This window comes from Mycobacteroides chelonae (genome assembly GCF_016767715.1).
Lineage (GTDB): Bacteria > Actinomycetota > Actinomycetes > Mycobacteriales > Mycobacteriaceae > Mycobacterium > Mycobacterium gwanakae.
This window is the reverse complement of record NZ_CP050145.1, coordinates 1,889,782-2,116,316: the sequence shown is the minus strand read 5'-3', so window position 1 is coordinate 2,116,316 and position 226,535 is coordinate 1,889,782. Positions and strand designations below refer to the sequence as shown.

230 protein-coding genes, 1 tRNA gene, 1 other RNA gene and 4 pseudogenes (2 of these 236 only partly in view) are annotated in these 226,535 nt (G+C 64.5%); 90 read left to right on the top strand and 146 right to left on the bottom strand.

The window, feature by feature from the left end:
• Positions 1 to 1,484, top strand: partial view of a phytoene desaturase family protein gene (locus HBA99_RS10535; RefSeq protein WP_070951080.1) — the 3' portion only. 235 nt of this gene lie to the left of the window's left edge; 1,484 of the gene's 1,719 nt are visible here — the last part of the coding sequence; the start codon falls outside the window, past its left edge; it ends in the stop codon at positions 1,482 to 1,484.
• 4 nt (positions 1,485 to 1,488) lie between these two features.
• Positions 1,489 to 1,887: a DUF2834 domain-containing protein gene (locus HBA99_RS10530; protein ID WP_081346239.1), complete on the top strand. Its 399-nt coding sequence runs from the start codon at positions 1,489 to 1,491 to the stop codon at positions 1,885 to 1,887.
• Here the strand turns inward: HBA99_RS10530 and HBA99_RS10525 are convergent.
• A complete protein-coding gene (locus HBA99_RS10525; protein WP_030095546.1) occupies positions 1,884 to 2,648 on the bottom strand; it encodes a 3'(2'),5'-bisphosphate nucleotidase CysQ in 765 nt (254 codons plus the stop codon). The genes HBA99_RS10530 and HBA99_RS10525 overlap by 4 nt on opposite strands.
• Before the next feature lie 67 nt (positions 2,649 to 2,715).
• Here HBA99_RS10525 and HBA99_RS10520 point away from each other — a divergent pair, with 67 nt between their 5' ends.
• Positions 2,716 to 3,552 (top strand): LLM class flavin-dependent oxidoreductase, encoded by an 837-nt coding sequence (locus HBA99_RS10520; protein ID WP_070951081.1) that lies wholly within the window; start codon positions 2,716 to 2,718, stop codon positions 3,550 to 3,552.
• Positions 3,553 to 3,555: 3 nt separating this feature from the next.
• Here the strand turns inward: HBA99_RS10520 and HBA99_RS10515 are convergent, their stop codons facing one another.
• The 7 genes from HBA99_RS10515 to HBA99_RS10485 all read right to left on the bottom strand — a co-directional run bounded on the left by HBA99_RS10515 (position 3,556) and on the right by HBA99_RS10485 (position 8,288).
• Entirely contained in the window at positions 3,556 to 3,888 is a 333-nt protein-coding gene (locus tag HBA99_RS10515; protein ID WP_070951082.1) for a DUF732 domain-containing protein, read from the bottom strand.
• 92 nt (positions 3,889 to 3,980) lie between these two features.
• Positions 3,981 to 4,880 carry an LppU/SCO3897 family protein gene (locus HBA99_RS10510; protein WP_070951083.1) on the bottom strand — a complete coding sequence of 300 codons (900 nt, stop codon included), beginning with the start codon at positions 4,878 to 4,880 and terminating at the stop codon, positions 3,981 to 3,983.
• 69 nt (positions 4,881 to 4,949) lie between these two features.
• On the bottom strand, positions 4,950 to 5,780 hold the full coding sequence (locus HBA99_RS10505; RefSeq protein ID WP_070921788.1) for an SCO1664 family protein: 831 nt from the start codon (positions 5,778 to 5,780) through the stop codon (positions 4,950 to 4,952).
• Positions 5,764 to 6,351: a DUF3090 domain-containing protein gene (locus HBA99_RS10500; protein WP_057964690.1), complete on the bottom strand. Its 588-nt coding sequence runs from the start codon at positions 6,349 to 6,351 to the stop codon at positions 5,764 to 5,766. The genes HBA99_RS10505 and HBA99_RS10500 overlap by 17 nt, the downstream gene beginning before the upstream one ends.
• A gap of 46 nt (positions 6,352 to 6,397) precedes the next feature.
• Complete coding sequence (locus HBA99_RS10495) at positions 6,398 to 7,090, bottom strand: histidine phosphatase family protein (RefSeq protein ID WP_070942493.1); 693 nt, start codon at positions 7,088 to 7,090, stop codon at positions 6,398 to 6,400.
• Positions 7,087 to 7,917: an undecaprenyl-diphosphate phosphatase gene (locus tag HBA99_RS10490; RefSeq protein ID WP_030095539.1), complete on the bottom strand. Its 831-nt coding sequence runs from the start codon at positions 7,915 to 7,917 to the stop codon at positions 7,087 to 7,089. Before HBA99_RS10490 ends, HBA99_RS10495 begins: the two co-directional genes overlap by 4 nt.
• Positions 7,918 to 7,973: 56 nt before the next feature.
• Complete coding sequence (locus HBA99_RS10485) at positions 7,974 to 8,288, bottom strand: glycosyltransferase family protein (protein ID WP_057964688.1); 315 nt, start codon at positions 8,286 to 8,288, stop codon at positions 7,974 to 7,976.
• 89 nt (positions 8,289 to 8,377) lie between these two features.
• Here HBA99_RS10485 and HBA99_RS10480 point away from each other — a divergent pair, with 89 nt between their 5' ends.
• From HBA99_RS10480 to HBA99_RS10470, 3 genes are read left to right on the top strand one after another with little or no spacing between them, the layout of a single operon-like run.
• A complete protein-coding gene (locus HBA99_RS10480; protein WP_070951084.1) occupies positions 8,378 to 9,445 on the top strand; it encodes an NHL repeat-containing protein in 1,068 nt (355 codons plus the stop codon).
• Positions 9,442 to 9,702, top strand: coding sequence for a DUF5703 family protein (locus HBA99_RS10475; RefSeq protein ID WP_046253436.1), 261 nt, complete (start codon positions 9,442 to 9,444; stop codon positions 9,700 to 9,702). The genes HBA99_RS10480 and HBA99_RS10475 overlap by 4 nt, the downstream gene beginning before the upstream one ends.
• Positions 9,702 to 10,763 (top strand): quinone-dependent dihydroorotate dehydrogenase, encoded by a 1,062-nt coding sequence (locus HBA99_RS10470; protein WP_070951085.1) that lies wholly within the window; start codon positions 9,702 to 9,704, stop codon positions 10,761 to 10,763. The genes HBA99_RS10475 and HBA99_RS10470 overlap by 1 nt, the downstream gene beginning before the upstream one ends.
• An 18-nt stretch (positions 10,764 to 10,781) precedes the next feature.
• On the opposite strand, the gene HBA99_RS10465 is transcribed toward HBA99_RS10470, so the two are convergent.
• Together HBA99_RS10465 and HBA99_RS10460 are read right to left on the bottom strand one after the other, a co-directional pair.
• Positions 10,782 to 11,303 (bottom strand): YbhB/YbcL family Raf kinase inhibitor-like protein, encoded by a 522-nt coding sequence (locus HBA99_RS10465; RefSeq protein WP_064408583.1) that lies wholly within the window; start codon positions 11,301 to 11,303, stop codon positions 10,782 to 10,784.
• A 26-nt stretch (positions 11,304 to 11,329) separates the two neighbouring features.
• Complete coding sequence (locus HBA99_RS10460) at positions 11,330 to 12,658, bottom strand: M20/M25/M40 family metallo-hydrolase (RefSeq protein WP_196327687.1); 1,329 nt, start codon at positions 12,656 to 12,658, stop codon at positions 11,330 to 11,332.
• A 178-nt stretch (positions 12,659 to 12,836) separates the two neighbouring features.
• On the opposite strand from HBA99_RS10460, the gene HBA99_RS10455 reads away from it, so the two are divergent.
• Positions 12,837 to 12,922 (top strand) — tRNA-Leu (locus tag HBA99_RS10455).
• Here HBA99_RS10455 and HBA99_RS10450 read toward each other — a convergent pair.
• The 4 genes from HBA99_RS10450 to HBA99_RS10435 form a co-directional block, all read right to left on the bottom strand.
• Positions 12,904 to 14,550 (bottom strand): recombinase family protein, encoded by a 1,647-nt coding sequence (locus HBA99_RS10450; protein ID WP_011560558.1) that lies wholly within the window; start codon positions 14,548 to 14,550, stop codon positions 12,904 to 12,906. The two genes, HBA99_RS10455 and HBA99_RS10450, sit on opposite strands and share 19 nt — an antisense overlap.
• Positions 14,551 to 14,739: 189 nt before the next feature.
• Entirely contained in the window at positions 14,740 to 16,239 is a 1,500-nt protein-coding gene (locus tag HBA99_RS10445) for a replication initiator (protein ID WP_011560559.1), read from the bottom strand.
• A gap of 4 nt (positions 16,240 to 16,243) precedes the next feature.
• Entirely contained in the window at positions 16,244 to 17,689 is a 1,446-nt protein-coding gene (locus HBA99_RS10440) for an FtsK/SpoIIIE domain-containing protein (RefSeq protein ID WP_017205322.1), read from the bottom strand.
• A 92-nt stretch (positions 17,690 to 17,781) separates the two neighbouring features.
• Entirely contained in the window at positions 17,782 to 18,126 is a 345-nt protein-coding gene (locus tag HBA99_RS10435) for an SCO3933 family regulatory protein (protein ID WP_011560561.1), read from the bottom strand.
• A 253-nt stretch (positions 18,127 to 18,379) separates the two neighbouring features.
• Between HBA99_RS10435 and HBA99_RS10430 the strand changes: the two genes are divergently transcribed.
• Both HBA99_RS10430 and HBA99_RS10425 read left to right on the top strand, forming a co-directional pair.
• Complete coding sequence (locus HBA99_RS10430; RefSeq protein WP_011560562.1) at positions 18,380 to 19,180, top strand: hypothetical protein; 801 nt, start codon at positions 18,380 to 18,382, stop codon at positions 19,178 to 19,180.
• Between the two features lie 6 nt (positions 19,181 to 19,186).
• A complete protein-coding gene (locus HBA99_RS10425) occupies positions 19,187 to 19,654 on the top strand; it encodes an NUDIX hydrolase (RefSeq protein ID WP_005110618.1) in 468 nt (155 codons plus the stop codon).
• Between the two features lie 8 nt (positions 19,655 to 19,662).
• Here the strand turns inward: HBA99_RS10425 and HBA99_RS10420 are convergent, their stop codons facing one another.
• The 8 genes from HBA99_RS10420 to HBA99_RS10385 all read right to left on the bottom strand — a co-directional run bounded on the left by HBA99_RS10420 (position 19,663) and on the right by HBA99_RS10385 (position 28,281).
• Entirely contained in the window at positions 19,663 to 20,199 is a 537-nt protein-coding gene (locus HBA99_RS10420; RefSeq protein ID WP_005110615.1) for an HD domain-containing protein, read from the bottom strand.
• 349 nt (positions 20,200 to 20,548) lie between these two features.
• Entirely contained in the window at positions 20,549 to 20,791 is a 243-nt protein-coding gene (locus tag HBA99_RS10415) for a hypothetical protein (protein WP_005110614.1), read from the bottom strand.
• Positions 20,788 to 22,563 (bottom strand): ThiF family adenylyltransferase, encoded by a 1,776-nt coding sequence (locus HBA99_RS10410; protein WP_011768281.1) that lies wholly within the window; start codon positions 22,561 to 22,563, stop codon positions 20,788 to 20,790. The genes HBA99_RS10415 and HBA99_RS10410 overlap by 4 nt, the downstream gene beginning before the upstream one ends.
• Complete coding sequence (locus HBA99_RS10405) at positions 22,560 to 23,573, bottom strand: SMODS domain-containing nucleotidyltransferase (protein ID WP_005110610.1); 1,014 nt, start codon at positions 23,571 to 23,573, stop codon at positions 22,560 to 22,562. The genes HBA99_RS10410 and HBA99_RS10405 overlap by 4 nt, the downstream gene beginning before the upstream one ends.
• Positions 23,560 to 24,675, bottom strand: a complete 1,116-nt coding sequence (locus tag HBA99_RS10400; RefSeq protein WP_011560565.1) for a CBASS cGAMP-activated phospholipase — start codon at positions 24,673 to 24,675, stop codon at positions 23,560 to 23,562. Before HBA99_RS10400 ends, HBA99_RS10405 begins: the two co-directional genes overlap by 14 nt.
• 177 nt (positions 24,676 to 24,852) lie before the next feature.
• Positions 24,853 to 25,596, bottom strand: coding sequence for a nucleotidyl transferase AbiEii/AbiGii toxin family protein (locus tag HBA99_RS10395; RefSeq protein ID WP_011560566.1), 744 nt, complete (start codon positions 25,594 to 25,596; stop codon positions 24,853 to 24,855).
• Positions 25,593 to 26,504 (bottom strand): hypothetical protein, encoded by a 912-nt coding sequence (locus HBA99_RS10390; RefSeq protein ID WP_017205323.1) that lies wholly within the window; start codon positions 26,502 to 26,504, stop codon positions 25,593 to 25,595. The genes HBA99_RS10395 and HBA99_RS10390 overlap by 4 nt, the downstream gene beginning before the upstream one ends.
• A 614-nt stretch (positions 26,505 to 27,118) precedes the next feature.
• A protein-coding gene (locus HBA99_RS10385) for an IS3 family transposase (RefSeq protein ID WP_225323256.1) occupies positions 27,119 to 28,281 on the bottom strand; the annotation gives its coding sequence in 2 pieces (ribosomal slippage) (positions 27,119 to 27,994 and positions 27,997 to 28,281; 1,161 coding nt in all).
• Between the two features lie 68 nt (positions 28,282 to 28,349).
• Between HBA99_RS10385 and HBA99_RS10380 the strand changes: the two are divergent.
• Positions 28,350 to 28,793: pseudogene (locus HBA99_RS10380) on the top strand (DDE-type integrase/transposase/recombinase); the annotation flags it as partial.
• 40 nt (positions 28,794 to 28,833) lie between these two features.
• Here the strand turns inward: HBA99_RS10380 and HBA99_RS10375 are convergent.
• The 14 genes from HBA99_RS10375 to HBA99_RS10310 all read right to left on the bottom strand — a co-directional run bounded on the left by HBA99_RS10375 (position 28,834) and on the right by HBA99_RS10310 (position 45,523).
• Positions 28,834 to 30,033, bottom strand: coding sequence for an acyl-CoA dehydrogenase family protein (locus tag HBA99_RS10375; protein ID WP_011856018.1), 1,200 nt, complete (start codon positions 30,031 to 30,033; stop codon positions 28,834 to 28,836).
• A 160-nt stretch (positions 30,034 to 30,193) separates the two neighbouring features.
• Positions 30,194 to 31,300 carry an NDMA-dependent alcohol dehydrogenase gene (locus HBA99_RS10370; RefSeq protein WP_011560572.1) on the bottom strand — a complete coding sequence of 369 codons (1,107 nt, stop codon included), beginning with the start codon at positions 31,298 to 31,300 and terminating at the stop codon, positions 30,194 to 30,196.
• Positions 31,301 to 31,448: 148 nt separating this feature from the next.
• Complete coding sequence (locus HBA99_RS10365) at positions 31,449 to 31,859, bottom strand: SCP2 sterol-binding domain-containing protein (protein ID WP_005110592.1); 411 nt, start codon at positions 31,857 to 31,859, stop codon at positions 31,449 to 31,451.
• Positions 31,860 to 31,950: 91 nt separating this feature from the next.
• Entirely contained in the window at positions 31,951 to 33,009 is a 1,059-nt protein-coding gene (locus HBA99_RS10360) for a BtrH N-terminal domain-containing protein (RefSeq protein ID WP_005086581.1), read from the bottom strand.
• 49 nt (positions 33,010 to 33,058) lie between these two features.
• Positions 33,059 to 34,204: an acyl-CoA dehydrogenase family protein gene (locus HBA99_RS10355; RefSeq protein WP_005086582.1), complete on the bottom strand. Its 1,146-nt coding sequence runs from the start codon at positions 34,202 to 34,204 to the stop codon at positions 33,059 to 33,061.
• A 38-nt stretch (positions 34,205 to 34,242) separates the two neighbouring features.
• Positions 34,243 to 35,862 (bottom strand): fatty acid--CoA ligase, encoded by a 1,620-nt coding sequence (locus tag HBA99_RS10350; protein WP_017205326.1) that lies wholly within the window; start codon positions 35,860 to 35,862, stop codon positions 34,243 to 34,245.
• A gap of 26 nt (positions 35,863 to 35,888) precedes the next feature.
• Positions 35,889 to 36,542, bottom strand: coding sequence for a transglutaminase-like domain-containing protein (locus tag HBA99_RS10345; protein ID WP_011560574.1), 654 nt, complete (start codon positions 36,540 to 36,542; stop codon positions 35,889 to 35,891).
• A complete protein-coding gene (locus HBA99_RS10340; RefSeq protein WP_011560575.1) occupies positions 36,539 to 37,996 on the bottom strand; it encodes a cytochrome P450 in 1,458 nt (485 codons plus the stop codon). Before HBA99_RS10340 ends, HBA99_RS10345 begins: the two co-directional genes overlap by 4 nt.
• A gap of 145 nt (positions 37,997 to 38,141) precedes the next feature.
• Positions 38,142 to 39,641: a flavin-containing monooxygenase gene (locus tag HBA99_RS10335; RefSeq protein ID WP_017205328.1), complete on the bottom strand. Its 1,500-nt coding sequence runs from the start codon at positions 39,639 to 39,641 to the stop codon at positions 38,142 to 38,144.
• 76 nt (positions 39,642 to 39,717) lie between these two features.
• Positions 39,718 to 40,674 carry an alpha/beta hydrolase gene (locus HBA99_RS10330; protein WP_011560578.1) on the bottom strand — a complete coding sequence of 319 codons (957 nt, stop codon included), beginning with the start codon at positions 40,672 to 40,674 and terminating at the stop codon, positions 39,718 to 39,720.
• Between the two features lie 5 nt (positions 40,675 to 40,679).
• Positions 40,680 to 42,197: a flavin-containing monooxygenase gene (locus HBA99_RS10325; protein ID WP_011560579.1), complete on the bottom strand. Its 1,518-nt coding sequence runs from the start codon at positions 42,195 to 42,197 to the stop codon at positions 40,680 to 40,682.
• 44 nt (positions 42,198 to 42,241) lie between these two features.
• Complete coding sequence (locus HBA99_RS10320) at positions 42,242 to 43,735, bottom strand: flavin-containing monooxygenase (protein ID WP_011560580.1); 1,494 nt, start codon at positions 43,733 to 43,735, stop codon at positions 42,242 to 42,244.
• Positions 43,732 to 44,655: a hypothetical protein gene (locus tag HBA99_RS10315; RefSeq protein ID WP_005086594.1), complete on the bottom strand. Its 924-nt coding sequence runs from the start codon at positions 44,653 to 44,655 to the stop codon at positions 43,732 to 43,734. The genes HBA99_RS10320 and HBA99_RS10315 overlap by 4 nt, the downstream gene beginning before the upstream one ends.
• Positions 44,656 to 44,668: 13 nt before the next feature.
• Entirely contained in the window at positions 44,669 to 45,523 is an 855-nt protein-coding gene (locus HBA99_RS10310; RefSeq protein ID WP_011560581.1) for an SDR family NAD(P)-dependent oxidoreductase, read from the bottom strand.
• Between the two features lie 128 nt (positions 45,524 to 45,651).
• Between HBA99_RS10310 and HBA99_RS10305 the strand changes: the two genes are divergently transcribed.
• Complete coding sequence (locus tag HBA99_RS10305) at positions 45,652 to 46,284, top strand: TetR/AcrR family transcriptional regulator (RefSeq protein ID WP_005086596.1); 633 nt, start codon at positions 45,652 to 45,654, stop codon at positions 46,282 to 46,284.
• Positions 46,285 to 46,465: 181 nt separating this feature from the next.
• Here the strand turns inward: HBA99_RS10305 and HBA99_RS10300 are convergent, their stop codons facing one another.
• Complete coding sequence (locus tag HBA99_RS10300) at positions 46,466 to 47,335, bottom strand: metal-dependent hydrolase (RefSeq protein ID WP_011560583.1); 870 nt, start codon at positions 47,333 to 47,335, stop codon at positions 46,466 to 46,468.
• 69 nt (positions 47,336 to 47,404) lie between these two features.
• Between HBA99_RS10300 and HBA99_RS10295 the strand changes: the two genes are divergently transcribed.
• The 6 genes from HBA99_RS10295 (at position 47,405) to HBA99_RS10270 (ending at position 55,665) form a co-directional block, all read left to right on the top strand.
• Positions 47,405 to 48,079 carry a TetR/AcrR family transcriptional regulator gene (locus HBA99_RS10295; protein ID WP_011560584.1) on the top strand — a complete coding sequence of 225 codons (675 nt, stop codon included), beginning with the start codon at positions 47,405 to 47,407 and terminating at the stop codon, positions 48,077 to 48,079.
• Positions 48,080 to 48,422: 343 nt separating this feature from the next.
• The gene (locus HBA99_RS10290) at positions 48,423 to 50,024 is read left to right on the top strand and encodes an acyl-CoA carboxylase subunit beta (protein WP_011560585.1); all 1,602 of its coding nucleotides are present in this window, start codon (positions 48,423 to 48,425) and stop codon (positions 50,022 to 50,024) included.
• 5 nt (positions 50,025 to 50,029) lie between these two features.
• Positions 50,030 to 52,063 (top strand): ATP-binding protein, encoded by a 2,034-nt coding sequence (locus HBA99_RS10285; protein ID WP_005116476.1) that lies wholly within the window; start codon positions 50,030 to 50,032, stop codon positions 52,061 to 52,063.
• Positions 52,064 to 52,117: 54 nt separating this feature from the next.
• Positions 52,118 to 53,272, top strand: a complete 1,155-nt coding sequence (locus HBA99_RS10280) for an acyl-CoA dehydrogenase family protein (protein ID WP_011560586.1) — start codon at positions 52,118 to 52,120, stop codon at positions 53,270 to 53,272.
• Between the two features lie 26 nt (positions 53,273 to 53,298).
• Positions 53,299 to 54,852 (top strand): acyl-CoA synthetase, encoded by a 1,554-nt coding sequence (locus HBA99_RS10275; RefSeq protein WP_011560587.1) that lies wholly within the window; start codon positions 53,299 to 53,301, stop codon positions 54,850 to 54,852.
• Between the two features lie 219 nt (positions 54,853 to 55,071).
• Positions 55,072 to 55,665 carry a TetR/AcrR family transcriptional regulator gene (locus tag HBA99_RS10270; RefSeq protein WP_011560588.1) on the top strand — a complete coding sequence of 198 codons (594 nt, stop codon included), beginning with the start codon at positions 55,072 to 55,074 and terminating at the stop codon, positions 55,663 to 55,665.
• Here the strand turns inward: HBA99_RS10270 and HBA99_RS10265 are convergent.
• The 11 genes from HBA99_RS10265 to HBA99_RS10215 all read right to left on the bottom strand — a co-directional run bounded on the left by HBA99_RS10265 (position 55,662) and on the right by HBA99_RS10215 (position 64,797).
• Complete coding sequence (locus tag HBA99_RS10265; RefSeq protein ID WP_011560589.1) at positions 55,662 to 57,386, bottom strand: acyclic terpene utilization AtuA family protein; 1,725 nt, start codon at positions 57,384 to 57,386, stop codon at positions 55,662 to 55,664. The genes HBA99_RS10270 and HBA99_RS10265 overlap by 4 nt on opposite strands.
• Complete coding sequence (locus tag HBA99_RS10260; RefSeq protein ID WP_011560590.1) at positions 57,383 to 58,195, bottom strand: TIGR03084 family metal-binding protein; 813 nt, start codon at positions 58,193 to 58,195, stop codon at positions 57,383 to 57,385. Before HBA99_RS10260 ends, HBA99_RS10265 begins: the two co-directional genes overlap by 4 nt.
• 1 nt (position 58,196) lies before the next feature.
• Positions 58,197 to 58,964 (bottom strand): enoyl-CoA hydratase/isomerase family protein, encoded by a 768-nt coding sequence (locus HBA99_RS10255; RefSeq protein ID WP_011560591.1) that lies wholly within the window; start codon positions 58,962 to 58,964, stop codon positions 58,197 to 58,199.
• Between the two features lie 43 nt (positions 58,965 to 59,007).
• A complete protein-coding gene (locus HBA99_RS10250; RefSeq protein WP_011560592.1) occupies positions 59,008 to 59,478 on the bottom strand; it encodes a hotdog family protein in 471 nt (156 codons plus the stop codon).
• On the bottom strand, positions 59,475 to 59,966 hold the full coding sequence (locus HBA99_RS10245; RefSeq protein WP_017205330.1) for an FAS1-like dehydratase domain-containing protein: 492 nt from the start codon (positions 59,964 to 59,966) through the stop codon (positions 59,475 to 59,477). Before HBA99_RS10245 ends, HBA99_RS10250 begins: the two co-directional genes overlap by 4 nt.
• Before the next feature lie 32 nt (positions 59,967 to 59,998).
• The gene (locus tag HBA99_RS10240; protein WP_011560594.1) at positions 59,999 to 60,424 is read right to left on the bottom strand and encodes a dihydroxy-acid dehydratase; all 426 of its coding nucleotides are present in this window, start codon (positions 60,422 to 60,424) and stop codon (positions 59,999 to 60,001) included.
• Positions 60,421 to 60,879: an FAS1-like dehydratase domain-containing protein gene (locus HBA99_RS10235; RefSeq protein WP_011560595.1), complete on the bottom strand. Its 459-nt coding sequence runs from the start codon at positions 60,877 to 60,879 to the stop codon at positions 60,421 to 60,423. The genes HBA99_RS10240 and HBA99_RS10235 overlap by 4 nt, the downstream gene beginning before the upstream one ends.
• Positions 60,872 to 61,915, bottom strand: coding sequence for an LLM class flavin-dependent oxidoreductase (locus tag HBA99_RS10230; protein ID WP_014382413.1), 1,044 nt, complete (start codon positions 61,913 to 61,915; stop codon positions 60,872 to 60,874). Before HBA99_RS10230 ends, HBA99_RS10235 begins: the two co-directional genes overlap by 8 nt.
• On the bottom strand, positions 61,912 to 62,349 hold the full coding sequence (locus tag HBA99_RS10225) for a Zn-ribbon domain-containing OB-fold protein (protein WP_011560597.1): 438 nt from the start codon (positions 62,347 to 62,349) through the stop codon (positions 61,912 to 61,914). The genes HBA99_RS10230 and HBA99_RS10225 overlap by 4 nt, the downstream gene beginning before the upstream one ends.
• Positions 62,346 to 63,512, bottom strand: a complete 1,167-nt coding sequence (locus HBA99_RS10220) for a thiolase family protein (protein ID WP_011560598.1) — start codon at positions 63,510 to 63,512, stop codon at positions 62,346 to 62,348. Before HBA99_RS10220 ends, HBA99_RS10225 begins: the two co-directional genes overlap by 4 nt.
• Before the next feature lie 280 nt (positions 63,513 to 63,792).
• The gene (locus HBA99_RS10215) at positions 63,793 to 64,797 is read right to left on the bottom strand and encodes a helix-turn-helix domain-containing protein (RefSeq protein ID WP_070951087.1); all 1,005 of its coding nucleotides are present in this window, start codon (positions 64,795 to 64,797) and stop codon (positions 63,793 to 63,795) included.
• Positions 64,798 to 64,911: 114 nt separating this feature from the next.
• On the opposite strand from HBA99_RS10215, the gene HBA99_RS10210 reads away from it, so the two are divergent.
• From HBA99_RS10210 to HBA99_RS10200, 3 genes are read left to right on the top strand one after another with little or no spacing between them, the layout of a single operon-like run.
• Positions 64,912 to 65,232, top strand: coding sequence for a 2Fe-2S iron-sulfur cluster-binding protein (locus HBA99_RS10210; protein WP_011560600.1), 321 nt, complete (start codon positions 64,912 to 64,914; stop codon positions 65,230 to 65,232).
• A gap of 30 nt (positions 65,233 to 65,262) precedes the next feature.
• Positions 65,263 to 66,651 (top strand): cytochrome P450, encoded by a 1,389-nt coding sequence (locus HBA99_RS10205; RefSeq protein WP_070951088.1) that lies wholly within the window; start codon positions 65,263 to 65,265, stop codon positions 66,649 to 66,651.
• Positions 66,648 to 67,847, top strand: coding sequence for an NAD(P)/FAD-dependent oxidoreductase (locus HBA99_RS10200; RefSeq protein WP_011560602.1), 1,200 nt, complete (start codon positions 66,648 to 66,650; stop codon positions 67,845 to 67,847). The genes HBA99_RS10205 and HBA99_RS10200 overlap by 4 nt, the downstream gene beginning before the upstream one ends.
• A 16-nt stretch (positions 67,848 to 67,863) precedes the next feature.
• Here the strand turns inward: HBA99_RS10200 and HBA99_RS10195 are convergent, their stop codons facing one another.
• From HBA99_RS10195 to HBA99_RS10180, 4 genes are all read right to left on the bottom strand, one after another.
• Complete coding sequence (locus tag HBA99_RS10195) at positions 67,864 to 68,445, bottom strand: TetR/AcrR family transcriptional regulator (RefSeq protein WP_005110548.1); 582 nt, start codon at positions 68,443 to 68,445, stop codon at positions 67,864 to 67,866.
• Between the two features lie 90 nt (positions 68,446 to 68,535).
• The gene (locus HBA99_RS10190) at positions 68,536 to 69,447 is read right to left on the bottom strand and encodes an alpha/beta fold hydrolase (RefSeq protein ID WP_011560604.1); all 912 of its coding nucleotides are present in this window, start codon (positions 69,445 to 69,447) and stop codon (positions 68,536 to 68,538) included.
• Positions 69,447 to 69,884, bottom strand: a complete 438-nt coding sequence (locus HBA99_RS10185) for a PaaI family thioesterase (RefSeq protein WP_011560605.1) — start codon at positions 69,882 to 69,884, stop codon at positions 69,447 to 69,449. The genes HBA99_RS10190 and HBA99_RS10185 overlap by 1 nt, the downstream gene beginning before the upstream one ends.
• A gap of 45 nt (positions 69,885 to 69,929) precedes the next feature.
• The gene (locus HBA99_RS10180; RefSeq protein ID WP_011560606.1) at positions 69,930 to 70,616 is read right to left on the bottom strand and encodes a TetR/AcrR family transcriptional regulator; all 687 of its coding nucleotides are present in this window, start codon (positions 70,614 to 70,616) and stop codon (positions 69,930 to 69,932) included.
• 51 nt (positions 70,617 to 70,667) lie between these two features.
• On the opposite strand from HBA99_RS10180, the gene HBA99_RS10175 reads away from it, so the two are divergent.
• From HBA99_RS10175 to HBA99_RS10165, 3 genes are read left to right on the top strand one after another with little or no spacing between them, the layout of a single operon-like run.
• Entirely contained in the window at positions 70,668 to 72,161 is a 1,494-nt protein-coding gene (locus HBA99_RS10175; protein WP_024445489.1) for an acetyl-CoA acetyltransferase, read from the top strand.
• Entirely contained in the window at positions 72,158 to 73,258 is a 1,101-nt protein-coding gene (locus HBA99_RS10170; RefSeq protein ID WP_017205332.1) for a zinc-dependent alcohol dehydrogenase, read from the top strand. The genes HBA99_RS10175 and HBA99_RS10170 overlap by 4 nt, the downstream gene beginning before the upstream one ends.
• 35 nt (positions 73,259 to 73,293) lie before the next feature.
• Positions 73,294 to 73,872 carry a carboxymuconolactone decarboxylase family protein gene (locus tag HBA99_RS10165; protein ID WP_014382408.1) on the top strand — a complete coding sequence of 193 codons (579 nt, stop codon included), beginning with the start codon at positions 73,294 to 73,296 and terminating at the stop codon, positions 73,870 to 73,872.
• A 124-nt stretch (positions 73,873 to 73,996) separates the two neighbouring features.
• Here the strand turns inward: HBA99_RS10165 and HBA99_RS10160 are convergent, their stop codons facing one another.
• Complete coding sequence (locus HBA99_RS10160) at positions 73,997 to 74,545, bottom strand: TetR/AcrR family transcriptional regulator (RefSeq protein ID WP_070926509.1); 549 nt, start codon at positions 74,543 to 74,545, stop codon at positions 73,997 to 73,999.
• A 178-nt stretch (positions 74,546 to 74,723) separates the two neighbouring features.
• Between HBA99_RS10160 and HBA99_RS10155 the strand changes: the two genes are divergently transcribed.
• Both HBA99_RS10155 and HBA99_RS10150 read left to right on the top strand, forming a co-directional pair.
• On the top strand, positions 74,724 to 75,287 hold the full coding sequence (locus HBA99_RS10155; RefSeq protein ID WP_070951089.1) for a carboxymuconolactone decarboxylase family protein: 564 nt from the start codon (positions 74,724 to 74,726) through the stop codon (positions 75,285 to 75,287).
• A 1-nt stretch (position 75,288) separates the two neighbouring features.
• On the top strand, positions 75,289 to 76,263 hold the full coding sequence (locus HBA99_RS10150; protein ID WP_070951090.1) for an MBL fold metallo-hydrolase: 975 nt from the start codon (positions 75,289 to 75,291) through the stop codon (positions 76,261 to 76,263).
• A gap of 14 nt (positions 76,264 to 76,277) precedes the next feature.
• On the opposite strand, the gene HBA99_RS10145 is transcribed toward HBA99_RS10150, so the two are convergent.
• The 4 genes from HBA99_RS10145 to HBA99_RS10130 form a co-directional block, all read right to left on the bottom strand.
• Entirely contained in the window at positions 76,278 to 76,880 is a 603-nt protein-coding gene (locus HBA99_RS10145) for a M15 family metallopeptidase (protein WP_070952249.1), read from the bottom strand.
• A 14-nt stretch (positions 76,881 to 76,894) separates the two neighbouring features.
• A complete protein-coding gene (locus HBA99_RS10140; protein WP_070951091.1) occupies positions 76,895 to 77,356 on the bottom strand; it encodes a hypothetical protein in 462 nt (153 codons plus the stop codon).
• A 45-nt stretch (positions 77,357 to 77,401) separates the two neighbouring features.
• Positions 77,402 to 78,229: a DivIVA-like cell division protein Wag31 gene (wag31, locus tag HBA99_RS10135; RefSeq protein WP_030095511.1), complete on the bottom strand. Its 828-nt coding sequence runs from the start codon at positions 78,227 to 78,229 to the stop codon at positions 77,402 to 77,404.
• A gap of 229 nt (positions 78,230 to 78,458) precedes the next feature.
• Positions 78,459 to 78,752, bottom strand: a complete 294-nt coding sequence (locus HBA99_RS10130; protein WP_030095510.1) for a YggT family protein — start codon at positions 78,750 to 78,752, stop codon at positions 78,459 to 78,461.
• A gap of 208 nt (positions 78,753 to 78,960) precedes the next feature.
• On the opposite strand from HBA99_RS10130, the gene HBA99_RS10125 reads away from it, so the two are divergent.
• From HBA99_RS10125 to HBA99_RS10115, 3 genes are read left to right on the top strand one after another with little or no spacing between them, the layout of a single operon-like run.
• Complete coding sequence (locus HBA99_RS10125; RefSeq protein WP_070951092.1) at positions 78,961 to 79,425, top strand: SRPBCC family protein; 465 nt, start codon at positions 78,961 to 78,963, stop codon at positions 79,423 to 79,425.
• Positions 79,422 to 79,757: an ArsR/SmtB family transcription factor gene (locus tag HBA99_RS10120; protein ID WP_070916197.1), complete on the top strand. Its 336-nt coding sequence runs from the start codon at positions 79,422 to 79,424 to the stop codon at positions 79,755 to 79,757. The genes HBA99_RS10125 and HBA99_RS10120 overlap by 4 nt, the downstream gene beginning before the upstream one ends.
• On the top strand, positions 79,754 to 80,500 hold the full coding sequence (locus HBA99_RS10115; RefSeq protein WP_070951093.1) for a DUF899 domain-containing protein: 747 nt from the start codon (positions 79,754 to 79,756) through the stop codon (positions 80,498 to 80,500). Before HBA99_RS10120 ends, HBA99_RS10115 begins: the two co-directional genes overlap by 4 nt.
• 57 nt (positions 80,501 to 80,557) lie before the next feature.
• Here the strand turns inward: HBA99_RS10115 and HBA99_RS10110 are convergent, their stop codons facing one another.
• The 17 genes from HBA99_RS10110 to HBA99_RS10030 all read right to left on the bottom strand — a co-directional run bounded on the left by HBA99_RS10110 (position 80,558) and on the right by HBA99_RS10030 (position 100,282).
• The gene (locus HBA99_RS10110; protein WP_030095506.1) at positions 80,558 to 81,199 is read right to left on the bottom strand and encodes a cell division protein SepF; all 642 of its coding nucleotides are present in this window, start codon (positions 81,197 to 81,199) and stop codon (positions 80,558 to 80,560) included.
• Positions 81,200 to 81,287: 88 nt separating this feature from the next.
• Positions 81,288 to 81,998, bottom strand: coding sequence for a YggS family pyridoxal phosphate-dependent enzyme (locus HBA99_RS10105; RefSeq protein ID WP_070916199.1), 711 nt, complete (start codon positions 81,996 to 81,998; stop codon positions 81,288 to 81,290).
• Positions 81,998 to 82,705: a peptidoglycan editing factor PgeF gene (pgeF, locus tag HBA99_RS10100; protein WP_030095504.1), complete on the bottom strand. Its 708-nt coding sequence runs from the start codon at positions 82,703 to 82,705 to the stop codon at positions 81,998 to 82,000. Before pgeF ends, HBA99_RS10105 begins: the two co-directional genes overlap by 1 nt.
• Before the next feature lie 37 nt (positions 82,706 to 82,742).
• Positions 82,743 to 83,894, bottom strand: a complete 1,152-nt coding sequence (gene ftsZ, locus HBA99_RS10095) for a cell division protein FtsZ (protein ID WP_030095503.1) — start codon at positions 83,892 to 83,894, stop codon at positions 82,743 to 82,745.
• A 209-nt stretch (positions 83,895 to 84,103) separates the two neighbouring features.
• Positions 84,104 to 85,048: a cell division protein FtsQ/DivIB gene (locus HBA99_RS10090; RefSeq protein ID WP_064408568.1), complete on the bottom strand. Its 945-nt coding sequence runs from the start codon at positions 85,046 to 85,048 to the stop codon at positions 84,104 to 84,106.
• A complete protein-coding gene (gene murC, locus HBA99_RS10085; protein ID WP_030095501.1) occupies positions 85,045 to 86,517 on the bottom strand; it encodes a UDP-N-acetylmuramate--L-alanine ligase in 1,473 nt (490 codons plus the stop codon). The genes HBA99_RS10090 and murC overlap by 4 nt, the downstream gene beginning before the upstream one ends.
• Positions 86,514 to 87,674 carry an undecaprenyldiphospho-muramoylpentapeptide beta-N-acetylglucosaminyltransferase gene (murG, locus tag HBA99_RS10080; protein ID WP_109494107.1) on the bottom strand — a complete coding sequence of 387 codons (1,161 nt, stop codon included), beginning with the start codon at positions 87,672 to 87,674 and terminating at the stop codon, positions 86,514 to 86,516. Before murG ends, murC begins: the two co-directional genes overlap by 4 nt.
• Positions 87,675 to 87,719: 45 nt before the next feature.
• A complete protein-coding gene (gene ftsW, locus HBA99_RS10075) occupies positions 87,720 to 89,297 on the bottom strand; it encodes a putative lipid II flippase FtsW (RefSeq protein WP_070951094.1) in 1,578 nt (525 codons plus the stop codon).
• Positions 89,298 to 89,308: 11 nt separating this feature from the next.
• Entirely contained in the window at positions 89,309 to 90,775 is a 1,467-nt protein-coding gene (gene murD, locus HBA99_RS10070; RefSeq protein ID WP_070951095.1) for a UDP-N-acetylmuramoyl-L-alanine--D-glutamate ligase, read from the bottom strand.
• Positions 90,776 to 90,781: 6 nt separating this feature from the next.
• On the bottom strand, positions 90,782 to 91,861 hold the full coding sequence (gene mraY / locus HBA99_RS10065; protein WP_030095497.1) for a phospho-N-acetylmuramoyl-pentapeptide-transferase: 1,080 nt from the start codon (positions 91,859 to 91,861) through the stop codon (positions 90,782 to 90,784).
• Positions 91,858 to 93,342: a UDP-N-acetylmuramoyl-tripeptide--D-alanyl-D-alanine ligase gene (locus tag HBA99_RS10060; protein WP_070951096.1), complete on the bottom strand. Its 1,485-nt coding sequence runs from the start codon at positions 93,340 to 93,342 to the stop codon at positions 91,858 to 91,860. The genes mraY and HBA99_RS10060 overlap by 4 nt, the downstream gene beginning before the upstream one ends.
• Positions 93,335 to 94,909, bottom strand: coding sequence for a UDP-N-acetylmuramoyl-L-alanyl-D-glutamate--2,6-diaminopimelate ligase (locus tag HBA99_RS10055; RefSeq protein WP_070951097.1), 1,575 nt, complete (start codon positions 94,907 to 94,909; stop codon positions 93,335 to 93,337). The genes HBA99_RS10060 and HBA99_RS10055 overlap by 8 nt, the downstream gene beginning before the upstream one ends.
• Before the next feature lie 99 nt (positions 94,910 to 95,008).
• Positions 95,009 to 96,937 (bottom strand): peptidoglycan D,D-transpeptidase FtsI family protein, encoded by a 1,929-nt coding sequence (locus tag HBA99_RS10050; protein WP_070951098.1) that lies wholly within the window; start codon positions 96,935 to 96,937, stop codon positions 95,009 to 95,011.
• Positions 96,934 to 97,917, bottom strand: a complete 984-nt coding sequence (gene ftsL, locus HBA99_RS10045) for a cell division protein FtsL (protein WP_070916205.1) — start codon at positions 97,915 to 97,917, stop codon at positions 96,934 to 96,936. The genes HBA99_RS10050 and ftsL overlap by 4 nt, the downstream gene beginning before the upstream one ends.
• Positions 97,914 to 98,870, bottom strand: coding sequence for a 16S rRNA (cytosine(1402)-N(4))-methyltransferase RsmH (rsmH, locus tag HBA99_RS10040; protein WP_234797099.1), 957 nt, complete (start codon positions 98,868 to 98,870; stop codon positions 97,914 to 97,916). The genes ftsL and rsmH overlap by 4 nt, the downstream gene beginning before the upstream one ends.
• Positions 98,871 to 99,081: 211 nt before the next feature.
• Positions 99,082 to 99,513, bottom strand: coding sequence for a division/cell wall cluster transcriptional repressor MraZ (gene mraZ, locus HBA99_RS10035; protein WP_030095491.1), 432 nt, complete (start codon positions 99,511 to 99,513; stop codon positions 99,082 to 99,084).
• A gap of 361 nt (positions 99,514 to 99,874) precedes the next feature.
• Positions 99,875 to 100,282 (bottom strand): DUF3040 domain-containing protein, encoded by a 408-nt coding sequence (locus HBA99_RS10030; protein WP_070916207.1) that lies wholly within the window; start codon positions 100,280 to 100,282, stop codon positions 99,875 to 99,877.
• 277 nt (positions 100,283 to 100,559) lie between these two features.
• On the opposite strand from HBA99_RS10030, the gene HBA99_RS10025 reads away from it, so the two are divergent.
• Both HBA99_RS10025 and HBA99_RS10020 read left to right on the top strand, forming a co-directional pair.
• A complete protein-coding gene (locus HBA99_RS10025) occupies positions 100,560 to 101,222 on the top strand; it encodes a GNAT family N-acetyltransferase (RefSeq protein ID WP_070951099.1) in 663 nt (220 codons plus the stop codon).
• The gene (locus HBA99_RS10020) at positions 101,219 to 101,899 is read left to right on the top strand and encodes an LppM family (lipo)protein (protein ID WP_030095488.1); all 681 of its coding nucleotides are present in this window, start codon (positions 101,219 to 101,221) and stop codon (positions 101,897 to 101,899) included. The genes HBA99_RS10025 and HBA99_RS10020 overlap by 4 nt, the downstream gene beginning before the upstream one ends.
• Here the strand turns inward: HBA99_RS10020 and metF are convergent.
• Positions 101,874 to 102,854 carry a methylenetetrahydrofolate reductase [NAD(P)H] gene (metF, locus tag HBA99_RS10015; protein ID WP_070951100.1) on the bottom strand — a complete coding sequence of 327 codons (981 nt, stop codon included), beginning with the start codon at positions 102,852 to 102,854 and terminating at the stop codon, positions 101,874 to 101,876. The two genes, HBA99_RS10020 and metF, sit on opposite strands and share 26 nt — an antisense overlap.
• 126 nt (positions 102,855 to 102,980) lie before the next feature.
• Here metF and HBA99_RS10010 point away from each other — a divergent pair, with 126 nt between their 5' ends.
• On the top strand, positions 102,981 to 104,036 hold the full coding sequence (locus tag HBA99_RS10010) for a polyprenyl synthetase family protein (protein WP_165611430.1): 1,056 nt from the start codon (positions 102,981 to 102,983) through the stop codon (positions 104,034 to 104,036).
• Positions 104,037 to 104,040: 4 nt separating this feature from the next.
• Positions 104,041 to 105,597 carry an alpha-(1->6)-mannopyranosyltransferase A gene (locus HBA99_RS10005; protein WP_109494111.1) on the top strand — a complete coding sequence of 519 codons (1,557 nt, stop codon included), beginning with the start codon at positions 104,041 to 104,043 and terminating at the stop codon, positions 105,595 to 105,597.
• Here the strand turns inward: HBA99_RS10005 and HBA99_RS10000 are convergent.
• The gene (locus HBA99_RS10000) at positions 105,594 to 105,998 is read right to left on the bottom strand and encodes an Rv2175c family DNA-binding protein (protein ID WP_030095484.1); all 405 of its coding nucleotides are present in this window, start codon (positions 105,996 to 105,998) and stop codon (positions 105,594 to 105,596) included. The genes HBA99_RS10005 and HBA99_RS10000 overlap by 4 nt on opposite strands.
• Before the next feature lie 82 nt (positions 105,999 to 106,080).
• Here HBA99_RS10000 and HBA99_RS09995 point away from each other — a divergent pair, with 82 nt between their 5' ends.
• Both HBA99_RS09995 and HBA99_RS09990 read left to right on the top strand, forming a co-directional pair.
• Positions 106,081 to 106,521: an SRPBCC family protein gene (locus tag HBA99_RS09995; protein ID WP_046253406.1), complete on the top strand. Its 441-nt coding sequence runs from the start codon at positions 106,081 to 106,083 to the stop codon at positions 106,519 to 106,521.
• Positions 106,522 to 106,560: 39 nt separating this feature from the next.
• Positions 106,561 to 107,865 (top strand): protein kinase domain-containing protein, encoded by a 1,305-nt coding sequence (locus HBA99_RS09990; protein WP_046253405.1) that lies wholly within the window; start codon positions 106,561 to 106,563, stop codon positions 107,863 to 107,865.
• Here the strand turns inward: HBA99_RS09990 and HBA99_RS09985 are convergent.
• The 7 genes from HBA99_RS09985 to HBA99_RS09955 form a co-directional block, all read right to left on the bottom strand.
• On the bottom strand, positions 107,862 to 109,250 hold the full coding sequence (locus HBA99_RS09985) for a class II 3-deoxy-7-phosphoheptulonate synthase (RefSeq protein WP_030095481.1): 1,389 nt from the start codon (positions 109,248 to 109,250) through the stop codon (positions 107,862 to 107,864). The two genes, HBA99_RS09990 and HBA99_RS09985, sit on opposite strands and share 4 nt — an antisense overlap.
• A gap of 54 nt (positions 109,251 to 109,304) precedes the next feature.
• Positions 109,305 to 109,796, bottom strand: a complete 492-nt coding sequence (locus HBA99_RS09980) for a polyadenylate-specific 3'-exoribonuclease AS (protein WP_046253403.1) — start codon at positions 109,794 to 109,796, stop codon at positions 109,305 to 109,307.
• A gap of 9 nt (positions 109,797 to 109,805) precedes the next feature.
• Positions 109,806 to 111,104 (bottom strand): glycosyltransferase 87 family protein, encoded by a 1,299-nt coding sequence (locus HBA99_RS09975; protein WP_064408557.1) that lies wholly within the window; start codon positions 111,102 to 111,104, stop codon positions 109,806 to 109,808.
• A 124-nt stretch (positions 111,105 to 111,228) separates the two neighbouring features.
• Complete coding sequence (locus tag HBA99_RS09970) at positions 111,229 to 111,951, bottom strand: lysophospholipid acyltransferase family protein (RefSeq protein WP_030095478.1); 723 nt, start codon at positions 111,949 to 111,951, stop codon at positions 111,229 to 111,231.
• A gap of 138 nt (positions 111,952 to 112,089) precedes the next feature.
• Positions 112,090 to 112,473 (bottom strand): hypothetical protein, encoded by a 384-nt coding sequence (locus tag HBA99_RS09965; RefSeq protein WP_030095477.1) that lies wholly within the window; start codon positions 112,471 to 112,473, stop codon positions 112,090 to 112,092.
• Positions 112,470 to 113,741, bottom strand: coding sequence for an ArsA family ATPase (locus HBA99_RS09960; RefSeq protein WP_081347563.1), 1,272 nt, complete (start codon positions 113,739 to 113,741; stop codon positions 112,470 to 112,472). The genes HBA99_RS09965 and HBA99_RS09960 overlap by 4 nt, the downstream gene beginning before the upstream one ends.
• A gap of 19 nt (positions 113,742 to 113,760) precedes the next feature.
• On the bottom strand, positions 113,761 to 114,201 hold the full coding sequence (locus tag HBA99_RS09955; RefSeq protein WP_030095475.1) for an SRPBCC family protein: 441 nt from the start codon (positions 114,199 to 114,201) through the stop codon (positions 113,761 to 113,763).
• An 82-nt stretch (positions 114,202 to 114,283) separates the two neighbouring features.
• Between HBA99_RS09955 and HBA99_RS09950 the strand changes: the two genes are divergently transcribed.
• Entirely contained in the window at positions 114,284 to 114,712 is a 429-nt protein-coding gene (locus tag HBA99_RS09950; protein WP_046253401.1) for a nitroreductase family deazaflavin-dependent oxidoreductase, read from the top strand.
• On the opposite strand, the gene HBA99_RS09945 is transcribed toward HBA99_RS09950, so the two are convergent.
• Entirely contained in the window at positions 114,713 to 115,108 is a 396-nt protein-coding gene (locus HBA99_RS09945; RefSeq protein ID WP_070951101.1) for a polyketide cyclase / dehydrase and lipid transport, read from the bottom strand.
• 81 nt (positions 115,109 to 115,189) lie between these two features.
• On the opposite strand from HBA99_RS09945, the gene HBA99_RS09940 reads away from it, so the two are divergent.
• Complete coding sequence (locus tag HBA99_RS09940; RefSeq protein ID WP_070951102.1) at positions 115,190 to 117,001, top strand: AMP-dependent synthetase/ligase; 1,812 nt, start codon at positions 115,190 to 115,192, stop codon at positions 116,999 to 117,001.
• Here HBA99_RS09940 and HBA99_RS09935 read toward each other — a convergent pair.
• The 5 genes from HBA99_RS09935 to HBA99_RS09915 all read right to left on the bottom strand — a co-directional run bounded on the left by HBA99_RS09935 (position 116,980) and on the right by HBA99_RS09915 (position 121,660).
• On the bottom strand, positions 116,980 to 117,714 hold the full coding sequence (locus tag HBA99_RS09935; RefSeq protein WP_052740201.1) for a class I SAM-dependent methyltransferase: 735 nt from the start codon (positions 117,712 to 117,714) through the stop codon (positions 116,980 to 116,982). The two genes, HBA99_RS09940 and HBA99_RS09935, sit on opposite strands and share 22 nt — an antisense overlap.
• Before the next feature lie 9 nt (positions 117,715 to 117,723).
• Positions 117,724 to 118,881, bottom strand: coding sequence for a glycosyltransferase family 4 protein (locus HBA99_RS09930; RefSeq protein WP_070951103.1), 1,158 nt, complete (start codon positions 118,879 to 118,881; stop codon positions 117,724 to 117,726).
• A 5-nt stretch (positions 118,882 to 118,886) separates the two neighbouring features.
• Positions 118,887 to 120,047 (bottom strand): hypothetical protein, encoded by a 1,161-nt coding sequence (locus HBA99_RS09925; protein ID WP_070952253.1) that lies wholly within the window; start codon positions 120,045 to 120,047, stop codon positions 118,887 to 118,889.
• 65 nt (positions 120,048 to 120,112) lie between these two features.
• On the bottom strand, positions 120,113 to 121,258 hold the full coding sequence (gene ripC, locus HBA99_RS09920; RefSeq protein WP_109494113.1) for a peptidoglycan hydrolase RipC: 1,146 nt from the start codon (positions 121,256 to 121,258) through the stop codon (positions 120,113 to 120,115).
• Positions 121,259 to 121,438: 180 nt separating this feature from the next.
• Positions 121,439 to 121,660, bottom strand: coding sequence for a hypothetical protein (locus HBA99_RS09915; protein WP_064408553.1), 222 nt, complete (start codon positions 121,658 to 121,660; stop codon positions 121,439 to 121,441).
• A 93-nt stretch (positions 121,661 to 121,753) separates the two neighbouring features.
• Here HBA99_RS09915 and HBA99_RS09910 point away from each other — a divergent pair, with 93 nt between their 5' ends.
• Together HBA99_RS09910 and HBA99_RS09905 are read left to right on the top strand one after the other, a co-directional pair.
• Positions 121,754 to 122,506, top strand: coding sequence for a class I SAM-dependent methyltransferase (locus HBA99_RS09910; protein ID WP_070951105.1), 753 nt, complete (start codon positions 121,754 to 121,756; stop codon positions 122,504 to 122,506).
• 36 nt (positions 122,507 to 122,542) lie between these two features.
• Positions 122,543 to 124,351 (top strand): DEDD exonuclease domain-containing protein, encoded by a 1,809-nt coding sequence (locus HBA99_RS09905; RefSeq protein WP_064408551.1) that lies wholly within the window; start codon positions 122,543 to 122,545, stop codon positions 124,349 to 124,351.
• Here HBA99_RS09905 and trpD read toward each other — a convergent pair.
• On the bottom strand, positions 124,326 to 125,396 hold the full coding sequence (gene trpD, locus HBA99_RS09900; RefSeq protein ID WP_070951106.1) for an anthranilate phosphoribosyltransferase: 1,071 nt from the start codon (positions 125,394 to 125,396) through the stop codon (positions 124,326 to 124,328). The two genes, HBA99_RS09905 and trpD, sit on opposite strands and share 26 nt — an antisense overlap.
• A gap of 268 nt (positions 125,397 to 125,664) precedes the next feature.
• Between trpD and ctaE the strand changes: the two genes are divergently transcribed.
• The 5 genes from ctaE (at position 125,665) to HBA99_RS09875 (ending at position 130,409) form a co-directional block, all read left to right on the top strand.
• Positions 125,665 to 126,207 (top strand): aa3-type cytochrome oxidase subunit III, encoded by a 543-nt coding sequence (ctaE, locus tag HBA99_RS09895; RefSeq protein WP_030095464.1) that lies wholly within the window; start codon positions 125,665 to 125,667, stop codon positions 126,205 to 126,207.
• A 7-nt stretch (positions 126,208 to 126,214) separates the two neighbouring features.
• Complete coding sequence (qcrC, locus tag HBA99_RS09890; RefSeq protein ID WP_030095463.1) at positions 126,215 to 127,087, top strand: cytochrome bc1 complex diheme cytochrome c subunit; 873 nt, start codon at positions 126,215 to 126,217, stop codon at positions 127,085 to 127,087.
• The gene (qcrA, locus tag HBA99_RS09885) at positions 127,066 to 128,253 is read left to right on the top strand and encodes a cytochrome bc1 complex Rieske iron-sulfur subunit (RefSeq protein ID WP_164514100.1); all 1,188 of its coding nucleotides are present in this window, start codon (positions 127,066 to 127,068) and stop codon (positions 128,251 to 128,253) included. The genes qcrC and qcrA overlap by 22 nt, the downstream gene beginning before the upstream one ends.
• The gene (gene qcrB / locus HBA99_RS09880; protein WP_057969152.1) at positions 128,250 to 129,902 is read left to right on the top strand and encodes a cytochrome bc1 complex cytochrome b subunit; all 1,653 of its coding nucleotides are present in this window, start codon (positions 128,250 to 128,252) and stop codon (positions 129,900 to 129,902) included. The genes qcrA and qcrB overlap by 4 nt, the downstream gene beginning before the upstream one ends.
• A 69-nt stretch (positions 129,903 to 129,971) precedes the next feature.
• The gene (locus tag HBA99_RS09875; protein ID WP_070924526.1) at positions 129,972 to 130,409 is read left to right on the top strand and encodes a PPOX class F420-dependent oxidoreductase; all 438 of its coding nucleotides are present in this window, start codon (positions 129,972 to 129,974) and stop codon (positions 130,407 to 130,409) included.
• Here HBA99_RS09875 and HBA99_RS09870 read toward each other — a convergent pair.
• From HBA99_RS09870 to ctaC, 4 genes are all read right to left on the bottom strand, one after another.
• Positions 130,406 to 131,131 (bottom strand): DUF2561 family protein, encoded by a 726-nt coding sequence (locus HBA99_RS09870; RefSeq protein WP_070924527.1) that lies wholly within the window; start codon positions 131,129 to 131,131, stop codon positions 130,406 to 130,408. The genes HBA99_RS09875 and HBA99_RS09870 overlap by 4 nt on opposite strands.
• Positions 131,131 to 132,003, bottom strand: a complete 873-nt coding sequence (locus HBA99_RS09865) for a hypothetical protein (RefSeq protein ID WP_030095458.1) — start codon at positions 132,001 to 132,003, stop codon at positions 131,131 to 131,133. The genes HBA99_RS09870 and HBA99_RS09865 overlap by 1 nt, the downstream gene beginning before the upstream one ends.
• A gap of 237 nt (positions 132,004 to 132,240) precedes the next feature.
• A complete protein-coding gene (locus HBA99_RS09860) occupies positions 132,241 to 132,660 on the bottom strand; it encodes a cytochrome c oxidase subunit 4 (protein ID WP_030095457.1) in 420 nt (139 codons plus the stop codon).
• A 25-nt stretch (positions 132,661 to 132,685) separates the two neighbouring features.
• Positions 132,686 to 133,735: an aa3-type cytochrome oxidase subunit II gene (ctaC, locus tag HBA99_RS09855; protein WP_044104422.1), complete on the bottom strand. Its 1,050-nt coding sequence runs from the start codon at positions 133,733 to 133,735 to the stop codon at positions 132,686 to 132,688.
• A gap of 159 nt (positions 133,736 to 133,894) precedes the next feature.
• Here ctaC and asnB point away from each other — a divergent pair, with 159 nt between their 5' ends.
• Positions 133,895 to 135,823, top strand: coding sequence for an asparagine synthase (glutamine-hydrolyzing) (gene asnB, locus HBA99_RS09850; protein WP_070951107.1), 1,929 nt, complete (start codon positions 133,895 to 133,897; stop codon positions 135,821 to 135,823).
• On the opposite strand, the gene HBA99_RS09845 is transcribed toward asnB, so the two are convergent.
• A complete protein-coding gene (locus HBA99_RS09845) occupies positions 135,820 to 136,791 on the bottom strand; it encodes a carbohydrate kinase family protein (protein ID WP_070951108.1) in 972 nt (323 codons plus the stop codon). The genes asnB and HBA99_RS09845 overlap by 4 nt on opposite strands.
• 152 nt (positions 136,792 to 136,943) lie before the next feature.
• On the opposite strand from HBA99_RS09845, the gene HBA99_RS09840 reads away from it, so the two are divergent.
• Positions 136,944 to 137,486, top strand: coding sequence for an Rv0361 family membrane protein (locus HBA99_RS09840; RefSeq protein ID WP_030095453.1), 543 nt, complete (start codon positions 136,944 to 136,946; stop codon positions 137,484 to 137,486).
• On the opposite strand, the gene HBA99_RS09835 is transcribed toward HBA99_RS09840, so the two are convergent.
• Positions 137,487 to 137,855: a HesB/IscA family protein gene (locus HBA99_RS09835; RefSeq protein ID WP_030095452.1), complete on the bottom strand. Its 369-nt coding sequence runs from the start codon at positions 137,853 to 137,855 to the stop codon at positions 137,487 to 137,489.
• Positions 137,856 to 138,147: 292 nt separating this feature from the next.
• On the opposite strand from HBA99_RS09835, the gene lpqS reads away from it, so the two are divergent.
• The 3 genes from lpqS (at position 138,148) to HBA99_RS09820 (ending at position 139,770) form a co-directional block, all read left to right on the top strand.
• The gene (gene lpqS, locus HBA99_RS09830; protein ID WP_070951109.1) at positions 138,148 to 138,585 is read left to right on the top strand and encodes a putative copper homeostasis (lipo)protein LpqS; all 438 of its coding nucleotides are present in this window, start codon (positions 138,148 to 138,150) and stop codon (positions 138,583 to 138,585) included.
• 163 nt (positions 138,586 to 138,748) lie between these two features.
• On the top strand, positions 138,749 to 139,327 hold the full coding sequence (locus tag HBA99_RS09825; protein WP_070924529.1) for a carbonic anhydrase: 579 nt from the start codon (positions 138,749 to 138,751) through the stop codon (positions 139,325 to 139,327).
• Positions 139,328 to 139,596: 269 nt separating this feature from the next.
• Entirely contained in the window at positions 139,597 to 139,770 is a 174-nt protein-coding gene (locus HBA99_RS09820) for a hypothetical protein (protein ID WP_165615221.1), read from the top strand.
• 3 nt (positions 139,771 to 139,773) lie between these two features.
• Here HBA99_RS09820 and HBA99_RS09815 read toward each other — a convergent pair whose 3' ends face one another.
• A complete protein-coding gene (locus tag HBA99_RS09815) occupies positions 139,774 to 140,832 on the bottom strand; it encodes a glycerate kinase family protein (protein ID WP_070951110.1) in 1,059 nt (352 codons plus the stop codon).
• Between the two features lie 22 nt (positions 140,833 to 140,854).
• Here HBA99_RS09815 and HBA99_RS09810 point away from each other — a divergent pair, with 22 nt between their 5' ends.
• The 5 genes from HBA99_RS09810 (at position 140,855) to HBA99_RS09790 (ending at position 145,632) form a co-directional block, all read left to right on the top strand.
• Positions 140,855 to 141,520 carry a DUF3043 domain-containing protein gene (locus HBA99_RS09810; RefSeq protein ID WP_070924532.1) on the top strand — a complete coding sequence of 222 codons (666 nt, stop codon included), beginning with the start codon at positions 140,855 to 140,857 and terminating at the stop codon, positions 141,518 to 141,520.
• 6 nt (positions 141,521 to 141,526) lie between these two features.
• The gene (locus HBA99_RS09805; protein WP_070951111.1) at positions 141,527 to 142,060 is read left to right on the top strand and encodes a bifunctional adenosylcobinamide kinase/adenosylcobinamide-phosphate guanylyltransferase; all 534 of its coding nucleotides are present in this window, start codon (positions 141,527 to 141,529) and stop codon (positions 142,058 to 142,060) included.
• Positions 142,057 to 143,076, top strand: a complete 1,020-nt coding sequence (cobT, locus tag HBA99_RS09800; protein ID WP_070951112.1) for a nicotinate-nucleotide--dimethylbenzimidazole phosphoribosyltransferase — start codon at positions 142,057 to 142,059, stop codon at positions 143,074 to 143,076. Before HBA99_RS09805 ends, cobT begins: the two co-directional genes overlap by 4 nt.
• Positions 143,073 to 143,831, top strand: coding sequence for an adenosylcobinamide-GDP ribazoletransferase (locus tag HBA99_RS09795; RefSeq protein WP_057969160.1), 759 nt, complete (start codon positions 143,073 to 143,075; stop codon positions 143,829 to 143,831). The genes cobT and HBA99_RS09795 overlap by 4 nt, the downstream gene beginning before the upstream one ends.
• An 88-nt stretch (positions 143,832 to 143,919) precedes the next feature.
• Positions 143,920 to 145,632 carry a metallophosphoesterase gene (locus HBA99_RS09790; protein WP_070951113.1) on the top strand — a complete coding sequence of 571 codons (1,713 nt, stop codon included), beginning with the start codon at positions 143,920 to 143,922 and terminating at the stop codon, positions 145,630 to 145,632.
• Here the strand turns inward: HBA99_RS09790 and HBA99_RS09785 are convergent.
• Together HBA99_RS09785 and gcvT are read right to left on the bottom strand one after the other, a co-directional pair.
• Complete coding sequence (locus HBA99_RS09785) at positions 145,629 to 146,732, bottom strand: branched-chain amino acid aminotransferase (RefSeq protein WP_070924535.1); 1,104 nt, start codon at positions 146,730 to 146,732, stop codon at positions 145,629 to 145,631. The genes HBA99_RS09790 and HBA99_RS09785 overlap by 4 nt on opposite strands.
• Positions 146,733 to 146,774: 42 nt before the next feature.
• Positions 146,775 to 147,869, bottom strand: coding sequence for a glycine cleavage system aminomethyltransferase GcvT (gene gcvT, locus HBA99_RS09780; RefSeq protein ID WP_030095444.1), 1,095 nt, complete (start codon positions 147,867 to 147,869; stop codon positions 146,775 to 146,777).
• Between the two features lie 50 nt (positions 147,870 to 147,919).
• Here gcvT and HBA99_RS09775 point away from each other — a divergent pair, with 50 nt between their 5' ends.
• Complete coding sequence (locus HBA99_RS09775; RefSeq protein WP_070951114.1) at positions 147,920 to 149,431, top strand: leucyl aminopeptidase; 1,512 nt, start codon at positions 147,920 to 147,922, stop codon at positions 149,429 to 149,431.
• A gap of 6 nt (positions 149,432 to 149,437) precedes the next feature.
• Here HBA99_RS09775 and HBA99_RS09770 read toward each other — a convergent pair whose 3' ends face one another.
• Positions 149,438 to 149,779 (bottom strand): hypothetical protein, encoded by a 342-nt coding sequence (locus HBA99_RS09770; protein ID WP_057969163.1) that lies wholly within the window; start codon positions 149,777 to 149,779, stop codon positions 149,438 to 149,440.
• A 48-nt stretch (positions 149,780 to 149,827) separates the two neighbouring features.
• A complete protein-coding gene (locus HBA99_RS09765) occupies positions 149,828 to 150,058 on the bottom strand; it encodes a DUF167 domain-containing protein (protein ID WP_057966265.1) in 231 nt (76 codons plus the stop codon).
• Positions 150,059 to 150,193: 135 nt separating this feature from the next.
• On the opposite strand from HBA99_RS09765, the gene sucB reads away from it, so the two are divergent.
• The 5 genes from sucB to HBA99_RS09740 are packed head-to-tail and all read left to right on the top strand — an operon-like array spanning position 150,194 to position 155,360.
• Complete coding sequence (gene sucB, locus HBA99_RS09760) at positions 150,194 to 151,960, top strand: 2-oxoglutarate dehydrogenase, E2 component, dihydrolipoamide succinyltransferase (protein WP_070952255.1); 1,767 nt, start codon at positions 150,194 to 150,196, stop codon at positions 151,958 to 151,960.
• Between the two features lie 3 nt (positions 151,961 to 151,963).
• Positions 151,964 to 152,866, top strand: a complete 903-nt coding sequence (locus HBA99_RS09755) for a TIGR01777 family oxidoreductase (protein ID WP_070951115.1) — start codon at positions 151,964 to 151,966, stop codon at positions 152,864 to 152,866.
• Positions 152,867 to 152,870: 4 nt separating this feature from the next.
• Positions 152,871 to 153,590: a lipoyl(octanoyl) transferase LipB gene (gene lipB / locus HBA99_RS09750; RefSeq protein WP_070924538.1), complete on the top strand. Its 720-nt coding sequence runs from the start codon at positions 152,871 to 152,873 to the stop codon at positions 153,588 to 153,590.
• A complete protein-coding gene (gene lipA, locus HBA99_RS09745) occupies positions 153,587 to 154,576 on the top strand; it encodes a lipoyl synthase (RefSeq protein WP_070951116.1) in 990 nt (329 codons plus the stop codon). The genes lipB and lipA overlap by 4 nt, the downstream gene beginning before the upstream one ends.
• A 34-nt stretch (positions 154,577 to 154,610) precedes the next feature.
• On the top strand, positions 154,611 to 155,360 hold the full coding sequence (locus HBA99_RS09740; RefSeq protein ID WP_030095436.1) for a DUF4191 domain-containing protein: 750 nt from the start codon (positions 154,611 to 154,613) through the stop codon (positions 155,358 to 155,360).
• Here the strand turns inward: HBA99_RS09740 and HBA99_RS09735 are convergent.
• A complete protein-coding gene (locus HBA99_RS09735; protein ID WP_070951117.1) occupies positions 155,347 to 156,576 on the bottom strand; it encodes a cytochrome P450 in 1,230 nt (409 codons plus the stop codon). The two genes, HBA99_RS09740 and HBA99_RS09735, sit on opposite strands and share 14 nt — an antisense overlap.
• A gap of 168 nt (positions 156,577 to 156,744) precedes the next feature.
• Between HBA99_RS09735 and HBA99_RS09730 the strand changes: the two genes are divergently transcribed.
• A complete protein-coding gene (locus HBA99_RS09730; RefSeq protein ID WP_081343178.1) occupies positions 156,745 to 157,389 on the top strand; it encodes a TetR/AcrR family transcriptional regulator in 645 nt (214 codons plus the stop codon).
• Here the strand turns inward: HBA99_RS09730 and HBA99_RS09725 are convergent.
• The 4 genes from HBA99_RS09725 to HBA99_RS09710 form a co-directional block, all read right to left on the bottom strand.
• Positions 157,272 to 158,534, bottom strand: coding sequence for a lysine N(6)-hydroxylase/L-ornithine N(5)-oxygenase family protein (locus tag HBA99_RS09725; RefSeq protein WP_057966262.1), 1,263 nt, complete (start codon positions 158,532 to 158,534; stop codon positions 157,272 to 157,274). The genes HBA99_RS09730 and HBA99_RS09725 overlap by 118 nt on opposite strands.
• A gap of 16 nt (positions 158,535 to 158,550) precedes the next feature.
• On the bottom strand, positions 158,551 to 159,387 hold the full coding sequence (locus tag HBA99_RS09720) for a GNAT family N-acetyltransferase (protein ID WP_030095432.1): 837 nt from the start codon (positions 159,385 to 159,387) through the stop codon (positions 158,551 to 158,553).
• Between the two features lie 90 nt (positions 159,388 to 159,477).
• Positions 159,478 to 160,872 (bottom strand): MFS transporter, encoded by a 1,395-nt coding sequence (locus tag HBA99_RS09715; protein WP_070951118.1) that lies wholly within the window; start codon positions 160,870 to 160,872, stop codon positions 159,478 to 159,480.
• Positions 160,873 to 161,337 carry an RDD family protein gene (locus tag HBA99_RS09710; protein ID WP_030095430.1) on the bottom strand — a complete coding sequence of 155 codons (465 nt, stop codon included), beginning with the start codon at positions 161,335 to 161,337 and terminating at the stop codon, positions 160,873 to 160,875.
• Between the two features lie 140 nt (positions 161,338 to 161,477).
• Between HBA99_RS09710 and glnA (HBA99_RS09705) the strand changes: the two genes are divergently transcribed.
• The 4 genes from glnA (HBA99_RS09705) to HBA99_RS09690 all read left to right on the top strand — a co-directional run bounded on the left by glnA (HBA99_RS09705) (position 161,478) and on the right by HBA99_RS09690 (position 164,833).
• Positions 161,478 to 162,914 (top strand): type I glutamate--ammonia ligase, encoded by a 1,437-nt coding sequence (gene glnA / locus HBA99_RS09705; RefSeq protein WP_030095429.1) that lies wholly within the window; start codon positions 161,478 to 161,480, stop codon positions 162,912 to 162,914.
• A 137-nt stretch (positions 162,915 to 163,051) separates the two neighbouring features.
• The gene (hchA, locus tag HBA99_RS09700; protein WP_070952256.1) at positions 163,052 to 163,930 is read left to right on the top strand and encodes a glyoxalase III HchA; all 879 of its coding nucleotides are present in this window, start codon (positions 163,052 to 163,054) and stop codon (positions 163,928 to 163,930) included.
• A 38-nt stretch (positions 163,931 to 163,968) separates the two neighbouring features.
• A complete protein-coding gene (locus HBA99_RS09695; RefSeq protein WP_030095427.1) occupies positions 163,969 to 164,379 on the top strand; it encodes a DoxX family protein in 411 nt (136 codons plus the stop codon).
• 34 nt (positions 164,380 to 164,413) lie between these two features.
• Positions 164,414 to 164,833 (top strand): DoxX family protein, encoded by a 420-nt coding sequence (locus tag HBA99_RS09690; RefSeq protein WP_070951119.1) that lies wholly within the window; start codon positions 164,414 to 164,416, stop codon positions 164,831 to 164,833.
• Here the strand turns inward: HBA99_RS09690 and HBA99_RS09685 are convergent.
• Positions 164,820 to 165,758 (bottom strand): endonuclease/exonuclease/phosphatase family protein, encoded by a 939-nt coding sequence (locus HBA99_RS09685; RefSeq protein ID WP_070930648.1) that lies wholly within the window; start codon positions 165,756 to 165,758, stop codon positions 164,820 to 164,822. The two genes, HBA99_RS09690 and HBA99_RS09685, sit on opposite strands and share 14 nt — an antisense overlap.
• A gap of 52 nt (positions 165,759 to 165,810) precedes the next feature.
• Between HBA99_RS09685 and HBA99_RS09680 the strand changes: the two genes are divergently transcribed.
• A complete protein-coding gene (locus HBA99_RS09680) occupies positions 165,811 to 166,314 on the top strand; it encodes a nuclear transport factor 2 family protein (protein ID WP_070951120.1) in 504 nt (167 codons plus the stop codon).
• A 10-nt stretch (positions 166,315 to 166,324) separates the two neighbouring features.
• Here the strand turns inward: HBA99_RS09680 and HBA99_RS09675 are convergent, their stop codons facing one another.
• The 9 genes from HBA99_RS09675 to HBA99_RS09635 form a co-directional block, all read right to left on the bottom strand.
• Positions 166,325 to 167,614, bottom strand: a complete 1,290-nt coding sequence (locus HBA99_RS09675) for a sensor histidine kinase (RefSeq protein ID WP_070951121.1) — start codon at positions 167,612 to 167,614, stop codon at positions 166,325 to 166,327.
• Entirely contained in the window at positions 167,611 to 168,291 is a 681-nt protein-coding gene (locus HBA99_RS09670) for a response regulator transcription factor (RefSeq protein ID WP_075874189.1), read from the bottom strand. The genes HBA99_RS09675 and HBA99_RS09670 overlap by 4 nt, the downstream gene beginning before the upstream one ends.
• Before the next feature lie 67 nt (positions 168,292 to 168,358).
• On the bottom strand, positions 168,359 to 168,916 hold the full coding sequence (locus HBA99_RS09665; protein WP_070951122.1) for a hemophore-related protein: 558 nt from the start codon (positions 168,914 to 168,916) through the stop codon (positions 168,359 to 168,361).
• 146 nt (positions 168,917 to 169,062) lie between these two features.
• Positions 169,063 to 169,395, bottom strand: a complete 333-nt coding sequence (locus tag HBA99_RS09660; protein WP_030095420.1) for a hemophore-related protein — start codon at positions 169,393 to 169,395, stop codon at positions 169,063 to 169,065.
• A 54-nt stretch (positions 169,396 to 169,449) separates the two neighbouring features.
• Entirely contained in the window at positions 169,450 to 172,431 is a 2,982-nt protein-coding gene (locus HBA99_RS09655; protein ID WP_070951123.1) for a bifunctional [glutamine synthetase] adenylyltransferase/[glutamine synthetase]-adenylyl-L-tyrosine phosphorylase, read from the bottom strand.
• 1 nt (position 172,432) lies between these two features.
• The gene (gene glnA / locus HBA99_RS09650; RefSeq protein ID WP_030095418.1) at positions 172,433 to 173,773 is read right to left on the bottom strand and encodes a type I glutamate--ammonia ligase; all 1,341 of its coding nucleotides are present in this window, start codon (positions 173,771 to 173,773) and stop codon (positions 172,433 to 172,435) included.
• Between the two features lie 41 nt (positions 173,774 to 173,814).
• A complete protein-coding gene (locus HBA99_RS09645) occupies positions 173,815 to 175,353 on the bottom strand; it encodes an alpha/beta hydrolase (RefSeq protein WP_070952257.1) in 1,539 nt (512 codons plus the stop codon).
• Between the two features lie 35 nt (positions 175,354 to 175,388).
• Entirely contained in the window at positions 175,389 to 176,906 is a 1,518-nt protein-coding gene (locus HBA99_RS09640) for an alpha/beta hydrolase (RefSeq protein WP_070952258.1), read from the bottom strand.
• 25 nt (positions 176,907 to 176,931) lie between these two features.
• The gene (locus HBA99_RS09635) at positions 176,932 to 178,305 is read right to left on the bottom strand and encodes a WS/DGAT/MGAT family O-acyltransferase (protein WP_046253358.1); all 1,374 of its coding nucleotides are present in this window, start codon (positions 178,303 to 178,305) and stop codon (positions 176,932 to 176,934) included.
• A 173-nt stretch (positions 178,306 to 178,478) separates the two neighbouring features.
• Here HBA99_RS09635 and panB point away from each other — a divergent pair, with 173 nt between their 5' ends.
• Positions 178,479 to 179,324 carry a 3-methyl-2-oxobutanoate hydroxymethyltransferase gene (gene panB / locus HBA99_RS09630; protein WP_070951124.1) on the top strand — a complete coding sequence of 282 codons (846 nt, stop codon included), beginning with the start codon at positions 178,479 to 178,481 and terminating at the stop codon, positions 179,322 to 179,324.
• Positions 179,325 to 179,338: 14 nt separating this feature from the next.
• Here the strand turns inward: panB and HBA99_RS09625 are convergent, their stop codons facing one another.
• Positions 179,339 to 181,171, bottom strand: coding sequence for a fatty acyl-AMP ligase (locus tag HBA99_RS09625; RefSeq protein ID WP_046253357.1), 1,833 nt, complete (start codon positions 181,169 to 181,171; stop codon positions 179,339 to 179,341).
• A gap of 272 nt (positions 181,172 to 181,443) precedes the next feature.
• Between HBA99_RS09625 and HBA99_RS09620 the strand changes: the two genes are divergently transcribed.
• Entirely contained in the window at positions 181,444 to 182,907 is a 1,464-nt protein-coding gene (locus tag HBA99_RS09620; RefSeq protein WP_046253356.1) for a CYTH and CHAD domain-containing protein, read from the top strand.
• Here HBA99_RS09620 and HBA99_RS09615 read toward each other — a convergent pair whose 3' ends face one another.
• Together HBA99_RS09615 and rnpB are read right to left on the bottom strand one after the other, a co-directional pair.
• Positions 182,908 to 184,332, bottom strand: coding sequence for an RNB domain-containing ribonuclease (locus HBA99_RS09615; RefSeq protein ID WP_081347704.1), 1,425 nt, complete (start codon positions 184,330 to 184,332; stop codon positions 182,908 to 182,910).
• 27 nt (positions 184,333 to 184,359) lie between these two features.
• Positions 184,360 to 184,764: RNase P RNA component class A (gene rnpB / locus HBA99_RS09610), an RNA gene on the bottom strand.
• A gap of 37 nt (positions 184,765 to 184,801) precedes the next feature.
• Here rnpB and HBA99_RS09605 point away from each other — a divergent pair.
• Genes HBA99_RS09605 through HBA99_RS09580 form a run of 6 tightly spaced genes read left to right on the top strand, consistent with a single transcriptional unit; the run spans position 184,802 to position 189,151 of the window.
• Positions 184,802 to 185,185, top strand: coding sequence for a VOC family protein (locus HBA99_RS09605; protein ID WP_070951125.1), 384 nt, complete (start codon positions 184,802 to 184,804; stop codon positions 185,183 to 185,185).
• Between the two features lie 43 nt (positions 185,186 to 185,228).
• Entirely contained in the window at positions 185,229 to 186,155 is a 927-nt protein-coding gene (locus HBA99_RS09600) for a DUF4129 domain-containing protein (RefSeq protein ID WP_070951126.1), read from the top strand.
• Complete coding sequence (locus HBA99_RS09595) at positions 186,152 to 186,637, top strand: hypothetical protein (protein ID WP_046253353.1); 486 nt, start codon at positions 186,152 to 186,154, stop codon at positions 186,635 to 186,637. Before HBA99_RS09600 ends, HBA99_RS09595 begins: the two co-directional genes overlap by 4 nt.
• Positions 186,634 to 187,596, top strand: coding sequence for an AAA family ATPase (locus tag HBA99_RS09590; RefSeq protein WP_070951127.1), 963 nt, complete (start codon positions 186,634 to 186,636; stop codon positions 187,594 to 187,596). Before HBA99_RS09595 ends, HBA99_RS09590 begins: the two co-directional genes overlap by 4 nt.
• Positions 187,593 to 188,822 (top strand): DUF58 domain-containing protein, encoded by a 1,230-nt coding sequence (locus HBA99_RS09585; RefSeq protein ID WP_070951128.1) that lies wholly within the window; start codon positions 187,593 to 187,595, stop codon positions 188,820 to 188,822. Before HBA99_RS09590 ends, HBA99_RS09585 begins: the two co-directional genes overlap by 4 nt.
• 14 nt (positions 188,823 to 188,836) lie before the next feature.
• Positions 188,837 to 189,151: a hypothetical protein gene (locus tag HBA99_RS09580; RefSeq protein WP_165615217.1), complete on the top strand. Its 315-nt coding sequence runs from the start codon at positions 188,837 to 188,839 to the stop codon at positions 189,149 to 189,151.
• Here HBA99_RS09580 and HBA99_RS09575 read toward each other — a convergent pair.
• From HBA99_RS09575 to cobC, 6 genes and pseudogenes are all read right to left on the bottom strand, one after another.
• Positions 189,099 to 190,261, bottom strand: a pseudogene (locus HBA99_RS09575) (HNH endonuclease). The gene HBA99_RS09580 and the pseudogene HBA99_RS09575 sit on opposite strands and share 53 nt — an antisense overlap.
• Before the next feature lie 123 nt (positions 190,262 to 190,384).
• On the bottom strand, positions 190,385 to 191,188 hold the full coding sequence (locus tag HBA99_RS09570) for a HugZ family pyridoxamine 5'-phosphate oxidase (RefSeq protein WP_070951129.1): 804 nt from the start codon (positions 191,186 to 191,188) through the stop codon (positions 190,385 to 190,387).
• 9 nt (positions 191,189 to 191,197) lie between these two features.
• Positions 191,198 to 192,310 (bottom strand): bifunctional RNase H/acid phosphatase, encoded by a 1,113-nt coding sequence (locus HBA99_RS09565; protein WP_070952260.1) that lies wholly within the window; start codon positions 192,308 to 192,310, stop codon positions 191,198 to 191,200.
• Complete coding sequence (locus HBA99_RS09560) at positions 192,307 to 193,029, bottom strand: zinc ribbon domain-containing protein (protein WP_070951130.1); 723 nt, start codon at positions 193,027 to 193,029, stop codon at positions 192,307 to 192,309. Before HBA99_RS09560 ends, HBA99_RS09565 begins: the two co-directional genes overlap by 4 nt.
• Complete coding sequence (locus tag HBA99_RS09555) at positions 193,026 to 194,150, bottom strand: Nif3-like dinuclear metal center hexameric protein (protein WP_046253346.1); 1,125 nt, start codon at positions 194,148 to 194,150, stop codon at positions 193,026 to 193,028. The genes HBA99_RS09560 and HBA99_RS09555 overlap by 4 nt, the downstream gene beginning before the upstream one ends.
• Positions 194,150 to 195,166 (bottom strand): Rv2231c family histidinol phosphate aminotransferase CobC, encoded by a 1,017-nt coding sequence (gene cobC / locus HBA99_RS09550; RefSeq protein ID WP_070951131.1) that lies wholly within the window; start codon positions 195,164 to 195,166, stop codon positions 194,150 to 194,152. Before cobC ends, HBA99_RS09555 begins: the two co-directional genes overlap by 1 nt.
• A 34-nt stretch (positions 195,167 to 195,200) precedes the next feature.
• Between cobC and HBA99_RS09545 the strand changes: the two genes are divergently transcribed.
• The 3 genes from HBA99_RS09545 to HBA99_RS09535 are packed head-to-tail and all read left to right on the top strand — an operon-like array spanning position 195,201 to position 197,147.
• Entirely contained in the window at positions 195,201 to 195,851 is a 651-nt protein-coding gene (locus tag HBA99_RS09545) for an HAD-IA family hydrolase (protein ID WP_081347565.1), read from the top strand.
• Positions 195,844 to 196,332: a low molecular weight protein-tyrosine-phosphatase gene (locus HBA99_RS09540; protein ID WP_070951132.1), complete on the top strand. Its 489-nt coding sequence runs from the start codon at positions 195,844 to 195,846 to the stop codon at positions 196,330 to 196,332. Before HBA99_RS09545 ends, HBA99_RS09540 begins: the two co-directional genes overlap by 8 nt.
• A complete protein-coding gene (locus HBA99_RS09535; protein WP_070951133.1) occupies positions 196,332 to 197,147 on the top strand; it encodes an SURF1 family cytochrome oxidase biogenesis protein in 816 nt (271 codons plus the stop codon). The genes HBA99_RS09540 and HBA99_RS09535 overlap by 1 nt, the downstream gene beginning before the upstream one ends.
• On the opposite strand, the gene HBA99_RS09530 is transcribed toward HBA99_RS09535, so the two are convergent.
• Positions 197,132 to 198,076: a cobalamin biosynthesis protein gene (locus HBA99_RS09530; RefSeq protein ID WP_070951134.1), complete on the bottom strand. Its 945-nt coding sequence runs from the start codon at positions 198,074 to 198,076 to the stop codon at positions 197,132 to 197,134. The two genes, HBA99_RS09535 and HBA99_RS09530, sit on opposite strands and share 16 nt — an antisense overlap.
• 28 nt (positions 198,077 to 198,104) lie before the next feature.
• Here HBA99_RS09530 and HBA99_RS09525 point away from each other — a divergent pair, with 28 nt between their 5' ends.
• From HBA99_RS09525 to HBA99_RS09500, 6 genes are all read left to right on the top strand, one after another.
• On the top strand, positions 198,105 to 198,917 hold the full coding sequence (locus HBA99_RS09525) for an oxygenase MpaB family protein (RefSeq protein ID WP_070951135.1): 813 nt from the start codon (positions 198,105 to 198,107) through the stop codon (positions 198,915 to 198,917).
• Positions 198,918 to 198,954: 37 nt separating this feature from the next.
• Positions 198,955 to 199,998, top strand: a complete 1,044-nt coding sequence (nicT, locus tag HBA99_RS09520; protein WP_199253029.1) for a Nickel transporter NicT — start codon at positions 198,955 to 198,957, stop codon at positions 199,996 to 199,998.
• Positions 199,999 to 200,099: 101 nt separating this feature from the next.
• The gene (locus tag HBA99_RS09515) at positions 200,100 to 200,468 is read left to right on the top strand and encodes a hypothetical protein (protein ID WP_070951136.1); all 369 of its coding nucleotides are present in this window, start codon (positions 200,100 to 200,102) and stop codon (positions 200,466 to 200,468) included.
• A gap of 15 nt (positions 200,469 to 200,483) precedes the next feature.
• Positions 200,484 to 201,029: a DUF3558 family protein gene (locus tag HBA99_RS09510; protein ID WP_081347566.1), complete on the top strand. Its 546-nt coding sequence runs from the start codon at positions 200,484 to 200,486 to the stop codon at positions 201,027 to 201,029.
• 87 nt (positions 201,030 to 201,116) lie between these two features.
• The gene (locus HBA99_RS09505) at positions 201,117 to 202,481 is read left to right on the top strand and encodes a hypothetical protein (protein ID WP_070951137.1); all 1,365 of its coding nucleotides are present in this window, start codon (positions 201,117 to 201,119) and stop codon (positions 202,479 to 202,481) included.
• A 12-nt stretch (positions 202,482 to 202,493) separates the two neighbouring features.
• Positions 202,494 to 203,552 carry a DUF2235 domain-containing protein gene (locus HBA99_RS09500; protein WP_070951138.1) on the top strand — a complete coding sequence of 353 codons (1,059 nt, stop codon included), beginning with the start codon at positions 202,494 to 202,496 and terminating at the stop codon, positions 203,550 to 203,552.
• On the opposite strand, the gene HBA99_RS09495 is transcribed toward HBA99_RS09500, so the two are convergent.
• From HBA99_RS09495 to HBA99_RS09455, 9 genes are all read right to left on the bottom strand, one after another.
• Positions 203,542 to 204,138: an LpqN/LpqT family lipoprotein gene (locus HBA99_RS09495; protein ID WP_070952264.1), complete on the bottom strand. Its 597-nt coding sequence runs from the start codon at positions 204,136 to 204,138 to the stop codon at positions 203,542 to 203,544. The genes HBA99_RS09500 and HBA99_RS09495 overlap by 11 nt on opposite strands.
• 392 nt (positions 204,139 to 204,530) lie before the next feature.
• Complete coding sequence (locus HBA99_RS09490) at positions 204,531 to 205,448, bottom strand: LppU/SCO3897 family protein (RefSeq protein ID WP_131822783.1); 918 nt, start codon at positions 205,446 to 205,448, stop codon at positions 204,531 to 204,533.
• A 10-nt stretch (positions 205,449 to 205,458) separates the two neighbouring features.
• A complete protein-coding gene (locus tag HBA99_RS09485) occupies positions 205,459 to 206,007 on the bottom strand; it encodes an LppA family lipoprotein (protein WP_052740196.1) in 549 nt (182 codons plus the stop codon).
• Positions 206,008 to 206,162: 155 nt separating this feature from the next.
• Entirely contained in the window at positions 206,163 to 206,969 is an 807-nt protein-coding gene (locus HBA99_RS09480; protein WP_131822785.1) for an alpha/beta hydrolase, read from the bottom strand.
• 59 nt (positions 206,970 to 207,028) lie between these two features.
• On the bottom strand, positions 207,029 to 207,808 hold the full coding sequence (gene istB, locus HBA99_RS09475; protein ID WP_070951140.1) for an IS21-like element helper ATPase IstB: 780 nt from the start codon (positions 207,806 to 207,808) through the stop codon (positions 207,029 to 207,031).
• A 61-nt stretch (positions 207,809 to 207,869) separates the two neighbouring features.
• A complete protein-coding gene (gene istA / locus HBA99_RS09470; RefSeq protein ID WP_070951141.1) occupies positions 207,870 to 209,411 on the bottom strand; it encodes an IS21 family transposase in 1,542 nt (513 codons plus the stop codon).
• A 170-nt stretch (positions 209,412 to 209,581) separates the two neighbouring features.
• The gene (locus tag HBA99_RS09465; RefSeq protein WP_131822786.1) at positions 209,582 to 210,649 is read right to left on the bottom strand and encodes a hypothetical protein; all 1,068 of its coding nucleotides are present in this window, start codon (positions 210,647 to 210,649) and stop codon (positions 209,582 to 209,584) included.
• A 27-nt stretch (positions 210,650 to 210,676) separates the two neighbouring features.
• Entirely contained in the window at positions 210,677 to 211,954 is a 1,278-nt protein-coding gene (locus tag HBA99_RS09460) for a protein kinase family protein (protein ID WP_064408506.1), read from the bottom strand.
• Entirely contained in the window at positions 211,954 to 212,682 is a 729-nt protein-coding gene (locus tag HBA99_RS09455; protein ID WP_046253336.1) for an MspA family porin, read from the bottom strand. The genes HBA99_RS09460 and HBA99_RS09455 overlap by 1 nt, the downstream gene beginning before the upstream one ends.
• Positions 212,683 to 213,276: 594 nt before the next feature.
• On the opposite strand from HBA99_RS09455, the gene HBA99_RS09450 reads away from it, so the two are divergent.
• From HBA99_RS09450 to HBA99_RS09440, 3 genes are all read left to right on the top strand, one after another.
• Positions 213,277 to 213,690 carry a DUF6319 family protein gene (locus HBA99_RS09450; protein WP_030095380.1) on the top strand — a complete coding sequence of 138 codons (414 nt, stop codon included), beginning with the start codon at positions 213,277 to 213,279 and terminating at the stop codon, positions 213,688 to 213,690.
• A 28-nt stretch (positions 213,691 to 213,718) separates the two neighbouring features.
• Positions 213,719 to 214,213 carry a nuclear transport factor 2 family protein gene (locus HBA99_RS09445; protein WP_070951143.1) on the top strand — a complete coding sequence of 165 codons (495 nt, stop codon included), beginning with the start codon at positions 213,719 to 213,721 and terminating at the stop codon, positions 214,211 to 214,213.
• 1,452 nt (positions 214,214 to 215,665) lie between these two features.
• Positions 215,666 to 215,935, top strand: coding sequence for a cyclic-phosphate processing receiver domain-containing protein (locus HBA99_RS09440; RefSeq protein WP_234798025.1), 270 nt, complete (start codon positions 215,666 to 215,668; stop codon positions 215,933 to 215,935).
• A 158-nt stretch (positions 215,936 to 216,093) separates the two neighbouring features.
• Here the strand turns inward: HBA99_RS09440 and HBA99_RS09435 are convergent, their stop codons facing one another.
• The gene (locus HBA99_RS09435; protein ID WP_234798026.1) at positions 216,094 to 216,342 is read right to left on the bottom strand and encodes a hypothetical protein; all 249 of its coding nucleotides are present in this window, start codon (positions 216,340 to 216,342) and stop codon (positions 216,094 to 216,096) included.
• Positions 216,343 to 216,455: 113 nt separating this feature from the next.
• Here HBA99_RS09435 and HBA99_RS09430 point away from each other — a divergent pair.
• Positions 216,456 to 217,257: pseudogene (locus HBA99_RS09430) on the top strand (hypothetical protein).
• Between the two features lie 81 nt (positions 217,258 to 217,338).
• On the opposite strand, the gene HBA99_RS09425 reads toward HBA99_RS09430, so the two are convergent.
• From HBA99_RS09425 to HBA99_RS09410, 4 genes are all read right to left on the bottom strand, one after another.
• Positions 217,339 to 217,614, bottom strand: coding sequence for a hypothetical protein (locus HBA99_RS09425; protein ID WP_070951146.1), 276 nt, complete (start codon positions 217,612 to 217,614; stop codon positions 217,339 to 217,341).
• Between the two features lie 75 nt (positions 217,615 to 217,689).
• On the bottom strand, positions 217,690 to 218,109 hold the full coding sequence (locus HBA99_RS09420) for a hypothetical protein (RefSeq protein WP_070951147.1): 420 nt from the start codon (positions 218,107 to 218,109) through the stop codon (positions 217,690 to 217,692).
• Positions 218,110 to 218,195: 86 nt separating this feature from the next.
• Complete coding sequence (locus tag HBA99_RS09415) at positions 218,196 to 218,540, bottom strand: hypothetical protein (RefSeq protein WP_234798029.1); 345 nt, start codon at positions 218,538 to 218,540, stop codon at positions 218,196 to 218,198.
• 132 nt (positions 218,541 to 218,672) lie between these two features.
• Positions 218,673 to 219,272, bottom strand: coding sequence for a hypothetical protein (locus HBA99_RS09410; protein ID WP_070951148.1), 600 nt, complete (start codon positions 219,270 to 219,272; stop codon positions 218,673 to 218,675).
• Positions 219,273 to 219,363: 91 nt separating this feature from the next.
• On the opposite strand from HBA99_RS09410, the gene HBA99_RS09405 reads away from it, so the two are divergent.
• A complete protein-coding gene (locus HBA99_RS09405) occupies positions 219,364 to 220,029 on the top strand; it encodes a hypothetical protein (RefSeq protein WP_234798030.1) in 666 nt (221 codons plus the stop codon).
• Positions 220,030 to 220,244: 215 nt separating this feature from the next.
• Here the strand turns inward: HBA99_RS09405 and HBA99_RS09400 are convergent, their stop codons facing one another.
• The 5 genes from HBA99_RS09400 to HBA99_RS09380 form a co-directional block, all read right to left on the bottom strand.
• On the bottom strand, positions 220,245 to 220,808 hold the full coding sequence (locus HBA99_RS09400) for a hypothetical protein (RefSeq protein WP_070951150.1): 564 nt from the start codon (positions 220,806 to 220,808) through the stop codon (positions 220,245 to 220,247).
• 5 nt (positions 220,809 to 220,813) lie between these two features.
• Entirely contained in the window at positions 220,814 to 221,221 is a 408-nt protein-coding gene (locus tag HBA99_RS09395) for a hypothetical protein (RefSeq protein ID WP_234798031.1), read from the bottom strand.
• Positions 221,218 to 221,655 carry an ankyrin repeat domain-containing protein gene (locus tag HBA99_RS09390; RefSeq protein ID WP_081347568.1) on the bottom strand — a complete coding sequence of 146 codons (438 nt, stop codon included), beginning with the start codon at positions 221,653 to 221,655 and terminating at the stop codon, positions 221,218 to 221,220. The genes HBA99_RS09395 and HBA99_RS09390 overlap by 4 nt, the downstream gene beginning before the upstream one ends.
• 34 nt (positions 221,656 to 221,689) lie before the next feature.
• Complete coding sequence (locus HBA99_RS09385) at positions 221,690 to 222,583, bottom strand: YwqG family protein (protein WP_070951152.1); 894 nt, start codon at positions 222,581 to 222,583, stop codon at positions 221,690 to 221,692.
• Positions 222,584 to 222,700: 117 nt separating this feature from the next.
• Positions 222,701 to 223,243, bottom strand: coding sequence for a hypothetical protein (locus HBA99_RS09380; RefSeq protein WP_070951153.1), 543 nt, complete (start codon positions 223,241 to 223,243; stop codon positions 222,701 to 222,703).
• Between the two features lie 247 nt (positions 223,244 to 223,490).
• On the opposite strand from HBA99_RS09380, the gene HBA99_RS09375 reads away from it, so the two are divergent.
• Both HBA99_RS09375 and HBA99_RS09370 read left to right on the top strand, forming a co-directional pair.
• A complete protein-coding gene (locus HBA99_RS09375; protein ID WP_070952269.1) occupies positions 223,491 to 224,027 on the top strand; it encodes a hypothetical protein in 537 nt (178 codons plus the stop codon).
• Positions 224,028 to 224,036: 9 nt separating this feature from the next.
• On the top strand, positions 224,037 to 224,420 hold the full coding sequence (locus HBA99_RS09370; RefSeq protein ID WP_131822787.1) for a hypothetical protein: 384 nt from the start codon (positions 224,037 to 224,039) through the stop codon (positions 224,418 to 224,420).
• A gap of 49 nt (positions 224,421 to 224,469) precedes the next feature.
• On the opposite strand, the gene HBA99_RS24820 is transcribed toward HBA99_RS09370, so the two are convergent.
• Positions 224,470 to 224,976 (bottom strand): DUF6636 domain-containing protein, encoded by a 507-nt coding sequence (locus HBA99_RS24820; RefSeq protein ID WP_235732352.1) that lies wholly within the window; start codon positions 224,974 to 224,976, stop codon positions 224,470 to 224,472.
• A 294-nt stretch (positions 224,977 to 225,270) separates the two neighbouring features.
• On the opposite strand from HBA99_RS24820, the pseudogene HBA99_RS09360 reads away from it, so the two are divergent.
• Positions 225,271 to 226,535, top strand: a pseudogene (locus HBA99_RS09360) (DUF4132 domain-containing protein); its annotated part runs 1,690 nt beyond the window's last position; the annotation flags it as partial.

The window sequence follows — 226,535 nt, the reverse complement described above, 5'->3', positions numbered from 1 at the left end:
GTCTGGGCGGCGAAGGCCGTGTGGAATTTATCGAACTCGACCGCAAGGGCGTGGAGACGTACACGCTGCCGGGGCACACATTCACCACGCCGCGAGGATGGGACAACTACCTCGCCCGGCTGATCGATGCGTTTCCCGACGAGGAACGGAAGATCCGGCGGTTCGTCACGTTCGTTCGCCGCGCCGGCCGTGGACTAGACCGGGACCGCGGCCTGTCCAGTCTGGGCCGTACCGCAGCAGGGGTACTGCGCTCGGGTATCGCTGCCCCGCTGCTGGGCCTGCCCATGTCGCGCGTCTTCCGGCTCTTCGGATTCTCCCCGGCCCTGCGGATCGTCCTGTCCCCGCCGTTCGGCAGCGTCGACGCACCCCCCAGCAGACTCCCCTTCGCCGTTTACGCGGTATTCCAAACCATGTTCATCGAGGGCGGAACCTGGTACCCGAAGGGCGGAGGCCAAGTGCTCTCCGCACATCTGGCCGATGTCGTGCGGTCGGCGGGCGGCAAGGTGCTCACCAACGCATCGGTTTCCCGAATCATCATCGAGTCGGGCGCCGTCACCGGCGTACGCCTTGAGGACGGTCAACAATTCTCCGCGGCTGTCGTCGTCTCCAATGCCGATATCAAGAAGACGTACCGTGATCTTGTCGGGCACGAACACGTGAAAAGTCGCACGGTGCGGCGCGTCGAGAAATACCGCATGGCCCTGCCGTTCTTCAACGTGTACATCGGTTCCAGCCTCAATCTCGCCGAGACGACGCCACCCCGGGACGCGTTCGTTTTCCCGACACTGGTCGACTTCGACGAGCTGGAGCGCCGCATCAGTGCCCCGGGCCTGACGCCGCAGGAATGGCTGGACCTGATCGGCGACCTTGCCCCGGCATACATCCATTGCTCGAACCTGAAAGATCCTCACGGCACCCGCTATGCGCCGCCCGGGCACTCCTCGATCGAGATCATGCTGCCCTTGCCGTACAACCCACGGCTGTGGCATATCGAACCAGGATCGGAGTCTTCATATCGCCGCGTCCCCGAGTACCAGCAGATGAAGGAAGACCTCACCGACATCCTCATCAAACGGGCCGCCACCGTGTTCCCCGGTTTCGAAGACTCGATCGTCTACCGCGAGGCCAGCACACCGCTGACCCAGGAGCGCTACACCCGATCCTCGGAGGGCTCCGCCTACGGAATCGAATTCAACACACGGCAGTTCGGTCCGCTACGGCCCGGTGTTCGCACCGAGATCGAGGGACTGTTCCTCGTGGGCTCAAGCACCTCGTGGGGCCCCGGCACAGAGGCGGCACTACTCAGCGGGCGGTGGGCGGCCAGCGCGATCACGGGGCGTGACCTACAGCGCGAAGTACGCGGCGGAGCACGATTTGTGAATCCCCGTGATCTGACACCAATCGAAACTGGTTGGGATGCACTCGAATTCAGTAAAGCAGTCGCAACGCACAATCGCCCGCTGAGCGCCGCGGTAGTGGAGTGATTCGATGACCCACTCGACAGCCCGCACCAACGGGCCTAAAACCCCTCAGCGCCAACGCACTCGCACACTTGAGTGGGTCATGCTCGCGCTGGCCATCATCAGTTTCGTGGGGCTCAACGCCTCTGCCATCGGATTCTGCATCCAGCATGGTCCCGATGCGAAGCTCTTCTTCACATCCTGGTTCGCCAACTGGCCTTCCTCACAGCTTTTCGGCGATATCGGCGTGGTGCTGGTGGCGTTCTGGGTCTGGGCGATCGCCGACCACCGGCGCACCCGAACCCCTTACTGGTGGCTGTTGTTCCCGGTATCAATTCTCGTAGGAATCGGCTGCGGGATACCTCTCTACCTTTGGTTACGCGAGCGCCAGCTCCGCCTCGACGACAGCGTGGCGCCCAGCGGTTAGGCGCGCCCGGCGACCGCGTCCAGCAGCAACGGCGCCAAATCGGGCCTGCACATGATGAGATCCGGCAGATACGGATGTGGCTCGTTGTACCGCAGCGCAGACCCGTCGAGCCGGGAGGCGTGCAGACCGGCCGCCAGCACCACCCCGGCCGGCGCCGCCGAGTCCCATTCCCATTGACCGCCACCGTGCAGATAGGCATCGGCTTCGCCGCGTACCACCGCCATGGCCTTGGCCCCGGCCGACCCCATCGGAATGAGCTCCATGTTGAGCCGCTCGGCCATATCGGTGAGGAACTTCGGCGCCCGGCTGGCACTGACGACCACCCGGATCGGATCCGAGTCAGCGCGCGCCGAAAGGGTCACCCGGGTCTCGTCGGTACGGAACACGGTATCCAGTCCGGGCAGCGCCACCGCGGCGTCGGTGATCGACCCTCCGTGATCGTCGGCCTGCCACAGCGCGACATGCACCGCCCAGTCGTCGCGGCCCTCGATCCCGAACTCGCGGGTCCCGTCGAGCGGGTCGATGATCCAGACCCGCTGTGCGCCGAGGCGGGTCTTGTCGTCGACAGCCTCCTCGGAGAGCACCGAGTCCGCGGGCCGTTCGGCCGCCAACCGCTCCAGCAGCAGCGCGTTGGCACGCTTGTCGCCAGCCGCCCCGAGACCCTTCGGGTCGTCGAACCCAAGCTCGGCACGCACCTGCAAGAGCAGCTGTCCGGCTTCGTGGGCGAGTTCTGCGGCAAGCGCAGCATCGGAAAGAGTCACCCGGTCAGTATTACCCGATCCGGATTTGTCTGACCTCCTCGGCATACTCACGCGCATGCCTGCCGCTATGCAGTATGGAATCGTCCTGACGACGGGAGACGCCGGCGATGTCGCAGAGCTGGCCGTGCTGGCCGAGGAAGCGGGCTGGGACGCGATCTTCGGCTGGGAGCCGGTGTGGGGTGTCGACGCGTGGGTGGCATTGACCGCGGCGGCTATGCGCACCACCCGCATCAAACTCGGCACCATGCTCACTCCACTGCCGCGCCGCAAGCCGTGGGATCTGGCGTCCACCACAGCGACGCTGGACCGGTTATCCGGAGGCCGCGTCATCCTGTCGGTGGGAATGGGTGCTCTGCATGACAATTGGCTGGCCTTCGAGCGCGATCAGGGCCGCAAGACCCGCGCCGAACTGCTGGACGAGGGCCTCGACGTCCTGTTCGGTCTATGGGCAGGCCAACCGTTCGGTTACGAGGGCACGCACTACCGGGTGACGCCGACGACGCACATGGTGCCCGATCCCCCGGTACAAGTGCCCCGCATCACGACCTGGTGCGTCGGTGTGAGCGGGGCACTCAGATCCATGTCCCGCGCTGCCCGCTGTGATGGGCTGTTGCCGAACATCACCACCGCCGATGGACAGTTCGACTTCAATCCGCCGTTGGCCAGCTGGCTGGATTCGGCACGCGAGATTCACTCGCTACGAGGCGAATTGGGGTGCACCGGCCCATATGACGTGGTGTACGAGACCACCACCGATTGGAAGGATCTCGACGCCACCCGAGAGAAGATCGAGACCCTGCACGACGGCGGCTACACCTGGTACCTGGACTCGGACTGGCACACCGAGCACAACGATCCACTGGCCGCGCTGCGGGCACGCGTCGAGAACGGGCCCCCGCGCTAGACGTCAGTGCTTGACGTCGGGACATAAGGTCTTCGGAGCGATATCGACGATCGACGCCACTTCCCACCGAGGTTGGATGCCCGGAAACACTGTGGCGGCGGCGATCGCGTCCTCCTTCGAGGATCCCGCTCTCAACGCATCACAGGCGCGATATCCACTGGCAAGGTATCGAGCGGAAGCACCACCGAAAATCGCAGTGCCCGGCGTGGTGTCATTCAACATCTGCAGAAACTCGACCTCGCCATCAGCACGTGCGGGCGCGGCAAAGCCGACCGCTCCAACAAGCGAAGCAACAAGAATTCCGGCAGCCCAAAACCGGCTTAAGTTTGTGATCATGATGTCCCCTCTGATGAGGAAACGATCTTATTGCCCGATAGAGACTGGTCGAAAGCGTTTTTCCTTAAGTCGATCGATCCCAGATTTCAAGATCACGGGGCGAATTCACCCGTACAGATCGCCATCGGCGGATCAGGGAACGCGAAGGAATGCACGACGCCGGGCTTGCCCTTGCATTGCGAGGACTCCTTCGTTCCGGGAATCACGAACAACACCATGAACGCCTTCGGCGCCTGGCAGGAATCCGCAGCGACGAACACGGTGCTTCCCATCACCACAGCCGTCTGATAGCAGGATCCGATACGCAGTTGCGGCGCAATGCAATACGAGAAATCACCGGCCGTGAATCCGGTATATGTCTGCCTGCACTTGCCGCCGGGAACGACCTCGATGACACGCCAGGCCGCCTTGGGATCCGTACAGGCAACCGCCTTGTAGTCCGACGGCGCGGCCAACGCGATGCAGTCGCCGACCACCGCGACCTGCCCCGGAGCCTTGGGCGCGCCCGTCGGCGCAGGGAGCGGCACAGGCATCTGGGGCGGCGCCATCGGCGTACGGGGCGGCTGCACGGTCGGAGTCTGATAGGTGGGTTCACCACCTGCCGTGGGTGATTCGGGGTTCGCATAGGACACCGTGGTGGTCGGCGCACTGACCGACTGACGCGGAGCACTGTCCCGGTTGAGAATCACGACCAGCACCACTGCGAGCACCACGACGACCGCGCCCGCGATCGAGGCAATCAGAATCCACGGTCTGGACTTTTTCTGCGATCCGAAGGGATCTTGTCCCGGGAGCCCGGGATACATCGGGGGAACCGCGTAGTCCTGCGGAACACCGTCATAGAGGCGGCCGATCGAATCGTCCGGGTAATCCGCCGGGGCATAGCCGTACGGAGCCGTCGGCGGCGCCTGCCAGTACCCCTGAGCCGGCCCCTCCGGCGCACCCCACTGCCCGGCCGGTCCCTGCTGATACGGGTCGTGCGGTCCCGTCACGTCAGCGCCCCCTTTTGCCCGTCCCTTCCCGGAACATCATGCTTGCCGACCAGGCTAGACGATCGACAATCAAAAGGCGGGCCACGGTATGGGTCTGTTGCGATCAGGCATCGGCATCACCGGTTCATTCAGCATCATCACCGCGCGTAGGCGCACCGCGGTCACCTCGGCCGTGGTGATGTGGGTCGCGAGCGCGGCCCCCAGATCGCCGCGCAACGACTCCTCCAGCCGAGTCACATCGTCAAGCAACTCCGGCTCCACGGGCTTGCCCGCCCAACCCCACAGAACGGTCCGCAGCTTGTCCTCGCTGTGCAGACAGATCCCATGATCGACCCCGTAGACACCACCATCGGCACCCCGCAGAATGTGGCCGCCCTTGCGATCGGCGTTGTTCACCAAGGTGTCGAACACGGCCATCCGGCGCAGCAAGGCGTCATCAGCGTGCACCAGCACGATCTCGGCGCCATCGGCGTCCAGTGCACGCAGGATCGGCAAGTAGTCCTGCGGCACCGCCTGCGGCAGACAGATATCGACCAGATCGAGCGCCCCCTCGGCCAGCTCCGGCTCGTGGATCCACCGCTGCACCATGCCAACGCCCGCCGGACCATCTCGAAAAACCGTATACGGCACCACATTCCAGCCCAACGCGGCCGATATCAGGTACGTCGCCACCTCGCGACCAGCCAGGGTGCCGTCCGGGAAATCCCAGAGCGGCCGCTCGCCCCGCACCGGCTTGTACACACAGTGCACGCTGTCACCCGACGTGCCCGGCACCTCGCACAGAAAGGTGGCATTGCTCGCCGAGCGAATGCGGCCGATGACGGTGAGTTCGCCATCGCAGATCGCGGCGTGATCCTCGGGACTAGCGCTGGGCCCCGCATCGTCAGGACTCGGCGTCATCTGCCGCCCCGGGCACCGTCCCCCGGCGATAGCCGTTGGTGCGGACGCAGATATGCCCGGCCGGGTCGAGCGGTTCCTCACACAGCGGACACGGTGGGCGGCCCGCGGAAACCACTCTGGTGGAGCGTGTCGCGAATTGGCGCGCCGCTTCCAGCGAGAGGAACACCCGAACGGCATCCGGACCGTCCTCGGAATCGTCGAGCACCACGGAGGCGTCGAATTCCTGCTCGCTCACCGCGAGCAGCTCGACAACCACCGAGTTGGCCTCGGCATCCCAGCCCAACCCCATCGTGCCGACCCGGAACTCCGCGTCCACGGGCATCACCAACGGGTTGAGATCCTCGACCACATCGGGCTCGGGCGGGATCTCCGTGCCGAACCGGCGATGAACCTCCGACAGCAGCGTTCCGATGCGCTCGGCCAGCACCGACACCTGCTGCTTCTCCAGCATCACGCTGACGATCCGGCTCTCGTGGACGGCCTGTAGGTAAAACGTGCGATTGCCGGGCTCCCCGACCGTTCCGGCAACGAAACGGTCCGGGCTGCGGAATACATGAATCGATCGGGGCATGGTGTCTCCAAAACTACCGGTCGATGAACCCCTCGTGCGAAGGGTTCTAATCGGTTGTGCCGCCCACCGGAGCATCGGACGCCGCTCCGGCGGGCTTCGCGGGCGGCCCGGCGCTCAGGGCGCTGGACAGGTCAGGGCCGGTGTGGTTCATGTGCACGACAAAAGGCCTCAGCTCGGTGTAACGCACGACGCTCATCGACGCAGGGTCGGCCACGATGCGCTGGAACGCGTCCAGGTGGGTGCCGAGCGCATCGGCCAGCACCGACTTGATGACATCTCCGTGAGTGCATGCCACCCAGACGCAGTCACCGCCATGCTCCTCGGATAGCCGGCGGTCGTGCTCACGGACGGCTGTCACCGCCCGTGCCTGAACCTGGGCCAGCCCCTCGCCGCCCGGGAACCGCGCGGCGCTGGGCTGCTGCTGGACGACCTTCCACAAGGGTTCGGACAACAGCTCCTTGATCTCGCGGCCGGTCCAGTCGCCGTAATCCACCTCCACCAGCCGATCCTCGACCGTTGGCGTCAGATTCAGTGCCGCCGCCAGCGGCGCCACGGTCTGCTCGCACCTCAGCAGCGGTGAGGTGATGATCGCCTGAACCGTCACGGCGCCGAGTCGGTCGACCACGCCGCGCGCCTGAACCTGCCCCTTCTCGTCGAGCTCGACCCCTGGGCTGCGGCCCGCGAGAGTGTGCGCGACGTTCGAGGTGGAACGCCCGTGGCGTAAGAGGATGACCGTCACGATGCGCTCACCACCCCGGCGGCCAGCAGACCCATCACGGTGAGGCCCACCACCACGCGATATCCGACGAACCAGTACATGCTGTGGTTACTGATGAAGCGCAGCAACCAGGCGACTGCCGCGTAGCCGATGACAAACGCGATCAGGGTGGCCACCAGTAACTGCAGGCCCGTCGCACTCATGCCCTCGGTCACCGGATGGAAGGCGTCCGGTAGTGAGAACAGCCCGGAGGCCAGCACCGCAGGTATCGCCAGCAAGAATCCGAATCGAGCGGAGGCCGGCCTGTCCAGCCCGAGGAACAGTCCAGCACTGATCGTGGCGCCCGACCGGGAGACGCCGGGTATGAGCGCCAATGCCTGTGCGCTGCCGACGATCACGGCGTCTTTCATGGTCAATTGCTCGGTGTGGCGCACCTGACGCCCATAGTATTCGGCGGCGGCGATGACCAGTGCGAAGACGATGAGAGAAGCCGAGATAAGCCACAAATTCCTTGCACCGGAACGAATTTGATCCTTGAACGCCAGGCCCAGCACTCCGATCGGCATGGTGCCGACGATCACGTACCAGCCCATCCAGTAGTCAAAGGTTCTGTGCGCCTTGACAAACAGTCCGTCAAACCAGGCGCGAAGAATGCGCCAGATATCTTTGGCAAAATAGAGCAAAACCGCCGCCTCGGTACCCAACTGGGTCACCGCGGTGAAGGACGCACCCGCATCGTCACTGAAAAACACTCGCGACACGATGGCCAGATGGCCCGACGATGAGATCGGCAGAAATTCGGTGAGTCCCTGGACCACCGCCAGCACGATCACTTGCAACCAGGACATTGCCGCCACTGCCGAATCCACGACAGCGACCGTACTGGACGCGCCGGCGAATCGCCCTAGCCGGCCAGCAGCCGGGCGAGGCGGCTGATGCTCAGCGGCTGCGCGTCAGCGACCAGATCACGCACCGCCGCAATGATGCTGCGTTCATCGGTGACATCGATATCGGTGATCGGACGGGTTCCCACTGCCACCACATCACTGTCATCGGGAACCAGCTCGGTGAGGAAGGCCCGGTAGATCTCGACACGCAGCAACGAATCCTCGATGCGGAAAGCGAAGCTACGACCATCGCCCACCTCACCAAATCCATTCGCGTGCACGCCCGTCACGAGGACCTCGACGGTGAAGACCGGACTGTCGGCAAGCGTCATAGCCCTCACGATAGCCCCCAGCTACCGACTGCTAGCACCGAACGCGCCGAGAAAGTCATCTCCTGCCCGGCAACCCCAGGTCGATTGCGATGATGGACGCAATGAATCCTCTACCGGTCCGCGCCATACGCGGTATAAGGGGCACTGCCGCCGCGCTAACAGCCGTCATCACGGTGGTCACGGGTGCCGTATCGGGCTGCTCATCTGGCGATGATGCCGGCAATCCCGCCGATCCAGCCGTCATCACCCCGGCCTCCGCAGCACAGTCACCCCCCGTTGGCACGGCACCGGCCGGAACGGTGCACCGATTCACCGGCCGATCCCGCGCCGTGTTGTTCGACACGTCGACCAACACGGTGTCAGTTCTGACCGAAGACGGCCGGACAGTGACCTTGTTCACTCGAGATAACCTCGATGCACCCCGTCACACGGTCGCGCTGCCCTCGCCGGCAACCGCCGCCGTTGGCGATGACCACGGCACGCTGTACCTGGCCACCGCGGGCGGCTACTTCACCGTCAACATCGCCTCGGGACGCGTGGACAAAATCGACATCCCGGGCGACGGAGCGACCGAGTTCTCGGCCATCACCCGTCGTCCCGACGGCCGGATCGTGCTGGGCAGCACCAACGGCTCGGTCTACACCCTCGATGCCCAGAACCGGGTGGCCGCCCGCGCAAAGGGCTTCGCCCATATCGATTCCCTTGCCTACCAAGGCAACACCGTCGCCGTGCTAGACCGCGCGCAGAGCTCGGTAACCACCCTGACCCAAGCCGGGGACGGCACCGCGCATGCCCTCCGGGCAGGCGAGGGGGCGACAACAATGCTCGCCGACGACAAGGGGCGTCTGTTGGTGGCCGATACCCGCGGCGGCGCTCTGCTGGTATTCGGGCTCGCCGATTCGCTCATCCTGCGCCAGCGCTACCCGGTTCCCGGCGCCCCCTACGGGCTGACCTACTCCCCCAAGCTCATCTGGGTGTCGCAGACGGCGTCCAACACGGTTATTGGCTACGATTTATCTACCGGCATCCCCGAGGAAAGGGCCCGATTCGCGACTGTGCGGCAACCTAATTCACTGGTCAGCGACGGATCCACGCTGTTTGTGGCATCCGGCGCGGGCGACGGGTTACAGGCAATCGATATCAGGAACGCGGCATGAGCCGCGCCGCGCGCAGCAGCTTTCCCTCGGGCTGGGAGAGTGAACCCGATGACGAGTACGACTACTACCCCCTGCGGCTGCCTCCGGAAATCACCAGGATCACCGCATCGCTCCGGCTCTCGATTCAGGCCGAGTTCGGCGGCTGGGAGCTGACCCGGGTGCGGCTCTATACCGATGGAAGTCGTCGAGTCCTATTGCGCCGCAAGAAGATACGCGGCAACGTGGTCGGCGGACCGTTCACGGCCCCGGTGATGTGATGCTGTACTCCATCTTGTTGCGGCTGTTTTTCGTGGTGCCGCCCGAACGTGTACATACCCTGGTGTTCGCATCGTTGCGTGCCGCGGCGGCCTTCACTCCGACGCGCCGGCTGATGAATCGGCTGTGCGCGCCGTCCGATCCCATCCTGGCCAGCGAGGTGTTCGGGGTCCACTTCCCCGCCCCCTTGGGTTTGGCCGCGGGATTCGACAAGGATGGCGAGGGTCTCAAGGTGTGGGGTCCGCTCGGCTTCGGCTATGCCGAGGTGGGCACGGTGACCGCGATCGCCCAACCGGGCAATCCGAAGCCCCGGCTGTTCCGGCTCGCCGCCGACCGTGGCCTGCTCAATCGGATGGGCTTCAACAACCACGGTGCGGCAGCACTCGCGCCCCGGCTGGCGACGCGAAAGGCCTCGGTGCCCATCGGCGCCAACATCGGCAAGTCGAAGATCGTCGAGGCCGCCTTCGCATCCTCGGACTACCGGGTCAGCGCACGATTGGTGGGGCCCGCCGCCGACTTCCTGGTGGTCAACGTGAGCTCCCCCAACACCCCTGGGCTACGCGACCTGCAAGCCATCGGCGAGCTGCGCAAGATCCTTTCGGCGGTGCTGGAGGAGACCACCACCCCGGTGCTCGTAAAGATCGCCCCCGATCTCTCCGATGCCGATATCGACGAGATCGCAGATTTGGCAGCGGAACTGGGCCTGGCCGGGATCGTCGCCACCAACACCACCATCAGCCGCGCAGGCTTGAAGACGCCGGATGTCGAAGGCCTGGGCGCCGGCGGCGTTTCCGGGCCACCGGTAGCCAACCGATCCCTCGAAGTGCTGCGACGGCTACACCGGCGAGTGGGAGACCGTCTGGTGCTGATCAGCGTCGGCGGCATCGAGGATGCCGACGACGCCTGGGCACGGATCACCGCCGGGGCCTCGCTACTGCAGGGTTACACCGGTTTCATCTACCGGGGTGGCTTCTACGCCAAGCGGATTCACGACGGGATCGCCCAACACCTGCGCGACGGCGGGTTCGGGAGCCTGCACGAGGCGGTTGGCTCCGCCTCCTAGCCGAACCCCGCGAAGCAGCTAGTGCTGCTCGTAGGTGCCGTGAATGACGGCGCGGGCGATCGCATGCCCAAACAGGTTGAAGCCCAGATACGCCGGGGTGGCACTGTCCGGCAGCTCCAGCTTCGGCACGCCCACGGCATGCACGGCGATGTAATACCGGTGCGGTCCATGACCGGCGGGCGGTGCCGCGCCGATGTACCGCTTGAGGCTCGCGTCATTGGCCAACGTGATCGCATCCCCGGGCAAGTCGCTTCCGTTGCCCACGCCTGCGGGCAGCTGCGTCGTCGTGGCGGGCAGGTTCGCCACCGCCCAGTGCCAAAAGCCCGATCCGGTGGGGGCGTCGGGGTCGTACACCGTGACGGCGAAACTCTGTGTTTCCTCGGGGAATCCGGACCAGCTCAGCTCGGGCGAGACGTCCTGTCCCCCAGCGCCCATGATTCCGCTCACCTGCTCGATGCCGAGTGGCTGTCCATCGGTGACGCTGGCAGATGTCAGGGTGAAGGTCGGCAGCTGCGGCAAGGAGTCGTACGGAGAGGCCATCTGGGCGTCCTTTCAATCGGTCGTGATCAGTGGTTGAGCAGGAAGTGCTGAAGAACCTTGGTACCGAAAGTCAATGCGTCGACCGGCACGCGCTCGTCGACACCGTGGAACAACGAAGCGAAATCCAGTTCGGGCGGCAGCTTCAGCGGCGCGAAACCGAAGCATCGAATACCCAACCGGGCGAATGCCTTTGCATCAGTACCGCCGGAAAGCATGTACGGCACCGTGCGGGCCTCGGGATCGAATTCGAGCACTGCGGCATTCATCGCATCGACAAGGTCGCCGTCGAACGTCGTCTCATAGGCAGGAAGCAACTGCACCCATTCGCGTTCGACGTCGGGCCCGATGATCTCGTCGACCTCACGCTCGAAGGCCTCCAGCCGTCCGGGCAGCACCCGGCAATCGATGACGGCCTCGGCGGTCGCCGGAATGACATTCGCCTTGTAGCCGGCCTTGAGCATGGTCGGGTTGGCGGTATCACGCAGGGTCGCGCCGACAATCTTGCCGATCGAGCCCAGCTTGGCGACGGTACCCTCCAGATCCGGTGAGTCCGGGTCGAAGTCGTAACCGGTCTCCTCGGCGACCGCGGCAAGGAACTGCGTGACCGCTTCGGTCAACACCAGCGGGAACCGATGCCGACCAAGCTTGGCGACAGCTTCGGCGACCGCCGTAACGGCGTTGTCCTCATGCACCATGGAGCCGTGGCCGGCCCGCGCCTTGGCGGTCAACCTCATCCACGCGATGCCCTTCTCCGCCGTCTCCAGCAGGTACAGGCGCCGCTCACCACCTTCCTTGCGTGGCACGGTGAGCGAGAAGCCGCCCACCTCTCCGATGGCCTCGGTGACACCCTCGAACAGGTCCGGGCGGTTGTCGACGAGCCACTGAGAGCCCCACTTGCCACCGTTCTCCTCATCCGAGACGAAGGCCCACACCAGGTCGCGCGGCGGAACCGTCCCGGATCGTTTGAAGTCGCGGGCGATGGCCACCATCATGCCGACCATGTCCTTCATGTCGACGGCGCCGCGTCCCCACACATAGCCGTCGGTCACCGCGCCGGAGAACGGGTGCACGCTCCAGTCGGCAGCCTCGGCCGGAACCACATCCAAATGACCGTGGATGAGCAGAGCGCCGCGCTCCCTGTCGGCCCCGGCCAGCCGCGCGAAGAGGTTTCCACGGCCGGGCGCGCCCGCCTCGACGTACTCACAGGTGTAGCCGACCTCTTCCAGCTGCTGCTGGATCCACCGCGCGCATTCAGCCTCGCCCTTGGTGGTCTCCAGCTCTCCGGTGTTTGAGGTGTCGAAACGGATCAGCGTGCTGACCAGTTCGACGACCTCATCCTCGGGCGCCGGTTTCACAGAAGTCACAACTACCTTTCCTACCATCGTCGGACGCCGCCCACCGGGCGCAGGCAACCGGTTTGGGCCTTGTGCAGGGTTTCCGCTAGCCTATGACGGCAACCACGGGCCATAGTGCCCGCACTTGGTTTGAGCACAGCGCGGAAATTCCGCCTACGTGCCCAAACTGGAGCAAGAGGTCCGAGTGGCGGAATGGCAGACGCGCTAGCTTGAGGTGCTAGTGCCCTATTAACGGGCGTGGGGGTTCAAGTCCCCCCTCGGACACATCCGGCGACACGACTCAGGTCGGCAGTCGCCGTGACTCGCCGAAGATGCGGGTCGTAGTCGAGACGCAGGCCCAAGCTTGCGTACACCTCGGCGCGCTCAGCTCCGGTTGCCGCGCCGAGGATGACCGACAGTCCGCCTAACTCCTTAACTAACTCACTGATCTCGGCGGCACACATGGCGCGGGGCCGCTCCACTCGCTCAACGCGTGCCCTCAGCTCGTCGCGCTCGGCGGTACGTTGACGCAACGCAGCAGTTAGATCCTCAACGGCCACGCCAGACTCCACGGCGGTGATCAAGGCAGCCACTTTGGCATTCGCCTCGCTCAGCTGGCGCTGCAAGGCGGCGTAGCCAGGTCCGGCCGCCGGGTCCACGTCTTGCCCGCGTGCGAGGTCTTCTGGATCGGCCAGAGTGGCGATCCATTCGTCGAGTCGCGCTGTCACTGCGTCTTCGCGGAGATAGACGGTGCGCGGATGATCACTCAGGTCCACAGGTACAGAACGTGACTTGCCGAACTCACAACGGTAGAGGATCCGCGTTGTTTGCTTCCCCGGCCGGGCGGCGCCCTGCATTCGCCGTCCACATGCGGCGCAGAACAGCAGCCCACGCAGCGCATACGGCACTGTCGATTCTCTGCTGCACACGCGACCGGGACCACGCCGCGCCTGCATCCGGAGACGAACAGCCTGCGCCAGCTCATCAGGGATCAGCTCTTCGTGCGTGCGTCGATCGGGTGCGATCCAGTCGGCCCGATCGCGCCACCGCATGCGAGTCTCATATCCCGCGGCGACATCATCGGGGTTCAAAAGGACCTCATACTTCTCCTGCTTGCCCCAGACACGGATACCGCGGTACGCAGGGTTGTCGAGAATGGCGCGGATCGCCGAATGGGACCATCCACGTGGGTCACGATGCCGGTTCCGTGCCGGGTCGTATTGGCTCGGTGATGGCACTCCATCGTCGGTGAGCTGCTGTGCGATGAAGCGCAAGCCAGCACCATCGGCATACATGCGATAGATCCGCTCGACGGTCGGGGCGGTCTCGGGGTCAGGCTCCAGGCGGTGAAGACGCTGCCCAAGACTTGCCTTGGCGGGGTTTGGGTGCGGGCCGGCATCGACGAGTTGATAACCGTACGGTGGGCGACCGCCGAGGTATCTGGTTGTGTCCTGCGCGAGTGCCGACATCGCGGTACGCACGCGCATCTGGATTCGCGCACGTTCTCCCTTGCTCATTCCGCCAAAGAGCGTCATCACGAGGTCGTGTGCCTCGGATCCGGGATCAACCGCTCCGCCAACTTCAGGCACCCATAGGCCGACCCCGTAGTGCGTGAGCACCGGGAAGGTGAGCGCAAATTGCGGTCCGTAGAACGCGCGAGCAGGTTCCCCGATCACGACGGCATCGAAGCCACGGCCACGAGAAGTGACATCTGCGAGCAGACGTGAAGCCTCCGGCCTGCGTTTCCAGGGAAGCGACCGGCTCTGGCCTATATCGAAGTAGTCGGCGGCGAGGACGCCGCCATGCGGACTGATCAGATCGATGGCACGACGTTTCTGCCAGCTGCGGCTCGCCTCCGGATCTTGGGCGTCCTCGGTACTCACTCGGCCATAGAAGGCGAACCTGAGGCTCATGCCACTCCCCTCCCTGATCTAGGCGTCCGGTCCCGCATAGCCAGTATGACGTTTACCAGCGCGCGGTTGGCCTCGCGCGGGAGCCGATACCGGTTCGGCAGGTCAATTTCAACACCTCCCTCTGACATGTTCGGAGCATCGACTCGAACGTCACACTCGGAGCGAGCATGTGTCGTAGTCGGGCATCTTTCAGCCATCGCTTGCCCCTAGCGGATCCCATTGTTCGTTGTGGGCTTGGCGACGTGCTTCTACCAGTCCGATGAGGCGGGAGTGGATGCGTTGGAGGGCCGCGGAATAGACGAGACTGCGATCGCCGAGGCTGCCGAGGCCGGCACGTTCGAACTCCCACGCCACCAGATCATCGCGACCGGCGAAGTCACAGTTGGGATCGTATTGGTATGCAGTGCTTTTCAAGCGTTCTTCACGCGTCCAAATGGCGCGCTGTTCGCGCAGCACGGTCATGGTAGTGGAATAACGGCGGGATTTGCTGGTGATGTGGCCGCGGAATCCGAGGGTGTGCAACCACCGCCCGATGCCGGACAGTCCTTTGTCCGCGAGATCGCTGATGGTGGTCAGGATGGTCCGCACATGCTCTGACACGTCCAGGTCGGGTATGGCTTCCGTAGATAGGCGGCGCGCGCTGATTCCGAGGTCTACCAAGGATTTGGTGACATACTTGGCGAGATAGCGTGCCACCAGCCGGCCAGACATGGACCGTCCTGAGCCTGACCCTGGTTCTGGTTCTGGTTCTGGTGGAGCACTTTTCACTGGTTTTGCGGATGCGGCGAGGGGTTGGGTGTCGATCTGTGTGCCGAAACGCATCGTCCGCGCATCGGTATCAGCGGTCGGATCGTCGATGGTGAGCGTGACGGTGCGGGCGGCGTGTTGGATGATGGTGGCGAGTTCGACTGCACCGATGGGTGATTCCCAATCGGTCTGATCGGGGTCGTCTTGGGGGTCCAGGCGGATCAGGGCGTGGATGTGTGGGATGGCGCGGGCTTGCAGTTCGACGATTTTGATGAAGCTCACCCGCACCGCATCCGGATCCACACCGGTGGCTTTCAGTTCTTTGCGGAGGGTGCGCCGCATGGTGATGGTGAAGCGTCGCCACAGTTCGGGAAGATGCCAGGCGAACAGGACATGCCCGGCATAGTCGTAGCACTCCGGACAGAGCGGCTGACCGACCCGCTCGTCGCCATGATCATGGGACATGCTGCACCACAATTGTTTTCCATGCGGGCAGCGGCGGTAGCCGCCGATCCGGTGCTGGTCTCGGCATACCTGCGCTTTCTTGTCCCCCGACGTCGTGGCGGTGTGGACGGCCCCGAAGCTGGGGGCAGTCAGGGTGAGGAAAACTTGCGGATGATCGCCCACCGCGGTGGGCATGCCGTGGTGGCCTCCCGCAGCGCCGGCGTGCACGAGTTGCCAGGTGTCGCGGGCGTAGAGATCTGAACACGACGGGCAAATGTGGGCGCGACGGTTGTTGCACCGCGTCCACACCACCCGCTGACGCCCGTACTCATCGGTACCGATCAGCTGGATGGGGTGAGCGCAGAATCCGACGGATTCTGCTCGTCGCCACCAGGATTGGTATCCCATCGACGCGGCCCGGCGCACCATCTGCTCGACCACTCGGGTGGTATCAACTGTATCCGGAACACCCGGCAGGGCAAGCTGCGCCGATGTCATGGAGCTATTCACCGCTGCCCTCACCCACGGTGTGCCCGGTATCGGTGTTGTGTGGCTGGTGGGTCTTGTTCGGTCGGCTCGGGGGTCGGCGGAACCGAGTGGCCAGCGCGGTGATGTCGTGGTCGGTGACGTGGAAGGCCCGCACCCGCTGGGCGTAGGCGGTGCCGTCAACCATCATGTAGCCAACACCCGGTGTCGCGTCGGGGATGCGGTCACATTCGGCGCCGGCATCGCGTGCTCCCTGTCCCAGGACCATAGTGGTTTGGGTGGCTTCAGTCAGGCGCAACCCGATCCGCACCGTGAACAGCTGCCTTAACGGCAGGGTGTCTTTGGCGGGGTCTTGCACCGCGGCGACGACGCTGATGCCGACTGCGCGGCCTTGCGAGAGCAGGAGGCCCAGGAGTTGTTCGATTTCGGTGCGGACCTTGCGGTCGGTCACATACGCACTCAGTGCTGCGATTTCATCGATCACTACCACGAACAACGGCTCCGACGTCGTGGGAGTGTGTAGTCGGGTGTGGCCGCGCAGACGATTCGCCCGGGCGTGCATCACCGTGACGAGCTGGCGTAGCAGCTCCAGGGTGGTGTCGGTGGCGTCGTGGGTGAACACGGTGAACAGGGGTGCTCCGGCACCGAGTTCCATGCCACCTTTGGGGTCGATGACACATAACCGCACCAGTCCGGTCTTCACCGCGGGGGCGATGCCGGCGATCAACGACCACAGCACTGAGCCTTTACCTGCGCCGGTTGCCCCGGCGATCAGCACATGGTGACCGAGCAGCGGCACTTGCCACCAATGCCGCGTTTCGGTGATCCCGACCCGCACCAGCGCCAGGTCCACCGGGGTTGCCGGGGCGGGCATGGGCAGGACGATCGGTTCAGCGAGCACGTCTGCCCGCATTAAAGTGATGCGCAGTTCGCCAGGCGAGGTGGCGGTGATGCTGATGCGGTCGGCGCGCCACGCGGCGGCCAGCGCGTCGGACTGTTTATGCCAATCTGCCACGGACTGGCCGGTGACGATGCGCACCGCCAGCACATCGGTGGTTTTACCGATTGTCACCGTGCGCAGGGTGGGAGTGAGGGTGCGGCCGCCGAGTGTGGCCGTCAGGCCGTGCAAGGTGCAGGTCGATTCCCAGGTGCGGGTGTAGCGCGACCACGTGAGCCAGCGCCGCCGTACCGGTTCGGTCACCCAGGCGCGAAATGACCCCGGTTGGAGCCAGGCCCAGCCCGCATACCCGGCACTGCACACGATCGCGCAGATCAGGCCCACGCGTGGGCCGTGGCTGATGGCAAGCACGAGGCTGGCGATGATGGGCACGTTGATCGCCGGGAACAGCACCGCCCACCAGAGCACATACCCGGCTGCGGTGAACAGCGACATGACCAGTTCTCCGAACCAGTCGTCATCGCCTGATCCACTGTTGGTGGTGTTCTTATTGTTCGATGTCATGAGAGATGCCCTCCGTGAGCGTGTGGTCAACAGCAATGCCCGGGGTGGCGGGGTGCGGTGATCGGTTCACCGCACCCCACACCCGCTTGGGGTTACTTCTGCGGGCGTGTCTGCTCACTCGGCGCAGCACCACTGGCGGTGGCGGGGGTGAGGGCATCAGCGCGGAACGCCACCCCGCTGCGATCACCTTGGGCCCACGGGATGGCCACCAGACCAACCACCGAAATAGACTGCGTGACTGTAACTTTGGGGTCTCCTGCCACGGTGACATTGAGTACTTCGCCGCCGGAGTCATCCAGCGCGAGGACCTGGGTGGCGTACATCGGCATCCCGGTGGCGGTGTCGACTTTCGGGGCGCCGGTTTCGAAGTTCAGCCGTGGCTCCGGAGCGCGGGTGACGATAAAACGAGTTCCAGACGTATCGATTCTCAAACGCATTGTCCTACTAGTCCTTTCGTGAGATGTTGACGCCGGTCCGGCGCTGGATTCAGTTCACGTGGACATCACGGACGTTGCGAGAGACATGTGCCGACATTTCCGACACATCCACGGGCATTTCGGACACGGCCGGACATACCCACGGACATCACACCGACACTATCGCCGCAGGGTGGCGGCAATCGCATGGCAAACTAGACACCACGCGCTGAAGGATGGATACGGACGACACGGGAAGATGTGCGCTGACACGATGGACGAGCAGGACGGCACCGAGGCCGCCATCACTCCCAACGATCGCCTCGCGCAGCGGCTACAGGCCAAAGGTCTGTCCTCGCAGCGGTTCGCCACCGCGGTGGGTGTCGATATCAAGTCGGTGCGACGCTGGCTGGCCGATAGCGACTACAGAATTCGCGAACACAACGCCCGCAGCGCCAGCGAGGTGCTCGACTGCACTCCGCATGACCTGTGGCCCAAGCAGTACCCGGCCGCTACCCCCCGTGCAGTGACAACAGCGTCTGCGGGTGGGCCATTCACCGCGACCCTGTATGCCAGCCGTACTCAGCTGCCGATCACGACGTGGCAGCAGCATTTCGCCGACGCCACCACCGGCATCGACATCCTCGTGCTCGCGGCCACGTTCCTGTTCGACACCCTCGACGGATTCCTCGACACCCTGCTCGCCGCCGCCGCCCGCGGTGTGTCGGTGCGGTTTCTCGTCGGGGATCCCGACACTGCGACCACGATCTTGCGCGGTGAGGAGGAAGGGATCGGCGAGGCTGTCATCGCCCGCTGCCGCACGTCGGTGGAGTTGCTCGCCCCTCACGCTTGTACCCCGGGGCTGGACATTCGCACCCACGACACCGCGCTCTACACGTCGATCTTTCGGGTCGATGACGCCATGATTGTCAACTTCCACATCTACGGCTCACCCGGGCGCAACAACCCTGTGCTGGTTCTGTCACGTCACCATGAGCCAAGGCTCTGGACCACCCTCGAAGACGCTTTCACCCAGGTCTGGAACCGCGCCAGACCGCTGACCGCGAAAGGCTGACCCCCGATGCGCACCGACTACTACAATGACCCCAACGCCCCGGCGCCCAACAGTGTCGTTCCGTCCGCCTCGGCCATCGTCACCGACGAACAAGGTCGTATTCTGCTGATCAAACGCCGCGACAACACCCTGTGGGCGTTACCCGGCGGCGGACACGACATCGGCGAAACCATCGCCGACACCGCCGTGCGGGAAGTCAAAGAAGAAACCGGGCTCGACGTCGAAGTCACGGGTCTGGTCGGTGTCTACACCAACCCCCACCACGTGGTCGCGTTCACCGATGGCGAAGTGCGCCAACAATTCTCGCTACTGTTCGCCACCACGGTGCTCGGCGGGACCCTCGCCATCGACCACGAAAGCACCGACATCGCCTGGACTGCCCCCGACGACATCGCTGGCCTGGATATGCATCCGTCGATGCGACTGCGCGTCGAGCACTACCTGCAACGCCGCGACAGCCCCTACCTCGGCTGACCGCTGGGCTACAGCCAGTCGCGTACTCGCCGGACCGCCGCCAACAATTCGTCGCGGCCCGCGTCGACCGCCCGGTGCACCGGGTCCTCGGATCCATAACGCGCCAACACGTCGCGTAGTCGATCTCGCGGTGATATCGGCGCCCCGTCAGGTCCAGTCGTCAGATCGCAAAAAGTCAACGCATCAAGGACATTGCTGGGCGGATCGCTGAACGCGGACAAACCCGACAAGCCCCGCTCGGCAGCCTCCGCGTGCGCTCCGGTATGAAAGGCCACCAAGGAAGCGACCAGCTCCCCGAAACCCGCCGATCGCACGAACTCCGCTCCATCAAGGGGATGAAAACCGGTCCGGCGCACCGACGGTGCGTAACCGATATCGTGCAACCACCCCGCCGCGACCAGACAGTCCGCCGTTTGAGCATCGAAACGCCGGCTCAACCGCTCGGCAGTCGTCGCGACCCCCCGGACATGCGCCAACCGCCGCGGCTGCTCAGCCAGCCGCGCCTCGGCCTCGCGCCGTGCACGCTGCGCCAAAACTACGCTCACAACCGCCAGCCTACGAGCCCCAGCACCATGCCGCAGCCCCGTCGCGGCTGATGGCGCAGATCCTGGACACCCGCGACCCGCAGGAACCGGCGGCCACCAGCAGGCTTCGCTACGCTCGCTCTGCTCCCGTCCGCTGGCGCTCCCGTCCGCGCCGCTCCCTGCGCTCCGCCCTCCGTCCGCCGCCACGCATGCATGCACCCACGACCGGCGCCGGAACTAAGTCGCAGGCCACAGCGCTGGCATCACGACGAGGCGCAGCTGCCCTCGCTGCTCGCCGCATCGAGACGCCGCGAGCGGCAGGCCGGACCAATAGCCTGACCGTCGCTGACCTGCGATGTGAGAACTTTCTTTACTGGTATCGAGACACCTGCTCGATACAGCGGCGAAGGCGTACCGCCGCTAACAGGAAGAAGTGCAGGTCACGTTCAAGAGTTTGGAGTTCCACGTGGTCGGCGTGCCGCTTGTTGAAGCGTCGGTCGATGCGTCCTGATTGGAGCGCCACGGCGTTGATCCAGTTGGTTGCCTCGGTGCGAAGACGCTCGACAATGACGCCCTCTGATGGGGCATTGCGTTGACGTTCCGTTGCCCTCATTCTGTCCCTGCTGTGTGATCCATGGGGTGCGTTACACCGGGGAGGAAGTGGTGTCGGGGGCCGCTGGCCGCGTGCGGCAGAGCGATGAGGTGTGTGCCCGAAACCGCGGAGTCCGGTTGTTGGAGGTGGCTTCCGATCAGGTTGACGAGTGTGGCTGCGACCGCTACGAGGTCGGCTGCCGAGCCGTGGAATGTGGGGACCGAGCAGCCCCTGGTTGGTATAAGTTCGTCATCGCTGGGTTCTTGCCACAGCGTGTGGTAGAGCTCAAGTCCGCTGTCGCCCTGGATTGTTCGGCCAGCGTCTTGATCGATGCTGGAAACTGTCGCTGTTGCGCTTGCGGCGCACAGCACGGCTAGGCCGAGCGTGCCAGAGCGAGCGTCTGTGGCGACCTGAGCGATCAATGCCTTTCGCGTCGGCGCAGTTGCCAACGCATCGAGACAGCTCGTGATGCCGTTGTTCACTGTGGCGTCGATGATGAGATCCGCTGCCAGGCATGACGTGTGGTCTTCTGGGAGGTGCCCTTCTGCGACGGTGACCGTCAGGTCATCACGGATCGCGCGGAGCCGTCCAGCGAGTGCCTCGGCTTTGGAACGGCCAATGTCGTCTTCGACGTAGTTTTGTCGGACGAGCAAGCCGCCGGTGACGATGCCAGGGTCGCACACGGTGATCTCCGATGCTCCTGCGCGAGCGATGAATTCGGCGATCCATGATCCGAGCCCGCCGCAGCCCCAGATGTGGACAGTCTTTCGTTGAAATCCGTTCACGGGGCGGCCGTCGTCGCGGCGGGTTGTCACTTCGGGTCGTTCGTCGGACATCCTGCACCACTCAATCGGGATTTCAGTGTTGATCTTCGCGGGGTCGAGAACAACCCCCACACCCCGTTGCTGCGCGACCTCGCGGAGCGCATTCGCCGTTGGGGTGGGGAGCCGTCCGCCCAAGAGGTGGGGTGGGCCTCCAGCGGGGTGCGGCACGGCGAGGACGAAGTATTGCTCGGCGTCGTGGTGATTTCGTAACGCACTCGCCAGGAGGGCGGTGAGGAACGCCGGCGATTGCGGTGCGATCCGGGGAGCCCGTCCTTCGAGGCGGTCAAGGTAGGGGTCGTCCAGGAGAGCAAGCAGTAGCGCGAATGTGGATGCGGCACCGAACGGCAGCGCGGTGGCCAGGGTAATTACCGGTACGCGATGCCCGGCAGCTCCAGGCGAGTACGTCAGGTCGTATCGGTGCGTTGACCGGGCGATCAGGTGAGCCGTTTGGTGGCGCTTCGCCGGTCCGGGTTCTCGGGTAACGATCGTCGGTGTGTCATGTGCCTGATGCGGCACTCCGCCAACAGCGTGGTACATGGCGGTGGCGGCGTCGAAGTTTCCGGCGGCCGCGTCGACGAGCCAGTCCCAAAGGCGGGTGAGTAGGCCGGCCACACCAAGCGTCGGCTGCCATTCCCGTGAAGGATCCAAATAGATGCATAGTCGTTGACCCGCGAGCACATGGGGGTAGCCGAGAAACCGAGTGTGATCAACGTCGATAGCCGGTAGCGAGTACGAAGAGGGGCGAAGCTGAAGGATGAACTCCTCGGTCTCTTGAAGTTGCAGGCCACCCGGATGATGCGGGATGGCGGCCGTGCGTAGCGAGATGCGGAGCGACGCCTCGCCGCTAGCGTCGAGCGTGGGTCTTCCTCGGACCTGGATTTCGTTGGGACGTTGTTGCGCTAGCGCTTTGAGTTCGGCGAGGAGATGCTTCTGCCAGCCCGTCAGCGTGGGCTGGTGGCGTCTGGTCACCCTGCCCGACCAGAGCGCCCCACTGTTGAGTCCGCGGCAGAGGTGGCTGCTGGAAACTTCGCGCTAGCGGTTGTTGTGGCCGGCGCCTTGAATCCGTCGCCGAAGATGTTCTGCCACAGCTGGACACTGCGGTCTTTGTCTTTCTCCTCGTAGGCCGCTTCGATGTCGGCGGCATGCACGTGGATTCGGTCACGGAAGTAGCTGTAGGTCGCCTGAGCGCTCTCGGGGTCTGGTCCCCACCGGTGGTCGAACGTCACGCCGGAACCGGACGGGTCGGCGATGGAGGGCTTGATCGGGTTCGCTTGCAACCAGGTGTCGAGGTCTTGCACGACATGAAGAAGAGTTGTGGGGACGTTGCTGTAGTAACTCGGGTCCAGGAGCTTGCGCAAGTCTGTTACCTGCTCCCCCAGCATGGTGGTCAGCAGGACTGAACGTGTGCCGGTGAACGAATTCTTGTGATCACGAAGGTATTTCATGAGTCTGATCACTTTGCGTAAGTTCCCGCTGGCGATAGAGTCCTGTTTCTTCATCCAATCGGTGAAACCCTGCGGGTTCGTCAGCTCCCACTCGTTGTCGTCGCGGTTGACGATGACCTCTCGACCGTCGGCCAGGTTGAGGTGAGGGACGATGTCGACGTGCATGGAGTTGGCGTAGACGAGCCGCGCGCAGCGGCACTTACGTGAGTGCGGCATGGTGCCGTAGGTGCTGTGCCGATGCAGGGCTGCGTAGACCTCATCGATGTAGGTCTTGGGGTTGTCGGCCCAGTCCGGGTTCTGGCTCATGTCGAGCATGAAGTCGGCGTCGAACTCGTTGTCACCGACGGGGTTGATGATCGTGCGGTGTGCCCAGGAGCCTTGCGGCGTCTTGCCGGTGATCAGCGCACCGATTTCGACGTCGGCTTTGAGTGCCTTGTAGATGGCTTCGACGCGCTGGTTGAGTAGGTCCAGTTTGAACTGGCTGAGATTGACCGTGTCTTTCAGCAAGACGTTGAAGTGGTCAGCGAGTTGCATTGGGGGCCTCCGTGTGTGAAATGCTGCCCGGATCGTCGCGGTGTCGGCGTCCGTTCACCGGTGTGTATGCGGGCGCCTGGTGGTCAGCGAATTTCGCGGTGTAGCTAGGGCTGAGTTCTCGGCTGACTGAGGCAGCGAGGCCGGCCACGTCCTTTGGGTCCGCCGAGTCCAGTGCGTAGAGGCCGCCGGGCACTAGAGCGTCGAAGCGCGTGTAGTTGGATTTGCCGATCAAGTGTTCGGCGAGGCCCTGTCCGCCACGGCTGCTGGCGTTAAGGATCAGCGGGGCAATCGGTCTTGCCCAGTGTAAGAGTCCGCCGCGGTCCAAGCGCTTGGGGTGATCGGTCAGCTGATCAATGGTGCCGACGTTGAGGACGGTAATCGCGTCGAGAGGAACACCGAGCATGCTGACGGCCTCGGCGATCGCGACGACAGCCGGGTTGTTGGCCCATACTCCGCCGTCAATGAGCCTGTGTCCGTCGACGTACGCCGCGGGGAAGTACAGCGGCGCCGCCGAGGTCGCCAGTGCAACGTCCACCATCGGTATGCGCCAGTCGCGGGTCAGCCGTGTGTGGTGCGGAGTCTTGAAGATGTGCACGGCCCCGCGTTGTACATCCCACGCGGGAATGACGAGTCGCTTCGTGCTGTCGCCAAGGAGTCGGGCTCCGAGGACGCCGGTCAACGCTTGCCGCAGCGCCTCTGCGTCATAGATGGGCGATCTCAGCTGCCGTGGTCGGCGCCATCCTCGCCGCCTCGACGCCGGAAAGACTTTCTCGACCAGTTCTTCGTAGTGGGAGACAATCTCCTTCGGCGTGAGGCCCGCACCGAGACCCAGTGCGACGATGCCGCCCGCCGACGTGCCAGCAATGAGGTCGAAGGAATCGGTGATCCTAACGCCCAGATCCTGCTCCAGACGTGCAAGCACATGCGCAGTGAACAACGCCTTGGCGCCCCCTCCATCGAGAGCGAGGACCTGGAAGCGCTCGGGGCGCGGGCCAGCCGCCTCGCGCTCGGCTGCTGGATAGACCTGCGCGGCGAATTCGCCAGGTCCCGGCGAGGACGTACCATTATCAAGGTTGGCAGGCGTCGCGGGAACTACATCCATGTAACTAGACTACGCCGCTCCGCCGACAACGACCTAGCCGTTATTGCCACCGGCGTGGGGACCCGCGCAGCCAGCAGCCATGTCAATGCTCCGGCTCAGCATTTGCCGGCTCCGTCGAGACCGAAACCGTTTCGCTCGGCGTAGCCGCACGGAAACGAACGACTGTCTGCTGGTGCGTCATCGCGACACGATGGCGACATGGCGCCGGAGCAGCGCCCGCACTCTGGCCGGCACCCTCGTCGGCGGACTGGAGATCATCTGCGCTGCCACACGCGCAGCGTCGCCGCGCTCGCCGGCCTTTGTGATCTTGGGGTCGCCCAGGCGCCACGGCGAAGCGTGGTAATCGGGTTGTGACGCGACGATCTCCAGTAGTGTCTCGATATCCTGGAGGTCACGTTCGGAGTCGCGAACGGTACGTGCCAGCATCTTCAACACGAATGCTGCCTCGACGTCGGGAACCGGAATTTCGAACTCAACCGTGTCGCCGTCGGTGAGTCGGGCTGTGACGGCGACTTCGATCGGCGGTAGGGCGAGCGCCAACCGCAGCCCTGGCGCTCCGTCGAAGGCTCGTTCGCCGATGATCCGCTTGCCTGGTTTGGCTGCGGTGGGAACTAAGAGGTCGACCGCTTGCTCACCCCGCTCGTAGCGGTTGCCGCACTCAGCGGTGTACCCCAGTGCGGTGAGTCGATCGTGGAGGTTCCCGGTGGACGCCACGTTGACGTCGATCCCGGTGTCTGCGTCGGAGGTCAGTCGCGGTATGCCCGACACGTTGTAGACGTGCCGCAGCAGTCGCACCATGTGACCGCCGATGACGCGGTACTCGATGTCGGCAGTGACTGCGGCCACGTCACGCAGTGCACGCATTCCGTTGTCGTCGGCCACCGCAGTGCAGGCGATTTGCACCGATGCTGTTCCGGTCACCGGTGCACGATCCAGTCGCTGAGATGCTGCGGTGCACCGTCGCCAAGATCGGCACCGCCGCTGAGGTCCTGAAGCGCAATCACTGGATCCACAGTGATGATGTCGGAACGCTGCGTATCACGAACCCGCCGCCACCAGGCCGCGGTCGTCCAGACGGTCGGGTCGGCGGGAACCCGCACAGTCAAGGTCGCTTCCTCGGCGGTGGCCTCCACCAAACCGAACTCGGAGAGGTCGACCAGTTCTTTGGCATAGACCAGACCTCTGGTTGGTACCTGCCACGGTCGCAGGACGTCGGCGGCGACCTCGCCGCCAGCAAGGATCGGCACGGTGAGCTCGGCGCCGAGTCGGGTCGCACTGCGCACCTGCTCCACTACCGGATCCATTCCATACCAGTACGTTTCGACAAGTCCGCTGTCCGCAGGTACCAATGCCAGTTTCACCAGGAGCTCCCGGCGCGCAGCCTCGGTCATCGGCGTGTCCGGCAGCGGATCCTTCTCGGTCATTTTGGACACCGCCTGCTGGCTAACTCCGATGGCCGCGGCAATGTCGCGTTGGCGGAGGTGACCGCGCGTAAGCACACAGACCCGTTCAGCCGCCCGCCGCCGCCAGCTGCGCTCGCTGGCGGCGCGGGGCGGCCGTCCTGGTGTTGGCGTTCGGTAGGTTCGCCCGGAGAGCACCAGTTCGCCGGTGCTGCCGACGCTGAGATCCACGTCAGCCTGAGCCAGGAGCGCTGAACGTGCCTCATCTGAGATGGTCTCGCACACCACGAATACGCGGCGGCCTGGATGGCGGCGCACACGACTAAGGACTGCGGCCGGAGATGGCACACGTTCTGCCAGAACCAGGTCCGCTACTACGGCGCGGCCATCGATTCGGTATGTGATGCTGTGTGCATCACCAGTCACCATCCGCACGCCTGCGTCGACCAAGCGGGCAGGAATCGAAGCAGAGAGCACGTCTGTTACTCTACTCAGTGACTACTTGTCAAACAACCTATTGTCGATAAATAGCGTTCTGGTTGTTTGACTTCGACCAACCAGTGGCGTACAAACCGTCCATTGATCCGTCATACGCTGGTGGAGTTTAACGGGCCTAGCGTCGAGGAACCTGAGCAGATAGAGCTACTCTGACGTTTTCGCGGCGACGCCGGTAGCCCAGGCATCGCTGACAGCCGCTGACTCTTAATCAGCGGGTCTGGGGTTCGAAACCCTGACGGCGCACCATGCAAACGCAATGCTCAGGCAGGGTTGTTGTCGTTTCGGAGTGTTTGCTGCCTGTGACAGATGTGACCGATGTGACCGAAAGGTCTCCATATTGTCCCCGCGCTGCGGAAGCAGACCCACCACAGCAAACGGCGCGTCGGCGTGACATGTGAGACCGCCGTCCTAAGGTCGTGCCGTGTCTAATATGCCTCCCGACCCCGATGCATCTGACTCACGCGAGGACGGTGCACCTACCAAAGAGGCCTGTGCCAAGCTCTATCAGGAAGTGGGTCTGCTGCACGATCAGGTGACAATTTCGGTCACGCGGCCTGACTGGCCGTCGTGGTCATGATGGCTTCGTATTCGACGGGGGTCAACCGGCCGAGGGCGCCTTGGCGGCGACGTCGGTGGTAGGTGCGTTCGATCCAAGTGACGATGGCGATCCGCAGCTCCTCTCGGGTGGCCCAGCGGCGGCGGTCGAGGACGTTCTTCTGCAGCAGGCTGAAGAAGCTCTCCATCGCCGCGTTGTCGCCGGCCGCGCCGACACGTCCCATTGAGCCGACCATGCCGTGATGGTGCAGGGCCTGGACGAACTTTCGACTTCGAAACTGCGACCCTCTGTCCGTGTGAACCACGCAGCCGGCGACCACCCCACGGCGGCCGACCGCGTTGCGCAGCGCGGCGGTCGCCAGGCGTGACTTCATTCGGGAGTCGATCGAATAACCCACGATGCGGTTGGAGAATGCATCCTTGATCGCGCAGAGGTAGAGCTTGCCCTCGCCGGTATAATGCTCAGTTATGTCGCTGAGCCACAACATGTTTGGCGTTTCAGCGGTGAAGTCGCGCTGGACCAGATCGTCGTGCACCGGCGGTCCTGGTTTGCCGTTCTTGCCGCGCTTCTTGCCGAACACGCTCCACAACTGCTGCTGTGAGCAGATGCGCCAGGCGGTGCGCTCGGCCATCGGCTCGCCGGCCTCACGGGCCTCCTCGACGAGGTAGCGGTAGCCGAACTCGGGGTCCTCGCCGTGCGCGTCGAACAGGGCGTTGGCGCGGTATGCCTCGACGAGTTCGGCATTGGTGATGGGATTTGCCCGCCAGCGGTAGTAGGGCTGGCGGGCGAGCTTGAGTACCCGGCGCGTCACCGCGACGGGAATCCCGTCGGCGGCGAGCTCACTTACGAGCGGGTAGACCCTTTTCCCGGCAGATTGGCCTGCGACAAGTACGCCGCTGCCCGCCGTAAGACTTCATTCTCTTGTTCCAACAACCGATTTCGGCGTCGTAGCTCGCGCAGATCAGCGGAGTCATTGGTGCTCTTACCTGGCTTGGCGCCCTCGTCGACGTCGGCTTGGCGCATCCACTTGGTCAACGTCATCGGGTGCACGCCGAAATCGGTGGCGATCTGCTCGATCGTCACCCCGTCGTCGCGGTTACGGGCAACGCGGACGACGTCGTCGCGAAATTCACGGGGGTAGGGCCTAGGCACACTGACATCCTTCCAGCCCGCCCGCTTTGGGCAAGCCAACTCAGATGTCACCTATTGGTGCAGCAGACCCGATGATCGTGGGCTGGCGGGTAGCGTCGCACATGCGTACCACCATGGTGCTGGATGCGTTGGAGATGGCTCGTTGGTCACGCGGAAACACATTGCCGGGCTTGACATGTCACTCCGATGCCGGATCGCAATTCACCTCTATCCGCTATGGCGAACGGCTCGCCGAGATCGGAGCGGTCCGCTCGATCGGCACGATCGGAGACAGCTACGATAATGCCCTGGAGACGGTGAACGGCTACTACAAGGCGGAGCTGATCTACGGGCCAGTCCGCACCAGGCCGTGGAAGACCGTCGAGGACGTCGAACTCGCGACCCTGAGCTGGGTGTACTGGCACAACACCAGCCGCTTACACAGCTACCTTAATGACATCCCACCCACCGAGTTCGAAGCCGCGTTCCACGATGCACATGGGACCGACCAACCCCTGGCCGGAATCCAATAACCCGAGCCTCCGGGAAAGTCAGGGCGATTCAATCAAGTAGCTAGAGTCCGATACGTTTGGCGATGACCTCGTTCATGATTTCGTTGGTGCCGCCGCCTATTCCGAGAATTCGGCAATCTCGATAGTGTCTCTCGATCTCAGACTCACGCATGTAGCCCATCCCACCGAAGATCTGAACCGCCTCATTGACCACGTAGTCGCACGCATACACAGCGGTGTTCTTGGCCATCGACACCTCGGCAACGACATCCTCCCCCGCTAGCCACCTCTGCATGACCGCACGGGTGTAGGTGCACGCCACGTCGACCTGTCGAGCCATCTCCGCAAGCTTATGGCGAATGATCTGGCGCCCCGTCAAGGGTCTACCGAACGTTTCACGTTCCCGCGCCCAACTCTTGGCAAGGTCGAGAGCCCGACCCGCCGTCGCGTACGCCTGGACGGCGATGCCGAGCCGTTCAGCCTGAAATTGCTGCATGATCTGCAAAAACCCACTGTTCTCTGCCCCCACCAGGTTGTCAGCCGGTACGCGAACGTCGACGAAAGACAACTCGGCGGTGTCGCTACATCGCCACCCCATCTTGTCTAACCGGCGGGACACTTCGAATCCAGGCGAATTCTTGTCGATCACAAGCAATGAAACTCCACCGTAACCCGGTCCGCCGGTGCGTACCGCCGTAGTAACGAAGTCCGCTCGAACTCCGCTGGTGATGAACGTCTTTGCTCCGTTGACCACGTAGGTGTCCCCCTCGCGCACCGCGCGTGTGCGCAGATTCGCGACATCTGAGCCTGCCCCAGGCTCGGTAACGCCCAGCGAGCCGATCATCTTTCCTGCGAGCGTAGGACGGACATATCGTTGAATCAGGGCGTCGGAGCCATTGGCGGCAATGTGGGGAAGGGCAATGCCATGGGTGAACAAGGCGGCGCAGACGCCAGTGGACCCGCCTGCGGCCAGGATGGCCTCAGTGACCAGTGCAGAGTCAATCGCATTGCCGCCGCTGCCGCCGACTTCTTCCGGGAACCCGATTCTGAGAAGCCCCACCTCGGCAGCATTGAGATGCAGGTCGCGCGGAATCTCACCCACGTGCTCCCATTCCGCTAGCTTCGGCGCGATTTCACGTTCCGAGAAAGACCGCGCCATTTGGCTCAGCGCTCGTCGCTCCGGCGTGGTCCACACCTCCGGGGCGATAGCGAAACGAGCAGCCCCATCCCTGCTTGCCGTGGTCGTGCCAGCGTCCGTCATCTCAGCCTCCCAGAGAATGTGATAGATGATCGATGAGGTGTCTGATGCTTGCCGTCCTCACGACGGGAAAGAAGGACCCGACGCCAACCACCCAAGGGGCCCGGCCGCATGATCTGCAGCAACGCAAGGACATGGAGACCAGCAGTGGGCATGATGCTCTTCAGAACCGGACCAGCCCTCGGATATTTTTTCCTGAACGCATATCCTGGTAGCCCTCATTAATTTGGTCGAGGGAGTATTCGCGGGTGACCAACTCATCGAGCTTCAACAACCCAGCGGAGTACAGCTCGACCAGTCGCGGAATATCGTGCGGCGCATTGGATGAGCCATACAAAGCGCCACGAATCTGCTTCTCGTAAAGCGTCATTTCAAGCAGTGATCCTGAGATCGATGAGTCGTCGGGGTGCCCGATGGCCGTGACCACGACGCGCCCGCGCTTTCCGACCAAGGCCAGCGCTTCCGCGGTGTAGGAGGCCTCAGCCACATCGGTGGTGAGGATGCAGACATCAGCCAGCTTGCCCAGCGTCATATCGCTGACCAGCGACCAAGCTTCATCCATCGAGGCCGCGGTGTGCGTCGCACCGAACCCGCTCGCTTGCTCTCGCTTGAACTTCACCGGATCGACCGCCACAATCGCCAGCGCTCCCGCGATTCGCGCGCCCTGAATCGCATTCATTCCGATTCCGCCCGCTCCCACTACCACGACGGTGTCCCCGGCGCGCACCTCCCCAGTCCGCACCGCAGATCCGTAACCGGTCGTGACGCCGCAACCGATCAAGGCTGCCCGATCCAGGGGGATTCCGCCGTCAATCTTGACCACGGACGCCTGCGGCACCACTGTGTACTCGGAAAACGTCCCGAGCAAACACATCTGCCCGACGTCCTCGCCTCGTGCGTGAAAGCGATAGGTGCCGTCGATCTGCGGTCCCATCATGAGCGCCGCTCCCAACTCACAGAGATTGCCCATGCCGCGCGCGCAGTACGAGCAGCGCCCACACGAGGGAAGGAAGGTCAAGATGACAGAATCACCTTCGGACAGTTCCTCAACCCCTTCGCCGCACTCCACGACTGTGCCAGCACCCTCATGACCCCCCACTACCGGCAATGGGATCGGGAGGTCGCCGGTCACCAGATGTTCGTCGGAATGGCACAAGCCGGTGGCCGCCAGCCGCACGAGGACCTCCCCGGGACCTGGCGGATCCAAATCGACTTCTTCGACCTCCCACTTCTGCTCCAAGCCCCACAAAACAGCCGCACGTGTCTTCATGTTGAAGTCCCTTCTATCGAATTACGCTTCTCGAGTAGTTATCCCGACCGCGCACGGTGGTCGCGCGAACTGTCCTGGATGATCTCCGGGCACATCGCCCAGAGGCCCGCGCCGCTCACCCGGGCCCGGGCGCGGTACCGCACCGACATCACACATTGAGCAGGTCGTGACGCTTGTCGGCCTCAAGGATTGCCCGGTATTCCGGAAAGAGGTTCTTTGCCTGCGGTATGAGCTTGATCAGTTTGGTGACAGGACCTTTCGCTCGTACAGTTCCTTTCGCCATCGCCATGGTCAAGTTCACCTTCCCCAACCAGAACCTGTTGCCGGTATCCGCGGACATGAACAATTCGACATTCGGTGTAACGCCACTGTCCGCGCCGGTCTCTACGACCTTCTCCGGCATATCCACGGTTACTACCGCATCCGGATCGGTGTAGTGGATCCGTAACACCACCCCGGACCCGGCAAGTCTGTTCGCAAGGTCTTCGTTCTCCAAACCTCGTCGAAAGATGCCGGCGAGGTAGCGGTAAACCTCTTCCGCATCAGCGAAGACAGCCATCGTGATTCTCCCTTCCTATGACACAATTCAAAGCGCTCAAATAAATCTGCTGGGTCGCAACCAGTTCGGCTTGCTCCGAAGCAATCAGAACTCATAGGAGTAGATCTCCTGCCTCCCTCAGCGCCTCCGCGAGTCGACGTTCGGCTGTCGGCAATTGCGCAGCCACGGACGCGGCGCCGCTCGCTCTTCGGTGCGGATCTGCACCGCGGTCATAAGCGGCGTGCGCAACCGCGGTCCACAACTCAGATGCGGTCTTTGCAGCCTCCGCTGCTTTAAACGCAGGTTCGAAACTCAACTCTTCAGCGACGCGCCGACATCCACGTGCTTGCAGATCTCGGAACAGACCGCCTCCGGTTCCGGCTTTTTCGATGAAGGCGCTCAGCGCAAACAAGGCTCCGTCGAGGGTGTCGTCGTCAAAGATCTTCGGCCACCGCTTGAGATCCTCCACAAAAGTCGATACCCCTGGTAGCCCACGCACCTGAATTTCACAATCGGAGTCCTCGGTGATCGGCGCGCTCACACACGAACCCTGCATCGCGTCCGCGGACCTACGGAAGGCCGACCGGGCAGCATTGCCGAGATCTGGTGCCGCGCCGGGCCACTCGACTACGTAGGTGGTGTGCCGCGTGGGGACGGGAAATCCCGTCGATGCCCGCGCCTTCCGTAGATTCTCGTAAGGCACGGCTTGAGGTGTATCGCGATCGTTATCGACCACGAAGGCGAGTTCCTCGTCGTCGTCGTACCCTACGATCACGACATCGTGCCGGCTCATACTCAGACGCGTTCTCAGATAGGGCAATTCGGCGATGTCAGTCCACACCATGACCGGCGTACCGGCATCGATCTGTTCGGTCACCCATTTCCACCCGAGATCGGGGTCGTCTGTCGAACGACACTCGAAGCGCGCGCCCAACCGGGTCAAGTATTCGTCTTCGAGGTCCGCGCTGCGTCCAACGAGGTAGATCGGTGGACGTAGGTGGGCCGAGCGAACATACGAGAAGTCGAGGGCCCCGCCGAGAGCAAACACGATGCCTTCGTCCGGGGTGTCATCACCCCAACGGATCCCGGCCCATTCGGTCAAATCCCGAAGAGCCCCCGATCCGCAGTGGCCGCCCATGTCGTGGCGATACGGCACCACCATCGATGCCATCAGTCCTCCTCCTCTAGATGACTAACGTGCGGGCGGCAACTCCTCTGAGTCATAGGGAACGCGAGATGATTTCCTTCATCACCTCGTTCGTGCCGGCATAGATTTTTTGCACGCGCTGATCCACCCACAACCTCGAGATGGGGTACTCGGTCATGTAGCCATATCCGCCGTGAAGCTGCATACAGTCATCGAGTACCTTCATCGCTCGCTCAGTGGTCCACCACTTCGCCATGGCGACGGTCTGCACGTCGAGTTGACCCGCAAGGTGCAGGTCGATGCAGTAGTCGAGGAACACTCGTGCGATGCGCGTTTCTGTCGCGGCTTCAGCCAGCGTGAACTTGGTGTTCTGAAAGCCAAAGACAGGCCGACCGAACGCCTCCCGCTCACGCGTGTACTTGAGCGTCTGCTCCAGGGCAAGTTCCATCGCTGCGACAGCCCCCACCGCGACGATGAGTCGCTCTTGTGGCAGCTGCGTCATCAGCTGAATGAAGCCCTGTCCCTCAGACTGGCCCAGTAGATGCGAGCGCGGAACTCTCACTTCATCGAAGAACAACTCGGAGGTGTCCTGGCCGCGCTGGCCGATTTTGTCGAGAACCTTGCCGCGCCGGAATCCCGCCCGGTCAGCCTCGACAACGATCAAAGAGATGCCCGCAGCGCCCTGGCTCGGATCTGTCTTGGCAACAACGATGATGAGGTCGGCCTGTTGGCCGTTGGTGATGAAAGTCTTGGAGCCGGTGATCACGTACTCGTCACCGTCCAGGAGGGCTTTTGTCTTGACGCTCTGCAGATCGGACCCGGTCCCCGGTTCTGTCATGGCGATCGCCCCGATCATTTCACCGGACGCCATCTTGGGAAGCCACTGCGCGCGCAGCTCTTCAGTCGCGTACTGCAGGATGTAGTGGGCGACGATTCCGCTGTGCAGTCCCGCGCCCCATGAGCTGTCACCTATGCGGGCCTGCTCTTCAAGCACGACCGCTTCGTGCGCGAAAGTGCCACCGCCTCCGCCGTATTCCTCAGGTATAGACATGCAGAGCAGGCCCAGCTCGCCTGCTCGGTTCCACAGTTCTCGGTCGACGTGGTGCTGGTCTGCAAAGCGGTTCGCATGCGGCGCCAATTCGGCCGAGAAGAACTTCGCAGCGAGGTCACGAAGCTCGAGTAATTCGGCATTCATCCAGGGAGAGATTGGTGAGGACATGATTACCTTCCGACTGTTGGAATTCCAGGGATTTGACGTTATGACGTTTCGATTTCGATGAGGTATTCGCCGGCAGAGTGGCGCGCACGGATGACCTTTTTGTCGTACTTTCCGACGCTCGTCCTCGGAATATCGGACACGAAGCTCCATCGCTCGGGAATCCACCATTTGGCGACTTTGTCCGCAAGGAACGATCGGAGTTGGTCAATGTCAACGTCGGTTCCGGGGTGGACGACGACAAGCGCCAACGGCCTTTCCTGCCATTTATCGTCCGCGACGCCGACTACCGCCGCTTCGTACACGGCAGGGTGGCCGATCAGCGTGTTTTCCAGCTCCACCGAGGAGATCCATTCGCCACCTGACTTGATGACGTCTTTCGAGCGGTCGGTCAGTGTCAGATAGCCCTCGGCGTCGATCTTGCCCACATCACCGGTACGCAGCCATCCTTCGTCGAACTTCTCCGTATCGTTGTTTCCGAAATAGGACCCGGTGATCCAGGGACCGCGCGCCTGGATCTCCCCAACTGATTGCCCGTCCCACGGCACGTCTTTCCCGTCGTCGTCCCGCAACCGGATTTCGACACCGCAGATCGGTCGGCCCTGGGATGCGCGCAGCTCCCAGCGCCGCGTCGCGTCGGCTCTGTGAGCCGGACGTGCAACGGTCGCCAACGGAGAGGTTTCGGTCATACCCCAGGCCTGCACAATGGGCACGTCGTACTTCTCTTCGAATGCCCGCATCAACGAAAGCGGAACAGCAGACCCCCCGCACGCGACCAGCCGTAACGAAGAAATGTCCCGCTCAGGGTGCGAATCCAGATATCGGTCGACATCGTTCCAGATCGTCGGCACTGCACCGGCCAAGGTCGGTCTGGTGTCTTCGATGATCGACACCAACGGTTCGGCTTGGAGATACCGGTCAGGCAGTACCAGATCCGCACCGGACATCAACGCTGCGTAAATAAGCCCCCACGCATTGGCGTGAAACATTGGGACGATGGCCAGCACACGGTCGGCCTCGCTGACTGACAAAGCGTTAGCTGTGCAGGCGGTCAGGGAGTGAAGGTACGTCGAACGGTGGCTGTAGACGACGCCTTTGGGATCTCCGGTGGTACCGCTCGTATAACACATGGCCGCGGCGGACAGCTCGTCGAGCTCAGGCCAGTCAAATGATTCTTCTTGGCCGGCAAGCACTTCCTCGTAACGCAGAACGGTCTTCCCGCATCCCTGGAGCGGGGCAAGGTCGCCCTCTCCGGTGACGATGACGGTGTGCACCGACGCCATCGCTGGGAGCGCGCGCGCCAACAACGGGGCAACCGAAGCGTCGACTAGGACGATCTGATCGCTCGCGTGATTGGCGATGTACGCCAGTTGCTCTGGGGCCAAACGAATGTTGAGCGTGTGCAGGACCGCGCCCATGGAGGGAATCGCACAGTAGGCCTCCAGATGTTCCTGGTTGCTCCACTGGAAGGTGGCCACGCGTTGGTCTGCCGTGACGCCAAGACTGCGCAGCGCATTGGCAAGGCGAGCCACTCGCGCCAGCACAATGCGGTAAGGCGTTCTCCGATATCCATTTCCGGTCGGAGTGACGACCTCGCTGTCACCGTGTATGGCTGCCGCATGCTGGACGATCGCCGACACCGTGAGCGGAACATTTTGCATTGTGCTTTGCATCGTGTAGTGCCCTTTCAGGCGAAGAGGTCGGGACGGCTGTTCGGCTGATCGATGAATGTGCCGTAATGCGTTCTCAGTGCTTGCAGGATGTCTGCTAGGGGTAGATCGTCGTAGGCTCCCCGGTCGCGCAGATACTCCATGTGCTGGGTGCCGTCAGCGGTGAAACCATGGAGTAGCGCGTCGCTACGGCCGTCGAATTCGATCGGCGAGACACCGAAGCGTGCGCACAGCTCGCGATTGAACGCCGGGGTGGCCTTTACCCACGCACCGTTGAGGAACATGAGACTGTAGCCGTGGTAGACGAAAACGTCGCTACCACCCATCCGCTCGCGCAATGCCTTGGTCTGGAGGTGGTTTCGGACGTCGGCGAACCCCAGCCGCGCCGGGATTCCCGCCGCTCGGCACGCTGCAGTCAAGAGCACGGCCTTCGGGACGCAGTAGGCCCGTTCTGCGGTCGCGACGGTGCTGGCGCGATACGCGTGCGGGTTGTCGGTCACCGTGTAGGGGTCGTACCAAATGGAGTCACGGACCGCGGTGAAGATGGCGATGGCCTTCTCGGTGTCGCCGCAGGCACCACGGATCGCCGATGACACGAAGTCACGTACCGAATCTTGTTGCCAGTCAAGAAACTCCGTGGGTTCGAGGTAGGGGCTGTGGTCGACGGTCATCGGCGCTTCATCTCCAACGGAAGTCCGTCCACCGGAATGGGCAGCGAGGTGTTGTCCCATCGGACGTGATAGTTCTCCGGAACCTTCCAAGTGAACGAACGCAGCATCCTGTGCAGGATTGCTTTGACTTCGAGCGTCCCGAATTGCATGCCGATGCACTTGTGCGCTCCACCTCCGAACGGAACCCAGGCGAATCGGTGGTGTTGGTCTTCGCGCCGAGGCTCGTCGAAACGTGAGGGATCGAACCGCTCCGGATCACTCCAGATCGTTCGATCGAAGTGATTCACGGCAGGCGTTATAGCGCATAACGTGTTCGAGGGGATGTGATATCCATCGATGGCGACATCTCGAACCGTCTTGCGCATCACCAGCGGAACAGGTGCAAGCAGTCTGAGCGCTTCCTTGATCACGAGGTCGATGACCGTCATCTTCTCCAGGGCCTCGATGTCCGGCAACCCGTCACCGATGGCCGCGGCTTCCGCAGCCGCAGCCTCCTGCCACTGCGGATACTTGGCAAGGAAATAGGTGACCGCTGTGGTGGTGATCGTCGAGGTGTCGTGGGCCGCCATCATCAAGAAGATCATGTGATTCACCACATCCTCGTCGGAAAACCGCTCCCCGTCTTCGGTCGTGGCTTGACAGAGAGCAGCGAACAGATCCTCCGTTTCACCGGCTCGCGCGGCCGGCAGATGCCGGAAGAAGTAGTCCTCCAAAACGCGCCGCCCTTGCACACCAGCGCGGAATCTGGTTCCCGGAAGCGGAGCACGCACAAGGGAACTCGCCGCCCGGACCGTAGCGACGAACGCCTTGTTGACAGCATCGCTCTCGTCCTTGCCGCGGCCGCCCATGAAGACGTCGGTAGCGATGTCGAGGGTGAGTTCCTTCAACAGTGGGTAGATTCGAACCGACGGGCCCACCGGCCACGCAGGCACTGCCGAGCGAACGCATGGCGTTACCTGTTCGACGTATCCGGTCAGGCGCGGACGCGTAAACGCCTCCTGCATGATGCGCCGGTGCATCAAGTGCTCGTCGAAGCTCATGAGCATCAAACCGCGATGGAAGAAGGCGTCGATCAGGAAGGACCAGCCATCCTGAGAGAATGCTTTCGCTTCGCTCGTGAACGCCTCTCGAGTGGCGTCAGGGCCGGCGATGACCACCATCTTGGTGCCGAACGCGCCCATCCACGACACCGAACCCAGACGGTCGTAGCGCTCTCGACTGAAATCCGAGCCGAATCGGATGTAGTCGAGCGTGTGACCTACGAAGGGCAGTCCGGCATCCCCCCGGACGGCTTTCAATCCACTGCCCGCGGGTGCCGGTGCCAGTTCACGAACCGGCCAGTCCCGGCTCCATCGACGCCATCTGTCGTCGACGGCGTGAGGCGCGGGGACCATGATCACAGAGGACAACCGCTCCTTCACGTGGTGCGCAGGTGCGAGAAGGTGATTCGTCATGGTTCCTCCTGGACGCTGGGCCGCTTTGACGGCGTCCACCAGTCTTTACAAAGATGCCATTGATGTCAATATCTAGACATTATTGGCCTAGCGGTTAAGTGCGCGTCTCGTGCCCTTAGTCGGCCAGGCTCGGTTCTGCAGGGTCTCAGACCTTTAGACGCCCGACGTTTCTCAAGACGTAATCGCCGCTGTGCGGCTTCCGGGTAAGGAGTCGATAAACCAAGGTAGGCCCCGGCCAGTTCGTCGGGATTTCCCCGCTCGAGGTTCGATACCAGCTCGCACACAGCGCCCACACCGACCTCCGTAGTCGCCTTCTCAAGCGCGTGTTGTAGCGTTGCGCGCTCTCCGTCCTGACATCGATCGCATGACCCGGATGAGCAGCCACGGCTTTGATGAGCGTTGCGATGTGACGGACTTGTGACTCGATCATGTAGAGGATCGACCCCGAGCCCACATTCGTGTTGGGACCATAAAGCAGGAACAGGTTCGGGAACATGGGGACAGTGATGCCCAGATATGCGTACGCCTGGGTCTTCCACACCTCGGCCAAGGAGACTCCGCGAGAGCCGCGCACGGACATCGGGGCGAGAAAATCGGTGGCGCGAAACCCGGTTCCGTAGATCACGACATCTGCAGGACGAAACTCTCCATCCACGGTCTTGACACCGTTGTCGCAGAGCTCTGCGATAGCCTTCGGCACCAACGACACGCGATCACTCGCGATTGCTGGATAGTAATCATTCGAGAACAGCACTCGCTTGCACCCTGGCGCGTCCGAAGGCATCAATTGCTCGCGCAAAGATGGGCTAGCAACCTGCCGATGTAGGTGGCGGCGCGCGATCGCACCGAGGACGCGTGAGAGGGGCTTCGCGTCGACTAGCGTCACAGCGAGCAACTCGAAAATTAGCCATACCGCGAAACGCTCGAGGCGCAGCGCCATCGGCAATAACTCGCTCACCCTGTCGTGAAGGACTCCATACCTGCTGTCCCACTTCGGCAAGATCCACGGAGCCGTGCGCTGATATAGCGTGACATGCTCCGCCTCCTGGGCGATGTGTGGCACGAATTGGATGGCACTAGCTCCTGTGCCGATGACGGCTACTTGCTTGCCGCGAAGCGAAACCGATCGGTCCCAACGCGCCGAATGAAAGCGCGGCCCCTGGAAGGTGTCTGCGTCGGCAATAACGGGTACGTGGGGCAAGGAGAGCTGACCCACGGCCGAGACGACGACATCGCAGGTTATTGTCTCGTTCGAGTTCGTAACCAGGGTCCAACGCCCTAGCTGGTCATCGAAGGTCATTGCGACAACTTCGGTCTGGGTACGCAGATGCGCGGCCAGTCCGCCACTCTCCACGAGTTGTTGGAGGTACTTGAGTATCTCGGGTTGCTCGGCATATCGCCGTGACCAACGAGGATTGGGCTTGTACGAGAGTGAGTACAACGCTGACGGCACGTCGCAGGCCGCTCCCGGATAGGTGTTGTCACGCCAAACACCCCCGATGTCTGCAGCCTTTTCCAGGATCGTGAAGTTCGTGAACCCGTCCTTCTTCAGCCGGTGGGCCATCGCAACCCCGGCGAAGCCGGCCCCGATGATCACGATCGACGGATCGTATGCGCGACAGGCCGTCGCGAAGTTGCTGCTCATGAGGCAGAGACGACTGACTTCACGCTGCGGCGGTCGAGGTGGTGTAGGTGTAGGAGCATTGCCTGTTCGGACACTTTCACCTGACTTCCGAGGCTTCAAGGAAGCGTCCCGCTCGATGAATCGCGTCTCGGGCTTCGGGAAGAATCCGGAACATAGCCTGGAATACATGGATCTGTCCCCGGTATACCTGGATCTCGACGTGGGATCCAGCTGATTGAAGTCGCTCGGCGAGACGGCGCGAGTCATCGATCAACATTTCTCTCCCGCCCACCTGAATGAGGATCGGCGGCATCGAGGTGAGGTCCGCGTCAAGCACGCTGAGGCGCGGATCTCCGCGATCTGCGCCACCTACGTAGAGGTCAAGAGCGCGCGCCGCTGATTGAGCGGAGGCAAAAGGATCCCGGCGGCGAATTTCACGCGCTCTGGCAAGTTCGCACCTGAGATCCAGGACGGGAGACATCAGCAGCATCGCATCAGGGAGCGGCAATCCAACTGCACGTGCGCCCAAGGCCGTGGCCATCGTGAGCTGACCGCCCGCTGAATCGCCGGCAACCGCGACGGTGCGCTGACAAGAACCCGGGGACCCTCCGCTGGTAAGCCAGCGATACGCATTCAGCGCATCGTCCGCGGCTGCGGGATAGGGATACCGCGGGGCAAGACGATACTTCACTGCGAAGATGGGGCGCCCGCTCGCCGAGGCGAGTTCACCAAGAAGACCGCGGTGCGTCTCCGGCGAGCACATAGAATAGGCGCCGCCGTGGATGTACAGCAAAGGGTTGGCATGCGGATTAATGGCAGGCGTGGTGATCCAGTCCCCACGAACCGGGCCTCCGGCGAATACAGTGTCAACCTTGCGCACTGTGACGCCGCGCCGAGGCCGTGAGGCTACGAGCGCTGTTCGAAGCACGCGATCCATCACCGCAAGTCCGTAGGCGTTTGATGGCATCAGCTGCGCCAGTGGCCGCAGCGTGGTTCGCGAGGACATCGCGACGAGATGACTGGCAAGACTGGGCTGCCAGTCAGGGGCATCCATTCTGGTCACCGGGGACACACCTCTTCGGGCCGATTCTCGAATCGGTAGTCCGAGAGGCGAAAGGTGCGGCTCCGCCAATAGGTCTCCAGAGTCGTTGATGGACGGAGTGGAACGTCACCGTGCCTGTCGAAGTAGTAGCTGTTGGCATTGGAACAGCTCGGCTGCCAGAAAACCTGTCTGTGACGCCGCCTTAGCACTTCGGCGAAATAACGGTCGTTCGCCTCCTTCTTGACCTCCACGCAGTTAGCACCCAGCGCCCGCGCGCGACGAAGACACCGGACGATGTGCCGACTCTGCGCCTCGATGAGCGTGAAGTACGAGGAACCGTTGTAGCCGTACGGGCCGAAGATGTTGAAATGATTCGGAAATCCCGGGACGCTCACCCCTTCGAAGGCCTGCAGTCGATGCTCGTCCCACCATGTAGCCTGCTCCAGCCCGCCGCGTCCCTTCAATACGTAAGTTGGCATGTTGCCCGACTCCATCACTTTGAAGCCGGTGGCCAGGATCAAGACGTCAATGGGATGAGCTTTGCCGTCTCGAGTATGGACGGATGCATGGTCGATATGGGTTATGCCGCTCGTCTCGAGCGAAACGTTGGACCGGTTGTACGTTGCGAGATAGGAATTGTGGAAGCTGGGTCGTTTACAGCCCAACGAGTAGCGCGGAATGAGTTGTTCTCTCGTCGTCGGGTCATGGACCTCACGCCGCATGTACCGCTTTGCGGCGCTCTCCATGACATCGGCGAACGGTATCACCGTATGAAAGTGAGCGGCGATTGGGAAAGTGATTTCCACGAACGCCTGGCTGGCGGTCCGGGTCGCCAATTGTGCCCCCGGCAGGAAATGTAGAAGCCTTCCACCCCACGTCGGTATGGGGAAGTCTGGCTTCGGCAGACAATAAATTGGAGTTCGCTGAAATACCGTCAGACTCTCTGCTTTCTTTGCGACTTCGGGTATCAGTTGCACCGCCGATGCACCGGTACCGATTACTGCAACCCTCTTCCCGCTGAGATCTTTGGCATTGTCCCATCTAGCCGTGTGGAGCGTAACGCCGGCGAAATCTCGCACCCCCTTGATTTCAGGCCACTTTGGCCGACTGAGAACGCCGGAGCAATTTATCACGAAGCGTGCCGTGAACTCCTCACCATTGGCACTGGTCAAATGCCACCGTGTTGCGTTCTCGTCGAAACAAGCCTCGGTAATGGTTGTGTTGAAACGAATATGGTCCCAGAGCCGATACTTTTCAACACATCGCTCGGCATAGGCTTTGAGCTCATTGCCGTGGGCGTACGTGCGCGACCAAGAGGGCCGCATTTCGTATGAGAATTGATAACTGAACGACGGTATATCGACAGCGATACCCGGGTAGGTGTTCCAGTGCCACGTACCACCTACGCCATCGGCGTCATCAACCATCAAGAAGTCGGTAAATCCCGCCTTCATCAAGCTAATGCCAGACCCGATGCCGGAAAATCCAGCTCCTATGATAATTATCTCGTAATTACGGTCGGACTTGCGATCCATTCCTGTATTTCACCGTTCTGACGGTCAGCCCTGCAAACTTGTATTCAGAGTGATTGCGTCAGCTCGACGTGTGTATCGTCGCGCCGGGTTATCACGTAATCATGAGGATCCAAGCGGGATAGTTCTCTCATAAACTGGGTCGCGAAACCTGGGTACATCGTGCCGTTGTAGCCGTCCTCGGTCAAATACCAACTGCTGCACCCCGAATTCCAAGTCGTTCGTCGAAGGCGGCGCTGAATTTCGGAGTGATAGCGGTCCTGACGATCCTCCCTCACATCCAAAGTGCCGATGTCATTTTGCTGAAGGAGCTTGATCGCCTTGACTATATAGTCAATTGCAGCCTCCATATATACGAGCGCCGAGTTGTGGCCTGGCCCGGAATTCGGTCCGAAAGTGAAGAATAAGTTCGGATACCCGGCCACGCTCACGCTCTTGAAGGCAAATGTCCCCTGAGACCATTCATCGCCGAGCTTCCGACCGCCGAGGCCGCTAATCGGGAACGGGGTGCCACGTTTGGCCACATCGAAGCCAGTGGCAAATACGATACAGTCCACTTCGTGCTCGACACCGTCGGCGGTCCGAACACCGTTGGGTGACAATGTGGCGATCGGCCAGCTGATCAGCTTGCAGTTATCCGCCTGTAGCGCAGGGTAATAATCACTGGTCATGAGCATGCGCTTGCATCCAGGCCTGAAATGGGGCGTCAACTGACGTCTCAACCAGGAGTCTTTCACCTGCCGACGGAGATGAGCCTTGGCCGCCAGCTGTATCGCGGACGTCGCGGCGGTGTTCCAGACCATACCCACTGCCATCACTTCGTGGGCCCAAAACCACGCGTCGCGGAGCGCTTGTTCGCTCACCGGCAGGTGTGTGAAGGTCGAACGCGCCCAGGCCGGATGCCTGAAGTTCACCCTGGGCAACACCCAGCCGGGCGTTCTCTGGAAGACTTTGACCGAGGCAGCCGACTTTACGAGCTCGGGAATGATCTGAACCGCGCTCGCGCCTGTCCCGATGACTGCAACCCTCTTACCGCCGAGATCGTAGCCATGGTCCCATCGAGCGCTGTGGATCTTTTTTCCACCGTACGAGTCAATACCCCGAATATCGGGAAAGCTGGCGTTGGCAAGTGGTCCACTGGCCATCACAACTGACCGGGTGTGATACCGCTTTCCATCTGCCGTGTCGGCCATCCAGATGCCGGCACTCTCATCGAATTCCAAGGCAGTCACGTCGGTATCAAACTGGATGAACCGGGCAAGATCGTACTTGTCGACCATATCGTCGATATATTCGAGGATCTCAGCGCTCCCCGAGTAGGTACGAGTCCAGCCCGGATTCGGCTCGAACGAGTAGGAGTAGAGAAGCGAGGGAATATCGCAGGCCGCACCGGGATAAGTATTGTCTCGCCAGGTGCCTCCGACGCGATCTGACCGTTCCAGGATGACGAAGTCATCCGTGCCCTCTTGAAGCAGTCTGATCGCCGCACCGATACCTGCGAACCCGGCGCCGACGATCAACGTCGTCGTGGTGCCTGTCATTTGGCAACCGGTTCGTAGGTCAGTTCGTCCGTCCAGGATGGCGGCCGACCGAAAATCTGAACAGGGAAAACATCGATCGCATTGCCAAGGCGCTGAGACACGAAGTGCAGAGGCTGGGACCGCTTGATGGACGACGACATGTGCGCCTTCAAGATGTGATAGCCGGGCACCCTCCGCGTATGCTCACTGCGATCGCCGACATTGGCATACCGCGTCACTGCGTTGTATAACTTCTCCTCGGACAGACCCATAGCGTTGAGATTCATCAACATGCGCGTCAGGAGCGGGATATACAGCAACGCGCCGGTGAGAATGCGCGGGTCGACAAGAGCACCCGCAGTTTGAATGGCGTGGATTCGCATCGGGCTGGCGCCCAGGTCATTCAAGACCTGGAAGCCAACCGCGAGATGCCTTGATTCGTCGCTGTTGACCTTGTTGAACACCTCCCCGCACACAGGGTCGTCAACCTCATCGAGGAGAAACTTCAGCAGCGCTCCATCGAGCGCAGTCTCCAGTGCCGGAATCGCGGCCCCGATGACGGTCAGGGGCAGGGCTTCCGCATAACGGTCCAGCCATTCGATGACCAGCCGAATATTCTTGTTCGGGACCGGTTTCTCGCCTTCCTCGAGCATGCCCCAGCGACGCATCAAGGCAAGTTCGGCATTGGCGTGACGCTGCTCCTCGGCGTGAAAGTAACGGTAAATGTCTCCGAGCGCTTCGAATGGCGCCTTTGGAGCCATCGCGGCGAAGGCACGTGCTCCAACATGCTCAATCCACACCACGTCGGACATGAATTGCTTGAGTTTGGGACGCTGTTCATCGGTGATCAGTTCCGCGCCAGGGGCGTTCCAATCGATATCGGCAAGAGCCCATTGCTTGTTTTTGATTGTCTCGAGCATGTCACTGTATGCGAAAGCCATTTTCCCTGCTCCTCTACTCGGCTGAATCGTTCCATGAGGCCATGCGCTCCACGAGGCCCAGCGTGCGAGTAAAGGGGCCGGGTAGGGCTCTCTTGAGTTGCCACAAGACTTTGGCATCGAGTTGGGGTACTACATAAATTTGTCCGCGATCGTGCGCGTTCAACGTCGTTCGAGCAACGTGCTGTGGCGAAATGCCGGTCCATTTCATCAGGTTGGCCGCGAGTCTTGCAGCCGCCTCGTCGATTTGAGGATTGTTGACGATGTTCGTCTTCACGAAGGTGGGGCAAAGCACTGTGACGTTGATGTCAGTACCGCTCAGTTCGGCCGCCAATGTCTCCGACAGAGCGAGCACCCCGGCCTTGCTCACGTTGTAAGCCGCCATCCGAGGGGCCGAGCCAAAGCTCGCTGCCGACGCCACATTGATGACTCCGCCATGCCCATTGCTGCGGAGCCGAGGCACAAAAGTCTCGCAGCCGTAGATAACGCCCCAGAGGTTGACAGAAATCGCCGCGTTCCAGTCCTCGATCGACGTCGCGCCGATGCGGTTGCCGCCCGCACCGATTCCGGCGTTGTTGATGACGAGGCTCGCAGCCTTCTCGAACCAGTCTTCGCTCACATCAGCGAGGTTGCGGACCTGCTCAAGATCGGTGACATCGCATTCGATGTCGAAGCCCTCGCCGCCAGCCTGCCTCACCAACTCTGCCGACTCTTTTGCAGTGACGGGATCTTTGTCGGCGCACACCACGCGTCCACCTCGGCGCGCAAGCTCCACGGCGAATGCGCGGCCGATACCGCTTCCTGCGCCCGTGACGACTGCATCGGCGCGGTGCGTTCTGCCTGGTGCGCCGCCGAAGGGCAGCAATCTCATCCGTCTGCCTTTCGGGTCGCGACATGGACGTCTGCTGTGGGGAAACTCTCATCTGGGGGCACCAGCCACCATTGGTGTCGCATGCCACCAGTTTGGTGGTGGAACGAGCACCTTGTCAAGATGGAGAGGTGCGGTCGAGAAACAAGCGCTGGGGTGGTCGGACCGGGGCCGAGCGTCGTGCCGAGCGACGGCAGCAATTGATCGAGGCCGCAACCGAGATTTGGAGTGAGAGCGGTTGGGCCGCGGTCACTATGCGCGGCGTATGCGCCCGCACAGGGCTGAACGATCGATACTTCTACGAGGGCTTCAAGACGCGCGATGAGCTGCTCGTTGCTGCGTGGGATGGCGTCCGCAATGACATGCTCGGCGAGGTCGCCGCGCTCTTCAACGAGCGTGCGAATCGGCCGCCGATCGAAACCATCACCGCGGCGATCACCATCGTGGTCGACCGGATCGCACGCGATCCCGGCCGGGCACGCATCCTCCTCGCTCAGCATGTCGGTAGCTCACCGCTACAAGACCGCCGCGCCGTGGCGCTACAGGAAGCAACGCAGTTGGTCGTTGAGGCAAGCCGGCCACACCTCCGACAAGATGCCGACGAGATAGCCCTTCGCATGGACACCCTGATCGCTGTCGGGGGATTCGTCGAAGTCATCACCGCCTGGCACTCCGGTTTGCTTGCGGTGACCGAGAAAGAAGTGGTCGCGCACACCAGCAGACTTGCTGAAACCCTGGCTCAACGCTATGTCATCAGCGACTGATCGAGGCTCACAACAGGCCAGCCAGCCCCGTGGCGATCGCTGCGAACCGCATTTGCGGGTCCGACCGCCACCTTCACCGGCCACCGAGCACCGAATCCGTGAGTCACCGACGCGTCGCACCCTGTTCGGAAGGAGCGACGCAGGAACGGTGCTCCTGCGTCGCCGCACTTCCGCATCTTTGCTATCCCGACGAAGCGATAACTCGCTGTGAACCGTCTTGGTCGAACAGTTCTTTGCTCCAATGCTCCAGGACCGCGGCGCTGTCCCAATCATCAGGATGGAAACCCGGGCGATTGTAGGAACGGAAACGCCGCAGCGCATCGGCGGTGAACATCGGGGTGCGACTAAAGCGGTACAGACTGCGCACCAGGGTGACCGGGTTATATGAGGCTCTATCAGCGGCCATAGACAAGGCAGTCTGCAGAATGAGCTCGCCGAACAGAATTACTGAAGCGATCCGCATGCCCCGTACACGGGTGCGCTCGGTTGCTCCCACCAGCCGATAGACATCAAAGGCAACCGCTTTGTGCTCCGACTCCTCGAAGGCATGCCACAGCAGAATCGGTCGAACCTCTGTCTGGCCGATGAGCTTCTGGGCGTCTTCGCTGGTAAGAATGATTTCTGCCAGCGTAGCGGTGTAGTGCTCCAACGCGGAGGTCATGGACAGCCGCATTTCCGGCGAAAAGCGCCGTTCCAATCGCTTGATCAAGCGTCCGACATGACGGTCGATTCGCGCGGTCGGATAACCCATGACCTGGAGTCGCTCGTTTAGGAGACGATGCTGGTGTCGATGTGTGGCCTCTTGTCCGATGAAACCCTTGACCGCTGTCTCTAGTTGGGGATCGTCGATGGAACTCTGGAAGTTCCTGACCGAGCGGATGAAGAAATCCTCGCCTTCCGGGAACGTCGCAGAAAGCACCGAGATGAAATGGCTCATCACCAGGTCGCCATCGACAAAATGTTGCCGCTTCGTGGAGGTCGGCATCGGAAACCGAACGCGCCTGGGTTTTGGCAGCACCCGGGTCGGGGTCGGGGCTTGATCGTCCGACATTTGAGGTCCTTCCTCGAAGTTTGGATCTGACTTTATGCCTTGTCAGATAAGACTGCCAGACTGTAGGACATGAGTCCAGCACGTGTCTATGGCGGGCTGTCCGCAACTCAACGCGATGCACAGCGTCGCGTGATGTTGATTGATGCCGCGGTCTCAATCATGGGCACCCACGGAGCTACCGCGTGCACCGTGACCGCCGTGTGTGCGAAATCAGGAGTGACGAGCCGGTACTTCTACCAACAGTTTCGCGATCGAGACGCGCTCTTGCGTGCGGTATTTGCCAAGATCTCCACTACCTTCCAAGCGGTGATAACCAGCGCCATTCCGGACGACACGGTTGCTCCTCAAGAACTGGCTTACGCTCCGATCAAGGCCCTGGTTCAGGTGATCGAGAACGATCCCCGCATGGCCCGCATACTGTTTGTCGAGTCGGGCGCAGAACCCCTCCTTCGGCAGCTGCGAAGCGATCTGATGACCGATTTTGCGGAGCTGGTGCTCAGAGAGGCCCGCTTGCACCTCGATATACCCAGCGATGTGCTCCAAGTCGCAGATCTCGCCGCTACCTACGGTGTCGGGGGCCTGTTCGAGATACTCCGTCGCTGGATAGATGGACAACTGAACCTCTCGACTGAAATGCTCATCGAGCACTGTGCGGGTTTTCTCGGCATTCTCGGCCTGTATACCCTCGGACAGGCGCCTGATCAGGCCGCTCCGCCGCTGGCCAAAGCCGAGGAGACCCGATAGATTCTGGCCGACCGGCGTTATGCACTACTCGGTTGGCTGAAGGGCATGGCGCGACACTGACAATCGCTGCGGGTGTTCACCCGAGATCGCGAACCGTAGACTCCACGCGCGCCGGACGAGGAACTCGATACGACCTCGCACGGGCCCTGTGTGCCGTCCCTCCCCAGTCAATTCCTTCGATCGCTCGATCTGCAGCGAACGCACCGCTTCGATCCTCGCCATTCGACGGAACCACGGCGCGGAACAAATCCGACGCCCGCCTGCGCCGTTGTCACCTGATGTTAATTGCGGCTAACATCAGCGCCTAGTAGATCGACGTCGATGCTCGCCCGGAAGGAAAACTTTGGTACAGGTCCTGCCCGATCGGGTCGACGACACCGCGCCCGGCTATCTCAAGAACCGCGAAGGACTGAGCGCGCAACTCGACACCATCGCGGAGCAACTGGCGCTGGTCAACGGCGGCGGCGGCGCGAAATACGTTGCGCGCCACCGTAAGCGGGGCAAGCTGCTTGTCCGCGAGCGCATCGAGCTGATGCTCGACCCCGACACGGCGTTCCTCGAACTATGCCCCTTCGCCGCCTGGGGCAGTAAGTTCCCCGTCGGCGGTAGCGTGGTGGTAGGCATCGGCGTGGTCGAGGGCATCGAGTCGATGATCATCGCCCACGACCCCACCGTCCGCGGCGGCGCATCGAACCCTTATACCTTCCGCAAGGTGTTCCGCGGCATGGCCATCGCGCGGGAGAACCGACTGCCCATCATCAACATCGTCGAATCTGGCGGCGCCGACCTGCCCACACAGGCAGAGATCTTCGTGCCCGGCGGACAGCTGTTCCACGACTTGACCCAGCACAGCGCAGCGGGGCTGCCGACACTGGCCCTGGTCTTCGGCAACTCGACCGCGGGAGGTGCGTACGTCCCGGGCATGTGCGACTACGTCGTGATGGTGCGCAACCGTTCCAAGGTGTTCCTCGGCGGTCCGCCGCTGGTCAAGATGGCCACGGGCGAGGTCTCCGATGACGAGTCGCTCGGCGGCGCCGACATGCACGCCCGCACCTCGGGGCTGGCCGATTACATGGCCGAGGACGAGCAGGATGCGATCCGCATCGGCCGTCGCATCATGGCGCGGCTCAACTGGCGGAAGAACGGCCCCGGACCCACCACGCCGCCGCACCCACCGGTGCACGACCCCGATCAGCTGCTCGGCATCGCGTCGGTCGATCCGAAGGTGCCCTTCGACCCCCGCGACGTCATCGCCCGAGTGGTCGACGGCTCGGCCTTCGACGAGTTCAAACCTCTCTACGGCACGTCACTCGTCACCGGCTGGGCCTCGATCCACGGCTTCCCGGTCGGCATCCTCGCAAACGCACGGGGCATCCTGTTCAGTGAGGAGGCCGAGAAAGGTTCGCAGTTCATCCAACTGGCAAATCAGATCGACACCCCCCTCATCTTCCTGCAGAACACCACCGGTTTCATGGTCGGTGCCGAGTACGAACAGGGCGGCATCATCAAGGACGGCGCCAAGATGATCAACGCCGTATCAAACAGCACGGTCCCCCACGTGACCATCACCATGGGTGCGTCCTACGGTGCCGGGAACTACGGCATGTGCGGGCGATCGTACTCACCGCGTTTCCTATTCGCTTGGCCTAACTCGAAGTCGGCCGTGATGGGTCCGGCGCAACTGGCCGGAGTGCTGTCCATCGTGGCGCGCGAGTCCGCCGCCGACCGCGGGCTGCCCTTCGACGAGCAGGCCGACGCCCAGATGCGCGCCGCCGTCGAGGAACAGATCGAGCGCGAATCCGTCGCACTGGCCAACAGCGGCCGACTTTACGACGACGGGATCATCGATCCCCGCGATACGCGGACCGTTCTCGGGTTCTGCCTGTCGGTGATCCACAACGGCGAGGTCCGTGGCCAGCGTGGCTACGGCGTGTTCCGGATGTGATGGCGATGCCCAAGATCCGCAAGGTCCTGGTCGCCAACCGTGGCGAGATCGCGCGGCGGGTGTTCCGCACTTGCCGCGATCTCGGGATCGCCACCGTCGCGGTCTATTCCGACGCCGACGCCGACGCGTGGCACGTCGCCGACGCCGACGAGGCCGTGCACCTTCCCGGCTCGTCTGCCGCCGAGACCTACCTCGACATCCACCGGATCATCGCCGCTGCCTCGCTCACCGGCGCGGACGCAGTACACCCCGGCTACGGCTTCCTTTCGGAAAACGCCGGGTTCGCGCGCGCCTGTGCCGCCGCCGACCTCGTCTTCATCGGTCCGCCGCCCGGGGCGATCGACGCGATGGGCTCGAAGCTGCAGGCCAAGAAGACGATGTCCGACGCGGGGGTGCCTGTGCTGCCCGGTGGCGACACGACGGGGCTATCGGCCGAGCAGCTGGCGAAGCTGGCCGCCGACGTCGGCTACCCCGTGCTGGTCAAGGCCAGCGCCGGCGGCGGTGGCCGAGGCATGCGCATTGTCGCGTCGCCGGACGAGCTCGACGAAGCGGTCACCTCCGCTTCGCGTGAGGCCGCCGCCGCGTTCGCCGACGGCACCGTCTTCCTCGAGCGTTACGTCCAGCGCCCACGCCACGTCGAGATCCAGATCATGGCCGACACGCACGGAAACGTCGTCTCTCTGTTCGAGCGCGAGTGCTCCGTGCAGCGTCGACACCAGAAGGTGATCGAGGAGGCGCCGTCACCGGTCGTCGACGACGCGTTGCGCGCTCGGATGAGCGAGGCCGCCATCGCCGCCGCGCGCGCCGTCGGCTACGTAGGCGCCGGGACGGTCGAGTTCGTCTACGACGCCGCTCAGGATGGCAAAGCCGACTCCTTCGCCTTCCTAGAGATGAACACCCGGCTGCAGGTCGAGCACCCGGTTACCGAGCTGATCACCGGCCTCGACCTGGTGCGTGCCCAGCTGCTCGTAGCCATGGGCCGCCCGCTGCCTGAGGAGATGCACAACCCGCGAATTCGCGGTCACGCGGTCGAGGCCCGGCTGTGCGCCGAGGATCCGGCCGATGACTACCGGCCCTGTACCGGCACCCTGCGCACCTTGGATGTCCCGGCGCTTGCCGGCGTGCGGGTTGACTCGGGTTTTCGTGCCGGTTCGGTCATCAGTCATTACTACGATTCGCTGCTGGCCAAGGTCATCGCGTGGGCACCAACGCGCGACGAGGCACTTGCCAGCCTCTCGGCGGCGCTGGCCGGCGCCCGTATTCACGGCGTGACCACCAATCGCAACCTGCTTGTTCGCGTCCTGCGCCATGACGAGTTCGCCGGGCGGGGCACCGACACTGGGTTCCTTGACCGACACGACGTCGCCCAACTCGGCGCTGCCCTCCCAGACACGCAGTCCGAGCGCCTGCACGCCGTCGCGGCGACCGTGGCCGGGGTGGCCGCGCGGCGTGCCGTCGCAACTCTGCAGGCCACGTTGCCCGCCGGCTGGCGCAACAACCCTTCGCAGCCGCAGACCACAACCTGGCAGACCCAGGGCGGGCGCGAAGTGCGCGTCGGGTACACGTTAGGTTCGACAGGGACCTGCCTGCAGGTCGACGACGAGCCGTTGGCCGACGTCGAGGTTGTCGAGGGCAGTAGCGAGCGGGTGGTGCTGCGCGTCGACGGGGTGCGCCGCACTTATGATGTCGTCCTCGACGGCGATGTTGCCCACCTCGACTCGGTCGCCGGCTACTCCGCCCTGCGGCTGGCGCCACGCTTCGTCGACCCGAGCACTCTGAACCCGCCCGGGTCGCTCACCGCGCCGATGCCGGGCTCGGTGATCCGACTACCGGTCGCCGAGGGCGAGACGGTGTCAGCCGGTCAAACGCTCGTCGTCCTGGAGGCGATGAAGATGGAGCACACCGTCGCGAGCCCGATCGACGGGGTGCTGAGCGCCCTGCCGGTCCAGGTCGGCCATCAGGTCTCGAGCGGTGACGTCCTCGCCGTGGTCGAGGCGGTGGACGGCGGTGAAGTGGCGTCGGACGCCACGGAGCTCTAATGAAGCCGGCGCGCTCCCGATCGGTGGCGCGTCGATACCGATGTGAGGAGTGTCATGGAATTGCACGAGACAGAGGAACGTCAGGACCTGCGCAAGGCGGTCGCCGAGATCGCCAAGGACTTCGGACACGAGTACTACCTGGAAAAGTCGCTGGCCGGCGGGAAGAGCACCGAGCTGTGGCAGGCCGTGGGCAAACAGGGCTTCCTCGGGGTGAACCTTTCCGAGCAGTACGGCGGCGGCGGCGGCGGCATCTACGACATGCAGATCGTCGGTGAGGAGCTCGCCGCGGCGGGCTGCCCGCTGCTGATGACCGTCGTCTCGCCGACCATCTGCGGCACGATCATCCAGGCATTCGGCAGTGAGGAACTCAAGCAGCAGTGGCTGCCGGGCATCGCCAGCGGCGAGACGATCATGGCATTCGCGATCACCGAGCCGGACGCGGGCTCGAACTCGCACAACATCTCCACGACCGCGAAACGCGACGGCGACGACTGGGTCATCAACGGCACCAAGTACTACATTTCTGGTGTCGACGAAGCCGAAGCGATCCTGGTCGTCACCCGAACGTCTACCAACGACAGTGGTCGCGGACTACTCAGCTTGCTCGTCGTGCCCACCGATGTCCCCGGGCTCACCAAGTCACTCATCCCGGTGCAGGCGGTCACTCCAGAGAAGCAGTTCACTCTATTCTTCGATGACGTCCGCGTGCCGGCCGCCAACCTTATCGGCGCGGAGAACGAGGGCCTGCGCCAGGTCTTCATGGGCCTGAACCCGGAGCGAATCATGGGGGCGGCGCTCGGCAACGGCATCGGTCGCTACGCGCTGGATAAAGCCGCCGATTACGCCCGCAACCGCCACGTGTGGGGAACGCCGATCGGCTCGCACCAAGGCGTATCGCACCCGCTCGCCCACGCCAAGATCCAGGTTGAGCTGGCCCGGTTGATGACTCAGCGTGCCGCCTCCCTGCACGACGCCGGCGATCCGGGGTCGGGTGAGGCGTCGAACATGGCGAAATATGCCGCAGCCGAGGCGGGCATCCTGGCGCTCGACCAGGCGATTCAAACCCACGGCGGCAACGGCATGGCCACCGAGTACGGCCTCGCCACGTTGTGGGGTCCGGCCCGGCTCATGCGCACCGCGCCGATCAGCCGCGAAATGATCCTCAACTTCGTGGCGCAGCACAGCCTGAAACTGCCCGCGTCCTACTGAGTCGCCGCGGAATGAAAGGGAATCGAATGCAACTCGGCATCGGTCAGTGGGTGAGCCGGCGCGCCTTCCTCAACGGCGGGCGCACCGCGTTGATCAGCAACGGCGCGCACATCACCTACGCCGACCTCGATCGGCGCACCAACCAGGTCGCCGCCGCACTCATCGCCCTCGGCGTGCGCAAGGGCGATCGGGTCGCGATGCTGCTGGTCAATTCGACCGAGTTCATCGAGGTGCTGCTGGGCTGCGCCAAAATCGGCGCACTTGCAGTTCCGCTCAACGTGCGCCTTGCCGGACCCGAGATCGGCTACATCCTGGCCGACTCAGGCGCCGATGTTCTGGTCTTCCACGAGCCGTTCGCCGCGCAGGCCAGGAGCGCCGTCACCGAGTCCGGAGTCCGCGTGCGCCATGTCGTGCGCGCCGGTGGGGTGCCGGCGCCGGGCGAGCTCGGCTACGAAGACGTCGTCTCGGGCGCCGCGCCCGAACCGCTCAACGGTGACGTCGACGGCCGCGACCCCGCGTTCATCATGTACACGTCGGGGACGACGGGCCGACCCAAGGGCGCGATCCTCACCCACGACAACCTGCTATGGAACGCGATCAACGTCCTCGGCACCGACATCGGCCTGCGGGGCGAGGACGTCACCGTCGCGGTGGCGCCGATGTTCCACATCGGCGGGCTGGGAGTACACACCCTGCCGCTGTTGTACGTCGGCGGCACCAGCGTGATCATGCCGTCCTTCGAGCCGCGAGCGACGTTACAGGCGATGGCCGACCACCACGTCACGGTCCAGTTCATGGTGCCGGCCATGTGGACCGCACTCACACAGGTGCCCGACTTCGACTCCTTCAACCTGTCTGCGCTGCGTTTCGCCATGGGCGGCGGGTCGCCCGTCCCCCTCACGGTCATCGACTTCATGCGCGAGCGAGGCGTGCCCTTCACCGAGGGCTTCGGCATGACCGAGACCGCTCCCTTGGTGACCGTCCTCGACGCCGAGAACGTCAGCACGCGGGCCGGGTCGATCGGCCGCGTCGCAATGCATGTCGACGCCCGCATCGTCGACGACGACGACCGCGACGTCGCGACCGACACCGTGGGCGAACTGATCGTGCGCGGCCCGAATGTGTTCACCGGCTACTGGATGAAGGCCGAGGCGAGCGCCGAGGCGTTACGCGGGGGCTGGTTCCACACGGGCGACCTCGGGCGCATGGACGCCGAGGGCTTCATCACCCTCGTCGACCGCAAGAAGGACATGATCATCTCCGGCGGCGAGAACGTCTACCCGATCGAGGTCGAGCAGGTTCTCTTCCGCCACCCGGCGGTGTTCGACGCCGCCGTGATCGGCGGTAAGGACGCGAAGTGGGGCGAACGCGTCGTCGCGGTCGTGGTCGCCGACCCGGCGACACAGGCGCCGAGCGCCGAGGAGATCGTAGCGTGGTGCCGGGAGCGGCTGGCACACTTCAAGTGTCCGCGTGACGTGCACTTCGTCGCCGAACTGCCGCGCAATGCCACCGGCAAGCTGCTCAAGACCGAGCTGCGCGCGCAGTTCACGGGCATCGAGGGCGGAGTCGTTTTGCGCTGAGTCGTGCCGCTGCACATCGCGGGTTCGAAGCAGGGCCCCTAAATCATGAACTGAGAAGAGGATGCGACAGCATCGGCGGGGGCTAGCGGTTTCGTTCACCTCCCTTGATTTGGTGCGGCGGGTGCCGACGCAGGCAACCCCAGCGCCGGTAGGATCCCAGCCCGGCCCAGCGGATCGGACGGCGAACAACGTAACCACAAATCGACAGGAGGCCTGAAAGTGGCCGGTTTGCGCCGCAAACTGCTCCTCGAGGCCGCCGCCGACCTGTTCGCGCGGCAAGGCTTTCACGCCGTGGGCATCGACGACATCGGTGCCGCAGCAGGGGTGAGCGGGCCGGCCGTCTACCGGCACTTTCAGAACAAGGACGCGATCCTGCGCGAGTTATGCGACGCCGCCATGACTGAGCTGCTGGCCGGCGCCCGGCGCGCCACCAACGCCGGCACACCGACGGAGGTCCTGCACGCCCTTGTCGACCTACACGCGGCCTTCGGCGCGCGACGACGCGGCCTGTTGGCCGTCTACGCCCGCGAGCACCGCTCGCTGTCGCCGCTGGCGACCCGTGCCCTGCGACGCCGACAGCACAGGTACGAGTCCTTCTGGGTCGACGCGCTCGTACGAGCACGGGGCGATCTGGACCGTGAGCGCGCACAGGGCCTGGTCGCCGCCGTGCTGTCATTGCTCAACGCGTCCGCGTACATGCCGGCGTCGCTGGACGACGCGACGATTGAGGCGATGCTGGCCGCCGCGGCCGTTGCGGCGCTGTTCAGCCGCGCGGTTACACAGCAGGTAGACGGCGCCCCGCACCGGATTTAGTGTGTGTCGAGCAGCGATTCGGGAACGTCCACCACTCGGGATCGCACGTACTCCCCGAGCCCCTTGGCCTGCGCGTCCGGCCGGGTCGAGGAGGCCACCCCGTCACCGAGCAAGCCGTGCACCACCACGTTGAGCGCGCGCAGGTTCGGCAGTTCGAAGCGCTCGATGCGCAGGTGCGCCGTCTCCGGCCCGAGCAGTGTGCGCAGCCGCTCGACGCTCAGGTACTCGCGCGCCCACGCGTAACCGGGGTCGTCGCGTGCCCACAGTCCGAGGTTGGCGTTGCCGCCCTTATCTCCGGACCGCGCACCGAGTACCGACCCGAGCGGCGCGAGCCGCGTCGGCCCGGATGGCGCCGGCAGCTTCGCGGGCGGGGCGATCCCAGCCGGCGGGACCGCACCGGTCGGCGGGTCAGGGATCACGTGCCGATTGCCGTCGGCGTCGACGAGCACGTGCGTGAGGGCCGAGCGCGGAACGTAGGCCGGCCGGTAGACGCCGAACGCGGTCTCCGAGGACGGTGGCGTGGTGGTGTGGAAGCCGGCGAAACCAGCCAGGGCGATCTCCATGACCCCGCCGGAGAAGGCTCGGCCCACCTTTCGCGGGTCGGCGTCCTTCACCGTCACACGCAGGTGCGCGCAGGCTTGCTCGTTCGTCGGCGCATCGGAGACGTCGAAACGCAACAGTCGCACGTCGACTTCGTCGAAGGCGTCGCGTCCGCCGAGAACGTCGAAGAGCTGCTGTTCGGCGAAGGCCGCCTTGGCCTCGATGTCGAGGCCGGTGAGCACCATGGTCATCGTGTTGCGGAAGCCGCCCACCTCGTTCAGCGCCACCTTCAACGTGTCCGGCGGCGGACTGCCTTTCGTACCGCTGATCGCGACACGGTGCTCACCCTGTTGAGCCAGGCGAATGGTGTCGAAGTGGGCGACGACGTCGGGGCCGAGGTAGGCAGGTTCAGCGATCTCGTAGAGCAGCTGGGCGGTGACCGTGCCGACTGAGACCAGTCCCCCGGTGCCGGGATGCTTCGTGATCACCGAAGAGCCGTCCTCGGCGACCTCGGCGATCGGAAACCCCGGGTAGCGGCGGTCGGTGATCTCGTCGAGGAACGCGTAGTTGCCGCCCGTCGCCTGAGGGCCGCACTCGATCACGTGCCCGGCGACGACCGCACCCGCGAGCCGATCCCAGTCGGCGCGTGCCCAGGCGTGCCACCAGGCCGCGGGACCGACCACGAGGGATGCGTCGGTGACCCGGCCGGTCACGACGACGTCGGCGCCCGAATGCAGCGCCTCGGTGATGCCCCAGGCGCCGAGGTAGGCGTTGGCCGACACCGGTTTGATGTCGCCGACGGGCGGCGTGATTGCGTGGAGGTCGCCACGTAGGTCGTCGCCCTCGACGTGCGCGACGCGCGCGGTGAGGCCGAGACGTGCGGACAGCTCGCGCAACGCGGCGGCCAAGCCGGCGGGATTCAGCCCGCCCGCGTTCGCGACGACCTTGATGCCACGATCGAGACAGGTGCCCAGCACCTGTTCCATTTGGGTGAGGAAAGTCCGCGCGTACCCGCCGGACGGGTCTTTGGCCTGGGCCTTGGCCAGGATGAGCATGGTCAGCTCGGCCAGATAGTCACCGCACAGGACGTCGATCGGTCCGCCCTCGACCATCTCGCGGGCTGCGGCGATGCGGTCGCCGTAAAAGCCGGAGCAGTTGCCGATGCGGACCGGGACGCTCACCGCTGACCCCCTGCGAACTGGCCCGCCACGCGCCCGCCGCCAGGGGGCCCCGCGAAGGCCTGGGCGATCGCGAGCCACTGGTCGGCCAGCGGTCCGTCGGCGACCAAAGCGGTGTCGTCGCGGTGGCGGCGTTGGGTCACCAACAGGCAAAAGTCCAGCGCCGGCCCGCTCACGCGGTTGGCGGCGTCGGCTGGCCCCCACGTCCAGACGCTGCCGTCCGGAGCGGTCAGCTCGACGCGTACCGGGTCCGCGGGGAGGTCCAGACCGTTGGCCAGGTAGCTGAAAGCGCGCGCACCCACCCCGATGTGGGCCACGTGCCGCAGCCGTGCCGTGGCCTCGCGGGTCGCGCCGAGCGCGTCGACGATGTCCTGGCCGTGCGCCCAGGTCTCCATGAGTCGCGCTGTCAGCGACGAGACCGCGCTCATCGTCGGCCCGAACCACGGCAGGCGGGTCGCCGGGGCAATGTCCGCGAACGCCGCAACGAGGGCTGCACGCGACGTGTCGAACCACGCGAGCAGGTCGGCAGCCGGCATTTGACGGTAGCGCTCAGCGATGACGTCGGGTGAGATGCTTCCGTCGGCCATCATCGGCAGGTAGTCGCTGCTGAAACCGTCGGGGTCGGTGGCCGAGCGCACCGCCACGTCGTCGAAGAACGCCAGATGGCTGATCTGGTCGCGGATCGCCCAGCCCACGGCCGGAGTCGGCGCGTCCCAGCCGCGCGGACCTTCGGGCAGCGGTGCGATGAGTTCGCGCAACGCGGCCGTTTCGGCTTCGATGTCGGCGATTACCGACTGCATGGTCACCGCCATGTCAGCGTCCCTTCCACTGTGGTGCGCGCTTCTCGCGGAACGCCGTCGGGCCTTCCTGCGCGTCGTCGCTCAGATAGACCGGCTCCCATATCTCGTCGGCCAGGTCGTAGGCGGCGGCGAGGTGGTGCTGTGCCGAGAGGTACACGGTGCGCTTGGACGCAAGCACCGATAGCGGTGCGTTCGCGGCGATGCTGAGCGCCAACTGCCGGGTACGCTCGCGCAACTGATCGGCCGGCACCACCTCATTGACTAAGCCGACCTGGTGGGCGCGCTCGGCGGTGATCGGGTCGCCGGTCAGCAGGATCTGCATGGCAACGCGTGGGGGCACCAGCCACGATAGCGGTGCCGCCCACGGCGACCCGCGGCCGACTTTGACCTCGCTGACGGCGAAGGTCGCGTGTTCGGCAGCCACGACCAGGTCGCACTGCTGCGCGAGCAGGAAGCCCCCGGCGAACGCGACACCGTTGACGGCCGCGATCGTCGGCTTCGCGACATCGATGTTGCGGCCGAACTGCGGAGCGAAGTCCTTCGGGGGCACCTTGAGCGCGTTCTGCGCCATCTCCTTCAAGTCCCCGCCGGCGCAGAACGCCTTATCGCCCACGCCGGTGAGGACGAGCACCTTCGCCGCGTCGTCGTCATTGAAGCGGCGTACCGCGTCGAAAAGCCCCGTGCGCACAGCGTTGTTCAGCGCGTTGCGCGCCTCGGGCCGGTTGATCGTCAGCCAGGCCACGCTGTCGACGACCTCGTAGCGAACCGGTTGCTCGGCCACCGAGCCTCCGTCCCTCACCGTCGCCTCGCATGTGAGTGGCAGCTCACCCCGGCACCTCGACAAACGGGTCGGCCAGCTCAACGGTGGCTTCACTCGGCACGCACGGACCATCTTCGCTCGAGACGAGCAACTCGAGGTCGACGAGGCGCCGTCCGCCATCGTCGCGTTTGGCCACGACCTTGCCGCTCAGGGTTGCGGTCTGGCCCGGATAGATCGACCGGATCATTGAGATTCTGCGGCGCCGGATGAGCGCGTCGGGTCCGGCCCATTCGTTGAGGCCGCGGTCGATGAAGCCATGGAAGAAGAGGGTTGACAGGTAGATCGTGCGCTGGCCCTGGCTGCGCGCGTAGTCGGGGTCGTGGTGACCGGGGAACCAGTCCCATGTCGAAGCCGCGTTCATGCAGATGCGCTTGTAGCTGATCTCGATCGAGACGGGCGTCAGGGTGTCGCCGACGGCGATGTCCTCGAACCGCACGGGGACGCGGACCATGCTGCGCTCGGTGGAGTCGTTCATGATGCGCCTTCACTATCGGCGGTGTCGTATCGGAAGAGCACGTTGGTGTTGCGGCCGATGACCTCACCGTGCTGGTCGGAGAAGGTGCTCACCGTGGTGATGAACACACCGGTGCCCACCCGCGTCGTCTTGGGCTCGGAGATCGAGGCGATCTCCTCCACGATCGACACGTGATCGCCTACCCGGGGCCGGCGTTCGAACTCCGTCGTCGTCGAGGCGTTGATGATGTGGTGGCCCGGCAACGGGACGCTGAGCGCGAACATCATGTCGGCACGCGCTAGGTACCCGGGCACCCACTGCGGCGCGAAGCCGAGGCTCATCAGCAGCCCGGGCGGGCAGTCCTCACCCTCCCAGTAACGGGGGTTCGCGTCCTCGACGAGCGAGCAGTAGTACAACACCATCGAGCGGTCGATCGGGAACCACGCATGCCGCGGTTCGGAGCGATGACCGACCCACGCCCGGCCTTCGTCGAAGGTCCCGAACGTCATCCCGAGGCCGGTGACGTCGCTCGTTGGCGCGCTCACCGGGTCACCTGCACGACGGCGCTCCCCTTTATCGCGGGTTCGCCGGTCTGGCGCGTGACCACGAGTTCGAGGTCTGCCACCTGCTGCCCTCCGGCCTCGCGCACGCCGGTGACCCTGCCGCCGAAGCTGAGCAGGTCACCGGGCCATACCTGACCGGTGAACCGGATGCGGAACGAGCGGATGTTGGCCAGCCCCACCCAGGCGGTCAGCCGCTGCGCGAGCACACCGCCGTGCAGCAGTCCCATGCCGAACACACCGGGCATGCCGGCCGCGCGGGCGAACTCTTCGTCGTGGTGGATCGGGTTGAAGTCGCCGCCGGAGCCGGCGTAGCGAACGATGTGCGAGCGCGTCAGCGGGCCGAACTGTGAGGTCGGCATCTCGTCGCCGATGGCCAACGCCACCGGCGCGGGGGATGTCGTCATTGGGTGGAGCCTCCGGTTTCGATCAAGACGTCGGTCTGGCGCACGACGAGTTCGTCGCGCTGGTTGGTGAAGTCGGTCTCGATCGTCACGATTGTCATGATGCCGCCGCGCTTCCCCTCGCGGCTGGTCACGTTCGACACCCGACGAGTCTCGGTGAGCTCGTCGCCGACGAACACCGGCGCGAAATACTCCCAGCCGCACTCACCGTGCAGTACGCGTCGCAGGTCGAGCCCGAGGGCGCCGAACATGTCGTCGTCGGCGCGCCAGTGAGCCGAGGAGACGACGAAGGTCGGAGGAGCGGGGATCGCGCCGAAGCCGGCGGCGCGGGCGGCCGCGACGTCCTGGTAGATCGGGTCGCGGTCGCCGAGCGAAAGTGCGAACTCGCGCACTTTGGACCGGTCGACGGGAAACGTGGTCCTCCCGAGTTGCGTCCCGATGAGCGATGCGTCAGCCACTCTGGTCACCTTTCCCGCCGGCGAAGGCCGGCGCACAATCGCGAATGAGGCTGCCGAGGTTCTCGGCGATGCGCTCGGGCGCGAGACCAATCGAGGGTGAGTAGAGAACGATGTGGTCCAGCACGCCCTCGTAGCGGCGCAGCCCTTCTCGGACCTCGGCGGCGGTGCCGGCCACCGCCATCGCGTCGATCATGTCGTCGGTGACCGCGGCGAACATGGCCGGCAGGTCACGCCGTGCGAACGCGTCGCGGATGGCCGCTGCCTGCCTGGCGAAACCGCTGACGTCGAGCACGTGCTCGTAGGTCTTCACCGAGGAGTAGAACGCGATCTGCTGCGCGGCCTCACGACGTGCGATCTGTGGGTCGTCGTGCACCGCGCAGATGACCATCGAGACGATCTCAATGTCGGCGGGATCGCGTCCGGCCCGCTCCGCACCGCGCACGACGGCTGGGCGGGCGACCTCCTCGACGTAAGTCGTGGTGAACAGCGGATGACCAGCCAACCCGTCGGCTACGCGCCCTGCCACCTCGCACATCCGCGGACGCACGCCCGCGGTGATGATCGGGATCGCTCGCTTCGGCGGCGCGACGTCGCCGGTTGGGACGAGATTCATCCGGTAGAAGCGCCCCTCATGGCGCACGGGGCCCTCGTGCAGGTTCCAGATCCGACGCACGAGCGGGACCAGCTCCTCCATGCGCAGAGCGGGAGCGGAGGTGTCCTCCACGCCGTGCCAGTCGCTCATCATGCGGCGTGTACCGTTGCCGAGCCCGAGTACGACGCGCCCGCCTGAAAGCTCGTCGAGGTCACGCGCCTCGGTGGCGAGCACGAGCGGGCTGCGCCCGACGCCATACAGGATCGACGACCCGATGCGGCAGCGCTTTGTGCGCGCGGCCATCGCGGCCATCGAGATCGAGCCGGAGCGCGAGTAGAACTCCGAGGCCCAGGCGGCGTCGAAGCCGGCGAGGTCGGTAGCCTCGGCGGTCTCGACAAGGGTGGCCAAGTCCGCGCCGAGCACCGAGACCCCGTACGTGGTCACGACGCCGCCAGCCTGAATCGGACCAGCCCAAGGTCCTCGTTCACCCGCTCGAACACTGCGCGCACTCTCGCCCCGATCGCAACTTCATCTGGGGCCACGCCCTCGAGACTGGCCAACAACTGCGGCCCCTCGTCCAGACGAACGAGCACGACGACGTACGGCTCGCTGCGCGGGAACGAGTCCCACGGGGGGCGGTACACCGGCGCGAAACTGACGATCTCACCAGTACCCGCCGCGGTCTCCCAGGCCAACTCACCGTCATGGCAGACGGGACACACCAGCCGCGGGTAGAGGAAAGGGTGGTCGTTCGCGCACCGCTGGAAGACGAGTACACCGCGGGCCGCTGCTGCGAAGTAGGGACGGTTGACATCGGTCAGCGGCGGCAGCGCCTCAGGATCGTGCAGACCGTCGAGAGAACTCGAAGCTGCGGTCATGACGCTCCCTCCATCACCATGCTGACGTGACTGCACAGCATCGAGCCGTAGCTGTGCACGAACGCGGTATCCGCCCCGGGCACCTGACGGCCCTCGGCGCGACCGGACAACTGCCAGTAACCCTCAAGGATCTGCGAAATGCCAGAGGAGGTCCCGGTGTGCCCGAACCGGATTAGGCCGCCGTCGGTGTTCACCGGAAGGTCGCCCCCCGGATCGGCGCAGCCGTCACGGTAGAAATCGCCTGCCCCACCGGGCTTCACGAAACCCGCCTCCTCAAGGATCATCGCCGGGTTGGAGGCGAAGGCGTCGTAGAGCAAAGCGATGTCGACGTCGGCCGGCGCCCGTCCGGAGCGCTCAAAGGCCATCGGACCCGAACGGGCGGCCCCGGTACGACCCGGCCGGGCCAGCGAGGTCAGAAAACCGTGGGTGTGACCCTCTCCAAAGCCCAGCAAATGCACCGGCCGGTGCTTGCCCGCGCGAGCCCGGCGGGCCGAGCCCAGCACCAGCGCGCCACCGCCCTCGCAGGGAATCGAGCAGTGGTAGAAGTGGAACGGCCCGGCGATCGGCCGGGACGCCAGCACGTCCTCCACAGTCAGGCGTTGAGCGCCGTGCGCGATAGCCGCGGGGTTCAGTGCGGCCCAACGGTCCTGCGACACGGTGACCTCGGCGATGTCCGCCTTGCCCTGTCCCGTCTCGTGCATCCAGGCCTGCGCGATCAAACCGTAGAGCGCCGGCACGGACGGTCCATAGGGCATCTCGAACGCGTGGTCACACACCAGCGCCATCAGTTCGCGCCCGCCATCGCGGATCGGTGGAAACTTGCCCGCCGACACGACCAGCACCGTCTCGGCCTCGCCCCGGGCGATGACGTTACTCGCCATGCGCGTCATGGCGAGATGGGTCCCGCCGCCAAGCTGACAGGTCATCTGAAGTTTCAGATTGTGCAGCCCGAGATAGTCCATGAGGTCCTCGGACAGGAAGATCGAACCCTCGTTCGTCATCGGCCCGGCGCACACCAGACCGTCGACCTCGTCTGGGACCACCCCTGCGTCGGCGAGAGCCGCGACCGCGGCGCGCACATGCAATTCAGTGGAGGTGTACGGAACGTTTCTCCCTGGAGCGAGTTCGGCGGCACCGATGATGGCCGGCTGGTCGTGTGGCATCCGGACTCCTCTCGACCACGCGTCCAACGCCGGTCCCGACGTGAACGACGGTTAGCATAGCGTGCCTAGAGGTCCGCGTCACCCCCGCCCGCACCCGCCGCTAGCGCGGTATGGATTCTCTGGAATGTCCTTGCGCCTCTTCCCAAGAGGGTGCTGCGATGACCGAAACCCGCGCCGATCGTGTCGTTTCTCGACGATGTCCAGGTGACAGATGAGGCCGATCGTGAAGCCCGCTGGTTCCGATGGTCGCCCGGCACACGCCGGGGCGGATCTATAGCCCTCAGTCGCGCGTTTTTCTGAAGTGGCGCGGTGAACGACCGGTCCACCGTTTGAAGGCATGTGTGAAGTTCGTGAGCTCCGCGTACCCGAGTTCTGCCGCGATCTCGCTTACAGACAACGATCTGTCGAGAAGTCGCAGAATTGCTCGCTCCCGCAAGAACGACTGACGCAATTCGCGAAAGGTGGTCCCCTCTTCGCGGAGGCGCCGCTTCAACGTGCTCGGGGATATCGAAAGCTCGCCCGCCGTCCGGCTGATGTTCGTTTTTCCGGGATCTTTTTCGAGCAGGTCCCTTACTTTTTCGGAGACCGACGTGTCACGTCGTTGATCGAGAGTTCGCTGCAAATCGGTGACGGCAATCCGGTACGCCACAGGATCGGAGAATCGACAGTCCTCCTCGAGCGAAGCCGCGGGAACGTGGACGAACGAGCTGGGGGCGTCGAAGAAGATCCGACCCGCCAACACTTCGTCATGAAGAACCCACGACTCCGGCGCTGAATGACTTAAATGCAGTTCAATATTCGGTACGGCACCCGCGAGCATGTCGAGCAGACGCAACAGCGCCAGCCCACCGTAGGTGACGGCCAGGCAGTTCAGGCCCGCGTCACCGGTGCGACCGGTGAGCCCGATCGTGAGGCCGCGTTCCGTCGAATGGAACGTCGGGCTGAGGGCTGTGGTGATCACCGGCAGATAAGCAAGCAACTCGACAACCTCGGCTACCGAGCCCGCGCTGACCAAGGGAACACTGAGTGCCCCAAAGGACGTCAGTTTGGCGTGTTCAGCGAACGCGAAACCCAGACGGGTTCCCTGATCACAATCGAAATCGGAATATATCTCCCTGAACCACCGTAAGGGGACCTGCGCGTCGCGACCCACCAACATCGACTCGGTAACGTGCTCGCGAACCATGATGCTGCGGAGCGCAATGCTGGCGTCATGCCCCAGCGCCTCACTGTCCAGCATCTGCAGGAAAGCCAGCGCTGGCATACCCGAGTCGTCGAGTTTCACGTGCCTCCCTGCGCGTGAGCTAAAAACACAACTTTTTGACTCCTGCGAGCCTAGCGACGCTGGTCACGCGCGACAACGCTAAATAGAGGAGTTCCAAATTGAGGAGAGTTAATCATGGCAGTCGTCACCTTCGTCTCTCACGACGGCGAGAAGTACGAAGCCCCCTTGGCCGAAGGGCAGTCCTTGATGCAGGTTGCGGTCAACAACGCGGTGCCCGGCATCGACGGCGATTGTGGAGGGGAAGCCGCATGCGGAACGTGCCACGTGATCGTCGCTCCCGAGTGGTCGGACACGGTGGGACTCTGCGGCGCCAACGAAGAGGAGATGCTCGCGATGAACCCCGAGCGTCAGCGGACGTCGAGGCTGTCTTGCCAGATGTCCGCCTCCGAGGCATGGGATGGCTTGACGGTCGAGCTACCTGAGTTCCAGCTCTGAAACAACGTCATGGATTTGGAGGAAACAATAATGAGTATTCCCGCGGCAGTGGCCGCCAAAGCCCAGTCTGCCGTGCCTCTGGAGCTGCAAATCCGCGGCGCACACCTCTACGACAAGACACGCCGGTGGGTAACCGGAACCAATGGTAAGAAGATCTTCACCGAGACGCCCATTCCTCCGGTCGAGGACGTTGATATCGCCGACATCGATCTCAGCAACCCGTTCCTCTACCGCCAAGGCCGCTGGAAGTCCTACTTCGAACGCGTGCGCAACGAGGCGCCGGTGCACTACCAGGCTCACAGTGCGTTCGGCCCGTTCTGGTCGGTGACCCGCCACGCGGACATCATCGCCGTCGACAAGAACCACGAGGCTTTCTCCGCAGAGCCGTTCATCATCATCGGGAGACCGCCCCGCTTCATGGACATCGCCATGTTCATCGCGATGGATCCGCCACAACACGACTTGCAGCGCGCTTCCGTCCAAGGGGTTGTCGCGCCGAAGAACCTGCGCGAGATGGAGGGGCTGATCCGCTCGCGTGTCCAGGAAGTGCTGGACGATCTACCGGTGGATCAGCCGTTCAATTGGGTGCACCACGTCTCCATCGAACTGACAGCGCGCATGCTCGCGACCCTGCTGGACTTCCCGTACGAGCAGCGGCACAAGCTCGTGGAATGGTCGGACCTCGCCACCTCCATGGAGCAAGCCAATGGTGGTCCTTCCGACAACGACAGAGTGTTTCGTGGCATGGTCGACATGGCGAAGGGTCTCAGCGCTCTCTGGCATGACAAGGCGGCCCGTACCGCCAACGGGGAGCGACCGGGCTTCGATCTGATCACGATGCTGCAGGCCAACGAGGACACTAAGGATCTCATCGACCGCCCGATGGAATTCCTCGGCAATTTGGTACTGCTGATCGTCGGGGGAAACGACACGACTCGCAACTCGATGAGCGGAGGGGTTCTCGCCTTGAACCAGTTCCCCGATCAGTTCGAGAAGTTGAAGGCGAACCCTGACCTGATTCCCAACATGGTATCCGAGATCATTCGCTGGCAGACCCCGTTGGCGTACATGCGCCGAGTCGCGAAAAAAGACATCATGTTGAACGGGCAATTCATCCGCAAGGGCGACAAGGTCGTGATGTGGTACGCCTCTGGTAACCGCGATGAGCGTGTCTTCGAGCGGGCCGATGAGTTGATCATCGATAGGAGCAACGCCCGCAATCACATCTCGTTCGGGTTCGGCGTGCACAGGTGCATGGGAAACCGACTTGCTGAGTTGCAGCTTCGAATCCTGTGGGAGGAATTGCTCCCTCGCTTTGAGAACATCGAGGTGGTCGGCGAACCCGAGTATGTGCAATCGAATATCGTCAGGGGTATCAGCAAGCTGATGGTTCGCCTCACTCCCAGGCCAAGTGCGTGACTCCCGAACGAGCGGTGATCGTCGGCGCGAGCCACGCCGGCGCGCAGTTGGCAGCTAATCTTCGAAGGGAGGGGTGGTCTGGGGAGGTCGTGCTCATCGGCGACGAGGGGGGACTGCCCTACCACCGGCCTCCGTTGTCGAAGGGATACCTGGCCGGCAAGAACGGCCTCGACGACCTCCTGATTCGCGGCGCTGATTTCTACGAAAAGCAGCACATTCGACTCTTGAATGCGACCGTGGAGGCGATCCACCGGAGTGCCAAGCGTGTGTCTCTGAGCACCGGCGACACGCTGACGTACACCAAGCTCGCGTTGTGCACCGGCGCAAGGGCCAGACGACTCCCCACACCAGGGGTGGATCTTCCCGGAATTCACTACCTGCGTACCGCTGCAGACGTCGAGTTGATCCGTGCCGCCGCTACACCGGGTCGGAGGGTTGTGATCGTGGGCGGCGGTTACATCGGGTTGGAAACGGCGGCCTCGCTGTGTTCGCTCGGCATGAACGTCACCGTCCTCGAGGCAACCGAGCGTGTACTCGAACGGGTCACCGCGCCGGAGGTTTCCGCGTTTTACACCCGAATCCACAACGGCGAGGGAGTGGAGATCCGAACACACGCTCTCGTCGAAGCCTTCTCCGGCAACGGCAGAGTGCAGGAGGTCGTGCTGGCAGGCGGCGAACCGATCCCCGCCGACTTGGTCATCGTCGGCGTCGGTGTGGTGCCGAACACCGAGCTCGCCTCGGCCGCAGGATTATCCGTCGACAACGGCATCGTGATCGACGACCAGGCCCGCACCAGCGACCCCGACATCGTGGCCGCCGGCGACTGCACCAGCCACACCATGGCTCGATACGGCTCGCGTATTCGTTTGGAATCCGTATCGAGCGCCGGCGAGCAGGCCAAGATCGCTGCGGCGACAATCTGCGGAAAACACAGCGCAATCGCTGCGCTTCCGTGGTTCTGGTCCGACCAGTACGATCTCAAACTCCAGATCGCCGGTCTCAACACCGGATACGACGAAGTGGTCTTCAGCGGCGACCCGTCGCGTGACCGTGACTTCAGCTGCTTCTACTTCCGCGATCGTGAACTCATCGCCGCCGACTGCGTCAACCGTCCTCGCGATTTCATGTTCAGTAAGCGGGCCATCAGCCAGCAGCTCCGAGTTGACCGCTCAGAGCTCCTCGCCGGCTCGATCTGACACGAGAGCTTGCTAGTTACAAACTGTGGACAACTCCCAGGTACCTGAGTGCTACGCGGGAGATCCGCTCACCGGTGGTGGCGATGTCCGCGGCTGGGAGTACAACATGACTCACTGTCAGTCGCACCAGAACATCTGCGACCTCCTCAACGTCTTCGGGATCGAGATCGTCGAAGTGGTCGTTAAACCACGTGATCAGAGCCGCGGAGCAGAGCTGAAGCAGGGAAGCCGACGTCGGCAGAAGAGGTAGGACTCCAGTAGACGACGAGCCACCGCGATCATTCCCCGAAGGGTTGGACGTCAGAACTGCCTTGAGGAGCGGGCTGTCTTCTGCTTCACAGAGGGTGAATTGCACCGCTGCGGTGATGCCGCCCCGCACGTCGCCCACGTGTTCGGCAAGGACGGCAAGAATGCCTTCCATAAAGCGCTGGCCCTCCGACACCACAAGCGCGTCGCCGAGCCCCTGTTTGTCGCCGAACTCTTTGTACAACGTCGGGCGGGAGACGCCGACCGATTCGGCAACCTCGCTCATCCGGACCTGATCCCAGCCCTTCTCGATGGCGAGTTCTCGTGTCGCCCTCAAAACCTTTTCGCGCACATGCCGGCGGAAAGACACCCGCGCTGGTTCAGTTGGCATAGGAGCAGGATAGGCGCCAGCCCTACATGGGCAGTCAACCGACAGCAGGGTTCATGTGGTCCTGTCGAGGAATTCGACGACCGCCGTCGAGAATGCGTCGTTGTTGTCGCCGGCAATCATGTGTCCCGCGCCCGATACGTCAACGGTTTGCGCGTGCGGAACGACGGTCAGGAAATGCTTTACTGTCTCTTCGGAGACCATGTCAGATAGTAGGCCCCGGACCAGCAGCGTTGGCGCGGACACCTGCCTCGCACCATCAAGAAGGAACGCGCTCATCATGTCGAAGTCTTTAGCGCCTTCGTCTGGATCACCCTGCAGGAACTGGAAATTCGACGTCACGAAAGCTGGATCCCATCGCCAGGCCCAGCGACCGTCTTCGCGACGGGCGAGGACTTTTCGGAGGCCGTCGAGGTTTTCGGGGCGAGGGCGGTGCGGGTTGTAGGCGGCGATCACGTCAGCGGCCGACTCTAGGCTGTCGAAACCTTCGGGGTGTGCCGACATGAACGCTACGACTCGTCGGGCGCCTTCCATCTCCATTCGCGGAGTGACGTCAACCAGGACGACGGCCTGCCATAGGTCCGGCGGGGCGAGCAAGTGTGTTCCGAGAATGGTCAAGCCGCCCAGAGAGGCGCCGATCGCGGCGACGGGGCGGCCGGAATCGGCGTATGAGCGCACGGCCAATAGGTCGGATCCAAGCCGGTCCCCGTCGTAGCGTCCGTCGGGGTCCCAGTCGCTGTCCCCGTGTCCCCTGGTGTCGTACGCGGCCACCGTGTAGCCCCGCTGGTGCAGGCGTTGGGCGGTGACGTCCCAGGCGTGTCGGCTTTGACCTCCGCCGTGAAGGAGCAACACGACCGCCCGCGGCGCATCACAGCGGTAGAGGTCGACCGCCAGCGTCAGCCCGTCCGCCGTGGGCACGCGCTCGACCACAGGAGCCGACGAATCGCCTGTTCTCTTTGCCGACATCAGGAGCTCGTCTTCGGTGCGACGACGGTGACGGTTCCCTGGGCCGCACACACCGCTCTGCCGTCGTTGCAGATGTCGATACGCGCCACACCGCTGGTTCTGCCCAGCGAGATGATCTCGGCTGTGGCTACACAGGTGCCGCTAGAGACCGGACGAAGCAGATTCAGTTTGAACTCCGTTGTCGCGACCCAAGATCCCAGTGGAATCACGGGATAAAACACCACTCCGAGGCAGTGGTCGACCATGGCCGATAAGCAGCCCCCATGCAGGTTCCCGAAAGGCGTCTTCAGGTCGTCGCGTGCGTCCATCTCCGCGACGAGCCGTCCCGCAGTGAATTCGGTGTGACGGAAGCCGAGGTAACCGGCCAACCCGCCCGTGGTTTCTGCTGCGCTCTTTAGTTGCTCAGCGACCTGTTCGTTGAACGTGGTGAATTGCACAGGCCCTCCTACCTCATCTGCCGTCGAGACATTACGCCATAGATGTCACATCGGTCGAGCGTGGTCACCCGCCAGGATCGCCGGAAGGAGAAACCTCGACAGAAACGCCCGGAGTCCGTCACGACTGCGCTCCCGCGGCCCTCGAACAGTCAGCAGGCTCAATATCGTGCGGACAACCCACTCGGCGGCGTCGTCGACGGAGACGCCCGGTTCCACGCAACTCCAGTGTCTGGTGAAGATGGGACGCAGAAATTCGGTGACGATTTCGAAGAGGGACGTCGAGGTCCCCGCCGCGAGACCCACGCCGGCGAGTTCCTCGTCGCTGCCGAACAACAATCCGATGATCTCTTCGCGGCGCGCGGCCTCAACCGTGTATTCCACGAAATCGACGAGCGCGGAGCCCAGGTCGGCGTGCGCCGCGATCCGCGGGCTGATGCGGTCGAGATAGCGCTCGGCGGCGCGAATGATGACACCCGACATCACCGCCTCCCGACTGGGGAAGTAGCGATACACCGTTGCCCTGGACACACCCGCTGTTCTGCCGATGTCCTCCATGGTCGTGCCCACCACACCGCAACTCTCGAGGCACCGCTCGGCAGCATCGAGCAACCGGTCGCGAGCGGACCCACGATCTGTCGGCGCGGCGGCGCCCCATCTCAACAACCTCGTCGACACACAGCCAGTATGCCGCGAGCGCACACCATTGTGACTTGCCCACGCACATGACACCATCGCAGTTATGTCTCAAGTCAGCCCCGTGGCCCTGAGCGGATGCCGATGCCGATGTTGGTAGAAGCGCGTACCCCGGTTGTCGTCGGCGTGGGCGAAGTTACCCATCGCGGGAACGACTTCGTGGACCCGATCGACTTGGCGGTAGAAGCCGCACGCCGCGCGGTCAAAGACGCAAGTCGCCCGGTCGAGCGGCGCATCGACACCGTCGCGACTCCGGGCATCCTGGTCATACCGCGCGACAATCCCGCCAGCAGGATCGCCGAAGCGATGCACATCAGTCCCGCCCGCCGCATCAGCTGTCCCGTCGGCGGAAACACCCCGCAGTATCTCGTCGAAGTGTTGGGTGGCGAAATAGGCGAAGGCCGTGCAGATGTCGTCCTGGTCGTCGGGGCGGAGAGCGGGCATTCCGCACGCAAGCTTCAGGGCGGGGCACTTCTCGACTCGCCGCCCCCACCCCGCTCCGACGACGAATCCCTGGGCGACGCCCGCCCCGGGCTGAGTCAAGCCGAATTGTCGGTGGGTCTGAGTTGGCCGCACGAGGTGTATCCCATCTTCGAGTCCGCGATCGCCGCGCGCCACGGCCGCGACTTCGATGCTCAACGGGAGTGGCTGGGCACGCTGATGGCCCCGTTCACAGCCGAGGCGGCACGCCATCCGGAACAGGCCTGGTTCCCACGCGCACGAAGTGCCACCGAACTCAGCGAAGTCACCGCGGAAAACCGCATGGTCTGCTTGCCCTATCCCAAGCTGCTCAACAGCATCATGTCCGTCGACATGGCTGCCGCCTTCATTCTCATGGCGGCCGAGGTGGCGGACGAATTAGGCGTCGCGCGCGATCGTTGGGTCTTTCCCTGGTCAGCAGCGACTTGCAACGACGTGTACTTCCCCGTGGAACGGCCGGACCTCAGCCGCTCATCGGGTATCGAGGTAGCGGCACGGAAGGCTCTCGATGCGGGCCGGTTGACCACCGACGACATCCGGTGGTTCGACCTCTACTCCTGCTTCCCGTCGGCAATTGAGATGGCTGCCGAGGCTCTCGACTTGGACCCCCTCGACGACAGAGGCCTCACAGTAACCGGAGGCCTGCCTTATCACGGCGGTCCCGGAAACAATTACGTCAGCCACTCGATCGTGGAGATGGTCCGACGGTGCCGACGCGACCCAACCGATGCCGGACTCGTCACCGGCCTCGGGTGGTATTCGACGAAGCATTCGGTCGGTGTGTGGTCGGCCACCCCGCCACCAGCCGGGTGGCGACTGCTCGACACGGCGGTCGAACAAGCTCAAATCGATTCATCGCGGCTGGCCGTCGCAGGCGCCGACGAGGCGACCGGTTGCGCGACAGTCGACGGATACACCGTCGTCTACGACCGAGACGGCCAACCTCGATGGACTCCGATCATCGCGCACCTGTCCGACGGGCAAAGAGTCGTCGCACGCAGCGACGATCCGCAGATCGCCGAGGCGATGGGCGCGGAAATGTACGTAGGTAAAACGGTGTGCCTCCGAAACACAGGGTCGTTCACCGGGTTCGAGCTTCCATGATCGCCGAGGCGATGGTGCTGACCGGACCGCGGAGTCTGCAGCGGCGCCAGATGACCATCCCCGACGTCGGCGACCGGGGTGCGATCCTGCGAGTTGAAGCATGCGGTCTGTGCGGAACAGATCACGAACAATTCACCGGACACCTGCCTGCCGGCTTCTCATTCGTTCCAGGGCACGAAATCGTCGGCATCGTCGAACATGTTGGCGCTGCGGCTGGCCAACGCTGGGGTGTACAAGCCGGCCAGCGCGTGGCCGTTGAGGTGTTCCGGTCCTGCCGAGACTGCCCCGAGTGCCGCCGCGGCGAATACCGGCGGTGCGCGGTGAACGGCATCGCCACCATGTTCGGGTTTGTCGACGTGGAGGTCGGCGCGGGCTTATGGGGCGGATACGCCACCCATGTGGAGCTTCCGTGGGACGCGATGCTGCTCCCGATTGCCGAAGACATGGACCCCGTTCTCGCCACGTTGTTCAACCCTCTCGGGGCCGGTATCCAGTGGGGGGCGACTCTTCCCGACACCAAGGCCGGGGACGTCGTAGCGATCCTGGGGCCCGGCATCCGCGGAATCTGTGCGGCGGTGGCGGCCAAAGAGGCGGGAGCCGCGTTCGTCGCGATGACCGGCGTAGGCCCACGCGACGAACAACGACTGGCCATAGCCAGATCATTCGGTGTCGACCTGCCCATCGATGTATCGCAGGACGATGCAGTGACCGCGCTCCAGCGTGAGACAGGCGGACGGCTTGCCGACGTGGTCGTCGACGTCACCGCTAAAGCACCCTCCGCGTTCGCCGATGCCGTCGGCCTTGCCAGGCCCGGCGGCACAATTGTGGTGGCCGGCACCCGTGGAGGAGGCGGCACGCCCCGGTTTGAACCAGACTTGTTGGTCTATAAAGAATTACACGTCGTAGGCGCACTCGGCGTGGAGTATCCCGCCCACCGGGCAGCCCTCGAGATTCTCGCCCTGGGCCGCTGGCCGTTCGACCGGATCACCAGAGAATCAACCGGATTCGCTGGGCTCGCGCAGCTGCTCACTTCGCTTGCAGATGAAAGTGCCCGATCAAGTGGGGCGCTGCACAACGTCTTTTTGCCCACGCCCTAACGGCGTGGGCAGAGGTTCAACAGAGAGGGCCACCCGTGACCATGGCGGAACGCGTACCGATGCTCGACCGTGAGCAGGCCCAGCTGCGAGCTGCCGAATGTGGGTTGCCCGAAGAGTTGGCAGACCTGTCGGTATTCCGCGTGGCACTTCATCAGCCGCGTGTGGCGGTTGCGCTGTATGGGCTGCTAGACGCGTTACTCTTCCGCGGTTCCCTTGACGCGCGGCTACGCGAGCTGGTCATCATGCGCATCGGCTGGATTACTGGCTCCGAATACGAATGGACTCAACATTGGCGAATCGCCACACTGCTCGGCGTGCCTGAGCATGATCTCCTGGCGGTGCGCGACTGGCAGAATTCCGAAAGCCTCGGGCCAGTCGAGCGTGCGGTCCTCGCAGCGACCGATGATGTGGTACGCGACGGGGTCATCTCCGAGGAAAACTGGGCTGGGTGCCAGAAGGCATTCAATAGCGATCACGCCGTTTTGGTCGAACTTGTCGGAGCAATCGCCAATTGGCGGCTCTTTTCGATCCTGCTTCGATCTCTGAATATTCCGCTTGAGTCCGGTACCGACGGCTGGCCGCCCGATGGGCGAGCTCCTCAGGGTTGCGATTGAGCGAAAAACGTGGACCGGTGCTTGACCGAAGCGGTCAGCGCCCCAATCGCCAGACCACGACCCGTGTCGTAGACGGACAAGTCCCCCCTCGGACACACACGACTGAAACGAGCGAAGCTGCTTTCTAGCCGCGACGCGACGTGAGATTGATCAACGGCAGATAAACGGTATCGAACAGCTCCGCGAGCTTGTCGTCGTCAAACTGCTTGCGGGCGAAAAACAACTCGTGACGCATGAGCGCGAGAATGCTTGTCGCAACAGGCAATGGGATGTCTTCCGCGCCGATCTCACCGCGCTCGCGGGCCTCCGCCAATGCCTGCAGCACTGTTTGGTCGACCCATCCGGCGATTGCCGTGGTCATTTCTTCGGCCAGCTCGTCGTCGGCCTCCGCCAATAGGCAGCGATAGTTCCCAATCCCGATGCGCTGCAGCTCCCGGAGCAAGGCCCCCAACAGTGCCAATACGTCTTCACGCAGGGAGCTGGCCGACGCGAGCCGGGTAGGTGGGTATCGCAGCGTCGGCAGCGCGTCGGCGACCATGTGCGCGCGTGATCGGTAACGGCGGTACAGCACCGGCTTGCTGGTCTTGGCACGACGGGCCACCCCCTCAAAAGTGACCCCGGAGTATCCGTGCTCCTTCAGCTCCGCGTACGTCGCGTCGCGGATTGCCGACATCAGCGCTTCGTCGCGCCGCCGTGTGCCGCCATCGGCCGGCGACGCTTCTGCGCTTTCCTTCACGCCTCCAGTAGACACGTTGCGTATCTTACGCGTGATACGATCGATCCATACAAGATACGATCCGTTTCTTAGTGCAGGGCTCTTGCCGCCAGGACTGCCCGAGGAAAGGAAATCCATGAGCGTCGTTCTACCGACGGTGGCCGATTTGAGCCCCGCGCAACGGGAAGCATTCGAGCTGTTCCCCGCCAATCTGACCCGGGGACTGGTGATGACGAAAAACAGTGCCAAGCCCTATCTCACGCTGGGCCTCTCCTTCAGGGACGGCGGATTGTCCCCCGAGACCAGAGAATTGGTCATCTTGCGGGTCGGTGCGGTCACGCGCGCGCAGTACGAGATACACCACCATACTCCCGAGGCACAGCGAGTCGGAGTGCCGACCGGGGTGATCGACGCTGTTGTGTCCGGAGCAGACTCGTTCGGCGATGAGCGCCTCGCTGCGCTCATCGGTTTCGTCGACGAAATCCTTGCCGGGATCGCGGGCCCACCCGCAAATACCGAAGCCGTCCAGAAGTTCTACTCTGACAACGAAATCGCCGAAATCGTTTTGCTCACCGGGCATTACGTGATGACAGCACTCTTCCTCAAGACGCTGGGCATCACCGCCGACGGCGAGGATGCGACGCAGGACATCCTCACGACCGCCACGAACACATTGCGTTCAGAAGAAGGGCAGAACTGATATGACACAGGACTGTGCGTTCCACAAGGGACTCGTCCAACTCGGCGGAGGCGCACACGTTTTCCTTTCCGGCGACGAGGGTTTCGGGCTCGCCAACGCGGGTCTGGTGGTAAGCGATGGCGAATCACTGGTCGTGGACACCCTTTACGATGTGCGGCACGCGCAGGAGATGCGTGATGCGTTCGGGCAGCACACCGCCAGCGCCCCGGTGCGATATGTATTCAACACGCACACCGACGGCGACCACTTCTTCGGTAATCAGGTATTCGCCAACGATGTTGAGATCATCGCCACCGAAGCCGCCAGTGCGCTCATGGTGCAAGAGCACGCCGATCTGACCGCCGAGCTCCTGGGCGGCAGCGCCGACCCGTCATCAGATATGCACGTGTTGGCCCCACTGGCCAGGCCCTTCCGCTTCGATGAGGTACGCGTCCGTCCCGCGGACACCACGTTCTCGGGCGAGAGGGCGCTTCGGGTGGGCAAGCTAGACGTCGAGTTGCACGAGCTCGGTCCGGCCCACACCGTCGGAGACGCGATCGCCTTCCTCCCCGAACACAAGGTGCTTTTCTCCGGCGACTTGCTGACCCACGGCATCGTGAAAGTCGTCTGGTCGGGTTCGATCCCCAACTGGATCGCCGCGCTGGAGCGTATCCGCGCCTTTGGCGCCAAAACCGTTGTGCCCGGTCATGGTCCAGTGCTGGTCGGGTGCGAGATCGACGCGGCCATCGATCGCGGCATCGCGTTCTGGTCGGATTTACACGAGCAAGCGAACCGTCTCTACGACCAGGGCACCCCCGTCGAGGACGCGACAGCCCGCATGGACGTCACGAAACATCCTGAAGCGGCGGTCACCCTGCCGATAATCGTCGCGGCCATCTACCACGAACGCGACCCCGAAATCCCTTTCCAAAGCCTCACCCAGGCACTGGAATCCATCTCAGGACAGCTCACCAAGGCCGCAGCCGGTCCGAAGTAGAAGCGAGTCTGGGGTCAGCCTGCCGCGTTGGTACGCAGCGGCGGGCATTGCCCTTCGGCATCCGCGGTGAGCTCGTAGTGCCACTTCTCGTTGGCGAAGACCTGGCACAGGCCGAATTGCGTGCTGTGCGCCAGCATCCACCCGTAGGCCGACGCGGGGCCGATATCGACGGCCTTGCCCTGCACATGATGCGATTCGTCGGGAGTGGCCACCCACTGCCGTGCCACCGCCAGGCTTCCGTATGTCTGTACCGCGTCATCGAGTAACTGCTGCTGGAAAGCCCGCGACCGCCAGCCCGACGTGATCACAAGTGTCACACCGTCGACCGCCGCGCTGGTGGCGGCATCTTGGACAGCGCGCAGCAGCGGAGGGTCCAGCCTGATGACCGCTAGCGACGTGGTGTCGAATGGGCTTACCGGAGCGGACAATGCTCCCCCGTCCGGCTCTTCGCCGAGCGTGCCGGACGAAGGAGGCTGCGGGACGGTCGTCTGGGCCGTCACTAGGACAATGCTGGCCACCGCATCCGAGTGGCCACCCGCAGCGGGCTCGGCGGCGTGGCATGCCGACAGGGTGAGGGTCGCGGCGATGGCCGCGCCCACGGCAGCGCTACGCGACATCTGGCAAAGTCCGGTCACGAGCGCTGTGGCTCGTCCTCATCATCGTCGTCGACGTCGAATTGCTCGTAAGTCTCTTCGGCCGAGGGATGGTGGTGCGCCGCGGTGGCGACCTCCTTGAGGCTCACCGCGGCAGCGGCAGAGGAAGACGTCTCCGACACCCGTGGGATCACAGATGTCTCGCTTGGATCAGCTTCCGCCACATCGGCTTTCGCGTCACTCTCGGCAGAGTCGGCGGCAGGTTCCCCGGAATCTGCGCCTTCGGGCTCGTTCTCGCCTGCCTCGGCCTCCTGGTCGGACTCCTCGTCGGATTCCAGTGCACCGGCATGCCGGTCCCGGATCGCGTCGACGATCATGAGCACCACGCCGACGGCGGCCGCGGCGATACAGACAAAGGCAAGAACCTCATTACTGGTGACTACCGCGGTCACCAGGGCCGCCAGACCGACTGCGGCCAATACCAGTGCGACGATCAGCATCGCGAATCACTCCTCATACGTGCCGCGAGCATAGACCGATCTAGATCAGTAGTTGTTCCCACGGTTGAACTGGCCGAAACCGGCTTCCTTGGATGCGTTTTCATTCGAGGCGCCCGCATCGACGGGTGCTGCCGAACCGCGCTGGCCAAGCTCCTCGAGCTGAGACTCCAGGTAGGTCTTGAGCCGGGTGCGGTACTCGCGCTCGAATGTACGCAACTGCTCCAGACGACCTTCCAGCACCGTGCGCTGCTGATTGATGGTGCCCATGATCTCCGAGTGCTTGCGCTCGGCATCGGATTGCAGGGCATCGGCCTTCTCCTGCGCCTGGCGCAGCTGGGTCTCGGAACGGGTCTGGGCATCCGAGAGTAGCGCCTCGGCCTTGGACCGTGCCTCGGTGACCGTCTTATCGGCGGTGGCGCGGGCCTCGCTGACAATCTGGTCCGCATTTGCGCGAGCATCGGCGAGCAGCTTTTCCGACTCGGACTTGGCGTTCCCGGTCAGACGGTCCGCGGTGTCCTGCGCCAGACCCAAGATCTTGGCCGCGCGGACATGGTGCTCCTCTGTCGACGCCGCGACGGGAGCGGCGGCCACAACCGGCGCCGGCGTGGGCTCGGGCTTAGCGGGCTCCGGCTTCTTCTCGGGCTTGGGCGCCTCGTAGACGGGGGCGGCGCCGCCACCCTTGCGGGCCTCGACCAGCTCCTGGTCCAGCTCCTGAACCCGCTGACGCAGATCCGAGTTCTCCTCGATCAGGCGGGCCAGCTCGTTCTCCACCAGGTCGAGGAAGGCGTCAACCTCGTCCTCGTTGTATCCGCGCTTACCGATGGGTGGCTTACTGAACGCGACGTTATGTACATCAGCTGGTGTAAGCGGCATTGCCTGCCCCTATCAAGTCTCGACGTCTGGAATCGTATTGCAGTGTAAAGCGAACGTGGCGTCTCACTGTAACTGGCGTCCATCCTGTCACATCAGACCCGCCGGTCGCAGCAGAGCTTGTTAAGTATCCCTCTGACGTGCATAAAAATACTCTGAGGCTTTGGATATGACGCGCATTCGTATCCAGATCGATGTGAGTTGAATACCGAAATTCAGCGTCGCTGGAGGCTTAGCCAGCGGCCATCAGGAACGCCACCCGCATGCCAAAGAATCCGACCAAAAGCAACAAAGTAATGGACAAATCGAATCGCACCGCGCCAAGGGAGAGGGGTGGAATGAGGCGGCGCAATAACCGCACCGGAGGGTCGGTGACCGTGAAGATGAGCTCCAGAATCACCACCGTGGCGCCTCGCGGGTGCCAGTCGCGGCTAATGGACTGAATGGTCTCGATCACTATGCGGGCGAACAGCAGCAAACAGAAAAGCAGAAGCGCATAGCCAATGATCTCAAAAAACAGTGCCAAGGGATCCCTCACCAACCAAGCGTGAAAACCACGCGCGGGCTTCTCGTAACAACAGTCGCAGCCTACCGGCAGGCCCCACCGGACCGCCTGTCACACAACGAAACCCCTGGGCGATGCCACAGGCGCCACCACTAGCAACCAATGGTTGCATATTATTGAGCCGGCCCCTATGCTGAAACGCAACCGATAGTTGCGAGTAGGGAGAGACATGTCATACGAACGCATCGAGCGCGAGCTGTACGTCGACGCCCCACCGGAGGTCGTCTTCTCCGTCATCAGCCGCCCGGAACATATGAAGCAATGGTGGCCGGACGACGCCGAGTTCGCCCCGGCTCCGGGCGCCCGGGGCCAGATCTCCTTTCACGGCGAGGAAGCCGGTGAGGTCCATGTCTACGGCCTGACGCTCGTCGACGTGGAGCCGCCGAGGCTGTTCTCATTCCGTTGGTGTTATCCAGAAGGGCACTTGGCGAACGACGGGAATTCGCTACTGGTGACATTTGAGCTCACGCCCTCGGGCGCGGGCACGCGGGTGCACATGACCGAAGTCGGCTTCCGGGACCAGGGACGCACCGAGGCCGAGGTCGTCGAACAGTACGAGTCGCATGAGGAAGGCTGGGCGCAGCACCTGCCCCGGCTGGCTCCCTGTGTGGGCGAGCTGGCAGGGCGGTCATGACCGCAGTAATCGACGACGACCTGTGGGCGGCGGTCGGCGATCCGACCCGGCGGCGGGTCTTCGACCTCATCCTCAACGACGGCGTGGCGACGGCCACGACATTGAGTGAGCGCCTGCCGGTCACCCGCCAGGCCGTGACCAAACATCTCGCGGTCCTCGACAAGGCGGGCCTGGTCCGTGCCACTTCCCAGGGGCGGGAGAAGCAGTATCGCGCCAACGGCGAGCAGGTCGCCCGCATCGCCGAGCAGCTCAGCGCCGTGGGAGCGGCTTGGGATCGCCGACTGGCACGAATAAAGCACCTCGCCGAGACCATAGAGAAGGCAACATCATGAAGACACCCCCGATCGTGTCGGCACCGGAATGGGACACCGCATACCAGCAGATGCTCGTCGAAGAGAAGGCATTCACCCGGGCGCGTGACGCATTGGCCGCCAAGCGACGGCGCATGCCCTGGACCGAGGTGAACGCCTCCTATCGGTTCGAGGGTCCGGAGGGGCCGATGAACCTCCTCGAGTTGTTCCAGGGACGCCGCCAGCTCATCGTGTACCGCGCCTTTATCGATCCCGGTACCGGAGACTGGCCCGTGCACGGCTGTACCGGCTGCTCGTTGATGGCCGACCACATAGGCAACCTGGCGCACCTGAACGCACGCGACACCACACTGGTCTACGTCTCGCGTGGGTCCCAGGCCGACCTGGAGCGGATCAAGAACCGCATGGGATGGAAAATCCCTTGGTACACAATAGTTCCCGAAAGCACCTTCGATCGGGACCTGGGCGTGCACGACTGGCACGGACACAACGCGTTCATCCGCGACGGCGACCGTGTGTATCGCACCTACTTCATCAACAACCGAGGCGACGAGGCGTTCAACAACACCTGGACCTTCCTCGACATGACGGCACTGGGCCGCCAGGAGACATGGGAAGACTCCCCGCCGGGCTACCCCCAATCCCCCGCGTACGAGTGGTGGGACTGGCATGACGAGTACGGATCACATGAACCGTCGCGATGGTTCGGCGACCCGGACCCCGACGACCCGCATGATCCGCGGCCTGTGAAACCCTGCCACTAAAGCGAATTCGGGCGAGAAGATGCAGTTCGCATCTTCTCGCCCGAATTCGTCAGAGGTCTACTGGTAGGAGTAGAAGCCGCTCTCGGCGATCCGGCGGCGCTCCTCGGCGCTGACGTCGATATCGGCCGGAGACAGCAGGAAGACCTTCGTCGCCACCTTGTCGAACGAACCGCGCAACGCGAACGCGAGTCCGGCCGCGAAATCCACCACGCGCTTGGCATCGGCGTTGTCCATCGACACCAAGTCCATGATGACCGGGGTGCCGTCGCGGAACCGCTCACCGATGGTGCGTGCCTCGCTGTAGTCCTTGGGGCGCAGCGTGGTGATCTTGGACAACGGGCTGCCCTCTTCGAAGATCGCGGCGCGGCGCGGATCCATGGCCAGCGCGCCACGGGTGGGAGCGCTACCCCTCAATGAGCCCAAACGCGGTGCCGGACGGTCGAACTCACGCGGCGCTGGGTGCCGTGCGGCAAAGCGATCCTCCTCGGCGTAACCACCAGGACCACCGGAACGGTAGCCGGGCTCGTCGTAGCCGTACTCGGCATCGTCGGCGAACCGCTCGCCACGGCGCGGGTACCGGCGATCCTCGGCGGACGCGCGCCGGGGCGCATGCGCGTCGACGTCGTCGTAGTACTCGTCGTCGTAGTCGTCCATGGGAGCCATGCCGAAGTAGGCCTTGACCTTGTGCAGCGTGCTCATCGCGTGACCTTCCGTGCGTGGGCTATATGGAGTTCAGTTGTTCGCTCGGTCTCTACAGCTGTGTTGCAAATGTGACTGGAGTGACGATCTACCGTGACGTTAGCGGTCGTTGCCCCATCAGCGCCGTTCCGACACGCACACAAGTGGACCCATATTTAATGGCGGTCTCCAGGTCGTTGGACATTCCTGCCGATAAGTGATTCGCCTGCGGATAGCGCCGCCGAACGCGTTCGTGTTCTTGCTGGAGTCGGCGAAAGGCCTGGTCGGCATCGGCCTCACGAGGAGGCAGAGCCATCAACCCGGCAAGCTCGAGATGCTCGCTGGCGACCACCTGCGCGCACAGCTCGTCGACTCCGGCCACGTCAGCGATATCCACTCCGCCCCGAGCGGTATCGCCATCGAGGCTGATCTGGAGGTACACGTGCAGTGGCTCGCTGCTGTCCCCCGCCGCGCGCGCTGTGTCCAGCGCGGCGACCAGCCGCGAATTGTCCACCGAATGCACCGAATAGGCCCAGTGGGCAACCGATTTCGCCTTGTTGCGCTGCAGATTGCCCACCATGTGCCATTGGATATCCGCATGGCCCACCTCCGCCACCTTGGCGGCAGCCTCCTGATCCCTCGACTCCCCGAACGCGCGGCAGCCCAACGAGTACAGCTCCTGGACGTCGGCCGCCGGGAAAAACTTGGTGACGGGCAGCAGTTCGATCTCTTGCGGGTCGCGGTCAACAGCCTCGGCGGCAACGCGGACTCGCTCGCGCACCGCTGCCAGTGCGGTGCTCAGCTCATCGGCACGCGTCATCAACTGAGCCAGATCACCGAGGCCAGCCGGCCGGTACGCGGCTCACGGCGATAACTGAACAAATCCGGGTCCTCGACCGTGCAGCGCGGATCGATGTCGATGGCCCGCACACCCAATCCGGAAAGCTGCCGGGCGATTCCGGCCCGCAGGTCCAGGCCCGGCGTGCCGGCGCCGGTCGTAGTGCGACTCCCCGGCAGCGCCGTCTCGACATCCGCGGCCATATCGGCCGGCACTTCGTAATACCGGCCGCTTACCGCCGGCCCGAGAAAGGCCGAGATACGGCCTACCTCCGCACCGGCTTCCACCATGGCTTCGACGGTGCGCGGCACGATGCCGAGTTTGGCGCCGACCCGACCGGCGTGGGCACCCGCGATGACTCCCGCGCTCGCATCGGCGAGTAGCACCGGGACGCAGTCCGCGGTCAGGACCGCCAGCGCGATACCGGGTTCGGTGGTCAACAACGCGTCCGTGTCCGGGATAACCGATGTTCCGGGCCCCTCGACGCGGTGCACGTTGTCGCCGTGAACCTGCTGCATCCAGATCAGATGATCGTCCGGCAAGCTCAGCGCACCCGCGAGGCGTGACCGGTTAGCAGCCACCGCATCGGGGTCGTCACCAACGTGATCGCCGAGGTTGAAACTGTCAAAAGGCGCACGTGACACGCCACCGCGCCGGGTGGTGGTGACACGTCGAACTCGAAAACCCATACGTCAGAGGGTAGTTCGTCGGTTAAGTAGCAAGCCGTCAGCGCCGCATGAACGGCGGCACATCGACATCGTCCTCATCGCCGCCACCGAGCGTCACCGTAGAACCGTTGGTGTCCCTGGGCAGGCTCTGTGCGTCGATCGTGTCGAAAATGCTGGTCCCGTTGGAACCGTTGACCTGGCCGGCCTTCCCGGGGGCCACCGTGCCAGGCGCGGCCGTACCGCTGATCGGCTTGCGGCTGGGGCCACCGGCGTCGAAACCTGCGGCGATGACGGTGACGCGCACCTCGTCGCCGAGCGAGTCGTCGATGACGGTTCCGAAGATGATGTTGGCTTCGGGATGCGCCGATTCCTGCACCAGCGAGGCCGCCTCGTTGATCTCGAACAGACCCAGGTCGCTGCCACCGGCGATCGACATCAGCACGCCCTGAGCACCTTCCATCGAGGCCTCGAGAAGCGGTGAATTGATGGCGGTCTCGGCGGCCTTGAGCGCCCTGCCATCGCCACGGGAGGACCCGATGCCCATCAGGGCGCTCCCCGCGCCGGACATCACGCTCTTCACGTCGGCGAAGTCGACGTTGATCAGACCCGGCGTGGTGATGAGGTCGGTGATGCCCTGAACACCGTTGAGCAACACCTCGTCGGCGCTGCGGAACGCGTCCATGAGCGATACCGCGGCGTCGCCCATCTGCAGCAGGCGGTCGTTGGGAATGACGATCAGGGTGTCGCAGCTTTCCCGCAACGAGCCGATACCGAGCTCGGCCTGGCCGCTGCGGCGCTTGCCCTCGAAGGAGAACGGCCGGGTGACCACGCCGATGGTCAGCGCACCGAGCTTGCGGGCGATGCTGGCCACCACGGGTGCGCCACCGGTTCCGGTGCCACCACCCTCACCGGCGGTGACGAAGACCATGTCGGCGCCCTTGAGGAGCTCCTCGATCTCGTCCTTGGCGTCCTCGGCGGCCTTGCGGCCCACGTCGGGGTCCGCACCCGCACCCAGGCCGCGCGTGGAATCGCGACCGACGTCGAGCTTGACGTCGGCGTCGCTCATCAGCAGCGCCTGCGCATCGGTGTTGATCGCGATGAACTCGACCCCCTTGAGGCCGTGCTCGATCATGCGGTTGACGGCGTTGACGCCGCCGCCCCCGATGCCGACGACCTTGATCACCGCGAGGTAGTTGTGTGGAGGCGTCATGGTCGCCTTCCTCCCTGGTTGCTGCCGTGGTCTGAGTAGCTGGAGCCTCTCTGCAAACTCTCAACCTCTACCTCAGGCTTAGAGTTATGTCAGGTTGTCCCGCTGAAACAGAACGGTAGGGGGCGCGGTTAGCCGCGCCCGGGAGGCGCGCCGATGGATCGCTGGATTTTCCCGTGGCTATTTCTGGAAACCGCGAGCAGTCCGGTCGCCTACTTGACCGTGGGCAGGTCCGGGCTGGACACGTCGTACATGCGACCGGGCTGGGTAAGCAGGGCCCCCAGCTTTTCCGCCTTCTCCGCGGTGCGGTCGGTGGTCCCCCAGACGATGGTGCGACCGTCGTCGAGAGTGAGCGTGATCGACGACACCGACGGCGCAGCGATCTTGGCGACCTGTCGCGCCAGGTCGGGTGCCAGCGAGGTGAGAACCTGCAGTGCCGCCTTGGTCGTCGGGTCCTGCGGGCCTGGAGCCACCACGTCCAGCACCGGAATGCCCGGCGGCGGCGGTTCGTTGGCGAAGTCCACCCCGTCGCGGTCGATGAGGTGCGTCCCGTCGCCGCCCGCCCACGCCGCGACCGGGACCCGTTCGACGATGGTGACGCGCAAGGTGGACGGGTACTCGCATTGCACACGCGCGCTGGCCACCCGGCGGATGCTGGCCACCCGGTCCGCGGCGGCGGCGGTATCGATCTGCAGCAGCCGCGTGCCCTTGGTGATGTTCAGTTCCCGAAGGACGTCCTCTTGGGTGACCACCCCGGTGCCGGTCACCACGGTCTGGCGCACGGACATCAGGGGCGTGAAGTACAGAATCGCCCCCAGCCCCACCGCGATCACAGTGAGCAGCACCGCGAGCAGCAGGGTGTGTAAACCCTGAACCTTCCCGCGTCCCGCGCTCTTGCCCTGATCTACCTGCTTGCCCTTGGCGGCCGCCTTCGCCTCACGCCGCGCCTGTTCCAGGGCGATGGCGCGCCGCTGTGCGTCGCGGCGCTCCATCCGCTCGCGCCTGGCCCGCATCCGCGGCCCCTCGGCGGACTCGTCGGCGTCCGCCTGCTCGGCACTGGCATCCTCGTCGATCGCCTCGGCAGCGGAATCCCCGACCTCGTCAGACACCGGAGCCGACTCCGCTGCCTCCTCGGAAGTCTTGTCCGGCTCGCTCATTGACCGTTCCTCGGGGGCGGCCAGTCATTGGCACGCGCACGCAACGCGCGCACGATCTCCTTGCCCTGCAGCGTGACATCGCCCGCACCCATCGTGATCACCAGGTCCCCCGGCGCCGTGGCCGCGGCGACATGCGCAGCCACCGTCGACAGATCGGGCAGGTAATGCACCGGCACCCCAGAGATCTGCTCGACGATCAACGCACCGCTGACACCCGGCAGCGGTGCTTCGCGCGCCCCGTAGACATCGAGCACGAACACCAGATCGGCCACGCTGAGCGCCTCGGCGAACTCTGTTGCGAAAGATGCTGTGCGGGAGTACAAGTGGGGCTGAAAGACGACAACGGAGCGGCCAAAACCCTGTTGCGCGACGATTCCGGAAACCGCCTGCAGCACCGTGCGGACCTCGGTGGGATGGTGCGCATAGTCATCAAAGACCCGGACGCTCTCGACTTGACCGACCAATTCGAATCGGCGGCGCACACCTTCAAATCCGGCCAGCCCATCGAGCACATCCTCGACAGAGGCCCCGATCTCGGCGGCCGCCACCACAGCGGCCAGCGCGTTCAGGGCCATGTGCCGACCCGGCACCGACAGTCGCATGGTGCGCGAGGTCTTCTCGCCCGCCAGCTGGATCTGTGCGAACGCTCCGGTGTCCTTGAACTGCCAATCACGCAGCCACCCGGCCACCGGGACACCCGCGGCGTCGGCCTGTTCGGCGCTGCCGTAGCCGCGTACTCGTAGGCCGCGCTCGTGGGCCCGGCGTGCCAACGCCGCGGACCCCGGATCATCCAGGCACACCACCAAGACCCCTTCGGGGCCTAAAGTTTCGGTGAATTCGTCGAATACTGCGGTATAGGCCTCGACGCTGCCGAAGTGATCGAGATGGTCCGCCTCGATGTTGGTCACGACGATGAGATCCGGCCGGTACTGCAGCAGCGAACCATCACTTTCGTCGGCCTCGGCCACGAACACGTCCCCACTGCCGTGGTGGGCGTTGGTGCCGGCCTCGTTGAGTTCACCGCCGACCGCGAACGATGGGTCGTATCCGCAATGCTGCAGCGCCACAATGAGCATGGAGGTGGTGCTGGTCTTGCCATGCGTTCCGGTCACCATGAGGGTGCGGTATCCGGCCATCAGGTCCGCGAGCACAACCGGGCGCAGCAGGACCGGTATTCCACGCCGATGAGCTTCCACCAGTTCAGGATTCGTCTTGGGAATGGCCGCGTGGGTGGTGACCACCACGGTGGGACCGCCCGGCAGCAGATCCAAGGCGTCGCCGTCGTGGCCGATATTGACCAGGGCACCGCGGGTACGCAGTGCGAGCACGCCACGAGATTCCTTGGCATCGGAGCCCGATACCTGCGCTCCCCTGTCCAGCAGGATCCTGGCGATACCTGACATTCCGGCACCGCCGATGCCGACCATGTGCACGCGGCGCAGATGCTCCGGGAGTGGGCCGATGTTCATCGCGATGCACTCCGTCCCTGAGATCGCTGCTGTCGTGCGACATCGAGCGCCACCTGAGCCACCTGCCGTGCGGCGTCCGGATGTCCCGACAGCGCGGCGGCCGACGTCATCTCGGCAAGCTTGCCGGAATCGGAGGCGATTTCGATCACCATGTGTGCCAATGTCTCCGGAGTGAGGTCACGGTCGGCGACGATCACACCGCCTCCGGCGTCGACGACCGGCAGCGCGTTGAGCCGCTGTTCGCCGTTGCCGATGGGCAGGGGCACGTAGATGGCGGGCAACCCAACCGCCGAGACCTCGGCGACGGTCATCGCGCCAGATCGGCACACGGCAATATCGGCCGCGGCGTAGGCCAGGTCCATGCGGTCCAGGTATGGCAGGGCCACATATTTGGGGGCACCCGGAACATCCCGCGGACCGCCCTGTGGCAGCTCGATCGTATTCTTCGGCCCGTGTGCATGCAGCACCGAAACCCCGGCAGCGGCAAGGTCATTGGCTGCGGCCGCGACGGCATTGTTCAGGGACACCGCGCCCTGGGACCCGCCGAATACCAAGAGCACGAGAGCATCGTCGTCGAATCCGTAGTGAGCGCGCGCCTCCTGCCGCAATGCGGTGCGATCCAGCGCCGTGATCGATCCACGAACCGGCACCCCGACCACCTCGGCATGGCGCAGCCCCGAATCCGAGACGGCCGACAGCACGCGCTGCGCGCGGCGCGCCCCGACCCGATTGGCAAGGCCGGCACGTGCGTTGGCCTCGTGAATAACCACCGGAACACGAGGACGGCGCAGCGGTCCTCGGCGGGCCGCCAGATAGGCGGGCAGCGCCACGTAACCCCCGAAACCGATGACCACGTCCGCTCCGACGTTGTCGAACACCGCCCGGGTCTGCCGCACTGCCCGGCGCACCCGCAACGGCAGCCGCACGAGGTCGCCGGTGAGGCGGCGCGGGAGCGGCACCGGCACGATCAGTTCTAGGTCGTACCCACGGTCGGGCACCAGCCGCGTCTCCAGGCCACGCTCGGTACCCAATGCGGTGATCCGCACCGACGGGTCGATCTCACGCAGAGCGTCGGCAACCGCCATGGCGGGTTCGACGTGTCCCGCGGTACCGCCGCCGGCCAGTACCACCGAAAGCGGCCGAAGTTCGTCACTCACTCCGGGAGCATCCTTTCGGTCTGGCGGCAATCACATGTTCAGCAGCTATCGATGGCTTCGGGCCCGTGAACTCCCGGCCCGGGATTGCTCACGGGACCGGCCGCTCGCGCGCGTGCCCGAGGCCCTGCGCACCTGCTGTACCTGCCTATGATGCCCTGCGTCGCTGTCGGTACGTGCACGTGGCTTGCGCTTGCCCCCCTGCGCGGAGTCTTGCTGCCAGGTGCGCTCGGGCCGCCGATCGGCAGTCTCGGCGCCTCGTCCGGCCGACTTGGCGCGCAGTCGATCGCGTGCGGTGTCGATGCGCGGCGCCACATACGGCTCCGGCGCCGGGAGCCGCAGCAGCCTGTTCATCCGGTCACCCGAACCCGCACGCAGTGCGGCGACAGCTTCGGGTTCGTGGCGCGCCGCGTTGGCGATCAGACCGATCATGAAAAGGGCTGTGGCCGTGGCAGTACCACCCGAAGAAATCAGCGGCAGCTGGATGCCGGTCACCGGCAGTAGGCCGATCACGTATCCGATGTTGATGAAGGACTGACCGATGACCCACATACCGGCGGTGGCGGTCAGCATCCGCAGGAACGGATCGGCACTGCGTTTGGCGATGCGCATGGCGGTGTACGCAAAGACACCGAACAGCGCCAGCACCCCCATGCAGCCGACAAATCCGAGTTCCTCGCCGATGATCGCGAAGATGAAGTCGTTGTGGGCGTTGGGCAGGTAGTGCCATTTCGCCGACCCCTGCCCCAGACCCTGGCCGAAGAAACCGCCCTGGGCCAGCGCGAATCGAGCCTGACGCGACTGATAACCGGTGGCCTGCGGGTCCGCCGACGGATCCAGCCACGCCTTGACCCGATCAGAGCGGTACCCGGCAGAGACGGCAAGGATGGCCGCGGCCAGTACGGCGGCGATCACCGAACTGAGGAACACCTTCAGCGGCAGCCCGGCATACCAGAGCAGCGCCAGCAAGATGATGCTCATGGAGACCGTCTGCCCCAGGTCGGGCTGAATGACGATCAGCACGAGGGCGATGAGCGCGGCCGGCACCAACGGAACCAGCATCTCGCGCAGCGAGGCCTTCTCCATGCGGCGCGAAGCCAACAGGTGCGCACCCCAGATCGCGAAGGCGATCTTGGTGAGCTCCGAAGGTTGCATGGACATGCCACCGTAGACGAACCAGCCACGAGAACCGTTGGAGTACGTGCCGATTCCGGGCACCAGCACCAAGGTGATCAAGACGATGGTGAAGACGAATGCCGGGAACGAGTACTTGCGCATCACCCGGATCGGCGTGCGCAGCGCGATGTAGAAACCGACCAGACCCACGCAGACCCAGAGCACCTGCTTGCCGAACACCGCCCACGCAGACCCGTCCACGTCATAGGACTCAACGCCGGATGCGGACAACACCATGATGAGGCCGAGTGTGGTCAACAGCGCGGCCGTCGCGATGATCAGGTGAAACGACGTCATCGGCCGGTTCAGCCAGGCACCCAAACGAGTCCGGGCCACCAACCCAGCGGCCTTCGCGTCGGACGATTTCTTGGCGGGCTTGGCCGCCGTCTTCGCCGCGGCGCGGTCCTCGGAGCGGAAAAACCTGGTGAACGGAGCGGTCAGGGTCGACACGGCGCTATTACCTAACCGGTAAGTGCGCGCACCGCCGCGGCGAATCGATCGCCACGCTCGGAGTACCCGCTGAATTGGTCGAAGGATGCGCCGGCCGGAGCCAGCAGCACGGTGTCGCCAGGCCGGGCCACAGCGCTGGCGTGCCGGACAGCCGCGGCCATGACCCGGGTACCCAGATCAGCGCCACCCCCATCCGCCTCATCAGTCACATAGACCACATTTGCCTCTTGCACCCCAGCATCCTCGCGCGTCACAACCGCAACAACGGGTACATCCGGCGCGTGTCGCGCCAAAGCCTCAGCAATCACACCCCGATCGGTGCCGATCAGCACAACCGCACCGAGCCTGTCGGCACATTCGCGCACCAGATCATCGACCGCCGCTCCCTTGAGCAACCCCCCGGCAATCCAGATGACGCGCCGATAGGCCGCGATGGACGCCGCGGCCGCGTGCGGATTGGTGGCCTTCGAGTCGTCCACGTAAGCAACATCGTGGCGCTGCGCCACCAGCTCGGCACGGTGCCGCCCCACCTGGAAGGCCTCCAGCGCCCGCGCGACAGCCTCCGCGGGCGTACCCACCGCACGCGCCAGCGCGGCGGCAGCCAGCGCGTTGAGCACACCGATCGGGCCCGCGACCGGAAGCTTGGCCACCTCGATCAGGGGTACATCCGGCCCGAACGCCCGGTCCACCAGCAGGCCGTCACGCACTCCGAGCTCCCCGGCCCCGGGTTCACCGGTGCGGAACCCGGCCTTGATCGGTGCCGCCGCGCCGGAAAGCAGTCCGGCCGCCACCCCGTCATCGAGACCGACGACGGCGACCTCGCCGTCGAGCACTCGCGCCTTGTCCCGGGTGTAGGCGTCCATTCCCCCATGCCAGTCCAGGTGGTCCTCGGCCACGTTGAGCACCACGCCGGCCGCGGGCCGCACCGAGGGCGCCCAGTGCAGCTGGAAGCTCGACAGCTCGACAGCCAGGTAGTCGACATCGCGATCCAGCACGTTCAGCACCGGGTCGCCGATGTTCCCGCACAGCGCACTGGTGCGGCCCGCGGCCGTCAGCATGTCGTGGACCATGGCGGTGGTGGTGGTCTTTCCGTTGGTTCCGGTCACCACCAGCCATCGCTTGGGCGGCCCAAACCGGCCGGAAACATCCAGACGCCATGCCAATTCGACATCACCCCAGATGGGCAGCCCGGCATGCACCGCGGCCAGCACGATCGGCGAGGAAGGACCGAAGCCGGGACTGACGATCACCAGATCCTGATCGGCCATGTGGTGCTGCGCCTCGGCGGTGGTGAGCGCCCCGCGCCCCGCATCGCGATGACGCCGCAGAGCGTCCTCATTGTCGTCGCAGACGGTAATACGCAGGTCGAGGTCGGCCAGTCCCGTCAACGCCGCGACGACAGCATCGCCTGTGACGCGCGCGCCGCAAACCAGAACCCTTGCTCGGCTGGGCAGTTCGGCCATCTCGGAAACGGTCATGGCCGGTTAGTCACCGATCGTGGCGAGCCACTCGCCGTAGAACAACGCCAGACCGAGGCCGCAGGCAATCGCGGTCAACAGCCAGAACCGGATGATGACTGTCGTTTCCGCCCAACCCAATAGCTCGAAATGATGGTGGAACGGCGCCATCCGGAACACCCTGCGGCCGGTGGTGCGGAACGCGGCGATCTGCAGGACCACCGACACGATCTCGGCGACGAACAGTGCTCCCAGCACCACCGCGAGCAGCTCGGTTCGGGTGGTCACCGACAGGCCGGCGATGATGCCGCCAAGAGCCAGCGATCCGGTGTCCCCCATGAAAATCTTGGCGGGTGCGGCGTTCCACCACAGGAACCCGATACATGCACCCGCCGTCGCCGCGGCGATCACCGCAAGGTCCAGCGGGTCGCGCACGTTGTAGCACGCCACACCGGGATGCGTGGAGCAGGCGTTGCGGTACTGCCAGAAGGTCACGATGACATAGGCGCCGGTCACCATGGCCATGCATCCGCCGGCCAGCCCATCCAGTCCGTCGGTGAAATTGACCGCGTTCGACCACGACATCACCAGGATCACGCAGAAGAGCACGAAGATCACGGCGGGCATCGCCACGGTGGCGATCTCACGCACGTAGGACAGCTGCGCACTACCGGGCGTCAACCCGTCCGTATTGCGGAACTGCAGCACCAGCACGCCGAACACCAAGGCCGACAGGATCTGACCGACCGTCTTGGAGGTCTTGTTGAGGCCGAGATTGCGCGCCTTGCGAATCTTGATGAAGTCGTCGATGAAACCGACACCACCGAGCATGGTGGCCAGCGCAAGCACCAACAGCCCAGAGGCCGAGGGGCCATCGGATCCGAACGCAATACCGATCAGATGAGATCCGAAGTACCCGGCCCACATACCCGCCAGGATCGCGACGCCGCCCATCGAGGGAGTGCCACGCTTCTTCTGATGATGTTGCGGTCCGTCGTCCCGGATCTCCTGACCGAAGCCCTGCCGCGAGAACACCCGGATAAGCACCGGGGTCAGCATGATGGACACCAGGATCGCGATCCCGGCCGCGATGATGATCTGCCTCATGCGTCACCCACCTTCAGCAGCCCATCGGCCACGACCCACAGCCCGGCCGACCGCGATGCCTTGACCAGCACCACGTCACCGGCCGCCAGCTCGCCGGCCAGCAGTGTGGCGGCTGCCGCAGGATCGTCCACCAGCACCGCCTCGGACCCCCACGACCCCTCCATCACTGCACCCGCATGCATTGCCCGCTGCGACCTCCCGGTTCCGACGACTACCAATCGACTGACATCTAAGCGCACGGCGGCCCGTCCGATGCGGTCATGCTCGGATATCGCATCGGGCCCCAGCTCGGCCATCTCGCCCAGCACCGCCCAGCTGCGACGGGGCTGCGCACCGTGACGAGCCATCGACACCAGGGCCTTGAGCCCGGCCATCATCGAATCCGGGTTGGCGTTGTACGCGTCGTTGATGACCGTCACCCCGTCATCTCGGGTGCTGACCTCCATGCGGCGCCGCGAGACCGGACCAGCCCCGGCGAGCGCTTCGGCAACCTGTGCCAGCGTGGCGCCGCATTCCCGCGCGACCGCGGCGGCCGCGAGTGCGTTGCTCACCTGATGCTCGCCGTGGACAGCCAATTGAACCGGTACGGCCTCGTCACCGGCATGCAGGGTGAAGCGAGCCCGCGCCAGGCCGTCGACGCTCACGTCTGTCGCCCAGATATCGGCGCTGCCGTGCGCGCTGGTGCGGACCACCCGGGCCCGGGTCTTGGCGGCCATGGCGGCCACCGCCGAGTCGTCAGCATTCAGCACCGCCACGCCATCACTGGAAAGTGATTGCGGCAGTTCACCCTTGGTGTCGGCAATGGCCTGTCGCGAACCGAACTCACCCAGGTGCGCCGTACCGACGTTGAGCACCACACCGATTGACGGCGGCGCGATGGCGGCCAGGTCCGCGATGTTTCCGGGGCGTCGAGCCGACAGCTCCAGCACCAGAAACCTGGCCGAATCCGTCGCACGCAGCACGGTCCAGGGATGACCGAGCTCGTTGTTGAAGGATCCGGGTGGCGCCACCACCTCACCGAGCGGCTCGAGCACCGCGGCGATGAGATCTTTTGTCGACGTCTTGCCAGACGAGCCGGTGACGCCCACGATGCGCAGCCCCCGCCCCGAGAGCCGGCGGGCCACCTCGGCCGCCAGCGCTGCGGTGGCGGCCAGCACCGCGGCACCCGACCCATCCGAATCATGTTCCAGCGCAGATACTTCGGTACGCGCTATGCCAGTCGGCGGCACCACGATGGCGGGCACACCCACCGGCCTGGCGGCCAGCACGACCACGGCACCCGCCGCGATCGCACCCTCGGCATGATCGTGACCATCAACCCGGGCACCCGGCAGCGCCAAGAACAGTCCACCGGGTCCCACCTGGCGTGAATCGAATTCGACGGTGCCCGTGACGGTGGTATGCAGGGCTTCCTCGGCACTGATTCCGTCGAGACGTCCACCGACGATCTCCGCGATCTCGGCGACAGTCATCTCAATCATTCAGACTCCCGAGTCCTTTCGAGCTTTCCAGCCCTTCCAGCGCGACACGAAGCTCCACTCGATCATCAAACGGGACCGAAACCGCGCCGACGCGCTGCCCGCTCTCGTGCCCCTTGCCCGCGATCAGGACGGTGTCCCCCGGGTGCGCCCACCGTGCGGCGAAGCCGATAGCAGCACGCCGGTCGCCGATCTCGATCACCTCGGCATCTGAACCAGTTGTGCCGGAGACGATTTCCGCGCGAATCGCGGATGGTTCCTCATCGCGTGGGTTGTCATCGGTAACCACCACGAGATCGGCCAGCTCGGCTGCCACCTGCCCCATATCGGCACGCTTGCCACGATCGCGGTTACCGCCCGCGCCGAACACCACCCCCAGCCGTCCGTCTCGATGGCTGCGCAGACTCTCCAGGACGGCGCGCAGGGCGCCCGGTTTGTGGGCATAGTCGACAACGGCGAGAAACGGCTGGCCTGCGACCACCGACTCCATACGTCCGGGCACACCGGCGATCGCGATCCCCGGCGCCGCAGTCACCGCTGCGATCCCGAGCAATTCCAAGATCGCAATGGCCACAAGACAATTGGCCACATTGTAGTGACCCGGCAATGCGATACCGAGCTCAACGCTGCCGGCCGGACCATTCGCGGTAAACCGCTGACCGCCGTCGGGGCCGCCCGCCACGTCCGAGCAGGTCCAGTCCGCGACGGCACCGGCGCCCGAGCTCACCGTGACGGTGCCGGGACCCGCCGCGCGCGCCAGTTCGGCCATGGCACGCCCGGCGTCATCATCGACACAAATGACCGAGCGCTGCGCCCGCTGCGGCGAATCACGCTGGAACAGCCGAGCCTTCGTCGCGAAGTAATCCTCCATACTGGGATGAAAGTCCAGGTGGTCTCGCGAAAGATTCGTGAACGCCCCCACCGCGAAACGCGTACCGTCCACACGGTTGAGGGCCAGCGCATGACTGGAAACCTCCATGACCACGGTGTCCACGCCACGCTGCACCATCTCGGCCAACAACTCCTGCAGAGCGGGCGCCTCGGGTGTGGTCAGGGCGCTGGGGACATCCTCGCCGTCGATGCGTACCCCGACTGTGCCGATGAGACCGACCCGCTTGCCCGCCGCCCGTAGCCCTGCCTCGACCAGATAGGTGGTTGTGGTCTTCCCGGAGGTTCCGGTGACACCGACCACCTCCAGCTGGCGGGAAGGCTCCCCGTAGACCTTCGCCGCAAGCGCACCGAGGACCGCGCGCGGAATCGGATGGACCAATACCGCGATATCCGAGAAATCCGGGCTCTGCCCGGCCAGCAGCTGCGCCCCGGCGGCGTCCGTCAGCACGGCGGTAGCTCCCGCAGCGATCGCCTCGGACGCGAACTGTGCGCCATGGGCGCTACTACCGGGCAGCGCCGCGAAGAGGTCACCCGCCCGCGCGTCCTGGGCTCGCAGCGTGACGCCGGTGACGGTCGCGGCACTGGGCCCACGCAGTTCCGCCGAGATCAATGAGGCGAGGTCGGAGACCGGCTGCGGGCGCGTTGAGGGAAGGAACCGGTGGGTTCCGGATGCCGCCACCTGCGATCACCTCCTGCCGTTCTTCTGCTGCCCATGGCCTCCGGGCGTCAAACGACAGTACCGGGCGAGCAGTCGTCCCCTCATCGGATGAGGACCGGCTCAGGTCGCCTGCAAGATCAACGGTGGTCCGGGATCGGGTGACAACGGCACGTTTTGGCGCCGCATCAACCACGACGCGATGTTGTGGAACAGCGGGGCCGCAGTCATGTGCGGCGATCCGTCGGACCCGCGTTTCGGCGCGTTCATCTCGATACCGATGACGTACCGGGGATCATCGGTGGTGGCGATGCCCGCGAAGGTGATCCAGTAGACGTCGTCGAAGTAGCACCCACAGGCCGGGTTGATCTGCTGGGCGGTGCCGGTCTTGCCGCTCAGCTGGTAGCCCTCGACAGCGCCGGACGCGCCGGTGCCGTTCTGGATCTGACGCGCATCCGGTTGCAGCACCGCGCGCAGCATGTTCCGCACGGTGCGCGCGGTTCCGGCGTTGACCACCTGTACCGGCTCGGGGCGTGGCTCTTCCTTACGGGTGCCATCGGGTGTGGTGATGCTCTTGACGATGCGCGGCGGCATCCGCACTCCGTCGTTGGCGATCGCCTGATACATACCCGTCATCTGCAGCAGCGTCATCGACAAGCCCTGGCCGATCGGCAGGTTCGAGAAGGTGCTGCCCGACCACTGCTCGATCGGCGGCACGATGCCCGAGCTTTCGCCGGGCAGGCCGACGCCCGTGCGCTGGCCCAGACCGAACTTGTCCACCAGATCCATGAACCGTTCCGGGCCGACCCGCTGGGCCAGCATCAGCGTGCCCACGTTGGACGATTTCCCAAAGACACCGGTAGTGGTGAACGGCACTGTTCCGTGTGGCCACGCATCCCGCACGGTGACGCCACCCATGTTGATAGAACCCGGAACCTGCAAGACCTCATCGGGATTGGACAGATCGTTCTCGATCACCGCCGAGGCGGTGATGACCTTGTTGACCGATCCGGGCTCGAACGGTGAAGACACCGACAGATTGCCCATCTCGCGGTTGCCCTGCTTACCGAGGTTCTGCGACGGATCAAAGGTGTTGTCGTTGGCCATGGCCAGGACCTCACCGGTCTTGGAATCAAGTACGACCGCCGACACCGTCCGCGCCTCGGACAGGTCCTTGGCCTGCTGAACCTGCTGCTGCACGTAGAACTGGATGTCGTTGTCCAGTGTGAGCTCGACGGTGGATCCGTTGACGGCATTGTGGCGGTCCCGATAACTGCCGGGAATCACCGCGCCATCGGAGCCGCGGTCGTAGGTTTGGGAACCGTCCTTACCGGCCAGCGCGCTGTCCAGCGAATCCTCAAGCCCGAGAAGGCCGTACCCCTCCCAGTCGATGCTGCCCACAATATTGGCGGCCAGCGATCCGCCGGGATACTGGCGAATGTCCTGCCGCTCGGCGCCCACCTCGGGGAATTCTTTGACGATCTCGGCGGCGATCGCCGGGTCTACCGAACGCGCCAGGTACGCAAAGGTGTCGTCGCTGCGGATCTTCTTCAGCAGGCTCTTGGCATCGGGCTTGTTTCCGAGCTTGGCCGACACTCCGGCAGCGATATCCTGCAGCCGCCGTTCCGGATCGACCGCCCGTGTTTTCGCCGCCGCGGCCTTGACGGCGTCGCTCTTCCCGGGGTCCTGGAGGATTTTCAGGCTTTCCTCCCACGACTTCTTGAGCTGCTCACGAATCTTCTTCGGCTGGAAGGTGAGAGCACGAGCCTCGATGGTGAAAGCCAGTTTGTTGCCCACGCGGTCAACGATGGTGCCACGCAACGCCTTCTCGGTCTCGGTGACCTTCAGCTGTCCCGAGGCCTCGGCACGCAGACCCGCCGCGCGCGGTCCCTGCAGAGTGAACAACTGAAGGGCGACGACGGCCAACGTCAGAAAAATGATGATGTTGCCCGTGCGATGACGGAAAGCGAATCCAGCGGTCCGCGACACGGCAGACGCCGGACGCCGGACACGGCGAGCGCCGACCGGCCGGGAGCGATCCTGCCGGTTCACGCCGTCGGGTGGGGACTCGTTGTTGCCACGGGATTGAATTGTTCCCCGGTAACTGGAGAATTCGCGATATTTGATGCTTGCGGCGCGTCGGCCACAGGGGGCGGTATCACGGCGGCGGGGTCCGGTGCGGCGACCACAGGAGCGGGCATGACCGGAGCCGGCGGCGCCAAGACAGGTTCCTGCCCCGCAGGAGCTTCCACTACAGGCGCGGGTACCGCGGCCGGCGGGGGCATGTGGGGCACCACAGCCACCGGAGGCGGTACGGGTGGCAGCTGTACGGGGACCTCGACCGAGTTACCGGCCTTAGGAACGGCATCGGCGTCGTCGGGGATCACGGAGTTCAGCGGTGCCGGCGCAACACCCTCAGCTGGTTTCGGGGCGCCGACCAGCAGCCAATTGCCCTGCGGGTCCCGTACCAGATGCGCGATATCACGCGATGGGATCATGCCGAGGTCGCGCGCCGAATCCGCCAGCGCCGGCGCCGATTCCGCACGCAGCACATCGCGCTCGAGGGCTTCCTTACGTTGCAGCAGCTGCTCGTTGGTGCGCCGCTGAGTGCCCAGCTGATAGGACCGTTCCGCGGCGTCGGTCGAGAGCCACAATGTGATGGCCAAGCCGACACCCAGGGCACCGATAACCAACACAACGAATGGCACCTTGGCGATCCACACATGCGGCCGCAGGTCCACCTCGGAGAGGCGGGTAAGGATCCGTTCGCGTAGCGGTATCCGAATGACTTTGGGCGCTTTGGCCTTACGGGCCTTCGCGCGGGCCTTCGCCTGTTGTGTGCTGGTCGCCGGGCGGACCTTCTCGGGAGCCTTGCGCTGCACCGGGATCGGCATGGTCTGCGGGGCGGAACGGCGCGGACGCGGCGACGGGCCGGCGCCGACCGACTTGGGAGCGGCACCACGACGTTTAGCGGGCTTGGCGGGATTGCTCTTCTTGGGGGACTCGCCGGCTTTCTTGCGCACCCCAATCATGCGCTCCTCCTGTCCGCAACTCGTTCGATTGCCCGCAACCGCACCGGCGCGCTCCGTGGATTGACTTCTATTTCCGCATCGTCGGCCCGCTCGGCACCGCGGGTGATCGCCGCGAACTCCGGCGCGTCACCGGGCAGCTCGACCGGTAGGTCGATCGGTGACCGAGATGCGATGGCGGCCGCAAATTCCGCCTTGACGATCTTGTCCTCCAGCGACTGATACGCCATGACCGCGATACGACCACCCGGACGCAGCGCCGCCATGGCGGTAGGTATCGCAGCCGCAAGGGATTCGAGCTCGGCGTTGACTGCGATCCGCAGTGCCTGGAAGGTTCTTTTCGCCGGATGACCCCCGGTACGACGGGTGGCCGCCGGGATGGTGTCGTACAGCAGCTCAACCAACTGCGCACTGTGCGTAAAGGGTTGGGCGGCGCGGCGCCGAACGACCTCGTCTGCAATTCGCCGCGCGAAGCGTTCCTCGCCGAATCTACTGAGCACCCTGGACAATTCGGGTGCCGTATAGGTGTTCAAGATGTCGGCGGCGGTCAACTCGTCGTGCGAATTCATCCGCATGTCCAACGGGGCGTCGACCGAGTAGGCGAAACCACGATCGGCCTGATCGAGCTGCATGGATGACACGCCCAGATCGAAGAGCACTGCGTCAACCGAAGATGTTGCGCGGTAACCCAACTCGTCAAGCGCGTCCGCCAGACCGTCGTAGCGGGTATGCACTCCGGTGAATCGCTTCCCAAAGGCCTCCAGCCGCTTCCGGGCGATCTCAAGGGCATTGGTATCACGATCGAGGCCGATCACCGTCAGGCCCGGCAGCACGGAGAGAAAGTGCTCGGTGTGCCCGCCGGCGCCCAGAGTGGCATCGATCAGCACCGCACCCGCCCCATCCGCGGACCTGGCGGTCAGCGCCGGAGCGAGCAGCTCATAGCAGCGGCCGAGCATGACCGGAACATGGCCGAATCCAGCCCCGGAGCCAGCCGGAAAATCGTTGTCAGACACGGCGGTACCCCTCCGGGAGCGGGAAACGCCCCAATGGGAGCGCTGGTAGGTGCGAGGAGCCCGCGCAGCCCGGTCCCTGCCCGATGGTGCGAACCTGGCGTCGGGGAAGTACGCCAGGGCCGTATCGGACAGAGGCCGCGCTTCGCGGGCTCGCTCAGAAGATGCCATTGAGGGATTCATCGCTGGCCGCCGAGAAGTTCTCTTCGTGTTCCTCCAGGTACTGCTGCCACTTCGCAGCATCCCAAATCTCTAGGTAGTCAACGGATCCGATGACAACGCAGTCCTTGGACAAATCCGCGTATCGCCGGTGATCGGCGGACAGGGTGATGCGCCCCTGCGCATCCGGATGCTGTTCGTCGGTGGCCGCCGCCAGGTTGCGCAGAAAGGCACGGGCCTCAGGGTTGCTCCGAGAAGCCGTGGCGGCCTTACGGGCCAGCTGCTCGAACTCGGCCCGCGGGTAGACGGCGAGGCTGTGGTCCTGGCTTTTGGTAACCATCAACCCTCCCGCTAGCGCGTCCCGAAACTTGGCAGGCAACGTGAGTCGCCCCTTGTCGTCGAGCTTGGGCGTGTAGGTACCGAGAAACACCTCGACACCTCCCTGCCCGGAACCCTTCGGAGCTACCCTTCCCTCCGATAGGCGCCACTTTACCCCACAATCCCCCACTTTGAATCTGATTTGCCGCGTGTCTCCCCACCATGCGCCCACCAGAAGGTCGACGAATGGCTTCGACATGCTGTTTCCCCAGGTCAAACCCGTGGGGGCGAGTGGGGCACCGGTATCCGGACGAGTTGATAACGATTTGGCCTGCACGGGCGAACAGGCTTGCGAGCGATCACCCCATGGCGAGTCGTCCCAGAGTGGGACCGCTCAGGCAGCAACGCATACAGCAACAGACCCGCGCCGACTGCGCGGGTCTGTGAGTCCGGACTGCTTTAGATGAGGTTTGTCAGTTGTCGAAGCGGCGGCGGAACCGCTCTTCCATGCGCTGCGCGAACGATCCGGCGGCGCGGGGGCGACGGGTGCGGCCGCTAGATGCGCCCGATCCCCCTTGCCCGGCGGCACTCGCCTCGGAGCGCCGGCTTCCGATGATCGCGAAAACCGCGGCCCCGAACATGACGACGAATCCGATCACGCTCAGGACCGGGAAGTTTCCGATCTGAGTGGCGGGCACGGCGACACCGATCACCAACATCGCCAAGCCGATGCAGAAGAGCGCCGCACCCTGCAGACGGCGGCGACCGGAGGTCGCGCCCAGGCGTCCTCCGCGCACGCTCGACGCAAACTTGGGGTCCTCCGCGTACAGCGCGCTCTCGATCTGGTCGAGCATGCGCTGCTCGTGCTCGGAGAGTGGCATCGGTCCCTCCCTCTGGCGCATCGCAACCGGTTGAGTATGTCGTGTCGTTTTATCAAGGGTGCCGCGGTTACAACACCCTCACGTTCATAATACGAGGTGAATACCCGCTATACCACCCGGTTCACCCACCAATCTCCCAGCCACACCGACCGGGCAACCGACACGGCGCGCCGCGCCGACGGACTCGGCGAAAACAGAGACAACGCCCAGGAATGGGCAGAGCGTGATAAACCCGGCGGTACACCCGAAGCCCACAGAGAAACCAAGAGGACGCACGTTGACGACCTTCCTGGCCGACTTGTCGCAACGCGATATGCAGCGCAGGCTCAGCGAAGCGCTCCGTGTCTACGTCATCGCCATGGGCTATCCGCATGGCACCGAGGACCAGCGTGCTCCGATGTGGCTCGAACACAGCCGCAGACGGGGCTGGCAGGCGGCCGCGATCTTTGATTCTCCGGTCGACCCATCCTCTGACAGCGCCGGATCCGTCCAGGATCACATGGACCAGGCACGCATCGTCGGGATCGCCTATGGCTACCGCGGTGCCGCCGACCAGTGGTGGCACCAACAGGTCAGCCAGGGACTACGCAAGTCCGGGGTGCCCCGCGACCACATCAGCGCCCTGCTCGATCAGTATTTCGAGCTGACGGAGTTGCACGTCGACCCCGGACTCCAGGGCCACGGCTTCGGTGAGGCGTTGGCGCGGCGGCTGCTGGCCGGTCGCTCCGAATCGCATGTGCTGCTGTCGACCCCCGAGATCACCGGCGAGTCCAACCGGGCGTGGCGGTTGTACCGCCGACTCGGGTTCACCGATGTCATCCGGCAACACCAGTTCGCGGGAGACCCCCGACGATTCGCAGTGCTTGGCCGGGCTTTGCCGCTGGAACCCGGATATCGACAGGCCGACGTGACCGCCGTCTGGCACGATGAGCCGCGATGACTAGCCCTGGGCGTGCGGCGCGTATTGCCGCGGTGCTGTTGTTGACGACGTTGCCGCTGCTGTCGGGATGCGTGCGCGTCAAGGCCTCGATGACCGTCACCACCGACGATCACGTCTCGGGGCAGCTGATCGCTGTCGCCAAACCGCAAGGTAAAGACGACAAGGGCCCTCAGCTCGAACGCAACATGTCCTTCGCCCAGAAGGTTCAGGTCAGCGAGTACGAAGAGAACGGCATGGTGGGGTCGCGCGCCATCTTCAACGATCTGACGTTCGCCGAAGTCCCCCAGTTGGCCGGGATGAACAAGAACGCCGCCGGATTCGATCTCACCCTGCGCCGCAACGGCGATGTGGTGGTGCTGGAAGGCCGTGCCGATCTCACCGCACTGGAAGACACCTCAGATGCCGATGTGTCGCTGGCCATTTCGTTTCCCGGCGATATCGAATCCACCAACGGGGAGATGCTCGGCTCCGACGCCGTGCAGTGGAAACTCACTCCCGGCGTGGTCAGCACGTTCACCGCGACCTCCCGCTACACCGACCCCAGCACCCGCTCCTTCAACGGAGCCGCGATCTTCATAACGATTTCCGCCCTGCTGATCGGTGCCCTGGTGGCGTCCCTGGCCTGGCTGGACCGCGATCAGTCCCCTCGGTTTACGCCCGACCAGTTCCCGGAGTAACCCGCACTCCGAGGTTCTCCAGCACCTCGGACGTGGCCCGCGCGAAGTTCAGGGTCATGAAGTGCAGGCACGGAACACCCTCGGCGAGCAGCCGCGCTGCCATCGACGTGGCGACCTCGACACCGACCTTGCGGACCTCGTCGCGGTCCTCTTCGGGTCCATCCCCGGCGGCACGCAAGAGCTGTTCTTCCAGAGCAGCGGGCAGCGTGGACGAGGAGAGCTCCACCTGCCGGCGCACCGACCGCAGCGACGTAATGGGCATCAGCCCGGGAACGATCGGCTTGGCGCCCTGTTCGGGGTCGGCGGCCACCACCCGATCGCGCAGCCGCAGGTAGTCGTCGACGTCGAAAAACATCTGGGTGATGGAGTACTCCGCTCCGGCCCGCAGCTTGTTCACCAGATTGGCCGTGTCGCGCTCCAGATCGATCGCCTGCGGATGGCCCTCCGGGAAAGAGGCGACACCCACGTGGAAGTCGCCTAGGTCACGAACCAGCCGCACCAATTCCTCGGCATAGGTCAGGCCACCGGGGTGCGGAATCCATTCAGCATTCACATCCCCAGCCGGATCGCCCCGCAGGGCAAGGATATTGGTGATGCCACGGTCCACATATGCGCCCACCATGGCACGCAACTCATCGACGGTGTGCCCGACGGCCGTCAGGTGCGCAACCGGCAGCAAGGTGGTGTTCTCGGCCAGCTCACCGGTCACCCGCACCGTGCGATCACGCGTGGAGCCACCCGCTCCATAGGTCACCGAAACGAACACCGGCTGATACCGCTCGAAAACTCTTGCCGCCCGCCACAACCGCGCCTCGGCGGCCTCGTCGCGAGGCGGCATGAACTCCACCGAGAACGCGACATCACCCGGCTGAACCCCGGCCAGTCGATCGGCGATCGACCCCGGATCCTGCAGCTCGGCGACCGATGCGTCATGGTCGAGCGGGTTGGTTGTCACCCGTTCAGGATAGGTGGGATTACTCTAGGTTCACTCTCGGAGACCTGTAGGCATCCGGGACCCACCACCACACCCTGAAAGGACGCACCGCTGAGTGTCAACGTAGCCGCTGCCAACGCCCGGCACCTGACCGACGCGGTAAGCGACCAACTGAGCCAGTTCCTGGCCGAATGCCGTGAGCACACCGCGCATATCGGCCCGAACTATGAGCATGCGATCACAGCCCTCGACCGGTTTGTGCTGCGTGGCGGCAAGCGGCTGCGACCGGCGTTCGCCTACTGGGGCTGGCGAGCGGTCACCGACGACCCCGACCCGTGGAACCCCGAGGTGCTGCGGGTGTGTGCCGCGCTGGAACTGCTGCACACCTGCGCGCTCATCCACGACGACGTCATCGACAGCTCCGCCACCCGGCGCGGCGAACCCACCATCCATATCGAATTCGCCGCCCTGCACCGTGAGAACGGCTGGTCCGGCTCCCCCGAACAGTTCGGCATATCTGCGGCGATCCTGCTCGGCGATCTGGCACTCACCTGGGCTGATGACATGGTGGTCGGCGCACAGCTGTCCCCTCAGGCCCATGCGAGGGCCCGGGGTGTGTGGTCGATCCTGCGCAGCGAGGTGCTCGGCGGCCAATATCTGGACATCCTGTCCGAATCCTCGGGCGACGAGTCCGTCGAGACCGCCATGCGCGTCATCCGCTTCAAGACCGCCGGTTATACGGTGCAGCGGCCCCTGCAGCTGGGTGTCGCGATCGCGGCCGAGAACCCGGAGATCTCGCGACTTCTCGGTGACGTCGGACTGGATATCGGTGTCGCGTTCCAGCTGCGCGACGATGTGCTCGGGGTATTCGGGGATCCCAAGGTGACCGGGAAACCCGCCGGGGACGACCTGCGTTCCGGAAAGCGCACCGTGCTGCTGGCCGAAGCCCTGCGTCTGGCACGCCTCAACGACAACGCCGCCGAGGACATGCTTCACTCCTGGATCGGCACGCCACTCACCGATCATCAGGTCGCCGAAATGTGTTCACTCATCGTCGACTTGGGTGCACTCGCGGCAGTGGAGTCTCGTATCGAGGAACACACGCACCGCGCGCTGGAGCAGCTGTCCGGCGCCGATATCGCCGATGATGCCCGTGTCGCGCTGTCCGATCTCGTCCGATTGGTGTCCAACCGGAGCGCATGATCACGTGAGCACATCATCAAAGGCGGTGCAGCCTCCCCTGGAACCGAACCCTGAACCGGCACCTGCGGTACTCGATCCGGGTGGCGGGTGGACAGCAGCCTTCCTGAGGTCCCCCGCCGGCCGCGCGGCAGTCACCGGATTCGGTGGCGCCATCCTCATCGCCATCGGCGGACTGGGTGCGGGTAGCACCCGGCAGCACGACCCGCTGCTGGAATCGGTTGGGCTGTCCTGGTTGCGTTTCGGCCACGGGTTGGTGGTGTCCTCGATCTGCATGTGGCTCGGAGTGGTCCTCATGCTGCTGGCGTGGCTCGGGCTCGGCCGCCACGTGATCGCGGGCAAGGTGACCAAAGAGTCCCTCCTGGTCGTCATTCCGTGCTGGCTGCTGCCACTGCTCGCCTCGGTTCCGGTGTTCAGTCGGGATGCCTACTCCTATCTGGCGCAGGGCGCGTTGCTACGCGACGGATTCGATCCCTATCTGGTGGGCCCGGTCGAAAACCCGAACGCGTTGCTAGAGAACGTCAGTCCGATCTGGTCCACCACCACCGCGCCGTATGGACCACTGTTCATCCTCATCGCACGATTTGTCACGCAGATCGTCGGTGATGATGTAGTGGCCGGAACCATGCTGCTGCGCCTGTGCATGCTGCCCGGATTGGCGCTGCTGGTGTGGGCCACCCCTCGAGTCGCCCGCTGCCTTTCGGCGAACGCCAGCAAGGCGTTGTGGATCTGTGTGCTCAACCCGCTGGTGATCATCCATCTGATGGGCGGTGTACACAACGAGATGCTGATGGTCGGCCTGATGATGGCAGGCATTGCCCTCGTCCTTGAGCGCCACCATGTTTGGGGCATATCGGTGGTCGCGTTAGCGGTGGCTGTCAAGGCCACCGCGGGTCTTGCGTTGCCCTTCCTGGTGTGGATCTGGATGCGTCGTCTGGTCGAGAACGCCGATGCAGACTCCCCACAGCGCCACCCGGTGACCGCGTTCGCGATGGCATCGGCAGCCTCGGTGTCTGTCGTCGTCGCGGTGTTCGCGGTGTTGTCCTGGATCGCCGGCGTCGGCCTGGGATGGCTGACCGCCCTGGCCGGTTCGGTGAAGATCATCAACTGGCTGACAGTGCCGACCGCCGTCGCCAACATCATCAACGTCGTCGCCGGTCTTTTCGTGACCGTCAATTTCGATGCTCTTCTGGAGATCACCCGCATCATCGGGGTCATGGTCATCGCCGTCAGCCTGCCCGTGGTGTGGTGGCGGCACCGACACAACGATCGCGACGCGATGTTCGGGATCCTGTGGGCCATGGTGATCGTGGTGCTCATGGCGCCGGCGGCACTGCCCTGGTACTACACCTGGCCGCTGGCCATCGCAGCGCCGCTGCTGCAATCACGCATCGCGATCGCAGCCATCGCCGGGTTCTCTACCTGGATCATGGTGATCTTCAAACCCGATGGCTCCCACGGCATGTACGTGTGGATACATGTACTGATCGCGGCAACCTGCGCTGCCATCGCCTGGCGGATGATCAACACCGCGCCGGAAGCTCGCGATCCCAGCGAGTACTAGTAGGCCATCGCCTGCGCCCGCCGCAGCACCTCGCGGGCCTGGTGACCATGCAGCGCATCGACCGGGCGGGCCGCCTCGATTCGTTCGGTGGTGCCGTCACGGGTCACAGTGAGCGACTCGTCACCGGTGAACAGCCAACGCATGATTTCGGGCTCGTGATATCCCCCGTCCCGCAGCACCGAGAGCAGCCCGAACAGATGCTTCACCACAGGGCCTTCGGGGCTGAAAAAGATGACGGGAACCTTGATTTCGCCATCGCGTCGCACTGCGATGAGTTCACCGTCGCGCAAGTACTGCTGAACCTTGGAAACCGGTACCCGCAGGCGCGTGGCCACCTCTTTGAGGGAGAACAGCGGCTCGTCGGCGTCGAGGGTGTCGGCAACGTATGGAATGGCGCTCATAACGAATGACGCTAGTCGCCTCGCACGCCACCGTCGCCCAAAAGCGTCCTCCGGGTGTGGTGACGCGCGTAACCTTCGGACCGTGACGAGTTCCGGCGATCCGACATCGGTCACCCACAGCGAGTACTACCCCTACCCCGTCGAGAAGGTCTGGGATGTTCTCGTTTCCCTAGAGCTCACCGCTTCACAGGTGAAAGAGGTCAACGACGCACCCGTCGAGGTCGGCGAGACACGCGTCCTGATCACCCATCCGCAGCCCGCCGTCGGCTTCGATGGCGTACTGCGGACCACCTACACCAGCGTGGTGCCTCACGAGCACATCGAACAGGTGTTGACCGCCCCGGGAATCGAAGTGACCTCCCGCTGGAACCTGCTCCCGGAGCCCGGCGGCACCCGGCTGCGCGTCACGTACAGCCGGTTCGACCCGGCCATTGCCCTGCACCGTCAATGGCGGACCATGCTGTTCTCGGGCGCCGGGCCAATGCTCAACTCCGTCCGCGAAATGCTCGACAAGCGGCGCTGACGCCAGGGCACTCCCGCATCACTGGATACCATCGATGCGATGACATCGCCCAAGACCCCGACCCACCGCCACGATCCGATGATCGGGACGGTGCTCGATAGTCGGTACCGCATTGAGGCGCCGATTGCGACAGGCGGCATGTCGACCGTGTATCGGGGGCTGGATACCCGGTTGGACCGCCCGGTCGCCGTGAAGGTGATGGACAGCCGCTACGCCTCCGACACGGGGTTTCTGGCACGGTTCCGGCTCGAAGCCCGGGCCGTCGCACGATTGCGCCACCCAGGGCTGGTGGCCGTGTTCGATCAGGGCATGGACGGTAAGCACCCCTTCCTGGTGATGGAGCTGATCGACGGCGGCACCCTGCGCGAGTTGTTGCGCGAACGTGGACCCATGCCGCCCCATGCCGTGGCCGCGGTGTTCAATCCGCTGCTCGGCGGCTTGGCGGTCGCACACCGATCGGGACTGGTGCACCGCGACGTCAAACCCGAGAACGTGCTGATTTCTGACGACGGCGAGGTCAAGCTCGCCGATTTCGGGCTGGTGCGTGCCGTCGCCGAGGCCGGAATCACCTCGACCAGCGTGATCTTGGGCACGGCGGCGTACCTGTCTCCGGAGCAGGTGCGTACCGGTTCGGCCGGCCCACGCAGCGATGTCTATTCGGCGGGCATCCTGATGTACGAATTGCTCACCGGTTCAACACCGTTCACCGGGGATACACCGTTGGCACTGGCCTATCAACGCATCGATCGCGATGTACAGGCACCCAGTGAGGCCATCGACGGCATTCCGGAAGAGTTCGACGAACTGGTGCTGCGCGCCACCTCCCGCGACCCGGACGCGCGCTACGCCGACGCCGCACAGATGGGCGCCGAGCTGGACGCCATCGCCGCGGATCTGCAACTGCCCACCTTCCGCGTCCCCGCGCCCCGGGATTCCAAACAACATGTCGCCGAACAGCTTTACCGCAGCCGACTGATCGAGACCGGCGGACGCACCACAGGCAATCTCAGCGCCCCTGGCAAAGCGGATGCCGCCGACACCGCCTCGGCCGCCGCGGCCCTGGGTGTCTCACCACGGCCCAGCGTCTCGGCACGTCCCAAGGTGCCCAATCCCACGCGGATGATGGATCCGGTGCCCGCCTACGATCCCCAATACGATCCCGAATTCGACAGTGACCCTGACGAATCAGCGTTCTTCGCCGATATCGACGACTCGGAGTACCGGTACGAGCGTCAGCAGAGCCGCCGCGCGATCTTCATGTGGCTGGTGATCGTCCTGATCATCACCACCTCGGTGGCGGCGGGATGCTGGTCGCTGGGCGCCAACATCACCAACCTGCTTTAGTCCCTGAGCATCTCCGCGACGAGGAACGCCAGCTCCAGCGACTGCTGGGTGTTCAGACGCGGATCGCACGCGGTTTCGTAACGACCGGCCAGATCGTCATCCGAAATGTCCTGTGCCCCACCGAGACATTCGGTGACGTTCTCACCGGTGATCTCGACGTGAATACCGCCGGGATGCGTGCCGAGCGCGTTGTGCACCTCGAAGTATCCCTGCACCTCATCGACGATCCGATCGAAGTGCCGCGTCTTGTAACCGCTGGGCGACTCGTGGGTGTTGCCGTGCATCGGGTCACACTGCCAAACGACCTGATGCCCGGTCGCCTGCACCTTCTCGATGATCGGCGGTAGCAGATCGCGCACCTTCGAGTTACCCATCCGCGAGACGAACGTCAGGCGGCCCGGCTTGTTGTGCGGGTCAAGACGTTCCACGTATTCGACGGCCTGATCGGGCGTAGTGGTCGGGCCGATCTTCATCCCGATCGGGTTCGCGATGATCTCCGCGAAGGCCACATGCGCGTGATCGAGCTGCCGCGTGCGATCGCCGATCCACAGGTAGTGCGCCGACAGGTCGTACAGTGCCGGCTCGCCGTTCTCGTCCTCTGACAAACGCAGCATTGCGCGCTCGTAGTCGAGCACCAGCGCCTCGTGGCTGGCGTAGATCTCGGCGGTGTCCAGGTTCGAATCCGCCACGCCGCAAGCACTCATGAACTTCAGCCCGCGATCGATCTCGGAGGCCAGTGCCTCGTACCGGGCACCGGCAGGTGAGGTACGGACGAATTCGCGGTTCCAGTCGTGCACCAGTGCCAGCGAGGCCATCCCCGAGCCGGTTACCGCGCGCACCAGGTTCATCGCGGCGCTGGCGTTCGCGTAGGCGCGCACCAGACGCGACGGGTCGTGCTCACGCAGTGCCGCATCGGGGGCGAATCCGTTCACCATGTCGCCGCGGTAGGACCGCAGCCCCAGTGCGTCGGTGTCGGAGCTGCGCGGCTTGGCGTACTGGCCGGCGATACGGGCCAGCTTCACCACCGGCATGCTCGATCCGTACGTCAGCACCACCGCCATCTGCAGCAGTGCGCGGATGTTGGCCCGGATATGCGGCTCGGTGTTGTCGGCGAAGGTCTCGGCGCAGTCGCCGCCCTGCAGCAGGAATGCCTCACCACGTGCTACCTGGGCCAGCTGGCCCTGCAAACGCTGGATCTCCGCGGGGACGGTGATCGGGGGCACGCTTTCCAGCACGGTCCGCATGGCGGCGGCCTGATTCGCGGGCCAGCTCGGCTGCTGAGCAGCAGGTTTGGCGAGCGCGGCATCCAGGCGCTGACGCAGATCGGCCGGGAGCGGCGGCAGCTCCGGCAATTGGTCGATGGGGACGTCGACTGTCCAGTTCACGTACCCATCTTAACCGCCCCTTACCAGCGGATTTTCACCCGGGATTCGCGGTGATCAGCCCGGCGGAACCATCGCGCGGTAGCGGGCCAGGTTGTAGCGGGCATCAACCAGGGCGTCGTGTGAGTCGGCGGGCCGTTTCGGCACCGCCGGGCGGCCCAGCTCGTACCACAGCTGCTTGAGTTCAAGGGTGAACCGGGGAACCGGCTGCGGCAGCTCCGTCATGGCCCCCCACAGCTGACACAGCGCCACGTGGTCATAGGCACCCACCCAGGCCCACAGCTCGATCGGATCGGCCGGCCCGCCACCGTTCAGTCCGAGGAACTCGGCCAGCTCGTCGCGAATCTGCCCGCGTGAGCGCCACAGCGGCGACGACAGCGCGGGCAGTTTGGGCAGGACGTTCTGGCGCACCCACGGACCCGCCTGCTGCGGGTCGAAGGCGGTGGAGACGGCGTAGTACTCACGGCCGTCTTCGCACACCATCCCGATGGAGATGAGTTCGATGGTGCGGCCATCGTCGATGAACTCGGTGTCGTAGAAGTAACGCACGCGGGCCGCCTAGTTGTGCGCCGGAGAAGCCGGCGCCAGCTCATCGGCCTGTGTCGGCTCATCCTCGCGCACAACATCGTTCACGTCCGCTGGATCACGCCGCAGCCATATCCAACTGGCCACGAGCACCCCGAGATGAACGAACACATACAGACTGGGGATCAGATCGTTCAAGACGCCACCGGGTCGTAACGTCAACGCGCCGGAGTCCGGCGTCTTGCCGCTCAGGCTGGTGAACCACGCCGCGAACACCGCACAGAATGCCCACATCGTGATCGCGGACGCCCGTTTACCCAGCACGTAGCCGCGGTAGCCCAGATGAACGACCAATGGCACGAACCACACCCAGTGATGGCTCCAGCTGAACGGCGAGGCCGCAGCCGATGCCATGCCCACGATCGAGATCGCCAGCAGCAGCTGATCGCGCCGGTAGGCCAGGACCGCGACCACCAGGCTCGCCACGATCACCAGCACCGACAGTGCGGTGGCCGTTCCGGCCGACAGGTTCAATCTGAGAAAAAGCCCGCTGATGCTGGTGCTCGCGGTGGGATCGCGAGTGATGCGGCTGATCTTCTCGAAGGCACGGTCCACCCAGTAGTAGTGCGAGGCGGACGGCAGGAAGATGAAACCCAGACCGATGGTGGCGATCAGCGTGATGGCCGCGACGACGGCCGCGCGAATCCGCCCCACCAGGAACAAGAAGACGATGAAGATCATCGGGGTCAGCTTGATGCCGGCCACGATGCCGATACCGATCCCGGCCAGCTTCCACCGTTTGGGCGCCAGGAGGTCCGTCACCACCACAGCCAGGATCAGCAGATTGATCTGGCCAAGCTGGATGGAGAGCCGGACCGGCTCCAGCCACGAAACCAGACCGACCAGCAGGGCCAGCAGCCCCCATAGCCCGGCCTTGGCGGAGACATTCAGCCAGGCCAGCATGCGCCACACCGAGTAGACGAGCAGCGCCGGGAACACCACGAGCGACAGGATCTGCGCGGTGAAATCGGTGATGAAGGCCAGCGGGGTGAATACCAACGCCGCGAACGGGGTGTAGGTGAACAGCAGATCGTCGATCTCGCCGTTGCGCCCGATCGAGTAGAGGTCCAGTCCGTCCAGTACGCGTGTGCCACCGAATCGATACACCAACACATCGATCTGCAGTGCGTATGTCGGCCAGTGAATGAAGACGACCGCGTGCAGCAGCAGGGCGACAGCGAGGACGAGCGGGCCACCCCACGTGATCCATCTGGCAACTCGACGAACGGAGCCGCCGTCCGCGATGGCGGTTTCGTTTATTGAATTCGGCACGGCCCTCGCATCTCTCAGTTCTCCCGCGGGTGGCCTCAAGAGTAACGGTACCGGCGCGGATAGCTGACCCACGCCCCACGGCGAGGTGTTACCTCAGATGCAGGGACGATGCACGGACCCCCGATTAACCGGCGGCGCTCTCCGGGATGCGGTCGGGTTGCTGCGGGGGTTCCGCGGGCTTGTCCTTGAGCGACGCCGCGTAGATGTCGACGTACTCCTGACCGGACAGCTGCATCAGCTCGTACATCACCTCGTCGATGACCGCACGCTCGATGAAGCGGTTTCCGGCCATCCCGTCGAAGCGGGAGAAATCCAGCGGCTTGCCGATTTTCACGGTGACCTTGGAAAAGTGCCAGCGCGCCGTGCCCGGCGGGTTCATCACATTGGTGCCGACCATCGCGATCGGGATGACGGGCACCCCGGTGGCCAGCGCCATGCGCGCCAGGCCCGTCTTGCCCTTGTAGAGACGGCCGTCCGGGGAGCGGGTGCCTTCGGGGTAGATGCCCAGCAGCTTGCCCTCGCCGAGCAGCCGCTTGGCGGTGCTCAGCGCGTTCTCGGCGGCGTCGGCGCTGGTTCTATCGATCGGGACCTGTCCGGATCCGCCGAAGAAGACCTTCTTGAGCCAGCCCTTGAAACCGGGCTCGGTGAAGTACTCGCTCTTGGCCAGGAAGGTCACCCGGCGCGTGGAGACCAACGGAAGGAAGAAACTGTCGACCACGGCGAGATGGTTTCCGGCCAGGATCGCCGGCCCGGACGATGGAATGTTCTCCAGACCTTCTACCTTGGGCCGGCCCATCAGCTGCAAGATCGGCCCCATGAAGATGTACTTCAGCAGCCAATAGAACATCGCGCGCATCCTCTCCCGATCCCCATGAGCAGCACGGGGCTGGCGCCGAGCTTACCCTCGGCGACGGCGAATCTCCGTGGAGTGTCTAAGGTCCCGGAAATATGGGACGCCATGTCCCAGAACAGGCACGGGTGCTCGTCACTCGTCGATGTCGACCGGGATGGGTTGGTACCCAGTCGATTGCGAGCTCGGCGGCGGGGCCGGGAACGGACTTCGGTAACCACCCTCGGGGCCGTCATCGGGATCGTCAGGACCACCCGAGCCCTCGGCCTCCAACATTGCCCGCACCACCATCACCAGCGCGAGGCTGTGTTCGGCGATCGTTGCCAACAGCGGGTGATGCTCACCTTCCACCAGGGCCGCCAACGCACAGACCGGGCAGAACAGCTGGTTGCACTTTCCGGGAGCGGCACCGTCGGCAGGAGCGCGAGCGGCCTGCCGCAGCGCCGGATCGAGCTTGTCGAGGATCGACGCGGCCAACGCCCGCAGTTCGGGGGCGAGTTCCGGATGGGTACCCGTCACGTAGGCCACACCTCCGGATCCGCTCTAAACCGTATGGTCAGCTCGCCACCGACAAGCCGGGCATCGACAACCACACAGCGCCGCAGCACGGAGGCCAGCCGGACCCGCCGGCGCATCCCATTTGCACCGATGACCAGGTCATCTCCCACCCGGCCGAGGCTCAACGTGGCCGGATCGATCTGCGGTAACTCTAGCCGTAACAGATATACGGTGTCCGCTCCGGACCCGGATTCGCGCTCGACAATGGTGGCCAGCGGCGCCGGAGGCTTGGCCCCATCGCGCCGCCGGACCGACTCGGCCAGTTCACCCAGGGCCTCCGGCCCGATGGGCTCGCGCGGCAGATGCGGCACCAACAGCATCTCCACGTCCCCGATCGCCTCCCCCATCTCATCGAGCACCGCGGCCTGATCGGCGATGCGCTGCATGTACCAGTCGAATGCCGGATGTGCGGGCAGATTGTGGTACTCATACGAATCATCTTGAATGAGAACTTGATTGACGATCACTTGATCGATGCGCACACCCATCAGCGCCAGCGCCCCGACGGTACGGATGGCCTCGGCCACCACTACCCGTTCGGGAGTCAACACCAGATGAGCCCCCACCCGTTCGGCATCCGAAAGCAAGCCCGCAAGCCGATCCGCCGACGCCGCAACGCGTTCCAGTAATTCGGCCAGTATCAGGGCGCGAGGCGTGCCGATACCGCCGAGTCGGCGATGCCGCGGCCAAGCCCGTTCCAGATACATCGCGAAGGTTCCGGGCAGAGTCAGCATGCGCAACGCGTCTGCCGTCGAGGCGCAGTCGACCACGACGACATCCCATTCCCCGGTATCAGCGAGTTGTTGAACCTCATGCAGCCCGAGCATTTCCTGCACACCCGGCAGTGCGGAAAGCTCTTCGGGGGCAAGCGATCCGATGTCAGATTCGGGGTACTGCTCGGCGATCGTCGCGGCGATGTCACCCCAACGCTGCTCCAGCAGCCCCAGGGTATCCAGGGCCATCACGTCGAGTTGTCCGCCATACGGGTCCTCGATCACCCGCACGCAATGAGCCCCCGGGGTGGGATCCACCCGAACACCGAAGACGTCGCCGAGGGAATGCGCTTGGTCGGTCGATACGGCGAGCACCCGCTGCCCGGCGCGCGCGTAGCGCACCGCGGTGGCACCGGCCAGCGTCGACTTGCCCACACCCCCCTTGCCGACGAAAAGGCCGATGGTGGCTGTCAACGGCGCGTGGACATCGGGGGCGACGTCTGCGGGGTCGGACACGAGATCCTCCCCGACGTCGCTAGCGGTCAGATTCGACTCGCTTCTTCAAATCCTTGAGTGCGGAGTCGGTGATCTTGCGTTCGGCCTTGCGCTTGAGCATTCCGATCATCGGAATTTGAAGGTCGACCGCGAGCTCATACGTCACCTCGGTACCAGACCCCTTGGGCGCCAAAAGGTATGTCCCTTCCAGCGACCGTAAGAGGGAACTCTCCGCCAAGGTCCAGGTGACCTTGCGGCCATCCGGAGACCACACGTACTCCAGGACCTGGGTGTCCTTGAGGACACCGGCGTCCAGCACCAACCGGGCACGTTTGACCCTGCCTTCGGCGTCGGTGTCGAGCACCTCGGTTTCCTTGTACTCCGACACCCATTCCGGGTAGGCGCCGATATCGGCGATCACCGCCATCACTTTGCCGGGTTCGGCATCGATGGCAATCGTTTGGGTAGTCTTCTCAGCCACCTGACAGACGGTACCCTTCTCCCTGGCGCTCGGATACTCCCATCCTGGCAATTCGCCGCAGCTGCGCGAAGGAGAGACGCCCATGAGCCGTCTGGTGGCGAAGGTGCTCGGTGTGCACCAGAGCATCTACATCGCGTCGAAAGGCTATCTGGGTCATCACGTTCCGGGAATGGCCCCCAGCCTGCTGCTGACCTCCATCGGGGCCAAGACCGGGGCACAGCGCATCAACTCGCTGACCTATGCCAAAGACGGCGACAATCTCGTCATCGTGGCCTCTAATGGTGGCGCGCGGCGCAATCCTGCCTGGTACCACAACCTGAAGGCCCACCCGGAGGTACAGGTGCAATTGGGCCGGCACCGGCGCCGCGTCCGCGCGACGGCACTCCTGCCCGGCGACACGGATTACGAGCGGTTGTGGAAGTTAGCCGACACCAACAACTCTGGTCATTACAGCGCCTACCAGCGGGCGACGTCCCGACCCATCCCGCTGGTCGTGCTCGCCGCCGCCTGATCAGGCCTGCGGCACCCACGATTCGCCAATCGTCCGGCCCGCCTCGAGCCGCTGCTTGACCCCGAAGGCGAACCGCTTGCCGGTGACCCGACGCGCGTGATTGAGCTGGGCCAGATTCAGCTTGGCCACCTGTACGGCGCTGGCTCCGGTCGGCTCGGCGTGCAGGAAGTAGTGCAGGATCGCCCCGTCCAGCGCGGGCTCCAGCCACACCTCCATTGTTCCGGTGAGAGGCCCGGCAACCGTCCAGCGGATGCCCTTTTCGCCGCGCTCCTCGACAACGTTGAGCTGCAGGTCAGGCCACCAACGGCGCCAATCGGCGGGGTTCGAGATAGCGCGGCCGATGTCCGCGGGATCTGCGGCGATAAAGGTCTGGTCGGCGACCTGAATGCTGTTCATCGCGCACTAGCTTAAGCCTCGCCGCCGAAGGAAATGCGGCAACGTCTTCGACGATCCTGAGGCCACGACTAGTCTGAGCAGGTGCGAGAGTTCAGCGTTCCTGCCCCATTCACTGTCGAGGACAACGCATCGGTTGTTCATGCCGTCTACGACTACGAGCGTGAAGACCCCAACCAGGCGGCGTTCTCCCGTCTCATCGACGACACGTGGACGCCCGTCACCTACGCGGAGGCCGCCGCGCAGATCCGTGCGGTGGCCAACGGCCTGATCGCCAAGGGCGTGGCGCCCGGTGATCGCGTGGCACTGATCTCGGCGACACGGTACGAGTGGACGATCATCGACTACGCAGTGCTGTCGATCGGCGCCATCACCGTTCCCATCTACGAGACGTCCTCGGCCGATCAGGTCCGGTGGGTGTTGCAGGATTCCGCGGCGGTGGCGCTGTTCGTGGAGACCGATGCGCATGCCAAGATCGCCGAAGAACTAGCACCCGAACTCCCCAACCTGCGCACCGTGTTTCACATCGCCAGTTCTACTGCCCCCGCGGCTCTCGATGAGCTCGCCGAGGCTGGGTCCGGTGTTGACCCCGCCGAGCTCAGCGGCCGACTCGGCGCCATCAAGGCCAGCGATCCCGCGACACTCATCTACACCTCGGGAACCACCGGCCGCCCCAAAGGCTGCCAGCTCACCCACTCCAACCTGGTGTACGAAACCCGCGGTGCGCGTGCCGTTTTCCCCGATTACTTGCAGAAGGGCAGCCGGACACTGATCTTCCTGCCGCTGGCACACGTACTCGCGCGGGGTATCGCGATGGCGTGCTTCCAGTCCAAGGTAAGCGTCGGATTCACCAGTGACATCAAGACGCTGGTACCGACGTTCGGGATCTTCAAGCCCACCTTCATCGTCTCTGTCCCCCGCATCTTCGAGAAGGTGTACAACACCGCTCGCCAGAACGCCCAAAACGACGGCAAGGGAAAGATTTTCGACGCCGCCGCCGACACCGCCGTCGAATACAGCCAGGCGCTGGACAACGGCGGGCCGGGCATCGTGTTGCGCGCCAAGCGCGCCGCCTTCGACAAGCTGGTCTACGGCAAGCTGCGTGCGGCGCTCGGCGGAGAATGCGTGGCATCGATCTCCGGTGGAGCGCCGCTGGGTGCCCGACTCGGTCACTTCTACCGCGGCGTCGGCCTGACCATCTACGAGGGCTACGGGCTCACCGAAACGACAGCAGCCTGCGCGGTGAACGTGATCGGTGGGCTCAAGATCGGCAGTGTCGGTAGGCCATTGCCCGGTAACGCCGTGAAGCTCGGCGACGACGGCGAACTACTGGTGTCCGGTGGCGTCGTATTCAGCGGGTACTGGAACAACCCGACCGCGACCAGCGAGTCGATCGTGGATGGCTGGTTCCACACCGGCGACCTGGGCGCGATCGATGAGGACGGCTTCGTCACGATCACCGGTCGCAAGAAGGAAATCATCGTTACCGCCGGCGGTAAGAACGTCGCACCCGCGGTGCTGGAGGATCAGCTGCGCGCTCATCCGTTGATCAGTCAGGCGATGGCCGTCGGCGACAAGCAGCCGTTCATCGGAGCGCTCATCACCATCGACCCCGAAGCCATCGACGGCTGGAAGCAGCGCAATGGCAAGCCCGCCGAGGCCACCGTCGCCGACCTGGTCCAGGATCCCGATCTACTCGCGGAGATCGAGACCGCCGTCAAGGCTGCCAATCAGGTTGTCTCCCATGCCGAAGCCATCAAGAAGTTCCGGATCTTGCCGGTTGACTTCACCGAAGCCACCGGCGAGATGACGCCGACACTCAAGGTGAAGCGCAATGTGGTGGCCGAGAAGTTCGCGGCAGACATCGACGCGATCTACTCGGGGTCACCCGAGTAGCGCAGTCGATAGACGATAAAGCTGGGTGAGTCGACGACGTTCTGTAGCGCGGTGGGATAACGCAGCATCGCCTCACGGGATGGCTGCGGTTCCACGATGCGCTCGACGACGAACCCTGCCTCAGCGAACGCATCGACCACCTGCGCAAGTGGACGTCTCCAAAAGTATTGGGTCACCTCTACATCCGCTTTGTTCCAGGTATCGCTGACGAGCTGACACTGAAAGTATCCGTCGCTCTGATCGGGCAACGGGGCGCCAAAGGGATGATCCAGCGAGATCACCGCCCAGCCACCGGGGCGCAGAACCCTGGCGAAGGACGCGAGCGGTACCTGCCAGTCACGCAGGTAGTGCAAGGCAAGCGAACACGTCACGCCATCAAACGACCGGGACTCGAGGGGCAGGGGTTCGGCCATGTCAGCGACCAACAGGTTCGCCCGCGAGCCACAGCGGCGGCGAGCCTGCTCGATCATCACGGGGCTCAGGTCCACCCCGGTGACGTTCGCCCCCTCGTCGAGAAGCCATGCGCACTGAGCGCCCGAACCGCATCCGACATCCAGGACCGCCCTGCCTTTGAGGGGGCGCGGGACCAGTGACCTCAGCGCCGGTCTCTCCAGCAGTCCATTGAATGGCCCGTCATCGGTGGTCGCTGACCAGACCGGCGCAAGCCGGTCGTACACCTCGCGCGTGTGCCGCGCATGTTCGACAGGCTCCACCAGCCAAGCTTATGCAGAGCCGCTGACCAACTCGGCGAACCGGGCGGCATGATGATCCCAGCGCCAGTGATCGGTCACCCAGGAACGCCCCGCCTCCCCCATAGCTGCGGCCCGCACCGGATCGGACAGGATCTGGACGATCGCGTCCGTGATCGCGGGTAGCGATCTGCCATCAACGACAAGCCCCGTCTCACCGTCACGCACGGTTTCCGGTGCACCCCCTGAGTTTCCGGCGACCACCGGGACTCCGCAGGCCGACGCCTCCAGAAACACTATCCCCAGCCCCTCCACGTCGAGCCCCGCTCCACGGGTACGGCAGGGCATCGCGAAGACATCGCCCATCGCGTGATGAGCGGGTAGCTCCTCCCATGGCACACCACCGGTGAACACCACATGCTCATCGACACCGACTCGACTAGCCAACGCCCGCAACGGTTCCGTGTACGGACCACCACCCACGATCACCAGCGCCGCGCCGTCGACACGTTCCCGGATCGCCGGCAGCGCCTCGATGAGCATGTCTTGGCCCTTGCGCGGAACGAGCCGGGAGACGCACACGATGGTCGGCCGCTCGCCGAGCCCGTAGCGGCGTCGCAGCTCCTCGCGTGCCATCGGGTCAGGACGGAATCTATTGGTGTCGACTCCGGCGGGCAGATGTTCCAGTGCGGCGCGCGGACCGAAGGCCGCCGCGAAGCGTCCGCGTGTATAGCGGCTGACGTAGGTGATCACGTCGGTGCTCTCGCCGATCTGCCGCAAGGCGGACCGTGCCACCGGGAGCATCGACCAGCCGACCTCGTGCCCGTGCGTGCTGGCGGCCGTGACGGCGGCTCCCGCCGCCTTGGCGGCCGACGACAACAGCGCCAACGGCGCGGCCGCGCCGAACCACACCACGTCGGAGTGCTGCGATCTGATGAGGTCCACCATGCGCTGGCGGACACCAGGGCTCGGAAGCATCAACGAGGTCGGGTGCCGCACCACCTGATAGTCGGCCGCGGCATCGTATCGCTCGCATCCTTTCCACCGCGGCGCGTACACGGTCACCTCATGCGATCCGGCCAGGTGGGTCACCAACTCTTGCAGGTAGGACTGAATACCCCCGGGCCTGGGCGGAAAATCGTTGGTGACCAACAGGATCCGATGCCGTCGGCCGCCAGGCTGAAATGTCACGACGCCTACCGTAGTAGACGAGAGCCGAGCCAGCTCTGCCACTGCCGTACCAGTGTCGCCTCATCGACGCCCAACGCCTGCTGGATGGCCACACCCTGCGCACTCGGCGAGATACCGGCCCCATACCGGTACAGCTGTACCAGCTTGGGTTCACCGAAGGTTTCGGCCACATACTGCGCCACCGACCAAGCCTCCTCGTATGCCTGTGTGCGTTTAGTTCCCGGACTCTCGATTTCTTCGTCAGTGGGCAGATGATCCGGAATCCGTCCCACGGCAAGGGCACTGGCCAATGTGGGCGCCGCGTTCCGGAAGGGGGTACCGCTGCCGCGGCGCCCGTTGTAATCGGCCACCCCCTCCACCAACCAGAGGGGTGCGTGATCGCCGGTGACCGTGCGGGCCGCGGCATGGAAGAGTTCATGACGCAGCACCACACGGAACTGATCGGGTGGCAGTCCCGCCGCGCCCGGTGCGAATATCACCCGTTGTCCCACGGCGACTCCGCTTTCGACACGATCGGCGACGGCGGCGGCGGCTATTCCATCGGTATCTTCGCCTCCGACAAGAGCAGCGAACTCGGCGTCTGATTCTGCCGCGACCAGTAGCACTCCCGCCTGCCACTGCGGTCCCCAGAATTCCGACAGCGCCGTCAACGCACCGGCGATCTCGTCGGCAAGACGTGGCGCGACCACCGAACCAGGATGCCCGAGCACCACCACGTCCCGGTCCCCCAGCCTGCTCCGCGTCTCGACCGCGGGCGCGAACTGCCACGGAACCGCGACCGCGCTGGCGTCGACCATCCGCCAGGTGTCGTTGGCGTGCAGCACTCCGACAGTGGCGGGGCGCCTGACGGCAACCTTGTCCACTCCGCTGACCGCATAGAACAGCGCCACGTCCAATGTCCATTGTTGATGCGGCGCAACGGGATCGGCTGGAACCTCGGTGGCCAGCCGATACTCGAATCTGTCCGTCTTCAGCCCCGACAGGTTCTTCTGCAGCCCGCGTTGAGCCTCGACAAAGCTGGATCTGTCGGGAGCGACAACGGCGTCCAGTGCCGCGATATCACCGCTGCGCAAGGCCTCGGAGTAGCGCGTCAGCAATGCCTGAATCGCTGTACGCACATCGGTCACCGGCGCGGCGGACTGTGCACGACAACCGCAGAGAATCAGCAGAACCACCGTGAGCAGCGATGTCCAGCGTGCTCCCCCGGACACCCGCGCGCGACGGCCGCGGCTCAGTAGCGGCGCGCGTTGTAGATCGGGCCGGAGGAGGTGATCGGCGCGACTGCGACGGGAACACCATAGGTGGAGGCGTGCACCATCATGCCGTTGCCGACATAGATACCGGTGTGTGAGGCGTCCCCATAGAAGTTGATGACGTCACCCGGCTGCAGATCACTCAGCGCCACGGGCGTGCCACCACGGGCGAGCGCCTGGCTGGAGTGCGGCAGCGATACGCCCTGCTGCCCGTAGGCCCACATCACCAGGCCCGAGCAGTCGAAGGCGTTTGGTCCGGAACCACCCCACGAGTAGGGCGCGCCGATCCGGGTCAACGCCGCGGCTACGGCGTTCGCACCGACGGCCGAACCTCCACCACCGACGGCGACTTCCGGTGCGGGCGCAGCGGCCGCAGCCTGCATCAGCGGCTCGGGAGCATCCGGGGCCTGGCCGGGCTCCACCGGAGGCGGCGGGGGCACGGGTGCCAGTGCCGCCAGCTGAGCACGCTGGCCGGGGTTCAGGGTGTTGTACTGCGACTTGACGACCGCGATCTGCACCTGCAGCTGACTCTGCTTGGCCTGCAGCGAGGCGCGAACATTCTTGGCCTGTTCGGCGGCCACCCGGGCCTGCTCGACGGCGTCACGGGACCGCTGCTCGGCCTCATCGGCCGAGGACTGCGCGGCGCGATAGCTGTCCATCCGGCTACGCATCTCGGTTCCCACCGTGCGCTGCACCGACAACTGGTCGATCAGGTTCTGCGGAGAGTTGGAGGTCAGCACGGCACCGTAGCCGCTGGTGTTACCACCCATGTACGCGGCGACCATCGCCTTGTTGACGTCGACTTGATACGTGGAGACCGCCATGCGCGCAGCCTTGGCGACGGCCTCATCGGCGAGAACAGCCTTCTCGGCATCACGCTGAGCCGCCAGCTTGGCGTCGAGGTCAATCTTCGCCGAGTTAGCTGCTTCGGAGGTTGCCTCAGCCTGGCGAGACAGCTCGTTGAGCTTCTTCACGGCGTCGTTGTTGGGGTCGGCAGTCGCGACCTGACCTCCCGCAAATACCCCGCCGACCAGCGCGGCAGCGGTCATTGCAAGCATCGTGCGCCGAAGAGATGAGGGCGTCGATCGATCCGAATGATTTCGAAGAAGACGCCCGACACTCAAGACAACATCCCTTTACTGCAATTTAATCGCCGCGAACTACGGCGCCGATAGGTCTCAGATAGGTTACGAAATGGCATCGACGTTGTCCACCGCAGTGGGAAACGACGTCAGTGTCGCGTAAGTGTCGGTTCTCCTCCCCGTTCCCGGGGTGGGCCATCAAGCACCTATTTCGAGTGTGCCCTATGCGACTCCGGCATCGGGCGTCTTCGCCGAATCAGGCGTGTCGTAGGTGCGCTGAATCGGCACCAGACGCAGCTTGGGCGCCATCCCGGCCTCGGCCAGGACAGCCAGCGCCGCACGTTCATCGTCGGCAAGCCTCTGAGGCACCCCCAGCAGCACGCTGACCACGCAGTCATCGCATCCCGGGCCGCGCATCGCGCAATCGTCGCAATCGATAAGCATGGATCCTCCTTTCCCATCAGTCGTTTCTTTCGGGTTCAGGCGGACGGTAACTGCGCCCACCGACAAGTAGGCGTCGCCTGGCACCCTTGCGGTATGACGGAACAGTCGCAACCAGCGCATACCGACCGCCGCCGGGCCGAATCGTTTGGGGGCTCCGCCGTCGCCTATGACCGTCACCGCCCCCGGTACCCGCAACCTCTGATCGACGAGCTCGTGTCCGGTGGCCATACCCGCGCCCTCGATGTGGGAGCGGGAACCGGGATCGCGGCTGCACAACTGGCAGCGGCCGGCGCCGAGGTGCTGGCCGTTGAACCGGACGCACGCATGGCACAGATCGCGGCCGCCAAGAGCATCGACGTCGAGGTGGCCACATTCGAGGACTGGCAGCCGGCCGGCCGGACATTCGACCTCGTGCTCTTCGCGCAGTCCTTCCACTGGGTCGAGCCCACCGCGGCGCTGCGGAAGGTGTTGACCGTGCTTCGCCCGGGAGGCCGCCTCGCACTGGTGTGGAACCGCATCGTGCCCACCTCCCCCACCCAGCAGGACCTGGACACCGTCTACGCCGATTTCATGGACACCACCAAGCGCCCCTCCATCAACACCGAGGACACCGTCTCGGCGACCATCGAGAAATCGGGCTACCACGTGCGCCACTCGCACTTCCTGGACCGCCCGCACTTCTCCACACAGGCGTACCTGGACATGGTCTTCACCTACTCCAATCACCTCACCCTGGATGCCGCCGCGCGCAGCGTGTTGCGGTCCCGGCTCGAGGAGACGATCGGCGACCGTGGCGTCGACACCACCAACGACGCGCTCGCGTTGATCTGTACCCCCGTGGCGTGACCCCGGTATGTCGGTCCCGGGTCATACGGTCAGGTCATGACGCAGCTGACCTTCGATGAGGTGCACTCCTCACCGGGGTCGTCGGCGCAAGCCCCGTCGGTACAAGCACTGCGTGACACCACCTTTGTGGTGGTGGACCTGGAGACGACCGGCGGAAGCGCGGAAAACGACGCGATCACCGAGATCGGCGCGGTCAAGGTGCGCGGCGGCGAGGTGCTCGGAGAACTGGCCACCTTGGTCGACCCGAAGCGATCGCTGCCGCCACAGATCGTCCGCCTGACCGGCATCACCTCGGCCATGCTGGTGGACGCTCCGCCCATCGAACAGGTGCTGCCGACGTTTCTCGAATTCGCACGCGGAGCAGTACTTGTCGCACATAACGCCGGTTTCGATATCGGTTTCCTCAAGGCAGCGGCGCGGCAGTGTGGGATCGACTGGCCGCAGCCCACGGTGCTGTGCACGGTCCGGCTGGCCCGCCGGGTGCTGACCCGCGACGAGGCACCACGGGTCAGCCTGGGCGCGCTGGCTCAGCTACTCGGCGCATCGACCACTCCCAATCACCGGGCCCTGGATGACGCCCGGGCCACCGTCGACGTGCTGCATGCCTTGATCGGCCGGGTGGGCAACCAGGGCGTCGACACCATGGCAGAGCTGCACCGGTACCGCACCCAAGTGCCCAACGCCTTGCGGGGCAAACGTTCACTTGCCGATGGAATGCCTTACGCCCCAGGCGTTTACCTGTTTCGCGGGCCGTCCGGCGAGGTGCTGTACGTGGGCACCGCGGTCAACCTGCGCCGACGGGTGCAGCAGTACTTCACCGGCGCGGACCCGCGTGGCCGGATGCGCGAGATGGTCACCATCGCCACCTCGGTGGACCACGTGACGTGTGCGCACCCGCTGGAGGCCGCGGTTCGCGAGCTGCGACTGCTGGGTGCCCACGCACCGCCGTACAACAGGAAGTCGCGATTCCCGCATCGCTGGTGGTGGGTGGTGCTCACCGAGGAACCATTCCCCCGTTTCGCCGTGGTCCGGACCACGAACGGGCGCCGGATGCTGGGCCCGTTTCGTGCCCGGGGTGACGCCACGGCCGCCGCCCTGGCGCTGGCCCGGTTCACCGGCGTGCGTACGTGCGCCGCGCGTATCGGGGCCACGGGGCGACACGGTCCCGCCTGCAACGGCCAGTCCTACCCGCACGACACCGCCTCCCCGTGCCCGGCCCCCGCTGGCGTGGACGCCGCCGAATATGGGGACGCCCTCATGACCGCGCAGGCGGTCCTCAACGGCATCGAGGGACAACCGCTGCACGTCATGTGTGACCGAGTTGCCGAGCTCGGTGCGCTGCGCCGCTATGAAAGCGCTGCGCGGCAACGTGACGCGACGGCCGCCCTCATCGAGGCGCTGGCCCGTCAGCACCGCCTGCAGGCCCTCGCGCGCATCGAGGAGCTGATCGCCGCGCGTCCCGACGGTGACGGCGGATGGCAGATCGCGGTGATGCGACATGGTCAGCTGGCCGGTGCCGCAGTCGCGCGCCGCAGTGTCCCCCCGATGCCGGTGGTAGCGGCCGCATCCGCGTCGGCCCAGGTGGTGCTGCCGTCTGCCGAACCGTTCGGCGGGGCCGCGCCCGAGGAGACCGGACTGATCACCCGTTGGCTGGCCGAGCCCGGGGTACGCATCGTGTCCTCGACCGGCGGTTATGCCGAGCCCACGGGATGTTCAGGGTCCCTGCGAGATTGGGCCACGACCGCACGCAGCGCGCGCATGGCCAGCGCCGTCCTCCGCGACGACTGGGGCATGGCCGAGCTGATCAGGCCCGGACTCTCTACTGCGCCCCGAGCCGTTGGCTGACGACGATCCACTTGTCCAGCAGCGCGGCCGCCGCGCCGGAGTCGATCGCGGTGGACACCCGGGTCAGCGCGTCCTCCCAGGCAGGCACCCATTGGGCGTCGCTGGCCAGCCCGGCGTGGGCAACCATGGCGCCCGCGGCGTTGAGCACCACCGCGTCGCGTACCGCCCCCGTTGCACCGGCCAGGACCGCCCGGACTTCGGCGGCATTGAACTCCGGATCACCGCCGACCAGCTCCTGCAGCCGGGCGCGCGCGAAACCGAATGCCGCCGGATCGAACCGCAGCGTGTCAACCGTGCCCGCCTGAACCCGCCAGATGGTGCTGGTCGTGGTGGTAGTCAGCTCGTCGAGCCCGTCGTCACCATGCACCACCAGCACGCTGGATCCACGTCCGGCGAAGACACCCGCCGTCACCTCCGCCAGATCGGCGAACGCGCAGCCGATCAGGCCCGCCCGCGGACGGGCCGGGTTCGTCAGCGGGCCAAGCAAATTGAACACCGTGGGGACACCGATCTCGCGACGCACCACGGAGGCATACCTGTAGGACGGATGAAAATGTGGCGCGAAGCAGAAGCCGATCCCCACCTCGGCAACGCTGCGCATCACCGCTTCGGGCCCCAGATCGATACGTACGCCCAGCGTCTCCAGCGTGTCGGCGCCACCGGCCAGTGAGGACGCGGCGCGGTTGCCGTGCTTGACCACCGGCACTCCGCACGCCGCCACCACAATGGACGCCATGGTGGACAGGTTCACCGTGTTCGCGCCGTCACCCCCGGTGCCGACGATGTCCACGGCGTTCGCGCCGATCTGGCCGTCCGGTCCGTCCGACGGAAATTCGATTGCGTGCGACAGCATGGTGTCGGCCAGCTCACCGACCTCATCGGAGGTTGGGCGCTTCATCCGCATCGACACCCCGAAGGCCGCGATCTGAGCGGGGGTGGCCGCGCCGGTCATGATCTGGTCCATGGCCCAGGCCGCTTGACCCGCGGACAGGTCGCGACGGTTGGTCAGCTCGCCCAGTACCTGGGGCCAGGAATGTTCCAGCACGCCGCAAATGGTCCCATGGAGACAATCCGGACAACAAAGGACTAAATGCCTCCCAGGCGGGCCGCGACACGCCGGACGCAGGTCACCGGCACCACTCTCATCAGAGGCCACACCCGTTGTCGGGAGTCGGTCACAAATCAATGTCGGACCCGGGTGGCTCTCGACAACTACAAAGCGTCATACTTACGACGTGACGACCGCAGCAGCCCCAGGATCGCCGGCGGGAACCGCCATTACCCAGCGGGTTCATTCACTGAACCGGCCCAATATGGTGAGTGTTGGCACCATTGTGTGGCTTTCCAGTGAGTTGATGTTCTTTGCTGGACTCTTTGCGTTCTACTTCACCGCCCGGGCGCAGTCCGGTGGCAACTGGCCGCCGGAGCCCACCGAGCTGAACTTGGGTCTTGCCATCCCCGTGACCGCCGTGCTGGTCGCCTCATCCTTCACCTGTCAGATGGGTGTGTTCGCTGCAGAGCGCGGCGATGTTTTCGGGCTGCGCCGCTGGTACGTCATCACTCTCATCATGGGCACCTTCTTCGTCCTCGGACAGGGCTACGAGTACATGAACCTCGTGCACGAGGGCACCACCATCGCCAGCAGCGCCTATGGCTCAACCTTCTACCTGGCCACCGGCTTCCACGGTCTGCACGTCATCGGCGGTCTGGTCGCATTCGTCTACCTCCTGATTCGCACCCGGATGAGCAAGTTCACTCCGGCCCAGGCCACCTCCGCGATCGTCGTGTCCTACTACTGGCACTTCGTCGACATCGTGTGGGTCGCATTGTTCGCCACCATCTACTTTGTCCGCTGACAGCCCCATGACGAAGCCCAACCCGGTGAAGGGAGCCCCACAGTTGAGCGTGGAGCCCGTAAACAACACAGCCGCCAAGAATCGCGCGCGCCGCAAGTTCCGCCGTCGCATCTCAGCAGGTTTGCTGCTGCTGATCGCGCTGGTGGTTGCCGGTGGCTTGGCCTCTACCTTCACGCCCACCCCGCAGGTCGCGGTGGCCGACGAAGACAAGTCGGCGCTGCTGCGCACCGGTAAGCAGCTGTACGAAACCTCGTGCATCACCTGTCACGGCGCCAACCTGCAGGGTGTGCCCGACCGCGGCCCCAGCCTCATCGGCGTGGGTGACGCGGCCGTCTACTTCCAGGTGTCCACCGGCCGTATGCCGGCGATGCGCAACGAGGCCCAGGCCCAGCGCAAGGACCCGATCTTCGACGAGGAGCAGACCGACGCCCTCGGTGCCTACATCCAGGCCAATGGCGGCGGACCCCAGGTCATCCGCGACGGCGACGGCGCGATTGCTCAGGAGTCGCTGCGCGGCAACAACATCGCTCGAGGTGGCGATCTGTTCCGGTTGAACTGCGCGTCCTGCCACAACTTCACCGGACGCGGCGGCGCCCTCTCGTCGGGCAAGTTCGCCCCCGAGCTCGACCCGGCCAATGAGCAGCAGATCTACACCGCCATGCTGACCGGCCCACAGAACATGCCCAAGTTCTCCGACCGTCAGCTGACCCCCGAGGAGAAGCGGGACATCGTCGCCTACGTCAAGGCGTCGAGCGAGACCCCCGACCCGGGTGGTTACGGCCTGGGCGGCTTCGGGCCGGCTTCTGAGGGCATGGCCATTTGGATCATCGGCATCGTCGCCGCCATTGCCGCGGCACTGTGGATTGGAGCGCGCGCGTGAGTGGCGATCCCAAAGTAGAGATTCCCTCCGACGAGCAGCTCGCGGCCATGAGCCGCGATGAGCTGGTCAAGCTGGGCACCAACCTCGACGGTGTCGAGATCGTCTACCGCGAACCACGTTGGCCCGTCGAGGGCACCAAGGCCGAGAAGCGCGCCGAGCGTCTAGTCGCCCTGTGGTTCGCGCTCGGTGGTGTGTTCGGTCTGGCCCTGCTCGGGGTGTTCCTGTTCTGGCCTTGGGAGTACAAGCCGTTCGGGGATCCGGGCAACGCCATGTACAACCTGGCGACGCCGCTGTACGGCCTGACCCTGGGCCTGTCGGTGCTCTCACTGGGTATCGGCGCGGTGCTCTACACCAAGAAGTTTGTCCCCCAGGAGATCTCGATCCAGGACCGCCACGACGGCCCGGGCTCGTCCGAGGTGGACCGCAAGACCATCGTCGCGCAGCTGCAGGACACCCTGGAGACCTCGACACTCCCCCGCCGCAAGATGGTGATCCGGGCCCTCGGGTTCGGCGTCGGCGCCATGGGGGCCGGCACCGCGGTCGCCTTCATCGGTGGCTTGATCAAGAACCCCTGGGCCCCCGTGGTCCCGACCGCCAACGGCAAGCAGCCGGTGCTGCTCACCAGCGGCTGGACCCCGCGGTACAAGGGTGAAACCATCTACCTCGGCCGGGCCGTGGGCAGCAGCTCCCAAATCCTGCTGAAGATCCGGCCCGAGGACATCGACGCCGGTGGCATGGAGACCGTGTTCCCGTGGCGCGAGTCCGATGGCGACGGCACCACCGTCGAATCGCACGAGAAGCTGTCGCATATCGCCATGGGCGTGCGTAACCCGGTGATGATCATCCGGGTGCGGCCCAGCGACATGGGCAAGGTGATCAAGCGCAAGGGACAGGAAAGCTTCAACTACGGCGACCTGTTCGCGTACACCAAGATCTGCTCGCACCTGGGTTGCCCCACATCACTTTTCGAGCAGCAGACCTACCGCATCCTGTGCCCGTGCCACCAGTCGCAGTTCGACGCACTGCACTTCGCCAAGCCCATCTTCGGGCCGGCCGCCCGTGCGCTGGCACAGCTGCCCATCACCGTCGACAAGGACGGATACCTCGTCGCCAATGGCGACTTCGTTGAACCCGTCGGACCCGCATTCTGGGAGCGCAAATCATGAGTGACACAGCCCAAAAGCCGTCACGTCTAGGCAAGATCGCCGCCGCCCAGGGCGAGGCGATGGACTCTCGGTATCACCTCGCCGCCGGAATGAAGCGGCAGATCAACAAGGTCTTCCCCACGCACTGGTCGTTCATGCTCGGTGAGATCGCGCTGTACAGCTTCATCATCCTGCTGCTCTCGGGTGTGTACCTGACCCTGTTCTTCGACCCGTCGATGGCCGAGGTCACCTACAACGGCGTCTACCAGCCGCTGCGCGGTGTGCAGATGTCCAAGGCGTACGAGACCGCGCTGAACATCAGCTTCGAGGTGCGCGGCGGCCTCTTCGTGCGACAGATCCACCACTGGGCGGCGCTGATGTTCGCGGCCTCGATCATGGTGCACCTGGCCCGCATCTTCTTCACGGGCGCATTCCGCCGCCCCCGCGAGGCCAACTGGGTCATCGGCTCGCTGCTGCTGATTCTGGCGATGTTCGAGGGCTACTTCGGCTACTCGCTGCCCGACGACCTGCTCTCCGGTATCGGTCTGCGCGCCGCGATGTCCTCGATCACCTTGGGCATCCCGGTCGTCGGCACCTGGATGCACTGGGCGCTGTTCGGCGGCGACTTCCCCGGCAACATCTGGATCCCGCGCATGTACGCGCTGCACATCCTGTTGATCCCCGCGATCATCCTGGCGCTCATCGCCGTTCACCTGGCGCTGGTGTGGTACCAGAAGCACACGCAGTTCCCCGGACCGGGCGCCAAGGAAACCAATGTCGTCGGCGTGCGCATCCTGCCGGTGTTCGCACTCAAGGGTGGAGCGTTCTTCGCCTTCACCACCGCCATCCTGGCGCTGATGAGTGGCCTGCTGCAGATCAACCCCATCTGGTTGCTGGGCCCCTACAAGCCCTCGCAGGTCTCGGCGGGCAGCCAGCCCGACTTCTACATGCAATGGACAGAGGGCCTGGCCCGTCTGTGGCCCGCATGGGAGCTGTACATCTTCGGGCACACCGTGCCCGCGGTGTTCGCGGTCGCGATCATCATGGGTGTGGTGTTCGGTCTGCTGACCATGTACCCATTCATCGAGAAGAAGCTGACCGGCGACGATGCGCATCACAACCTGCTGCAGCGTCCGCGTGACGCTCCGGTCCGCACCGCCATCGGCGCGGCGGCGATCTCGTTCTACATGATCCTGACGCTGGCCGCGATGAACGACATCATCGCGTTGAAGTTCCATATCTCGCTGAACGCGACGACGTGGATCGGCCGTATCGGCATGGTCATCTTGCCAATCGTCGTGTACTACCTGGCTTACCGCTGGGCCATCGGCCTGCAACGCAGTGACCGCGCAGTACTCGAACACGGCATCGAGACCGGCATCATCAAGCGACTGCCGCACGGTGAATACATCGAGCTGCACCAGCCGCTGGCCGGTGTCGACGAGCACGGCCACGCCATCCCGCTGGAATACCAGGGCGCCGCAGTGCCACAGCGCATGAACAAGCTCGGATCGGCCGGCGCACCCGGCACCGGCTCGTTCCTGTTCGCCGACCCCGCCGACGAACAAGCCGCACTGGTGCAAGCCGAACACGAGGCGCACCACAAGTCGCTGCTCGCTCTGAAGGAGTACCAGGACGGCGAGCCGGCAACAAACGGTCACGGCCACTAGAAGTCAGTTCGACAGTGGGGCCCCGCACACGAAAAAGTGTGCGGGGCCCCACTGCTTTACCCTAGCCGTATGCACGAGATGACTCGCGAGCAATGGTGGGCCTTCGCCACCGAGGGCACCCGCACCGGGATGCTGGGGCTGGTGCGGGCCAACGGTGCGCCCATCGTGACACCGGTCTGGTTTCTGCTCCATGAGGGATCCGGCGGCGATGAGCTGATCTTCACGACGGGCACGGAAACATTGAAAGGCAAGGCCATTCGACGGGATCCGCGCATCTCGCTGGCCGTCGACGACCAGCGCCCGCCCTACTCCTACGTCCAGTTCACAGCCGAAGCGCGACTGACCAGTGATCTCGATGAGATGCGCGAATGGGCGACCAGGATCGGCGGACGCTACATGGGAGCCGAGCTGGCCGAGGATTTCGGCCGTCGCAACGCGGTTCCGGAGGAATCGCTGGTGCGCGCCACCATCACGAAAGTCGTTGCCCGCGCAGGGATCGCAGATTAAGACCCTGGCGCACCGAGCTCACGCAGCTTCTTGAGGGTCACCCACGGAATCGCACCCATCGCGCAGGTGATCACCCCGCCGAACACGAACGCGACGATGGCCGCGGTGTCGCTGTCCACTGCCAGCAGATAGGCGCCGGTGACCACCGCCAGCAGCGCCAGACCGATCGCACCGGCGATCCCTACGGTGGCGCGCAGCCACAGCCGATCGACCACCACTGATTTCGATGCCGCCTCGGCGGCCGCCCGATAGGCCGGTGACCCCGGCCCGGTGTAATCCTTCGGAACATGGCTCGTGTGGTCCGCCAGTCCGCCGAATGTCTTGAGCTTCTCGGTCGAGGCCTCCGCGGGAGGCGGGCCCGACGGCACACTGCCGGCCCCGGAAGCATTGGCACCCTTGGATTTAGGTACGGCCTTTGACGGGCCACGCGTCGTGCGCTGAGCCGCCGTCTTACGGGCGCGCAGTAGCAGCGGCACGGCACCGATGATGACGGCCAGCGATACCCCGATGACGATGTAGATCCCCAGCGACGGCCCAGCCGATCCCGGCGCGCCCTCCCCCAGTCCGGTCATCACAACGATGGCGCCGACCAACATCCCGACGAATGCCAGCCAGATGACGGCGCACAGCCCAATGAGCATCCGGTCGACGGCCTCCGGAGAGGATCGACGCACCGGACCGGCAAGTGCCTCCAGTGGCTTGGCCAATCGACCCGCTGGCATCAGCAGGTTGCCTGCGCCGAATTGTTGTTGTTGGCGGACAGAACCTGGCCGTCGCTGGTGGTGATCGTGCAATTGAGCTGGCTCAGGCGCAGGAAGCTGCTCGCCGACACCGAACCGATCTCCGAGTTCGAGATCGGGGTGACGGTGATCGACCACGGGATGTAGACGTTCGGGTTTACCCGGGTGCGCCCGGAGCCGTCGGTCCACGTGATCGAGATGCGATCCAGCGGGGCCTTCGAACCCGTCACCGAGTACGTGATCTGCCGGGGCCCAGCCGGGGTCGTAGTCGTCGGCGGTGGAGGAGGCGGCGGCGTGGTGGTCGTCACCGGCGGCGGTGCCTCATGCGTCGTCACCGGCGGCGGAGGCGGAGGCACCGGAACCGGAGGTTCCACCGTCACGGTCTCGGTCACCACCGGCGGAGGCGGAGGTGGCGGCGGTTCAGTGGTTGGCGGCGGAGGTGGTGGAGGCGGAGGTTCCGTCGTGGTGGTGATGATCTCGTTCCACGGCGTGGTGCTCGGAGTCGGCGTGACCGAGGTGCTCTTGGCGGCACCGGTAGTCTCGTCCGATCGTCCGGCCACCAGCAACGCGACGGATGCCACCAAGGTGATGGCGGCAATGATCGCCGCCACCCCGACGACCCAGGGCCACCGCGGCGGAGGCGGCTCCTCACCGTCGACCAGCTGGGTGTCGTACTCGTCGTACGGCACGTACGGACTGGTGAATTGCTCGGATTCGGGCGCCGAATACGCCTGTGAATGAAACGCGGCGGAATCCGGTCCGGAAGAGTCAGCAGCTGCGCCATCCGCGTTCGGACCGTCCAGATCCGGAACTTCCCCGGGAGTCCCCGACCCTGGGTTGTCCGTCCCACTCATCTACACAAGTTCCTTTTCGTCACTTCCCGCTCCCCGGCGGGCCACCTGCCTGAGGGGCCATGGCAACGATAGCCAAAGCAATCCGGGGCGACGAAACCCGACGGCCGTAAAAACCAAACTGACCACCGGATTGTTATCGAAAACGTGACAGTGCACACGGAGATGTCACACCAGTCACGGGAGTCCCGCCGCAAAGTACGAGCGCGGCGGCGAGAAGGGGGTGAAACGCGCGATGAGCTAGTGCTTCTCCGGGCCCACGTGGTACTCGAAGACCAGACCGGCGACCGCGCTGAGAACAAACACCGCACCGGCGGCAAGCAGCCACGGCAGCCATAGCGCCACACCCACGGCGGTGGTGGCGGCGGCAAGCGCGATCATGATGGGCCACCAGCTGTGCGGGCTGTAGAAGCCCAGCTCGCCGGCGCCGTCGGCGACCTCGGCGTCTTCGTAGTCCTCGGGCCGGGTGTCCAGGCGCCGGGCCACGAAGCGGAAGAAGGTCGAGATGATCAAGGACAGACCCGTGGTCATCACCATGGCGGTGGTCCCCGCCCATTCCACACCACCATTGGCGTAGAGGGCTGTCAGCACCGCGTAGACCACAGTGGCCAGGGCGAAGAATCCGGTGAGGATCTCGAAGAGTCGGGCTTCGATATGCATGCTGCGCTCCTACCTTTCCCGCTGCCTAGTTCTTCGCCGCGTTGTTGTCCGCCGGCGCGAGCTCTCCGCGGCGGCCGTCGAACGGCCTGGTGGTAATCGAGACCGGCGACTGCCCGATCGATGCCAGCGCCTCGGCGTTGGTCTTACCCGCCTTGCGCGCTTCCAGGTAGAACTTGAAGTCGTTGGGGCTCACCACACGCAGCTCGAAGGCCATCATCGAGTGGTAGGTGCCGCACATCTCGACGCAGCGACCCACGAACGCGCCTTCCTTCAGGATCTTGCTGACCTGGAAGACGTTGTCGGAGTTGTTGGCCTTGGGCTCGGGCATCACGTCGCGCGTGAACAGGAACGGGACCACCCGGAACGAGTGGATGACGTCGGCCGAGGCCAGCTGGAACTCGACGCTCTTGCCGCTGGGCAGCACCAGCACCGGGATCTCCGAGGAGGTTCCGACGGTCTCGATCTTGTCGAAGTTCAGGTAGGTGCGGTCCTCACGGTTCAGGCCGCGCACCGGGCCGACGAGCTCGTTGCCGTGCGCATCCTTGCCCTCGGGCTTGGAGGTCATGGCCTTCTTGCGTTCCGGGTCGGCGCCTTCGTAGTTGAGGCTGCCGTCCTTGAACGCGACCTTCTGGTAGCCGAACTTCCAGTTCCACTGGAAGGCGGTCACGTCCACGACGACCTCGGGGTTCGGGTCCTTGTGCATGACCTTGTTCTGCACCACGACGGTGAAGTAGAAGAGCACCGCGATGATCAGGAAGGGCACCACCGTCAAGATGAGCTCCAGCGGCAGGTTGTAGCCGAACTGGCGCGGGAACTCGGTGTCGCCCGGCTTGTGCCGGTGGAACGCGACGGTCCAGAACGTCAGTGCCCACACGATGACGCCGACGACCAGCGAGGCCACGACTGCCCAGGTCCACAGGGGAGCCATGTAGTCGTGGGCTTCGGGGGTGATTCCCTCGGGCCACCCGAACCGCAGCACTTCTTGGACGCTACAACCGCTGAGCAGGAAGCTCGCCGCGCCCAACAGCACCACAGTGGCCAGCAGGGACGGCCGTGAGCCGGACCGTGACGTCACGTTTTAAGCCTCCTGTTTCGGTACAGAATCCATCGCTGACCAGTGGCAGCAATCGAATACTACGCAGCGTAGACCACGCGGTCGCATCAGGGCAGCGACGGGGCCGGTGTGGGGACCTAGGTCCTGGGACAGGTCGCGCGATGTTGCATACTTGGCCGCGTGTGTGGACTGGTGGCGTGGCTGGGCCCGCCCGGGTCTTCGCTCGAATCTCATAGCCCTGCGGTGGATGCGGCGATGGTGCATATGCGTCATCGCGGCCCCGATGAGCCGGGAATCTGGCACGAGGAAAACGTGCTCTTCGGTTTCAACCGGCTCTCGATCATCGACATCGCGCATTCGCATCAGCCGTTGCGCTGGGGACCGGCAGACACCCCCGACCGATACGTGCTGGTCTTCAACGGCGAGATTTACAACTACCTGGAACTCAGGGAGACGCTGCGGGCCGAGCACGGCGCCGCATTCGCCACCGAGGGCGACGGCGAGGCGATTCTGGCGGCGTACCACTTCTGGGGCCCGGATGCGCTGCACCGGCTGCGCGGCATGTTCGCCTTCGCGATCTGGGACACGGTCGAACGTGAGTTGTTCTGCGCGCGAGATCCTTTCGGCATAAAGCCGCTGTTCATGGCGACAGGCCTGGGCGGCACCGCGCTGGGCAGCGAGAAGAAATGCCTGCTGGATCTGGTGGAGCAGTTGGGCATCGGGACCGAACTGGACCTGCGGGCGCTGCAGCACTACACAACGCTGCAGTACGTTCCGGAGCCCGAGAGCCTGCACACCGAGATCCGCCGCCTGGAATCCGGTTCGTACGCGCGCATCACCCCCGGCCAGGAGCCACGCGTCACGCGCTACTTCCCGGCCCGGTTCGCCGTCACGCCGTTCACCCGCGCGACCCGTCAGTCCCGGTACGACGAGATCACCGAGGTGCTTTCCGATTCGGTGGCCAAGCACATGCGGGCCGATGTCACGGTGGGTTCGTTCCTGTCCGGAGGTATCGACTCCACGGCCATCGCCGCGCTGGCGATCCGGCACAATCCGAAGCTCATTACGTTCACGACTGGCTTTGAGCGGCAAGGCTATTCCGAAGTCGATGTGGCGGTCGAGTCTGCCGAGGCGATCGGTGCCCGGCACGTCGTGAAGGTGGTCAGCCAGGAGGAGTTCGTTTCCGCGCTGCCCGAGATCGTCTGGTATCTGGACGATCCGGTGGCGGATCCATCCCTGGTACCGCTGTACTTCGTGGCCAAAGAGGCCCGTAAACACGTCAAGGTAGTGCTCTCCGGCGAGGGCGCCGACGAGCTCTTCGGTGGATACACGATCTACCGGGAACCCTTGTCGCTCAAGCCTTTCGAATACCTTCCCGGCGCGTTGCGACGTGGGGCGGCACGACTCTCGGCCGCCATCCCGGACGGGGTGCGCGGCAAGAGTCTGCTTAACCGCGGCTCGATGACGCTGGAACAGCGCTACTACGGAAACGCCCGCAGCTTCGATGACGAACAACTGCGCGCGGTGCTCCCCCACTATCGCCCGGAATGGGGACATCAGGACGTCACGGCTGAGCTCTACGAGCGGTGCGCGGGCTGGGATCCGGTGGCACGCATGCAGTATGTGGACCTTTTCACCTGGCTGCGCGGAGACATTCTGGTCAAGGCCGACAAGATGACGATGGCGAACTCGCTCGAGCTGCGGGTGCCGTTCCTTGATCCCGAGGTGTTCAAGGTGGCCTCGCAGCTGCCCTACCGAGAGAAGATCACCCGCGAAACCACGAAGTACGCCCTCCGCAGGGCACTGGAACCCATTGTGCCGGCGCATGTTCTGCACCGGACCAAGCTCGGTTTCCCGGTACCCATCCGGCACTGGTTCGTCGACGGACTGCTACACGACTGGGCCCGCGAGATGCTGGCGACCACGCAAGCCGGGCACTTGATCGACGTGCCCGCTGTCGGCCGGATGCTCACCGAGCACGCCGCCGGCGCCGCCGATCACAGCCGCAGGCTGTGGACGGTGCTGATCTTCATGCTGTGGCATGCGATCTTCGTCGAGCAGTCGGTGCGGCCGAACATCCAGGAGCCGCAGTACCCGGTGCAGCTCTAAAGAGCTGCACCGATCTCGTCGGCGGCGTCCGGGCCGTACGCGTCGGCAAGGCGGGCCAGCGCCTCGTCACGCTCCCACAGCCATTCCTGAGTTCCCACTGTCTCCAGCACCAGGGTGGCCACCAGCGATCCCAGCTGTGCCGAACGCTCCAGGCTCAGGCCGGCACTACGGGCGGTGAGGAATCCGGCACGCCACGCGTCGCCGACACCGGTCGGGTCGACCTGCCCCTTCTCCGGGACCACACCCACCTTGAGGGAGGTGCCGTCCTTCTCCACGATCTCGACGCCGTTGGGACCCAGGGTGGTGATCCGCAGCTCGACACGCTCACGCACGTCCGCCTCGGTCCACCCTGTCTTGGAGAGCAACAGATCCCACTCGTAGTCGTTGGTGAACAGGTAGGTGGCACCGCCGACGAGTTCGCGGGCCTGCTCACCGGAGAGCCGGGCCAACTGCTGCGACGGGTCGGCCGCGAACGGCAATCCCAGGCTGCGGCATTCCTCGGTGTGCCGGAACATGGCATCGGGGTCGTTGGCTCCAATGATCACCAATTCCGGTGTCCCGGTAGTCGATACGACATCTGCCAGCGAGATGTCACGGGCTTCGGACATCGCACCCGGATAGAAGGACGCGATTTGAGCCATGTCCTGATCTGTCGTGCACACGAAACGCGCGGTGTGCGCGGTCTGGGAGATCAGCACGCCGTCGCAGTTGACGCCGTGGCCCTCGAGCCAGGACCGGTACTCGTTGAAGTCCGCACCCACGGCGCCGACCAGCGCGGGCTTGCCACCGAGCACGCCGACGGCGAACGCGATGTTCCCCGCGACGCCTCCACGACGGATTTCCAGATCGTCCACCAGGAAGCTGAGGGACACCTTCTGCAGGTGCTCGACCAAGAGCTGCTCGGAGAACTTGCCGGGGAAGTTCATGAGGTGGTCGGTTGCAATGGATCCGGTGACGATGATGGACACGCGTGAGACCCTTCGTAGGATTCGGGCGGGCTTGGGTAGTCGACGGACAACCACAGAAGCTTACCTAACGTAACTGTTCCGGGGTTGTGGCCGATTGCTAGCCTGGATTGTCGGGGAGTGAGATCTGGGGAAACGAAATTTCAGGAGAGTCAATGGCGGAACCAGGTTATTCGACGGTGCCCTACCCTGGTTTACCGCCTATGCCTCCCCCGGTCGACTACCCCGACCGCAAGCGCAAGGTGCCCGGCTGGCTCGCCCCGGCCGCGGTGGTGGCGGCATTGGTGGTGCTGGCGCTGCTGCTCGGCTTTCTGACCAAGAATTCCGGCGTGTCCCACCGGCCCAGCGAGGCGAAGATCGAACAGACCATCCAGGGCTACCTGGATGCGATGGCCAAGCTCGATATCGTGACGCTGGCCCGCAATGCCGGCTGCGGCCTGTACGACGCGGTGCGCGACAAGGACACCGACGACACGATTGTGCGCGCCAATGCTCAACAGTTCGTGAACACCTTCGGGACGGCCACCGTGAAGTCGATCGACAAGATCGTCTACTTCTCCGAGTACCAGCTCAAGGTGCTGTTCACCGCGACCAGCCAGAAGCGTAAGGACGCCCCTCAGGGGCAGGCAGAACTATTGATCAACGACGGCAAGATCTACGTGTGCTCCGCGTACATGCGCGGCTCGAACGCGTTCTGATCAGTTGAACGAGTCGCCGCAGGCGCAGGAGCCGGTGGCGTTCGGGTTGTCGATCGTGAAGCCCTGCTTCTCGATGGTGTCGACGAAGTCGATCGAGGCGCCCTGGATGTACGGGGCACTCATCCGGTCCACGGTGAGCTTCACACCGTCGAACTCGGTGACCAGGTCGCCGTCCAGGGTGCGGTCATCGAAGAACAATTGGTATCGCAGGCCCGCGCAACCACCGGGCTGGACCGCGATGCGCAGCGACAGATCGTCGCGGCCTTCCTGATCCAGCAGCGCCTTGGCCTTGGCGGCGGCAGCGTCGGTCAAGACGGCACCATGAGTTTCCTCGGTGGAGGTGGCAGTCGATTCGTCTTGGACAGTCATCGTGGGATCTCCCCTGCGTCGAAGCTCTCGGGCGGACGTCCAGGTAATGAACGTCTTGTGATCTCAACGGTACCTCGTCTAGGGGTATTCCTACATCTATGCCCTAGCCGGGTGGCATCTAGCACACGCGTGGAGCGCCCGCAGAACCCGCGCGCCGTACAGCGGCGACTCATCTCGCACGCCGCGAAAGAGAGCCACCGAACAATCCTAGAACACCACAGACGCATCCTCGCACGTCAAGCGCCATATTATACCCATAGGGGGTACTGTATCAGTGTGATACCCTGCAGCCATGGCGATTCGCGCGCAAGGTCGCGGCCGACTCGCACTGGTGGCGTTACTCCTCGGGGTAGGCATCCTGCTGCCGACCGTGCTGCACTGCATACCGGGCGACAAGCGTCCGTCCCCTCTGGCGGCTCATCATCTGAGCCTGGTCGCGCCAACCGCCACCGCACCGGCATCGGACCTCAGCGCGGCAGCCGATCACGCGTACGCCGACAACGCCTTGCGCAAGGGCCTCTGCCAGGGAGTTGATGGACTCGCCGCAGCATTGCGAGGCGAACATCAGCTGCGACCACTCATGGCATTGTTCGCGACAATAGCTGCCGCCGCCCTTGCTGTGCCGCCGTTCTCTGGAATCTCTCGCGGCCCTCCATTACGGGTCCGGACAGCCGCCTCACCTCGGTCAGGACGTGTGTTGCTGACCGATCTGTGCATCAGCCGGCGCTGATCGCACAGCCCTGATCTTTGACCCGCCCCCCGGCAGCCATTCACGGCCGCCCACCTGCTGGCCGCGGCATACCACCGCCGCCCACATCCATGAGTTTGTCCACCTGGCCGGCACATGCGCATCCGCGTGCGCCTGCGCCGCTTCCCGATTGGGGCTACCCGGCATGACCTCGTTCTTCGACTCACACGACACCGCGCTTCCGGACACGCTGTATTTGGCCTGCTCGGACTGGCCGGCCCTGCCCAATACCGCCAACACCCGCATCACAGGCCAGTTGTTCACCGTTCGCAATATGGGGAACGTGGTGCCTACAGACCCCGCCGACGCCTCTGTCGACGCCGCCCTCGACTTCGCGGTCAACCGGCTGCAGGTGCGCTCGATTGTGGTGTGTGGGCACTCGAACTGCGGCGTGATGAAAACTCTCATGTCCGAATCGATCGACATCCCCACCAGTCCCATCGCCCGGTGGCTCGACTATGCGCGCGAAACCCTGGCCGCCTATCACGACCATCACGTGGCCCGCGTCAGCGCGGCAGCCAACGGACTGGACAAGACCGATCAGCTCACCGTGGTGAACGTTGCCATTCAAGTCGAACGGCTTGTGCGGCACCCAATTCTGGTAGCGGCGACGGTTTCGGGCCGACTGCGTGTCTCCGGGACCTTCTTCAGCGACGTAAACTCTCGCCGATACGACGTGAGCTCCAACGGAATTCCGGCACCGCAGGGTGGATACCCCCTGTAGATTGTGCCGCCACGAATCAATAGCTCAGCCGCATCTTCTTATTTACGAACATATTTGGCGTGATCAGATGCATACCCATCATTATACCCCCAGGGGGTATTGTGATGAGTATGCATCGACCAGGAAATAGAAACCTACGCAGGAAACCGGATTCGCTTAGACGACATAGACTCTCCGCCGCAGCGGCAGTGACGGCGGGTGCAATGGCATTGCTGGCCTTAGCCTCAACCCCTCCCGCGAATGCACACAGCATCGGCGGCGGGGGCAACGTGGCTGACACCGTGCAGCACCTGCAGGGACACGGCTATGCAGTGCAGTTGAACGGTGTCGCGGACGCACCGCTTTCTCAATGCGTAGCCACAGATGTCACCGGAATCCCCAGTGATGAAACAGCTTTCGCGACCGTGTACGTGACCGTCTCCTGCCGCCCCTACGCCAGCTGACGGCTAGAAACCAGGCTCACGTGCGACCTGGGCCGCCAGGCCCGCCAGCTGGCCTGCCGCATCCTCCATGGCCAGCCGCACGGACCCCGCGAACTGGGCAATCGATTCAGCACGCGCGATACCGGCCCTCCGGTATTCATCGGCCGTCAGCGCAACCTGCCCGGCCAGCACCAACACCGGGACGCCGGAGGTCGCGGCGCGGCTCGCGACCGCCCCCGCCACCTTGCCGTGCAGGGTTTGGTCATCGAACTTGCCTTCGCCGGTGATCACCAGGCCCGCCCGCACGATCGCAGCGTCCAGGCCGGTGTGTTCGGCGACGATTCGCGCTCCCGATTCGCGACGCGCTCCGAGCGCGAGCAGCGCCGCGCCGATCCCGCCGGCGGCCCCGGCCCCGGCGAGGTCCCGCACGCCCCGGCCGGTCTGCTCCTCCATTTCTGCGACCCACCCGGCCAGCCGCGCCTCCAGGCGTCTGACAGTGTCCGGGTCTGCGCCCTTCTGCGGACCGAACACCGCGGCCGCACCACGCGGGCCCAGCAGCGGATGCTCGACGTCGCTGGCGACCACCAATTCCGTTGTGGCCAGACGCCGCTGAGCCACAATGAGCCCGCCAATGCCCGCGACGAGCCCCGCACCCCCATCCGTGCTGCTGCTGCCGCCAAGACCGACCACGATTCGGGTGGCTCCGCCATCGAGCGCCGCCGCGATCAGCTGCCCGACCCCGGTGCTGTGCGCACGCCAGGCGGTATCGACCGACGGCGCACGTTTGAGCAGCGGCAGCCCGCAGGCCTGCGCGCATTCGATGTAAGCGGTCGTGCCGTCGAGCAGCCACTCGGCGTTGACGTCCTCATCCAGAGGGCCGCGTATTCGCAGCGCGTGCCGGTGCGCCGTGACCAGCTGCGCGGCCAGCACGTCGACGAACCCGGGTCCCCCGTCTGATTGGGGGCTGAGGACGACGATGTCGCCGGGGCGAGTCCTTCCCCAGCCCTCCGCGATGGCAGTCGCCGCCTCCGTGGCGGTGAGCGTGTCTCCGAAGCTGTCGGGCGCCACCAGAATCTGACTCATTCGCGCAGGATAATCTGGGCGTGTGAATCTGCTCGGCCGAAAGAAATCCACATCCGAAAACGGCGCCGCCGACGAGTCCTCATCACCTGCCGGTGAGACGGACATCACATCGCCGGCGCAGGCCGGAAAGGGCCGCCCCACCCCGAAGCGGGATGCCGGCAAGCGTCGTGGACCTGTGGCCCCGGCACCCTTGACCAGTGCCGAGGCCCGGCAGCGTCGCAAGTCCCTGCGCGGGCCGAAACTGTCGCGGGCCGAGCGCAAGGTCGAGAACGCAGAGCGGCGCGCCAGGATGTCCGACAGCCGCGAGAAGATGATGGCCGGCGATGAGGCGTACCTGTTGCCACGCGACAAGGGGCCCGTGCGCGCGTTCGCCCGCGACATCGTCGATTCACGCCGCAATGTGCTGGGGCTGTTCATGCCTCTGGCGCTGTTCCTGATCTTCACCATGTTCGCGGTGCCGTCTGTGCAGGTGCAGATGTGGATGACCCCGGCGATGCTGGTCTTGATGATCGTCATGATCGTCGACGGGGTTTTCGTCGGCAGACTCGTGAACAAGCGCGTCTCCGAACGCTTCCCGACCAGCGACGAGGGCGGCTTCAAACTCGGCTGGTACGCGGCCAGCCGCGCATCGCAATTACGCAAGATGCGCGCACCACGCCCCCGGGTGAACCGCGGCGAGCCGGTCTAGCCTCAGGTGGCTACCACGCTGGTGCTCGGTGGAATACGTTCGGGAAAATCACGTTTCGCCGAGTCTCTGCTGCCCGCCTCGGGCCCCGTGCGATACCTGGCGACCGGAACATCTGTCCGCGAGGACGAGGCATGGACGCAAAGGGTTGCCGCACACCGGTCTCGGCGTCCCGACGGCTGGTCGACGGCCGAGACAACCCGTATCGCCGAGGAACTGCGCGCGCCCGACGCGGTGCCGACGCTCGTCGACGATCTCGGGGGGTGGCTGACCGCGAGGATGGATGCCCGCGCGGCATGGGACCGTGGCGGTGAGGTTGTGGCCTCCGATATCGATGAGTTGGTCGATGCGATCAGCTCGTATGGCAGCGAGTTGGTGATCGTGAGCCCAGAGGTCGGATTGACCATTGTGCCCGGCACCGCATCTGGACGGCTGTTCGCCGATCAGCTCGGCGCCCTGAATCAGGCCGTGGCACAGCACTGTCAACGGGTCCTCTTGGTGGTGGCCGGTCAGCCACTGGCCATCAAGGGAGCGGCCGAGTGAGCGGCGGCGAGGCACCGCGTTTCGCCCCGGTCTCGGCACCCAACCCGGATATCGCCGCCGCCGCACGTGACCGGCAACGGCAGCTCACCAAACCGGACGGCGCACTGGGACGTCTGGAAGAGCTCTCGGTTTGGGTAGCGGCCTGCCAAAATCGTTGCCCCCCTGAGACATTCCAACATCCTCGGGTGATCGTCTTCGCCGGTGATCACGGTGTGGCTGCCGCCGGAGTGTCCGCCTATCCCCCGTCGGTGACCGCACAGATGGTGCGCAACATCGAAGCGGGCGGCGCGGCCGTCAACGTGCTCGCCGCGCTAGCGGGGGCCAGTGTGCGCGTCGCCGACATCGCCGTGGGCCGTCCCAGCGGCAATATCGCCGTCGAGGACGCTCTCACCGAGGAGCAGGCTCATGCCGCGCTGGCTGCCGGTATCGCCCTGGCCGACGCCGAGATCGACTCCGGAGCCGATCTGCTCATCGCGGGCGATATGGGCATCGGCAACACCACTCCCGCGACCGTGCTGGTGGCGGCGCTCACCGGAAGCGAACCGGTGGCGGTGGTGGGCCGTGGCACCGGAGTCGACGACGCAGGGTGGGCACGCAAGACCGCCGCGGTACGCGATGCGTTGCGCCGCACCAAAGATGTGCGTGCCGACCCGGTGGCGCTGCTCGCCCGGGCAGGTGGCGCCGATCTGGCGGCAATCACCGGTTTCGTGGCGCACGCGGCGGTGCGGCGCACCCCTGTGCTGCTCGACGGGCTGGTGGTGACCGCAGCCGCACTGGTGGCCGAGCAGCTGGCTCCGGGCGCACGCCAGTGGTGGCTCGCCGGGCATCGCTCCACCGAGCCGGCGCATTCGCTTGCCCTCCAACGCCTCCGGCTGGATCCCGTGCTGGATCTGCAGATGCGCTTGGGTGAGGGCTCCGGGGCGCTCGTCGCACTACCGGTGTTGCAGGCCGCCGCGGGCACACTGGCACAGATGGCGACCTTCAATGAGGCCCGAATCGACGGGCCGGGCGCGTGAACCGGCTGCTGCGGCTGCTGCGGCCCATCGGCGGAGCCTTCGAATTCTCCACCGTGACACCGGTTCCCGCACGGCTCGCCGGCACCCTCTCGGGCCCGGTGCTGACGGCGCTGCCCGTGGTGGGCGCCGCACTCGGTGCGCTCGCAGCGGCAACCGCCTACCTGGCGACATCGGCCTACATCGCGCCCATCGCGGGGCTTGCCGCCGCAACGGTGGTGGTGCTGGCGACCCGCGGCATGCATATCGACGGCCTGTCCGACACCGCGGATGGGCTCGGCTGCTACGGACCACCGGAGCGCGCACTCACCGTGATGCGCGATGGTTCGGCCGGACCGTTCGGGGTTGCTGCGGTGATCATCATCCTTCTGGCACAGACATTGTCGTTCGGAATGCTGGCCTCCCGGCAGGAGTGGCTGGCCATCGCGCTGGCGATCGCGGTGGGGCGCGTCAGCGCGGTGGTGGCGTGTCGGCGCGGCGTGCCAGGTGCCGCACACAGCGGCTTCGGTGCCCGGGTGGCCGGGTCGCAGCCTTTGTGGCTGGCCGGGATCTGGGTGCTCGCGGCGATGGCCGTCGGCTTTCTCGCGCAGCCCTGGCGGCCATGGCAAGGGCCGGTTGCGGTGGTGATCGCACTGGGCGCCGGAGTGCTGCTGGTGCGCCACTGCGTGCGCAGGTTCGGTGGCATCACCGGAGACGTGTTAGGAGCGAGCATCGAGGTGACCACCACGCTGGCAGCACTCGGATTCGCGGCCTCGTGAGGCGGCGACGAAAGATTCATCAAGAGTTCGCGATCACCCCGGCCTGTGCGGTCGCGTTACCTGGTGCCGTAGGCCACTATTCGAACTTATGCCGCGCAATCCTGTGACCCCCGCCGGTGAGACACCGGATATGGGGATTCCCGAGCCGATCGCCCGCTCGATGTCCATGGCCGAACAGTACGAATGGCATCGCGGATATCTGCGTCGCCATCCGGTCTCGCGTCGCAACTTCCTGCGGGGATCGGCCGCCGCTGCCGCGGTCGCCGCGCTGGGCGTATCACCGTTTGGGCGGCGGGCGTATGCCGATGACGCACCACTGGGTGTGGCCGGCAGGCGGGTGGGGTACGGCGCAGATTCGTCCAGCCAGCTCAGCTTTTCCGGGCAGCTGTCCAGAAATCCGCACGGCACCAAGATCTTTCTCGACCATGGGCCTACCCCCGAACTCGGCGCCTCCCTCGAAGCCGAGGTCCGCAATCTCGTGACACAGATTCCCTCAAGCGATCACGGGGCGCTGGGAGCCGAACAGTTCTACGTGCACGCTCCCGTCCATGGACTCGGCGGGGGCACTGAGCACTTCTACCGCTGGCGCACCACCGACGGATTCTCGAGCGATATCCGTTCCGCCTCGACGGCCCTTCCGTCCGCACGAAACGCGTTCGCCCCCTTCCGGTTCACCATGATGGGCGATCAGGGCACCGACGAGACCCCCTCGCTCCCACCAAATCTGGCCCCCGGTGAATACGACGACAGCTACTACAGCGCCGACAACGACCCGGCCACGCCGCACACACAGAACGTCATGAACCAGATCGTGGCGTGCCGACCTGATTTTCATATCCTGGCCGGGGACATCGCCTATGCGGACCCATCCGGAATGGGAAAGAAGCCCGAGTTCGTATCTTCCGGCGGCAAGGCCGCGGCCGGGTTCGACAAATACAATCCGTTCGTCTGGGACGTCTACCTGACCTCCATCGAGCCCAGCGCCTCGACAACACCATGGATGTTCGCCACCGGCAATCACGACATGGAAGCCGCGTACGGAAATCACGGCTACGGCGGCCATCTGGCCCGTCTCGGATTCCCCGGCAACGGCCCCGCGGGGTGCCCGTCCGCGTACTCGTTCACCTACGGCAATGTCGCCGTCCTGTCCCTGGACGCCAATGACGTGTCCTACGAGATCAGGGCGAACACAGGCTACTCGGGCGGCGCCCAAACCGGTTGGGTGGGAAGAACTTTAGCGGCATATCGGGCAAATCCGAATATCGACTTCATCGTGTGCTTCTTCCACCACTGCGCGTACTCGACGACGCTGTCGCATGCCAGCGACGGTGGCGTGCGCGACGCGTGGTGCGCGCTGTTCGACCGCTATCAGGTGGATCTGGTGCTGCAGGGACACAACCACGTCTTCGAGCGCACGGATCCGATTCGCGCGGGACGTCCGACCCGAGAGGCCGGCGATCGGTCCACCGTAGACCCGGAATCGGATGGCACCGTGTACTACACGGTGGGTTCTGCGGGCCGGCCCCGCTATGACTTTCAGCCGGGCGAGCCGGAGGGATACCGGGGCCGCGAGCTCACCGACACTTTGGTTCCCAACAGCTACGTCTGGGCGCCCGACGGCAGTAAGCACGCCGAGGCGGTCACCTGGTCGCGCGTGCGGTATCGCAACTACGCATTCATCCGCGTCGACGTGCGGCCGGGGACATTCGTCAGCGAGATGGATGTCACGGCCGTCGATGAGTATGGACGCGAATTCGACACGGTGACCTATCGCCGCCCCGTACGCGCACAGGCGTCCTAGCCGAGCTTGGTGATCCAGCCGTGCGTATCGGCGAAGGTGCCGCGCTGGATTCCGGTCAGCGTGTCGCGCAGCGCCATGGTCACCTCGCCGGGTTGCCCTTCGCCAATGGTGAATTCACCGCTGGAGTGCTTGACGCGGCCAACCGGCGTGATGACCGCGGCTGTGCCGCAGGCGAACACCTCGGTGATCTCTCCCGAGGCCGCCTTCTTCTCCAGCTCGTCGACGTCGATCTTGCGTTCCTCGATGGCGAATCCGGCATCGGAGGCCAGCTGCAACAAGGACTTCCGCGTCACACCGGGCAGCAGTGATCCGGATAGTTCGGGAGTAACCAAGCGGGCCTCACCGTCGCGGCCGAACACGAAGAACAGGTTCATGCCACCCATTTCTTCGATGTACCGGCGCTCGATGGCATCGAGCCAGACCACCTGATCGCAGCCCTCTTCGGCGGCCTGCGCCTGGGCGACCAGCGAGGCGGCGTAGTTCCCACCCGTCTTGGCCGCGCCGATCCCGCCTGGTGCGGCGCGCACGTATTCGTGCGAGAGCCAGACACTGACCGGCTTGATGCCCTGGGAGAAGTACGCGCCAGCGGGTGAGGCGATGAGCAGGTACCGGTACTCGGCGGCGGGCCGCACCCCGAGACCGGCCTCGGTGGCAATGATGAACGGCCGCAGATACAGCGATTCCTCGCCGCCGCCCGGCGGCACCCAGTCGGAGTCGACGGCGATCAGCTGACGCAGCGACTCGATGAACAGCTCTTGCGGCAGCTCGGGGATGGCGATGCGGCGGCAGGACTGGATCATTCGTTCGGCGTTAGCTTCGGGCCGGAACGCCGCGATGGTCCCGTCGGGTTGCCGGTAGGCCTTGAGCCCCTCGAAGACCTCCTGCGCGTAGTGCAGCACGATGGCCGACGGGTCGAGTGTGATGGGGCCGTAGGGCACCACTTGCGCGTTGTGCCAACCATTTTCGGCGTTCCAATCGATGGACACCATGTGGTCGGTGAAGTACTTCCCAAAGCCCGGCGCGGCCAGTACCTCAGCCCGACGCGCCGGGCTGGCCGGTGACGGGTTGAGTTGCCGGGTGAACTCGGGAAGCGGATTCATGCTCGGCAGTCTAGCTGTCCAATGTCGCCAAATCCGAACCCATTATCCGACGTTGACGTCCACGAACGGCGGCTTGACGACCTCGCATTCGATCTCCCGGCCCCGCACGTCGACGGCGACGGTGGCCCCGTCAGCGATCTGGGCGGCGCTGTCCAGCAGGGCCAATGCAATACCGGTCTTGAGAGTCGGCGAGAAGGTGCCCGAAGTGGTCACCCCTACCGGCTGGCCGCCCGAGAGCACCGTGAGATCGGGTCGCAACACGCCGCGGCCGGTGGCCCGCAGGCCACGCAGGGTGCGGCGCGGACCTTCCGCCTTCTCCTGGGCGAGGGCCTCACGCCCCCAGAACGCGTCCTTCTTCCATCCGACGGCCCATCCTGCCCGCGCCTGCACCGGACTGATGTCGAGGGACAGCTCGTGACCGTGCAGCGGATAGCCCATCTCGGTGCGCAGCGTGTCGCGCGCGCCCAGACCAGCCAGCTGGCCGCCTGCCTCGGTGATCACCGGCAGCAGTGCGTCGAACACGGCGCCGGCGGAATCCCAGGACGGCAGCAGTTCGTAGCCGTGTTCGCCGGTGTAGCCGGTCCGGCACACCCGCACCGGCTGACCGTCGAGCGTCGCGTCGGCGTACGCCATGTATTCCATATCGGTCGGCAGTCCGAGCCGCAGCAGCACGTCGGCCGACTTGGGTCCCTGCACGGCCAGCACCGCGTAGTCGCGGTGCTGGTTGGTGATGGTGATTCCCTCGGGCGCCTTCTCCTGCAGAGCGGCCACCACCGCTGCGGTGTTGGCGGCGTTGGGCACCAGGAAGATCTCGTCATCGGAGACGTAGTAGGTGATGAGGTCGTCGACGACACCGCCGGTCGGGGTGCAACACAGGGTGTACTGCGCCTTGCCCGGCCCAATCTTGTTGAGATCGTTGGTGAAAGACGCGTTGACGAATGCCGCGGCACCCGGCCCACGCACCAGCGCCTTGCCGAGGTGGCTCACGTCGAACAGTCCGACGGCCTCCCGGGTGGCGGTGTGCTCACCCACGGTGCCGGCATAGGACACCGGCATATTCCAGCCGCCGAATTCGGCGAAGGTGGCACCTTGTGCGGCGTGCCGATCGTGAAGAGGGCCGAGCAAGAGATCCGTCATGGCGTTCACCCTAATTGGCGCATCACCGGCTTTCACTAGGCTGTGATCTCATGAGCGCATACACGGCACCTTCGTTCACCCTGGCCACGTCCATTCCGCAGCGCGGGGTCTCCGCCGCGGTGCTGCTGGTGGGGGTGCGCCCAGGGGAGAAAGAATCCGATAAGGGCCCCAAGGTGGTCGATGCGCAGCTGCTGGACAGCAAGGCAGTCAAGGCTATCGAGGCCGCCCTCAAGGCCGTGGGCGCGACCGGCTCGAGCGAGCAACTCACCCGGGTGGTCGTGGACGGTCTGCCGGTGTCCAGTGTGCTGGCGGTCGGCCTGGGTAAGGGGGATCCCAGCGCCGAGACGATTCGGCGTGCCGCGGGCGTGGCCGCCCGCTCGCTCGACAACGTCGAAACCCTGGTGACCACGCTGTCCGCGAGCGATGTCGATGCCACCGTGCAGGGCCTGGCACTTGGCGGATACCGGTTCGCGGAGTTCCGCAGCGCCAAGACCGCACCGAAGGACGTTGGACTGCAGAAGGTTACGTTGCTCGTCGCCGACAAGGGCCGCGCGCAGAAAGACGCCATGGAGCGCGGCGCCGCCATCGCGGCTGCTGTGATCATCGCGCGTGACTTTGTGAACACCCCGCCCAGTCATCTGTTCCCGGCCGAATTCGCCAAGCGGGCAAAAACTCTGGCGACGACCGAGGGCATCGAGGTCGAGGTGCTCGACGAGAAGGAACTGGCCAAGGCCGGCTACGGCGGCATCATCGGAGTCGGCAAGGGCTCCTCGCGCCCACCGCGGCTGGTGCGGCTGACCTACCCGGGCGCCAAGGGCAAAAAGGCCAAGAAGGTCGCGCTCGTGGGCAAGGGCATCACCTTCGACACCGGTGGCATCTCGATCAAGCCCGCAGGCGGCATGGAGAACATGACCTCCGATATGGGTGGAGCGGCAGCGGTTATCGCGGTGACCTTGCTGGCCGCCCGCCAGCAGCTGCCCATCGACGTCATCGCGACCGTGCCCATGGCCGAGAACATGCCGTCCTCGACGGCACAGCGCCCCGGCGACGTGCTGACCCACCTGGACGGCACCACCGTCGAGGTAATCAACACCGATGCGGAGGGTCGCCTCATCCTCGCCGACGCGATCGTGCGGGCCTGCCAGGATGAGCCCGACTATCTGATCGACACCGCGACGCTGACCGGTGCACAGGTGGTGGCCCTGGGCACCCGCACTCCTGGCGTGATGGGCACCGACGAGTTCCGCGACCGGGTGTCGACGATCTCGCAGTCCGTAGGCGAAAACGGTTGGGCCATGCCGCTGCCCGAGGAACTGCGCGACGATCTCAAATCCAGGGTTGCCGACCTGGCGAACGTCACCAACCACCGCAACGGCGGCATGTTGGCGGCCGGTCTGTACCTGCGCGAGTTCGTGGCCGACGGTGTGCAGTGGGCACATATCGACGTTGCCGGCCCGGCGTTCAACACCGGCGGACCGTGGGGTTACACGGCCAAGGGCGGGACCGGCGTGCCGGTGCGAACCATCTTCGGGGTGCTGGAGGACATCGCCACCAACGGCTGACGTCGGCTAGGCGCCTTCCTCGGCTGCCCGTCGCTTCAGGATTTTCTGCCGGGCGTCGTAATCACGCTTGCGTTGCGGGTATCCCGTGCGGTGCACGTCGTACACCGGGATCTTGAGTCGCTCCGAGATTCGGCGCGCGCCCGCCACCCCGCCGACGCGTCGGCGGGTCCACTCGCCGTCACCTGCGATGAGAATCACGGTGACGTCCGAGAAGTTGGTCTGCGGCTCGACATAGGCCTCCACGCCCGTGCGCGCCGCGGCCCAATTCGCCAGGTAGCGCAGGTCGTCGTTGTTGCCCTGTTTGGTCTGCCCCTCGCGCTTGCTTCGGAAGGCGTCGATCCATGCCATTGGACCATGGTGCCAGCTAATTCTGAGAACAGGCTGTAATCTCACCGGTCAACCCACACTGAATCGCTTCAGTCTGCTGGTCTGACCGGCAACGAGCCGCACCGCCGACTTCGGCACGCCCAAGTGCTCGGCAAGCAAAGCGAGCGCAGCCTTGTTGGCTTTGCCGTCGATAGCCGGCTCCCGCACGAACAGGGTGAGGGCGCCATCGTCGGCAACCTCGACGGCGGGCCCCTTGCGACTGCCGGGCTTGATGACGCAGACGACCGTGCGCTCGCTCACCCTCCGATCTTGGACCCGGGCAGGCGCGCCGTTCCAGTCAGTGACAGGATTGACCCGCTGTCCACGTCGCTGTGGTAAGCCAGATATGTCCACGTTGTGTGAGCCGCTATCGGAACCTTTTCAGGAGTGGAAACCATGGCCTTCTCCGTCCAGATGCCCGCCCTCGGTGAGAGCGTGACCGAAGGGACGGTGACACGGTGGCTCAAACAAGAGGGCGACACGGTCCAAGTCGACGAGCCGCTGCTTGAGGTGTCCACCGACAAGGTGGACACCGAGATCCCCGCTCCCACTTCGGGTGTGCTGACCAAGATCGTTGCCCGCGAGGACGACACCGTCGAGATCGGCGGCGAGCTGGGCGTGATCAGCGAGGCTGGCGAGGCCACGCCCGCGGAGTCCGCGCCCGCCCCCGAGGCCGCCGCGCCGGCTCCCGAACCTGCCCCCACTCCCGAACCTGAGCCCGAACCCGCACCTGCTCCCGCAGCGGAACCGGCCGCTCCCGCCGCCGCTGCGGAGGCTCCGGCTGGCCAGGGCACCTCGGTCAAGATGCCCGAGCTCGGCGAGTCGGTCACCGAGGGCACCGTGACCCGCTGGCTCAAGAAGGTCGGCGACGAGGTCGGCGTGGATGAGCCGCTCGTCGAGGTGTCGACCGACAAGGTCGACACCGAGATTCCGTCACCGGTCGCCGGTGTGCTGCTGAGTATCTCGGCCAACGAAGACGACACCGTCGCCGTCGGTGGCGAACTCGGCGTCATCGGTGCGGCAGGCGCGGCTCCTGCCGCGGCACCTGCGCCTGCACCCACCCCCGAGCCCGCCGCCGCTCCACCCGCGCCCTCGGCGCCCGCACCGGCCCCAGCAGCACCGACGGCGCCCGCAGCGCCAACACCAGCGCCTGCCGCACCCGCACCGGCCACTCCTCCCGCACCTGCAGCCCCGGCGGCACCGGCACCTGCTGCCACCGACGCGGGCGATAACCCGTACGTCACCCCGCTGGTCCGCAAGCTCGCCGCCGAGAACAACGTGGATCTGTCCGCGCTGACCGGCAGCGGTGTGGGTGGACGCATTCGCAAGCAGGACGTCCTGGCTGCCGCTGAGGCCGCCAAGGCCCCCGCACCCGCAGCAGCGGCAGCTCCCGCGGCTGCGGCGCCATCGGCTCCGGCGGCTCCTGCTGCGCTGGCCCATCTGCGCGGAACCACGCAGAAGGCCAACCGGATTCGTCAGCTCACCGCCAAGAAGACACGCGAATCGCTACAGCAGACCGCGCAGTTGACCCAGACCCACGAGGTCGACGTCACCAAGATCGCGGCGCTGCGGGCTCGTGCCAAGGCGACCTTCGCCGAGCGTGAAGGCGTCAACCTGACGTTCCTGCCTTTCTTCGCCAAGGCCGCGGTGGAGGCGCTCAAGTCGCACCCGAACGTCAACGCGAGCTACAACGAGGACAGCAAGGAGATCACCTACTTCGATGCCGAGCATCTGGGCATCGCGGTAGACACCGATCAAGGTCTGCTGTCTCCTGTGATCCACAACGCCGGTGATCTGTCGCTGGCCGGGCTGGCCCGGGCCATCGCCGATATCGCCGCCCGCGCGCGCTCGGGGAACCTCAAGCCCGACGAACTCGCCGGTGGCACCTTCACCATCACCAACATCGGCAGCCAAGGCGCGTTGTTCGACACCCCGATCCTGGTGCCGCCGCAGGCCGCCATGCTCGGCACTGGTGCAATCGTGAAGCGTCCCAGGGTGATCCGTGACGAAGCGGGTAACGAATCGATCGGTATCCGGTCGGTGTGCTACCTGCCGCTGACCTACGATCACCGCTTGATCGACGGAGCCGACGCGGGGCGGTTCCTCACCACCATCAAACATCGCCTGGAAGAGGGGGCTTTCGAGGCGGACCTGGGTCTGTAACCCATGCGTGTCGTCATCGCCGGCTCCTCGGGGATGATCGGGTCGGCGCTCGTCGCGTCGCTGCGTGCCGCAGACCACACCGTGGTCCGGCTGGTTCGCCGCGACCCGATGGGCCCTGACGAGCAGCGCTGGGATCCGGCGAGCGGGCAGATAGAGCCCGGCGCTCTCGAGGGTGCCGATGCCGTCGTCAACATGTGCGGTGTCGGTGTCGCCGACAAGCGCTGGTCGGGCGCCTACAAGCAGGAGATCTACGACAGCCGCATCATCCCCACGGAGGTGCTGGCCGGTGCCGTCGCCGATGCCGGCGCGCCGGTGTTGATCAACGCCTCCGCAGTCGGCTACTACGGCGACAGCGGCGACCGCGTCATCGACGAAACCGCATCCAGCGGTACCGGTTTCCTCGCCCGCGTGTGCATCGACTGGGAAGCCGCCACCGAGGAGGCCGTGCAGGCCGGAACCAGGGTGGTGATCGTGCGCACCGGCCTGGTGCTCTCCCCCGCCGGAGGGCTCTTCGGCAGATCACGCCCGCTTTTCGCCGCGGGCCTGGGAGCACGGCTGGGCAACGGACGCTGGTACATGCCGTGGATCAGCCTTGAGGACCAGATCCGGGCCCTTGAGTTCACACTGACCGAATCGACGCTCTCGGGACCGGTCAATCTCACCGGCCCGGCACCGGTGACCAACGCCGAGTTCACCGCGGCCCTCGGCCGGACTCTGCATCGCCCGACCCTGCTGGTAGCGCCGCAGTTCGCGCTCCGGGCCGTCCTCGGCGAGTTCGCCGACGCCGAAATGACACGCAGCATGCGCGTCATCCCGGCGGTCCTGGAACAGCACGGATTCGAGTTCGAGCACCACACCATCGGCGAGGCGCTCGCCTACGCCAACAACAGCCGACCGATGAAGTGAGATAATGGAACCCGTGCACCGCTCTCATGGATCCATCCGATCCAGCGCAGATCCCGTCGTCGTACGGGACCTGGGCATGATCGACTATGAGGCGGCCTGGGAGCTGCAGCGTGACATCGTCGAGGCCCGCGTGGCCGGAGGACCTGACACGCTGCTGACCTTGCAGCATCCGGCGGTGTACACCGCGGGTCGGCGCACCGAAGCGCAGGAACGGCCGATCAACGGCGCACCCGTCATCGACACCGATCGCGGCGGCAAGATCACCTGGCATGGACCCGGCCAGCTGGTTGGCTACCCGATCGTGCGATTGGCCGAGCCTATCGACGTCGTGAACTACGTTCGGCGTCTTGAAGAATCGATCATCGCGGTATGCGCACAGCTGGGTGTACGGACCAAACGTGTCGACGGCCGCTCTGGTGTGTGGCTGGCCGCGGGCGGCGGGAAGCCGGAGCGCAAGATCGCCGCGATCGGGGTCCGTGTGCAGCGCGGGGTCACCATGCACGGGTTCTCGTTGAACTGCAATAACAGCCTGGACGCCTACCTGCCGATCGTGGCCTGCGGCATCACTGACGCCGGTGTGACCACCCTGTCCGCCGAACTGGGCCGGGATGTCACCATCGACGAGGTGCACGACCAGGTCGTTTCCTCGGTGATCGACGCACTCGAGGGCCGCCTGGCCGTCGGGGCGGCGGGCGGGAGCAGCGCAGGAGCGGTGGGCGCATGACCGAACCCCGCAAGCTGCTGCGACTGGAAGTTCGCAACGCCCAAACCCCCATCGAGCGCAAGCCCGACTGGATTCGCACCCGCGCCAAGATGGGCCCCGAATACAAGGAACTCAAGTCGCTGGTGCGCTCGGGTGGGCTGCACACCGTGTGCGAGGAAGCCGGATGCCCCAACATCTTCGAATGCTGGGAGGACCGCGAGGCCACCTTCCTCATCGGTGGAGAGCAGTGCACCCGCCGCTGCGATTTCTGCCAGATCGACACCGGCAAGCCCGCCGACCTGGACCGCGACGAGCCACGCCGGGTGGCCGAGAGCGTGCACACCATGGGTCTGCGGTACTCGACGGTCACCGGCGTGGCCCGTGACGACCTGCCCGACGGTGGCGCCTGGCTATACGCCGAAACCGTGCGGTACATCAAGCAACTCAACCCGGCCACGGGTGTCGAGCTGCTCATCCCGGACTTCAACGCCGTCCCGGAGCAGCTGGAAGAGGTGTTCGCATCCTGCCCCGAGGTGCTGGCGCACAACCTGGAGACAGTGCCGCGGGTGTTCCGCCGCATCCGGCCCGCATTCAGCTATGAGCGAAGCCTGTCGGTGATCACCGCCGCCCGCGAAGCGGAGCTGGTGACCAAGAGCAACCTGATTCTCGGGATGGGTGAAACCAACGACGAGATCCGGGAAGCTCTGGTCGCGCTGCACGAAGCGGGCTGCGACATCATCACCATCACCCAGTATCTGCGGCCCTCACCGCGCCACCATCCGGTTGATCGCTGGGTCAAACCGCAGGAATTCGTGGAGCTTTCCGAGTTCGCAGAGGGTCTGGGCTTCGCGGGTGTGATGGCCGGGCCGCTTGTGCGTTCCTCGTACCGGGCCGGTCGGTTGTACGCACAGGCGATGGCCCACCATGGACGGCCCCTGCCCGCCGAGCTGGAGCACCTGGCGGAGGCGGGTTCGGCCCGGCAAGAGGCCATCAACCTCATCGGATGACAGGCACGTTGCCGCCGGGCGATATTCTCTAGCCATGCCTAAATCACTGAGTCCCGCCGAAGCCAAGGCCGCCAAGGCCGAGGCAAAGGCGCGTCGCAAGGTCGAATCGAAGGCGCGCCGCGCCCAGATGTGGCAGGCCTTTCAGATTCAGCGCAAGGAAGACAAGCGGCTTCTGCCGTATATGATCGGCGCGTTCGTACTGATCGTCGCCGCATTCGCGGTCGCCGGATACTTCTCGGGCGGCATCAGCGTGTTCATGTTCCCGATCCTGGGCGTGGTGCTCGGCGTGCTGGTCGCGTTCATCATCTTCGGCCGGCGCGTGCAGAAATCGGTCTTCACCAAGGCCGAGGGCCAGAAGGGCGCCGCAGGCTGGGCGCTGGACAACATGCGCGGTAAATGGCGGGTCACCACCGGGGTCGCCGGAACCACACAGCTCGATGTCGTGCACCGCGTCATCGGCCGGCCCGGCATCATCTTCGTCGCCGAAGGTGCTCCCGGACGGCTGGGCCCACTCCTGGCGCAGGAAAAGAAGCGCACCGCACGTGTCGTCGGCGATACGCCGATCTACGACGTGATCGTCGGCAACGAGGATGGCCAGGTGCCGCTGTCCAAACTGGAGCGCCACCTCACCAAGCTTCCCGCCAACATCACCGCCAAGCAGATGGACTCCCTGGAGTCACGGCTCTCGGCGCTGGGCTCACGCGCCGCGGCCATGCCGAAGGGGCCGATGCCTGGTCAGGCGAAGTCGCGCGGCGGAATGCAGCGCACCATCAGGCGGCGTTAGATCCCAGGCTGAGCTCCAGCTCCAGTTTCTGGTGCCGCCGCACCATGATGCTCGGAACCCACTGCGCACCACCGGGTTTGATCGTGAATTCACGCGTCTGGTCGAGCAGTAGATTGATCGCGGTACGCGCCTCCAGGCGCGCCAGTGCCGCCCCGACGCAGAAGTGCAGGCCCTTGCCGAAAGTGATGTGACTGCGCGGGCTGGGCCGGTCGAGGCGCAGCTCGTCGGGGTTTTCGAAGATCTCCGGATCGCGGTTGGCCGCACCCCAGAGCAGGGTGAGGTGGCTGCCCGCGGGCAGCTGGACCCCGCCGAGCGAGGTGTCCGCCACCACGTGCCGGTGATGTCCGCGAAACGGCGACTCCAACCGCAGCACCTCTTCCAGGAACGTGGGCAGCAGGGCACGGTCGTCCCGGATGCGCTGCTGCAGTTCGGAATTCTCTCCGAGAATGCGCACCGCGTTGCCCATCAGTCCGGCGGTGGATTCGCCGCCGGCGCCGACCAACTGCACCAGGATCATCACACCGATGTCCAGCGAGATGTCTGCCCGATTGCATGCCTGTGCCAGGTATCCGAGCAGGTCCTCGCCTGGGGCAGCCAGCTCCTTCTCCAGATGCTCACGCAGGTAGAGGACGAGGTACATGGTGTCGGTGACGACCTGAGTCTGCCGCTCGGCGGTGTTGAGCCCGCCGAGCATCTCGGTGCTGGAGTATCCCCACTGCACCAGTTGCGGCACGTCCTCATCGGGCAGCCCGATAAGCCGGGCCACCATGGTCATCGGCAGCGCATCGCCCATCGCGGCCATCCAGTCGATGCCCTGACCGTCGCATCCGCGTTCCCACAATTGGGCTCCCGTCTCGGCCATCACCGGTTCCAGTGCGGTGATGCGCTTGGCGACCAATGTCGGGAGCACCAGTTTGCGATGCGCATGATGGACCGGATCGTCACCGGTGGCCAGGACGTGGGTGGGATCGGCAGGCGGTCCCATCGCCGCGACCGTCAGTCCCGTCTCGCAGTCCTGAGACTTCATCAGCGCGGCAGTGAGGTTGGAGGAGAAGTCCTCGGTGCGCTCGGTGGCCTCCACCACAAGATCCCAGCGGGAGACGAAGTAGAAGCCGGAATCCCCTGCGGGCCACACCGGTGCCGTCTCACGCAGCCGCCGGTAGAACGGATAGGGATCCTCCAGGATCTGCGGGTCGAACAATTCCACGGTGCTCATCACTCATGAGGCTGACAGACCGGAAAACCGCACGTCAAGGCATTCGGGAAACTGAGAAACATCCGTTCAGAGGCATGATCTGTGGCGTCTCACGGCGGCTGCGCTACCAGCAGAAACACTGAGAACTCTAGGTAGTTATGTCTCATCTTGAGATAGATTGAGGAACTGATGTCACCTCACTCCGACTGGCTGCACCCCGGCGACCGCCATGCCGCGGCCGCCGACCGCATCGTGTCGGTCGCGGCTCGGCAGATCGCGCGGCACGGGCTGGACCGGCTGAATCTGGATGCGGTGGCCCGCGAGGCGGGGTGCTCACGCGCGACGCTGTATCGGCACATCGGAGGCAAGCCTGCGATTGTCGACGCCGTGCTGGCCCGGAACATCGCAAATGTCACCACCGACATACAGCGGGCGGTCGAGTCCGCGGACGCCCAGCGGCGTGCGGTCACCGCCATCACCGCCTCGTTGACCGCTATCCGCAACGATCCGATTGTCAGCGCAATGGTGGCGACGATGTCGCCGGCCTCGCTCGGCTCCTATCTGAGCCCGACCTCCGAAATTCCACGTTCGGCATCAATGTTTACCGGGCTCGCTGACGACACTGCCGCGCAATGGATTTCGCGCGTAGTGATGGCATTTCTGTTCTGGCCCGCAGCAGACCCGGCGCTGGAGGCAGAGATGATCGAGCGCTTCGTCTACCCGGTCTTGAAGGACGCCACCGCGTCACGGGTCTCCGCCTCGGCGACCAGCGAATCCACAATCTCGCCAGCCCGCACCGCGACATTGGAGAGCAACGAGGACGACAGCCCGTGACTGTGCTCCACCGATCCGTTGAGGTAGACGTCTCCCGGGGCACCTGCCCGCGCCCGTAGCCGGTAGTCGCGTTCGACCACCGGCCGGCCATCGGCGTCGAATTCGTAACACGAAGCCAGCGGTCCCAGGAATGCCCGCACATCCAACGGCCGGTACCCGGTGGCGTACACCACCAAATCGCAGTCGAGCAGCTCGGTCGAGGAGCTCGGCTGATGTGTCACGGCCAGGCGTACCCGTTCGGGCGCCTCGTCCACGGCAACGATCTTCGAGGCGTTGTGCATCCACAGGCGCCGCTGCCCGCTGACCCGTTCCCGATACTCGCGGTCGTAGAGATCGGCGATCAGCGGAGAGTCGACTGCCGCGTAGTTGGTGTCGCGGTGATAGTCGACCAGCTGGCGACGGATCTCGGGGGGCGCACCATAGAAGTCGTCCACCGCGGCCGGATCGAAAATCCTGTTCGCGTAGGGGCTGTCATCTGCCGGGCTGTATCCGTAGCGCGCAAAGATCGCGTGCACCTGGGCATCGGGGTAGCGGCTGTGCAGATACGCCACCGCCTCGGCCGCGCTCTGCCCGGCGCCCACCACCGCGACGCGGGCCGGAGCACCGTCCCACGTACCGAGCCGGTGCAACAGCTCGCTGCTATGCCATTGCCGCGCGGTGGGATTGATACCGGACGGCATCGCCGGGAACGTTCCGCAGCCGAGGACAAGAGCCCGCGCATGCGTCAGACGGTCCGGCGACAATCCCGACGTGTCCTGCAGCCGCACCTCGAACCCGTCGGCGGCGGCGCGAACTCCGACCATCCGCGAGGAATAGACGACATCGGCCCCGAGCGCCTGCTGCGCCCAATCCAGGTAGTCGTGGAATTCCTCCCGGGTCGGGAAGAAACTCTGTTGGTTGATGAAGTCCGGCAGTCGCCCACGCTCTGTCAGGTAGTTGACAAAGGTGTAGTGACTCTTGGGATTTCGTAAGGTCACCAGGTCTTTGAGGAAGGCGACCTGCATCCGCGCGCCCGGGATCAGCATGCCGCGATGCCATCCGAATTGCGATTGGGCATCAACGAACTTGGCCGATGCCCGGTGCGGATGTTCGGAGAGCGCTATTGCCAGCGCCAGGTTCGATGGCCCGAATCCGATCCCGAGCACATCGTGAGAACTATGGCTATCCGAGAGCAAGGGACCGCTCCAGACGCTCCAGATAGCGTTGCCGCGCAGTGTCCTTGGTGACCAGTACCAAGAAGTCCGCCATGTCGAACTCCGGGTCGAAGGACGGCGGTCCACAGATACGTCCGCCGATGCGCAGGCATCCGTGCAGCAGCGGCGGGATCTTCGCCTTCTCCTGAGGCGGGATCTCCTCCAGGGGCACGCCGTCCACAACGACGGGGTTTCTGGGCACGACACGGTATTCGTCGGGGGCGGCAAACCGCTGTGCGAAGTCATGCACCGAGCGCACCAACGATCCACGCGGCCCGCCGTCCTCCATCCGCACGGACAGGCAGCCGATCGCGTATTGATGCTCGGTCATCTGCTGGTACCGGAAGATCCCGGCCCACAGGATCCCCATCACCGCGCCGTTGCGGTGTTCGGGCGCGACAGTAACCCGGCCGATCTCAACCAGTTTGGGCCGCAGCGGGTCGAGTGCCGAGGCATCGAACATGGAGTCGGTGAACGTCTCCCCCGCTGCCTGATACCCCTCGGGCGGCAGTAGCCGACAACAGCCGATGATGGCGCCGGTGTCCTCGTCGCGAGCCAGTAGGTGATCGCAATAGGGATCCAGCTTGTCCAGGTCGATCATCTCGCCTGTGATGGGCCCACGAACAGCGTGCGGCAGTGGCGCCCCCATTTCGTCGGCGAACGCCTGATACCGAAGTCGTTGCGCGGCTTCAACTTCAGCCGGATCTGACGACAAGACAATGCTGTACCGCGGCCGCGGGTTCGCGTCCGTCCCCCGATCGGAACCGACACCGGGCGCCGCGATGAGAACCGCCGCGCTCTCCATGATCGAAAGCTACTCCCTCTGTCTACGGCGTACGACCGCTATGCACAAATCCCTGTGGGCATCCGTGCAGGCAGGCGCGATCACCGATGGCTAGATAGCTAGCGACTCCCCGGTGGCCGGATCGTGCGAGCGATTCATCGTAGCGACAGTGAGCAGAATCAGCGAAATGAACGCGGCGCAGGCCGCCCCGGCCGCCCCCAGCAACAGCACGCTGTCGATGCCCGCGGCGCCCGCGGCCCGCGCATCGGCCTTACCGGCCGCGGCATGCCCGAATGCCACGCCCATGCCTGCCACGCCCAAGAGGATGCCGATCTGGCGGCCCGTGCTCACCGACCCGGTCGCCATCCCGGCGTCATCCAATGGCACGAACTGCAGTGCGGCATCGGATGTCATCGCCGAGAGCGCTCCCAGCCCCAACCCGGCCAATGCCGAGCCGAAGATGAAATGGGTCCAGACCGTATCGGCGTGAGCGCCCGACGCAGCCCACAATCCGACGGCCACCAGCGCCACGCCGCCCGGGATGGCAATCCTGGTGGGCAGTCGCCTACCCGCCAGGATCCCCAACGGGGCTCCCACGATGGTGGCGAGGGTGAGTGGCCCGGCCCGCAGACCTGTCTCAAATGCGTTGTAACCCAATGTGTTCATGAAGTACAACGCCAGATAGTTGGTGGCCGCGATCAGCGTGCCGGAGGCCGCGGCGGCGGCAACCCAGACCCCGGCGAAACCGGGTGAGGTGGCCAGTCGCAGGCTCAGCATGGGCGCGGGGGCGCGCCCCTCCCACCAGAAGAACAGCACGAGGGCCAGTACCGCGACAATGGCCAGCGCACCGGACATGCGGCCCCCAATTCCGCCGTCGTGCAGAGAGATCACCGAGAAGACGCCGGTAACCAGCCCGACGGTGAGCAGCACGGTGCCTACCCAGTCGACCGGCCGCAGCTCGTCGGCCCGGGTCTCGGGCAGGTGCCGCACCGCGATCACCAGCGCGAGCACCCCGACCGGAAGGTTGACCAGGAAGATCGACTGCCATCCGAAGTGTGTGACGAGAAATCCGCCCAGCAGTGGACCGGCGGCGCTGCCCGCACCCATCACCGCGCCGTAGATCGCGATGGGGGCACCGCGGCGCTCCTGCGGATACGCCGCGGCGATGATCGGCAGCGATACCGCCAGCAGGATCGCTCCGCCGATGCCCTGCAGGGCCCGCACCCCGATCAGCATGGGCGCACTGGTCGCGAGCGCACAGCCCAGCGAGGCCGCGGTGAACAGCACGATGCCCAGCAGGTAGAGCCGTCGGCGGCCCAGACGATCACCGAGAGTGGCGGCCGTGAGCAGCAGCCCTGCCATCGGCAGCGCATAGGCGTCGATGACCCATTGCAGATCGGCGAGGTCAGCCCCCAGGGACAGCTGCAGGTCGGCGAGTGCGCTCGACACGATCGTCATGTCGAGCAGCAGCATGAACACCGCCATGCAGACGGCGAGCAGGATCATCTAGCGGGAACGAATCACGACGGTGCGGGTCACCCGGTCGTGCAGACCACGGCCGTCAACGTCGGTGATGAGCGGCGGCACGATGAGGGCGATCAGCAGATTCCGGATGAACGCGCGGCCGATGCCCACCGAGTTGGTCCCGTCGGCGGGCGCGACCTGCAAGCCCGCCAGGTATTGGCCAGGAGTGAACCGCCACAGCCGCACCGCGACCGTTCCGATCGCGATCCAGGTCAGCAGCTGGGCCGAGGAAAGCGTGGGCGACAACAGATTTCCCTTGACGAACAGCAGCGCCAGGCCACCGGCGATCAGCCAATCGAGCAGCAGCGCCAGTAGCCGCCGCGCCATCGGTGCCGCCGATCCGGGCCCGGTCGCGGGCAGACCGAGCTGCTCTCCCGGGTACCGAGAGTTGCCCGCGCCCTGCACCGAACCAAGCCCCGACAACCATGAACCCAGGTCTCGCGCCATACTCACAGCGTAAATGCCAACCGAACTGTGGTTACGCGTAACATCCGCGCAACATATGGTTGACCGGCAGGCAACACCGGCTCCATAGGTTCATTCGCGCGTTCATGGATCAGTGGAACAAGAGGCAATTAAGGAGAAGCATGGCGTTCAGTAGCCCCGACGAGGTATTCAAGTTCATTGCCGACGAGAAGGTCGAGTACGTGGACGTCAGGTTCTGTGACCTGCCGGGCGTCGTGCAGCACTTCTCCATCCCTGCATCTGCTTTCGATGCCAGCGTCTTCGAAGACGGCCTTGGCTTCGACGGATCCTCCGTGCGCGGATTCCAGTCGATCCACGAGTCCGACATGCTGCTGCTCCCCGATATCTCGACGGCCAAGATCGACCCGTTCCGCGCCGCCAAGACGCTGAACGTCAACTTCTTCGTCCACGACCCGTTCACCCGCGAGGCTTACTCGCGTGACCCGCGCAACGTGGCCCGCAAGGCGGAGCAGTACCTGACCAGCACCGGCATCGCCGACACCTGTTACTTCGGCGCCGAGGCAGAGTTCTACATCTTCGACTCGGTCAGCTTCGACTCGAAGATCAACGGCACCTTCTACGAGATCGACTCCGAGGCTGGCTGGTGGAACACCGGCGAGCCCTACGAGGAGGACGGCAGCCCGAACCGCGGCTACAAGGTGCGCCCCAAGGGTGGCTACTTCCCCGTCGCCCCGTACGACCACTTCGTCGACCTGCGTGACGAGATGACCACCAACCTGATCAACGCCGGATTCACCCTGGAGCGCGGTCACCACGAGGTGGGCACCGGTGGGCAGGCCGAGATCAACTACAAGTTCAACACGCTGCTGGCCGCGGCCGACGACGTGCTGTTGTTCAAATACATCATCAAGAACACCGCGTGGGCCAACGGCAAGACCGTCACCTTCATGCCCAAGCCCCTGTTCGGTGACAACGGATCGGGTATGCACGCCCACATGTCCCTGTGGAAGGACGGCAAGCCGCTGTTCCACGATGAGGCCGGATACGCCGGGCTCTCGGACGTGGCCCGTCACTACATCGGCGGCATCCTGCACCACGCCCCGTCGCTGCTCGCGTTCACGAACCCGACGGTGAACTCCTACAAGCGGCTGGTGCCGGGCTACGAGGCCCCGATCAACCTGGTCTACAGCCAGCGCAACCGCTCAGCGTGCGTGCGTATCCCGATCACCGGCAACAACCCGAAGGCCAAGCGCCTCGAGTTCCGTTGCCCGGACAGCTCGGGTAACCCGTACCTGGCGTTCGCGGCCATGCTGATGGCAGGCATCGACGGCATCAAGAACAAGATCGAGCCGCTGGCGCCCGTCGACAAGGACCTGTACGAGCTGCCTCCGGAGGAGGCCGCCAACATTCCGCAGGCCCCGACCAACCTGGCCACCGTGATCGACAACCTCGAGAAGGATCACGAATACCTCACCGAGGGTGGCGTTTTCACCTCCGATCTGATCGAGACCTGGATCGCGTTCAAGCGCGAGAACGAGATCGAGCCGATCAACATCCGTCCTCACCCGTACGAAGTTGCTCTGTACTTTGATGTGTAGAGCCGTGTAATCCGCACATCGCACAAGGCCCCCGGGATCTTCCCGGGGGCCTTGTCGTTTTCGCGGCACGGAGTACGGTGGAGCGGCGTACGTTGAAAGTAGATGTCCCGTCTAACTTTTCGAGGAGCGTGGAATCCGTGCCGAACGCAGCCGAGGAACTGAACAGGACCCCAGTCCCCGACCCCGCCGAAGACAACGCCTTCTTTCCGTCCCCGTACTCGCTGAGCCAGTACGTGCCGCCCAAGACAGACTTCGCCGGAGTTCGCTATGAGAACGCCTACACCGGTGGACGCTGGAAGATCCTGATGATCGCCACCGAAGAGCGCTACATGCTCATGCAGAACGGGACGATGTTCTCCACCGGAAACCATCCCGTTGAGATGCTGCTGCCCCTGCACCACCTGAAGGCCGCGGGCTTCGGCATCGATGTCGCCACGGTGTCCGGCAATCCAGCCAAGCTTGAGCTCTGGGCGATGCCCCGCCAGGACGAGGCCGTGTTGAAGACCTACGCCGAGCTGTCCGCCCAACTGAAGAAACCGCAGAAGCTCTCCCGGATCATCGCCGAGGGCCTGGGTCCGGACTCGGACTACCTCGCCGTGTTCATTCCCGGCGGTCACGGCGTGCTTCTGGGCATCCCGGACAGCGAGGAAGTCCGGACGGTCTTGGATTGGGCGCTGGAGTACGACAAATACATCATCACCCTCTGCCATGGCCCGGGCGCGCTGCTGGCCGCCGGACTGGACCGCGATGAATCACCCTTTCAGGGCTACAGCCTGTGTGTGTTCCCGGACAGCCTGGACACCGGCGTCAACATTGAAATCGGTTACATCCCAGGGCAAATGCCGTGGCTTGTCGGCGAGAATCTGCATAAGCAGGGCGTCACGATCCTCAACACCGGGATCACCGGGCAGACACACGCCGACCGCAAGCTACTCACCGGCGACAGCCCGCTGGCGTCCAACAACCTCGGCCTGCTGGCGGCGGAGACCCTGGTCAACGCGGTCACCGACGGCTAGGCAGGAATAAAGCGGACTATGGTCCTATTGTTAGACGCATGGCACTCGCTGATATCGAAACCAAGCTCACCGGCCTGACGCCGGTCGCCCTGTCGGCATTCCGGATCGTGGTGGGGTTCCTGTTCTTCCTACACGGCACCTCTCACCTGTTCGGGTGGCCACTGGCCTCGTACCTGCAGCCCGTCGGCACCCTGCCCTGGTGGGCCGGCATCATCGAGTTCCTTGGCGGAGCGGCGATCATCCTCGGGCTCGGCACCCGGATCGCCGCGTTCGTGTCATCCGGCGCGATGGCGGTCGCCTACTTCACCTACCACCAGCCCGAGGGGCTGTTGCCGATCCAGAACAACGGCGAGGGCGCCGCTCTCTACAGCTGGATCTTCCTCCTGCTGGTGTTCACCGGCGGCGGGTCACTATCGCTCGACCGATTCATTACCCGCGCTAAGCGCTAAGTCCTTACGCCAGAATTGGTTTAGCATCCTGGCCATGGCCTCTTCCAGCACCTCCAGCTCAGTCGCCAAGCTCGACGGCGCCACACCCGTTGTCCTGTCGTTGTTCCGTATCGTCTTCGGGTTCCTGTTCACCGTGCACGGCACCGCCATCCTGTTCCGCTGGCCCGACCTGGCCTCGATGCCCCCGGTGGAGTCGTGGTCGCTGGGCTGGTGGGCGGGCGCCATCGAGTTCCTCACCGGTGTCGCGATTCTGTTCGGCGCCGGGACCCGCATCGCGGCGTTCCTGGCCTCCGGCACGATGGCGTTCGCGTATTTCACCCAGCACCAGTCCGATGGACTGCTTCCCATTGAGAACAACGGCGAACTGGCCGTCCTGTTCTGCTGGGCCTTCTTCCTGCTGGTGTTTACCGGTGGTGGCTCGCTGTCGATCGACGCGGCGCTCAAGAAGAGCTAGGCACAACCACCGTGGCAATGAGCGCCCGGTGGTCGGTGCCGTAGATCTCCTGGGTGGTCACCGAGGTGGCGGCGGCCCCGCGGGTCAGTACGTGATCGATCCCGATCAGCCGGGTGTACCAGCGCCCCTCACGCCACGTCGGCAGCCAGCCGGCCCCGGCCTGATCCACGGCATCGGCGAAGCCGCCGGTGAGGATCTGCCGGAACACGAAGTGATCGTAGGTGGCGTTAAAGTCACCACCGACAATGACTTTCACGTCCGGGCGTAGTGCTTGCAACTGACGGCCGATGGTGTCCAGCTCGGTGAGCCAGCCCGGCGAACTCATATCCTTCTCCGGCGGGCGGGTGTGCACGGCGACGAGCATCACCGGCCCCACACCAGGGATTTCGGCTTCCGCCCAGATCTGCCGCATGGCGAAGCTCTGGTCGTCCTGATGCACCGGGGTCAACGGATACCGACTCCAGATACCTGTGCCGGCGGCTTTCGGCTCAGCAACGGTGTACGAATACGGGAGCACTGAATCAATACCCGCGGCAACGAGTTTCACTCGGGCCTCCGGGGTGAGTTCGTCGACCGTCACCACGTCCACGTCGTGCTCGTGGATCGCGGCCACCACTGCCCCGGCGTCACCGGCACCGAAACGCAGATTGGTCTGCAGCACGGTGACGGTTGTCCCCTGCGGATGGGTGTCGGCCAGGTACAGCGGTGCGATGGCCAGTACCTGCAACGCGATCACCACGGTCGCCGTCAGCACGCCCCACCACTGCCGTACCGAAAGGAACAGCAACAGCCCCAGGATCATCAGCAGACAGGTAACCGGCCAGCCTGCGGTCAGCCCGATCAGGGGCGACCAACTGGATCGCGCCCAGCGCGAAACGATCGCCAGGATGGCAACGACGGCCAGCAGCCAACCCAACGCCCCCACGGCGGTCCGTCCACGCACCTCAGGGACGGTACCTTATGGCACTCTCTTACCCATGCCGTCGTTTAGCCGCGCCGAACTCGAGGAAGCGTTCGCGCAACACCAGGCCACCGTCCATCGTTGTATCGAAACCGGCGACTGGAACCCCTACGCCGAGATGTACACCGACGACGCCCTCTACATCGAACACGTGGTGGGCCGCCTGCACGGTAAGGAGGCAATTCGGCAGTACATCACCGCGGTCATGGCGGAGTTCCCCGGCAACCACATGCCGAGCCTGCCCGCCACCTGGACGGTCTTCGACCCCGAAAAGGGTTGGGTGGTTTGCGAAATCGATAACGTGATGAGCGATCCGGGCGACGGCCAGCATTGGGGCGAACCGAACCTGACCGTGCTGCACTACGCCGGGAACGGGCTGTGGTCGCAGCAGGAGGACGCCTACAACCCCGCGAACATGGTCAAAATGGTGCGGCGTTGGTGCAGGGCCGCCGAGACGTCCGGGAGCCTTCCCGAGGAGGCCCGCGACTGGCTCGCCAAGTACGGGTCGCGCAAGAACTAGTCGCCGGTTTCTATTCGGCCAGAATCGTCAGCGTTGCCCGCAGCCCGCCCAGCGGACTTTCCGACAGCACCACATCTCCCCCGTGCAGCGCGGCCTGCTGCGCGACGAGCGCCAGACCCAACCCCAGCCCGCCGGGCTTGGCGCCGGGGCCACGTTCGAACCGCCCGAGCACCCGCTCCCGATCGGACTCGGGAAGGCCGGTGCCGTCGTCGTCGACCTCGATCACCAGTCGGCTATCGACCCGATTCGCGGCCAGCACAACATGTTTGGCATTGCCATGGTTGATGGCGTTACGCACCAGGTTGTCCACCGCCAACCGCAGCCCATCAGGCCAGCCCAGCACCACGCCGCCGTCATCGGAGTTGACGGTGATCTCCGGCGTGTCGGCACGGTGCATCGAAGCGTCCGCTGCCACCCGGTCCAGCAGGTCGGCGATGTCCACCAGTTCACGGTCCTCGGGACGGGCGAGATCGCCCGAGGCCAGCTGACCGAGTGCGGTAATGGTGGCTTCGACACGGCGCTGCGCACGCTGCAGGTCGCCGATCACCTCGGTGCGTTCCTCATTCGAGAGGTCATGCGCGCGCAGCGTGTCCAGATCGGCGCGCATCGCGGTGAGCGGAGTGCGCAGTTCATGTGCGGCGCTGGCCGCGAAATCGCGGGCCGCCAGAAGAGATTTGGTGGTCTCTGACTGCGCTGCCGAGACCCGCCCGAGCATGGCGGCCATGGCGTCGGCAAGTTCTTCGGACTCCCGTGCGCCGCGCACCGCCGCGACATGCAGACCGTCGGTGTCGAGTTGCCGGGTCTGATCGGTGAGTTGGTGCAGCGGTCGCACCGCACGGCCCGCGAAAAGCCACGCGAAGCCGCCGGCTAGCAGCATCGAGAGCACACCAACGGCGATGAACACCGGAATTCCACGATGATTGACCAGGACCGCGTCGGCCCGGGTTCCCAGGGACAGCACGGTCTGCTCTTCCGGGCTCTCGATGGTCCGCACACGGTAGGTCACACCGCCGACGGTGACGTTCTCGGTTCCCAGCGGCAGCCTCGGCAGCTCGACACCCCGGAAGATCACCAGCCCACCACTTTTGGAGTCCCGGACGGTGAGCACAAAGGTGGTGTCCCCGTGTCGGGTGGTGGCCTGTACCGCGTCGACGAGTACATCCAGGCGCCGATCGAGCTGTTGAGTATCATTGCGCGCCAGCGCAATACCGGCGACTATGCCGATCAGGGCAACTACCAGTCCGGCGGCAAGGAAGGCCGCGACCGCGACTCGGGTCCGCAGCGAGAGCGAGCGTTTCACGGCTCTTCTCGCATCACGTACCCGACGCCTCGCACGGTATGGATGACCCGAGACGATCCCCCGGTTTCAAGCTTGCGGCGCAGGTAGCTCACGAAAACGTCGGCGACATTGGTTTCGACGTCAAAGTCGTACCCCCACACCAGTTCCAGCAGCCGGGTGCGGCTCAGCACCACACCGGTGTTTTCGGCCAGCACTGCCAGCAGATCGAACTCACGCTTGCTCAGCTCCACGCGTTCTCCGCTGGCGAAGACCAGCCGGCGGGATATGTCGACGGTGATCTGACCGACGGTGATGGCGGAGGCGGCAAGGCCACCGCCGCCCGCGCCGCGACGACGGAGCAGGGCGCGCAGGCGTGCCACCAACTCGCCGAGGTCGAAGGGTTTTGTCAGGTAGTCGTCGGCACCGGCCTCCAGGCCGGCGATCCGGTCATTGACGGTGTCGCGTGCGCTCAGTACGCAGATCGGAATGTCATTACCGAGGGCCCGTAGCGCGGTAACCACCGCCACCCCGTCCAGCTCGGGCATTTGCACATCGAGCACCAGGGCGTCGGGCTCATCGGCCGCGAGCTGGGTCAGTGCATCGCGACCATCGACAGCGACCCGGACGTCGAAACCCGAGTGGCGTAGCCCGCGGGCTACTGAGTTCCGGACGTCCGGGTCGTCATCAACCATCAACACCTTGTGACGGGCGGCATTTTCCTGAGTCATTGCTGCTTAAGGCTAAGCCGCCCGTCTGAGAGAGGTGTTAGGCGTCCTGCTGATCGACCACCGCGGTGACGGCAGGCGAAGCCGGCTTGGCCGGGGCGGCCGGCTGGGTGCCGGCGTTCTCCGCGACGTCCTGAGCGGGCTGCTGCTGCGGCGCGAAGGGGTTCCACGGCTGCTGCGGCTGCTCAGCGGGGGCGTCCTCGGTGGCGGGCTGTGCCGGCTGGCCAACCAGTCCGGCCGGGGCGGCCGGCGCGGCGTCATCGGTGTCCGCGCCACAGCTGCTCTTCAGGCTCGTCAGCGGCTGACGGATCTTGTCGAGCTCGGCCTTGGCGGCGGGCTGGCCATCCAGGTAGGTCTTGATGGCTTCGTGGCGCTCGCCCTCGGGGGCACCCTTGGCGGCCTTGGTGATGCCGTCGTTGATGGTCGGGTTCTTGTCCAGGTAGCTCGCGACCTGGCTCGACACTGTCGAGTGGGTACGGGCGAACTCGGCGGCAGTGCACTGGCCGGGAGCCGCACCAGCGGCGCCTGCGAATGCCAGGGCGCTGGCCACTGCACCGGCACCAACGACACCGCTGAGGACAGCAGAGGTGAACTTCATGGAGTAACTCCTTGTTCAGCGTTACAGCCGACGAGATGCCGGCCCGTCGGGGACGCTATCGAGCGTTGGTTGGACGGTCATGGCTCGAACGTTAAGAAACCATGAGAAGCGCGGCGAAAACTACCGCCATGTAGTTCGACGGGCCCCTACTCTCCGGGCCAGCATCGGTTCTTGAAGTCCTGCACCGGCTGACGGATCGCATCCAGGTCTGCCTTGGCCGCCGGATTGGCATTGAGATACGCCTGCACGGCCTCGTGCTTGGCGCCGCCGTCGCCCGGCGTGTTCTTGAGCGCATCGCTTATCCCGGTGTTGACGTCGGGATGGCGCTCCAGGTATTCCGCGCGTTTAGTCGCCTCCACCGCATCGAGCCGCGCTTCCTCGGAGACGGTGCAATCACCCGGCTTGGCATAGGCGGGTGCTGCCACGCCAAGGGCACCGGCGACGACACCGAGACCCACGACAATCGATGTGTATTTCATAGCCGCTCCTTGAGGGATATGGATCCGCGGAAAGGGACCGTGACCCGCACGAAGCTACTCCCCGAACACCCGCTGCACGACCGCTTTCGCGCGCCTGGTCACGCGCAGATAGTTGTCCAGAAACTCGCCGCCATCGTTGTCCGGCCAGCCGGCCGCCGCGGCCACCGTGTTGAGTAGCCGGCCAGGGCCGGGCAGCTGGTCGGTGGGCTTACCCCGCGCCAATACCAATGCGTTGCGTGCGTTGGTGGCGGTCAGCCAGGCCTGGCGCAGCAGCTCGGCATCCTCGGCCTCGATGAGCCCGGCCTGCGCTGCGGCCTCCAGCGTCTGCAGGGTCGAGGTGCTGTGCAGAGAGGGATGTTCATGGGCGTGGCGCAACTGCAGCAGCTGCACGGTCCACTCCACATCGGCCAGTCCGCCGCGGCCCAGCTTGGTGTTGGTGTTCGGGTCCGCGCCGCGGGGCAGCCGTTCGGCATCCACCCGCGCCTTGATCCGCCGGATCTCGCGCACCGCGTCCAGGGCGATACCACCGGCGGGGTACCGCGTCTTGTCGATCATGTGCAGGAACCGCAGACCCAGGTCCGCATCTCCGGCGACGCTGTGCGCGCGCAGTAGCGCCTGCACTTCCCACGGTTGTGCCCATTGGGCGTAATAGGCCTCGTAGGCGGTCAGGGTGCGCACCATCGGCCCATTGCGTCCCTCGGGACGCAGACCGGTGTCGACCTGTAGCGGCGGGTCGGTGCTCGGTGCACCGAGCAGCTTGCCAAGCTTCTCGGCGATCGTGGCCGACCAGCGGACGGCCTCGTCGTCGGTGGCACCACCGCGCGCCTCGCACACATACAGGACGTCGGCATCGGAGCCATAGCCCAGCTCGCCGCCGCCCAGACGCCCCATGCCGATAACGGCGATGCTGGCCGGAGCCTCTTCGCCGTCGGGAACACTGCCCTTGATCAGCGCATCCAGGGCGGCCTGCAGCACCGCCACCCACACCGAGGTCAGCGCGCCGCAGACATCGACCACGTCCAGCAGACCCAGCAGATCCGCCGAGGCCACCCGCGCCAGCTCCCGGCGCCGCAACGATCGTGCCGCCCCGATCGCACGCTCCGGATCGGTGTGCCGCGCCGAGGACGCGATCAGCGCCCCCGCCACCGAGACTGGCTCCGCCTCAAGAAGTTTGGGACCATTGGGCCCGTCGGCGTACAGCTGAATCACCTCGGGCGCCCGCATGATGAGGTCCGGCACGTAGGCCGAGGTGCCCAGGATCAGCATGAGCCGCTTGGCCACCGCGCCCTCGTCACGCAGCGTGCGCAGGTACCAGGTCTGGTCGACCAGCGCCTCGCTCACTCGGCGATAGGCCAGCAGTCCGGCATCCGGATCTGGGGTATCCGCCAGCCAATCCAAAAGCGTTGGCAGCAAGATGGTTTGGATGCGTCCGCGGCGCCCACCCTCCTTGGTCAGCGCGGACAGGTGACTGAGCGCATGCTGCGGCTGCTGGTAACCCAGGGCCGCGAGCTGACGCACCGCCGCCTCGTTGGACAGCCCCAACGCCTCCTTGTCGAACTCGGTGACCGACTCCAGCAGCGGTTGGTAGAACAACTTGGTGTGCAGGCGCGACACCCGCACCGCCTGTCGCTTGATCTCGGCGCGCAGCACCCCGACCGCGTCGTTCTGCCCGTCGGGACGCACGTGCGCGGCCCGGGCCAGCCAGCGCATGGCCTCGGTGTCTTCCGGCGCGGGCAAAGTGTGCGTGCGCTTGAGCCGCTGCAACTGCAACCGGTGCTCCAGTAGGCGCAAGAACTCATACGAGGCAGTCAGATTCGCGCCGTCGTCACGCCCGATGTATCCCCCGGTGGATAGCGCCGCCAACGCGTCCACGGTGGAGGCGACATGTAGCGACTCGTCGGCCCGGCCATGCACCAACTGCAGCAGCTGTACCGCGAATTCGACGTCCCGCAGCCCGCCGGTGCCCAGTTTGATCTCGCGCTCGCGTAGGTCTGCCGGCACCAGCGATTCCACCCGGCGGCGCATCGCCTGTACTTCCGGCACGAAGTCATCACGCTCGCAGGCCGCCCACACCATCGGCATGAGGGCGTCCAGGTATGCCTGGCCCAGCTCCGTATCGCCGACGGCAGGCCGCGCCTTCAGCAGGGCCTGGAACTCCCAGGTCTTGGCCCAGCGCCGGTAGTAGGCCACATGAGAATCCAGGGTGCGCACCAGCGCCCCCGCCTTACCCTCCGGGCGCAGTGCCGCGTCCACCTCGAAGAAGGTGCTCGAGCCGATGCGCATCATCTCCCCGGCGACCCGGGTGGTCAGCGAATCGGCCTCCTGCGCCACGAAGATGACATCGACGTCGCTGACGTAATTGAGTTCGCGCGCACCGCATTTGCCCATGGCGATGACCGCGAGCCGGGGCGGGTCCTGCCCCTCCGGGACCACCAGCGATACCGCCACAGACAGTGCCGCCGTCAGCGCGGCATCGGCCAGATCCGACAGGTGCTGGCCCACCACAGGGAACGGCAGCACCGGTTCGTTCTCCACGGTGGCGGCCAGATCGAGTGCGGCGAGCACCAGCAGCCGATCTCGGTACGCGTCGCGCAACGCCGAGATCGCGGCGCCCTCGGATACCGAGGCACGGCCCCTTGCCGCGCCAACAGCCGTCAAGAATCGTTCTTGCAGAGCCTCTTTGGACTCAAGCTCGATATCCCCAACCAACAGCCGCCAACGGGCAGGATGGGCTACCAGGTGATCGCCGAGCGCCAGCGATGACCCGATCACCGAGAGCAATCGCCCGCGCAGGGCGGTATCCGCGCTGAGCTCCCGGTCCAACGCGGCCCAGTCGGCGCCCATCTCCTCGTGCAGCCGGATCAGGGTCAGTAGCGCGGCATCCGCGTCGGGCGACCTCGACAACGACCACAGCAACGGGACGTGCGCCTCGGTGGTCCAACCCAGCTCTTCGAGCAGAGACGCGGCCCGCGCGTCGACGAGCCCCAGCCGCCCGACACTGGGAACCTTCGAACGCTCGGTGGAGGCCCGGGTCACCTCAGAGACCCAAGTAGGCCCGCAGCTCGAACGGGGTCACATTGCTTCGGTAACGCGCCCACTCGGCCCGCTTGTTACGGAGGAAGAAGTCGAAGACATGCTCCCCCAAGGCTTCTGCCACCAGCTCGGAACGCTCCATGGCAATGAGCGCGTTCTCCAGGGTGCTGGGCAATTCCTTGTAGCCCATGGCTTGACGCTCGGCGCGGGTCAGGCCCCAGACATCGTCCTCGGCCTCGGGCCCCAGCGTGTAGCCCTGCTCCACACCGCGCAGTCCGGCGGCCAGCAGCACCGCGTAGGTCAGGTACGGGTTGCAGGCCGAGTCGGGGCTGCGCACCTCGATGCGGCGTGAGGACGACTTATTGGGCGTGTACATCGGCACCCGGACCAGCGCCGAGCGGTTGGCCGCGCCCCAGGATGCCGCCGTCGGGGCCTCGCCGCCCTGCACCAGCCGCTTGTAGGAGTTCACCCACTGGTTGGTAACGGCACTGATCTCGTTGGCGTGCTCCAGGATTCCGGCGATGAACGACTTTCCGACGGTGGACAGCTGCAGCGGGTCGTCGGGGTTGTGGAAGGCGTTGGTATCGCCCTCGAACAGGCTCATGTGGGTGTGCATCGCGCTGCCGGGGTGATCGCTGAACGGCTTGGGCATGAAGGTGGCATGCACGCCGTCGATGATCGCCACTTCCTTGACCACGTTGCGGAAGGTCATCACGTTGTCGGCCATGGACAGCGCGTCTGCGTAGCGCAGGTCGATCTCCTGCTGGCCGGGCGCGCCCTCGTGGTGGCTGAATTCCACGGAGATGCCCATGGATTCGAGCGCATCGATGGCGTGGCGCCGGAAGTTCGGTGCCGCCTCGTGCACGGCCTGGTCGAAGTATCCGGCGTCATCGGCCGGGATGGGCGCCGAGCCGTCATCGGGCATGTTCTTCAGCAGGAAGAACTCGATCTCCGGGTGCACGTAGCAGGAGAAGCCCAAATCGCTTGCCTTGGCGAGCTGGCGGCGCAGCACATGCCGCGGGTCCGACCAGGACGGCGATCCGTCCGGCAGCTTGATATCGCAGAACATGCGTGCCGAGTGGTGCTTACCGGCGCTGGTGGTCCAGGGCAGCACCTGAAACGTCGACGGATCGGGGTGCGCGACGGTGTCCGACTCGGAGACGCGGGCGAAGCCCTCGATGGACGAACCGTCGAAGCCGATGCCCTCCTCGAACGCGCCCTCGAGTTCGGCGGGTGCGATCGACACGCTCTTGAGGTAACCGAGCACATCGGTAAACCACAGCCGGACGAAACGGATATCTCGTTCTTCCAGCGTGCGCAGCACGAATTCCTTCTGACGATCCATGGTCAGAGGCTATTACATCCGGCCTAGACGAGCACGGATGCTCAGCACCGCAAGTCCTTGGGGGGCACGATGTCGTCCACGAAGTAGCGCGTGACGGCTTCGTCGACGCATGCCTCGCCGTTGAACGCGACGGTGTGCTGGGTGCCCTCGTAGCTGATGAGCGATCCGTTCAATTGCTGCGCCAGTGCCACTCCCGCCTCATAGGGGGTGGCCGGGTCGTGGGTCGTGGAGATGACCACCACCGGCGGCAGTCCGGGAGTCGACGGGGTGTGCGGGGATGAGGTCGGCGCTACCGGCCAGAAGGCGCACAGATCACGGGGGGCGTATCCGGTGAAGGTGCCGTAGCTCGAGAACGGCGCCTGTTCGCGCAGTCGTTTGTCTGCGGCCACCCAGGGCGCGGAATCCCTCGGGGTCGGCCCGTCCACGCACCGAATCGAGTTGAAGGCGTCCTGCAGGTTGTCGTAGCGCCCCTGGTCGTCACGCTCCTGGTACTGGTCGGCCAGCCACAGCAAGTCATCGGGTCCGCTGCCGTCGACCAGTCCCGCCAGCCCGGAGGTCAGGTACTTCCAGTACCGCGGCGTGTACATCGCCTGGATGGTGCCGGTGATGGCGTCCTGGTAACTCAGGCCGCGTGGGTCATTGGTCTTCGCGGGCTTGGCCACCAATGGATCGATCAGCTGGTGGAAACGCTTCACGGCCTGCGAGGGGTCGGTCCCCAACGGGCACTTGGGATCCTTGGCGCAGTCGGCGGCGTAGTCGTTGAACGCCACCTGGAATCCGGTCATCTGCCGCACGTTGGACTCCACGGGGTCGATGGTCGGGTCGATCGCACCGTCCAGGACCATCGTGCGCACATTCTGCGGGAAGTACTCGGCGTACTGGGTGCCCAGCTCGGTGCCATAGGAGTAGCCCAGGTAATTCAGCTTGCTGTCGCCGACTGCCGCCCTGATGATGTCCATATCCCTTGCCGCCGACGCGGTTCCGGCGTTGGCGAGAAAGTCCAGCCCCATCCGCTGCGCGCATTCGTTGACGTATTGGCGGTACACGTCCTCGATGTGAGCGACTCCGGCCTGGCTGTAGTCGGCCAGCGGTTCCTTGCGGAAGGCATCGAATTCGGCATCGGTGCGGCACCGCAGGGTCGGTGTCGAGCCGCCGACACCGCGTGGGTCGAATCCGACGATGTCGAAGCTCTGCCCGATCGCGGCGTCACCCAGCTTGGCGCCCATACCGGCCGCCAGGTCCACGCCCGATCCCCCGGGACCGCCGGGGTTGACCAGCAGTGCGCCGATGCGCTTGCCGGTGGCGGGCACCTTGAGCACGGCCAGCTCGGCGACCGCGCCCATCAGCTTGTCGTAGCTGACGGGCACCTTCACCTTGGCGCACCGCGCTGTCGGGATGCGGCTGGTGTCGCTGACGAAGCCGTCGCAGCCGCCCCAGACCACCTTCTGGTCGTAGAACGCCTGCAGCGACGGGCTCGGCGCCGGCAGCGGTGCGGCGGCCGCCGGCATGACGGGGCCCACCGAGAACGCAGCCGAGAACACCAAAAGAATCACCGGCAACGCCCGGCGCATCCGCATCATGGGCCACATCGTGCCATGTCGGACGCCAAAAGGGATCAGCAGCGGGCGCCTTCGGCCGGAGTCGTGACCTTGATGAGATATGTCTCCGCCGCTTTGTCGACGCACTGATTCCCGTCAAACACGATGGTGTGCTTGGTCCCCTCGTAGGTCAGCAGGCCTCCGCCGAGCTGTTTGGCCAGCTCAACGCCAGCCTGGTACGGGGTTGCCGGATCGAAGGTGGTGGAGACCACCAGCAGTTTGGGCAGACCGGGCACGTTGATGGGGTGCGGCTTGCTCGTCGGCGGTACCGGCCAGAACGCGCACACTCCCAGCGGCGCGTTCCCGGTGAATTGGCCATAGTCCTGGAACGGTGCCACCTCGCGGATGCGGCGGTCCTTCTCGACGGCCTTGGCACGGTCGGTCTCCGGCGGCTCGTCGACACAGTTGATGGCGGTCTGCGCGTCCTGCGCGTGGCTGTAGTGCCCCTCTTCATCGCGCTTCATGTACGCGTCGGCGAGCAGCTGCAGGATGTCGCCCGAGCCCTCGCTGAGCTGACGCAGCGCCTTGGTGAACGCCTCCCACAACGTGGGTGAGTACATCACCATGATGGTTCCGATGATGGCGTCGCCGTGGGACAGACCGCGGCCGTCCTTGGTCTTGGCCGGGTGATCCACCAGCGGATCGATCATCGCCCGATAGCGCGCGGTCGCCTGCGCGGGGTCGGTCCCCAGCGGGCAGCTCGGGCTCTTGGCGCAGTCGGCCGCGTAGTTGTCGAAAGCCTTTTGGAATCCGGCGATCTGGTCGATATCGGCCTGGGTGGGATCGGCGTTGGGATCGATCACCCCGTCGAGGATGAGTGCCCGCACGTTCTGCGGGAACTGCTCGGCATATGTGGTGCCGATCCGGGTGCCGTACGAGTAGCCCAGGTAGGTCAGCTTCTCGTCGCCGAGGGCGGCGCGGAGCCGGTCCATATCCTTGGCGACGTTCACGGTGCCGACATTGGCGAGGAACTCCAGCCCCACCTTGTCGACGCAGCGCTTCACGAAGTCCTTGGAGTCCTGCTCCATGCGTGCGACGCCCTCGGGGCTGTAGTCGGTGTCGTTCTGCGCGCGCAGGCGATCCACGTCCTGGTCGGAGTTGCACTCCACGGCCGGCGTGGACGACCCGACACCACGCGGATCGAATCCGATGAAGTCGAAGCTGTCACGGATGTCCTTGGGTACCTGCTTGACGATGGCAGTCGCGGCCTCGATGCCCGACTGGCCGGGCCCACCCGGGTTCATCAGCAGCGAGCCGATGCGCTTGCCCTTGGCCGGGTACTTGATGATCGCCAGCCGCGCCTTCGCCCCGTCCGGCTTGGCGTAGTCGACGGGCACCTCGAGTTCCGAGCACACGGTGCTCGCCGGCACCGTGGTGTTTTCCGGCGTGAAGCCGTCACAGTCCCCCCAACTGAGGGTGGTTTCCGACGGCTGAGCCGCCATCGCCTGACCTTCGACTGACCGCACACAACCAGAGACGACGGCTACTACCGAGGCAAGAGCCAATACGGCAGCAACCCGCCGACCACGAAACATCATTCAGCCATGGTGCCAGAAGAGACTAGATCCGAGCCTTCAGCTCCTCGAGCGCCACGCCGAAATCGTCCGTCAGGGTGGAAAGGTCGGGCATCAGATCGGGGCAGGAAATCAGGCCGACGTTGAGTTTCCCGTCCAGCGACATCACCGTGACGGTCAGTGCGGCACCGTGGAAGATCGGACCCAAGGGATACATGCCGACCACCTGGGCACCCAAGAAGTACAGCGGCACTTGGGGTCCCGGCACGTTGGAGACCACCAGGTTGTGGATCACCGGATGCCGGTCGGCCAGCCGGATGCGCGAGTAGACACGCATCGCGGTGCCGAACACGGCGGGTGCCGCGAACTGGCTCCAGTCCTGCAGCAGCGTCGCGCCCAGTACCGCGGTGTGCTCCTTGGCCACCGTGTTGGCATCGGAGATCGCGTTGAGGCGCTCCACCGGGTCGTCCACATTGGTCTCCAGGCGGGAGAACATCCCCGACACCTGGTTGCGGCCCGGGCGGTCGGACTTCTCGTGCACCGACACCGGAACCATGGCCACCAGCGAGCTGTCCGGGAGCTCTCCGCGGTCGTCCAGATACTTGCGCAGTGCACCGGCGCAGATGGCCATCACGACATCGTTGACCTTGACGCCGAAGTGGTTCTTGACCGCGCGGACGTCCTCCAGATCCAGTTGGGCGTAGCCGACGTTGCGGCGGCTGGTGATCGTGGAGTTGAACGAGGTGCGCGGCGCCGAGAACGGTGCCGTCATGGCCTCGCCGCGTTTGGAGCGTTCCAGCCAGGCCGGGATGACTCCGATGGTGGAGGGCAGCAGCTTGGCGAACTTCAGCGGCCGCGACGCCCACTTGATAGCGCCGGTGATCGCGATCTCGAGGCTGTTGGCGCCGCCGACCCCCGGCGCGGGTTCGGGCGCCTGGGCGTCGGGTTCCAGACCGCACAGCGCCGACATCAGGTTGGCGCCGGTGACGCCGTCGACGGAGGCGTGATGCATCTTGGTCATGACCACGAGCCGATTGGTGTCGCCGGTTTCTATGACCCACATTTCCCAGAGCGGCCGGGCACGGTCCAAGGGCAATGACGCGATATGCCCACACATATCGGAGATCTCGGCCTTGCCGCCGGGCGCGGGCAGACCGACGTGGTGCAGGTGCCGATCGATGTCGAAGTCGTCGTCGTCGACCCACACCGGGTGGTCCAGGTTCAGGCGGCTGTCGGCGAGCTTCTCGGTGAATGAGGAGATGCCCTCGACCCGTTCAATGAGCTTCGCTCGCAGTTTCTCGAACGAGTAGCCACCGGGAATGGTCGTGGTGTCTAATTCCAGTACGCCGCACACGTGCATCGGCTGAGTCGGTGTTTCGAGATAGAGAAAACTGGCGTCAAGTCCGGAAAGCCGCTGCATGCGGCCGATGTTAGGCGAGCTGGTGGCCCCTCGTGCCCGAATGCTGCGACCTCAGGTGTGACCAAGTCCACCCGCTCAGTTATTCATCTCCTCGCCGCCCGGTGGCAGACTGAAGATCGTTAGAAACCCAGGGACCCGGATGGGCCTTGAGGAGACGACCGAAAGAGACGCTGATGTCTGAATCTGCCTTGTATGGCGCTGCTTCCGAGACTTCCCAGAAGCCTCGCACCAAGACCCGCGTGCACCACTTGCAGAAGTGGAAGGCCGAGGGCCACAAGTGGTCGATGCTCACCGCGTACGACTACTCGACCGCACGGATTTTCAACGAGGCCGGGATTCCTGTTCTGCTGGTCGGGGATTCGGCCGCCAATGTGGTCTATGGATACGACACCACCGTGCCGATCACCATCGACGAACTGATTCCGTTGGTACGCGGCGTGGTTCGCGGCGCGACGGAGGCACTGGTGGTCGCCGACCTACCCTTCGGCTCGTACGAGGGCGGGGCCGCCCAGGCCCTGGCGAGCGCGACCCGGTTCATGAAGGAAGCCGGCGCGCACGCGGTGAAACTCGAAGGCGGAGAACGCGTTGCCGAGCAGATCGCGACACTGACAGCTGCCGGGATTCCGGTGGTGGCACACATCGGTTTTACCCCGCAGAGCGTGAACAGCCTTGGCGGATACCGGGTTCAGGGCCGCGACGACGCCGCCGCACAGCTCATTCACGATGCCATCGCGGTACAGGAAGCCGGAGCCATCGCCGTGGTGATGGAGATGGTGCCCGCCGAGCTGGCAACACAGATCACCGGCAAGCTCACCATCCCGACCGTCGGCATCGGCGCGGGCCGCGAATGCGACGCCCAGGTCCTGGTGTGGCAGGACATGGCCGGTATGACCAGCGGCAAGACCGCCAAGTTCGTCAAGCAGTTCGGCCAGGTCGGCGCGGAATTGCGCAAGGCCGCCGAGCAGTATGCCGATGAGGTGGCGCGCGGGGCGTTCCCCGCTCCCGAGCACAGCTACTGACAGATCACGCCAAGCTAGGCGCGCACGCCGAGTTTGTTGTCCAGGTATTCCTGGCGGCAGGCTCGGCGTGCGAGCTTTCCGCTGGTGGTACGCGGTATGGCGCCTGCCTGAACCAGCTGGATGTCCGCGATGGGCAGGTTGTGCCGCCGTGAGACAGCCGCCCGAATGGCATCGACGATGGGCTCCGGTGCCGCGCGGCCCGCGCCGGCCGCGCGCTCGGCCACGATGACCAACCGCTCCCCCGTGCCATTGCCCTGGTCGACGCCGGGGGGCAGCTCGTTCGCGGGCGCCGAAAACGCCGCCACAAAACCGTGTCGCACCGCGGGTGAGGCTTCCTCGACGGTGGCCTCGATGTCCTGCGGATAGTGGTTGCGGCCATCGATGATGACCAGGTCTTTGACCCGTCCGGTGATGTACAGCTCACCGTCGAGGTACACACCGAGGTCTCCGGTGCGGAACCAGGTAGCGCCGGGCTCGGTGCCGGTGGCATGGCTGCCTTGGTCGAGTCGGGCCTGCAGTTTGTTACGGAACGAGAAGTCGGTTTCCTTGGGCCTGCCCCAGTAGCCGCGCCCGATGTTGTCACCGTGCAGCCAGATTTCACCGACCTCGCCGTCGACCAGCTCGGTGTCAGCATTGGGGTTGACGATCACCGCCCACTGGCTGCGCGAGATCTTGCCGCAGGACACCTGCGGAACCGCATGCTCATCGTCGGACTCGACCCGGACGGCACGCCCGTTGCCCAGCTCCCTGCGGTCCAGGTACACCACCGACGCTTCGGCGTCGGAGGGAATGGTGGAAACGAACAGCGTCGCCTCCGCCATGCCGTAGGAGGGCTTGATGGTCGTCGGCGGCAGCCCGTAGGGGCCGAAGGCGTCGTTGAACTTGCGGATCGAGGAGATGCTCACCGGCTCGGATCCGTTGATCAGGCCCGCGACGTTGCTCAGATCGAGTTCCTCGTTGTCCTTGGGCAGACCACGCTCGGCGGCCAGCTCGAAGGCGAAGTTCGGTGCGGCGGCGAAGGTTCGGCCCAGGTGCGCCTCAGCGGCAAGTTCCTTGATCCACCGTCCGGGACGCCGCACGAACGACACCGGGGACATCAGCGTGATCCGGCCGCCGCACAGCGGGAACAGGATCATCAGCAGGCCCATGTCGTGGTACAGGGGCAGCCAGCTGACACTGCGGATGCTGTCATCCAGGCCGACCGAGATGATCATCTGCAGAACGTTGGTCATCACCGCACGGTGCGTGATCTCCACACCGGCGGGAACCCGGGTGGATCCGGACGTGTACTGCAGGTATGCGATGTCATCGGTATCCGGTGTGACCTTGACGTAGGTCGCGGCCACCGAATCGGGGACGCTGTCGACCGCGACCACGCGGGGGCGCCGTTCCCGAGGCAGCCCGCGTACGAATCGGCTGACCGATTCCGCGGCGGCATTGTTGGTCAGCACCACCGTCGGCTGCGCATCGGTAAGCACCGAATCGAGCCGCTCGGAGTGGCCAGGAAGTTCCGGAGCAAACAACGGGACCGCAATGTTGCCGGCCTCGATGGCGGCATAGAAACCGATCACATAGTCGATGCCCTGAGGGGCGAGGATCGCGACGCGATCCCCAGGCTTGGTGACTTGCTGCAGCCGTGCCGCTACGGCCTGCGAGCGCTGGCCAAGCTGTGTCCAGTTGAGATCGTTGGGTTCGCCATCGGAGTTCGCATTGAAGTCCAGGTATCGGTACGCGAATGTGTCGCCCAGCTGTTCGACGGCACGCTCAAGGTAGTAGTTGACGGTGTAACCGTCTGGCAAGGTGATAGCACCTTTGCCGTCCAAGTACTCCTCAACGCGTAACTTCATGGTGACCTCGGTCTAGCTGTGAACACGACTGGCGGCCCATAAGGGGGACAATACCGACCAGGCAACACTGACACCCGGCACCACACGCGGTGCTAAACGAATATCGCTTCCCAAATCTGATACCCCGACCTTATGAGAACCCTAAGAGAATCTTAGATTACCCCGTGACGACTCGTGACCATTGTTTACCTGAATGTGGCACCGTGTCGCATACTCGCCTCGCCCGCACACGCTGAGCACCCCGTCCCTTCGACCGTCAGGGCACACCTCTCATGCCATCTCAACACGTCGAGGTCGAGCGGAAGTTCGACGTCACCGACGCGACCATCAGTCCCTCATTCGACGGAATTTCCGCCGTCGCGCGGGTCGAGCTGCAGCCCCAGCAAAATTTGGACGCTGTGTACTTTGACACCTCCGATCAGCGGCTGGCTCAGCACCGGATCACCTTGCGACGCCGTACCGGCGGCACCGACGCCGGATGGCATCTGAAATTGCCCGCCGGACCGGACACCCGAACAGAGCTGCGTCTCCCCCTGAATGAAGGCGATGACGCCGTGCCGGAAGAGCTGCGGGACACCGTGCTCGCGGTCGTGCGCGAGGACGAGCTCGCACCGGTCGCCCGCATCAGCACCGTGCGCACCGTCTCCCAGCTGATCGGTGCTCAGGGCGAGCAGCTCGCCGAATTCTGCGATGACCACGTGACCGCCGCGCGGCTGACGGGTGCGGAGGAAGACTCCGAGCAGAGCTGGCGCGAATGGGAGCTCGAGCTGTCGGAGTTCGGCGACTCCACACTGTTCGACAGGGTCACCGCACGTCTACTGGATGCCGGGGCGGCCCCTGCCGGGCACGGATCAAAGTTGGCTCGCGTTCTTGACGTGCCCAAACGGGAGCGGAAGGGCACGGACTCGATCCAGCGCGCACTGCTCGAACAACTGGATCAGCTGCTCGGCTGGGACCGTGCGGTACGGGTGGACACCGACGATTCGGTGCACCAGATGCGGGTCACCATCCGGCGCATCCGCAGCCTCCTGCAGTCCAATCCCGAGCGCTTCGGTCTGGACGCTAATCCCGAGGCGCTCGATGAGCTCCGCCTGCTCGCCAACATTCTCGGGGTGGCGCGCGACGCAGAGGTACTCGCGCAGCGATATGACGCGGCACTCTCCGAGCTTCCCGAAACACTCATCCGCGGCCCGGTACACGAACGATTGGTAGACGCCGCCAGGCATAACTACGACAACGGGTTGCGCCGGTCGTTGGCGGCGATGCGCAGTCATCGCTACTTCCGGCTGCTCGATTCCCTGGACGCGTTGGTCACCTCCGCCGGACCGGCATCAGACACTCATCACTCGGACGAGGGCGGAACGCTCGATGCCGCGTACCGCAAGGTGCGCCGAGCGGCGCGGGCGGCCGCGCGCGCCGAGGGCGAGTACCGCGACGAGGCCCTCCATCGCATCCGCAAGTCGGCCAAACGGTTGCGCTATGTGGCCAGCGCAGAGGGCGCCAAGCGAGTCTCCCAGGCGGCCAAGGATATTCAGGAACTACTGGGTGAGCATCAGGACAGCACGGTGAGTCGCGCCTATCTCGCCACGCAGGCCAACGAGGCGCACGCCGCCGGCGAGGACACCTTCACTTACGGGGTGCTGTACCAGCGCGAGCACGATGCCGCCGAGACCGCACGCCATCAGGTGGAGGCAACGCTCAAGGCACTCCGCAAGGCCGTGCGTCACAAAAAGTGATCAGCTGCCCTCTGCCGGGAAGCCGAACAGCACGGTCCGGGTGTCCGGATCTGCTTCACGCAGGGTGAGTTTCGCGCGCTGCCCCTCGGGCGGATCTCCCTGGCAGCGGGCGAGGATGGGCGGATCGGTCACGAAGACCTCTGCGAATCGTTTCTTTTCGGCACCTCGTAGCACCGCCGAATCGAAGGTCTGCCCCTTCTGCGGGGCAAGCACGGTGGCCTCGGTGAGATCCACGCACGCCTGTTCCACCTTGTTGGCCAGCGTATTCGAGGTCAGCAGCGATGATCTGACATCCGACAGAGCGTCGCGCGCCCACTGCGGCACCGGCGAGTCGGCCGACAGTGCCAGGCAGATTTCGGTGACGAACCGGTCCCCCAGCCGTCGCAGCGGTGCGGTCACGTGCGCGTAGGGGGCAGCGATGCCCGCATGTCCCGCGGCCTGATCGTCCGGCCGGTTTCCGTCGAACACCAGATAGGAAGCGCCCCGCAGGAGCGTGGTGGCCTGTGTCATCATCGCCAATGTTGTTGTGGCACAGGGATCGAGTGCGGCCAGCTGGGCCCCGATCGGGGTGTCGTTTGTCCAGGGCAGCCCCAGCGCCTCGGCGGTGCGACGCATCCACCGGCGTACGTCGCCGTCTGCGGGCGGCAGCGTACGCAGCATGCCGATGCCGCCGTCGAGCATGATCTGCGCCGCGCAGATCCCGGTGAGCAGCGATATCTGCGCGTTCCAGCCATCGGTGTCGGTGCGCGCCTCGATCGCCAGCTCCCAGTCGCCGCTGGGGCCGCGCACCACTTCCTGCGCGGGCAGATTCAGCTCGATGGCACCCCGCGCGAGACCGAGGTCTCTTCTCTTACGGCCGAACTCAGGGAGCAGGGCAATCGAGGGGTGCGGATTGCCGGCGTCGGCCGCGTCCTGGGCCTCCCGGTAGGTCAGCTGTCGCACGGATTTCACCAGGGCGCGTTGGACGCTCCAGCTGACCGGATTGGCAGCGGCATCGGTTTCGATGCGCCACAAGGCGGCAGGCCGAATCTCGTTGGGTAGCAGGCTCGCCGAGCCTTCGGAGAACACCAACGGGTGCAGCGGCACCGAGCCATCCGGCAGGTAGATGGTCTCGCCGCGCTGTCGCGCCTCGATGTCCAGCGCGCTGCCGAGCTCGATCTGCGCGGCCACATCGGCGATGGCGTAATGCAGGAGATATCCGTCGGCGGTGCGTTCCAGGTGCAGGGCCTGATCCAGATCGCGCGCTCCGGGTGGGTCGATGGTGACCAGCTCCAGATCGGTGCGGTCGATGCGCTCGGTGTGGTGACGGTCGACGGCCTGGGCGGCGTCGCGCTGCGCGCCGGGGCCGAATTCGGCGGGGAGCGCGAACTCGGCACGAATGCCGTCGAAGCCGAGGTCGCGGGCAACCAGCCGCTTCAACGTCACCACGCCAGAGTAATCCAGGCTAAGAGGCGGGCGAGTTGGCCTGTAAGCCGGATCCTGTTCCGCACAGCCGCGGGCTAGCCGCGGCCGCGCAGCGGCGACCATCCATCTGGGCACACCGTCGCCGGGTACCTCAAGCGGCCTACCCGGAAGCTCGGGCGAGCAGCCCTCGAACACTTCCGCAGCTGTGCAAGCACAACCTTTTGGCCTTGCTTCGGGTGGGGTTTACCGAGCCGAACCGGTCACCCGGTCCGCTGGTGCGCTCTTACCGCACCGTTTCACCCTTACCACCCTTGCGGGTGGCGGTCTGTTTTCTGTGGCACTGTCCCGCGAGTCACCTCGGATTGCCGTTAGCAATCACCCTGCTCTGTGAAGTCCGGACTTTCCTCGGGCCGCGGGATTTCTCCCGTGGCTCGCGGCCGCCCGGCCAACTCGTCCGCGCGGTCATCGTACTCGTGACAAGCTCATCACCATGACGACAACGGCTCGACTGGGCGCGATATCGATCGACTGCACAGATCCGGCGGCGCTGGCCCGGTTCTACCAGCAGGTCCTCGACCTGGAGATCCTGTTCGAAAGCGACGAGTTCGTCGCGGTGAAGGGCGCCGCCGTGCTGTTGACCTTTCAGCGCGTGGCAGACCATCGCGTGCCGGACTGGCCGGCCGGGGCTGTCCCGAAACAACTGCATCTCGAACTGGCGGCAGCAGATCTGGATGCCGAAGAGGCACGCATTCTGGGGCTCGGCGCGACCAAGGCCGAAACCCAGCCGAATCCGGGCGGATGGCGGGTGCTGATCGACCCGGCCGGTCACCCCTTCTGCATTACGAACCTCATTCCCGAGGGCACCAATTCGTGACCGTCTGCTGACGCGAACGACCCTCTACATGTGACGATGAGGCATGAACAGTGACAACAGACTGTTCTTGCGAGCGAGCGGGCTCATCGTCCTGGTCGCGCTATCGGTTGTCGCACTGCGCAGCTACCTGCCGCCGGACACGAAGGTGCTCCCCCGGCCCGAGGAACCTCGCGATGAGCCACACTCAATAGCGTTGCAGCTCTTGTTATGTGGTGTCGCAGCCATACTTATCTTGTTGAGCCTGCGCAGGCGCCGCACCGGCATGCCGGTGCCGACCGAGAGCCCGTCGTATTTACGGTTTCGAGGTTTGACTCGGCGCGAGGCCCTCATTGCGGCCGCCAGTGCGCTTGTCTTGGTGGGTGCGGTGTGGATGTCCCTCTATCTGAGCAGGCCGACCGGTAATCCTCCGGTGCGCGAATCCGTTCCCGGCACTTCCGCGCCAAGCCGGCCCGCGGACGCCCCGACGCGCAAGGCACCCGGTGATGTGCCGGAACGGGACGAGCCCGGAATGCCCATGGTGATCCTGGGCGTGGTCTTGATCGGTATCGCTGTCATGGTTTTCGTATTGCGACGCAATGACCCGGACACCGTGGATGCCGACGGCGATCCTCCCGGGAAATCCGCGGCCGCCGATGCCACACCGGGATCCCTGGCCCACCTCGTTGAACTCGGTCTCGCCGAGGTGGCCGAACCGGGGCGCGATCCGCGCGCATCCATCATCGCCTGCTACGCGGCCATGGAGCAGGGGCTCACCGCCGCGCCCGAGGCAGCACCCCTTGCCTCGGATACCCCGTCAGAAGTCCTGCAGCGAGCGGTCCATCTTGGTGCCCTGCAATCGCAGGCCGGCACTCAGCTTGTCTCGCTCTTTTCGGAGGCCCGATTCAGCCCGCACCGGATGACGCAGACCGATCGTGAATCCGCGGTGCGATGGCTGCAGACCGTGTTGGACGACCTGCGGAGTAGGCCATGAAGTGGCTCGCGACCGCTGTACTGCTGATGGTGATCGTGGCCGAGGCCTGTGTGGCTGCCAGCCCACTGCGCGCGCACACTCTTGCGATCACCGGCGCGGTGGTTGCCGTCGCTCTCTATCTGCTGTGGAGGCAGCTGCACAGTGCGCCTGGGCCTAAGCCGTTGCCTTCGGCCAGTCTTGCGGCCGACGAGACCTTGTACCGATGGCTAGCACGGGCCGAGGCGAGGATCAGCTGGGCCGAGCGGACCCGCGGCGACTGGGATCGGCACCTGCGCCCGTTGATCGCGGCCGACTTCGCGATGGCGGCGGGTCATCGACAGTCGAAAGATCGCGCCGCACTTGCCGAGACCGGCCGCGTGACGTTTGGCCCCGAGTTGTGGCGTTGGGTCGATCCGAACGGCGCCTCGCATGTTGACCGCGCCGAGCCCGCCCCCGGCCGTGCGGTATTGCAATCGATACTCGAACGCTTGGAGCAGATGTGACGACACTTCCGGTTTCCGTCGCGACCCAGCACGCGGATGCGGTGCTGACCGAGATCGAGCGGATGGTAGTCGGGAAACGCGATGCGTTGCAACTGATTCTGCTGACAATCCTCGCGCGCGGGCATGTCCTCATCGAAGATCTGCCGGGCCTGGGCAAGACGCTGATCGCCCGGTCGTTCGCGGCCGCGCTGGGACTCGAATTCGCCCGGGTGCAATTCACTCCCGATCTGCTGCCTGCGGATCTGCTGGGCTCCACGATCTACGACATGTCATCCGGGCGGTTCGAGTTTCGGACCGGACCGATCTTCACGAATCTCCTGCTGGCGGACGAGATCAACCGAACCCCACCGAAGACGCAATCGGCACTGTTGGAGGCCATGGCGGAGGGTCAGGTCAGCATCGACGGTGAAACTCGCCGACTGCCAGCACCTTTCGTGGTGCTGGCAACGGACAATCCCATCGAGTACGAGGGAACCTATCCGCTGCCCGAGGCGCAGCTGGACCGATTCGCGATCCGGCTGCAATTGGGATACCTCAGCGAGGATCTCGAGATTGAGATGCTGCAGCGTCGATTGAGCCGGGGATCGGCACAGCCGACGGTCTCACAGGTGATCGCCGCCGAAGACCTTGTCATGATGCGGGAAGCCGTGGAGCACGTTTCGGTGCATCCGGACGTGCTTCGTTACATTGTCGCGCTGGCCGCCGCGACGCGCACGCACTCACATGTCGAGGTGGGCGCCAGTCCGCGCGCCGAGCTGGATCTGGTGCAGATGTCGCGGGCCCGCGCCATGCTGCTGGGCCGCGACTTTGTGATACCTGAGGACGTCAAGGCGCTTGCGGTGCCCGCGGTGGCGCACCGGATCAGTCTGCGCCCCGAGATGTGGGTGCGCCGCATCACCGGTGCACATGTGGTCGACGAGCTGCTGCACCGGCTACCGGTACCGCGAGCGTCGGGATGACCAGTTGGCGCGCATCTCCGTTGGTGTCGGTGCTGGCGGCATGCGCCGGCATCGCGTTGACGCTGGCGATGGTGACGGGCAGGTGGCAGCTGGCCGTTTTCGCGGCGCCGCTCATCGGTGTGCTCGTCGGCGCAGCCAAACTGCCCGTACCCGCGCGGGTATGGGTCCGCGACGAGTCAGAAACGTTACGGTGCTTGGAGTCTGAGACGGTGACAATCACCGCGTCGGCGGGGGCTGCCGAACCGGCGGTGGTGCGTCGGCTGCGCGCGGTGCCGGTCGACGGTCTACAGATCGAGGTGGATAAGGCGACAACGCCCAGCCAGGTGACGATGCGTGTGTCGGCGCAACGCTGGGGCCGGTACACCCTTGCGGTTGAGGTTCAGACGCTCTCGGTTTCCGGGCTGTGGGTCGGGGCTCCGGTGACTCTGCCCGTGGCCGAGCTGCGGGTATATCCCTTGGCAGATCCGCAGGACATCACGCTGCCGCCCGCCGACCTTCCGGACCTCATCGGCACGCATCTCACGCGTCATCACGGCCCCGGCGTCGAGTACGCCGATATTCGCGAGTATGTCCCGGGTGACTCACTGCGCACGGTCAATTGGCGGGTCAGTGCGCGGCGGGGCCAGTTGCACGTCACCGACCGACTCACCGATCGAGCCGCCGACGTAGTCGTTCTGATTGACACCTACCCTCAACCCTCGGGCCCGGCGACGGTGGCGACGGAGCGGTCCGCACGCGGCGCCGCCCAGCTGGTGCAATCGGTGTTGCAGCGCGGCGACCGGGCGGGCGTGGTCTTGCTGGGCAGTGCCCCGCGATGGCTTACCCCCGATATCGGTCGCCATCAGTTCTATCGCCTGCTTGACGCCATTCTCGATGCCGGAGAGTGGCATGCGCACAGCACCAGTGCACTTGCCCCGCGCGCCGCCGTGCCACCCAACGCGATCGTGGTGGCATTTTCCACCCTGCTGAACGCCGATTTCGGGCTGGCACTGACCGACCTTCGACGGCGCGGGCACCCGGTCCTGGTCGTCGACGTGCTCGACCACTCCCCCTTTCGTGAAGAACCTGATCCGATCGTCGCCCGCTGGTGGCGGTTGGAACGCTCACGGATGTACCGCAATATCGCCGTCACGGGAGTCGACGTGGTCGGCTGGAGCCACGACTCCGGACTCAACCACGCCATGCACATGCTGCCGCGGCGCCCGCGAGTGGGACGACGCCGGTGAAAGCGGGTGTGGCCGTGGCCGTGCTACTGGTCATCGGAGTCTTGGCGCGCACTGATGTCTCCCCGGTAGTTGCGATGCTCTGCGGTCTGGCCGCCGTGATATGCCTATCGGCCGCGTATACCCGGCGATGGCCGTCTCAGATCCTTACCGCACTGCTCTTCGGCTGCGTGGCATTGCTCGCAGCAGCCATACCGGCGGGACACTCCTCCTGGCTGCCGTTCATTGCGCCGGTCGCCGTAGTCGGCATCTTTGTTCTCGCCTTGTGGCCGTTTTTACTCACGGCAGCGGCGGGGCGGTCGAGTGATAGACCGATCCCGTCGGAGTCGTGATCGCGACAGTATGTCTCCATCCCGGGGACTCCTTCACGTAATTGCAACGCTCGCAGAGGCCTTGACCGTTCACGAATGAGGTAGCCCCACCCCGAGCACTGCCCACAACATGGTCGTGGTGCCGAATCGGGGCATCGCAGTACGGCGTCCGGCAGGTCTGATCGCGCAGATCGATCAGCTCCGCCAGCGCCTTGGGGAACAAACGGCTTCGCGACTCGGCAGCGCGCCTGTGCCGCAGTGCCGGTACAGCCGTCGTGCGCGAACCTTCGCACCGGCGCTGACCGCATCCGATATGAGCCGGCGCGCTACAGCGGCCGGGATGGGCCCATGACCCGCGATCGTCGCGGGCTCGGCACCGCCGCCCAGCAGCGCCTCATCGGAGATCGTGATGTTCACGCCCACGGGAACCGCCTCGGCCGACGGCACACCAGTCACTCGTTCCACCAAGGTGTCTGCCATGATCTGCCCTTGGCCACGAACAGGATCCATCGATGCGTCAGCGGCACGTTTGAGAGCCGCATAGACCGCCACACCCTGTTTCACCGGGAGCAGCGCCGTCAGGTACGTCATGGTGTCAGGAGCCGGTCGGATGGATACCCGGCGTTCGTTCTCGGCCCGGCGCGCGCGGCGCACCACGGCCTCCGCATCGAGTCGGTACGCCAGACGTTTCGCCTCCGCGGTCAGGCGGGCATCGCCCATCCCCCGCAGCCGGGACGAGTCCGCGCACATCTCGACGTCGATCTTCTGCCGATCTTCGACGGCAAGGTACGCGGTCTCGCGCACCAGAATGGTCGCGCGCCATTCATTCAGCGCTCCGCACTCCAACGCCGCAAGCGTGTGGGGCATTTCGTTCACGAGCGCCTTCGCGAAACCGAGATGACGACCGCCGCGGGCCGGTGAATCTTGGCGCGCCAAGGCGATTTCGGTGGCGACGCCCACGCCTTGGCGTCGCCGTGGCACCCCGGTAGCGGCCTCGTCCTCGCGCCGAGCTCGGTCGAGCAGGACTGCCGCGTAGGCCTGTTCCGCGGCAGCGGCGGCTTTCACCCGCTCTAGCTCGGCGATTCGTTCGACGAGCCACGCCGCGCGCACGGCCGGATCACTCTGAGGCACATCAACAACGGTAGTCGAACATCAGTTCGATACACGTCGCTTCTGTTGTTATCCACAGCCATTCGACCGCAGTGCGAGTTATCCACAATCTTGCTGATTGGTGGACATCGAAGCCTCCGCGCGCTATGCGCCCGGGGCCGAGAGCCGCGCCAGTTGCACGGTCGCACCCCGGAGTTCGTTCAGCGAGTTGATGGGGTTGACGTAGCCGACTCGGGTCACGGACCAACCGCGCGGTGTGTTCACCCGGATGTCCAACCCGTACCGGTCGGCTCCCTCACAACGAGCCTCCGTGGCGTCCGGGTATCCACCCAGTCGTTGTGCCATCGCGAGCAGCGCCTGCCCGTGGTCGTCGTTGAGGTGGCTGACGGCGCCGGCTGCCTTCGTCGACACCGGATCGGGTGCGGCCGCGTCGTAATCGGCGCCGCTGGCCGAGTCCATGCGGCCGTAACCGCCCACCCAGCGCACGCGTTCGACATCCAGAATCCAGACGGCGAAATCGCTGTAGTCGATGTAGTACCGCGCCGCGGGCACTGCCGCGATATGCGCCTCGCGGGCCGCGGACAACTCCTCGGCGCCGGGCCGCCGCACCTTCCCGGCGAGGGTGATCCGGGTGTTGGCCAACGGATCCTCGGGCGCGTTGGGCGCCACGATGGACAGGCTGGCCCTGGCATCACGTATCAGGTTGCGTCCGTGTTCGGCCATCTGCGATACGCAGAGCACGGGTGCTCCGCCCAGCAGCCCATAGGTGACCAACGAGGCCCACGGGTCACCGTCGGCAGACAAACTGGCCAGCGTCGCAGTGTTCGTAGACGCCGCGACCGTTCTGGCCTCCTCGGCGGCCGAGGGCCGGGCCGGGTTGGCGACGTCTTCCAGGGGCGGGGCAATGGTGGGCGCATCGCCCGGATCACCGTGATCACGAGAAGCCATGGCGACAGCCTAAGTCAGGTATGAGGTCTCGTTGACGAGTCGCACCGAAGCCGGCCCATCTGAATAGAACTCGGCGATGCTCAGCGATGCCAGATCAAGGTGTAGCCGATACAGCAGGCTCGGTCCGGCGTCCAGCGCCAGACGCAGCAGCGTCTTGATCGGCGTGACATGAGAGACCACCAAGACCGTTGCGCCGCCGTACTCGGCGATGATCCGATTGCGTGCACGACGTACTCGATGATGCACGGTGTCGAAGCTCTCCCCTTCCGGCGGAGTCACCGACGTGTCGCTGAGCCACTGCGCGTGCAGCTCCGGATCGCGCTCGGAGGCCTCCGAGAACGTCAAACCCTCCCACTTGCCGAAGTCGGTCTCGATCAGATCGTCATCGACGGTCAACGGAACTCCCAGCGCGTCGGCAGCCGCGGCAGCGGTCTCCTTGGCGCGACCCAGCGGGGAGCTGACAACGGCGGCGATGCCGCCGCGGCTCGCGAGGTAGCGCGCCGCGTTCGCGGCCTGCTCACGCCCCAGCGCGGTCAACTCGGGATTTCCGCGCCCCGAGTAGCGGCGCTGCACCGACAGTTCGGTCTGGCCATGGCGCAGCAACAGCATTCGAGTGGGCTTGCCGCGCGCACCCGTCCAGCCCGGCGCGGCATCGGCAGCCTTGGTTTCGTTGGACTCCTTGGGTTCCTTCGGCTTCTTCGGCGCTTTGGGCTCGATGCCGCTCGCGCGGTCCATCGCCTCGTTGGCCAGCCGGTCGGCATGCTTGTTGCGTTCCCGGGGTATCCACCGGTAGCTGACGGATTCGAACTGCATCGCGGCGGTGACGGCCTGCTGATACAGCGTGATCAGGTCGGGGTGCTTGACCTTCCAGCGGCCCGACATCTGCTCGACGACAAGTTTGGAGTCCATGGAGACGCTGACTTCGGTGGCGCCCAGGCGTGCTGCCTCCGCCAATCCCGCTATCAGACCGCGATATTCGGCCACGTTGTTGGTGGCGTGCCCGATCGCCTCGCAGGCCTCCCCCAACACCGTCTCGTGATCGGGTGCGAACACCACTGCGCCATATCCGGCCAATCCGGGGTTACCGCGCGAACCACCGTCAGCTTCGACGAGAACTCTCACGGGCGCACCAGGATCGCGCTGCACTCGGAGCACCGCAGGACCTCGTCGACATCGGCGGCGGAGATTCGGGCCAGCTCACCGCGGTCCAACTCGATACGGCACGCGCCGCACTTGTTGCCTTGCAACAGACCCGCTCCCGCACCCCCCGAACGGCGCTGCCGTTCATAGGTTTCCAGCAGCGGTCCGTCGATAGAGGACGACAGCCCGTCACGACGCTGCCTAATCTGGTTCTCCTCGGCGTCGGTGTCGATGGCAACCGCACGCTGGATCCGTTCGATCTCCGCCACCCTCTCCGCGAGCTTGTCGGCGTTGGCCTGCGCCGAGGCCTGTTGGGCCTGCAGCTCCTCACGGCGCTCCATCAATTCCAGCTCCGAGTCCTCCAGGCTGGATTGACGACGCTCAAGGGTGTCGAGCTCGTGCTGAATATCGGTGAGTTCCTTCGGGTTCACGCTGGCTGAGGCCAACAGCGAGCGGTCACGGTCCTCCCGCTGACGGACAGCGGTGACTTCGGCGTCCAGCTTGGCCACCTGTACGTCCAGGTCCTCCAAGGCGATGCCGAGCGCGCCCACCTCGTCGAGGATGGTCCGCTGTTGTGCCTGTAGCTCGCCGTGTTCCTGCCGTTCCGGAGGATTGGCCCGCCGATGCGCGATGCGCGTCAATTCGGCATCCACCGATGCCAGGTCTACCAGTAGACGTTGTTGTGCCGGATTGGCTTTCATGCCTTGACTCCTAATGTCCACGGGTCGGTGCGTATCGGTGAGATCTTGGTCGTCAACTTCTTCCCGAACTCCGTGTCGAGCACCCGCGCCGCCTGGGCGCACCACGGAAATTCACTGGCCCAATGCGCCACGTCAACGAGTGCAACGCTACTTGCCCGTGCGTGCTCATCTGCGGGATGGTGCCGCAGATCCGCCGTGACGTACGCGTCGACCCCGGCTCCGATGGCGGCGCTCAGTAACGAGTCGCCGGCGCCACCACAGACAGCGACGGTCTTGATCAACGCGTCCGGATCGCCGGCGGCGCGGGTTCCCCACACAGTTTCCGGCAGCGCGGCACCTACTCGGGATGCAAAGTCACGTAAGGATTCTGGTTCAGCAAGCACACCCACGCGTCCCAAACCGGTGCCCGCCGGGGCCGGTGCCATGGGCAATACGTCGATAGCCGGCACCTCGTAGGGGTGTGCGGCGTGGATAGCCGCGAACAAGGCACAGCGCAGCCGGGACGGGGCCACCATTTCCACTCTGTCCTCGACAACCTGCTCCACGACGCCATGCGCACCGATAGTGGGGTCCGAACCCTCAAGCGGCCGGAACTGGCCGGTGCCGGTGACGCGCCAGGAGCAGTCGGAGTAGGCGCCGATATGCCCGGCACCCGCGTCGAACATGGCACGGCGCACCGTATCTACCGACTCGGTGGGCACGAACACCACCCATTTGTCGTAGTCGGCGAACTGCGGGGCCAGCACCGAAGTCACCGTCAGCCCAAGGGCTTCGGCCAGCGCGTCGGACACACCGGGGCTCGCCGAATCGGCGTTGGTGTGCGCGGTGAACAAGGCACCGCCGGAACGGATGAGACGATGAATCAACGCACCCTTGGGGGTGCTGGCTGCCACCGTGTCGACACCGCGCAGTAGCAGCGGATGGTGTGCCAACAGCAGATGTGAACCGGTGTTGTCCATTTCGTCGAGCACCGATGCCGTCGCATCAACAGCGACGGTTACCGCGTCGATCTGCTGGTCTGGATCACCACAGACCAAACCCACCGAATCCCAGGATTCGGCGAGCGCGGGCGGATACGCCGCATCGAGCACGCCGATGATGTCCGCGAGCCGCACACCCACTACAGAATCTCCTTCATCGCTTGCACCAGCTCCGGCCATTCGGATCGCACCGCCACCCGCAGATAGTCTCCGTCGAGCCCCACGAAGGTGTCGCAGCGGCGGACAGCGATGTTATTGACCGCCAGCCCTTTTCGCATCAATTCCGCATCGGGCACGGCCACCAGTAGGAACGGTGCGGATCCATCGGCGACCGTCAGTCCCAGGCCGCGCAGCGCGTCCGCCTGCTCACGGCGCGTCTCGACAAGACGCTGCGTGTCCTGCGCGGCGTGTGCAATCGCTTCCGGGGTATTGCAGGCGAAGAGGGCTTCGAGTTGCAGTGTGCCCAAGGGCCAATGCGCACGGCCATGCGCGAGCCTGCCCAGCACCTCGGGATCACCGACGGCGTAGCCGGCGCGCAATCCCGCGAGCGACCACGTCTTGGTGAGGCTGCGCAGCACGACAAGCCCGGGCAGTCGGTGTCCGGCCAGCGACTCCGGCTCACCCGGCACCGCATCCATGAAGGCCTCGTCGACCACCAGGATTCGCCCAGGGCCACCCAGCGCGAGCAGATCCGCCCGGCGGTGCAGCACCGAGGTCGGGTTGGTGGGGTTCCCGATGACCACCAGGTCGGCCTCGCCGGGGACATGATGAGGCCCGAGAGCGAAGGGTGGCGGCAACACCACGTGGTCGATGGGGACCCCTGCCTCGGCAAGGACTGCTTCCGGTTCGGTGAAGCCCGGCGCGAACACCGCGGCCCGTCGCGGGTTCAACCGAGGCAGCATCGCGAAGCCCTCGGCGGCGCCGGCCAGCAGCAACACCTCGTCGACTGTTCGGCCATGTCGTTCGGCGATCGCCGCGATGGCGCGCTCCTCATCGGCCCGGCGCGGGTAACCGCCCAGGTCATCGAGCCGGGATGCGAGACGGTCGCGCAGCCACCGCGGCGGCGCAACAGCGCGCACGTTCACAGCGAAGTCCAGGACGCCGGGTGTCAGCGCCTGGTCGCCGTGGTAGCGCACTCCCTTTCGCGGCCCAGTCATGTCTCGACACTAATGTAGGGGGGTGGCTCCTCCGATGCTGGTGATCTTCGATCTCGACGGCACCTTGACCGATTCTGCACCGGGGATCGTCTCCAGTTTCCGTCACGCGCTCAGCCATGTCGGCGCCCCCGAACCCACCGGCGATATCGCGTCGCGAGTGGTGGGACCGCCCATGCACATCACCCTCGGCTCGATGGGCCTCGGCGACCGTGCCGACGATGCGATTGCGGCCTACCGCGCCGACTACGGCGAACGTGGATGGGCCGTCAATGAGATGTTCGACGGCATCCACGACGTACTGACCGGGCTACGCAATGCCGGGGTGCCCATGGTGGTGGCTACATCTAAGTCCGAGCCGATCGCGGCACGCATCCTGGAGCATTTCGGGCTTGCCGAGTTTTTCCAGGTGATCGCGGGTGCGAGCCCGGACGGTGTGCGGTCCAGCAAGGCCGATGTGATCGCGCACGCGCTGTCCCAGCTGGATCAGATTCCGGCGACCGGCGTGGTGATGGTCGGCGATCGGGTGCACGATGTGGAGGGCGCGGCCGCCCACGGCATCGGCACCGTCGTCGTCGACTGGGGTTATGGAGCAACGGATTTCGACGGCGCTCCCGGCGAACTTGCCGAATGGATCATCGGGCGCGTCGGTACCCCGCAGGAGTTGCGCGAGGAGCTTCATGTCTGAGCTGCACGTCACCTTCGTGTGCACCGGCAACATCTGCCGCTCCCCCATCGCCGAAAAGATGCTGGCGCATCAGCTCGCCGAACGCGGCCTGGGCGATCGGGTCCGTGTCAGCAGCGCCGGTACCGGGGACTGGCATGCCGGACAGCCCGCCGACGAACGCGCGACCAGTGTGCTGGCCGAATACGGCTATCCGACGGATCACCGCGCGGCCCAGGTAGACGACGATCATTTGAGCGCCGATCTCATCATCGCCCTGGCACGCAACCACTCCAGGATGCTGCTGCACCTGGGAGCCGACCCCGAGCGAGTGCGGCTGCTGCGGTCCTTCGATCCGCGGGCCAGCCGGGCGGCCATGGATGTCGAGGACCCGTATTACGGCGGCCGCGACGATTTCGTGGATGTGCTGTCTGTCATCGAGGCCGCGATGCCCGGCCTGCACGAGTGGGTCGACCAGACACTCGCGGAGCGAGAGAGCAGCTGATGCGACGGCTCGCGTTCCTGCTGCGCCCGGGTTGGATTGCCCTGGCGCTGGTCGTCGTCGCCTTCGCATACCTGTGTTTCACGGTGCTGGCTCCCTGGCAGCTGGGCAAGAACACCAAGACTTCACGGGAGAACAGCCGCATCGCCCATTCGGTGAGCGCCGACCCGGTGCCGCTGAAAGATGAGCTACGGCCTGATCATTCGATGCCCGAGGATTCCGAATGGCGCCGTGTGACGGCAACGGGCCACTATCTGCCGGATCGCCAGGTGCTGGCCCGGCTGCGCGTAATCGACGCCAAGCCGGCCTATGAAGCGCTGACGGTCTTCCAGGTCGACGGTGGTCCCGCGATTCTGGTGGATCGCGGCTATGTGCGTCCCGAGCAGGGCACCAGTGCGCCGCCAGTACCCCCTGCGCCCACCGGGCAGGTCACGATCAACGCGCGGCTGCGGGAATCCGAACAGCAGTCGGAGAAGGCACCATTCCTGGAAAACGGTGAATACCAGGTGTATTCGATCGTTCCCGGGCAGGTCGCGACGCTACTGAAGACTCCGCTTGCCGAGCCGTATCTACAGCTCTCGGAGAATCAGCCGGGCGGGTTGGGGGCGATCCCGCTGCCGCAGCTGGACGCCGGGCCGTTCCTCTCATACGGCATCCAGTGGATCGCGTTCGGGATTCTGGCGCCAATCGGCTTGGGGTACTTCGTGTTCTCCGAAATCAGGCAGCGCCGCGCCGCGGCCGCTGCCGTGAAAGCGGCGAAACCCGGGGTACCGAAGACTGCCGAGGAGCGGTTGGCCGACCGTTACGGACGGCGCTGACGCAGCGCAGCGAGCACCGCGATAACGGCCGTCACGTGCTGGACGGCACGCGAAAGCCGAGCTGCCTCATACACATCACCCACCCTGGGTGCGCCGCCACGGCCCAAGGTGGGACGGACCTCCTCGCCGTACGGATACCGAACCGGGCCGCCCAGACGCACGCCGAGGGCCCCGGCGAAGGCCGCCTCAGCCACGCCGGCGTTGGGACTGGGGTGGCGATGCCCGTCGCGCAGGCAGACACGCAGCGACGCGACGGCTGAGCCCCCAAGGAAGGGAGCCGCGAGCGCCGTGGCCAGCGCGGTGACCCTGGCCGGAAGCAGGTTGAGCACGTCGTCCAACCGTGCTGCCGCCCAGCCGAATCGCAGGTACCGGGCCGACTTGTGGCCGATCATGGCGTCCAGGGTGTTGGCCGCGCGGTAGGCCAGCGCACCGGGCACTCCGGCGAGCGCCGCCCATACCAGTGGACCGGTGTGGGCGTCGGAAGTGTTCTCGGCCAAAGATTCCACGGTGGCGCGGGCGATGCCGTCGACGTCGAGCAGGCTCGGGTCCCGGCCGCACAGAGATGGCAGCAGCGCGCGTGCGTCGTCGATGTCGTTGTCATACAGGTGGTCCGACATCCGGGCGCCGACTCCAACCAGCGAGGTTCCGCCGAGCGTGGCCCAGGTCGCGACGGCCGTCACGACGACGGTGGCCGTCGCGGAGCGGCGTGCCGCACGTTCGGCGGCCCACCCGGCGGCGGTGACAGCGGTCAACAGTGCGGTGGTGTGGGCCGCCCCGGCGAGCTTGGTGTCCCGGTAGGTGTACGACTCCAGCGCAGCAGCGGCCTGCCCGAAACCGGCGACCGGGTGAAACCGCCGTGGGTCGCCAAAGCGCAGGTCCAGGGCGTAACCGAGGGCTATACCCGCGGCGCGAAATCCTCGGCGCGACACGCAAACACCCTATAGAATTTGCTGTGCAATGAAGCACTCGCCTGCCAGGCTTGTGGACCTGGTGAATCCCGCGTCGCTGCTGTTGCCTGCCTCGAACGTGATCATGCAGCTTTCACACCCCGGTGTCGGATACGGAGTGCTGGAGAGCCCTGTCGACAGCGGCAATGTCTACAAGCATCCGTTCAAACGAGCCCGGACCACCGGGATGTTTCTGGCCGTCGCGACGATGGGCAGCCAGCACGATCGCGCGGTGATGAAGCGCGGTGTCGACGCGGTGCACCGTCGGGTGCGCTCGACGTCTACAAGCCCGGTGAGATACAACGCCTTCGATCCTGATCTGCAGCTGTGGGTGGCCGCGTGTCTGTACCAGTACTACGTGCAGGCCTACGAGTCACTGCACGGTCCCCTCGATGACGAGACGGCCGACGAGATCTACCGCGACGGAGCGCGAATCGGCACGGCCTTGCAGGTGCGGCCCGAGCAGTGGCCGCCGGATCGGGATGCGTTCAACGACTACTGGAAACGTTCCCTCGACGGGCTGCGGATCGACGCGCCGGTGCGCGAGCATCTGCTGGGTGTCGCGTCGTTCAAGATGCTGCCCTGGCCGCTGCGAGCGGCGGGGAGGTTCAATCTGTTTGCCACCAAAGGGTTTCTGCCGCCGCAGTTCCGGGAGTTGTTGCAGGTTCCGTGGTCGGATCGGGACCAGCGCCGGTTCGACGCGCTGCTAAGCGCGCTGCGGATCGCCGATCGGATGCTGCCCGCGCAGCTGTGGACGTTGTCCTACTCCGTGCTCATCTGGGACATGCGATTGCGCGAGCGGATGGGTAAGCAGGTCGTCTAGGCTCGCAGACGTGCAGATTCTCACCGCGTGGCGTCGTTTGGACGAGGGTCAAAGGCGCAGCGTCATCGGAATGAGCGTCGCGGTGGGCGCACTGCACGTCCTGGGCTGGGGCATGCTGCTCTTTCTCGTCGCGCCCGCTCATTTCACTGTGCAGGGCAGCGTGTTCGGGGTGGGGCTGGGAGTCACGGCCTACACGCTGGGTATGCGGCATGCCTTTGACGCCGACCACATCGCGGCCATCGACAACACGACCCGCAAGCTGGTTGCCGATGGCAGGCGCCCGATGTCGGTGGGTTTCTGGTTCTCGCTGGGGCACTCGTCGATCGTGTTCATCATGGTCGGGCTGCTGGCGCTCGGCGTTAAGACGTTGGCGGCCAATGTTTCCGATGAAAGCTCGTCACTGCAGCAGTGGACGGGCGTGTTTGGGACGGCGGTGTCCGGAACGTTCCTATTGCTGATCGGGTTGCTCAACCTGGTGTCACTGATCGGGATCTACCGGATTGCCCAGCGGATGCGCGGCGGCGAGGTCGATGAGGCGGCGTTGGAGCGCGAGCTGTCTAATCGCGGCGGGCTGAACCGGCTCTTCGGGCCATTGATGGCGGCGATCCGCAAGCCCTGGCAGATGTATCCGGTGGGCCTGTTGTTCGGGTTGGGCTTCGACACGGTGACCGAGGTGTCACTGCTGGTGATCGCCGGCGGGGCCGCGGTGACCGGGCTGCCCTGGTACGCGATCTTGGTGCTACCCATCCTGTTCAGTGCCGGGATGTCACTGTTCGATTCACTCGATGGGTCGTTGATGAACTTCGCCTATGACTGGGCGTTCCACGAGCCCGCACGCAAGATCTACTACAACCTGGTGATCACCGGGTTGTCGGTGGCGGTGGCCGTGTTGATTGGCTCGCAGGAGATCATTTCGATTCTCACCGAGAAGCTGAACATCACGACGGGTCCGCTGGCGGCGGTAGGCGGGCTGGATCTGGCCGCGATGGGTTACGTGATCGTGGCCTTGTTCATCGTGACGTGGGCGTTGGCGGCGCTGGGCTGGCGATACACCGAGGTGCGCCGACGCTGGGGCGGGTGAACTTGTGGAAATTCGATGGAACCGATCCGGAACGATCGACGTCCTATACACATACGATGAACCTGACCTGGCCAAATCCGGCCATGACCTGAGGGGGCTCGATGTCTGTGGATCAGCTGATCGAGAACGCGAAGAACGGCAGCCTCGTCTTGCACTTAGAAGATGGCGCTATCGACAACATCCTGGCCGCATGTGTCGCCTACAAGCAAGCGTTAAAGGATCTGACGCAGGATGCTGAGATCCTGAGCACGTACCCACTTGGGTTCTCTGAGGGACATCTCGGATCAGGCGCCGCGCTCGCCAAAGCCTTTCAACAAAAGGCGTCTGGTGACGGTTCGAGCGCAACCAAGACCTTCCAGTCACATATCGATCAAGTTGACCAGATGATGGATCTGTTTACTGCACTACGCCGCGGATACAAGGCAACTGATACCAACAACGCCAATAGTTTTGGATCACACGGCGGATAACCAGGTAATAGACACGTGTGTCGGCTCGCGGTCCTCGCATCGCTGATTCTCACCCTCGCTGGTTGTGCAGGCTCGGTGCCTGAAGCGCCTGTCACGTCACTGGTTTCAACCAATACAACCAATACGGCGGGACGCATTCACATCACTGTTGATCCGTGCACGATTGTTCCCGCAAGCGTTATCGAGAGGCAACAGCTCAACAAAGGGACACCCCGGTCGGACAGCCAAACCAATGGCGATATAGAGAATGTCTTCTGCAAGTACCGCTCACAGAACGAGTACTACCTCACTGTTGCTGCATCGAACTACACACTCGAGATGCTCAAGAAAACTACAAATCACTGGGATCAACGCGAGTTCGAACTCAATGGACGTCATGTGCTTAGCGCCTACACGTCGCCGCAACCGGAGAAACACGCATGCTCGATGGACGTAGCGGCGTCGACCGGCGTATATGGCATCGTCTTGGGGACGCTTCACGACGACTTCAGTCCCTACCCGGATTGCCTTACCGCCGCGCGCGCGAATCTAGAGGCCTTTCTCCCGTACTTCCCTCTATAAGAATCTTCAAAAAGATGGAACCGGATCGGCGCCAGTGACGTCTGTACCTAAAGAGCTAGTCGCACGCCACGACATGAAGGAGCGGCCATGACTGGAGAAGAAGATGGCTGGACCAGGGGTAATCGCGAACGCGACGTGGTCTATGCAAGACAGCGCCAGCATGGGGCCAACATCGATGGCGGAACCGAGTCGGTTAGTGTCCCGGCCGAGGAATTCGGCGGTTGGTCGCATGCTGCAATCAAGGCGGCGTCTGATGACTTCAAACCTGGAGACGCTCTAGCGGTCTCTGCAGACTGGGAAAAGCTAGCCACCGGCTTCAGCAAGGCGTTGGACGACTTCAAGCACACCTTTGATACGGCAGTGGGCGCGCAATGGACCGGTCAGGGCGCGGAGGCCGCCAAACAGGGCGTCTCTGATTACAAGACTCACGCCGAAAAGGTCAGTGACGGACTGTCACTCATGGCCACCAAGCCCGCTGAGGTCGAAACGGCGATGACGCAGATCAAGAGCCTCATGCCCGATGTAGTCCAAGTGCAAGAGCTCAAAGGCAATACACAGGCCGACTACGAGCAGCACTACGCCCAACAAGCGCTCGCGCAACAGAAACAAGATGAGGCCCGCATGATCATGCGGAATGTCTGGACACCAGTCTCGCAGCAGGCAGGATCGGGTCTTCCGGCACTCCCACCGGCTCCACAGCTCGCAGATGCGGTAACCATGCCGGTCAACACCACGTCATCGCTATCCGGTTTGGGCGCCGGCAAGGACATCAAACCTGACCAGATCAAGCCCATCGATGAGGCCGCGGTACGCGCGGCCGCAGCTGCGGCTCTGGCCGACCCTGCGCAAGCCTCCGCCTCCGGCGGCTCCGGCGCAGCGGGTGCTGCCGCAGGTGCGGCGGGTGGCGGCTCCGGAGCTGGCGCTGGAGGCCCCGCGGCCGCAGCATCCGCTGCCGCGGGAGCGGGCGCCGGGACACGACCATCCTCAGGTGGAAGCACCACCGCAACCGGTCCGAACACGGGATCAGTCCCCGGGACCTATGGCATCGGCCGGTGGGGCAAACCGACCATCAACAAGGACGAAAACAAGGACAAGGACCAGAACGCCGATCTCACTCCCCTCGCCGCCGGGCCGATCATCGCCGGTTCCTACACCGCAGGTGCCGGCATGGGGCTCTCGGCCGCACCTGCGGTGTCTCCAATGTCGGGCATGGGCATCGCTCAGCCGCCGACCATGATGACCCCAGGTACCGCAGGCCAGCACCACCAGGAGGACGAGGATCAGCACTTCACCCCGGAGTTCCTGGTGAGCCTTGACAACGGCAATGAGCTAATCGGCACGCTGCCCAAGGTGTCCCCCGCAGTCATCGGCGTGTGGAACGAAGAGCATGTCGACTACCAGGATCCTCACGCCTCGCCATACGATCCGAAGCCCTACGATGGCGAGGACTAACACGACACGAGGATGACCAAGAACATCGTCATCTGCTTCGACGGCACGGGCAACCAAATCCGTGCCTCGGGAAACACGAATGTCGTCCGTGGCTATGACATGGTGATTCATGATCTGAGCGACCGGCAGATCTCGTACTACGACCCCGGAGTCGGCACCGATCCCGCCATTGGCACCTACGCCCCGATAGGTCAATTCGCCGCTCGCATAATGGGCATCGCATTCGGGGTTGGCTTGCGGGCCAAGCTGGCCCAGGCCTACACATATCTGATCGAACGGTGGCAACCCGGAGACCGCATCTTCATTTTCGGATTCAGCCGCGGTGCGTTCTGCGCAAGAGGCCTTGCCGGGCTTCTTAATTCGGTGGGCATGCTGCGGCCCGGCTCGCAAAACCTCGTGCCGTACGCGGTGAGCCTGTATGCGCAGTCGTGCGAAAGCTGGTCCGCAAAAAGATGGGATCAGCTGCACTCGTTCTCGCGGACCGTAGCCCGCCGCGAGGACGGAAAATTTGCCATTCCCATCGCCTACCTAGGGCTCTGGGACACGGTCAGCGCGCCCGGCATCTTCAAGCGCAGTATGCAATGGCCTTATGCACCAAGTGTTCCCAATGCGCTGGCCGGTCGACATGCGGTGGCCATTGACGAGAAACGCCGGCCGTACCGCGAATACCTCATCAAGTACCTGGGCGATCAACGACTCGTCGATGAAGCGTGGTTCGCCGGCATACATTCCGATGTGGGCGGCGACTACGCTGACGACGATAGGCTTTCCGACATCGCACTCAAATGGGTCATCGACGGCGCCGCCCAACACGGCTTGCTACTCAATACTGAAAAATACCAACGATATTGCTCGGTTGAATCCACCTATGCCATGGGCAAGATTCATCGAGTCAACTGGCTCTGGGCACTGCTGATATTCCGTCGCCGCCGCATCCCCGATGGCGCCTGGATTCACGCCAGCGTTGCCGATCGTATGGCAGAAGATGACACTTACCGGCCATCGTTACCGGAGCGCACCACCATCATCGATTCCCAATGGGCCTCTCCGGCAACCGATATCAGGATGTAGCGGGCGGACTGACCTGTAGCCCCGCGAGAATGGTTTCACGGGCGCTGTCAAAATCACCCACGGTGTCATCCAACGCCTGTACCGACACTCCGATCGTAAAAATCTTGCGGTCGTTCTTCACCGCCACAACCGTGGTAGTGACCCGGTGAACAGGGATCTTTCCCAAACCCATGTTGTAGGTCAACGTCTTCGACGGATACCCGCAGATAGTGCCCGTCGCTTCGACCAGGTCGGTAATGCCGAACATCTCCAACCCCTGCTGCTCGGCGGCGAAGGCTGCCTCCTCAGTCGACACCTTGCCGGTCAGGTTGGCCATCGCCACCGTGGCGTTCGGAACAAACCCTTTGGCTTGAAGATCCGGGGCCGACAAGTAGACCCGCACCACGCCACTCTCAAACCGCTTCACGCGCTCCCAACCAGCGGGCTGCGGAACCTCAACACGTGGCTCAGAGTCGCTGTCCAACGGCACTTCCAGAAGCGGCACCGATACCGAGCTGCATTTCGGGTTGGTGAGCCGCTTGCCCTCTTCGCCGGGAGTGGCTATCGCGTCACCGTCGACGATGGCCGTGCATCCCGAAGCCAGCATCGTCATAGCGCAAGCCACTGCCAGCGTCCATCGAGGTGCCCGAATCATTGGCTCAGCCTAAGGCAGGGATTGACTACAAACGGTCAACTCGAACCGCGAGATATGTGTACTCGCACCGGCACAGATCTCCTGTCGCGTGGCGGCGAAATACTATTCATCCTCCGACTCTCCTGGTATCTCAGACGCAGACTCTGGCGGCAGCGGGGAGATTTCAGCGGGACCGTGACGTTTGCAGTCGCGGAGAGTGTTGGGTTTTGGCAGATCCCTTGGCGTACAACGCCTGTAAGTTTCCGTGCGATACGGGAACGGCGAGCAATAGCGCTGGTTCGCGGGCCGCACAGTCATCGTTGCCGATATGCCCTTAGCAGCCCACACCCACGCTGCGGCGTGTGCTAGGGCTGGGTTTCGGTACAGATAGTGTAGAGCCGAACGGGGTGGGCGAATCCGCCTTGGGCGCAGTCGTGCGTGTGGTTGACGTTGCGGAAGACTCGTACCGGTTTTTCTTTGTTGGGTATAGCGGGGTCGCCACATGCGACGTTGATGATCTTCCCGGGGCTGATTGCCAGGCAGCGGCTGGTTTGCCAGGCGTAGTCGAGACATGCGGTCCACTGCCCATCAGGGCCATTGTGGTAGTAGCTTTGGTCAGCATCGCGGACGCATTCACGAGGGTGTCTGACTTGCTGGATGATTTTGACATTGCTGCGCTCGGAGTCGCAGGGCACGACCGACAGCGTTGAGTGCGCCGTGGTGCCGCCGAGTTGCGCGCAGGCACCTACCGGAGCAGCGGTGTTCGCTGTGGAAGCCTTTTGTGCGGGGTCGGGGTACTGGCGCGGCAGGATTGTGAAGTCAGGTGGTGCCTGAGGGGCCTTGTCGAGGTCTTTCCATGCTTGTTCCCATGCTGCCGCTATTTCTTTGTCGGTGAACTGGCGGGCTAGCCATCCTTGGCTGATGGCTAGATAGTCGGCTCCGACCGCGACGGCGGCCAGTATCGCGACTATGCCAGCGGCCAGGGCTCGGCGCCCGGTGCGCGAGGTGCGTGTGGCGAGCAGCCAGGCCGCCGCCACTGCTAGCGCAGCGACCAGGAACCACCAAAGGCCGTGCCCGGCACGGCGCCACCAAATCATGTCGGCGACGGCGAGGGCTGCCACAACTAGGAGGGCTGCACTCGCAGACAACGTCCAGCGTCGAATCAGTGGGCGGCTTGTCTGCCGATGGTGGCTGCCGGATTGGACCGGGCCCGTGGTCGCGTCGTCATCGAGTTGTTCGCTCCGCGGCGTTTCGTCGGTGTCGTTGTTTATAGAGTCAGTCATGTTCTGGGCCTTACCGGGTGCCGCTGGCAGGAGGATTGCCCTGTTCGGACTGGTAACGGTCCAGAGTCTTCTGCCACAGGCGACAGCCCACTGACCCTGCCAGCCTCGCTACGACGCGGGTACCGATTTCGAAGCTGTTCGTCCATTGGTTGTTGGGGTCCGGGTTGTAGTCGTTGTCGTGGATCACGATGTCGTGGTTTTGGGCCACATCGGTGTTTCCTGCCCACTGTGTGATTCCGAAACCGCGCGCTTTGTCCTCGACGATCTTGACGGCGGCTGGCCACACGTCCTCAGGGATCGGGCCGCTGAACAATGCAGACCGTGTGTTGCGGGTGACCGCCAGCACTGATTCTTCGGCTGGCGTCTCGTATCGGGTGTCTTGGAGGCAGCTAAGCCAGTGGAGCCCGTCATCGTGCCATTTCCAGGTCAGGCCGGGCACCAGGGCTGCGATCTGGTCGGCCATCTGGGCGATAGCGGCTTCGGCAGCGGCGTAACCCTCCTCCGAGGAGCCTTTCGGAGCCAGCTTGGCGATTTCTTCTTGAAGGCGCTCCGCGCTCATTGGTCCTTTACCCGAATCGCCAGTACCGCAACCGCTCATGGCCACGACTGCAGCCAACAGTGCCGCAGCCCCGGCACTCCAACGTGAACTTCTGGATGTGGCATGCACAGATCCTCCTGCGTGGACATTATCGCGATACTTTCGCACTTGGAATCTCACTTCATTTCCTTGGTGATGATTCCTGGTTCAGCCGGTATCGCCAGCCCCGGCTGGTTGATGAGCACGGTAGCCAAGTTGTATCCCGACACACGCAGGAAATTGTTCGAGCCTTTACGCGGATATTCCGAATGACCGTAGGCGCGCTCGCGGAACTGATTATCCAGCGGGCTACAGCCTCCCTGATCAGCGAGCAGCTGCTTGAAATTCCCCTTATAGGGGCTGGACCACAACGGGTTGATACCGCCGATCAGATCATTTTCGGCCAGCATCGCAAACACCCGATCAGGACTCATCCCCAGCCCGCCGGGCGTGCCCGCGGCTAGACCCGGCGAGCCATAGAGCACTGCATAGTCGACGTACTCCGATGCACCGTTCTTGAGCGCATATGAACTCAGCAGCGAACCATACGAATGACCGAACAAAGCCACTGTCTGGTTCGGATTAGTCGCCTGCATCATCGACAGGAACAATTTCAGATTCTGGGCCCCCTTGGCGGCCTTACTCGGGGTGGCGGCCCCCAGATCGATGCCCGGCGCGTCATAGCCGATCCACGCAATCGACGCCAGCGTCTCACCGCCGTGACCGGACAATTGGAGCTGCTTGCCGCCTTCCACAGCGAGGTTGTAGGCCTCTGGAACCATGCTTGAGAAGGACGAAGACGTCCAACTGGTTATGCCGGGCACCGTCACCGAGACATGATCTGCCACCGCCGGATTGCCGACCGAAATCGCCGCCAAGATCCGCTCACTGGTGTCCCACATCCCGCGCCCGGTCGTCGGGGTGCCTGGGCTGTCGACCGTCACGTAATTCCGCCGGGGTGTCTGTCAGGTAATTCCGCCACCGGTGGGCCTCAGGTGTAGGTCTACCGGGTGGCTTTTGTGTTGTCTACTGGCGCGGCAGCGCCGGGTCGTTTGCGGGGTCGGTAGCTGGGGCCGTCCATCAGGATTTGGTGGCTGGTGTTGATCAACCGGTCGAGCAGCGATTCGGCCACGACAGGGTTGGGGAACAGGTTGTACCAGTCCTTGGGCGAGCGGTTCGACGTCAGGATCAGCGGCTTGCCGTTGACGGCGCGGTCGGAGATCAGTTCGTAGAGATCATCAGCGTGCATGGCGGTGTGCTCGCGCATAGCGAAGTCGTCGAGGATGAGGACCAGCGGTTTGGTGTATTCGCGGATGCGTTGGCCCCAGGTGCGATCAGCGTGGCCGCCGGCCAGATCGGAGAGCACTCGGGAGGTTTTGGCGAATCGGACGTCGCCGCCGCGGCGGGCCACGGCATGTCCAAGTGCTTGTGCCATATGGGTTTTCCCGACCCCTACGGGTCCGTAGAGGATGACCGATTCTGCGGCGTCGAGCCAGCGCAGTGCGGCAAGGTCGCGCAGCATGGCCGCCGGGAGTTTGGTGTTGGCGGTGAAGTCGAAGGATTCGAAGGTCGATTGTTCTTCGAAGCGGGCTCGGCGGATGCGCCGGGTCAGGGCGGCGGATTCGCGGCGGGCGATCTCGTCTTCGCAGAGCACTTGCAGGAAGTCCAGGTGCCCCAGGGTGCCGTCGCGGGTCTGGGCCAGTCGGGCATCGAGGGTGTCGAGCATGCCGGTGAGTTTGAGGGTGCGCAGTGCGTTGCGCAGCGCCGGGTCGAGAATGTTCATGTCAGTGACCTCCTAGTGATAGACGAATGATGGTGGGCGACAGCCATATACGGTGTGGCATTCATGCGGTCTCACTGGTGTTGGTGTCGAACGCTTGCGGGCCGCGCAGGTGGGCCGGGGCCTGGGGTGCGGCGGATTCGGTGATGCCGTCGAGTTCGGTCCCGGCGGCGAGGATGCCCTTGATGGTGCGGTAGCTCGGATCGCCGACCGCGAGGGCTCGTGCGCATGCCGCCTCCAGTCGCGGATCGCCGACGGTCTTGCGCAATGCCAGGACCCCTTGAGCGCTGCGCAGCCGGTGGATGGCGTTGACTGCCATGAACTCGGCGATCACCTGGGCGCACGCCGATCCGACCTCGGCAGCCGTGCGGCGGCACCAGGTGGGGTTGCGCAGGGTGAAGGCGATCTTCTCCGGCGGGTAGTGCTCGAAGTCGGTGGCCCGCCCCCGCGGATGGGTGACATGGGTGGCCACGACGTCCCCGCCGTGCACGATCTGCACGATGTCACCGCAGGTGCGGGCATGGACCTGCTGTCCCATCAGCCGCCACGGCACCGAGTAGAGCGCCTTGCCGACCTTGACGTGGCAGTCGGTGGCAACTTTGCCCATCGACCACATTGCGAGCTGAAATGCATTCTGCGGCAACGGCAGTAACGCGTGTCGTTCCACGGCGGCGAACACGAACCTGGGCTGCTGGCCATCGAGTGCCCGCGACGTGCGGGCTCCGGCGACCTCATCACACCAGACCTGCGCGGCGGCCTGCATCTGTTCGAGCGAGGTGAACTCCCGGCCCCGCCAGAACGAGTCCCGAACGTACTGCATCGGCCGCTCCACGCGCGGCTTGTCTTTCGGTTTGCCCGCCCGCGCCGGGTCGATCAGGCAGCGGTAGTGGGCCGCCAGTTCAGCGTAAGCCCTGTTGATCTTCGGGTCATACAGATCCGGCCGGGTCACACCGGTCTTCAAGTTGTCCGGAACCAACCTGGCCGGAACGCCGCCGAAGAACTCGAACGCCGCCACATGTGAAGTGCACCAGGATGATTGGTCCATCTTCAGGACGGGTTGGACGAACAAGTGCCGCGAGTGGGCCAATACCATCACGAACGCCCACACCGCGACGCGTCGACCGCCAATCGGGTCGAACCACATGCCCAGTCGTCCGTAGTCGATCTGGGCTTCGCTGCCCGGCGGCACCGGACCGCGTGCCACGGTCACCTTCTCGCGGACCGCCTCCTCGGCAAGGTTCGCCGAGATCCACCGTCGCACCGATGATTCCGACGCTGCAACAGCGTGCTCATCACGTAGTCGCTGCGCCACGGTCGCCGCACTGACCTCGGACTTGAGCCACCCGCGGATCCGGTCGCGGTGCACCTCGATACCTGGCCACGTGGTGGCCCGCAGACCTGGATCGACGACCTCGGGAAACCACCGGGCGATGTGGGCCGCCCACGCCAGCTCGGTGACCGGCACTCCGCCGGGGGTCAACGACTCGGCGATCGCCGGCGCCAGATACTTCGCGATCGTCTTGCGGTCGATGCCCAGACTCTCCGCGAGCTGACGCTGGGACCGACCGGCATGCCAATGGGTGAACAACTCGATTAGGTCGAACACGTCGAAACTTCTCCTCGCCATCGGCGCCCTTCCTCACGAGTCGATCCGTGAGTCGAGCGAACCTGTGTGCGAGGCCCACAACCGGCTGCCACACCGCCCCAGGGTGGGGGAATTACGTGACAGCCGAGGTGGGGGAATTCCGTGACGGACAACCCCTCACGCTGGGGGAATTACGTGACCGCTGACACTGGGCCGTTGAAATCCACCAGATAGGTATTCGGCGACTGCGCTAATGCGTTCTCAATCGACTTGATCTCATTGAGTCGGTCATTGATGTTGGACAGCTCACCTCGGTTGCCGATGTTGCGCCGCAAGAAGCTGTCATTGATCTCGTCGCGGCGGTTCTCCAGCCATTTCTTCTGTTCGGCCATCTGTGATTGCAAGGCCGTATTTGCATCGTTAGGGCCCGATGCAATCGCTGAGGCGGCCTGGCCATCTGGCACATTGACGGGCTGTCCCTTGCACTTCTGGGATTCCTCGTCCTTGGACTGCTTCTGGTTGTTGCGTGTATTCGAGCAGTTACAGCCGTCTTCACCGGGTCCTTCGCGGCCCGGCACCAGTTGCCCGCCAACATAAGAGCCACCGCTGGCTCCGGTGTTCCACACCGTCTCTGCGATTTGGTAGTGCTGTGCGACTTCATCGCACTGCTGGCGCCGCTGTTCAGAATCCTGCTTGTCCTGATCCTGCTGGTTCTGCTGCTGATCAGACTGCTGATTCTGCTGCTGATCGGCTTGGCGTTGTTGAGGCTGCTGTTGCGAACCTTGTTGTGGCGTGTTCTGTTGCGGTGCTTGATAGTCCGGGTTCGCCTTACCGGGGCCCTGCGTATACGGAGTCGCCGTCTGATAGTCAGGAATCTGAGTTCCGCGCTGAGGCTGCTGACCCGGGTTGCTTTGTTGAGCGCCTTGCTGCCCAGCTTGGGGCGCCCCCTGAGCACCCGTGTTGTAGATCGAGATTCCGTTGTTCTGGTCCAGCGGTGGCTGGTTGATACCCCCCTGGTAGTCCGGCTGCTGCGGAGGTAGGCCTGGCGGCTGGAACTGACCGCCGTTCATGCCGCCTGGATCACCAGTGGGCCCCGGAGGACCGGTCGGATCAGCGGTCGCGCCGGGCAGACCCATCACGCCAATCCCATTTGGGGAGTTCGTGTTTAGCTGCCAACCCGCAACTGCCACAGCAATAATCGCCACCAGGGCCAGGACATGCCGGAGGCCTGCGGGAATTTGTGCCTTATGCGACTTCATTGGCGTCATAGCAGTTCCCCCTACCAATCAGCTACTGCAGTAACGGTTGTTGTTCGAGGGCAAGAACCTGGTGTTGGTACCTGGCCCAGCGGGTTGGCATACCCAGCCGCCCAGCAAGTTCTCCTTGGACCACGCCGCATGACCGTTGGCGACGTTGAGGCATGCCTCGTAGTCGGGCCCGGTCTGCCCAAACGTGGCGGTGCACTGCGCCGACATGTTGGCGAACGCCTGGTTCTTGCACACATCCACCGACATCTGGGCCGGCGTGACATCCAGGCACATGGCCTGCCGCTGGCATGAAGTCCAGAAGTCCGCGGTGCGTCCGTCCTCGGATCGGAACTCGTTGGGCCCGGACAGGCAGCGATCGGCATGCCGCTGGGCGTAGAGCACCGGATCGACACTGGCGGGCCGGTAAGCGCCGCCGGGATCAACCACGTAATCGCCTGGCGCACCGATGATTTGCGCGGCCTTCTTCGCCTCTGGCGGGCCGCCGCCCTCAGGCAGCCCCTCCCAGTCAGTGGCCAGCTGACCGCTGGCCGGGATCGACGACGCCCGGTAGGACAGCGTGATCGTGATCGGGAACGCGAAGATATCCGCGGGTCCAAGATCCAGCGCCAAGTTGGACTGCTGATACATGTAGTCGCCGTGGATCACCGGGTTCACCTGCACCGGATTGCCTTTGGCATCGCGTGCCACCGGCACCGACAAGGTCGCAATAGTCGTGGCGGGCAGTCCCGGCGCGGCGTCCGACTCAACCAGCACCACATTGCTGCCCTGGCGCACGTGGGTGCCCTCAGGAACCCGCAGGCCAAAGGTGAAGTTCTCCGGTGTGAAGATGGTGCGTCGAATGATGTTTACGTCGGCACCACCCCCGGCGAACGGGGAAATCCGGTAATCAGTGTCACGCGAGGTGAAAGTAGCCGCGCCACCGTCTCCCCACTGCGCCGGCGTGAGCTCACGCTCCTGCGGCAAGTGCAGTACGACATCCTTACCGGCGATCGCCGTCGGCAGGTGGGTGCCATCGGTCGGCGATGGCGAGATCGTGACGTTGGAGCGTTCGCGTCCTGCCGCCAGCGGCCGACCGGTTCCCGGTCCGAGGCCCAACGGCGTGTTCGTCTTCACCTGAGCCCCACCGATCGGGGATATCCGCGGCAGATCATCGGGCTGGGCCACCGGATACGGAATCGGCTTCGGGGGCGGCGGCTGGATGGGATCCGCTAAAGTCTTTGGAGCAGAACCCATCACGATTGCAGAAACGAAAGCCAGCGCGGCCATCAGCGCGGCACCACGGGTACGGATAGTCATCACAGATCCTTGGGCTCGCCGTAGATGGTCTGGGTGTCATTGCCGTTCTCGGTGCGGATCCGGAACGTCGCGAAGGACTGGATCTTCACCTGGCCACCGCAACCATCGGCTTCGACGTTCTGGTTACGCACCTGCGAGACCGCCCGCATGTTCCGGAAGTTGATCCGGTCCATCGGCAGCTGAGCCAAGCCACCCGGCTTGAGCAGCACGCGCATGTAGCCGCCGATGTGCTCCTGGGCGCCCAACGAACCACCGCCGGACACACCACCGAAGCCGCCACCACCGCCACCGCTCTGACTGCCCTGTCCATAGCCACCGCCATAGCCCTGGCCAAAAACCTGCTGCGAGAGCGTCAAACCGAGGTCCCCGCCCAACTCCACACCCGACGAGGAGTCGGTGCGGCAACCCACGAAGTACCCGGTCTCCAACTGCGCATCTTGAATGACCGCAGACCCAGAGCCCGTGATGGTCGCCTCGGCCCGATAGGACACGCGCGCCTGCCAAGAGTTGCTCGCACCCGCGATGTTGTCGATGTGATCGATGACCTCGTTGGTCAGCGTCAGGCCAACTGTCCAGCCGTCGTCCGTCACGAACTGCTGGTACTGGTCCGGCATCCCCTGCGGATCCGCGGCGGCGTCAGAAACGCCCACCATAAGCCCCATCGCAGCAGCGACAGACGCTGCGATGGAAGTGAAACAGCTTCGACGTGCCAAATTTGGCAACTTCATGAAACCGAACCCCTCCGTGTCCCGTCCTAACCCGATCGGGTCGAACCCCCGTGCGCTTGCCCTTCGATGGGCAATGCCACTCAGTGCGTCTTACTGCGAAAACACATCACATGGCAATGGTGGAGAATCTAAGGCCGAGACCCTCCCTTGTCAACACTGAGACTGTTTCGTCACAGTTTGCGCCTTCAAGATCGCGAATTATGACGAGGTCACCGGCTATAGGGGCAAAAAGGTGTCAGCATCACTATCGAAAGCGTTTCCGGAGCGACTGCAGCGAACACCCAACACGCGGCTCGGCCATCCACCAGAGGATTCGGTCATTCAGCCAGCCTGGATCTGCGGAAATGTCACGAGAGGCAGGCTTCGCCGTGACTCAAACATGAACAGCAGTCCATGCCGCAGGTTGCTAGAAGGCAACATCAAGGCGTTTGCCTGCTAACCGGCACCGATGAGGCCGCGAAGCCTCTCACGCCCCGCCGCCGACTAGCCCAGCCGCGTGCGCGGCGAGTAGCCGCAATCTATCGAACGTGTGTTCTAATGACTCTCACTACCCGCCCACTGCGCGCGAACCTTCAGAAGGAGCTCATTGTGACGATGACCGTAGATAGTCCAGCAGTAGACGTATTGGACACGGAGCCAAGCACTCCCGAGGTTCTGGTGAGCCCTGTTGCGCCGACCGCCGAAGCTCCTACCGAGGAAAAGTCGCAGAAGGCGACCCCTAAGAAGGCCACGGGCAAGAGAACCAAGACTCTCGAACTGACTCTCACCGTCACCGGCACCGCCGACGGCGAATGGCACGCCGAACTCAAACAGGGCAGCACCTACCTGGCCCGCAACCTCGCTGTCGCGGCGGCCGCCGTCTCCCGCGCTGCCAAGGAACTGCACGAGGATCTCTCCACCCCTATCGACGCGGTAATCGAGGAAGCGCGATCGCAGCAGGCTGCCAAGGTCGCCGCTCTGGAAGCCGAACTCGAAGCCGCGCGCAAGGCTCTGGCCGACTTGGACTGAGCCTCATGTGGGGTGGGAAAGTGGCCAGATGAGAAGACCACTGACCCTGGCCACTGTCGCGCTGGCGCTGACGCTGTCCGGCGCGACCGGCCTTGTGTCCGCGTGCGGACATTCGGACGTTTCCGCATCCGACGGGCGCGATAGTGGCCGCCAAGAGGCCAACCGTCAGCTTGTCCTCAACTTCTACGACCGGTTCTTCAACAAACATGAGGTGCAGCAGGCCGCCGAGGTAGTGACCGATGACTACCGGCAGCACAACCCCAATGTGCCAGATGGCAAGGCGCCGTTCGTGTCCTACTTCGCGGGATTCTTCGCCGAACATCCGCGGGCCGCCGCCAAGGTGGTGCGCAGCGCAGTCGACGGCGATTTGGTCTATCTGCATGTGCATTCGACCAACGATCCGCAGGACCGCGGACAAGCGGTGGTCGACATCTTCCGCGTTGATGGGGACAAGATCGTCGAGCACTGGGACGTGATTCAGGACGTTCCGGCGGAGTCGGCCAACGGCAACACAATGTTCTGACGACGTCGGCCTTTAGCGAGCCATCGACGCTCCTTTCGACCTTTCGATACCCCAGCAAATCTCTCAATGCGGCCCCAGTAAAGTGGAGAACGGTCGGGCAAAGGCGCATCGAGAGGTCACATGCCGTTCATCAAGCGTTGCTACCCGGCGTCCGTGGATAGAGTGTGGTCCGTTTTCGGCGGCCTCGAAAATCCCGGACCCGACGACCCTGGTCTTTGGTCGTTCGACGCAACCGACTACGAACCCGTTGTCGGCAAGAAATTCAACCTCAGGTGTCTGCCGATCTTGGGCACACGCTTTAATGGCAACTTCGACTGCAAAGTCATTAGCATTGAACCGCAAAGACTTTGGGCCACCACGCTAGAAGCCGAAGCCTCACGTGGACCCTCCGCCCAGTGGGTGCAACACGTGGAGTTCACCGATCACTATGGGGGCACGCTTCTGAACTGGAACCTGTCTGGAGTGCAGACCTCTGACCCCCACGAACGATTCCTACATCGCTTCTACAGCGGATCCGCAAGCCAGGCCCTGACAGACCTGGGGCACTACCTGGAAAGAACGCGACCACAACTGTGGCAGACAGCGAGATAGACCCGCACTTCTTGGTGGGCGCGGAGGGTTTCGAACCCCCGACCGCTGGTGTGTAAAAAAGCCAATCGACCATTCGCCCAGCTCGCGGAGCTACGCCGATCTCGCTGAGCTGGGCTTATCCGTCGCTCAGTTCGGGAACCGTCGGGGTGTATGGGTCAACGGTGGGTCATCGGCGTGCGTAGGAAGCGGCGGGCGGGCCGACAAGATATTCGACGTTATCCGGCCTGACGCTGCCCTGTGGGGGCGGGGCGTCGAGTCAGGTTGTGCCGCTTACACCCGCGAGGACCAGTTCCGCGAGAACGGGAGCAGCTTTCTCCTCGAGGTAGTTGGCCACCTTTTTGGACACCGATGGGAGTGACAACAAGCCCGCCTGACGCACTGAAGTCGTTGATGGTCCAGGCCAACGCTGCCATGTCGCTCTGCTTCAGACTGCTCTTCGGGTAGCGCCGACATTCAATGACGACTACCGCTTCGCCGTCAGCACTGACGCCCATAGCGTCGATTTCCCATTTGGTGCCCGACGCGCCGACACGTGTCTGTTTCCCTCTGTGCTTTCGAACCCAAGGCGGAGTGCATCGCCGACCTTGTCCAACAGCAAGCGGGCTACGTCCTCGTAGGTCTCCCAGCTCGTAGGCTTCTCGATGCTCATACGACTCTGCGTCCAATACTTCGTCTGGCACTCAGAATCTCAAGTGCCGCCGGGATCCCTACATTCTAAGTCGCGAAATCAGGTGTGCACCTGGATACTTGGAGATCTTAGGAGCGGGGACGCCGCGCCCTCCACGATCGTGACTACCCAACGCGGCCCCGCAGTGCGGAAAATCGCTATCTTTCTCGGCGGACACCCGCCACGATCAGTCTATGAAGGTATGGGTGGACGACGAACGTCCATCTCCCGACAGTGGGGCCTGGGCGAAGTCCTCGAACGAGGCGCTGAACCTTCTCGACGGAGTGGAATCTGTCGAAGCCCTCAGCCTCGACCATGACCTGGGTGGCGAAGACACGACGCGGCCAGTTGTGCTGTGGCTAGCTGAGCACGGCGGCTGGCCAGAGCGCGTGTATGTCCATACCGCCAATCCTGTTGTAGACAGTGGCTCGAAGGGATGGTGCAGCGGCACGGGCCCGGCGTAAGCCGATGGAGCAACCCCGGCGCGCCGTAGCCATCAACCGGGGTCAGACGAGTCGTGGGGCCTAAGCCGCAGAACCCGCACCTTGCTCACCGACAAGTATGCGCTGGAAGGCGAATTAGCATCTGACGGCGCATCCTCGCCCGTTACCGCTCGGCGGTACTAGAGCTTGTACCGCAGGTACATCATGGCCAGGAAGAGGAGCACGAACGCGCCAAGCCCCAATCCGGCAAGCACGCTTTTGAGAGCCAACGAGATGCATACGACCGCGACCGCAGGAGCGACCACCCAGTTAAGCCACTTCTGGACAGTACTTTCGCGCGGCTCTGCCAAAAGGCCGATGCCTCCACTCACCGCAGCATCAAGGCCATGCAGAAGTCTGGTTCCGGAGCTCTCATCACCTAACTCCATGTGTGAACCACATGCCCATCCCGCCAGTATGATATTTGCTGTATCGCTATACTCGCTTTATGCGCCTACGTTTGATACTTGCTCCGTGGTGGGCGCAAGCCCCGGTGCACGCCGTGCTTTTCTTCGTCCTGTGGGCGCTCTATAGCGCGGCGACCGATTCGCGGCCCGATTGGCTGCAAGTTGTCATCACCGCTCTCTTTGTTCGGTCTGGTCATGGGACCGGTATCAGCGCGACGGAATCGCCGCGTCATCGCGCCGGTGATGGCTGGTATGGCGCCGCGCGACTACCGGTACGTATCCAAAGCGCTGCGAACCGGTCCGCCGCCAAACGACCCGGTCATGTTGCACGCCACTGCCCGTCTAGCGCATATGCGCGCCGCCCAAGGTATGCGCGAACGCACAGTCTCGATAATCCTCATGGCTGTGGGTGTCATTGTGATGATTGTCCTGGCCGAAGGGCATACGTTCCACGCCGCTGGATATGCCGTGGCCGTGTTGTTTGGGGCCCTCGGCGCCCGCTGCTGGATCAGTCCGCTTCTCCTACAGGCACGTTCGACGATACTGGCCGACGCCACGCGTCAAAATCTCCTACCGATTGACTCCGATTACACCACACCATCCTCCGTCGCTGGCCGGCACGATCCATCGCCATATCCGCTGGAAAATCAGCCCAAACAACCAGATGCGGCGGCAGTCACTATCTCTGGCCCCAGCAGTGGACTCTTTTCATTTCGTGGCAGAGTGTCGACAGCGATCCTTGTGCTCATCGTGGGCGGCGTCGGACTCTGGGCTTACCTTCACTACCGCGACCCGGAAATGTTCTGGCTTTCCCTGTTTCCACTGATGCTGGGGGCGATTGGCATCTGGGACGCGGTTAAGTGCAAGCGCGCCGGACTCTTCGACGTCAAACAGTAACTGCCGGGCACCAACCTGACAGGCAGCGGACGGTTCCAATTCCATAAATCCTCCTGACAGGCAACATGAATTCTGTCACGCTCAACGGTGCGGGGTCTGCACGCCGTACTCCACGGCCGCCTCGATTGCCGCCAACCATGTGAGGGAACACAGGCCTGCCAAAATCGCATGCCAATAGCAGAGTCGTTCGTTGAACCGGGCCCTCCGAGCCACGGCCACGATCGCAAGTATCACGCTGATACCCAAGGTGATCCAGAATCCCAAATACAGCGCCTCGGACCAGAAGAACGGGAACAACACCGCCGCCAGCATGAAACACAGCAGCATGCTCAGCCCGATTCCTGCCGCAAACGCCATTACCGCAAGGGCTGCTGTTCTAGTGGTCAAACGTCCAACCCCCATAAGGTTCGGGGATGACCCCTTTGGGGCCACTCATCCGGCGATCTCCGCGGCGAGCTGGAAACCCCATACGGCTACGTAGCCCAGTGCTATTACTACAGCCGCAACCAAGGCATAGCGGGCCAGGAATTCACGTGCAGGCGGCGCTTTCCTGAGTCCGTCTACTGCCAGTCCAACGGCGAGTGCCACCACCAGAGGGCCGACTAAACGGCACAAGTTTGCCCAGAGACCAGCGGTATGAATCTGGTCCAAATAGTCGTCGGGATCGGCGTTGGCGCGACCTTGAGCCTCGATGAGCACCACCGCGACACGCCAAAACCCCAAATACATTCCAAACAAAAACGTCGCCACGACCGTGGCAAGCATGGAGAGCCTCGTCGCTAGTTTCCCTGCAGCACCACGCCGCTCAAACGAACCGTGCTGCCCAACCGGCTGACTTTCAGGAACCGTCATGCCTCATTCTCCTAGCCAGTGCCGGCTCGATGATCGCCGCTTCTTTGCAGCTCACTTCCCTATCAATGATCGCCACACGGTGACCATCATTGCCTGCCACTTGAGCGCGCTGACGCAATCCCTACCGCGACGGTACCGCCGCAGTACTTCCAGCCCTCGTTCTCTTTGAGGAACGCGACACGGTAGCCCTCGGCGAGCTCGCGCGCTATCTCAGGAGGGGTTGCAAGCGTGGCTAGAGCGGCGTCGCCGTGCACTGATACCTCGGTGAGAGCGCTAGTTGTGGGTAGATCGGCTGCAGAGCCGCTCTTAATGGAATCGATCCCATCCAAGTGCTGCCGAGCGCAGGTCAACGCGTTGTACGCATCGATGTTGTGGTTCTGCACCGCCTGGGCGACCTCGCGGTAGATGCCATTGAGCTCATCGGCAAGCATCTCGTCTGGGGTCTGACCACACGCAGACAGAACGCAGACGCCAATCAATGTGAATACCGTTGCAGTGCAAGCACTCTGATGACGCAAAAACCGACAGACCATTCCTACCAGCCCTTCATCCATACGGCGAAACTAGAAGACCCAGCTCTTGGGCGCCGCGATCACGAAACCGTGAGTAACCGACTGGCCTGCGTCGGAGCTGATTTCGTGTGGCGCCTTGAGGACACAGACCAAGTCCGCTGACGCTGGTACTCCGCACACAAGAGACCGCGAGGGCGGGAAGCTCCAGAACACGATCTTATGACCTGGGGCAAGCACGACGGGCACCGCGCCGCTGGTATCACCGAAGAACTCTTCAGAGGTTTTGGCAACGAACTGTGCGGGTCCAAGGCCCCGGTCATACACCCCCTGCAGATCTACGATACGCGCGCCCGCGGGCTGTCCCGGCAGGACGCCAGCGCATGCCACTTGGTGCGTCACCTTGACGGTCTGCTCCTTACACAACAGCCCGGTCGCCGTGCTGAACCACAGGGTGGGTACCGCGTTGAGGTCGGCGGGACTGGAGGGCAGCGGTCCGCTGTCGTCGATCAGCGAGTCAATATCTGGAACCAGCGGTGCCGCAGCGGCATCCGGAAAAGGATTGACCAGCGCTAGTGAAACCACCACGATGCCAACGAATCCCACCGCAAGTGCTCTATAAACCGAGCACACACCGGTCTCTGCCCTACTCATGCCCGCCCCTCCTCCTCGACTGCAGGCAGATCGCCCAGCCGTCTGCCATCCTCTCACATCGTGAAATTTGCTGTCTGCTTACACTATGCTGGTGTGGATAAGACTTGCGCTTGCCCCGTGGTGGATTCAGTGGCTCGCGTATTCGGCCCTGATTTTCATCGCGGCGGGCGTTCCTGTTGCGGTCATCAACCGCGAAGACGAACAGGGACAATGGCTCGGTTGGTGGATCGGTATCGCCGTGGTGGCGCTCGTCGGCGGGCTGGTGTGGGCTCTGGCCGCACGATCCAGAGCCCCGCAGCTGCAGCAGCTACTCGACGGCCTGACACCGGCCCAGTACCGTCAGGCTTCCAAGGCAGTCTTGTCCGGACCAATACCGGCCGACCCCATGGTCCGGCGCGCCGCTGCACGCTTGGCCCAGAACACGATTGAACGTCAGCTGCGCATGATGACACCCGTTGTGCGCAAGTTCTTGATCGGATCAATGGCCGTCAACGTCCTTATCCAGGTGGGTATTTCAGCCACCGGAGCGACGATCAGCTTCGCAACTGTCTGCAACGCTGCGGTGTTTACATGGGCTGCTGTTTTTTGGTGGCTCTATCCCCCGCTGCTGCAAGCTCGGGCTCAGCTACTGGCAAGTTTCGTGCACGCACCGGTCTTTGGCGGCGCGGCGCCGTCGGCGCAGGGTTCGTATGGTGCCCCGGATGCAGGCCGCTATCAGGGTCAGGCCCAGGGCGCTTACTACCCCCCACAGGTATGACGATGTGGTGGGTAGATTGTCGAACCTCGACATGGATTCGTCCAGGTGCTGCAACACAATTCCGAGGCAGGTCAAGTAGATGCCCGCGGCTATCGCCGCGAGCAGCAGTACCGCTGTGAGGATCGAACGACCTGCCTTCAGAAGCATGAGTCCGGGTTCCTGACCTGCTGGGGGCTCGGTTTTCGAGAGATGTTCACTGGAGGAATCGGGAGCCACTACTTGCCCTTGGCTAGAATCTGATTGGCTATTGCGTCCTTGAACTCCAACACAATTGGCGGTAGCGCGCCTCTTTCAAGTGTGGCGACATCGTCGGCGGTGAGCTCTACGTCGCCGTAGTTGGATGCGGCGATGAAGTGTTTGTCGATGTTCTTCGAATAGATGGTGGTGAACAGGTAAGTCTTTTCGGTCCTTAGGATTTGGTCATCGTTCTGGAGGCATTCACGACCGTTGAAGTGGCCGCCGATCTGGCTGACGGTGACCTGGCCCGAGAGTTGGCCCTTGAGGTTTGATATCACCTGGACTTTAAAGAGTGAGTAGAGGTCGCGGCCTTCGACGTGTTGTCCTTCCGATGCCTCGACCTTTCCGACAAATACGTTGTCGGCCAGGCCTACGAAGGAGCGCTTGTTGTGGACTTGGGAGGTGTATTCCGCGATCCGGGTGCACGCGGGGTTAGTTCCCCGGATATCTCCGTAGAGTTGCTGGACGCTCTGGCAGCCCGAGGTGGCCAGGGTTGCGGCCAAGAGACAGGCCGCGATGGGGGTGACTTTTGAAATGTTCATGTGCCCTAACCCCAGTGGAAACTGAATGTGCTAGTTGCGCAGCCGACTTCGCCGTTATCGCGTGTGTTCTCGATGAGCACCTTGCCCTGGTAGTGGATACGGGTGGTCACTGAGCCGCGGCTTCCTGGCTCGATCGGCCAGTTCGCGCGGACCTCGGCGCGGTTGGTTGTATGTCCTTTTCCGGTCAGGTCTCCGACATGCACTTCAGTTGTCCACGGCAACGACACCTGCTCGGCGTGCTGGAATTGGGTGCCGTCGAAGTAGGTGATGTCGGCGGTTGGAATTGTTTCGGAGACAACTTCATAGATGGCGGGGGCGTCGGCGGGGTCGGCGGATGCTGGGGTAGTTATCGGCATGGTCATTGTCAGCATGATGGCGACGGCCCCAATCCTCATGGTGGTTCTTGAGATCATCGTGCACCTTTCAGCTCTTCGGCTTTGGCTTCGACGAGTTGCGCCCATTCCTCCGGAAATCCGGCCACCAGCCGCACAGTGCGCACGGGCGGGCTGCCTGAGTCGCTCGTATTCGGATTCGCGCCACGCTCAAGCAGGAGTTTGATCATCGAACCGTCAGGGCGGTTTTTGCGTCTTCTGATGGATATCCACAGCGGGGTGTTGCCCCACACGTTGATCGGGTCGATGTTTGCGCCAGCGTCGAGGAGCTCTTCGGTGATCTCGACGTTCCCGTAATGTGCAGCGATGTGTAGTGGCGTCATGTCTTCTGGCCCAGGAAGATTGATATCAATGCCTGCGGTGACCTCGGCGCGGAATGCCGCGACATCGTTGTTCATGATCGCGCGGTGGATTGGTCTAAGTGGATCACGCAGGGGCGCTTCGTCTCTGGTCATGGTTTCGTCTCGCCCTGCTGACGCTCGCCGTGCACTAGCGGTCGGTGTGATAGCGGATCGAGCTGAGATCTCCGAGGGCGAGTGCGCGAGGGTCGCCGAAGATGCTGGCAGTGCCTCCTGCCCACCAGTCGCATAGGTCGCTGCCGCCGATGCTCACCAGTACACCCGATTCCGGATCATCCATGTCGGCATAGTTTCCCGTACCGCGCACATCCCCCTGAATAAATCGAGGGTGACCTCCTATGTGCGCGCCGTCCCAGACGTCACCGGAGTCGCGGAGTTGGTAGTAGACGTGATCTCTCCACGCTATCGATAACCCGTAGTACGGGGCTGGCGCGTCCAGTAGATCCTCATCGCCGACCAGGCCCGCATCTTGCAGCGCAGCCCCCAGAGTTTGGCGCTGCCGCTCGGTGAATCGGTCCGCACCATCGGGAAGTGCCCGAACGCGTTCGAACACAATGCGATACGGCAGTGGATTCAACTCTTGAAAGCTCAGCGGCGCGTCATAGCCGGGACAGCGACCGACCACACCGAAAAGCTCCTGGCCGCAGTCCCCGTACGGCCGCGTCGGGTAGGAGACATACCGCGTCGACGGGGCTGTCAGGTCAGTGATCCATCTGACTTCGAACCCTTGAGCGCCTTGGGTGTCATCGAACGTCATACCTGCCACGTCGCCGCTGCCAACGAACCACTGCAGCAGCCCCTCAGTCGGGAAACCGGGCAACGCCGGAACCTCCCCGAAGTTAATCTGGCAGACAAATGACATCGGCTCGCCGCCGCTGTTCGGCCACTGGCTGCCGTCAGGCCAATACGGATGACCGCCCAGATACGACGACCGAATATCGGGGTCCCCCGGCTCGGGCTTCAGGCTGACAGCGTCGACACTCAGTTCTGCAAGCAACCCATTAATCCCCGTAAAAATCCCCATAACCATCAACTATAGCGAACGACAGCAACCTATAAACGGATAGGTACACTTGCGCTCGAAGATCCGCAGGGCGCCCGGTCGTCATCGAACCCAGCAGTGCCCGAGCACTTCGGTGCGTTAGTCCATGTCGTAGTAGAACCAGTGCGGCATGACTTCACGGCCGACGTATTTCTTGCGCTCTGGTTCGGGTAGCCCTGGCGGCACGTACAGTAGTCCGTCCCAGCTGCCGCCGAAGGCAATCAGCACGGTGCCGTCGTTGTTTCCGTAAATGTCGGCAGCGTAAGTTCCCAGCCGCCGACGCTGCGCCTCGCCCGGCCGTGGCGGATACTCGGCGACAGCCAGTACCTCAGGCCACGCTTGCGCCCAGCGCAGTTTCTGCAACACCCCCGTGCCGATCACAATCACCGACAAACCGATCATCGCCGCAACGACAACCAACGGCACCGCCACATTCCGCTCGCGTGAGGCGCAGATGCCGAAATACGCAGCGGCAAAAAGCAATAGCGGAGGACCCGCCATGAACGCCAGTACCCCAAGCCAGCTCACACGCTCAAATGGGCCATCACACCACAGCAGCGCCCAACACAAGAGCGCAACCGCTAAGACAAATCCCATATCGAGGATGCGCAGTATCCATGCACTAGCCGTGCCGGTGTTCACAAACCCACAATAGCGCCGCGATCCCGCCAATCGTCACAACACACCCCGCCTCTCAGTTATCCTTGTAATCGATCTGAACAGGTGCAATGCAATGGGGGGTTACAGAATGCACGACAACAACTCTGGCGGTTCTTGGCCTTCGCAGCCCAGCGCATATCCCTGGGGCGCTCCACCACCATCTCCGCATTGGCCTGCGGGCCCCCCTCCCGCCGCACCACACCGGCCGACACCGAGCTACTGGTATGGCATCGGCGCAGCACTGATAGCGGTTGGCCTGATCGGGGGCATCAGCCTATTCGTCGCAGGACTCGTCTACGCCCTCAAAGGACCCACAAGCCAGTTCGACGCAAATGGCTCTGCTACTGCACCATTCGCGTCAGGCGAACAGATGATCATCTACGTCGCCGATGTCGAACCCGTACCGAAACTGACCATGAACACACGTTGCGTGGCCCGCGACGAGAACAACAACGACGCCACCGTCAGCCGCTACAACGGCTCCATGAGCATCAACCAATGGCATGCGCTCTACGTGGTGACCGCTCACCAGGCAGGCGACTACACAGTCAGCTGTGCCGGGTACTCAGACATAACCTACGGGCTTGGACCACGAGCTGGAACCGGCTCCATCACAGCGGCTTTCGTGGGCCCCATCGGCGGCATCACGCTCGTGGGAGCCGGAGTCATCATGATCGCCGTCACCGCGTCACGGCGATCCAAACCAACACCACCACCGCAGCACCCGTACGGCAATCCGTACCCGTACCCAGCTGCGCCGCGGTAGCCGGTAAAAGTGGGCAAACACTCCGAGGACGGCACACGGCGCCCGTTCCTATCGAAGAACCCTTACTCGGACTGGCGCCTGGTGATCGCAGTCCCGATGTGCACGCTTTTCCTGGCGATCGCACCGGTCATGTATCTGCATCCAGCGACCTGCGATCACAAACCCATGAGCCAATGGGATCGCTGCCACCACTACGGAAGAACCAAAGAGCAACTGCTCGCCGGCTCCCCAGACCATGTGCCCAGTTTCGGATATGACGTGGATAGCCAGATCGTCCACAACCGGATCTTCGCTGTGGCGGCAACGGTTTTGGGCGCAACTGGATGGGCAATCGCTATCGCCTGTGCCCGACGTGAATACATCCGACGCAAGGCCCGGACCAACGCAGGCTAGCGGGCGACAGCCGTTATCGCTATTCAAGCAGTGGACGAATTCGGCCTTCTCAACGCAGGAATTCGTAGGATTGCCGTGCGAGTCGGAACCCGCGGCCAGTGGTGGTGTCGACACAGGTGATGCCGTCGACTCCGCTCGAGCATTGGAATGGGCCCACCTTCGTGTCGTCGCCATACTTCAGCACGAACAAGTTCTCGCCACCTGCCCAGTCTGAGATGCAGTGGAACGCGGGGCTCTCGCCGATGGTCATCGTCACACTTCGCCCCCAGACGCCATGACAATCTGTGGATGGCCTTGGCGGCGGCGTGAATGTCGCTTCATTGAGGTCGCACCGCACGGAAGGCTTTGGCCATTCATTGACGATGATGCAGAAGATGTTGCCCGACGGTGTGGTGAAGTGCCTGACCCCGTAAGTATCGGCCAGCGCTGGCGGTGAGCCCGTCCCAAAGCACACCAACGCTGTTGCCGTGACTGCGAAGAAGCTGAAGACGCGCGACAGCGGCGCCGGAAATGCCTTGGCAGGTCCGAGCACCCAACGCTGGGGCCTGGTTGCCACCGCATGAAGCGAGACCTCCCGGACGCGCAAGGCCGCGAGAACCGCATCAACGATTCTATGCAGTAATGAAACTCGCGTAGTCATGATAATCCGATCCATTTGAGGCAGGTGCCTACTTTTTCGCGTAATAGTCGCCCAACGCGAGCGTGTCGCGCCAGTGACTCAGCTACCTGTTCGCCGTGACCACAAGAGCTCCGTCGACCGTACAGCTATTCTTAATCCGGCGAGCAATGAGACTAGGGGGGAACTGTCGTGGCAGATATCTGCTCGGCAAGCGATGAGTCGGCGGTGACGATGGCGCCTTCGTGGCGCAAACTCATCTTGCCGCGGCGCGGCGGCCCGCCGATTCCGATACGTCCCGTCGACGAGGATGCCGTCGCCCGGATACGGAAAACGACCTTCGAGACCAGGCGCGCCGATATCGAGGCGATGCTCGCGTACCACCGGACGTTTCCCGAGACTGCCGAGGCGGGGCGGCGCTACCTCGCCGGGCAGCCAGATCCGCTCGGCGCTGCCGCGGTGGCACGCCTGAACCTGTTAGATGGCATCAAGCCTGCCGACTATGCGGACCTGTGGATCTGTGAGCACGGTCTTGCCTTCGCTTTATGGACGGCGGTCCAGCTGGCTGACGGGCCTCCTTTGTTCAGCATGTGGAGTTCCGCGGATTCGCCCGTTCCTGACGTATGGAGCCACGTGCGGATCGAATGTTTTGATGTGGCGCTGCGGCTTCGCGGGCGACTAACCCTGGTGGGCTCCACGGAATACCAGCAGGCGGTGCACGCGATCTCCCCGGCCCGTATCTCGGATAAGACGAAATGCATTGCGGCGTTTATGTTCCCGACGGAGACTCAATGGGTTTCTGAGGCCTGTAAGGAGCCGATCGGGCTTGTCGAGAACCGCTCCCGTCTGGAGCTGCTGACCAGTGTCTCCTCGATCGACATGGTCTGCGAGCTGCTTTTCCACGACACCGGCTGGGACTCCTACTACCAGGACTACCGGCGCATCCTGCCCACGCTGGTGGACCGGTTCGGGGTGGCCCTGGTGCCCGTTCTGGACCGCATTCTCGACGGGTACTTGTCGAAGGGGCGCGCCGCGGTGGTTTCCGAGGCGCTGGCCTGCCTTCCCGGCGACGACGCCTTCGCGGCATTGCTGCGGCATGCTAACAAGCCTGGGGTGCGACAGTCGGTGGAGCTCGCGATGGCCCGCTTCCCGATGCGCGCCGCGGACCAGCTGGCCGAGCGGCACGACCCGGCATCGGCCGAGCTGCTCGCCATGCATCTGGCGCTACGCCCGCACCTGACGGCACACCTGCCGCAGGGCTCTGCTCCCGTGCCCGACGCCGCGCCCACCGTCGGCGCCGCAGACTTGCCCGAGCTGTTGGTCTCCCCGCCTTGGACCACGAAGCAGCCGAAGGCCAAACCCATCGTCCTCAGTGAGCTACCCGCCCCTCCAGATGCCGAATTGTCTTGGACCCCAGACGAATTGGAGAAGCTGCGGAATCTTCCCGAACATGAGCCGCGGTTGGGTGCGCGGACCTGGGGTGATCTGGAGGCCGACGG

Coding starts and splice junctions, on each gene's coding strand:
- HBA99_RS09395 (WP_234798031.1), bottom strand. CDS start 221,221: ATGATCTCAAGAACCACCATGAGGATTGGGGCCGTCGCCATCATGCTG.
- HBA99_RS09740 (WP_030095436.1), top strand. CDS start 154,611: ATGCCTAAATCACTGAGTCCCGCCGAAGCCAAGGCCGCCAAGGCCGAG.
- HBA99_RS09910 (WP_070951105.1), top strand. CDS start 121,754: ATGACGGAACAGTCGCAACCAGCGCATACCGACCGCCGCCGGGCCGAA.
- HBA99_RS09435 (WP_234798026.1), bottom strand. CDS start 216,342: ATGGAGTTAGGTGATGAGAGCTCCGGAACCAGACTTCTGCATGGCCTT.
- HBA99_RS10425 (WP_005110618.1), top strand. CDS start 19,187: ATGCGCACCGACTACTACAATGACCCCAACGCCCCGGCGCCCAACAGT.
- HBA99_RS10140 (WP_070951091.1), bottom strand. CDS start 77,356: ATGCTGATCGTCGCACTGGTATTGGCCGCAGTCGGTCTGGCGGCCCTG.
- HBA99_RS10115 (WP_070951093.1), top strand. CDS start 79,754: ATGAAGACACCCCCGATCGTGTCGGCACCGGAATGGGACACCGCATAC.
- HBA99_RS10225 (WP_011560597.1), bottom strand. CDS start 62,349: ATGACCGCAGCTTCGAGTTCTCTCGACGGTCTGCACGATCCTGAGGCG.
- HBA99_RS10145 (WP_070952249.1), bottom strand. CDS start 76,880: ATGTCGCGTAGCGCTGCCGTGGGCGCGGCCATCGCCGCGACCCTCACC.
- HBA99_RS10250 (WP_011560592.1), bottom strand. CDS start 59,478: ATGAACGACTCCACCGAGCGCAGCATGGTCCGCGTCCCCGTGCGGTTC.
- HBA99_RS10400 (WP_011560565.1), bottom strand. CDS start 24,675: ATGGATGTAGTTCCCGCGACGCCTGCCAACCTTGATAATGGTACGTCC.
- HBA99_RS10465 (WP_064408583.1), bottom strand. CDS start 11,303: ATGGCCTCTCCGTACGACTCCTTGCCGCAGCTGCCGACCTTCACCCTG.
- HBA99_RS09400 (WP_070951150.1), bottom strand. CDS start 220,808: ATGAACATTTCAAAAGTCACCCCCATCGCGGCCTGTCTCTTGGCCGCA.
- HBA99_RS09770 (WP_057969163.1), bottom strand. CDS start 149,779: ATGGCATGGATCGACGCCTTCCGAAGCAAGCGCGAGGGGCAGACCAAA.
- HBA99_RS09730 (WP_081343178.1), top strand. CDS start 156,745: ATGTCACCTCACTCCGACTGGCTGCACCCCGGCGACCGCCATGCCGCG.
- HBA99_RS09525 (WP_070951135.1), top strand. CDS start 198,105: ATGAAGCACTCGCCTGCCAGGCTTGTGGACCTGGTGAATCCCGCGTCG.
- qcrB (WP_057969152.1), top strand. CDS start 128,250: ATGAGTGACACAGCCCAAAAGCCGTCACGTCTAGGCAAGATCGCCGCC.
- rsmH (WP_234797099.1), bottom strand. CDS start 98,870: ATGCTCGGCCGCTGCTATGAGCTGCTCGCTCCGGCGCTGACCGCCAGG.
- HBA99_RS09585 (WP_070951128.1), top strand. CDS start 187,593: ATGACCAGTTGGCGCGCATCTCCGTTGGTGTCGGTGCTGGCGGCATGC.
- HBA99_RS10340 (WP_011560575.1), bottom strand. CDS start 37,996: ATGACGAATCACCTTCTCGCACCTGCGCACCACGTGAAGGAGCGGTTG.
- HBA99_RS09660 (WP_030095420.1), bottom strand. CDS start 169,395: ATGAAATACACATCGATTGTCGTGGGTCTCGGTGTCGTCGCCGGTGCC.
- HBA99_RS10350 (WP_017205326.1), bottom strand. CDS start 35,862: ATGCAAAATGTTCCGCTCACGGTGTCGGCGATCGTCCAGCATGCGGCA.
- HBA99_RS10110 (WP_030095506.1), bottom strand. CDS start 81,199: ATGAGCACGCTGCACAAGGTCAAGGCCTACTTCGGCATGGCTCCCATG.
- HBA99_RS09515 (WP_070951136.1), top strand. CDS start 200,100: ATGTCTGTGGATCAGCTGATCGAGAACGCGAAGAACGGCAGCCTCGTC.
- HBA99_RS10405 (WP_005110610.1), bottom strand. CDS start 23,573: ATGCAACTCGCTGACCACTTCAACGTCTTGCTGAAAGACACGGTCAAT.
- HBA99_RS09825 (WP_070924529.1), top strand. CDS start 138,749: ATGACCTCGTTCTTCGACTCACACGACACCGCGCTTCCGGACACGCTG.
- HBA99_RS10390 (WP_017205323.1), bottom strand. CDS start 26,504: ATGGTGACTGGTGATGCACACAGCATCACATACCGAATCGATGGCCGC.
- HBA99_RS10150 (WP_070951090.1), top strand. CDS start 75,289: ATGACACAGGACTGTGCGTTCCACAAGGGACTCGTCCAACTCGGCGGA.
- ctaE (WP_030095464.1), top strand. CDS start 125,665: ATGGTGAGTGTTGGCACCATTGTGTGGCTTTCCAGTGAGTTGATGTTC.
- HBA99_RS10285 (WP_005116476.1), top strand. CDS start 50,030: ATGCCCAAGATCCGCAAGGTCCTGGTCGCCAACCGTGGCGAGATCGCG.
- HBA99_RS09635 (WP_046253358.1), bottom strand. CDS start 178,305: ATGCAGCGGCTTTCCGGACTTGACGCCAGTTTTCTCTATCTCGAAACA.
- HBA99_RS09690 (WP_070951119.1), top strand. CDS start 164,414: ATGGCCTCTTCCAGCACCTCCAGCTCAGTCGCCAAGCTCGACGGCGCC.
- HBA99_RS10295 (WP_011560584.1), top strand. CDS start 47,405: ATGAGTCCAGCACGTGTCTATGGCGGGCTGTCCGCAACTCAACGCGAT.
- HBA99_RS09865 (WP_030095458.1), bottom strand. CDS start 132,003: ATGAGTGGGACGGACAACCCAGGGTCGGGGACTCCCGGGGAAGTTCCG.
- HBA99_RS10160 (WP_070926509.1), bottom strand. CDS start 74,545: ATGTCGGCAATCCGCGACGCGACGTACGCGGAGCTGAAGGAGCACGGA.
- HBA99_RS09950 (WP_046253401.1), top strand. CDS start 114,284: ATGAGCCGTCTGGTGGCGAAGGTGCTCGGTGTGCACCAGAGCATCTAC.
- HBA99_RS09440 (WP_234798025.1), top strand. CDS start 215,666: ATGAAGGTATGGGTGGACGACGAACGTCCATCTCCCGACAGTGGGGCC.
- HBA99_RS10430 (WP_011560562.1), top strand. CDS start 18,380: ATGGACGAGCAGGACGGCACCGAGGCCGCCATCACTCCCAACGATCGC.
- HBA99_RS09720 (WP_030095432.1), bottom strand. CDS start 159,387: ATGGAGAGCGCGGCGGTTCTCATCGCGGCGCCCGGTGTCGGTTCCGAT.
- HBA99_RS09505 (WP_070951137.1), top strand. CDS start 201,117: ATGACTGGAGAAGAAGATGGCTGGACCAGGGGTAATCGCGAACGCGAC.
- HBA99_RS09545 (WP_081347565.1), top strand. CDS start 195,201: ATGCTGGTGATCTTCGATCTCGACGGCACCTTGACCGATTCTGCACCG.
- HBA99_RS09455 (WP_046253336.1), bottom strand. CDS start 212,682: ATGAAGTTGCCAAATTTGGCACGTCGAAGCTGTTTCACTTCCATCGCA.
- HBA99_RS10120 (WP_070916197.1), top strand. CDS start 79,422: ATGACCGCAGTAATCGACGACGACCTGTGGGCGGCGGTCGGCGATCCG.
- HBA99_RS09715 (WP_070951118.1), bottom strand. CDS start 160,872: ATGATCCTGCTCGCCGTCTGCATGGCGGTGTTCATGCTGCTGCTCGAC.
- HBA99_RS09415 (WP_234798029.1), bottom strand. CDS start 218,540: ATGCTTGCCGATGAGCTCAATGGCATCTACCGCGAGGTCGCCCAGGCG.
- HBA99_RS09425 (WP_070951146.1), bottom strand. CDS start 217,614: ATGGCGTTTGCGGCAGGAATCGGGCTGAGCATGCTGCTGTGTTTCATG.
- HBA99_RS10105 (WP_070916199.1), bottom strand. CDS start 81,998: ATGACGCGTGCCGATGAGCTGAGCACCGCACTGGCAGCGGTGCGCGAG.
- HBA99_RS09410 (WP_070951148.1), bottom strand. CDS start 219,272: ATGAGTAGGGCAGAGACCGGTGTGTGCTCGGTTTATAGAGCACTTGCG.
- HBA99_RS09695 (WP_030095427.1), top strand. CDS start 163,969: ATGGCACTCGCTGATATCGAAACCAAGCTCACCGGCCTGACGCCGGTC.
- HBA99_RS09870 (WP_070924527.1), bottom strand. CDS start 131,131: ATGCCAGCGGGTCGATTGGCCAAGCCACTGGAGGCACTTGCCGGTCCG.
- HBA99_RS10520 (WP_070951081.1), top strand. CDS start 2,716: ATGCAGTATGGAATCGTCCTGACGACGGGAGACGCCGGCGATGTCGCA.
- HBA99_RS09860 (WP_030095457.1), bottom strand. CDS start 132,660: ATGCATATCGAAGCCCGACTCTTCGAGATCCTCACCGGATTCTTCGCC.
- HBA99_RS09460 (WP_064408506.1), bottom strand. CDS start 211,954: ATGACTATCCGTACCCGTGGTGCCGCGCTGATGGCCGCGCTGGCTTTC.
- HBA99_RS10190 (WP_011560604.1), bottom strand. CDS start 69,447: ATGTCGGCAAAGAGAACAGGCGATTCGTCGGCTCCTGTGGTCGAGCGC.
- HBA99_RS09540 (WP_070951132.1), top strand. CDS start 195,844: ATGTCTGAGCTGCACGTCACCTTCGTGTGCACCGGCAACATCTGCCGC.
- HBA99_RS10275 (WP_011560587.1), top strand. CDS start 53,299: ATGCAACTCGGCATCGGTCAGTGGGTGAGCCGGCGCGCCTTCCTCAAC.
- istB (WP_070951140.1), bottom strand. CDS start 207,808: ATGAACATTCTCGACCCGGCGCTGCGCAACGCACTGCGCACCCTCAAA.
- HBA99_RS10315 (WP_005086594.1), bottom strand. CDS start 44,655: ATGGCTTTCGCATACAGTGACATGCTCGAGACAATCAAAAACAAGCAA.
- HBA99_RS09570 (WP_070951129.1), bottom strand. CDS start 191,188: ATGGCTTCTCGTGATCACGGTGATCCGGGCGATGCGCCCACCATTGCC.
- HBA99_RS10170 (WP_017205332.1), top strand. CDS start 72,158: ATGATCGCCGAGGCGATGGTGCTGACCGGACCGCGGAGTCTGCAGCGG.
- HBA99_RS10125 (WP_070951092.1), top strand. CDS start 78,961: ATGTCATACGAACGCATCGAGCGCGAGCTGTACGTCGACGCCCCACCG.
- HBA99_RS10485 (WP_057964688.1), bottom strand. CDS start 8,288: ATGACGCTTGCCGACAGTCCGGTCTTCACCGTCGAGGTCCTCGTGACG.
- cobC (WP_070951131.1), bottom strand. CDS start 195,166: ATGACTGGGCCGCGAAAGGGAGTGCGCTACCACGGCGACCAGGCGCTG.
- HBA99_RS09665 (WP_070951122.1), bottom strand. CDS start 168,916: ATGAAGTTCACCTCTGCTGTCCTCAGCGGTGTCGTTGGTGCCGGTGCA.
- HBA99_RS09735 (WP_070951117.1), bottom strand. CDS start 156,576: ATGAGCACCGTGGAATTGTTCGACCCGCAGATCCTGGAGGATCCCTAT.
- HBA99_RS10020 (WP_030095488.1), top strand. CDS start 101,219: ATGACTAGCCCTGGGCGTGCGGCGCGTATTGCCGCGGTGCTGTTGTTG.
- HBA99_RS10335 (WP_017205328.1), bottom strand. CDS start 39,641: ATGAGCAGCAACTTCGCGACGGCCTGTCGCGCATACGATCCGTCGATC.
- glnA (WP_030095418.1), bottom strand. CDS start 173,773: ATGGATCGTCAGAAGGAATTCGTGCTGCGCACGCTGGAAGAACGAGAT.
- HBA99_RS09970 (WP_030095478.1), bottom strand. CDS start 111,951: ATGTTCTATTGGCTGCTGAAGTACATCTTCATGGGGCCGATCTTGCAG.
- HBA99_RS10530 (WP_081346239.1), top strand. CDS start 1,489: ATGACCCACTCGACAGCCCGCACCAACGGGCCTAAAACCCCTCAGCGC.
- HBA99_RS10365 (WP_005110592.1), bottom strand. CDS start 31,859: ATGGCTGTCTTCGCTGATGCGGAAGAGGTTTACCGCTACCTCGCCGGC.
- HBA99_RS09445 (WP_070951143.1), top strand. CDS start 213,719: ATGAGAAGACCACTGACCCTGGCCACTGTCGCGCTGGCGCTGACGCTG.
- HBA99_RS10470 (WP_070951085.1), top strand. CDS start 9,702: ATGCTGTACTCCATCTTGTTGCGGCTGTTTTTCGTGGTGCCGCCCGAA.
- HBA99_RS10325 (WP_011560579.1), bottom strand. CDS start 42,197: ATGGATCGCAAGTCCGACCGTAATTACGAGATAATTATCATAGGAGCT.
- sucB (WP_070952255.1), top strand. CDS start 150,194: ATGGCCTTCTCCGTCCAGATGCCCGCCCTCGGTGAGAGCGTGACCGAA.
- HBA99_RS09595 (WP_046253353.1), top strand. CDS start 186,152: ATGAAGTGGCTCGCGACCGCTGTACTGCTGATGGTGATCGTGGCCGAG.
- HBA99_RS10175 (WP_024445489.1), top strand. CDS start 70,668: ATGTTGGTAGAAGCGCGTACCCCGGTTGTCGTCGGCGTGGGCGAAGTT.
- HBA99_RS10415 (WP_005110614.1), bottom strand. CDS start 20,791: ATGAGGGCAACGGAACGTCAACGCAATGCCCCATCAGAGGGCGTCATT.
- HBA99_RS10480 (WP_070951084.1), top strand. CDS start 8,378: ATGATGGACGCAATGAATCCTCTACCGGTCCGCGCCATACGCGGTATA.
- pgeF (WP_030095504.1), bottom strand. CDS start 82,705: ATGGGTTTTCGAGTTCGACGTGTCACCACCACCCGGCGCGGTGGCGTG.
- HBA99_RS10300 (WP_011560583.1), bottom strand. CDS start 47,335: ATGTCGGACGATCAAGCCCCGACCCCGACCCGGGTGCTGCCAAAACCC.
- HBA99_RS10345 (WP_011560574.1), bottom strand. CDS start 36,542: ATGACCGTCGACCACAGCCCCTACCTCGAACCCACGGAGTTTCTTGAC.
- HBA99_RS10280 (WP_011560586.1), top strand. CDS start 52,118: ATGGAATTGCACGAGACAGAGGAACGTCAGGACCTGCGCAAGGCGGTC.
- HBA99_RS09755 (WP_070951115.1), top strand. CDS start 151,964: ATGCGTGTCGTCATCGCCGGCTCCTCGGGGATGATCGGGTCGGCGCTC.
- HBA99_RS10090 (WP_064408568.1), bottom strand. CDS start 85,048: ATGAGCGAGCCGGACAAGACTTCCGAGGAGGCAGCGGAGTCGGCTCCG.
- qcrC (WP_030095463.1), top strand. CDS start 126,215: ATGACGAAGCCCAACCCGGTGAAGGGAGCCCCACAGTTGAGCGTGGAG.
- HBA99_RS09560 (WP_070951130.1), bottom strand. CDS start 193,029: ATGAAAGCCAATCCGGCACAACAACGTCTACTGGTAGACCTGGCATCG.
- HBA99_RS09485 (WP_052740196.1), bottom strand. CDS start 206,007: ATGAGCGCGGAGCGCCTTCAAGAAGAAATCGCCAAGCTGGCTCCGAAA.
- HBA99_RS09905 (WP_064408551.1), top strand. CDS start 122,543: ATGACGCAGCTGACCTTCGATGAGGTGCACTCCTCACCGGGGTCGTCG.
- HBA99_RS09790 (WP_070951113.1), top strand. CDS start 143,920: ATGCCGCGCAATCCTGTGACCCCCGCCGGTGAGACACCGGATATGGGG.
- HBA99_RS10330 (WP_011560578.1), bottom strand. CDS start 40,674: ATGGATGCCCCTGACTGGCAGCCCAGTCTTGCCAGTCATCTCGTCGCG.
- HBA99_RS10500 (WP_057964690.1), bottom strand. CDS start 6,351: ATGCCCCGATCGATTCATGTATTCCGCAGCCCGGACCGTTTCGTTGCC.
- HBA99_RS09465 (WP_131822786.1), bottom strand. CDS start 210,649: ATGAAGTCGCATAAGGCACAAATTCCCGCAGGCCTCCGGCATGTCCTG.
- HBA99_RS10355 (WP_005086582.1), bottom strand. CDS start 34,204: ATGTCCTCACCAATCTCTCCCTGGATGAATGCCGAATTACTCGAGCTT.
- HBA99_RS09915 (WP_064408553.1), bottom strand. CDS start 121,660: ATGCTTATCGATTGCGACGATTGCGCGATGCGCGGCCCGGGATGCGAT.
- HBA99_RS10515 (WP_070951082.1), bottom strand. CDS start 3,888: ATGATCACAAACTTAAGCCGGTTTTGGGCTGCCGGAATTCTTGTTGCT.
- HBA99_RS10320 (WP_011560580.1), bottom strand. CDS start 43,735: ATGACAGGCACCACGACGACGTTGATCGTCGGCGCCGGGTTCGCAGGT.
- wag31 (WP_030095511.1), bottom strand. CDS start 78,229: ATGCCGCTTACACCAGCTGATGTACATAACGTCGCGTTCAGTAAGCCA.
- HBA99_RS09775 (WP_070951114.1), top strand. CDS start 147,920: ATGAGCGCATACACGGCACCTTCGTTCACCCTGGCCACGTCCATTCCG.
- HBA99_RS10505 (WP_070921788.1), bottom strand. CDS start 5,780: ATGACGCCGAGTCCTGACGATGCGGGGCCCAGCGCTAGTCCCGAGGAT.
- HBA99_RS10240 (WP_011560594.1), bottom strand. CDS start 60,424: ATGACGACATCCCCCGCGCCGGTGGCGTTGGCCATCGGCGACGAGATG.
- HBA99_RS09640 (WP_070952258.1), bottom strand. CDS start 176,906: ATGTTTCGTGGTCGGCGGGTTGCTGCCGTATTGGCTCTTGCCTCGGTA.
- HBA99_RS10445 (WP_011560559.1), bottom strand. CDS start 16,239: ATGACATCGGCGCAGCTTGCCCTGCCGGGTGTTCCGGATACAGTTGAT.
- lipB (WP_070924538.1), top strand. CDS start 152,871: ATGGAACCCGTGCACCGCTCTCATGGATCCATCCGATCCAGCGCAGAT.
- ftsL (WP_070916205.1), bottom strand. CDS start 97,917: ATGATTGGGGTGCGCAAGAAAGCCGGCGAGTCCCCCAAGAAGAGCAAT.
- HBA99_RS10155 (WP_070951089.1), top strand. CDS start 74,724: ATGAGCGTCGTTCTACCGACGGTGGCCGATTTGAGCCCCGCGCAACGG.
- HBA99_RS09385 (WP_070951152.1), bottom strand. CDS start 222,583: ATGGGGATTTTTACGGGGATTAATGGGTTGCTTGCAGAACTGAGTGTC.
- panB (WP_070951124.1), top strand. CDS start 178,479: ATGTCTGAATCTGCCTTGTATGGCGCTGCTTCCGAGACTTCCCAGAAG.
- HBA99_RS09835 (WP_030095452.1), bottom strand. CDS start 137,855: ATGACTGTCCAAGACGAATCGACTGCCACCTCCACCGAGGAAACTCAT.
- HBA99_RS09390 (WP_081347568.1), bottom strand. CDS start 221,655: ATGACCAGAGACGAAGCGCCCCTGCGTGATCCACTTAGACCAATCCAC.
- HBA99_RS09495 (WP_070952264.1), bottom strand. CDS start 204,138: ATGCTGGCTTCGGGATGCACGGCCATCGTCGACGGTGACGCGATAGCC.
- HBA99_RS09680 (WP_070951120.1), top strand. CDS start 165,811: ATGCCGTCGTTTAGCCGCGCCGAACTCGAGGAAGCGTTCGCGCAACAC.
- HBA99_RS09620 (WP_046253356.1), top strand. CDS start 181,444: ATGCCATCTCAACACGTCGAGGTCGAGCGGAAGTTCGACGTCACCGAC.
- HBA99_RS10260 (WP_011560590.1), bottom strand. CDS start 58,195: ATGGCGGTGACCATGCAGTCGGTAATCGCCGACATCGAAGCCGAAACG.
- HBA99_RS10450 (WP_011560558.1), bottom strand. CDS start 14,550: ATGAGCCTCAGGTTCGCCTTCTATGGCCGAGTGAGTACCGAGGACGCC.
- HBA99_RS10375 (WP_011856018.1), bottom strand. CDS start 30,033: ATGACGGACGCTGGCACGACCACGGCAAGCAGGGATGGGGCTGCTCGT.
- HBA99_RS10370 (WP_011560572.1), bottom strand. CDS start 31,300: ATGAAGACACGTGCGGCTGTTTTGTGGGGCTTGGAGCAGAAGTGGGAG.
- lpqS (WP_070951109.1), top strand. CDS start 138,148: ATGGCGATTCGCGCGCAAGGTCGCGGCCGACTCGCACTGGTGGCGTTA.
- HBA99_RS10210 (WP_011560600.1), top strand. CDS start 64,912: ATGGCAGTCGTCACCTTCGTCTCTCACGACGGCGAGAAGTACGAAGCC.
- HBA99_RS10490 (WP_030095539.1), bottom strand. CDS start 7,917: ATGTCCTGGTTGCAAGTGATCGTGCTGGCGGTGGTCCAGGGACTCACC.
- ftsZ (WP_030095503.1), bottom strand. CDS start 83,894: ATGACGCCTCCACACAACTACCTCGCGGTGATCAAGGTCGTCGGCATC.
- HBA99_RS09420 (WP_070951147.1), bottom strand. CDS start 218,109: ATGACGGTTCCTGAAAGTCAGCCGGTTGGGCAGCACGGTTCGTTTGAG.
- HBA99_RS09605 (WP_070951125.1), top strand. CDS start 184,802: ATGACGACAACGGCTCGACTGGGCGCGATATCGATCGACTGCACAGAT.
- murC (WP_030095501.1), bottom strand. CDS start 86,517: ATGAACATCGGCCCACTCCCGGAGCATCTGCGCCGCGTGCACATGGTC.
- HBA99_RS10030 (WP_070916207.1), bottom strand. CDS start 100,282: ATGCCACTCTCCGAGCACGAGCAGCGCATGCTCGACCAGATCGAGAGC.
- HBA99_RS10360 (WP_005086581.1), bottom strand. CDS start 33,009: ATGGCATCGATGGTGGTGCCGTATCGCCACGACATGGGCGGCCACTGC.
- HBA99_RS09645 (WP_070952257.1), bottom strand. CDS start 175,353: ATGATGCGGATGCGCCGGGCGTTGCCGGTGATTCTTTTGGTGTTCTCG.
- HBA99_RS10220 (WP_011560598.1), bottom strand. CDS start 63,512: ATGCCACACGACCAGCCGGCCATCATCGGTGCCGCCGAACTCGCTCCA.
- HBA99_RS09840 (WP_030095453.1), top strand. CDS start 136,944: ATGGCGGAACCAGGTTATTCGACGGTGCCCTACCCTGGTTTACCGCCT.
- HBA99_RS09450 (WP_030095380.1), top strand. CDS start 213,277: ATGACCGTAGATAGTCCAGCAGTAGACGTATTGGACACGGAGCCAAGC.
- HBA99_RS09875 (WP_070924526.1), top strand. CDS start 129,972: ATGCACGAGATGACTCGCGAGCAATGGTGGGCCTTCGCCACCGAGGGC.
- HBA99_RS10245 (WP_017205330.1), bottom strand. CDS start 59,966: ATGACGTTCGGGACCTTCGACGAAGGCCGGGCGTGGGTCGGTCATCGC.
- mraY (WP_030095497.1), bottom strand. CDS start 91,861: ATGAGGCAGATCATCATCGCGGCCGGGATCGCGATCCTGGTGTCCATC.
- HBA99_RS10440 (WP_017205322.1), bottom strand. CDS start 17,689: ATGACATCGAACAATAAGAACACCACCAACAGTGGATCAGGCGATGAC.
- HBA99_RS10205 (WP_070951088.1), top strand. CDS start 65,263: ATGAGTATTCCCGCGGCAGTGGCCGCCAAAGCCCAGTCTGCCGTGCCT.
- HBA99_RS09535 (WP_070951133.1), top strand. CDS start 196,332: ATGCGACGGCTCGCGTTCCTGCTGCGCCCGGGTTGGATTGCCCTGGCG.
- HBA99_RS10310 (WP_011560581.1), bottom strand. CDS start 45,523: ATGAGATTGCTGCCCTTCGGCGGCGCACCAGGCAGAACGCACCGCGCC.
- gcvT (WP_030095444.1), bottom strand. CDS start 147,869: ATGACGGATCTCTTGCTCGGCCCTCTTCACGATCGGCACGCCGCACAA.
- HBA99_RS09945 (WP_070951101.1), bottom strand. CDS start 115,108: ATGAACAGCATTCAGGTCGCCGACCAGACCTTTATCGCCGCAGATCCC.
- HBA99_RS09710 (WP_030095430.1), bottom strand. CDS start 161,337: ATGGCGCGAGACCTGGGTTCATGGTTGTCGGGGCTTGGTTCGGTGCAG.
- glnA (WP_030095429.1), top strand. CDS start 161,478: ATGGCGTTCAGTAGCCCCGACGAGGTATTCAAGTTCATTGCCGACGAG.
- HBA99_RS10475 (WP_046253436.1), top strand. CDS start 9,442: ATGAGCCGCGCCGCGCGCAGCAGCTTTCCCTCGGGCTGGGAGAGTGAA.
- HBA99_RS09600 (WP_070951126.1), top strand. CDS start 185,229: ATGAACAGTGACAACAGACTGTTCTTGCGAGCGAGCGGGCTCATCGTC.
- HBA99_RS09500 (WP_070951138.1), top strand. CDS start 202,494: ATGACCAAGAACATCGTCATCTGCTTCGACGGCACGGGCAACCAAATC.
- HBA99_RS10000 (WP_030095484.1), bottom strand. CDS start 105,998: ATGAGCGCCATTCCATACGTTGCCGACACCCTCGACGCCGACGAGCCG.
- lipA (WP_070951116.1), top strand. CDS start 153,587: ATGACCGAACCCCGCAAGCTGCTGCGACTGGAAGTTCGCAACGCCCAA.
- HBA99_RS09990 (WP_046253405.1), top strand. CDS start 106,561: ATGACATCGCCCAAGACCCCGACCCACCGCCACGATCCGATGATCGGG.
- HBA99_RS09815 (WP_070951110.1), bottom strand. CDS start 140,832: ATGAGTCAGATTCTGGTGGCGCCCGACAGCTTCGGAGACACGCTCACC.
- HBA99_RS10435 (WP_011560561.1), bottom strand. CDS start 18,126: ATGCGTTTGAGAATCGATACGTCTGGAACTCGTTTTATCGTCACCCGC.
- HBA99_RS10060 (WP_070951096.1), bottom strand. CDS start 93,342: ATGATTGAGATGACTGTCGCCGAGATCGCGGAGATCGTCGGTGGACGT.
- HBA99_RS09625 (WP_046253357.1), bottom strand. CDS start 181,171: ATGAAGTTACGCGTTGAGGAGTACTTGGACGGCAAAGGTGCTATCACC.
- murD (WP_070951095.1), bottom strand. CDS start 90,775: ATGACCGTTTCCGAGATGGCCGAACTGCCCAGCCGAGCAAGGGTTCTG.
- HBA99_RS09490 (WP_131822783.1), bottom strand. CDS start 205,448: ATGACTGACTCTATAAACAACGACACCGACGAAACGCCGCGGAGCGAA.
- HBA99_RS09785 (WP_070924535.1), bottom strand. CDS start 146,732: ATGAATCCGCTTCCCGAGTTCACCCGGCAACTCAACCCGTCACCGGCC.
- HBA99_RS10180 (WP_011560606.1), bottom strand. CDS start 70,616: ATGGTGTCATGTGCGTGGGCAAGTCACAATGGTGTGCGCTCGCGGCAT.